Source organism: Paraburkholderia metrosideri, assembly GCF_904848625.1.
In the GTDB taxonomy this organism is placed as follows: domain Bacteria; phylum Pseudomonadota; class Gammaproteobacteria; order Burkholderiales; family Burkholderiaceae; genus Paraburkholderia; species Paraburkholderia metrosideri.
In genome coordinates this window covers 1-230,686 of the sequence record NZ_CAJHCP010000004.1, presented here as the reverse complement: position 1 = coordinate 230,686, position 230,686 = coordinate 1, and the positions used below count along the sequence as shown (strand labels likewise).

The 230,686-nt window shown below is 61.0% G+C and carries 190 protein-coding genes (1 of these 190 cut by a window edge); 89 read left to right on the top strand and 101 right to left on the bottom strand.

The annotated features are described in order from the left end of the window. From LMG28727_RS09670 to LMG28727_RS09650, 5 genes are all read right to left on the bottom strand, one after another. Nucleotides 1-517 carry the beginning of an arylsulfatase gene (locus LMG28727_RS09670; RefSeq protein ID WP_201642079.1) on the bottom strand. The gene continues 1,430 nt to the left of window position 1, outside the view, so 517 of the gene's 1,947 nt are visible here — the first part of the coding sequence; it begins with the start codon at nucleotides 515-517; its stop codon lies beyond the left edge, outside the window. Between the two features lie 123 nt (nucleotides 518-640). Then, nucleotides 641-1,144 carry a hypothetical protein gene (locus LMG28727_RS09665; RefSeq protein ID WP_201642384.1) on the bottom strand — a complete coding sequence of 168 codons (504 nt, stop codon included), beginning with the start codon at nucleotides 1,142-1,144 and terminating at the stop codon, nucleotides 641-643. A 111-nt stretch (nucleotides 1,145-1,255) separates the two neighbouring features. Beyond that, nucleotides 1,256-2,470, bottom strand: coding sequence for a GGDEF domain-containing protein (locus LMG28727_RS09660; protein ID WP_201642078.1), 1,215 nt, complete (start codon nucleotides 2,468-2,470; stop codon nucleotides 1,256-1,258). Between the two features lie 178 nt (nucleotides 2,471-2,648). Further along, nucleotides 2,649-3,296, bottom strand: coding sequence for a response regulator (locus LMG28727_RS09655; RefSeq protein WP_201642077.1), 648 nt, complete (start codon nucleotides 3,294-3,296; stop codon nucleotides 2,649-2,651). Next, the gene (locus tag LMG28727_RS09650) at nucleotides 3,293-4,705 is read right to left on the bottom strand and encodes a cache domain-containing protein (RefSeq protein WP_201642076.1); all 1,413 of its coding nucleotides are present in this window, start codon (nucleotides 4,703-4,705) and stop codon (nucleotides 3,293-3,295) included. The genes LMG28727_RS09655 and LMG28727_RS09650 overlap by 4 nt, the downstream gene beginning before the upstream one ends. Nucleotides 4,706-4,996: 291 nt before the next feature. On the opposite strand from LMG28727_RS09650, the gene LMG28727_RS09645 reads away from it, so the two are divergent. After that, a complete protein-coding gene (locus LMG28727_RS09645) occupies nucleotides 4,997-5,194 on the top strand; it encodes a DUF3311 domain-containing protein (RefSeq protein ID WP_201642075.1) in 198 nt (65 codons plus the stop codon). After that, nucleotides 5,191-6,672 carry a monocarboxylate uptake permease MctP gene (gene mctP, locus LMG28727_RS09640; protein ID WP_201642074.1) on the top strand — a complete coding sequence of 494 codons (1,482 nt, stop codon included), beginning with the start codon at nucleotides 5,191-5,193 and terminating at the stop codon, nucleotides 6,670-6,672. The genes LMG28727_RS09645 and mctP overlap by 4 nt, the downstream gene beginning before the upstream one ends. A gap of 94 nt (nucleotides 6,673-6,766) precedes the next feature. Here mctP and LMG28727_RS09635 read toward each other — a convergent pair whose 3' ends face one another. The 4 genes from LMG28727_RS09635 to LMG28727_RS09620 all read right to left on the bottom strand — a co-directional run bounded on the left by LMG28727_RS09635 (nucleotide 6,767) and on the right by LMG28727_RS09620 (nucleotide 12,234). Then, entirely contained in the window at nucleotides 6,767-7,450 is a 684-nt protein-coding gene (locus LMG28727_RS09635; protein ID WP_201642073.1) for a Fe2+-dependent dioxygenase, read from the bottom strand. Then, a complete protein-coding gene (locus tag LMG28727_RS09630) occupies nucleotides 7,447-8,223 on the bottom strand; it encodes a tetratricopeptide repeat protein (RefSeq protein WP_201642383.1) in 777 nt (258 codons plus the stop codon). The genes LMG28727_RS09635 and LMG28727_RS09630 overlap by 4 nt, the downstream gene beginning before the upstream one ends. Before the next feature lie 19 nt (nucleotides 8,224-8,242). Further along, nucleotides 8,243-10,492, bottom strand: a complete 2,250-nt coding sequence (locus LMG28727_RS09625) for a TonB-dependent receptor (protein WP_201642072.1) — start codon at nucleotides 10,490-10,492, stop codon at nucleotides 8,243-8,245. Between the two features lie 500 nt (nucleotides 10,493-10,992). Then, entirely contained in the window at nucleotides 10,993-12,234 is a 1,242-nt protein-coding gene (locus LMG28727_RS09620; RefSeq protein ID WP_201642071.1) for an NAD(P)/FAD-dependent oxidoreductase, read from the bottom strand. Nucleotides 12,235-12,491: 257 nt separating this feature from the next. Here LMG28727_RS09620 and LMG28727_RS09615 point away from each other — a divergent pair, with 257 nt between their 5' ends. Genes LMG28727_RS09615 through LMG28727_RS09600 form a run of 4 tightly spaced genes read left to right on the top strand, consistent with a single transcriptional unit; the run spans nucleotide 12,492 to nucleotide 17,463 of the window. After that, nucleotides 12,492-13,268 (top strand): DUF3348 domain-containing protein, encoded by a 777-nt coding sequence (locus LMG28727_RS09615; RefSeq protein ID WP_201642070.1) that lies wholly within the window; start codon nucleotides 12,492-12,494, stop codon nucleotides 13,266-13,268. A gap of 10 nt (nucleotides 13,269-13,278) precedes the next feature. Continuing rightward, nucleotides 13,279-16,158 (top strand): DUF802 domain-containing protein, encoded by a 2,880-nt coding sequence (locus LMG28727_RS09610; RefSeq protein ID WP_201642069.1) that lies wholly within the window; start codon nucleotides 13,279-13,281, stop codon nucleotides 16,156-16,158. Further along, on the top strand, nucleotides 16,155-16,802 hold the full coding sequence (locus LMG28727_RS09605; protein WP_201642068.1) for an OmpA family protein: 648 nt from the start codon (nucleotides 16,155-16,157) through the stop codon (nucleotides 16,800-16,802). The genes LMG28727_RS09610 and LMG28727_RS09605 overlap by 4 nt, the downstream gene beginning before the upstream one ends. A 43-nt stretch (nucleotides 16,803-16,845) precedes the next feature. Beyond that, nucleotides 16,846-17,463, top strand: a complete 618-nt coding sequence (locus tag LMG28727_RS09600; protein WP_201642382.1) for a DUF2894 domain-containing protein — start codon at nucleotides 16,846-16,848, stop codon at nucleotides 17,461-17,463. A 67-nt stretch (nucleotides 17,464-17,530) separates the two neighbouring features. Here the strand turns inward: LMG28727_RS09600 and LMG28727_RS09595 are convergent, their stop codons facing one another. Together LMG28727_RS09595 and LMG28727_RS09590 are read right to left on the bottom strand one after the other, a co-directional pair. Continuing rightward, nucleotides 17,531-17,842 carry a TFIIB-type zinc ribbon-containing protein gene (locus LMG28727_RS09595; protein ID WP_201642067.1) on the bottom strand — a complete coding sequence of 104 codons (312 nt, stop codon included), beginning with the start codon at nucleotides 17,840-17,842 and terminating at the stop codon, nucleotides 17,531-17,533. 53 nt (nucleotides 17,843-17,895) lie between these two features. After that, nucleotides 17,896-18,654, bottom strand: a complete 759-nt coding sequence (locus LMG28727_RS09590; RefSeq protein ID WP_201642066.1) for a TerC family protein — start codon at nucleotides 18,652-18,654, stop codon at nucleotides 17,896-17,898. A gap of 121 nt (nucleotides 18,655-18,775) precedes the next feature. Between LMG28727_RS09590 and LMG28727_RS09585 the strand changes: the two genes are divergently transcribed. After that, entirely contained in the window at nucleotides 18,776-19,654 is an 879-nt protein-coding gene (locus tag LMG28727_RS09585) for a LysR family transcriptional regulator (protein ID WP_201642065.1), read from the top strand. Nucleotides 19,655-19,799: 145 nt separating this feature from the next. On the opposite strand, the gene LMG28727_RS09580 is transcribed toward LMG28727_RS09585, so the two are convergent. Beyond that, nucleotides 19,800-20,960 carry a porin gene (locus tag LMG28727_RS09580; RefSeq protein ID WP_201642064.1) on the bottom strand — a complete coding sequence of 387 codons (1,161 nt, stop codon included), beginning with the start codon at nucleotides 20,958-20,960 and terminating at the stop codon, nucleotides 19,800-19,802. A 626-nt stretch (nucleotides 20,961-21,586) separates the two neighbouring features. Next, a complete protein-coding gene (locus LMG28727_RS09575; RefSeq protein WP_201642063.1) occupies nucleotides 21,587-22,990 on the bottom strand; it encodes an MFS transporter in 1,404 nt (467 codons plus the stop codon). A 156-nt stretch (nucleotides 22,991-23,146) separates the two neighbouring features. Between LMG28727_RS09575 and LMG28727_RS09570 the strand changes: the two genes are divergently transcribed. Together LMG28727_RS09570 and LMG28727_RS09565 are read left to right on the top strand one after the other, a co-directional pair. Further along, complete coding sequence (locus LMG28727_RS09570; protein WP_201642062.1) at nucleotides 23,147-23,881, top strand: ArsR/SmtB family transcription factor; 735 nt, start codon at nucleotides 23,147-23,149, stop codon at nucleotides 23,879-23,881. A gap of 201 nt (nucleotides 23,882-24,082) precedes the next feature. Then, nucleotides 24,083-24,757, top strand: coding sequence for an HAD family hydrolase (locus LMG28727_RS09565; RefSeq protein WP_201642061.1), 675 nt, complete (start codon nucleotides 24,083-24,085; stop codon nucleotides 24,755-24,757). Between the two features lie 49 nt (nucleotides 24,758-24,806). On the opposite strand, the gene LMG28727_RS09560 is transcribed toward LMG28727_RS09565, so the two are convergent. Beyond that, nucleotides 24,807-25,472, bottom strand: coding sequence for a hypothetical protein (locus LMG28727_RS09560; RefSeq protein ID WP_201642060.1), 666 nt, complete (start codon nucleotides 25,470-25,472; stop codon nucleotides 24,807-24,809). Between the two features lie 504 nt (nucleotides 25,473-25,976). Here LMG28727_RS09560 and LMG28727_RS09555 point away from each other — a divergent pair. From LMG28727_RS09555 to LMG28727_RS09540, 4 genes are all read left to right on the top strand, one after another. Beyond that, on the top strand, nucleotides 25,977-26,939 hold the full coding sequence (locus LMG28727_RS09555; protein WP_201642059.1) for a response regulator: 963 nt from the start codon (nucleotides 25,977-25,979) through the stop codon (nucleotides 26,937-26,939). 23 nt (nucleotides 26,940-26,962) lie between these two features. Beyond that, the gene (locus tag LMG28727_RS09550) at nucleotides 26,963-28,405 is read left to right on the top strand and encodes a sensor histidine kinase (protein WP_201642058.1); all 1,443 of its coding nucleotides are present in this window, start codon (nucleotides 26,963-26,965) and stop codon (nucleotides 28,403-28,405) included. Nucleotides 28,406-28,675: 270 nt separating this feature from the next. Next, nucleotides 28,676-29,002 (top strand): DUF4148 domain-containing protein, encoded by a 327-nt coding sequence (locus tag LMG28727_RS09545; RefSeq protein ID WP_201642057.1) that lies wholly within the window; start codon nucleotides 28,676-28,678, stop codon nucleotides 29,000-29,002. Between the two features lie 493 nt (nucleotides 29,003-29,495). Beyond that, the gene (locus LMG28727_RS09540; protein ID WP_201642056.1) at nucleotides 29,496-30,776 is read left to right on the top strand and encodes an MFS transporter; all 1,281 of its coding nucleotides are present in this window, start codon (nucleotides 29,496-29,498) and stop codon (nucleotides 30,774-30,776) included. Between the two features lie 83 nt (nucleotides 30,777-30,859). On the opposite strand, the gene msrA is transcribed toward LMG28727_RS09540, so the two are convergent. From msrA to msrB, 3 genes are all read right to left on the bottom strand, one after another. After that, nucleotides 30,860-31,597, bottom strand: a complete 738-nt coding sequence (msrA, locus tag LMG28727_RS09535) for a peptide-methionine (S)-S-oxide reductase MsrA (RefSeq protein ID WP_201642055.1) — start codon at nucleotides 31,595-31,597, stop codon at nucleotides 30,860-30,862. A gap of 80 nt (nucleotides 31,598-31,677) precedes the next feature. Continuing rightward, on the bottom strand, nucleotides 31,678-33,555 hold the full coding sequence (locus LMG28727_RS09530; protein ID WP_201642054.1) for a cytochrome c biogenesis protein DipZ: 1,878 nt from the start codon (nucleotides 33,553-33,555) through the stop codon (nucleotides 31,678-31,680). A 44-nt stretch (nucleotides 33,556-33,599) separates the two neighbouring features. Then, nucleotides 33,600-34,115: a peptide-methionine (R)-S-oxide reductase MsrB gene (gene msrB / locus LMG28727_RS09525; protein ID WP_201642053.1), complete on the bottom strand. Its 516-nt coding sequence runs from the start codon at nucleotides 34,113-34,115 to the stop codon at nucleotides 33,600-33,602. 215 nt (nucleotides 34,116-34,330) lie between these two features. On the opposite strand from msrB, the gene LMG28727_RS09520 reads away from it, so the two are divergent. Together LMG28727_RS09520 and LMG28727_RS09515 are read left to right on the top strand one after the other, a co-directional pair. After that, entirely contained in the window at nucleotides 34,331-35,074 is a 744-nt protein-coding gene (locus LMG28727_RS09520) for a response regulator transcription factor (RefSeq protein ID WP_201642052.1), read from the top strand. Beyond that, nucleotides 35,071-36,564, top strand: a complete 1,494-nt coding sequence (locus LMG28727_RS09515; protein WP_201642051.1) for a sensor histidine kinase — start codon at nucleotides 35,071-35,073, stop codon at nucleotides 36,562-36,564. Before LMG28727_RS09520 ends, LMG28727_RS09515 begins: the two co-directional genes overlap by 4 nt. A gap of 22 nt (nucleotides 36,565-36,586) precedes the next feature. On the opposite strand, the gene LMG28727_RS09510 is transcribed toward LMG28727_RS09515, so the two are convergent. Next, nucleotides 36,587-37,423: a DMT family transporter gene (locus tag LMG28727_RS09510; RefSeq protein ID WP_201642050.1), complete on the bottom strand. Its 837-nt coding sequence runs from the start codon at nucleotides 37,421-37,423 to the stop codon at nucleotides 36,587-36,589. A gap of 406 nt (nucleotides 37,424-37,829) precedes the next feature. Between LMG28727_RS09510 and LMG28727_RS09505 the strand changes: the two genes are divergently transcribed. The 4 genes from LMG28727_RS09505 (at nucleotide 37,830) to LMG28727_RS09490 (ending at nucleotide 45,702) form a co-directional block, all read left to right on the top strand. Then, complete coding sequence (locus LMG28727_RS09505) at nucleotides 37,830-38,864, top strand: M14 family zinc carboxypeptidase (protein ID WP_201642049.1); 1,035 nt, start codon at nucleotides 37,830-37,832, stop codon at nucleotides 38,862-38,864. Continuing rightward, a complete protein-coding gene (locus LMG28727_RS09500) occupies nucleotides 38,861-39,643 on the top strand; it encodes an alpha/beta fold hydrolase (protein WP_201642048.1) in 783 nt (260 codons plus the stop codon). The genes LMG28727_RS09505 and LMG28727_RS09500 overlap by 4 nt, the downstream gene beginning before the upstream one ends. Before the next feature lie 159 nt (nucleotides 39,644-39,802). After that, nucleotides 39,803-44,641, top strand: a complete 4,839-nt coding sequence (locus LMG28727_RS09495; RefSeq protein ID WP_201642381.1) for an NAD-glutamate dehydrogenase — start codon at nucleotides 39,803-39,805, stop codon at nucleotides 44,639-44,641. Between the two features lie 155 nt (nucleotides 44,642-44,796). After that, entirely contained in the window at nucleotides 44,797-45,702 is a 906-nt protein-coding gene (locus LMG28727_RS09490) for a cation diffusion facilitator family transporter (RefSeq protein WP_201642047.1), read from the top strand. A gap of 100 nt (nucleotides 45,703-45,802) precedes the next feature. Here LMG28727_RS09490 and LMG28727_RS09485 read toward each other — a convergent pair whose 3' ends face one another. Next, the gene (locus LMG28727_RS09485; RefSeq protein ID WP_201642046.1) at nucleotides 45,803-46,783 is read right to left on the bottom strand and encodes an aldo/keto reductase; all 981 of its coding nucleotides are present in this window, start codon (nucleotides 46,781-46,783) and stop codon (nucleotides 45,803-45,805) included. Between the two features lie 236 nt (nucleotides 46,784-47,019). Between LMG28727_RS09485 and LMG28727_RS09480 the strand changes: the two genes are divergently transcribed. After that, entirely contained in the window at nucleotides 47,020-48,090 is a 1,071-nt protein-coding gene (locus tag LMG28727_RS09480) for a purine-nucleoside phosphorylase (protein ID WP_201642380.1), read from the top strand. 250 nt (nucleotides 48,091-48,340) lie between these two features. On the opposite strand, the gene LMG28727_RS09475 is transcribed toward LMG28727_RS09480, so the two are convergent. Together LMG28727_RS09475 and LMG28727_RS09470 are read right to left on the bottom strand one after the other, a co-directional pair. Beyond that, complete coding sequence (locus LMG28727_RS09475) at nucleotides 48,341-48,646, bottom strand: DUF4148 domain-containing protein (RefSeq protein WP_201642045.1); 306 nt, start codon at nucleotides 48,644-48,646, stop codon at nucleotides 48,341-48,343. Nucleotides 48,647-48,879: 233 nt separating this feature from the next. Then, nucleotides 48,880-49,884, bottom strand: coding sequence for a LysR family transcriptional regulator (locus tag LMG28727_RS09470; RefSeq protein WP_201642044.1), 1,005 nt, complete (start codon nucleotides 49,882-49,884; stop codon nucleotides 48,880-48,882). Between the two features lie 174 nt (nucleotides 49,885-50,058). Between LMG28727_RS09470 and LMG28727_RS09465 the strand changes: the two genes are divergently transcribed. The 6 genes from LMG28727_RS09465 to LMG28727_RS09440 all read left to right on the top strand — a co-directional run bounded on the left by LMG28727_RS09465 (nucleotide 50,059) and on the right by LMG28727_RS09440 (nucleotide 59,984). Continuing rightward, complete coding sequence (locus tag LMG28727_RS09465) at nucleotides 50,059-50,913, top strand: alpha/beta hydrolase (protein WP_201642043.1); 855 nt, start codon at nucleotides 50,059-50,061, stop codon at nucleotides 50,911-50,913. 45 nt (nucleotides 50,914-50,958) lie between these two features. Next, on the top strand, nucleotides 50,959-52,254 hold the full coding sequence (locus LMG28727_RS09460) for an efflux RND transporter periplasmic adaptor subunit (RefSeq protein ID WP_201642042.1): 1,296 nt from the start codon (nucleotides 50,959-50,961) through the stop codon (nucleotides 52,252-52,254). A 56-nt stretch (nucleotides 52,255-52,310) separates the two neighbouring features. After that, nucleotides 52,311-55,496, top strand: coding sequence for an efflux RND transporter permease subunit (locus LMG28727_RS09455; RefSeq protein ID WP_201642041.1), 3,186 nt, complete (start codon nucleotides 52,311-52,313; stop codon nucleotides 55,494-55,496). A gap of 13 nt (nucleotides 55,497-55,509) precedes the next feature. Beyond that, on the top strand, nucleotides 55,510-57,162 hold the full coding sequence (locus LMG28727_RS09450; RefSeq protein ID WP_201642040.1) for an efflux transporter outer membrane subunit: 1,653 nt from the start codon (nucleotides 55,510-55,512) through the stop codon (nucleotides 57,160-57,162). 228 nt (nucleotides 57,163-57,390) lie between these two features. After that, a complete protein-coding gene (locus LMG28727_RS09445) occupies nucleotides 57,391-58,596 on the top strand; it encodes an acyl-CoA dehydrogenase family protein (protein WP_201642039.1) in 1,206 nt (401 codons plus the stop codon). Between the two features lie 59 nt (nucleotides 58,597-58,655). After that, complete coding sequence (locus LMG28727_RS09440; protein ID WP_201642038.1) at nucleotides 58,656-59,984, top strand: Nramp family divalent metal transporter; 1,329 nt, start codon at nucleotides 58,656-58,658, stop codon at nucleotides 59,982-59,984. A 120-nt stretch (nucleotides 59,985-60,104) separates the two neighbouring features. Here LMG28727_RS09440 and flhC read toward each other — a convergent pair whose 3' ends face one another. The 6 genes from flhC to LMG28727_RS09410 all read right to left on the bottom strand — a co-directional run bounded on the left by flhC (nucleotide 60,105) and on the right by LMG28727_RS09410 (nucleotide 64,623). Then, on the bottom strand, nucleotides 60,105-60,674 hold the full coding sequence (gene flhC, locus LMG28727_RS09435) for a flagellar transcriptional regulator FlhC (protein ID WP_201642037.1): 570 nt from the start codon (nucleotides 60,672-60,674) through the stop codon (nucleotides 60,105-60,107). A gap of 14 nt (nucleotides 60,675-60,688) precedes the next feature. Then, on the bottom strand, nucleotides 60,689-61,009 hold the full coding sequence (gene flhD / locus LMG28727_RS09430) for a flagellar transcriptional regulator FlhD (RefSeq protein WP_006052742.1): 321 nt from the start codon (nucleotides 61,007-61,009) through the stop codon (nucleotides 60,689-60,691). Nucleotides 61,010-61,543: 534 nt separating this feature from the next. Beyond that, a complete protein-coding gene (locus LMG28727_RS09425; RefSeq protein WP_201642036.1) occupies nucleotides 61,544-62,767 on the bottom strand; it encodes a YeeE/YedE family protein in 1,224 nt (407 codons plus the stop codon). A 175-nt stretch (nucleotides 62,768-62,942) separates the two neighbouring features. Further along, nucleotides 62,943-63,794, bottom strand: a complete 852-nt coding sequence (locus LMG28727_RS09420) for a helix-turn-helix domain-containing protein (protein ID WP_201642035.1) — start codon at nucleotides 63,792-63,794, stop codon at nucleotides 62,943-62,945. A gap of 128 nt (nucleotides 63,795-63,922) precedes the next feature. Next, nucleotides 63,923-64,225, bottom strand: coding sequence for an addiction module antidote protein (locus LMG28727_RS09415; RefSeq protein WP_201642034.1), 303 nt, complete (start codon nucleotides 64,223-64,225; stop codon nucleotides 63,923-63,925). After that, nucleotides 64,222-64,623: a type II toxin-antitoxin system RelE/ParE family toxin gene (locus LMG28727_RS09410; RefSeq protein WP_328810428.1), complete on the bottom strand. Its 402-nt coding sequence runs from the start codon at nucleotides 64,621-64,623 to the stop codon at nucleotides 64,222-64,224. The genes LMG28727_RS09415 and LMG28727_RS09410 overlap by 4 nt, the downstream gene beginning before the upstream one ends. Before the next feature lie 292 nt (nucleotides 64,624-64,915). On the opposite strand from LMG28727_RS09410, the gene LMG28727_RS09405 reads away from it, so the two are divergent. The 6 genes from LMG28727_RS09405 to LMG28727_RS09380 all read left to right on the top strand — a co-directional run bounded on the left by LMG28727_RS09405 (nucleotide 64,916) and on the right by LMG28727_RS09380 (nucleotide 67,949). After that, the gene (locus LMG28727_RS09405; protein ID WP_201642033.1) at nucleotides 64,916-65,284 is read left to right on the top strand and encodes a nuclear transport factor 2 family protein; all 369 of its coding nucleotides are present in this window, start codon (nucleotides 64,916-64,918) and stop codon (nucleotides 65,282-65,284) included. A gap of 34 nt (nucleotides 65,285-65,318) precedes the next feature. After that, nucleotides 65,319-65,630: a hypothetical protein gene (locus LMG28727_RS09400; RefSeq protein ID WP_201642032.1), complete on the top strand. Its 312-nt coding sequence runs from the start codon at nucleotides 65,319-65,321 to the stop codon at nucleotides 65,628-65,630. A gap of 288 nt (nucleotides 65,631-65,918) precedes the next feature. Beyond that, nucleotides 65,919-66,380 carry an RbsD/FucU family protein gene (locus LMG28727_RS09395; protein ID WP_201642031.1) on the top strand — a complete coding sequence of 154 codons (462 nt, stop codon included), beginning with the start codon at nucleotides 65,919-65,921 and terminating at the stop codon, nucleotides 66,378-66,380. Nucleotides 66,381-66,545: 165 nt separating this feature from the next. Then, a complete protein-coding gene (locus LMG28727_RS09390; RefSeq protein WP_201642030.1) occupies nucleotides 66,546-66,953 on the top strand; it encodes a VOC family protein in 408 nt (135 codons plus the stop codon). Between the two features lie 228 nt (nucleotides 66,954-67,181). Then, entirely contained in the window at nucleotides 67,182-67,613 is a 432-nt protein-coding gene (locus LMG28727_RS09385; protein ID WP_201642029.1) for a DoxX family protein, read from the top strand. Between the two features lie 63 nt (nucleotides 67,614-67,676). Continuing rightward, a complete protein-coding gene (locus tag LMG28727_RS09380; protein ID WP_201642028.1) occupies nucleotides 67,677-67,949 on the top strand; it encodes a hypothetical protein in 273 nt (90 codons plus the stop codon). A gap of 161 nt (nucleotides 67,950-68,110) precedes the next feature. On the opposite strand, the gene LMG28727_RS09375 is transcribed toward LMG28727_RS09380, so the two are convergent. After that, complete coding sequence (locus tag LMG28727_RS09375; RefSeq protein WP_236591688.1) at nucleotides 68,111-69,835, bottom strand: MFS transporter; 1,725 nt, start codon at nucleotides 69,833-69,835, stop codon at nucleotides 68,111-68,113. Between the two features lie 133 nt (nucleotides 69,836-69,968). Here LMG28727_RS09375 and LMG28727_RS09370 point away from each other — a divergent pair, with 133 nt between their 5' ends. Next, nucleotides 69,969-70,244: a hypothetical protein gene (locus tag LMG28727_RS09370; protein ID WP_201642026.1), complete on the top strand. Its 276-nt coding sequence runs from the start codon at nucleotides 69,969-69,971 to the stop codon at nucleotides 70,242-70,244. On the opposite strand, the gene LMG28727_RS09365 is transcribed toward LMG28727_RS09370, so the two are convergent. Then, complete coding sequence (locus LMG28727_RS09365) at nucleotides 70,219-71,520, bottom strand: MFS transporter (RefSeq protein WP_201642025.1); 1,302 nt, start codon at nucleotides 71,518-71,520, stop codon at nucleotides 70,219-70,221. The two genes, LMG28727_RS09370 and LMG28727_RS09365, sit on opposite strands and share 26 nt — an antisense overlap. A 357-nt stretch (nucleotides 71,521-71,877) precedes the next feature. Between LMG28727_RS09365 and LMG28727_RS09360 the strand changes: the two genes are divergently transcribed. The 3 genes from LMG28727_RS09360 to LMG28727_RS09350 all read left to right on the top strand — a co-directional run bounded on the left by LMG28727_RS09360 (nucleotide 71,878) and on the right by LMG28727_RS09350 (nucleotide 73,983). Beyond that, nucleotides 71,878-72,633: a response regulator transcription factor gene (locus LMG28727_RS09360; RefSeq protein WP_201642024.1), complete on the top strand. Its 756-nt coding sequence runs from the start codon at nucleotides 71,878-71,880 to the stop codon at nucleotides 72,631-72,633. 239 nt (nucleotides 72,634-72,872) lie between these two features. Then, a complete protein-coding gene (locus LMG28727_RS09355; protein ID WP_201642023.1) occupies nucleotides 72,873-73,643 on the top strand; it encodes an AraC family transcriptional regulator in 771 nt (256 codons plus the stop codon). A gap of 10 nt (nucleotides 73,644-73,653) precedes the next feature. Continuing rightward, complete coding sequence (locus LMG28727_RS09350; RefSeq protein ID WP_201642022.1) at nucleotides 73,654-73,983, top strand: hypothetical protein; 330 nt, start codon at nucleotides 73,654-73,656, stop codon at nucleotides 73,981-73,983. A 129-nt stretch (nucleotides 73,984-74,112) separates the two neighbouring features. On the opposite strand, the gene LMG28727_RS09345 is transcribed toward LMG28727_RS09350, so the two are convergent. From LMG28727_RS09345 to LMG28727_RS09335, 3 genes are all read right to left on the bottom strand, one after another. Then, nucleotides 74,113-74,382 carry a hypothetical protein gene (locus tag LMG28727_RS09345; protein ID WP_201642021.1) on the bottom strand — a complete coding sequence of 90 codons (270 nt, stop codon included), beginning with the start codon at nucleotides 74,380-74,382 and terminating at the stop codon, nucleotides 74,113-74,115. A 187-nt stretch (nucleotides 74,383-74,569) separates the two neighbouring features. Then, nucleotides 74,570-74,902, bottom strand: a complete 333-nt coding sequence (locus LMG28727_RS09340; RefSeq protein WP_201642020.1) for a hypothetical protein — start codon at nucleotides 74,900-74,902, stop codon at nucleotides 74,570-74,572. 160 nt (nucleotides 74,903-75,062) lie between these two features. Continuing rightward, on the bottom strand, nucleotides 75,063-76,946 hold the full coding sequence (locus LMG28727_RS09335) for a bifunctional sugar phosphate isomerase/epimerase/4-hydroxyphenylpyruvate dioxygenase family protein (protein WP_201642019.1): 1,884 nt from the start codon (nucleotides 76,944-76,946) through the stop codon (nucleotides 75,063-75,065). 356 nt (nucleotides 76,947-77,302) lie between these two features. Between LMG28727_RS09335 and aroQ the strand changes: the two genes are divergently transcribed. The 3 genes from aroQ to LMG28727_RS09320 all read left to right on the top strand — a co-directional run bounded on the left by aroQ (nucleotide 77,303) and on the right by LMG28727_RS09320 (nucleotide 80,154). After that, nucleotides 77,303-77,758, top strand: coding sequence for a type II 3-dehydroquinate dehydratase (gene aroQ / locus LMG28727_RS09330; RefSeq protein ID WP_201642018.1), 456 nt, complete (start codon nucleotides 77,303-77,305; stop codon nucleotides 77,756-77,758). An 80-nt stretch (nucleotides 77,759-77,838) separates the two neighbouring features. Continuing rightward, nucleotides 77,839-78,717 carry a shikimate dehydrogenase gene (locus tag LMG28727_RS09325; protein ID WP_201642017.1) on the top strand — a complete coding sequence of 293 codons (879 nt, stop codon included), beginning with the start codon at nucleotides 77,839-77,841 and terminating at the stop codon, nucleotides 78,715-78,717. Between the two features lie 48 nt (nucleotides 78,718-78,765). Further along, a complete protein-coding gene (locus tag LMG28727_RS09320) occupies nucleotides 78,766-80,154 on the top strand; it encodes an MFS transporter (RefSeq protein WP_201642016.1) in 1,389 nt (462 codons plus the stop codon). A gap of 92 nt (nucleotides 80,155-80,246) precedes the next feature. On the opposite strand, the gene LMG28727_RS09315 is transcribed toward LMG28727_RS09320, so the two are convergent. The 5 genes from LMG28727_RS09315 to LMG28727_RS09295 form a co-directional block, all read right to left on the bottom strand. After that, nucleotides 80,247-80,945 (bottom strand): TetR family transcriptional regulator, encoded by a 699-nt coding sequence (locus LMG28727_RS09315; protein ID WP_201642015.1) that lies wholly within the window; start codon nucleotides 80,943-80,945, stop codon nucleotides 80,247-80,249. Nucleotides 80,946-81,060: 115 nt separating this feature from the next. Next, the gene (locus LMG28727_RS09310; RefSeq protein WP_201642014.1) at nucleotides 81,061-82,350 is read right to left on the bottom strand and encodes an NAD(P)/FAD-dependent oxidoreductase; all 1,290 of its coding nucleotides are present in this window, start codon (nucleotides 82,348-82,350) and stop codon (nucleotides 81,061-81,063) included. Nucleotides 82,351-82,592: 242 nt separating this feature from the next. Then, the gene (locus LMG28727_RS09305; RefSeq protein ID WP_201642013.1) at nucleotides 82,593-83,375 is read right to left on the bottom strand and encodes an anti-sigma factor; all 783 of its coding nucleotides are present in this window, start codon (nucleotides 83,373-83,375) and stop codon (nucleotides 82,593-82,595) included. Then, nucleotides 83,375-83,944 carry an RNA polymerase sigma factor gene (locus LMG28727_RS09300; protein WP_201642012.1) on the bottom strand — a complete coding sequence of 190 codons (570 nt, stop codon included), beginning with the start codon at nucleotides 83,942-83,944 and terminating at the stop codon, nucleotides 83,375-83,377. Before LMG28727_RS09300 ends, LMG28727_RS09305 begins: the two co-directional genes overlap by 1 nt. Nucleotides 83,945-84,420: 476 nt before the next feature. Further along, a complete protein-coding gene (locus LMG28727_RS09295) occupies nucleotides 84,421-85,353 on the bottom strand; it encodes a dihydrodipicolinate synthase family protein (RefSeq protein WP_201642011.1) in 933 nt (310 codons plus the stop codon). Nucleotides 85,354-85,563: 210 nt separating this feature from the next. Between LMG28727_RS09295 and LMG28727_RS09290 the strand changes: the two genes are divergently transcribed. Both LMG28727_RS09290 and LMG28727_RS09285 read left to right on the top strand, forming a co-directional pair. After that, the gene (locus LMG28727_RS09290) at nucleotides 85,564-86,514 is read left to right on the top strand and encodes a LysR family transcriptional regulator (protein ID WP_201642010.1); all 951 of its coding nucleotides are present in this window, start codon (nucleotides 85,564-85,566) and stop codon (nucleotides 86,512-86,514) included. A gap of 227 nt (nucleotides 86,515-86,741) precedes the next feature. Beyond that, nucleotides 86,742-89,822: a transglycosylase domain-containing protein gene (locus LMG28727_RS09285; RefSeq protein WP_201642009.1), complete on the top strand. Its 3,081-nt coding sequence runs from the start codon at nucleotides 86,742-86,744 to the stop codon at nucleotides 89,820-89,822. A 40-nt stretch (nucleotides 89,823-89,862) separates the two neighbouring features. On the opposite strand, the gene LMG28727_RS09280 is transcribed toward LMG28727_RS09285, so the two are convergent. From LMG28727_RS09280 to LMG28727_RS09265, 4 genes are all read right to left on the bottom strand, one after another. Continuing rightward, the gene (locus LMG28727_RS09280; protein ID WP_201642008.1) at nucleotides 89,863-91,089 is read right to left on the bottom strand and encodes an ROK family transcriptional regulator; all 1,227 of its coding nucleotides are present in this window, start codon (nucleotides 91,087-91,089) and stop codon (nucleotides 89,863-89,865) included. A 30-nt stretch (nucleotides 91,090-91,119) separates the two neighbouring features. Further along, a complete protein-coding gene (locus LMG28727_RS09275; RefSeq protein WP_201642007.1) occupies nucleotides 91,120-91,917 on the bottom strand; it encodes an ATP-binding cassette domain-containing protein in 798 nt (265 codons plus the stop codon). Between the two features lie 19 nt (nucleotides 91,918-91,936). Beyond that, nucleotides 91,937-92,923, bottom strand: a complete 987-nt coding sequence (locus LMG28727_RS09270; protein ID WP_201642006.1) for an ABC transporter permease — start codon at nucleotides 92,921-92,923, stop codon at nucleotides 91,937-91,939. Nucleotides 92,924-93,026: 103 nt separating this feature from the next. Then, on the bottom strand, nucleotides 93,027-94,031 hold the full coding sequence (locus LMG28727_RS09265; RefSeq protein WP_201642005.1) for a sugar ABC transporter substrate-binding protein: 1,005 nt from the start codon (nucleotides 94,029-94,031) through the stop codon (nucleotides 93,027-93,029). Nucleotides 94,032-94,572: 541 nt separating this feature from the next. Between LMG28727_RS09265 and LMG28727_RS09260 the strand changes: the two genes are divergently transcribed. From LMG28727_RS09260 to LMG28727_RS09245, 4 genes are all read left to right on the top strand, one after another. After that, the gene (locus LMG28727_RS09260; protein WP_407945836.1) at nucleotides 94,573-95,481 is read left to right on the top strand and encodes a TauD/TfdA dioxygenase family protein; all 909 of its coding nucleotides are present in this window, start codon (nucleotides 94,573-94,575) and stop codon (nucleotides 95,479-95,481) included. 49 nt (nucleotides 95,482-95,530) lie between these two features. Further along, the gene (locus LMG28727_RS09255; protein WP_201642004.1) at nucleotides 95,531-96,583 is read left to right on the top strand and encodes an ABC transporter substrate-binding protein; all 1,053 of its coding nucleotides are present in this window, start codon (nucleotides 95,531-95,533) and stop codon (nucleotides 96,581-96,583) included. A gap of 82 nt (nucleotides 96,584-96,665) precedes the next feature. After that, entirely contained in the window at nucleotides 96,666-97,493 is an 828-nt protein-coding gene (locus tag LMG28727_RS09250; RefSeq protein WP_201642003.1) for an ABC transporter ATP-binding protein, read from the top strand. Further along, the gene (locus LMG28727_RS09245; RefSeq protein ID WP_201642002.1) at nucleotides 97,493-98,371 is read left to right on the top strand and encodes an ABC transporter permease; all 879 of its coding nucleotides are present in this window, start codon (nucleotides 97,493-97,495) and stop codon (nucleotides 98,369-98,371) included. The genes LMG28727_RS09250 and LMG28727_RS09245 overlap by 1 nt, the downstream gene beginning before the upstream one ends. Before the next feature lie 68 nt (nucleotides 98,372-98,439). On the opposite strand, the gene LMG28727_RS09240 is transcribed toward LMG28727_RS09245, so the two are convergent. Beyond that, nucleotides 98,440-99,204: a flagellar brake protein gene (locus tag LMG28727_RS09240; RefSeq protein WP_201642001.1), complete on the bottom strand. Its 765-nt coding sequence runs from the start codon at nucleotides 99,202-99,204 to the stop codon at nucleotides 98,440-98,442. Nucleotides 99,205-99,468: 264 nt separating this feature from the next. After that, complete coding sequence (locus LMG28727_RS09235) at nucleotides 99,469-100,512, bottom strand: LacI family DNA-binding transcriptional regulator (protein ID WP_201642000.1); 1,044 nt, start codon at nucleotides 100,510-100,512, stop codon at nucleotides 99,469-99,471. Nucleotides 100,513-100,702: 190 nt separating this feature from the next. On the opposite strand from LMG28727_RS09235, the gene LMG28727_RS09230 reads away from it, so the two are divergent. From LMG28727_RS09230 to LMG28727_RS09210, 5 genes are all read left to right on the top strand, one after another. Beyond that, on the top strand, nucleotides 100,703-101,863 hold the full coding sequence (locus LMG28727_RS09230; RefSeq protein ID WP_201641999.1) for an ABC transporter ATP-binding protein: 1,161 nt from the start codon (nucleotides 100,703-100,705) through the stop codon (nucleotides 101,861-101,863). Nucleotides 101,864-101,874: 11 nt separating this feature from the next. After that, on the top strand, nucleotides 101,875-103,860 hold the full coding sequence (locus LMG28727_RS09225) for a beta-galactosidase (protein WP_201641998.1): 1,986 nt from the start codon (nucleotides 101,875-101,877) through the stop codon (nucleotides 103,858-103,860). A gap of 101 nt (nucleotides 103,861-103,961) precedes the next feature. Beyond that, a complete protein-coding gene (locus LMG28727_RS09220; protein WP_201641997.1) occupies nucleotides 103,962-105,218 on the top strand; it encodes an ABC transporter substrate-binding protein in 1,257 nt (418 codons plus the stop codon). Nucleotides 105,219-105,650: 432 nt separating this feature from the next. Beyond that, on the top strand, nucleotides 105,651-106,625 hold the full coding sequence (locus tag LMG28727_RS09215) for a carbohydrate ABC transporter permease (RefSeq protein WP_201641996.1): 975 nt from the start codon (nucleotides 105,651-105,653) through the stop codon (nucleotides 106,623-106,625). A 9-nt stretch (nucleotides 106,626-106,634) separates the two neighbouring features. Next, the gene (locus tag LMG28727_RS09210) at nucleotides 106,635-107,486 is read left to right on the top strand and encodes a carbohydrate ABC transporter permease (protein ID WP_201641995.1); all 852 of its coding nucleotides are present in this window, start codon (nucleotides 106,635-106,637) and stop codon (nucleotides 107,484-107,486) included. A 73-nt stretch (nucleotides 107,487-107,559) separates the two neighbouring features. Here the strand turns inward: LMG28727_RS09210 and LMG28727_RS09205 are convergent, their stop codons facing one another. From LMG28727_RS09205 to LMG28727_RS09195, 3 genes are all read right to left on the bottom strand, one after another. Continuing rightward, nucleotides 107,560-108,705 carry a substrate-binding domain-containing protein gene (locus LMG28727_RS09205; protein WP_201641994.1) on the bottom strand — a complete coding sequence of 382 codons (1,146 nt, stop codon included), beginning with the start codon at nucleotides 108,703-108,705 and terminating at the stop codon, nucleotides 107,560-107,562. A gap of 61 nt (nucleotides 108,706-108,766) precedes the next feature. Beyond that, nucleotides 108,767-109,768 (bottom strand): ABC transporter permease, encoded by a 1,002-nt coding sequence (locus LMG28727_RS09200; protein WP_201641993.1) that lies wholly within the window; start codon nucleotides 109,766-109,768, stop codon nucleotides 108,767-108,769. Then, nucleotides 109,765-111,405 carry a sugar ABC transporter ATP-binding protein gene (locus LMG28727_RS09195; RefSeq protein ID WP_201641992.1) on the bottom strand — a complete coding sequence of 547 codons (1,641 nt, stop codon included), beginning with the start codon at nucleotides 111,403-111,405 and terminating at the stop codon, nucleotides 109,765-109,767. The genes LMG28727_RS09200 and LMG28727_RS09195 overlap by 4 nt, the downstream gene beginning before the upstream one ends. 251 nt (nucleotides 111,406-111,656) lie before the next feature. Here LMG28727_RS09195 and deoC point away from each other — a divergent pair, with 251 nt between their 5' ends. From deoC to LMG28727_RS09180, 3 genes are all read left to right on the top strand, one after another. Continuing rightward, the gene (gene deoC, locus LMG28727_RS09190) at nucleotides 111,657-112,679 is read left to right on the top strand and encodes a deoxyribose-phosphate aldolase (protein WP_201641991.1); all 1,023 of its coding nucleotides are present in this window, start codon (nucleotides 111,657-111,659) and stop codon (nucleotides 112,677-112,679) included. Nucleotides 112,680-112,695: 16 nt separating this feature from the next. Continuing rightward, nucleotides 112,696-115,089 carry an aldehyde dehydrogenase family protein gene (locus LMG28727_RS09185; RefSeq protein ID WP_201641990.1) on the top strand — a complete coding sequence of 798 codons (2,394 nt, stop codon included), beginning with the start codon at nucleotides 112,696-112,698 and terminating at the stop codon, nucleotides 115,087-115,089. A gap of 167 nt (nucleotides 115,090-115,256) precedes the next feature. After that, on the top strand, nucleotides 115,257-116,219 hold the full coding sequence (locus LMG28727_RS09180; protein WP_201641989.1) for a ribokinase: 963 nt from the start codon (nucleotides 115,257-115,259) through the stop codon (nucleotides 116,217-116,219). Between the two features lie 68 nt (nucleotides 116,220-116,287). On the opposite strand, the gene LMG28727_RS09175 is transcribed toward LMG28727_RS09180, so the two are convergent. From LMG28727_RS09175 to LMG28727_RS09150, 6 genes are all read right to left on the bottom strand, one after another. Continuing rightward, nucleotides 116,288-117,013, bottom strand: coding sequence for a DeoR/GlpR family DNA-binding transcription regulator (locus tag LMG28727_RS09175; protein ID WP_201641988.1), 726 nt, complete (start codon nucleotides 117,011-117,013; stop codon nucleotides 116,288-116,290). Nucleotides 117,014-117,149: 136 nt separating this feature from the next. Beyond that, entirely contained in the window at nucleotides 117,150-117,686 is a 537-nt protein-coding gene (locus LMG28727_RS34515) for an energy transducer TonB (RefSeq protein WP_268960465.1), read from the bottom strand. A gap of 163 nt (nucleotides 117,687-117,849) precedes the next feature. Beyond that, on the bottom strand, nucleotides 117,850-118,248 hold the full coding sequence (locus LMG28727_RS09165; protein ID WP_201641987.1) for an ExbD/TolR family protein: 399 nt from the start codon (nucleotides 118,246-118,248) through the stop codon (nucleotides 117,850-117,852). Then, on the bottom strand, nucleotides 118,245-118,859 hold the full coding sequence (locus LMG28727_RS09160) for a MotA/TolQ/ExbB proton channel family protein (protein ID WP_201642376.1): 615 nt from the start codon (nucleotides 118,857-118,859) through the stop codon (nucleotides 118,245-118,247). Before LMG28727_RS09160 ends, LMG28727_RS09165 begins: the two co-directional genes overlap by 4 nt. Before the next feature lie 22 nt (nucleotides 118,860-118,881). Beyond that, entirely contained in the window at nucleotides 118,882-121,227 is a 2,346-nt protein-coding gene (locus LMG28727_RS09155; protein ID WP_201641986.1) for a TonB-dependent receptor, read from the bottom strand. A 367-nt stretch (nucleotides 121,228-121,594) separates the two neighbouring features. Next, the gene (locus LMG28727_RS09150) at nucleotides 121,595-123,775 is read right to left on the bottom strand and encodes a hypothetical protein (protein WP_201641985.1); all 2,181 of its coding nucleotides are present in this window, start codon (nucleotides 123,773-123,775) and stop codon (nucleotides 121,595-121,597) included. A gap of 675 nt (nucleotides 123,776-124,450) precedes the next feature. Between LMG28727_RS09150 and LMG28727_RS09145 the strand changes: the two genes are divergently transcribed. Further along, the gene (locus LMG28727_RS09145) at nucleotides 124,451-126,367 is read left to right on the top strand and encodes an SMP-30/gluconolactonase/LRE family protein (RefSeq protein WP_201641984.1); all 1,917 of its coding nucleotides are present in this window, start codon (nucleotides 124,451-124,453) and stop codon (nucleotides 126,365-126,367) included. A 118-nt stretch (nucleotides 126,368-126,485) separates the two neighbouring features. Further along, nucleotides 126,486-126,818 carry a DUF2322 family protein gene (locus LMG28727_RS09140; RefSeq protein WP_201641983.1) on the top strand — a complete coding sequence of 111 codons (333 nt, stop codon included), beginning with the start codon at nucleotides 126,486-126,488 and terminating at the stop codon, nucleotides 126,816-126,818. Nucleotides 126,819-126,908: 90 nt separating this feature from the next. Here LMG28727_RS09140 and LMG28727_RS09135 read toward each other — a convergent pair whose 3' ends face one another. Continuing rightward, nucleotides 126,909-127,880, bottom strand: a complete 972-nt coding sequence (locus LMG28727_RS09135) for a LysR family transcriptional regulator (RefSeq protein ID WP_201641982.1) — start codon at nucleotides 127,878-127,880, stop codon at nucleotides 126,909-126,911. A 121-nt stretch (nucleotides 127,881-128,001) separates the two neighbouring features. On the opposite strand from LMG28727_RS09135, the gene LMG28727_RS09130 reads away from it, so the two are divergent. Both LMG28727_RS09130 and LMG28727_RS09125 read left to right on the top strand, forming a co-directional pair. Continuing rightward, nucleotides 128,002-128,859, top strand: coding sequence for an oxidoreductase (locus tag LMG28727_RS09130; protein ID WP_201641981.1), 858 nt, complete (start codon nucleotides 128,002-128,004; stop codon nucleotides 128,857-128,859). A 263-nt stretch (nucleotides 128,860-129,122) separates the two neighbouring features. Beyond that, entirely contained in the window at nucleotides 129,123-129,413 is a 291-nt protein-coding gene (locus LMG28727_RS09125; protein ID WP_201641980.1) for a hypothetical protein, read from the top strand. 320 nt (nucleotides 129,414-129,733) lie between these two features. On the opposite strand, the gene LMG28727_RS09120 is transcribed toward LMG28727_RS09125, so the two are convergent. Then, entirely contained in the window at nucleotides 129,734-130,642 is a 909-nt protein-coding gene (locus LMG28727_RS09120) for a LysR family transcriptional regulator (RefSeq protein ID WP_201641979.1), read from the bottom strand. Nucleotides 130,643-130,775: 133 nt separating this feature from the next. Between LMG28727_RS09120 and LMG28727_RS09115 the strand changes: the two genes are divergently transcribed. From LMG28727_RS09115 to LMG28727_RS09105, 3 genes are all read left to right on the top strand, one after another. Further along, the gene (locus LMG28727_RS09115; protein WP_201641978.1) at nucleotides 130,776-131,567 is read left to right on the top strand and encodes an alpha/beta fold hydrolase; all 792 of its coding nucleotides are present in this window, start codon (nucleotides 130,776-130,778) and stop codon (nucleotides 131,565-131,567) included. Between the two features lie 374 nt (nucleotides 131,568-131,941). Further along, a complete protein-coding gene (locus LMG28727_RS09110; protein WP_236591686.1) occupies nucleotides 131,942-132,877 on the top strand; it encodes a peptidoglycan DD-metalloendopeptidase family protein in 936 nt (311 codons plus the stop codon). An 830-nt stretch (nucleotides 132,878-133,707) separates the two neighbouring features. Continuing rightward, nucleotides 133,708-134,574, top strand: coding sequence for a sterol desaturase family protein (locus tag LMG28727_RS09105; RefSeq protein WP_201641976.1), 867 nt, complete (start codon nucleotides 133,708-133,710; stop codon nucleotides 134,572-134,574). A gap of 26 nt (nucleotides 134,575-134,600) precedes the next feature. On the opposite strand, the gene LMG28727_RS09100 is transcribed toward LMG28727_RS09105, so the two are convergent. The 5 genes from LMG28727_RS09100 to LMG28727_RS09080 form a co-directional block, all read right to left on the bottom strand. Further along, nucleotides 134,601-135,770: an MFS transporter gene (locus LMG28727_RS09100; protein ID WP_236591685.1), complete on the bottom strand. Its 1,170-nt coding sequence runs from the start codon at nucleotides 135,768-135,770 to the stop codon at nucleotides 134,601-134,603. Next, nucleotides 135,767-136,561 carry a DeoR/GlpR family DNA-binding transcription regulator gene (locus LMG28727_RS09095; protein ID WP_201641975.1) on the bottom strand — a complete coding sequence of 265 codons (795 nt, stop codon included), beginning with the start codon at nucleotides 136,559-136,561 and terminating at the stop codon, nucleotides 135,767-135,769. The genes LMG28727_RS09100 and LMG28727_RS09095 overlap by 4 nt, the downstream gene beginning before the upstream one ends. A 122-nt stretch (nucleotides 136,562-136,683) precedes the next feature. Beyond that, nucleotides 136,684-138,180 (bottom strand): PepSY-associated TM helix domain-containing protein, encoded by a 1,497-nt coding sequence (locus LMG28727_RS09090; protein WP_201641974.1) that lies wholly within the window; start codon nucleotides 138,178-138,180, stop codon nucleotides 136,684-136,686. Nucleotides 138,181-138,233: 53 nt separating this feature from the next. After that, nucleotides 138,234-140,651, bottom strand: a complete 2,418-nt coding sequence (locus LMG28727_RS09085; RefSeq protein WP_201641973.1) for a TonB-dependent receptor — start codon at nucleotides 140,649-140,651, stop codon at nucleotides 138,234-138,236. Between the two features lie 90 nt (nucleotides 140,652-140,741). Further along, on the bottom strand, nucleotides 140,742-141,152 hold the full coding sequence (locus LMG28727_RS09080) for a DUF2946 domain-containing protein (protein ID WP_201641972.1): 411 nt from the start codon (nucleotides 141,150-141,152) through the stop codon (nucleotides 140,742-140,744). Nucleotides 141,153-141,392: 240 nt separating this feature from the next. On the opposite strand from LMG28727_RS09080, the gene LMG28727_RS09075 reads away from it, so the two are divergent. After that, a complete protein-coding gene (locus LMG28727_RS09075) occupies nucleotides 141,393-143,534 on the top strand; it encodes a tetratricopeptide repeat protein (RefSeq protein ID WP_201641971.1) in 2,142 nt (713 codons plus the stop codon). A gap of 169 nt (nucleotides 143,535-143,703) precedes the next feature. Here the strand turns inward: LMG28727_RS09075 and LMG28727_RS09070 are convergent, their stop codons facing one another. Both LMG28727_RS09070 and LMG28727_RS09065 read right to left on the bottom strand, forming a co-directional pair. Beyond that, nucleotides 143,704-145,002 carry a LysR family transcriptional regulator gene (locus tag LMG28727_RS09070; protein ID WP_236591684.1) on the bottom strand — a complete coding sequence of 433 codons (1,299 nt, stop codon included), beginning with the start codon at nucleotides 145,000-145,002 and terminating at the stop codon, nucleotides 143,704-143,706. Nucleotides 145,003-145,007: 5 nt separating this feature from the next. Continuing rightward, nucleotides 145,008-145,709, bottom strand: coding sequence for a GntR family transcriptional regulator (locus tag LMG28727_RS09065; protein WP_201641969.1), 702 nt, complete (start codon nucleotides 145,707-145,709; stop codon nucleotides 145,008-145,010). Between the two features lie 448 nt (nucleotides 145,710-146,157). Between LMG28727_RS09065 and LMG28727_RS09060 the strand changes: the two genes are divergently transcribed. From LMG28727_RS09060 to LMG28727_RS09040, 5 genes are all read left to right on the top strand, one after another. After that, nucleotides 146,158-147,000 (top strand): gallate dioxygenase, encoded by an 843-nt coding sequence (locus LMG28727_RS09060; RefSeq protein ID WP_201641968.1) that lies wholly within the window; start codon nucleotides 146,158-146,160, stop codon nucleotides 146,998-147,000. After that, nucleotides 147,000-147,359 (top strand): protocatechuate 3,4-dioxygenase, encoded by a 360-nt coding sequence (locus tag LMG28727_RS09055; protein WP_201641967.1) that lies wholly within the window; start codon nucleotides 147,000-147,002, stop codon nucleotides 147,357-147,359. Before LMG28727_RS09060 ends, LMG28727_RS09055 begins: the two co-directional genes overlap by 1 nt. A gap of 110 nt (nucleotides 147,360-147,469) precedes the next feature. Then, on the top strand, nucleotides 147,470-148,012 hold the full coding sequence (locus LMG28727_RS09050; RefSeq protein ID WP_236591683.1) for a hypothetical protein: 543 nt from the start codon (nucleotides 147,470-147,472) through the stop codon (nucleotides 148,010-148,012). Nucleotides 148,013-148,152: 140 nt separating this feature from the next. After that, a complete protein-coding gene (locus tag LMG28727_RS09045; protein WP_201641966.1) occupies nucleotides 148,153-148,701 on the top strand; it encodes a carboxymuconolactone decarboxylase family protein in 549 nt (182 codons plus the stop codon). An 80-nt stretch (nucleotides 148,702-148,781) separates the two neighbouring features. Continuing rightward, nucleotides 148,782-149,645, top strand: coding sequence for a helix-turn-helix domain-containing protein (locus LMG28727_RS09040; RefSeq protein ID WP_201641965.1), 864 nt, complete (start codon nucleotides 148,782-148,784; stop codon nucleotides 149,643-149,645). Between the two features lie 102 nt (nucleotides 149,646-149,747). On the opposite strand, the gene LMG28727_RS09035 is transcribed toward LMG28727_RS09040, so the two are convergent. Beyond that, on the bottom strand, nucleotides 149,748-150,779 hold the full coding sequence (locus LMG28727_RS09035) for an SGNH/GDSL hydrolase family protein (protein ID WP_201641964.1): 1,032 nt from the start codon (nucleotides 150,777-150,779) through the stop codon (nucleotides 149,748-149,750). Between the two features lie 592 nt (nucleotides 150,780-151,371). Here LMG28727_RS09035 and LMG28727_RS09030 point away from each other — a divergent pair. Both LMG28727_RS09030 and LMG28727_RS09025 read left to right on the top strand, forming a co-directional pair. Further along, nucleotides 151,372-152,103 (top strand): AzlC family ABC transporter permease, encoded by a 732-nt coding sequence (locus LMG28727_RS09030; protein WP_201641963.1) that lies wholly within the window; start codon nucleotides 151,372-151,374, stop codon nucleotides 152,101-152,103. Further along, the gene (locus tag LMG28727_RS09025; RefSeq protein WP_201641962.1) at nucleotides 152,096-152,395 is read left to right on the top strand and encodes an AzlD family protein; all 300 of its coding nucleotides are present in this window, start codon (nucleotides 152,096-152,098) and stop codon (nucleotides 152,393-152,395) included. Before LMG28727_RS09030 ends, LMG28727_RS09025 begins: the two co-directional genes overlap by 8 nt. Before the next feature lie 29 nt (nucleotides 152,396-152,424). Here the strand turns inward: LMG28727_RS09025 and LMG28727_RS09020 are convergent, their stop codons facing one another. Then, the gene (locus LMG28727_RS09020; RefSeq protein WP_201641961.1) at nucleotides 152,425-153,357 is read right to left on the bottom strand and encodes a LysR family transcriptional regulator; all 933 of its coding nucleotides are present in this window, start codon (nucleotides 153,355-153,357) and stop codon (nucleotides 152,425-152,427) included. 102 nt (nucleotides 153,358-153,459) lie between these two features. Here LMG28727_RS09020 and LMG28727_RS09015 point away from each other — a divergent pair, with 102 nt between their 5' ends. Beyond that, nucleotides 153,460-154,878, top strand: coding sequence for an aldehyde dehydrogenase family protein (locus tag LMG28727_RS09015; protein WP_201641960.1), 1,419 nt, complete (start codon nucleotides 153,460-153,462; stop codon nucleotides 154,876-154,878). Here LMG28727_RS09015 and LMG28727_RS09010 read toward each other — a convergent pair. The 7 genes from LMG28727_RS09010 to LMG28727_RS08980 all read right to left on the bottom strand — a co-directional run bounded on the left by LMG28727_RS09010 (nucleotide 154,875) and on the right by LMG28727_RS08980 (nucleotide 162,270). Further along, a complete protein-coding gene (locus LMG28727_RS09010) occupies nucleotides 154,875-155,174 on the bottom strand; it encodes an RNA-binding protein (protein ID WP_201642373.1) in 300 nt (99 codons plus the stop codon). The genes LMG28727_RS09015 and LMG28727_RS09010 overlap by 4 nt on opposite strands. A gap of 25 nt (nucleotides 155,175-155,199) precedes the next feature. Continuing rightward, the gene (gene fabI / locus LMG28727_RS09005; protein ID WP_201641959.1) at nucleotides 155,200-155,982 is read right to left on the bottom strand and encodes an enoyl-ACP reductase FabI; all 783 of its coding nucleotides are present in this window, start codon (nucleotides 155,980-155,982) and stop codon (nucleotides 155,200-155,202) included. A gap of 2 nt (nucleotides 155,983-155,984) precedes the next feature. Beyond that, complete coding sequence (locus tag LMG28727_RS09000; protein ID WP_201641958.1) at nucleotides 155,985-157,163, bottom strand: acetate/propionate family kinase; 1,179 nt, start codon at nucleotides 157,161-157,163, stop codon at nucleotides 155,985-155,987. Nucleotides 157,164-157,176: 13 nt separating this feature from the next. Beyond that, nucleotides 157,177-158,118: a phosphate acetyltransferase gene (locus LMG28727_RS08995; protein ID WP_201641957.1), complete on the bottom strand. Its 942-nt coding sequence runs from the start codon at nucleotides 158,116-158,118 to the stop codon at nucleotides 157,177-157,179. Nucleotides 158,119-158,144: 26 nt separating this feature from the next. Next, nucleotides 158,145-160,436: a DUF3141 domain-containing protein gene (locus tag LMG28727_RS08990; protein WP_201641956.1), complete on the bottom strand. Its 2,292-nt coding sequence runs from the start codon at nucleotides 160,434-160,436 to the stop codon at nucleotides 158,145-158,147. 368 nt (nucleotides 160,437-160,804) lie between these two features. Beyond that, on the bottom strand, nucleotides 160,805-161,350 hold the full coding sequence (locus tag LMG28727_RS08985) for a thioesterase family protein (protein ID WP_201641955.1): 546 nt from the start codon (nucleotides 161,348-161,350) through the stop codon (nucleotides 160,805-160,807). A gap of 224 nt (nucleotides 161,351-161,574) precedes the next feature. Beyond that, nucleotides 161,575-162,270, bottom strand: coding sequence for a P-loop NTPase family protein (locus LMG28727_RS08980; protein WP_201641954.1), 696 nt, complete (start codon nucleotides 162,268-162,270; stop codon nucleotides 161,575-161,577). Between the two features lie 674 nt (nucleotides 162,271-162,944). Between LMG28727_RS08980 and LMG28727_RS08975 the strand changes: the two genes are divergently transcribed. Further along, nucleotides 162,945-163,604, top strand: coding sequence for a hypothetical protein (locus LMG28727_RS08975; protein ID WP_236591681.1), 660 nt, complete (start codon nucleotides 162,945-162,947; stop codon nucleotides 163,602-163,604). A gap of 266 nt (nucleotides 163,605-163,870) precedes the next feature. On the opposite strand, the gene LMG28727_RS08970 is transcribed toward LMG28727_RS08975, so the two are convergent. Then, nucleotides 163,871-164,548 (bottom strand): DJ-1/PfpI family protein, encoded by a 678-nt coding sequence (locus tag LMG28727_RS08970; RefSeq protein WP_201641952.1) that lies wholly within the window; start codon nucleotides 164,546-164,548, stop codon nucleotides 163,871-163,873. A 181-nt stretch (nucleotides 164,549-164,729) separates the two neighbouring features. Here LMG28727_RS08970 and LMG28727_RS08965 point away from each other — a divergent pair, with 181 nt between their 5' ends. Both LMG28727_RS08965 and LMG28727_RS08960 read left to right on the top strand, forming a co-directional pair. Then, nucleotides 164,730-165,725: a GlxA family transcriptional regulator gene (locus tag LMG28727_RS08965; RefSeq protein ID WP_201641951.1), complete on the top strand. Its 996-nt coding sequence runs from the start codon at nucleotides 164,730-164,732 to the stop codon at nucleotides 165,723-165,725. Next, nucleotides 165,715-166,647, top strand: coding sequence for a hypothetical protein (locus tag LMG28727_RS08960; protein ID WP_236591680.1), 933 nt, complete (start codon nucleotides 165,715-165,717; stop codon nucleotides 166,645-166,647). Before LMG28727_RS08965 ends, LMG28727_RS08960 begins: the two co-directional genes overlap by 11 nt. An 85-nt stretch (nucleotides 166,648-166,732) precedes the next feature. Here LMG28727_RS08960 and LMG28727_RS08955 read toward each other — a convergent pair whose 3' ends face one another. The 6 genes from LMG28727_RS08955 to LMG28727_RS08930 form a co-directional block, all read right to left on the bottom strand. Next, a complete protein-coding gene (locus LMG28727_RS08955) occupies nucleotides 166,733-167,524 on the bottom strand; it encodes an MHYT domain-containing protein (protein ID WP_201641950.1) in 792 nt (263 codons plus the stop codon). Nucleotides 167,525-167,988: 464 nt separating this feature from the next. Next, nucleotides 167,989-169,758: a methyl-accepting chemotaxis protein gene (locus LMG28727_RS08950; RefSeq protein WP_201641949.1), complete on the bottom strand. Its 1,770-nt coding sequence runs from the start codon at nucleotides 169,756-169,758 to the stop codon at nucleotides 167,989-167,991. A 405-nt stretch (nucleotides 169,759-170,163) separates the two neighbouring features. Then, nucleotides 170,164-171,777, bottom strand: coding sequence for an efflux transporter outer membrane subunit (locus tag LMG28727_RS08945; protein ID WP_268960463.1), 1,614 nt, complete (start codon nucleotides 171,775-171,777; stop codon nucleotides 170,164-170,166). Further along, nucleotides 171,774-175,097, bottom strand: coding sequence for an efflux RND transporter permease subunit (locus tag LMG28727_RS08940; RefSeq protein ID WP_201641948.1), 3,324 nt, complete (start codon nucleotides 175,095-175,097; stop codon nucleotides 171,774-171,776). The genes LMG28727_RS08945 and LMG28727_RS08940 overlap by 4 nt, the downstream gene beginning before the upstream one ends. After that, a complete protein-coding gene (locus LMG28727_RS08935; RefSeq protein ID WP_236591679.1) occupies nucleotides 175,094-178,246 on the bottom strand; it encodes an efflux RND transporter permease subunit in 3,153 nt (1,050 codons plus the stop codon). The genes LMG28727_RS08940 and LMG28727_RS08935 overlap by 4 nt, the downstream gene beginning before the upstream one ends. Before the next feature lie 15 nt (nucleotides 178,247-178,261). Then, complete coding sequence (locus tag LMG28727_RS08930) at nucleotides 178,262-179,524, bottom strand: efflux RND transporter periplasmic adaptor subunit (RefSeq protein ID WP_201641947.1); 1,263 nt, start codon at nucleotides 179,522-179,524, stop codon at nucleotides 178,262-178,264. An 859-nt stretch (nucleotides 179,525-180,383) separates the two neighbouring features. Here LMG28727_RS08930 and LMG28727_RS08925 point away from each other — a divergent pair. Further along, the gene (locus tag LMG28727_RS08925; RefSeq protein ID WP_201641946.1) at nucleotides 180,384-180,944 is read left to right on the top strand and encodes a DUF1697 domain-containing protein; all 561 of its coding nucleotides are present in this window, start codon (nucleotides 180,384-180,386) and stop codon (nucleotides 180,942-180,944) included. Here the strand turns inward: LMG28727_RS08925 and LMG28727_RS08920 are convergent. After that, nucleotides 180,886-182,343 (bottom strand): amino acid permease, encoded by a 1,458-nt coding sequence (locus LMG28727_RS08920; RefSeq protein WP_201641945.1) that lies wholly within the window; start codon nucleotides 182,341-182,343, stop codon nucleotides 180,886-180,888. The two genes, LMG28727_RS08925 and LMG28727_RS08920, sit on opposite strands and share 59 nt — an antisense overlap. 286 nt (nucleotides 182,344-182,629) lie before the next feature. After that, complete coding sequence (locus LMG28727_RS08915; protein ID WP_201641944.1) at nucleotides 182,630-183,295, bottom strand: GntR family transcriptional regulator; 666 nt, start codon at nucleotides 183,293-183,295, stop codon at nucleotides 182,630-182,632. Nucleotides 183,296-183,535: 240 nt separating this feature from the next. Between LMG28727_RS08915 and LMG28727_RS08910 the strand changes: the two genes are divergently transcribed. Together LMG28727_RS08910 and LMG28727_RS08905 are read left to right on the top strand one after the other, a co-directional pair. Next, nucleotides 183,536-185,803 (top strand): alpha/beta hydrolase domain-containing protein, encoded by a 2,268-nt coding sequence (locus tag LMG28727_RS08910; RefSeq protein ID WP_201641943.1) that lies wholly within the window; start codon nucleotides 183,536-183,538, stop codon nucleotides 185,801-185,803. A 42-nt stretch (nucleotides 185,804-185,845) separates the two neighbouring features. After that, on the top strand, nucleotides 185,846-186,649 hold the full coding sequence (locus LMG28727_RS08905) for a hypothetical protein (protein ID WP_201641942.1): 804 nt from the start codon (nucleotides 185,846-185,848) through the stop codon (nucleotides 186,647-186,649). Between the two features lie 68 nt (nucleotides 186,650-186,717). Here the strand turns inward: LMG28727_RS08905 and LMG28727_RS08900 are convergent, their stop codons facing one another. Beyond that, nucleotides 186,718-187,671: a quinone oxidoreductase family protein gene (locus tag LMG28727_RS08900; protein WP_201641941.1), complete on the bottom strand. Its 954-nt coding sequence runs from the start codon at nucleotides 187,669-187,671 to the stop codon at nucleotides 186,718-186,720. Nucleotides 187,672-187,749: 78 nt separating this feature from the next. Continuing rightward, complete coding sequence (locus tag LMG28727_RS08895) at nucleotides 187,750-188,001, bottom strand: DUF7709 family protein (protein WP_201641940.1); 252 nt, start codon at nucleotides 187,999-188,001, stop codon at nucleotides 187,750-187,752. A 98-nt stretch (nucleotides 188,002-188,099) separates the two neighbouring features. On the opposite strand from LMG28727_RS08895, the gene LMG28727_RS08890 reads away from it, so the two are divergent. From LMG28727_RS08890 to LMG28727_RS08880, 3 genes are all read left to right on the top strand, one after another. After that, nucleotides 188,100-188,897 (top strand): AraC family transcriptional regulator, encoded by a 798-nt coding sequence (locus LMG28727_RS08890; RefSeq protein WP_201641939.1) that lies wholly within the window; start codon nucleotides 188,100-188,102, stop codon nucleotides 188,895-188,897. Between the two features lie 204 nt (nucleotides 188,898-189,101). Continuing rightward, entirely contained in the window at nucleotides 189,102-190,259 is a 1,158-nt protein-coding gene (locus LMG28727_RS08885) for a sigma-54-dependent Fis family transcriptional regulator (protein ID WP_201641938.1), read from the top strand. Between the two features lie 82 nt (nucleotides 190,260-190,341). Next, entirely contained in the window at nucleotides 190,342-192,147 is a 1,806-nt protein-coding gene (locus LMG28727_RS08880; protein WP_201641937.1) for an NAD(P)/FAD-dependent oxidoreductase, read from the top strand. A 74-nt stretch (nucleotides 192,148-192,221) separates the two neighbouring features. Here the strand turns inward: LMG28727_RS08880 and LMG28727_RS08875 are convergent, their stop codons facing one another. Further along, a complete protein-coding gene (locus LMG28727_RS08875; RefSeq protein ID WP_201641936.1) occupies nucleotides 192,222-192,536 on the bottom strand; it encodes a helicase in 315 nt (104 codons plus the stop codon). A gap of 235 nt (nucleotides 192,537-192,771) precedes the next feature. Between LMG28727_RS08875 and LMG28727_RS08870 the strand changes: the two genes are divergently transcribed. From LMG28727_RS08870 to LMG28727_RS08850, 5 genes are all read left to right on the top strand, one after another. After that, a complete protein-coding gene (locus LMG28727_RS08870; RefSeq protein WP_201641935.1) occupies nucleotides 192,772-194,073 on the top strand; it encodes a TAXI family TRAP transporter solute-binding subunit in 1,302 nt (433 codons plus the stop codon). Between the two features lie 379 nt (nucleotides 194,074-194,452). Next, nucleotides 194,453-196,666 carry a beta-glucosidase gene (locus LMG28727_RS08865; RefSeq protein WP_201641934.1) on the top strand — a complete coding sequence of 738 codons (2,214 nt, stop codon included), beginning with the start codon at nucleotides 194,453-194,455 and terminating at the stop codon, nucleotides 196,664-196,666. Nucleotides 196,667-196,847: 181 nt separating this feature from the next. Beyond that, the gene (locus LMG28727_RS08860; RefSeq protein ID WP_201641933.1) at nucleotides 196,848-197,750 is read left to right on the top strand and encodes a LysR family transcriptional regulator; all 903 of its coding nucleotides are present in this window, start codon (nucleotides 196,848-196,850) and stop codon (nucleotides 197,748-197,750) included. 153 nt (nucleotides 197,751-197,903) lie between these two features. Further along, on the top strand, nucleotides 197,904-199,844 hold the full coding sequence (locus LMG28727_RS08855) for an aconitase family protein (protein WP_201641932.1): 1,941 nt from the start codon (nucleotides 197,904-197,906) through the stop codon (nucleotides 199,842-199,844). A 125-nt stretch (nucleotides 199,845-199,969) separates the two neighbouring features. After that, complete coding sequence (locus LMG28727_RS08850) at nucleotides 199,970-201,448, top strand: MFS transporter (protein ID WP_201641931.1); 1,479 nt, start codon at nucleotides 199,970-199,972, stop codon at nucleotides 201,446-201,448. 410 nt (nucleotides 201,449-201,858) lie between these two features. Here the strand turns inward: LMG28727_RS08850 and LMG28727_RS08845 are convergent, their stop codons facing one another. From LMG28727_RS08845 to LMG28727_RS08795, 11 genes are read right to left on the bottom strand one after another with little or no spacing between them, the layout of a single operon-like run. Beyond that, nucleotides 201,859-203,889 (bottom strand): PAS domain S-box protein, encoded by a 2,031-nt coding sequence (locus tag LMG28727_RS08845; protein ID WP_201641930.1) that lies wholly within the window; start codon nucleotides 203,887-203,889, stop codon nucleotides 201,859-201,861. Between the two features lie 5 nt (nucleotides 203,890-203,894). Continuing rightward, nucleotides 203,895-204,539, bottom strand: coding sequence for a chemotaxis protein CheX (locus LMG28727_RS08840; protein WP_201641929.1), 645 nt, complete (start codon nucleotides 204,537-204,539; stop codon nucleotides 203,895-203,897). 4 nt (nucleotides 204,540-204,543) lie between these two features. Further along, entirely contained in the window at nucleotides 204,544-204,921 is a 378-nt protein-coding gene (locus LMG28727_RS08835; protein WP_201641928.1) for a response regulator transcription factor, read from the bottom strand. Nucleotides 204,922-204,931: 10 nt separating this feature from the next. Continuing rightward, nucleotides 204,932-205,201 carry a hypothetical protein gene (locus LMG28727_RS08830; protein ID WP_201641927.1) on the bottom strand — a complete coding sequence of 90 codons (270 nt, stop codon included), beginning with the start codon at nucleotides 205,199-205,201 and terminating at the stop codon, nucleotides 204,932-204,934. A 57-nt stretch (nucleotides 205,202-205,258) separates the two neighbouring features. Beyond that, nucleotides 205,259-207,460, bottom strand: coding sequence for a chemotaxis protein CheA (locus tag LMG28727_RS08825; RefSeq protein ID WP_201641926.1), 2,202 nt, complete (start codon nucleotides 207,458-207,460; stop codon nucleotides 205,259-205,261). Continuing rightward, nucleotides 207,457-207,843, bottom strand: coding sequence for a response regulator (locus LMG28727_RS08820; protein ID WP_201641925.1), 387 nt, complete (start codon nucleotides 207,841-207,843; stop codon nucleotides 207,457-207,459). Before LMG28727_RS08820 ends, LMG28727_RS08825 begins: the two co-directional genes overlap by 4 nt. Then, complete coding sequence (locus LMG28727_RS08815; RefSeq protein WP_236591678.1) at nucleotides 207,840-208,688, bottom strand: CheR family methyltransferase; 849 nt, start codon at nucleotides 208,686-208,688, stop codon at nucleotides 207,840-207,842. The genes LMG28727_RS08820 and LMG28727_RS08815 overlap by 4 nt, the downstream gene beginning before the upstream one ends. Further along, nucleotides 208,685-209,320, bottom strand: a complete 636-nt coding sequence (locus tag LMG28727_RS08810; protein WP_201641924.1) for a HEAT repeat domain-containing protein — start codon at nucleotides 209,318-209,320, stop codon at nucleotides 208,685-208,687. The genes LMG28727_RS08815 and LMG28727_RS08810 overlap by 4 nt, the downstream gene beginning before the upstream one ends. Beyond that, nucleotides 209,292-210,392, bottom strand: a complete 1,101-nt coding sequence (gene cheB, locus LMG28727_RS08805; protein WP_201641923.1) for a chemotaxis-specific protein-glutamate methyltransferase CheB — start codon at nucleotides 210,390-210,392, stop codon at nucleotides 209,292-209,294. Before cheB ends, LMG28727_RS08810 begins: the two co-directional genes overlap by 29 nt. Continuing rightward, nucleotides 210,389-211,918: a chemotaxis protein CheW gene (locus LMG28727_RS08800; RefSeq protein ID WP_201641922.1), complete on the bottom strand. Its 1,530-nt coding sequence runs from the start codon at nucleotides 211,916-211,918 to the stop codon at nucleotides 210,389-210,391. Before LMG28727_RS08800 ends, cheB begins: the two co-directional genes overlap by 4 nt. Continuing rightward, nucleotides 211,911-213,833 (bottom strand): methyl-accepting chemotaxis protein, encoded by a 1,923-nt coding sequence (locus LMG28727_RS08795; RefSeq protein WP_201641921.1) that lies wholly within the window; start codon nucleotides 213,831-213,833, stop codon nucleotides 211,911-211,913. Before LMG28727_RS08795 ends, LMG28727_RS08800 begins: the two co-directional genes overlap by 8 nt. Nucleotides 213,834-214,146: 313 nt before the next feature. On the opposite strand from LMG28727_RS08795, the gene LMG28727_RS08790 reads away from it, so the two are divergent. Further along, entirely contained in the window at nucleotides 214,147-215,247 is a 1,101-nt protein-coding gene (locus tag LMG28727_RS08790; protein ID WP_236591711.1) for a PAS domain-containing hybrid sensor histidine kinase/response regulator, read from the top strand. 750 nt (nucleotides 215,248-215,997) lie between these two features. Here the strand turns inward: LMG28727_RS08790 and LMG28727_RS08785 are convergent. The 4 genes from LMG28727_RS08785 to LMG28727_RS08770 all read right to left on the bottom strand — a co-directional run bounded on the left by LMG28727_RS08785 (nucleotide 215,998) and on the right by LMG28727_RS08770 (nucleotide 219,736). Then, complete coding sequence (locus tag LMG28727_RS08785; RefSeq protein ID WP_201641919.1) at nucleotides 215,998-216,843, bottom strand: sugar phosphate isomerase/epimerase family protein; 846 nt, start codon at nucleotides 216,841-216,843, stop codon at nucleotides 215,998-216,000. 67 nt (nucleotides 216,844-216,910) lie between these two features. Then, a complete protein-coding gene (locus LMG28727_RS08780) occupies nucleotides 216,911-218,074 on the bottom strand; it encodes a dihydrodipicolinate synthase family protein (RefSeq protein WP_201641918.1) in 1,164 nt (387 codons plus the stop codon). Nucleotides 218,075-218,090: 16 nt separating this feature from the next. After that, a complete protein-coding gene (locus tag LMG28727_RS08775; protein ID WP_201641917.1) occupies nucleotides 218,091-218,861 on the bottom strand; it encodes a 3-ketoacyl-ACP reductase in 771 nt (256 codons plus the stop codon). A gap of 188 nt (nucleotides 218,862-219,049) precedes the next feature. Beyond that, nucleotides 219,050-219,736: a TetR/AcrR family transcriptional regulator gene (locus tag LMG28727_RS08770; protein WP_407945835.1), complete on the bottom strand. Its 687-nt coding sequence runs from the start codon at nucleotides 219,734-219,736 to the stop codon at nucleotides 219,050-219,052. A gap of 198 nt (nucleotides 219,737-219,934) precedes the next feature. Between LMG28727_RS08770 and LMG28727_RS08765 the strand changes: the two genes are divergently transcribed. From LMG28727_RS08765 to LMG28727_RS08755, 3 genes are all read left to right on the top strand, one after another. After that, a complete protein-coding gene (locus LMG28727_RS08765; protein WP_201641916.1) occupies nucleotides 219,935-221,443 on the top strand; it encodes a CoA-transferase in 1,509 nt (502 codons plus the stop codon). 53 nt (nucleotides 221,444-221,496) lie between these two features. Then, the gene (locus LMG28727_RS08760) at nucleotides 221,497-222,267 is read left to right on the top strand and encodes an enoyl-CoA hydratase/isomerase family protein (protein ID WP_201641915.1); all 771 of its coding nucleotides are present in this window, start codon (nucleotides 221,497-221,499) and stop codon (nucleotides 222,265-222,267) included. A 71-nt stretch (nucleotides 222,268-222,338) separates the two neighbouring features. Beyond that, the gene (locus LMG28727_RS08755) at nucleotides 222,339-223,637 is read left to right on the top strand and encodes an MFS transporter (protein ID WP_201641914.1); all 1,299 of its coding nucleotides are present in this window, start codon (nucleotides 222,339-222,341) and stop codon (nucleotides 223,635-223,637) included. A 258-nt stretch (nucleotides 223,638-223,895) separates the two neighbouring features. On the opposite strand, the gene LMG28727_RS34100 is transcribed toward LMG28727_RS08755, so the two are convergent. The 3 genes from LMG28727_RS34100 to LMG28727_RS08740 form a co-directional block, all read right to left on the bottom strand. Then, on the bottom strand, nucleotides 223,896-224,612 hold the full coding sequence (locus tag LMG28727_RS34100; RefSeq protein ID WP_236591677.1) for a TonB family protein: 717 nt from the start codon (nucleotides 224,610-224,612) through the stop codon (nucleotides 223,896-223,898). 360 nt (nucleotides 224,613-224,972) lie between these two features. Continuing rightward, nucleotides 224,973-225,758, bottom strand: coding sequence for a DUF5677 domain-containing protein (locus LMG28727_RS08745; RefSeq protein WP_201641913.1), 786 nt, complete (start codon nucleotides 225,756-225,758; stop codon nucleotides 224,973-224,975). Further along, entirely contained in the window at nucleotides 225,755-226,795 is a 1,041-nt protein-coding gene (locus tag LMG28727_RS08740) for a hypothetical protein (RefSeq protein WP_201641912.1), read from the bottom strand. The genes LMG28727_RS08745 and LMG28727_RS08740 overlap by 4 nt, the downstream gene beginning before the upstream one ends. Before the next feature lie 503 nt (nucleotides 226,796-227,298). Here LMG28727_RS08740 and LMG28727_RS08735 point away from each other — a divergent pair. Together LMG28727_RS08735 and LMG28727_RS08730 are read left to right on the top strand one after the other, a co-directional pair. Next, a complete protein-coding gene (locus LMG28727_RS08735) occupies nucleotides 227,299-228,567 on the top strand; it encodes an NHL repeat-containing protein (RefSeq protein WP_201641911.1) in 1,269 nt (422 codons plus the stop codon). A 155-nt stretch (nucleotides 228,568-228,722) separates the two neighbouring features. After that, nucleotides 228,723-229,466: a hypothetical protein gene (locus LMG28727_RS08730; protein ID WP_201641910.1), complete on the top strand. Its 744-nt coding sequence runs from the start codon at nucleotides 228,723-228,725 to the stop codon at nucleotides 229,464-229,466. Nucleotides 229,467-229,850: 384 nt separating this feature from the next. On the opposite strand, the gene LMG28727_RS08725 is transcribed toward LMG28727_RS08730, so the two are convergent. Continuing rightward, nucleotides 229,851-230,686 (bottom strand): MBL fold metallo-hydrolase (locus LMG28727_RS08725; protein WP_201641909.1); only part of this gene is annotated, 836 nt, incomplete at its 5' end.

Genomic DNA, 230,686 nt, shown 5'->3' with positions numbered 1-230,686 from the left:
GTGTTTGTCCGCTGCCTGTTGCGCTGCTGACGATCCCCGAGCCGAGGTGCCATTTGCCGGCCATGTACGTGTGATAACCGCCGTCCTTCAGCAATTGAGCAACCGACAACGCGCGGTCGTTCAGATATCCCTCATAGCCCGGCAATCCCTTGCGTTCATCGGTCGGTACGCCCATCGTGCCTTCGCCGACCAGATGGTGGTCGGTACCGGAAATCAGCATCGAACGCGTAATCGCGCAGACGGTGCCGGTGTGGTGATTGGTCAGAATGCGGCCTGATTGCACCAGCGCATCGAGATTCGGCGTGTTGATTTCACCGCCGAATGCGTGGATGTCGGAATAGCCGAGATCGTCGGCCATGATGTACAGGATGTTCGGCCGCTTCTGCGCGACGACCGGTGCTGGCGTTCCGGCGGAGATGCTGCCGTCGCCGCACGAAGCGAGCGCGACGAGGCCGGCGACGGCGGCGCCGATGATGCCGAGACGGAGTGTTGAGTGTTGCGATCGATATGTTGTCATTGTTGTACTGACCGAAGATGTCGGGTCGCCGATGTTAGCAACGGTGTCAGTACGGCCAAAGTTTGATTTCTGCGTTGCTATGCGGGATTGTCGATATAGATGCTGTGGCGCGCAGAAGGAGATCTAGTTGCCTGGATCAAGGGCGGGTTTGTCCGGGTCCGAGAGCAGTTTGTACGGAAGCCGCGCGGCGTGGGGGTCGCTCACCGTGTTGTCGATGACCCGCTCGACGTCGGCGGTTTTTGCAAGCTCGGTGAGGAACGTGTGTTTGTCGAAGCCGGGTGCAACGCAGCCTTCCACGTAAATAAAGCGGCGTTGCAATGTCAGCCATAGCGTCGATTGCTCACGCCAATGGGTCGCCAGATTGATGCTGGCGAGACGCCGCTGCACGGCGTCGGCGATTTCCGCGTCATACAGATACGCGTTCGATAAACGGCAGCGGCCTTCTATCCAGCAGCTATTGCCGCGTTCGATCCGGTAATGGCTGTCGTCGAGCCATTCTTTTTCTGTTTCGAGTGGGCCCAGCGGAGTGGGGCAATCGTTGACTGCTTTGGAGATCTGAAAGAATGGATCGTGACCGCGATTGGTACGCGGCTGTTGCGCATGGGCCTGAGTCGCGACGCTGAACATCAGCACGCAGGTCAGCCGCGTGATGATCTGGCGTTTTATCTTCGATCTGCTTTCGGTCATGGCTGAAGCCGAAAAGAGGGGGGCGAAGTTCTATTCTGGGCGCTACCGCATTTAAACGGTGGTTCTGCGGCGGCGTGCAGCGCTATCGTCAACCGCCGCTTTCGTGCCTGCCGCATTCTGCGCCGGTTCCAGCCGGTTGCCGCCGAGCGATTTCGCGCGATATAACGCCTGATCCGCCGTCGCAAGCAATTCGGCAAGCGTGAATGCTTCGCTTCCGGATTGCGCAAGACCGATGCTGACCGTGGCCTGGATAGCGACGCCATTAATCCGGTGGGCAATCGTCGCGGCGAAGCGTTTAACGACCGCGTCGCCCATTTCTTTTGCGCGACGGCCGTCGAGTCCCGGCAGCAGTGCGGCGAATTCTTCTCCGCCAATGCGCGCGAGAATCGCCTCGGGCCCCATCACACTGCGGGCGATCTTCCCGAATGACTTCAGAACCTCGTCTCCGGTCTCGTGGCCGTAACGGTCATTGATCGCCTTGAAGTGGTCGAGGTCGAACGCAAGAACGGACATGGGGCGCGACGTGCCGCCGTCGCGAATCACGCGCGTGCCTTGTTCGAAGAAGCGCCGGCGATTGCCGAGACCGGTCAGATAGTCGGTTTGCGATTCGTGCAGAAGCTGTTCATGAGCTTCTTCGCGAACGAGTTTAAGCAATGTCATTGGCAGGACGACCGAATACAGGACGCCCTCGTACATCGTGATCTTGCTGGCAATGGAGAATACTTCCGGCCCGAACGACGTGGCCAGCCACGGCAGAATGAAAGCTCTGAATGCGTAAAAGAGCGCGTGTCCGCCGGACACCCATGCGGCGATACGCCTCGACTGGAAACGCTTGAATGCGTTGTTTCGCAACAACTCGCGAGCCGTCATGCCGCAGGCTATCGCGATCGGAATCGCGCTGATGTAGCCCCACATGAGCGCTTCCCAGCGCACGCCGACAATGGCCCAGGTCAGCGCCAGAAGCACCAGCATCACGATCGAACCGGCACGATATTGACGGCCATTCAGCACGGCGGTCCCGTGCAGGATCAGCAGATAACCGGTAACAATGACGAGATTGCTTAACGCAGCCCCGGCCACGCCGGGCAGCGTATGACGAAACGCAGCAGCCGCGCAGCCGGTTGCCAGCGTGGCATATGCCGCTGACAGGATGTTTAATTCCTTGCCGCGCGTGGGGTAAGTCCGACGTTCCCATAGCGTCATGGCGGAACTGGCCAGAAGCGTTCCGATAGCGAGGAGATAAAGAGTAAGGAGGTCGACTTGCATCGCTGACGTAGGGACTATTCGCCGGTACATCGCGGCGGCCTGCGCATTTTACGACGAAAATAAGGCGGCACGCTGATAGTTGCGTTGCGGAATTAATCTGTCAGGCATGCGATTAGCGGATGGGTTAACGCATGCCGCATAAATAGCGCGCTAAAACGCTACGCATTATTTACCGCCCTCACCGTTTTGTCCGCCGATTCTCCACGGCGAATTTAATCAACTCCGCCTGCCCCTCGATATCGAGCTTGCGCTTCAGATTCAGCCGATGTGTCTCCACCGTCCGCACCGACAGATCATTGCGCTGCGCAATCTGCTTGCTCGACAGACCTTCTGCGAGTGCATCGAGAATATCGCGCTCGCGCGGCGTCAGACGTTCAACCGGCGATTGTGTCGCCGAGGCCTGAATCAGCCGTGCACCCAATCCCGCGCTAAAGAAAGTCTTACCGGCGAGCACCGCTTCGATCGCCTGAATAATTTCGGTCGCGGGCGAATCCTTCAGCACATAGCCGCTGGCTCCGGCACGAACTGCCTGCGTCACGTATTCGAGGTTGTCATGCATTGACAGCATAAGCACGCGAATCGCTGGAAAACGTTCATGAAAGAGACTGGCAAGCGCGATGCCGTTCATCCCCGCCATGCCGACATCCATCAGCACCAGGTGGGGTGTCTGATTTTCGGCAAGCGTCAGCGCTTCCTGCGCATTGCCCGCTTCGCCGACGATTGCAAAGTTGCCCACCGCTTCGAGGCGGGCGCGCAAACCGTCGCGCACGAGCGGATGATCGTCGACGAGAAGCAGGCGTGCGATTGCGGGTGACATGTCGTTCATGATCGGATTGGGTCTACAAAGGTGCCGGTGTCTGATGCTCCAAGCGGTACACGCGCAGTGACGAGCGTATGCCCGGCTTGCGAATTGAGCGACAGCCAGCCGCCGAGCGCTTCGAGCCGCTCGCGCATGTTGCGCAGACCAATCCCGGCGCGGCGGCCGGCAAAAGCGTCGGTCACGTCGAAGCCGCGTCCATTGTCCGCGATGGTGAGCGTGACGGCGTCGTGCGAGACGTCGAGCGCAAGTGCCGCGCTCGACGCCTGCGCGTGCCGCACGATGTTGGTCAGCGCTTCCTGGGCGATCCGGAACAGCACGGTATTGACCGCATCGGGCAACGTCCCGGCGTGGGTGTGCGAGATCTGCGTGAAGCCGATCTCGATACCCGACTCGTCGCTCAGTTCGCGCGTCAGCTGTTCGAGCGCGGCGGCGACGCCGAGATCGTCGAGCATCGACGGACGCAGTGCATGTGAAATGCGCCGCACTTCACGCAGGGTATCGCTCAACCGCGTGAGGCTGGTGGACAGCGCGGCTTCGGCAGCGGGCACGCGCGCCTCGCTGCGCTCGAACCGCGCCAGCGCGGATTCGAGCAGCAGCTTCACGGAAACCATCATCTGACTGATGCCGTCGTGCAACTCACGCGAGAGTCGTGCCCGTTCGTTTTCCTGCGACTCGACGACCTGTTGCGCGAGGCGTTTCAGTTTGGCATCGGCACTCCGGTATTCGGTGAAGTTGAGCACCAGCGCGCACAGCGCAATCACCGCGAGTCCGGCAACGGCAATCGTGTCGATCCATTTCATCGTGCGATCGATGTTGGCGGCCGCGCCTTCGTCGATATGCGCGAGCGTCGTGTCGACATCGTCGAGATAGATGCCGGTGCCGATCATCCAGCCCCAGCGGGGCAGCGGTACCACATAGCCGAGCTTCGACGCGATCTTGCCCGTCGACGGACGATGCCACTGATAGCGCACGTAGCCGCCGCCGCTCGACGCCGCTGCGATCAGCCGCTGGATGGTCGGCACGCCCTGGCTATCGCGCAGCGCCCACAGATCGCGGCCGACGAGGTCCGGCTCGCGCGGATGCATCAGCGCGCGGCCATGCATGTCGTAGACGAAGAAGTAGCCGTCCTTGCCGAAATCCATTTTCTCCAGCACGTCGAGTGCGCGGGTGCGCAGCATCGCGTCGTCGCGTGCGTTGTCCGCGCCGCTGTCGTAGAGCGGCGCGATGGCCGTGGTGGCGAGCTCGACGTAATGCTTGAGTTCGATTTCCTTGCTGGCGAGGTAGGCGGCCTGAGTCGTCGCGTGCTGCCGGTTGGCGAGCGCGGTGGCCTGCTGTCGCACGCCGGTTTCGATGCTGGCGATGGCCGCCAGAAAGGGCACGATCGCCAGCAGGACAATCTTTGCTTTGAGTTTCATCGTTGGAAAGACAGCGAGCCGGCTACGTAGTATTACGTAGCCGGCTTACGTAGTTGCGCGCTTGTAAGGTCGCTCTCGAAGGCGAATACTACAACGCTGCGGCGTACCCCGCCTTTGGGGCGGCTGCGCCTTCATGCATGCGCTGTTGCGCAGCAGGCCGGTCTGACATTCCAATGCTCAGGCAGGAGACACCTGGATCGGGCTTCCCGTCCGAGAGCAGGCAACCGGTTTGTCGCGTGCCGGGCCACGAGCCATGGTGCGCGGCGTCAATAATAGACTTAGGAGAAGTTCGTGGAGACCTCCCCATCCGCCGGCCGTTCGTGGCTCTGGCTCATTCTGCTCATCCCTTATGTCGCGCTGTTGTGGTTGCCGTTCTATAACCACACGTATCCGTCGTTCGCGGGCTTTCCGTTCTTTTACTGGTATCAGTTCTTGTGGGTGCCGTTGACCTCGCTGCTGATTTACGTCGTGTACCGAGGTGTCAAATGAATGAATTGAATCCTGTGAACCCGGTCGCGATGACCGTCTTTATCGCGTTCTTCGTGCTCGTCACCGTGATCGGTTTCTTTGCCGCGCGCTGGAAGCGGGGCGACATGACGCAATTGCATGAGTGGGGTCTTGGCGGCCGCCAGTTCGGTACTGTCATTTCGTGGTTCCTGGTGGGCGGCGATTTCTATACCGCCTACACGGTGATCGCGGTGCCTGCGCTGGTCTATTCGGTGGGTGCGTATGGCTTCTTCGCGCTGCCTTATACGATCATCGTCTACCCGTTCGTGTTCGCGGTGATGCCGAAGTTGTGGAAAATCGCGCATGCGAAAAACCACATCACCGCAGCGGATTACGTGCAGGGTGAGTACGGCGGCAAGTGGTTCCCGGCAGCGATTGCACTGACCGGCATTATCGCGACAATGCCGTACATCGCGCTGCAACTGGTCGGCATGCAGGTGGTGATCAAGGGGCTCGGCGTGACCGGTGAAATGCCGCTGATCGTCGCCTTCGTGATTCTCGCGCTGTACACGTACGCAAGCGGCTTGCGTGCCCCGGCGATGATCGCATTCGTCAAGGACATCATGATCTATATCGTCGTGATCGCGGCGGTGTGGCTGATTCCGGTGAAGCTCGGCGGTTACGCGCATGTGTTCGACATGGCCGATGCGCACTTCAAGGCGAAGGGCGGCGCAACCGGCATTCTGCTGAAGCCGACGCAGTTCACCGCGTTTGCCTCGCTCGCGTTGGGCTCGGCACTCGCGGCGTTCATGTATCCGCACACGATGACGGCGGTGTTGTCGTCGGCGTCGGCGAAGACGGTGCGCAAGAATGCGATTTTCCTGCCGGCGTACACGTTGCTGCTCGGTCTGATCGCGTTGCTCGGCTATATGGCGATCGCTGCGGGCGTGAACGTGAAGTCGGCTTCTGACGTGGTGCCCGCATTGTTCGGTACGCTGTTCCCGTCGTGGTTCGTCGGCTTTGCTGCAGCCGCGATTGCGATCAGCGCGCTGGTGCCCGCCGCGATCATGTCGATCGGCGCGGCCAATCTGTTCACGCGCAATTTGTGGCGTCCGCTGGTGTCGCCGAATATTTCGCCTGAAGGCGAGGCGTCTACCGCGAAGATCGTGTCGCTGGTCGTGAAGTTCGGCGCGCTGCTGTTCATCGTGTTCCTGCCGACGCAGTACGCGATCGACCTGCAATTGCTCGGCGGCGTGTGGATTCTGCAGATCTTCCCGGCTATCGTGTTCACGTTGTACACGCGTCGGCTGAATACGCCGGGCCTGTTTATCGGCTGGCTGGTAGGGATCGTGATCGGCACGGGCCTAGCGATCTCGCAAGGGCTCAAGCCGGTGTACGCGCTGCATCTCGGTGATGCGGTTTATCCGCTGTATATCGGCCTGATTGCATTGGTGGCCAATATTGTCGTCAGCTTTGCGGTGTCGGTCGTGTCGCCGCGCCGGGCGGTGGTGACGGCCTGATCGTCACGCCTCGCTTGAAAGTACGCCGCGGAGTCGTTGATCCGCGGCGTATTTTTTTGGTGCTGCCGTTCGCGCGTTGCGGACGCCGGGGTTGTCAGGCGTCGGCCCAGCGGCGCAGCAGGTTGTGATAGATGCCAGTCAGGCTGACCACGGTAGGATCGTTCGAGCCTTTCTCGGCAGCCAGGCGCTGCACGTCGTTATCGAGTTGAAACAGCGTGGTGCGCTCGCCGTCATCGCGCACCATGCTTTGAATCCAGAAGAACGACGCGAGCCGCACCCCACGCGTCACCGGGCTCACCTGATGCAGGCTCGAAGCCGGGTAGAGCACCATGTCGCCAGCCGGTAGTTTCGCGCGATGCACGCCATACGTGTCTTCAATGCAGAGTTCGCCGCCGTCGTAAGTGTCGGGTTCGGCGAGAAAGAGTGTGGCGGACAGATCGCTGCGAATGCGGAAATCGGTGCCGCGCAACAAGCGGATCGCGTTGTCTACATGGGGGCCGAAAGCGTCGCCGCCAGCGTAGCGGTTAAAGAGCGGCGGGAATACTTTCAGCGGCAATGCGGCGGAGAAGAAGCGCGGGTTCTGGGCTAACGCGTCCTGAATCGCGTCGCCCACCGCGCGTGCAGCGGGAGAACCTTCGGGCAATTGCTGGTTGCGTTTGGCTTGCGCCGATTGCATGCCGGAGGTCGCGTTGCCGTCGGTCCAGTGCGCTGCGTCGAGTACTTCCCGGCATTGTGCGACCTGTTGTCGGGTCAGCACGCCTGGCAGATGCAGCATCATGTGCGTGACTCCCGAATAGCATGCGTGTGCGCGTGGATGTCGATACTCATGTCATTGCCCAAAGCACGAAATACACTGACCGGCGACGCGGCCAGCCATCGTTGCATCTTCGCGATGAACGCCGTTGTGGCCGTCTGCGGCACACGACGCAACCAGTGCAGCGCAGTGTCGATATCGCCACGTTCGGCCATCAGCCGCGCGTAGTTGAACTGGCCGCGAAAGTCGCCGCCTTGCGCGGCACGATGGTAAAAATCGAGTGCGATATCGGTATCGGCGTCGACTTCCCAGCCGTCTTCGTAAAAGCTGCCGATAAAGTTCAGCGATTTCGCGTGGCCCAACTCAGCGGCACGCTGGAACCACTGCAACGCCTGCGCACGATCGCACTCGATTCCATGCCCCAGCGCCAGCGCCGACGCATAGTTGTACATCCCCCAGTCGAGTCCGGACCGCGCCGCGAGCCGGTACCAGTACACGGCAACGGGTGCACAGGCAGTCGTGCCCCAGCCATGTTCATAACAGCGGCCGAGCATGTTCATCGCCATCGGATGATCGCGCCGCGCCGCATGTTTGAACCAGGTCAGTGCTTCGTCGACATTGCGCTCGACGCCGTGGCCGTCAAGCAGATACTGCCCATACACGGCCTGCGCTTCGACAATGCCGTTGTGCGCGGCCGCCGCCACCCAGGCCGCGGCCTGGGTGGGCGGGCCGGAAAGAATCGCCGCGAGCTTTTCGGGCGACACGCTCGCCAGCGCTTTCAACGTGACCTGCGTCAGCGGTTCCATTACGCCGGGCTTAATAGTGCGCGTTGAGCGTCAGGAACGCGGAGCGTCCCGGTGCGATCGACGCATAGTGCGCGGCATAAGCCTGGTCGTAGTACGTGCGGTTGAACATGTTCTGCACGTTCAGTTGCAGGTCGACATGCTTGTTCACGCGGTACGTCGCTACTCCGTCGAAGCGCCAGTAAGCCGGCACGGCGCGCAGGTTCGCCGTATCGCCGTAGACCTGCGACATATAGAACGCGCCGCCGCCAATCGTGAATTTCGGCAGCACGTCGTAGGTGGTCCACAGGCTGATGCTGTTCTTCGGCGTGTTCGGGAACTGGTGGCCGTTGTCGGTCGTCGTCTTGCCGTTGTCGCGCAACTGGCTCTTCAGATATGTGTAGCCGCCGAACACTTGCCACTTGTTCGTCAATTGACCGGCCACGCCGAATTCGAAACCTTGCACGCGTTTGCTGCCGACCATCGCGTAGCTGTTGTCCGGCAGCGTGACGCGCGCATTGGTCGTGTCGATCTGGAACAGCGCGCCCGTCAGCGAGAGCTTGTTGTTCAGCACGTTCCACTTGGTGCCGACTTCGATACTGCGGTTCTTTTCCGGCGCGAGATCGGCCGCATTCGCACCGACACCGCCGCAGCCCGGCGTCAGCGACTGCGTTTCGCTGCCCTGGCCGAGCAGCGCGCCGGCCGGTGTCGACGAGGTCGAGATCGACGTATAGATGCTGCCGTTCGACGCCGGTTTGAACACGAGGCCGAGCTGGTAATTGAACAGCGTGTCGTCACGCGATACGCGGCCTGCGCCGTTGGCGACGGTGTTGCGGAAGTCGGTCGAGTAATCGTCGACGCGCAGACCGACGTTGGCTTGCCAGCGCTTCGTCAATTCGATCGTATCGAACGCGTACAGCGACTTGGTGACGGTGCGTTGCTCGCTAGGATCGTTGTTTTGCTTGACCGAACCGGCCCATGGGTCATTCGGATTCGGCGAGTACAGGCTCGTGCAGTTATAGCCCGACGCCACGCCGATGCCGGCCGTCTTGCAGATCGCGCCGCTCGCCGCCGCTACCGTGTACGAGTCGTTCACGCTGGTTTCGCGCGACACTTCAATACCGGTCGTAAAGCTGTGCTTCAGGAAGCCCGTGTTGAAGTCGCCATACAGTTCGGTCTGGTTCGCGAGGCTGTAGACGTCGCTGGCACGCGTGTTCGCGCGGCGCCATACCATGCCGTTGACCACGTTGCCCTGGCTATCGTCCGGCTGGGTCCAGATGTAGTCCTGGGTCGACTTCGTGTAGCGCGTCGTGTTGCGGATCGACAGATTGCTGTTGATGTCGTGCTCGATTCGCACCGTGCCGACGTCGGACGTGGTCTTGCGGAAATCGCGGTCGATCAGGCCGTAAAAATTGTGACGGTTGACGTCGGCCGGGTAGATCGTGCTGACGTTGGCCGGTTTGTTCGTCGTCGTGTAGAAGTAGGGGATACCGCTGTCGGGCAGGTCGTCCGTCTGCAGATGGTAGTAGCTCGCCGTGACCCGGGTCGGTGTGCCGAGACCGTACGTGAACGACGGCGCAATGCCCCAGCGTTCGTTGTTGACGGCGTCGCGGCCCGCCACGTCGTTGTTGTGGCTCATCACATTCAGGCGGAATGCCGCGTGATCGGCCATTTGCCAGTTGCCGTCGGCGGTGAAGCGGCGGTAGCGGTCGGTGCCGAGGCCCACGCTGCCGTCGGCAGCATTGCCCAGATGCGGGGTCTTCGTGATCAGGTTGATACTGCCGCCTGCGCCGCCGCGGCCGCCGAATGCGCCATCCGCGCCTTTGGTCACTTCGACGCTCTGGATGTTGAACACTTCGCGCGTCGTCGCGCCGACGTCGCGCATGCCGTCGACGAACGTGCTGCCCTGCGCATCGTAGCCGCGAATGAATGGCCGGTCGCCCAGCGGATTGCCGCCTTCGCCCGCGCCGAACGTAATGCCCGGCACGGTGCGCAGCGCTTCGGTCAAGGTTGCGGCGCCGGTGCTCTGGATCAGTTCCTGCGGAATCACCGTGACGGATCTCGGCGTATCCAGCAGCGGCGCGGTGAATTTGATCGACGACGAGTGGTCGGTCTTGAACGCGTCCGCCGAGTTGCCTTGCACGGCGATCGGCGCGAGCTGGCCTTCGGTGTCGGGCGGCGTAGTCGCTGCTGTACTTTGCGCGAAAGCAGGGCCGGCCGCGAGCATCCCGCAGAGGGTCGTGCTGATTTTGCCGAGCTTCGGATCGTCGGACCGCAACTTCATTTTTATCCCCGTCGAGTTCAGAAGGAGGTCGAGCGGATGCTGTTCGATCCTTACCCGGCCATTCCATGTTTATTACAAAGTGATTTCGAAGCGCATTCTATTCAAACGAGTTGTAATTGAGAAGCGTTCGCAATAAAAAAGCTGCGATCAGCAGGGAGAAGAGGAAGAGGGTTCTCGGCGTTTGATGGGTAAATACTGTGATTTGACGAGACAAAGCCGGAAATTAGTCACTAGAATAACGATTTTGTTGCAACTACATAACATCCGGAAACGCGCCGGAATGTCGACGTAGAGCAACAAATTGGGGGTGGGCTAGGTGAGGTGAGTGTAAGGTTAGACCGCCGACAGGATCGATTCGAGGCCGTAGGGCCGACCGATTCTTTCGGGGTGTAAAGATTTTTTGATGTCCCACGTGACGCTCGCGCCGGCGCCCATCACGTGGTCTTCGCACCGATATTCACTTTCCGCGCGTTGTGGAAAACGTTGTGAACGGGTGACGATTAAAACCGTTCCACCCGGAACGGATGCGGATTCACGATGGTCTCCTCGCCCGTCATCATCTCGGCGAGCAGGCGACCCGTGATCGGCCCGAGCGTCAGACCGTGGTGCGCATGGCCGAATGCAAACCACAAGCCCCGATGATTTCTCGCCGGCCCAATAACCGGCATCATGTCCGGCGTGCAGGGGCGGTTGCCCATCCACGGCTCGTCGTCAAGACGTTCGCCCAGCGGAAACAGCGTGCGCGCTACCGGCTCGACCGCGGCCAGTTGCGTCGGTGTTCTGGCCGCGTCCAGATGGGCGATTTCCGCGCCCGTGGTGAGCCGGATGCCACGCGCCATCGGCGCCAGCAGATAACCGTTTTCGACATCCAGCACCGGGTGGTTCAGGCGCGCCGCGTCGCGCGGTGCGTAGTGCATGTGGTATCCGCGTTTCACCGCGAGAGGGACGCGGTAGCCGAGTCGTGCACTCAGCCGATCCGACCACGGTCCCAGCGCGATGACCGCCGATGAAGCTGTAATCGTTCCCGCTTGCGTATCGACCTGCCATTGCTGCCATTCGTCACCCAGCGTGCTGGCGTCGCCGATCAGAAAGCGGCCCCCCAGCGTTTCGAAATACTTCGCGTAAGCGGTGACGAGCGCATTGGGATCGCTGACGGAATCGGATGCCGGATAGTGCAGGCCGCCTCGCAAGGTCTTGTCGAGATCGGGTTCCCGCTGTTGCAGGCGGGCGGGATCGAGCGTTTCGAAATCGACGCCATATTCGTTGTGCCACCGTTCGGCTAGCCGTGTTTCCGCTTCTTGTGCCGCATCGGTGCGAAACACCTTCATCCAGCCGATAGGGCGCAGCAACGCGCTAGCGCCCGCATCGGCGGCAAGCGCGCGGTGTTCGCTTACGCAATGTTCGATCAGCGTCGAATACGACCTCGCGATCGCTGCGTGTTTTGCCGGATGCGAATTGCGCCAGTATTGCCACAGGAACGGCGCGGTCTTGAGCATCGCGTCGGCATGGTAGCGAACGTCCGGCGACTGGTTGCGCGCATAGCGAAGCAGCGTGCCGAGTTCGCGCGGAAACGCATACGGATAGACGCCTTCGCGCTGGATCAACCCGGCATTGCCAAACGACGTTTCATTGCCGGGCAATTTGCGGTCGATCAGCGCAACCTGGCGCCCGCGTTTCTGCAGATGCACAGCCACACAGACACCGACGATGCCTGCACCGAGCACGACGGTATCGAATTTCATGCTGCCTGTTTGCGTCGCGTTGCCTGTCACATTGCCTCGCTTGAAAAGGGTTGTGTTCAGAGGTCGCCGGGTTCGAATCGTACCCGCTGCAAAAAACCGGCGAGCCGGTTTTGCCCGGGCCGGCACCGGGCGGTCGAAGAGCGTCGAATAGCCGTTCAATCCGGTCAAAACGCGTCGTCAAACCCCCTCCCGGATCAAACCACAGCGGCCGCCACCTCGCCAGCGTGTAAACTGCTGACTTTTTTGCCTCCGGTGCTATGTTGCAAGCTTCCCAGCGCACAGCGCTCAGTGGCCCGGCCCTCATTCGCTTATTGGCCCGTCTGGCGGATGTCGATGTTCCCGAATCCAGGCAGTCGCTGTCGGACCGGCTGAGCCAGTGGCTCGGCTGGACCGACGCGATCGCGTTGTCTTCGGCGTTGAGCGGCAATTCACCCACGGTGGCGGCCAATGCGCGGCCAGTCGGCCGTGTCGAAGAGGACGAGTGCGTTCGCGTGCGGTCGTTGCTGGCCAAGGCCATCACCAGCGACAGCGTGCTGGCCGCGCCGAAGCGGCGCGCGCCTGGCATGCTGCCGGCCGCCGCGCCGGCTCACAGCAGCGTTCCCGTCGAGACGCCCGCCGACTACGCGCTGTTCCGTCAGCGCTACGTGGCCCAGCAGCAGTCGATGGAAACGGCGGTCGGTAATCTGCGCGGCCGTCTGCGCGGGATGCTGGCCACCAGGACGCCTGCCATGGCCCGGCTCGCGGTCGTGGATGCGGTCATGGAGCGCGCGTTGAGCGAGCGCGAGCGGAATCTGCTGGCGTCGCTGCCGGTTTTGCTGGCAGCACATTTCGAGCGTTTGCGCGAGGCGAGTCAGAAGGCGGCCGCCGCCGCCGGGGATGGCGATCACACCGACCCCGCCAGCAAGGCCGCCGCCGTCGCGCCCGACGCGTGGCTGGACGTTTTCCGCAAGGATATGCAGAGCGTCCTGCTTGCCGAACTGGAAGTTCGTTTACAACCGGTCGAAGGGTTGCTCGCAGCTCTTCGCTCCCGCTAACTGGAACACTATGTCCAGATATCGTATTGATCTCGTTGTTTTTCTGGCCGGTCTGGCCGCTGCGTGCTGGATCGCCGTCAGCTATGTCGGCTCGAACCCGCTGGCCCTGTCCGTCACGTTGCTGATCGTCGTCTGCTACCTGGCGGGTGCGCTCGAACTGCGCCGCTATAGCCAGGCCACCGCTACGTTGACGCGGGCGGTCGATGGGCTCTCCGCGCCGCCCGCCAGCCTCGCGGCGTGGCTCGATCCACTGCATCCGAGTCTGCGCAATGCGGTGCGACTGCGGGTTGAAGGCGAGCGCGTGGCGCTGCCCGGCCCGGCGCTGACGCCGTACCTCGTCGGCTTGCTGGTGTTGCTGGGCATGCTGGGTACGCTCCTCGGGATGGTGGCGACGCTGCGCGGCACCGGCCTCGCACTCGAAAGCGCCACCGACCTGCAGGCGATTCGTGCATCGCTGGCGGCGCCGGTCAAGGGTCTGGGTTTTGCGTTCGGCACCTCGATTGCGGGCGTGGCGACCTCCGCGATGCTGGGGCTGCTGTCGGCGTTGTGCCGGCGCGCACGGCTCGAAGCGGCGCAGACGCTCGACGTGAAAATCGCCACGAGCTTGCGCGTTTATTCGCAGGCGCATCAGCGTGAAGAGGGTTTCAAGCTGTTGCAGCGGCAGGCCGAGGTGATGCCGACGCTGGTCGATCGTTTGCAAACGATGATGACCGCCATCGAGCAGCAGGGCCTCGCGCTGAACGAGCGGCAACTGGCGAGCCAGGAAGCGTTCCACGGCAGGACGGAGGTGGTGTATGCGCGCCTCGCGGGCGCTGTCGAGCGCTCGCTGAGAGACAGCGTCGCCGATAGCGCACGCGCTGCGAGCGCCGCGTTGCAGCCGGTTATGGAAGCGACGATGGCCGGTCTCTCGCGCGAGACCGCTGCGTTGCACGAGACGGTCTCGCAGGCGGTCCAGCGCCAGCTCGACGGGCTGTCGAGCGGCTTTGAAGCGACGGCGGTCAAGGTGGCCGGCGTCTGGAACGACGCGTTGGCTGGGCATCAGCGTTCGAGTGAAGAATTGGCCGGGAACTGGCGCGGGTCGATGGAACGTGTGACCGAGGCTTTCGAACAGCGCTCGGCTGCGTTGCTCGACGGTATGTCGGCGCGGCTCGATGCGACGGCGGGCAGCGTATCGCAGGCATGGAACGACGCGTTATCGCAGCAACAGCGTACGGGTGAGAAGCTGGCACTGGACAACCAGCAGGCGTTGGCTGCGGCTGCGGCGACCTTCGAACAGCATTCGGCGTCGCTGTTGCGCGGTGTCGGTCAATCGCAGGTGGACTTGCAGACCGAGCTGGCGTCGCGTGACGAACAGCGCCTGGCTGCGTGGACCGACAAACTCGCTGCGATGGCCGCGGCGTTGAGCAAGGAATGGGAGCAGGCGGGTTCGAATACCGCGAGCCGTCAGCAGGAAATCTGCGACACGCTGGCGCAAACCGCACGCGATATCTCCGCGCAGACCCACGCGCATTCGAGCGACACGATTGCCGAGATCAACCGCCTGGTCGAAGCGGCAGCGGAAGCGCCGAAGGCCGCGGCGAATCTGCACGCAGAACTGGTCTCGCGCGATGAGCAGCGCCTCGCGGCATGGACCGAGAAGCTCGGTTCGATGGCTTCGGCGTTGACCAAGGAATGGGAGCAATCGGGCGCGAATACCGCGACACGTCAGCAGGAAATCTGCGACGCGCTCGCGCAGACCGCGCGGGATATCTCCGCGCAGACCCACGCGCATTCAAGTGACACGATTGCAGAGATCAACCGCCTGGTCGAAGCGGCAGCGGAAACGCCGAAGGCCGCGGCGAATCTGCACGCAGAACTGATCTCGCGCGATGAGCAACGCCTCGCGGCATGGACCGACAAGCTCGGTTCGATGGCGGCGGCGTTGACTAAGGAATGGCAGCAATCGGGCGCGAATACCGCGACACGTCAGCAGGAAATCTGCGACGCGCTCGCGCAGACCGCGCGGGATATGTCGGCACAGACTCAGGCGCACGCAAGCGACACGATCGCCGAGATCAACCGCCTGGTCGAAGCGGCAGCGGAAGCGCCAAAAGCCGCCGCGAATCTGCACGCAGAACTGCTCTCGCGCGATGAACAGCGCCTCGCGGCATGGACCGACAAGCTCGGTGCGATGGCGGCAACGTTGAGCAACGAGTGGCAGCAGGCGGGCGCAAACACCGCGAGCCGCCAGCAGGAAATCTGCGAAACGCTGGCACAAACCGCACGTGATATCTCGGCGCAAACGCAGGCCCATGCCAGCGACACGATTGCCGAAATCGGTCAACTGGTGCAAGCCGCCTCGGAAGCGCCAAAGGCTGCGGCCGAAGTCGTCGCGGAACTGCGTCAGAAACTGTCCGACAGCATGGTCCGCGATACCGCGATGTTGCAGGAGCGCAGCCGCCTGCTCGAAACGCTGGAGACCATGCTCGATGCGGTGAATCACGCGTCCGGCGAGCAACGGACCGCCGTCGACGCGCTGGTCGCGACATCGGCGGATCTGCTGGAACGGGTGGGCACCCGCTTCACCGATCACGTCGAACTCGAAACCGGCAAGCTCGGCGCGGTCGCCGCCCAGGTGACCGGCAGCGCAGTCGAAGTGGCGAGCCTCGGCGAAGCGTTCGGTGCGGCCGTGCAGATGTTCGGCGAATCGAACGACAAGCTGGTCGCCCATTTGCAGCGTATTGAAACCGCACTGGACAAATCCCTGTCGCGCAGCGACGAACAACTCGCGTATTACGTCGCACAGGCACGGGAAGTCGTCGATCTGAGCGTGATGTCGCAGAAGCAGATTGTCGAAGACCTGCAGCACCTCGCCCGTCAGCGCTCGTCCGCCGGAGCTGACGCGGTATGAGCGAGGAAATCGACGGCGGCGTGGAGCCGGGCGCGCCGATCTGGCCGGTATTCGGCGATCTGATGTCGGTGCTGCTCGGTGCTTTCGTGCTGATTCTGGTCGGCGTGATCGGCGTGCAACTGGAGCTATCGAACAAGCTCGAACAGGAGGTCAAGCAGCGTCAGGCGGAAACGCAGCGCCGCAAGACGCTGGAGCAGGCGCTGGCCGGGCCGCTGGCGGCGGGCCGCGTGACGCTGGTCAATGGGCGCATTGGTATTAGCGGCAACGTGTTGTTCGCGCTGAATTCCGCTCAGTTGCAGCCTGAGGGGCGCGACTTGCTGAAAAGCCTGGCCGGACCGTTGTCCGCGTATCTGCAGGCCAGTGATCAGATCCTGATGGTCAGCGGTTTCACCGACGACCAGCGTTTGCGCGAAGGCAATCGCCGCTTTGCCGACAACTGGGAGTTATCGGCGCAGCGCGCGTTGACGGTGACGCGCCAGTTGATCGATGCGGGCGTGCCGGCGTCCTCGGTGTTCGCTGCGGCGTTCGGTTCGGGGCAGCCGGTGAGTTCGAATGCCGACGAACCGGGGCGGGCTAAAAATCGTCGCGTGGAAATCGCGCCGGTGCCGAGGCCGTCGACTGCTACGGTGAAGCCCGGTGAATAACGACAAGGTTGATTCCGGCGACGTGACAGGCCATGTCCGTGCAATGCTCGACGCGTGGCGCGAGTGCGGCGCGGATCGTCTGAATCCGGTGCGCTTTCATTTGATCGTGGCGCTGGAGCGGCGCGCGGCGGCTTATCAAGGCGACGCGCGACGGGTGATGGAAGAGCGCTTGTCCACGCTGATTCGCGCGTATTCGGCTGACGTGGAACATGCGGCGGTTGATGCGAAGGCTGTCGAAGAAGCAGCCGGTCTGGCGCAACATACTCGGCAAGCGGAATCGCTGGCGGGTTTGATCGAGCACCTTGCCAGCCATGCATCGGCCGATCGCCATCGCACTTCGGCCGCTTCAGCCGCTGCGTATCCGGAGCTTGCTGAACTCGATTACTTCAGAGGCGTCTGGTCCAAAGTGCGTGCCGAGAAACAGATACGCCAGTCGCTTGCTCCAATACCCGGCAATGCGGGGCCGCTCAATTCGGGCAGCCTCGTGCATCGTGCGCTTTCATTGATGAGCGAATTGTCGCCGGGCTATCTCAAGCAGTTTTTGTCGTACGTCGACACTCTGGCGTGGGTGGAGCAGATGAACGGTGGCGGCGCGCCTGCGAGCAAAGACACGCCTCGCTCCGGTACCGCCGGCAGAAGCGGCCGCGCTAAAGCGCGTTAGCGCTGTGTGCGCTGTTTGCGCCGTTTGCGCGGTGCTGAAGCCGGCGCTGACCTCGGCGCCGAAGCGATCAGTCGAAGTCGAACATGTCGAAAATCGAGCGTTTCTTTTTATGCCCGCGATAATCCGCTCGACGGTCGTCATACCCGCGATGGCGTTCGCCTTCGTACGAGTGTTCCCGCTCCCGATCCCGATCCCGGTGATCATCGCGGCCCGCGCGTGACGCAGAGGGCGCCTCCCCATTCGCTGCGTCCTGCGCGATCAGCTTGTCCAGTTCGCCACGATCGAGCCACACGCCCCGGCAGTCCGGGCAATAATCGATTTCGATCGAGCGGCGCTCGGTCATCAACAGATCGGTCGTTTTGCAAACGGGGCACTTCATTGTCCTGCTCCTTAAAAATATCGAATCTCCAACGCCCAGCCCTGGTGCGTCATTCATTTCCCGCCACTCACCGCTCGGTCCGATTTCGCTTTTGCTTTACGCACCAGCATATTCATCCCTTCGACGAAGGCTGAGAACGCCATCGCCGCGTAGATATACGCCTTGGGTACATGCGTGCCGAAACCATCCGCGATCAACGTCATGCCGATCACCAGTAGAAAACTGAGCGCGAGCATCACAATGGTCGGATTGCGGTCGATAAAGCGCGACAGCGGCAGCGCGGCGAAAAGCATCACCATCACGGCGACGATGACGGCGATAAACATGATCGGCATATGCTCGGTCATGCCGACCGCGGTGATGATGCTGTCGACCGAAAACACGATATCGAGCACGATGATCTGGCCAATCGCCGCCGCGACCGTCAACTGAACGGTTGAACTCGCGTTGTCGCTGACGTCATCCGAATGAGTGACGTGATGACGGATTTCGCTGGTCGCCTTCCACACGAGGAACAGACCGCCGACGAGCAGAATCAGATCGCGCCACGAAAACGCATGGGCAAAGAGCGTGAAAGCAGGGGCGGTCAGTTGCGCAATCCACGCGACCGTGCCGAGCAGTCCGAGCCGCATGACCAGCGCGAGCATGAGGCCGATGCGCTGCGTGCGTGCGCGTTGCGCCTCCGGCAGCTTGTTGCTGAGGATCGAAATGAAGATCAGGTTGTCGATGCCAAGCACGATTTCCATCACGATCAACGTGACGAGCGCTGCCCATGCAGTGGGATCGGTCATCAGAGCGAGCAGGGAGTCCATTGGATTGTTATAGAAGCCGATGCGGTGAATGTCACGGAATCGCTATCATCGTCGCGGCGATGGTTCGAATAAATCAGTGATAAGCTGAATGACATATCGCTTTTTTCGAAGTGTCCGCGGCATGCTCAACTATCGTCATCTTTATTATTTCTGGATCGTCGTGAAGGAGGGCGGCTTTGCGCGCGCGGCTGAACGGCTCGACATGGCGGTCCAGACTATCAGTGCGCAGGTGCGCGAGCTGGAAAAATCGATTGGGCGTCAACTGCTGAAGCCGGCGGGGCGCGGTGTGACGATGACCGAGGCCGGCGAAACAGCGTTCAACCGCGCGGAACAGATCTTTCAGCTCGGCGAAACCCTGCTCGACGAAATGCGCGAGGCGGGCGCTGAGGGGGCGGCGCGGCTCGCGGTGGGTCTGTCAGACGGTATTTCAAAACTCGCGGCGCATGCGCTGCTTGCGCCGGTGCTCGGTACGCCGTCGCTCAGGCTGTTATGTCACGACGGCGAGCATGCGCAACTCATGTCGGAACTGGCGCTGCATCGGCTGGATCTGGTGCTGGCGTGCCAGCCGGCTCCGCACAATGCTGACTTGCGCGTCGTGAGCCAGCGCATCGCGGGCTCGCCGGTGGACTGGTACGGGCCGACGGAATTCGTGCGCAAGGCAGCCCGAGCTGGCTTTCCACAGTGTCTCGCCACGTTGCCGGTGCTGTTGCCCACTCGCCATGGTGCGCTGCGGGCGCGGCTCGACAGGTGGTTCGAATCGGAAGGGATCCGGCCGCGAATCGTCGGCGAATTCGAGGACAGCGCGTTGATGGCGGTATTCGCCGCGCGTGGCCTGGGCGTGTTTCCGCTCGCGGAACTGGGCGCGGAAGATTTGTCGTTGCTGCGTGGTGTGCGTTGGCTGGGTCGCGCGGGGGGCGTGGTGGAGGAGATTCACGCAATCCGGTCGCGGCGCGGGCAGCATCATGTGCTCGCGTCCCAGGTGCTGGCCGCCGCACGTTGAGGATCGGGCGAGGCGCGCAAAGAAGGGAAGGTTGATCGATTGAAACAGGACGTATGCCCGACCGAAGTCCGGCATACGTCTTTACTGCTAATGCACCAGAACTGCGTACCGAAACGACGCAGTCAGGCGCGTAATGCCAGCCTGCTTAGAACGCGTGACGCATACCCACCGTCACAGCAACCTGCGAATTCGTTGCCGACGGCGACAGCGTGTTGAGCATGGCGTGCGACAGCACCGAATCCGCCGGCGCGCCGTGCACGTTCTGATAGACGCCTTCCAGGTAGAAGTCGGTGCGCTTGCTGACCGAGTAATCCGTCTGCAGCATTGCCGTGTTCCAGCCCGGCGACGAACCGTTGTACGCGCCATGCGTGAACGTGTACGCACCCGACACGCTCAGGGCCGGCGTCAGCGCGTACTTCGCGTTCACTTCGTAGTTGTCGAGACGCAGCGAGCCGCCCAGCGTGCCCGACGACGTGTCGTTCGAACCGAGGTAGGTGCCCGTGCCGAACGAGAACACGCCCGACGCGTTGTCGATCTGCGAGTGGCTCCACACGAGGCCGACCGTAGCCGGGCCGAACGTGTAGTTCCCGCCCAGCGACCAGATACGCTGACGTTCGGCGATGAAGTTCGCGCTCGTGTCGCTGGTGGTCACCGCGCCCGAGCCGCTGCCTGCGTTGTTCAGTTGCAGGTAGCCGGCAGCCAGGTTCACCGGACCCATTGCATACGACAGACCGAAGCCGTACGAGCGGTTGTCCGCGAACGCACCGGCCTGGTTGCTGAACGAATACATCGTTTCGAACGTGACGCCGTGGTAGACCGGGCTCGCGTACTTGACCGAATTGTTGATGACGACCGAATTCGCCGCCAGGTTGTCGTTTTCGAACGGGTGCGCTGCGATGCTGCCGCCCCACGTGTTGAATTCGGCCGTCAGCGGGCCGACGAGGTCGTTCATCACGTCGAACTGGCGACCCAGCGTCACAGTACCGTAAGCGTCGCTTTGCAGGCCGACCCATGCCTGGGAACCGAACGCGCTACCGGCAAAAGCCTGTGCGCCGTTGTTCAGCAGGAAGCCTTGTTCCAGCTTGAAGATGGCGTGCAAACCAGCACCCAGATCTTCCGAGCCCTTCAGGCCGAAAACCGTGTTCTGCGTCGAGCTACTGCCGAGCTGGTAGTTCGCGTGGCCTTGCTGGTTGTTGGTGTACACGAATCCCGCGTCGATGAGACCGTACAGGGTCACGCTGCTTTGCGCATGCGCCGACATCGTAAAGGCGCCGCACAGGGCTGCCGCGAGTAAAGACTTTTTCATACTTATTAGCTCCGTGATTAAACGGGTGATTGAAGGATTCAGCAGCTTGTCCCCCCACGTCACGCATACCCGCGCCATAGATTCGCAATCGTTGTTGCGAATATCGCAATAGCGAGGTTTATTCTTTATCGATTATTGCGTGCAATACCATTCCACTGACTTGGCAATGGTGCGCGCTGGTCGACTGCTTTGTTTTCAGATCGGCGATGCAGATACGCTCAGCCGGGTGCGAAAAGCGACACGGCGATCATAGGGCGGCGGAAATAAAAATGGTGTTAGAAAAATAAACGCGCGTGGCGTGAAAGGAACAATGAGGGGCCGGAGCTTACCGCGTTCAGCGCCCCGCTGGGAGGGCTTTGTGACGTTCTCGCGACACAATTTGGTTTAAAGACGTGGGTTGTGTATTGGAAGCGGGATGATCAATGGCAGAGCAAACCTGAAACGATTCGTCAAGGCGGTTTAATCATTCAGTTATTTTGAAATATTAAGGAAAGCATTGTGTAATGAAATAATGATTCCGATATCGCCTGAATCCGCCGATGCTTTGGAGAATCGAAGCAGATCACTGCCGGAATCAGCGCATTTCGAATGCCGATTTTTTTATGCAATTAGCCGGCGTTTCGAAATTACGGCTTGCGCGCCTTACGAATGATTCCGCACGCGATCAAACTGGACTGTGCCGACGCTCGCCACCAGATCGCGCCTGCCAGCGTCGACATCGTTGCCGCGATCAACAGGACCGCCTGCAGCGCCGCCGCCATCGACGGTTGGGTCGCGATCAGCGCGCCCGACAGCGCCACACCTAAAGCCGCGCCGGTCTGACGCGCCGCATTCAGCACGCCTGCCGCAATACCCGCGCGATGACCGTCGACGCAACCCATCAACGCGGTGGTCGTCGCCGGGGTGATGAGGCTCGCAGCCAGACCGATGGCGGGTAACGGCAACGCCAGCATCCAGTATTGCGCCGCCGGACCGACCCTCATCAGCGCGAGATAGCCGATCGCGGCCAGCAGGAATGCGCCCGCCACCAGCCTTCGCGGGCCGAGCCATTGGACTGCGCGCTTCGATAACAGACTGCCGGCCGGCATCACGAGGGTGAGAGGCAGAAAGGCGAGCCCCGCGCGCAACGGCGGATAGCCGCGTTGTTGCTGCAAGTAGAGGCTGAGCGTGAAAAGCAGACCGTAAAACGTGAACGCCGATAGCATCGACACGAACACGGAACCTGAAAACAGTGGCTGGCGAAATAGCGCAAGGGGCAGCATCGGATGCGCGCGGGTGGTTTCGATCGCGACGAATAGAACGCCTGCGCTCACGGTCGCCGCGACGCATCCCGCGATGATGGCGGAGTGCCATCCGTAGACAGGTGCCTCAATGATCGACACGTTCAGCAGCGCCAGCGTGGCAATGCCCGCGAACTGTCCGGCCAGGTCGAACCGGCGCGCAGCGGAGCGGGGTGCTTCACGCACACGGAGCGGTCCGATCTGAAACGCCATCACAACGCCTGCCACGCAAATAGGAACGTTGACCAGAAAGATGCCGCGCCATCCGCTCAAACCCGTCAGCACACCGCCGAGCAGCGGCCCCGCGGCCATCGCCACCGCGCCGAGGCCTGCCCACAAGCCGAATACCGCCGTTCGTTGGCGTGGCTCCGGCCACGCCTGGTTGATCAACGCCATCGACGCGGGCACCAGCAACGCGGCGCCGACGCCTTGCAACACGCGGGCCGCAATCAGCACGGCGAGGCTCGGCGCGGCGCCGCACAGCGCCGACGCCAACGTGAACGCCGCGAGGCCGCCAATATAGACATGGCGAGCGCCGAGCCGGTCGGCCAGTGTTCCGCCGCTCAGCAACACGCTCGCGAAGCTCAGCGTGTACGCGTTCACCACCCATTGCAATCCGGCGACGCCGCCTGCCAGACCCGTCGCAATCCGTTCCAGCGCCACATTGACGATCGACGTATCGAGAATGACGATCACATAGCTGATGCTGGTGGCGAGAAGTACCTGTCGTTGCTGCCGGTCGTTGTTCATCTGGCGAGATTCCCCTGCCTGCGATTGGTGCGATTAGTGCGATTGGCCCGTGTTGCCCGAGTATCGGAGACGCGCGCGTCGCAATGCTTCGACACGTATCGAAACGTGCGGCATTCAATGGCGCTATGCTCGATCCGATAACCTGGAGACCGCGTCATGCATGTGCAGCCGAACCTGTCCGCTACCGCCTTTCTGATCGCCGACGCTGCCCGCGCCGCCATGCTGATGGCGTTGACCGATGGCCGTGCGCTACCGGCCGGCGAATTGGCCCACGCCGCGGGGGTGACGGCACAGACGGCGAGCAGTCATCTCGCGAAGTTGCTCGATGGCGGGCTGCTCTCGGTCGAGCAGCAGGGGCGTCACCGCTACTACCGGCTCGCCGACCCGCAGGTTGCGCTTGCGCTCGAAAGCCTCGCGTCGATTGGCGCGAGGGGAACGGTCCGTCGCAAGGCGCCGACCCGCGATGCGCGAAAGCTGCGTCTCGCGCGCTGTTGCTACGACCATCTCGCGGGCCAGGCGGGTGTCGCGATTACGCTGGGTCTGATGGAACGCGGCTTTCTTCTGCCGGCATCCGACAAAACGTTCGACGTGACGCCAGCGGGGACGGCGTGGTTCGGCAGCATGGGGCTCGATATCGACGCATTGCGGCCGGGGCGTCACGGGATCGCGCGACAGTGCCTCGACTGGACCGAACGGCGTCATCATCTTGCCGGACCACTCGGCGTAGGATTGCTTGACCTGCTTTGTTCAAAAGGATGGCTGCGGCGCGCAAAGGCGTCGCGGGAAGTGCAGATCACGCCGGACGGCTGGGCAGGATTGCGGGAACAGTTGGGGCTGACACCGGAGTCGATCGAGCGTGCTGGACAGCGCGCCGACGAGCCGGAATCGTGATGGCGGTTTTTTCGCGCTTGAGCCTGGCGAGGCGACGTGGGATTTTGCGGCGACAGTTGTCATTGCCATCGTGCCGCGCGAGCCGCCAGACGCGAGCCGCGAGCCGCGAGCCGCCAGCCGCTAGCCCGTCCACCTCGATCACTCAAAGCCGGCGGCGCCAGCCATCGCCCTCACACCCAGCAATAACCAACGGAGCTCATCATGCGAATCCAGACAGCATTTCTCTTCGATCTCGACGGCACGCTCGTCGACAGCGTCTACCAGCACGTGCTGGCCTGGAAAGAGGCGCTGGACAGTGAAGGGATCCCGCTGTCGGTATGGCGGATACATCGCAAGATCGGCATGAGCGGCGGCCTGTTCACCGATCAGCTGATGCGCGAGACCCACGGCGAAATCAGCGCCGAGCGGGGCGAGCGGCTGCGTCACGCGCATGCCGACGCCTATCAGCGGATGCGCGCGCAGGTGTGCCCGCTGCCCGGCGCGCGCGCGTTGCTCGACGCGCTGACGCAAGCCGGCACACCGTGGGCAGTGGCCACCAGCGGTCGTATGGAAACGGCGGCGCTCAACCTGGCGGCGCTGGGAGTCGATCCGGCGCATGCCGTCGTCGTCACGCGCGACGACGTCAAGTATGCGAAGCCGGACCCGGATCTGTTCATGGCCGCGGCGCTGCGCCTTGGCGTGCCGATCGAACACACGGTGGTGGTCGGCGACAGCATCTGGGACATGCTGGCCGCGCGGCGCTGTCGTTCGCTGGGTGTCGGTCTGCTGTCCGGCGGCTATGGGACGGACGAACTCGAGCGCGCAGGTGCGCTGCGCGTCTACGACGATCCCGCGGATCTGCTAACGCATCTGGACGAGGTGGCGTCGCGGCCATAATCGTCGACGAGCACGTTTCAGCTGGAGGCGGCTGGATCCGCGCGATGCGTCAATGCTTGCCGTACTGCGAATTCGACTGCGATTCCGGCGTCACTCGGGAGGATTCTCTGACCAGCTGATCGGTCATCGCCGCCGCGACCGGATGCGAACCATGGGCCGTCGGCGGCGGTGCCGGTAGAGACGGATCAGGTTTCGCCGACTCCTTGACGAGCCGCGCCGTCATTGCCGCCGAGACTGACTTCGATGGCGGCTGCGCTTCGTGTCGATGCGAGTCGTCGTGCTTACGCCCGTGTTCCTGCTCGGCTAGCTGAACGGGTTTCGAATTCGTGCGCGCATTCCGGCGCGCTTCAGCCGATGCCTGCGCACGGGAAGTCGCGCGCGATTTATCCGCGGCATGGGGTACGTCGCGACTGGCCTGTGGCGCGGCAGTCGCGATCGACGGGGCCGCCACGGCAGGCGCCGGGCGCGCCATCGCGAGTGTGTCCGCCGCGTGCGCCTGCGTGGCCGTACCGGTCACGCTGCCGGAGGCCATCTGCGCTGCGCTGGCCACAGCGCTGGCCGGTGCATCTACTCTGGCCGGAATGGTGGTGTCACTGACCACCGTGCCGGCTGCGGCCGGCGCCCGTTCATCATCCTTTGGAAAAAGCAGATAACCGGCGACGCCCAGATCAACCACGAGCAAGCCGATTATCAACACCTTGCCGGTATTCGTCATATTTAACCAACAGATTATTCAGGGAGTGCAATTAATCGATGATAAACGACTGCTCCTGGACCTGGAGCGCCGCTGCCAGCCGGCGGAACAGGGAGCGCAACGGACAATCCGCCTTGTCGCCGCGATCATCGCTTCATTCCTTTCCTGCCAGAATCCAACAGATTTATCCAATTCGCATACGCTTATAACGGTCCGATGCAACTTTGTACTGTTCAGGCAAAGTCCCCTGTACTATACGGTTCAGCGGGGAACAGCCGGCAGTCGGCGTTCGGTATCGGGTGGAGGGCCCGGTACGGGGCGCACGGGTATGTCCCCTCATGAACAACCGGCGACGGCCGAAGCGGCAAAAGCAAAGCGCTGATCATGCGGTAGACGGCAGGGGTACCGGCCGCCGTCGAAAGTGGGGGCCATCGCGCCCCGGCATGCTGCACGATCGGGCGTCTGACTGGATTGCTGGCTTGCCTCGGGCGTCCCACGGCGGCGGCGCGACGACCACGTGAAAATATGAACAACTTTATTCGACCCCCTGTTTTCTATCCGGCAACGGTTGTATTCGTCGACGACAGCGACAGCTACCTCGACGCATTGCGCCGGTTCTTTCCGGACACCTTTACCAACCTTTTTTTCACGCGACCCCAAAGCGCGCTCGGCTTCATTCGTCAGCACGCTCGCGAAAATTCGCTGGAATTCGCGTCGTCGTCGGCATGTCTGAGCGAGCCGGGTGTCGAGCGTTTCGTCGAGACATCGGCTGAGCGGGACATCGTGGCGCGACCTTCGCGCTTCGAAGAAGTCGCCGCGGTCGTGGTGGATTACGACATGCCGGGCATGAGCGGCGTGGAATTCCTGTCGTCCATCTCCGGTTTGCGTTGCGCGAAAGTGCTGCTGACCGGCGTCGCGGACGAAGCCGTCGCGGTCAAGGCGTTCAACGCCGGCATCGTCGATCTGTATCTGCGCAAGACGGATCCGGATTCGGCCAACCGGCTCGTCCACTTCCTGAAAGACGCCAAGAGCCGGCATTGTTCCGAATCGGGCTGGCTCGCACTGGGCGAGAACGGCATGACCTATTGCGATCCGAGAACGCGCAAGGTGCTTGACGAGGTGGTGGCCGCCGAGAGCATCGTCGAGTACTACTGGCGTCCGGAGCAGAACGCCATTCTGATGTTCGATCGCGACGGCAATCCGAGCATCTTCGTCGCGTGGGCCGAGAACGACTGGATTTCGCAAGGCGAGATCGTGGCCGACGAAGGCGGTCCGAAAGAACTGCTGAGGCAACTGGCGACTCGCGAAGTCATGCCGCTATTCTGGCCGGATCTCGCGTATCGGTCCGGGATGGAATTCAGAATGCTGACACCGCGCGGCATCCCCGGCTGGGACGACGCGTTCTATGGCTGGACGCGGATCGACGCGGCCGACATCGGCCAGGACATCCTGACGTTTGCACAATGGCGGAATGAGCGCAATCGATAGCCCCGGTTGACGTGTCGAGCTATATGTACGCCATTCCCCCGGCCATCGTGTCTGCGATGTTCCTGGTGTTTGGCCTATACATTCTGATCACTCAAGGGGTCACGCGCCTTTCCGTTCCTTTCGTCCTGATGTGTGTCACGACCTTCGCGTGGCAAGGCGCGTGGACGCTGCTGTTCCAGACGGACAATCCGCAGATCGCCGGCTGGCTCGTCCGGCTGGGATATCTGTTCATTCTGTTTCTGCCGACCACTTTCTATCATTTCGTCATCGAGGTGACGGGGCGCCGCAGCGAACAGCCCATGTTGCTCGTGTCTTACGGCCTGTGCGTGGGCCTGGCGGCATTGCTTCCGGGCGACCAGGTGATCGCCGGGTATCAGCGGCAATTCTTCGGCTTTTATCCGCTCGCAGGACCGTTGCATCCGTTGCACGTCGCGCAAACCGTGGTGCTCGCCGGACGCTGCGCGCAGATTCTTCTTGCCGCGCGCAGGCAGTCGGTCGGAGAAGCGCGCAAGCGTCTCAATCTCTGCCTCGCGGTCTTGTGCCTGTACTCCTTCGCGGCCATCGACTACGCGGTCAACTACCGCTACTCGTTCTATCCACCAGGCGTGTTGTTCGTCGCGCTGAGCCTCGGGCTGCTGGCTATCACGATCGTCCGGTACCGCCTGATCCATCCGTACGCACTCGCGGCCACCATCGCGCATGAGATTTCGACACCGCTCGCGACCATCGGCATGCACGCGGATGAAATCGCCAGCATGTGGACGCACGTGTTCAAGGGCTACCGGCTGGCGGTCTCGCACGGTCTTTATGAAGACCGCGAACAGTGGGCGCAGTCCGAGCGCATCAGCCAACTCGCGTCGGCGATCCGGCGTGAGGTCGCGGGCACCACGGCGATGGTCGAAATGGCGCTCGCCTCGTTCACGCTCGACCGGCTGGACCGCAGCCGTTTCAGCGTGCATTCGCTACAGCATTGTGTGACCGCGGCGCTGGAGCGCTATCCGTTTCGTGGCGACGAACGCTCACTGGTCACGGTCATTTCGATCGCCCCGAGCGTGAGATTTTCGGGCTCGGACACCGTGGTGATCTTCGTGCTGTTCAACCTGCTGAAAAACGCCTTTCACGCGATCCGGATTGCCGGTGACGGCCAGATCGTCATCAGCGCGGTTCAGCAGGACGACTTCTGCGTGCTGCAATTCCGCGATACCGGGCCAGGCATTGCACCAGAGGTGTTGCCCCGCATCTTCGACGCATTCTATTCGACCAAGCAGCACGGCAACGGCGCGGGCATGGGGCTCGCGTTCTGCCGTCGGGCGACGGAGCTGTTGGGCGGGAGCATCGACTGCAGCTCGGTGCCCGGACTGCACACTACGTTCACCGTGCGGTTGCCGCTTCCGGGGACGCTGGCTGACCGGACCTCGGGTCCGGCGCAGGCGGATTCACTCGCCGGCATCAGGGCGAAACGTTAGCGCGCGGTTAGCGCGACCGATGGGCCCTCGGCATGGTAATCGCCGCGTCAATCGACGGTTTCAACCACCCGCCGACAGCGCATATCACTGCCCCATGCAACTCAAAAATGGCAAACCTGCCATCCGATGATGGATTGTGTCGTTTTCCGCAACAGTGAATTCGTTGACTAGGTATTTACCCTAGGTGTCTCTGATCCTACACTTCCTCCATCCGCTGAAGACACACAGGTGTTTCAGCGCAGTACAAAACAATCTCTGGAGGTAGGAATCATGAAGTCGCTGATCGAAGCTGTTGTTATCGCCGCCCTTATCACCGCGCCGTTGGCTGCGTTTTCGCAAACCAACCAGCCGGTTACCCGCGCTCAGGTGCGCGCCGAGCTGATCCAGCTGGAAAAGGCTGGCTACAATCCGGCCACCGCGAACGATGTCGACTACCCGGCCGATCTTCAGGCCGCTGAAGCGCGTGTTGCCACTCAGAACGCCGCCGCTCAAACCAGCGGTTACGGTTCGGGCGCGAACGGTTCGTCGCAGGCAGGCGCCCGCACCGATACGCAGTCGACTTCGTATTCGGCACCGGTCGTCAACTACGGTCATTAATCGTGACGTATTGATCGCAGAGCGGGCGGTGCGCCCGCTCTGGAAGCAGCAGGTAGTCAACATGAATGGCTTGCGTTCACCAACGGGTGATGCAGGCCATTTGTGTATTCAGACGACGGTTCAGTGGCTGGCGCGACGTGCGTGGGCCGATCCGCCGCCGTTGACATGACGCGCCCGGTCGCTCAGATCACGCGCGTTCGCCTTGACGGCCTCCGTGTCCAGCGGATTTCCTTCGTGCCCGGCGGAAACTTCGTGAAGTGGCTGATTTTGCGTCCATCGGTCAGCGTGACCTGGACGTATTGCATGGCGGCCCAGAATCCGCAGCGCTCTGCATGCCAGCGAGCAGGCGTGGGCCAGCCCGCCCTGACCAGAAAGCGCTCCGTTGTCGAGTCGAATCTGAAAATAAGATTGAGTCGATCTGTTTAATTCATTTTTAAAGATGGATCATCGTGCGTACTCTGTCGTCATGAAACAGGCGCGGAGTGCGGCAATCATGAGCGATCAATTGAATCTTCCAGCAAACGGGCTCGGCGCAGCCGCGCCCCCACCTGCGCATAGCAGTTACGCGCAACGTAACGACGCGTACTGGAAACGCAATCTCGCTGTCTGTGTATTCGGATCGTTCACGACGCTCGTGAGCCTGAGCATGTTGCTGCCTTTCCTGCCGCTTTACGTCGAGCAACTCGGCGTCAGATCGCCGGCTGCGGTAGTCCAATGGTCCGGCGTCGCATTCGGCGCGACCTTTTTCGGCACCGCGATCACCGCGCCGATCTGGGGGCGCCTCGCCAATCGATACGGCCGCAAGCCGATGCTCGTGCGGGCCGCCATCGGCATGGCGGTGGTGATGTCGTTGATCGGCGTAGCGCGCAACGTGACCGACCTCGTGACGCTGCGGCTGCTGGCGGGGCTGATCGGCGGCTATGCATCGGCGTCGATCGTGATGATCGGCACGCAGGCGCCGCGTGAACGCGCCGGATGGGCGCTCGGCGTGCTGTCCATCGGTGCGCTGTCGGGCAATCTGATCGGGCCGCTCGTCGGCGGCTTTCTTCCTGGCTGGGTCGGGATTCGCGGCACGTTTTTCGTCGGTGGCGCGATGATCGCCGTGGCTGCGGTGGCGACCATGCTGCTGGTGCGCGAAGACTTCGATCATGCCGCGGATACCAAACGGCGGCTCGCGGCAAGCGGATCGTCCAGTACAAAAGCGAACCGCGTGGTGATCCCCGCGTTGCTCGTGACGGCGATGATGGTGTTGCTCGCGAACATGTCCATCGAGCCGATCATCACCGTGTACATCGGGCAACTGGGCGTGCCGCACGCGCATCTCGCCCGCACCGCAGGGATCGTGATGGCGGCCTCCGCGTTTGGCAGCATGCTGACCGCGTCGCGATTGGGGGCGCTCGCGGATCGGATCGGCGGATGGAATGTGATTATCGGATGCCTGGCAGCGACGGCGCTGGTCATGCTGCCTCAGGCGTTCGTCACGCACTGGTGGCAACTGGCGGTACTGCGGGGACTGATGGGAATGACGATTGCCGGCCTGCTGCCTTCCATTGCTAAACTCGTGCGTCATTCCGTCGATGAAAGCCACTCGGGAACGACGCTGGGCTATCTGCAATCGGCCCAGTTCACGGGGCAGGTGGTCGGTCCGTTGATTGGCGGACAGATCGGCGCGCACATTGGCTTGCAGCCGGTTTTCTTCGTCACCGCGTTTTTGTTGCTGGTGTGTGCAGCGATGAATCTTTGGGTGCGGTCACGTCATTCGCACGGGGTTTGAACGCGTGGCCAGCGCCGTTTCTACAAGGCACATTCGATCCCGTGTGGTTCACACGGGATCGAATACTGTTGCAGCGCTAATCGTTACGCGCCGACCTTCAACAACACCGGGTCGTTACGGTACAAATCCGGAAACATGCGCTTGAGCTCGCTCACCTTGGGCAAATCGTTGATCGCGATATACGGATAGTCCGGATGAAGCACCAGGAAGTTCTGGTGATAGTTTTCAGCTGGATAAAAGCCCTTGAAGTTCTCGACCCGCGTGACGATCGGCGCCGGAAACACATGCGCCTTATCCAGTTGCGCGATATAGGTCGTCGCGACGTTGCGCTGCTGCGCATCGGCCGGAAAAATAGCCGACCGGTATTGGGTGCCGTGGTCGGGTCCCTGGTAATTCAACTCGGTGGGATCGTGGGCGACCGAAAAGAAAATCTGCAACAGGCGTCCGTACGTAATCTGCGTCGGGTCATACGTGATCTGCACGGACTCCGCGTGCCCGGTGTCGCCTTCGCTGACGGTTTCATATTGCGCGGTGCCTGCCGCTCCGCCTGAATAGCCGGACGCCACCTGCTTCACGCCGCGCACATGTTCGAAGACCCCTTGAACGCCCCAGAAGCATCCGCCCGCAAACACCGCGGTTTCACTATGCGTGGCGCCGACCTGTTCGTCCTGAACGGGCGCTGGGATTTTTGTTGCGGCTTCGGCGGAATAGGCGAATCGCTGCGCCGCGAACACACTCGCGGCAATCGCGACGCATCCTGCGATTCGGGTGATGACGGTGCGCTTCCTGAAGGCAGCGTTGCTGGAAGGTGTCGATTGCATGATGTCGGTTCCTCAGAGGTTCATTGATTCACTTCACGTTGCACGCTTCACGTTTGATGCGCTGTATTTCACGCGCCGAGTTAGCCGAACGTGAACGCATAGGCCTGCACGCCCGGGTCGAGAAATTCAATCGAGAACGTGTGATCCGCGACGGCGCCCGTCTGTCGCACGAGTTGATAAAGACGCTGTTCGGTGACAATGCCGCTACCGTCGGCGGCAACGTCGGTGCCATGTGCCGCGCCGGGTGCGTTGCCGTCCACACTGACGCGGAAACGAACCGGCTTGCCGTCACTGCCCGGACCCAGCACGAGGTGCAGGTCACGCGCATGGAAGCGGTAGACGATGCGCCCCGAAGCCGCCGCAAGATTCGCGTGCTCTGCACCGACCTTCCATGCACCGGCCAGCCCCCAATCGTTGACCGCGGGCTGCGACGGCGCGGCATACGTGTGCACCTTGTCCGGCGCTGCGCCGCCCGGCGACGCAAAATTCTCCGCGCGCTGGTAACCGATATAGGTTTCGGGCGACTGCATGTCCGCGTTATCGGCGGCGGCCTGCACACCTTGCGCGCTCGTATTGGCAATGCCGATGGCGACCTTCGATGCATCTGCGTGACCGGCTTCCGCAAGCAGTTGCTGGATCACTTTTTCCGACTCCGCATAATCGCCTTCGCCGAAATGGTGATAGCGAATCTGACCTTTCGCATCGACGAAGTAGTGGGCCGGCCAGTACTGGTTATTCAGCGCGCGCCAGATTGCGTAGTTGTTGTCGATCGCGACCGGATAGTCGACCCCCAGGTCATGGGTGGCCTTTTTCACGTTGTCGATATTACGTTCGAACGCGAACTCCGGTGCATGCACGCCGATCACGACGAGCCCCTGATCCTTGTACTTCTGCGCCCACGCTTTGACATACGGCAGCGAACGCAGGCAGTTGATGCACGAGTAAGTCCAGAAATCGACCAGCACGACCTTGCCGCGCAAATCCTGGGTGGTCAGCGGAGGCGAATTCAGCCACTGCACGGCGCCGTTCAACGAAGGCAATTCGCCTTCGACGGGCAACGGTGCGGGGTTGGCCGCAGCGTGATCGGCGGCGCGCATCATTGAACCGGAGGCCATCGCGGGGCCTGCGTTGCTGTCCGTTGCGAGCTGCGCCGGGGTGTTGGCAGCCATCATCGCGCCATTGCCGGACGTATCGATCGAACTGCTTGCAACGGCTGGTTGGCGTTGCGAAGAGGCGGGCGCAAACCGGTCGACCAGTCTTTGTTCGAGACCGCCCGTCGCCACCGTCGACACCCGTGCCAACACACCGGTATCAAGACCCAGCGAGATCGCCACGACGCCGAGCAGCATCGCTGCGCCGATCCCGCGCCGAATCCATTCGCCCGCGCCGAGCGAGCGCTTCATCGCCGTGAACACCTTGCCGCCGATCAACAACGCCACCGCGAGCGACGTCGCCGCACCGGCCGCATAGGCCGCGAGCAACAGCGTCGTGCCGACGCTGGCGCCGCGCAATGCGGCGCCGGTCAACACCAGCCCAAGGATCGGACCCGCGCACGGCGCCCACAGCAGGCCCGTTGCAATGCCAAGCAGAAACGACGAACCTGCGCGAACCTGCTGACCGTCCCCCTGCGCGAAATTCGACAGACGGTTGCCGGCACTGACGAACGGTCGCATCAGATGTTCGGCGAAGCGGGGCAGCAGCAGCGTCAAGCCGAACACGGCCAGCAAGACGATGGCGACCCAGCGGCCGTACTGGTTGGCCTGCGTGACCCAACCGCCGCCCACTGCAGCCAGCGTCGCGACCAGCGCGAAGGTGAGCGCCATGCCTGCGAGGAGCGGCAATCCGCTGCGCACGAAAGGCTGGTCGGCGCGGGCGAACACGAAGGGCAGGACGGGCAGAATGCAGGGACTGAGGATCGTAAGGGCACCGCCAAGGTAGGCGAGGACGATGAGTAGCATGTCGGTTCCAGACGTTTGTTTGAGTTCGTTTGAATCAGTCAGGCTTAAGCCGGCGTGAAGGTCATGGCCACGCCGTTCATGCAGTAGCGCAGGCCGGTCGGTTGCGGACCGTCGTCGAACACATGGCCGAGGTGGCCGCCGCAGCGCACGCAATGTACTTCCGTGCGCGACATCGAGAACGAGCTGTCCGAGTGGGTCGCCACCGCGTGATCGAGCGGCGCCCAGAAGCTCGGCCAGCCGGTATGGCTGTCGAACTTGGTGCGCGACGCGAATACATTGAGCTGACATCCCGCACAGGCGAACGTACCCACGCGATGCTCATTGTTCAGCGGACTGGTGTACGGACGCTCGGTGCCTTCCTGGCGCAGCACCGCATACTGGTCCGGGCTCAGGGCCTTGCGCCATTGGTCGTCCGTGCGGGTGAACGGAAAATGCTCGCCGGGTTTGGCGGCGTCGGCCGGTGTGGCGGCAAGCGCCCGCCAGCGGCCGGTGCTGGTCAGCGCGGCGAGCGCCGCAGCGCCGGAAAAAGCGGATAAAAGGAAGCGCCTTCTGCGTTGCATGATGTGCCCCTCGACGTTCAATGTTGCGGAAAGTGGCGTCATCGTAGGATGCGCCCGATCCCGAAGTCCTCACGAAAAGTTAAATTAAATGTGATAACTCGCGGCCTGAAAAATCTGCACAATGAGGCCACGGCGCGCGTGGGCTGAAACCCTTTCCGGTCAATGCGCTCGCCGCTTCGTTGAACCGCCTGAGAACGTACGCACCCAAGCCCTCCATGGACCATCCGAAGCGCATCCTGATCGTCGAAGACGACGTCGACATTGCCAACCTGCTGAGCCTGCATCTGCGCGACGAGCGCTACGAAGTCGTGCACAGCGCCGACGGCAACGAAGGGCTGCGCCTGCTGGAGCAGGGCGGCTGGGACGCGCTGATCCTCGATCTGATGCTGCCGGGCGTCGACGGCCTGGAAATCTGCCGGCGCGCGCGGGCGATGACGCGCTATACGCCGATCATCATCACCAGTGCGCGCTCGAGCGAAGTCCACCGGATTCTCGGGCTGGAACTCGGCGCGGACGATTACCTCGCCAAGCCGTTCTCCGTGCTCGAACTGGTGGCGCGGGTCAAGGCGTTGCTGCGGCGCGTCGAGGCGATGGCGAAAAATTCGCGGATCGACGCGGGCAGCCTGCACATTGCGGGCATCAGGATCGATCCATTGACGCGTGAAGCCGTGGTGGACGGCACGCCGATCGAATTGACACCGCGCGAATTCGACCTGCTGTATTACTTCGCGCAACACCCAGGCAAGGTGTTTTCGCGGATGGACCTCCTGAACGCCGTGTGGGGCTATCAGCACGAAGGCTACGAGCACACGGTCAACACACATATCAACCGGCTGCGCGCGAAGATCGAGGCCGACCCGGCCCAGCCCGAGCGCATCCTTACCGTGTGGGGACGCGGCTACAAGCTGGCCGTGCCCGGCGAAGCCGCCACCCCTGCTACCCATAAGGACGCGCCGTGAATCTGACGCTGACCCAGCGGCTCTCGCTCGTCTTTTCCGCGCTGCTGCTCGCGTGCTGTGGCGCGTCGGCGTGGCTGCAAATCCGCTCGAGCGACCTGCACGAAATGGAAGTCGTGCAGAACCTGTCGAAGAATCTCGCCGACCATATCGCGCACCGCACCACGCTGATGGACGCGAACGGTTTGCGGCCTGATGCGGTGCGTCAGTTGTTCGGCCAGTTGATGATGGTGAACCCGAGCGTCGAGGTGTATCTGCTCGACAATCAGGGGCGAATTCAGGGCGATGATGCGCCGGCGGGTCACGTCAAGCGTGAACAGATCGATCTCGCGCCGATCCAGCGCTTTATCGCGGGCGACGCGCTGCCGATTCTCGGCGACGACCCACGCAGCATCGACGGCAAGAAGGTGTTCAGCGCCGCGCCGCTACAGACCAATGGCCAGCCGCCGTCCGGCTATATCTACGTAGTGCTGCTCGGCGAAGAGCACGACGCGCTCGCCGCGCGCGTGGCGGCCAGTTCGGTGTTGCGCACCACGTTATGGTCGATGGCACTGGTTGCGCTGTTGGGCCTGCTGGCAGGTTTGACGGCGTTCGGGTTGATCACGCGGCCGCTGCGCCGCCTGACCGACGCGATGCGCCGCTTCGACGCGGAAGGCGAGCCCGACACGCAGCCCAGCGTGCCGCGCTCCGCGCCAGCCGGGCGGGGCGACGAGATCGCGGTACTCGAAGCCACCTTCGCGCAGATGGCGAAGCGGATTGGCGAACAATGGCGCGCGCTGACGCGGCAGGATCAACAGCGGCGCGAACTGATCGCCAATATTTCGCACGACCTGCGCACGCCATTGACGTCGCTGCATGGTTATCTGGAAACCTTGTCGCTGAAGGCCAATACCCTGGGCGAAACCGAGCGCTCGCGTTATCTGGCGATTGCGCTCGCGCAAAGCGTCAAGGTGGGGCGGCTCGCGCAGTCGTTATTCGAACTGGCGCGGCTCGAACACGGCAACGTGCAACCGGTGTTCGAGCAGTTCTCGCTGGTCGATCTCGTGCAGGATGTGTTTCAGAAGTTCGAGTTGCCGGCCGAGGCGCGGCATATCCAGTTGCGCGCGGGCATTCCGCCGCGATTGCCGACTGTTTGCGCCGACCTGGGCATGATCGAGCGAGTGCTGACCAACCTGCTCGACAACGCGATCCGCCACACGCCGCGCGATGGGGCGATCGACGTCGATCTGGCGAGCGAGGACGGCAAGGTGTCGGTCACCGTCAGCGATACGGGGCCGGGTATTCCGGTGGCGCAGCGCGAAGGTCTGTTCGAACGCCCGTTCAACGCAAGCGGTGCGCATCGTGGCGGCGGACTCGGGCTGCTGATCGTGCAGCGGATGCTGCAATTGCATCGCAGCCAGATACGTTTGCTCGATCGTGACGGAACGGGTACGGCGTTCCGCTTCGAACTGCCGACTACGGAGAAATCGGCGGCGGCGGATTTGAAGCTTTAACGCTTTAAAGCCGCCGCGTCACTTAAATGCGGATCAGCACGGCGCCCAGCGTCACCAGCGCGCATGCCACGATCCGCCGTGGCGTCAACTTTTCGCGCATGAACAGCCAGCCGATCAGCACCGCGAAGATCGAACTCATTTCGCGCAATGCCGACACCATCGCAATAGGCAGATAGCGATAGGCCTCGATAATCAGGCAATACGCGCTGAGCGCCAGCACGCCTGACGCCATCCCCTTGAGCACCACCGTGCGGCCGATAAAGAGCCCTTTGGCGCCGCCGCGCCAATGCCACGCGAGCAGAAACTGCGGGATATTCCAGATCAGATAGACCCACATGATGTAGCTCAGGCCATTGCCCGCCACGCGCGCGCCGATTCCGTCGACCACCGAATACGCCGAGATGAACAGCCCGGTCAGCAGCGCGAACGGCACGCTCTCGCCGGAGAAACGCATGCCCCTTCGAAACGCCAGCGAGATGATCCCGAGCGACACCAGCGCCACGCCTAGCGCCGCGAGCGGCTTGAGCGCTTCGTGCGCGAACACCAGGGCGCCGACGAATACCAGCATCGGCGAAAGACCGCGCGCAATCGGATAGATCTGGCCGAAGTCGCCGCTCTTATACGCGCGGATCAACGCCAGCAGATAGCCGAATTCCAGCACCACCGACGCGACGATGTACGGCCATGCAGCCGGCGCGGGCATCGGCAGCACGATCACGCCGATCGCGCCGACGGCGATATACGGAATCGCCATCATGCCGAGCAGCCAGACCCGGTCTTCAGAGAGGTGCAGGAACGCGTTCCAGGTGGCGTGAAGCAGCGCGGAAAACAGGACTAGCAGGACGACAAAGGTTTCCATCGACGACGGGGGGAAGTAAGGCGGCCAAAGGCGGCAAGGCGGTGATTATTCCAGTAGAACGTGGGAATTGAAGATTGGGCGACTAAAGTTAAGGGGCTTTGTTGGGAGAAATGCGGCAATTTGTGGCGTGGATGAACGGGCGAATGCGGGCTCCAGCAGCGTCCCGATCGACACGCTAGCGGCGCGACGAAACACCCCCGCCGCTGACGCTATGTGTGTCGTTTCCGCGTCGCCAGCAAGACGCACAGAAGGCACCTAAAAGGCAGGCAGACGACCGGCAAATGACACCCATATGACACGATTCGCACGGCCTCGAAGCCATCAGGCATGATCGCGCGCAGCCAGGCTATATTGCGTGATTCAGCGTGCGGTCCCTAATAATCGTGCCATTCCTTGCGACGTTGTCATGAAGCCTTTGAGCTTTCTCCCCGACAGTTTTGCAGAGTACGAAGATCTCAAATCGATCCTCGACCAGGGCAGCGCCAGCTTCGAAATCCACACCGCCTGCGAAACCTCGGTGCGGGGGCGGAATTTCGCCGTGTACACCGCGAGCATCGGTTCGACCGATCCGCTCGCGCCGGCCATCGGGTTTTTCGGCGGCATCCACGGACTCGAACGGATTGGCTCGCAACTCGTGCTCGACTACATGCGCGCGCTGCTCGCGCGGCTCGAATGGGACGAACTGCTGGTGCGCGAACTGCAATCCATCCGGCTGATCTTCGTTCCGATCGTCAACCCCGGCGGAATGTGGGCGTCGACACGCTCCAATCCGAACGGCGTCGACCTGATGCGCAACGCGCCGCAGAACGCCGACGAACGGGTGCCTCCGCTTGCGGGCGGTCAGCGCGTCGGCGCGTGGCTGCCGTGGTATCGAGGCCGTGAGGGCAGTCCGATGGAAGCGGAGGCCGCTGCGCTGCTGCAGGTGGTCGAAACGCAACTGGCCAGCCGTCCTTTGAGTATCGCGCTCGACTGTCATTCGGGTTACGGCTGGCGCGACAGCATCTGGTTTCCGTATGCGCGAACCCGCAAGCTGATGCCCCATCTGCCGGAAATGTACGTGCTGAAAAACATGTTCGAACGCGCGCATCCGCATCATGGCTACGCGTTCGAGCCGCAGAGCCATCAGTACCTGTTGCACGGCGATCTATGGGATTTCGCCTACGACCGCGCCCCTGCCTCCAGCATCTTTCTGCCGATGACCCTCGAACTCGGCTCGTGGCTGTGGATCAAGAAAAACCCGCGGCAGTTGTTCTCACGTCAGGGCATGTTCAATCCGGTCAAGGCGCATCGCACCGCACGCGTGTTGCGGCGTCATGCGAATCTGTTCGACTTTCTGGCGCGCGCCGCGTTTTCTTCGCAGCGCTGGTTGCCGCTGGGCAATCGCCGCGAGCAACTGCTGCAAAGCGCAATCGACCATTGGTATAGCCCGGTGGTCGCGTGAGCACGTGGATTCTGCTGCGCGGGCTGACGCGCGAAACGCGTCACTGGGGCCGCTTGCCCGAGGTGCTGCGCGAGGCGCTCGGCAGCGGCGAGTTGCTGTTGCTCGATCTGCCGGGCAACGGCGAGTTTGCGCATGGGCGCGCACCGTCCGCGGTCGCGGGCATGGTCGGGTTCGTCCGCGATGCTGCGGTGCAATCGGGCGCGTCCGGCCCGTTTTGCGTGCTGGCGATGTCGCTCGGCGCAATGGTCGCGACCGACTGGGCGCAACGGTATCCCGCTGAAATCGAGCGGCTCGTGTTGATCAATACCAGCATGCGGCCGTTCAGCCGCCCGCAGGAACGGCTGCGTCCTTCGGCGTGGCCGGGGTTGATGGAGGTGGCGGCCCACTGGCGTGACGCGCCGCGCGCCGAGCGCGAGATTCATCGGCTGACCTGTAACAACACCGACTCACTGGGCGCCGATCTCGACGCGTGGAGCGAGATTCGCCGCAGCGCACCAGTGAGCCGGGGCAATGCGCTGCGTCAGCTGTGGGCCGCCGCGCGGTTTGCCGCGGCGGCAGCGAAACCGCCGTGCCCGCTGCTGATTCTTTCGTCCCGCGCGGACAAGCTGGTCAATCCGGCGTGCTCGACGAAGCTCGCGGCGGCGTGGGGGGGCGAGCATCGCGAGCATGCGTGGGCCGGCCACGACCTGCCGCATGACGACCCCGCATGGACCAGCGAGCAGGTCCGCGCCTGGCTGGCCGACCCGCAGGCGCACGGCGTGCGCAGGGGCGTGAGCTAAGCGGGCTGATCACCATGCGGTCACAGCGCGGCAATCTTCAACGGGTATAACCTGGCAGCGTGCTCCGGTCGCATGGCAGGCAGCAGGCGCATAATCCCGTTCAGACGATGCATGCGAATCAAGCGGTACCTGCCATAGCCACCCGCCGTGGAGTTGATGATGCAAGCAAAGAACGAAGAAGCCGTCACGCACCTGCTGAACGATGTCGTCGAATTTGCGCGTGGGCGGTTGCCTGAGCCGACCTTCAACGTCGTTGAACCCTTTCTGCGGCACTACTACGATTTCGTCGATGCCGACGATCTGCAAAGCCGCTCCATCGCCGACCTCTACGGCGCGGCGCTCGCGCACTGGCAAACCGCGCAGCGCTTCGTGGCTGGCGCTCAACGGTTGCGTGTCTATAACCCGATCCTCGAACAGCATGGCTGGCATTCCGATCACACGGTGATCGAGATCGTCAACGACGACATGCCGTTTCTGGTCGATTCCGTTTCGATGGCGGTGAACGGGCAGGGGCTCGCGCTGCATTCGGTCGTGCACCCCGTGTTCCGCATCTGGCGCGGCGCGGATGGCAGCATCGAGCGCGTGAGCCAGGGCGCGGAAGAAGCCGCCGACACGCGTTCGCATCTGACGTCGTTTATCCATTTCGAAGTCGATCGTTGCGGCGACGCCGCGAAGCTCGACGCGCTGCGCGACGGTATCGCGAAGGTGCTGGGCGACGTGCGTGCAGCGGTCGAGGACTGGCCGAAGATCGTCGAACTCGCGCGCACCACCAGCAAGAACATGAAGGCCGGCGACGCTGGCGCAGACGGCGTGGAAGCCCGCGCATTTCTCGACTGGATGGTGGCCGATCACTTCACCTTTCTCGGCCAGCGCGACTACGATCTGGTGCAGCACGATGGCGGGTACGGTTTGCGCGCGGTGCCGGGTTCCGGGCTCGGCATTTTGCGCGACGCGTTGCGGCCTGTCGGCAGCACTGAACTCACCGCGCTGCCGCCTGCCGCTGCGGAAGTGATTGCGAGTGTGTCGCCGATTTTTCTGACCAAGGCGAATGCGCGTGCCACCGTGCACCGTCCGGGCTATCTCGACTATGTCGGCATCAAGCTGACCGGCGCGGACGGCAAGGTGAGCGGCGAGCGGCGCTTCATCGGGCTGTATACGTCGACTGCGTATTTCGTGTCGGCGGTGGAAATTCCGATCGTGCGGCGCAAATGCGCAAATATCGTGAGACGGGCCGGTTTCCTGCCAAAAGGTCATTTGGCGAAATCGCTGGTGACGGTGCTGGAAACCTATCCGCGCGATGAACTCTTTCAGGCCGACGAAGACCAGCTTTATGAAATCGCGCTTGGCGTATTGCGTTTGCAGGAGCATCAGCGCACCCGGTTATTCGTGCGGCGCGATCGTTTTGGACGCTTCGTGTCGTGTCTGGTGTTCGTACCGCGTGACAAGTACAACACCGATTTACGGCAACGGATTGCCAATCTTCTCACCGACGCATTCAACGGAGAAAGCGTCGAGTTCACGCCGTTATTGTCGGAATCGACCCTCGCGCGCATTCACTTCGTCGTTCATGCAAAGCCGGGCGGCATACCCCATGTCGACACCCGCGAACTCGAAGCAAGGCTCGTGCAGGTCGCGCGCCGCTGGCAGGACGATCTCGCCGATGCATTGCTCGATGCGTACGGAGAAGAGCAGGGTAATCGCCTGTTGCAGCACTACGGCGATTCGTTTCCGGCGGGATATCGCGACGATTATCCGGCCCGCACGGCGGTGCGCGATATCGAACTGATCGAACGCGTGCAGGGCAGTGAACGGCTTGCCATGAACCTGTATCGTCCGATCGAATCGGGGCCGCGCGCGTTCCGCTTCAAGGTGTATCGCACGGGTTCGCCGATCGCGTTGTCGCGCAGCTTGCCGATGCTCGAACATCTCGGCGTGCGCGTCGATGAAGAACGGCCCTATCTGATCGAAGCACTGGACGCGACGCCTGCCTGGATTCACGACTTCGGCCTCGAACTCGCGGACGATGCCGAGTTCGATATAGAGCGTGTCAAAGATCTCTTTGAAGAAGCCTTCGAGCAGGTATGGACCGGCACGATTGAAAGCGACGATTTCAATCGCCTTGTACTGCGTGCGCAATTGAATGCGCGCGAGGTGACGATATTGCGCGCGTATGCGAAGTATTTGCGTCAGGTGGGATCGACGTTCAGCGATGCGTATATCGAGCGTGCCGTAACCGGTAATCCGGCCATTGCACGGATGCTGGTCGAACTGTTCATCGCGCGCTTCGATCCGGTGTTCGGCGACACCCGCGAAGCGCGCGTCGACGGCTGGTTGCACACCATCGACAGCGCACTCGATCAGGTGCCGAACCTGGACGAGGACCGCATACTGCGGCAGTTTCTCGGCGTCATCAAGGCAACGAAACGCACGAACTACTATCGCTACGATGCGGACGGTCATCCGAAGCCATATCTGTCATTCAAGTTCGATCCCGCCAACGTGCCCGGTTTGCCCGAGCCTAAACCGATGTTCGAGATATGGGTGTACTCGCCGCGCGTGGAAGGCGTGCATCTGCGGGGCGGACGTGTGGCGCGTGGCGGACTGCGCTGGTCGGATCGGCGTGAAGACTTCCGCACGGAAGTACTCGGCCTGATGAAAGCGCAGATGGTGAAGAATGTGGTGATCGTGCCGGTCGGCTCGAAGGGCGGCTTCGTCGTGAAGAATCCGCCGCCGCAAAGCGAGCGCGATGCGTGGATACGCGAAGGCGTCGCGTGTTATCAGACCTTCCTGCGCGGCCTGCTCGATTTGACCGATAACCTCGCCGGCACGGCCGTCGTGCCGCCGCCCGACGTGGTGCGCCACGATCCCGACGACCCGTATCTCGTGGTCGCCGCCGACAAGGGCACGGCCACCTTCTCCGACTATGCGAACGCGATCTCGCAGGAATATGGCTTCTGGCTGGACGACGCGTTTGCATCGGGCGGTTCGGTCGGCTACGACCACAAGAAAATGGCGATTACCGCGCGCGGCGCCTGGGAGTCGGTCAAACGGCATTTCCGCGAGATGGGCGTCGATACGCAGACCATGGACTTCACGGTAGTCGGCGTAGGCGATATGTCGGGCGACGTGTTTGGTAATGGCATGCTGCTGTCGCCCCACATCAAACTGGTGGCGGCATTCGATCACCGGCATATTTTTCTCGACCCGAATCCCGATCCCGCGGTCAGTCTCGCCGAACGCGGGCGGCTGTTTATTCTCGACCGGTCCAGTTGGGCCGATTACGATCCGTCGTTGATCTCGGCGGGCGGCGGCGTATTTCCGCGCAGCGCCAAGACGATTCCGTTGTCGCCGGCGGTGCAGGCGGTACTCGGCAGCAACGCTGCCGCGCTGTCGCCGGCCGAGTTGATGCGGGCGATTTTTCAGGCACCGGTCGATCTGCTTTATAACGGCGGCATTGGCACCTATGTCAAGGCGAGCCGCGAAACGCATCTGCAGGTGGGCGATCGGGCGAATGACGCGATTCGCGTCAACGGTGCCGACCTGCGCTGCAAGGTGGTGGCAGAAGGCGGCAATCTTGGTCTGACTCAACTCGGGCGCATTGAATTCGCGCAGCGCGGCGGGCGCATCAATACCGATGCAATCGATAACTCCGCCGGCGTCGATTGCTCGGACCATGAAGTGAACATCAAGATCCTGCTAGGGCTGGTCGTCTCCGATGGCGAGATGACCTCCAAGCAGCGCAATGTGCTGCTCGCGGAAATGACCGACGAAGTAGGGCTGCTGGTCTTGCAGGACAACTATTACCAGACCCAGGCGCTGTCGATTGCGGGCCGTTATGGCGTTGAATTGCTCGATGCCGAAACGCGGCTGATGCGCTATCTCGAACGCGCAGGGCGTTTGAACCGCGTGATCGAATTTCTCCCGACCGATGAAGAAGTTGCCGAACGTCAGGCGGCCAGGCAAGGCTTGACGACGCCCGAGCGGGCGGTGCTGCTGGCGTATAGCAAGATGTGGCTGTACGACGCCCTGCTCGAATCGTCGATGCCGGAAGACCCGCTGGTCAGCGACATGCTGGTCGAGTATTTTCCGAAGCCGCTGCGGCAGCGCTTCAGCGAACCGATGCAGCGTCACCCGTTGCGCCGCGAAATTCTCGCGACGCATTTGACGAATGCGCTGGTCAATCGCGTCGGTTGCGAGTTCGTGCATCGGCTGATGGAGGAAACCGATGCACAGCCCGGCGACATCGTGCGCGCCTGCATCATGGCGCGCGACGTGTTCGATCTGGACGACGTCTGGCGCAGTATCGACGCGCTCGACAATCGCGTCGCCGACGATGTGCAGGCCCGCATGTTCGTCGAAGTCGCGCGGCTGGTCGAACGTTCGGCGCTGTGGTTCCTGCGGCAATTGCAGTCGGGTGCGGTCGGTGACGACGTGCCAGCTTTGCTCGCGCGTTGCCGCGACGCTGCGCAACGCCTCGCGCCGCAATGGCCCGCGCTTCTGCCGGCCGCCGATCTCGAAGCGCTATCGGAGCGGCAGCGCGTGTTCGTCGACGCAGGCGTGGACAGCGAACTGGCTGTGCGGATTGCGAGCGGCGAGATATCGGCGGCATTGCTCGATATTGCGGAAGTGGCGTCGACGTGTCGCCGCAGTCTGGAACTCGTGGCAGGCGTGTATTTCGAGCTTGGCACGCTGCTGAACTACAGCTGGATCAGCGAACGCGCGGCGGCATTGCCGGCGCCTACGCATTGGGACATGCTGGCGCGCGCGTCGGCGCTGGCCGAACTCGCGCGGCTGAAACGCGCGTTGACGACGAGCGCATTGGCCCATGCCGACGATGCATCGACACCCGATACGCTGGTGCAAGCGTGGCGCGATAAACGGGGCGCGCAACTCGAACGCTATGCGCGATTGCTGGCTGATTTGCGGGCCACCGGCGGGGCGAGTCTGTCGATGCTGCTGGTGATCGTGCGGGAGATGGCGGCGCTCGAGAGAGCGTGACGGGAGATCGCAGGCGGCGCCAAGGGAACAGTTGAGCGACAACAGGTGTGCGGTGCGAACAACGGCCCGGTTGGACGCATCGCATTCGGCGTGTCCATAATACGGACTCTTGTCCACCGAAAGCACTTTGCAAACTCACGGATAACCTCCCGACGATGAAAGAAGAATCGCCGAAAGCCATTTTTTATGCGCTCGCCGCCAACCTCGGTATCGCCATCTGCAAGTTCGCGGCGGCGGCCTTCACGGGCTCCGGTTCGATGTTCGCAGAAGCCATTCACTCGACCGCCGATTGCGGTAATCAACTGCTGCTGCTTTTCGGTTTGCGCGAGGCGCGCAAGCCGGCAAGCCCGCTGCATCCCATGGGTAGTGGGCGCGAGATCAACTTTTATTCGCTGCTGGTCGCGTTGCTGCTGTTCTTTGTCGGCGGCGCGTTTTCCGTGTATGAGGGCGTGCATCGGCTGTTTGCGCGCGAGCCGTTGCAGTATGCGTTTGTGGCGCTAGCCGTGCTCGGCGTTTCTGTGGTGCTCGAATCGCTTTCGCTGTGGGGCGCCATCAAGGAAATTCGCAAGACTCATCCAGATAAAAGTATGTGGCGCTGGTTTCGCGAAACGCGCGAGTCCGACCTGCTGGTGGTGGCGGGCGAAGATATCGCCGCGTTAGCAGGTCTTGCGATCGCGTTCGTCGCGGTGCTGCTCACGATGATCACCGGCAATCCCGTGTATGACGCGCTCGGCTCGGTTGGCGTGGGCATTCTGCTGATGCTGATCGCGTGGCTGGTGGCGCGTGAAGTGAAGTCGATGATTGTCGGCGAATCGGCAAGCCCGGAAGTGCGCGCCGAAATCGAAGCGCATTTGCGTGCACGGGTCGAGATTCGCGGCATTATCAATATGATTACGCTGCAATGGGGGCGACACGTGGTGGTGGCCGTTCAGGCCGAGATGATCGATTACGCGAGCGGCCGTGCGATGGTCGATGCGATCAATGTGATCGAAGCCGATTTGCAGGCTGCGTTTCCGCAGGTTCGGTGGGTCTTTTTCGAGCCGGACGTGCCGCGCGGTTGAGTGGGCGGTTTTTTTATTGAGGTTGAGATTGAGGTTGAGCGGATGCCGATAGTGGCCTTCGCTCAACCTCACTGACTCATTCGTGGTCGCGGCCGCTTGCTTATTTGAAGCCGGTCACTGCATGCGGCACGTACAGCTCTTCCAGCTTGCGAATTTCTTCATCGCTCAGCGTCAGCGAAAGCGCCGCGACCGCATCGTCCAGATGATGGAGCTTGGTCGCCCCGACGATCGGCGACGTAATCGGCTTCTTCTGCAATACCCACGCCAGTGCGACTTGCGCGCGCGGCACGCCACGTTCCTTCGCAATCTCGCTGACCCGTTCCACGATCTGCCGATCGGCGTCTTCCGTATGCGCGTACAGCGTGCGGCCGAATTCATCGGTTTCGGAGCGCGCGCTTTCGGTGTTCCAGTCGCGCGTCAAACGCCCGCGAGCGAGCGGACTCCACGGAATCACGCCGATCCCTTCGCTTTCGCACAGCGGCAGCATTTCGCGCTCTTCCTCGCGGTACAACAGGTTCACATAATTCTGCATGGTGACGAAGCGCGTCCAGCCATTGCGCTCGGCGACGTGCAGCGCCTTGGAGAACTGCCACGCGTACATCGACGATGCGCCAATATAACGGGCCTTGCCGGCGCGCACGACATCGTGCAGAGCTTCCATTGTTTCTTCAATCGGCGTGGTGTAGTCCCAGCGATGGATCTGGTACAGGTCGACGTAATCGGTGCCGAGACGCCGCAGGCTGTGATCGATTTCCGACATGATCGCTTTGCGTGACAGGCCTGCGCCGTTCGGCCCTCCATGCATGCGGCCGTGCACCTTGGTGGCCAGCACGATCTCGTCGCGCTTCGCAAAGTCTTTCAATGCGCGGCCGACAATCTCTTCGCTGGTGCCGTCCGAATAGACATTGGCGGTGTCGAAGAAGTTGATGCCGTGATCGAGCGCCTGCTTGATGAAGGGGCGCGAGGCTTCATCGTCGAGTGACCAGGGATGCGTGCCGCGCGACGGCAGACCGTAACTCATGCAGCCGAGACAAAGACGCGATACATCGAGGCCAGTGCGGCCGAGTTTCACATAGTCCATCGTGATGCTCCTGTTGTGAACTGCACAAAGGCGGTGCGTGCCGCGAACTTTCGATTATAGGGAAACGAGCCGAATCGCGTTGCGACGGGGGCATTGGCGTGACCGTGCGATTCGCATGAAAAATGGCAATCGGTGCACAACGTAGTGGCAAATAAATTCTTCGCACCTATACTTCTTTCGGTTTGAAAGCAGCCCGCTATCCCAAACTGCATCAAAAGCAAAAGAGGAAGATCATGATGCTGACTCGCTCACTCGGCGCGCTCTGCGCCACTGCACTCGCAGCTTGCGCGGCTTTTTCGTCTGGGCCGGCCAACGCGGACGACGACGCTGTCTCGCATGGCCACGGAGATTCGCACGGGCAACCCGTCAAGGTGATGATTATTTCGATGTTCGGCCCGGAGGGGCAAGTGTGGCTCGACCGCCTCGGGCCATGGCGCGATATTGCGGTGGACGGCCTCTCGCCGGATTATCCGACCGTACACTGCAACAAGCAGGAAATCTGCGTGATGACCACAGGCATGGGTCACGCGAACGCTGCTGCATCGATCATGGCGCTGACGTTCTCACCGGTTTTCGATTTGCGGCACACGTACTTTATGGTGGCAGGGATTGCGGGGATCGATCCGCAGCAGGGCACGGTGGGTTCGGCGGCGTGGGCAAAGTATCTGGTCGACTTTGGAATTCAGTGGGAGATAGACGGCCGCGAGATTCCGTCGAACTGGAATACCGGCTATCTGGGAATCAATACCACGAGTCCCGCAGACAAACCCCCACTCGACTATCGCACCGAAGTGTTCCAGTTGAACACGCGTCTCGCCGATACCGCCTTTGCGTTATCTCACAGCGTGACATTATCGGACGATGCACAAGCGCAGGCCGCGCGGGCCAAGTACTCGTATGCACCAGCTAACCGGCCGCCAACAGTGATTCAATGCGACACGCTGGCGGGCGATACATGGTGGTCGGGCACCTTGCTGGGACAGCGCGCGCGCGACTGGACGAAGATCCTGACGGACGGCAAGGGCGTTTATTGCACGACACAGCAGGAAGACAATGCCACTTACGAAGCGCTTAAGCGTGCGGCATCAGTGCATAAAGTCGATTTGAATCGTGTTGCCGTGCTGCGCGCGGGTTCCGATTTCGACCGGCCTTACGAAGGACAAACCAGCGCGGACAATCTGCTCAACTACGCTGCGCAAGGCGGCTTTACGATTGCCATCGAGAACCTGTTCCGCACCGGCAATCCGCTGGTGCAGGACATTGCCACGCATTGGGGCGAGTGGCGTGAAGGTGTGCCACAACACTAATCACCATGCGATAACAGCGCTCCATGAAACGAATGTGCCCGCAGAACAATCCTGCGGGCACAGACAAAACAAACGTCACCGCTTAGTGTTGCGGCGCGCGGTACGGCGTCCATACCGGGGTATCGGAATCCCAGTTATCCAGTTCGGATGGCGTCATGATGTGCTCCTTTTTGAAGAGTGCATGAACGGCGCCGCAATGATTATTTCTTTTGGAAACCGAATCATCGTGGTGTCGTCGCTTTACTGCTCGTTATTGACCGTTGGCAACGCGTGTCACATCACCCGCAGTCCCTTCCTGCAAAGCGATACGTGCTGCTTGCGTTTGACCGATCAGGCCTTTGTTCGGATACGTCGTGCGATTCAGCGAAGGTAGCGAGCCGTCGCGATAGGCTTCGACCAGTTCGGCTTTAACTTCGGTGCGTGTCTTTGCAGTCGTGGTGGGCGTAGGGGCCGTTTCGTAACTGCCCGCACGACCGATTCCGCCGCCGCCTTGCGCAAACACCGGTGCGCTGACGAGCAGCGAAAGAGCCAGACCAGCTAAGAGATTGCGTTTCATGATTCACTCCTGTCGATTCGTTTGCAGCACGTGGAATGCTGCGACAGGGTGAAATGTAGACTTTGACGCTAATTGGATAAATCGCCGTTTCGCGAAATGAATTGTCGCGATTCCAGAACAATCGCGGGAATAGCCTTTAAAACAGGGGAAACCGCGGCATTAGCGCCGCGGTTGGAATTCACTGTTCCAGATTCTGTGCTTCTATTTTCACACGCCTCACGACATTCACGCGTTTATGCAACCCACTCGGTAATTACCGGCGTATCCAGCATTGGAGCGGACTCGCGCTCTTCGAAAGTACGCTTCGTGCAGGTAGCGTCGAGACTGCCACGTCCGCTCAACAACGGGCAGCGGTCGAACAGCTCCGCGATCCAGTCTACGAAAACACGGACTTTCGGCGACAGATGGCGACTGTGCGGATAGACGGCCGAAATCGGCATAGGCAGCGGTTTCAGTTCGGGCAACACCTCGATCAGCTGGCCTGAACGAAGATGCGGCAGCACCATGAAGAGCGCTGGCTGGATCAGGCCGAAGCCTTCCACGCCGCACGTCACGTAGGCGTCCGCGTCGTTCACCGACACGATGCCCTTCATCTTCACCTCAACTTCCTTGCCATCAACCATGAAGGCCCAATCGATCGTGCGTCCGGTGCGGCTCGAGAAGTAATTGACCGCCTTGTGGTTCTCCAGGTCTTCGAGCGAAGTGGGTATGCCCGCACGTTCGATGTAGTCCGGCGCCGCACAGGTCACGCCTTCGAACAGGCCGATACGCCGCGCGACCAGCGAAGAATCCTGCAACGCGCCAACCCGCACGACGCAGTCCACGCCTTCCTGCAACAGATCGACGGGCCGGTCCGATAAGCCGAGCTGCAGGTCGATATCCGGATAGCGCGTGTGAAATTCACTCAGCGAAGGGATGACCAGCAGCCGGCCAATCGACCCCGGCATGTCGATCCGCAGCTTGCCGTGCGGTTTTTTATTGCCGCTCTGAAAACTGGCTTCGGTTTCTTCGACGTCCGCGAGGATTCGTACGCAGCGTTCGTAATAGGCGGCGCCGTCGGGCGTCAGCGACAAACGCCGCGTGGTTCGGTGCATCAGACGCGTGCCGAGGAACGCTTCGAGGTTCTGAATGATCGTGGTAACCGACGCGCGCGGCAGGTCGAGCGTCTCCGCGGCGCGGGTAAAGCTATTGGTGTCGACGACACGTGTGAACACTTGCATGGCCTGAAGCCGGTCCATTGCAAACCTCCAGAAAGGGGCGGGCGCAGCTGGCGGAAAGAGAATCCGCAGAGCAATCACGTTCGATTGTTCAGAGGCGCCGAATTGTGATGACGGATTATAGGCATTTATTTAAGGCTCTGCCGAACCCACAATTCGCAGCATTGAAGTTCTATGCGCATTGCGCGGCTCGACATGGATGCATTTAAACCGCCGTACTCCTTTGTGCCCACGGATAGTGGGCCGTCAGAGGCTGACAACACGGCTCTCGACGTCACTGACGTGCAGATAGACGGGCACGCGCAGGACATTACGTTGCGTTTGTACCGGCAGGCAAAGAAAACCGCACTGCCTGTACTGCTTTATTTTCACGGCGGCGGTTTTACCAAGGGCTCGATCGATCAGGCCGACTACGCCGCACGTTATTTCGCAGAGCACTTACCGGCGCTAGTCGTGTCGGTGGGCTATTCGCTCGCACCTCAGTTTCCGTTTCCCGCCGCGCCGGAAGACGCGCATCGCGCAGCACTCTGGGTGCAGACGCGGGCCCGCGCATTTGGCGGCAATAGCAGGAAGGTTGGCGTGGCTGGCCACGATGCGGGCGGCCAACTGGCGAACTGCCTGGCTTTTATCGCCCGCGATCGTGGCGACGTGAGGATTTCCGCGCAGGCGTTATTCGGCCCGATGCTCGATCCAAGCCTCACCCGGCTGGGCGACGAAAAGCGTTTGGGTTCGGACATCACCGCAAAAGAGTGCGCGGCGTGTTATCGCGCGTATCTGCCGCAAGCGTCGCAGCGAATGCACCCGTATGCCGCGCCGCTCGAGTCGGCGCGTCTTGCGGGGCTGCCCGCCACGCTAATCGCGACAGCGCAAAACGACGTGCTGCATGTGGAAGCAGAGAAATACGCCAGCAGTCTGATCGACGCGGGGGTGCTGACCCAGGTGGTCCGCTATCCGAGCGTGTCGCACGCTGCGCTGGCCGATCATCCACCCGCTTTGCAGGAAGCGGTGCGCTTTTTTCAGTGGCGCTTCGACGCGCGCGCCCATCGCTGAAACCCAAATAAACAGAAATTCAATCAACGATACGTGGAGCTTGTCATGACTATCCTTCCTCTTTCCCGTCGCCGTGTGGCGATTGCCGCGCTAGCCGTCGTCGTCGTCGCCGGGCTGGGTACGTTCGGCGCGATTCGCGTGGATGCGAGCTCGCCTGCCGCGCCGACCATCGTGCCGGAAGTCGATGTCGCAACCGTGGTGCAGAAAACCATTACGGACTGGCAGAGTTATTCGGGCCGTCTCGAAGCAGTCGAAAAGGTAGACGTCCGTTCTCAGGTGCCGGGCACGATCGTGTCCGTCAACTTCAGGGACGGTGCGCTGGTGAAGAAGGGCGACACGCTGTTCGTGATCGATCCGCGCCCGTATGCGGCCGAGGTGGATCGCGCCGAAGCACAACTCGCGGCCGCGCAGGCGCGTACCGGTTATACCCAAAGCGACTGGGAACGCGCGCAACGGTTGATCGCGGATAACGCGATTGCCAAGCGCGATTACGACGAGAAGCAGAACGCCGCGCGCGAGGCGAGCGCCAACCTGAAGGCCGCGCAAGCCGCGCTCGAAACCGCACGCATCAATCTCGGCTATACGAAGATTGTCGCGCCGGTCGCGGGCCGCGTGTCGCGCGCGGAAATCACGGTTGGCAACGTAGTGTCGGCGGGGGCAAGTTCGACGCCGTTGACCACGCTCGTGTCGGTTTCGCCAATCTACGCATCGTTCGACGCGGACGAACAAACGTATCTGCAATACCTGAGTCGCGCGAAAGACGGCAGCAAGGTGCCGGTCGAACTCGGTCTCGCGGACGAAAGCGGCTACTCGCGCACCGGCACGATCGAATCGGTCGATAACCGTCTCGATACGTCGTCGGGCACGATCCGGGTGCGCGCGCGTTTCGATAACGAAGACGGTGCACTGATTCCCGGTCTGTATGCACGGGTGAAAGTGGGCGGCAGCGCGCCGCATGCAGCATTGCTGATCGACGACGCGGCGGTGGGCACCGATCAGGACAAGAAGTTCGTGCTGGTGGTCGATCAGAGCAATCACGTCGTCTATCGCGAGGTGGCCGTGGGTGACATGCAAGGCAATCTTCGTGTGGTGAAGGGCGGGCTGAAAGCCACGGACCGGATCGTCGTCAACGGTATTCAGCGCGTGCGCCCGGGTGACCCGGTACGCGCGCACATGGTGCCGATGACGGCCGACCAGGATCCGGACAGCACGCCGCTCGCGCAGACCCAGCCGCAGACCCCAGCTCAGGCCAAGTCTCCCGCCCCAGCGCCGCAGCAAACGCCGCCCCAGACCGCGACGCAAACGCAGTCGCGCACCAAGGCAGCGGTCAAGAATTCGTGAGCCCCGTGCGCCGCGGTTTCATCGCGCGGCGCATGCTCCAACGTTAAGAGCTTCCCATGAACATATCCAAATTCTTCATCGATCGGCCGATCTTTGCCGGCGTATTGTCGGTATTGATCCTGCTCGGGGGCATCATTTCGCTCTTCAAGCTGCCTATCTCGGAGTACCCGGAAGTCGTGCCGCCTTCGGTGGTCGTGCATGCGCAGTATCCGGGTGCGAATCCGAAAGTGATTGCGGAAGCTGTCGCGTCGCCGCTCGAAGAGCAGATCAATGGCGTCGAGAACATGCTGTACATGCAGTCGCAAGCGAATAGCGACGGCAATCTCACGCTCACGGTGACTTTCAAGCTCGGCACGAACCCCGACCTCGCGACGCAGCTCGTGCAGAACCGCGTCAACCAGGCGCTGCCGCGTTTACCGGAAGACGTGCAGCGGCTCGGCGTGACGACCATCAAAAGCTCGCCTACGCTGACGATGGTGGTCCACCTGATCTCGCCGAATAACCGCTACGACATGACATATCTGCGCAATTACGCGTTGCTGAACGTCAAGGACCGGCTCGCGCGGATTCAGGGCGTCGGCGAAGTGCAGTTGTGGGGTTCGGGCGATTACGCCATGCGCGTGTGGCTCGATCCGCAGAAAGTCGCACAGCGCAATCTGACTGCAACGGAAGTGGTCAATGCGATCCGCGAGCAGAATATTCAGGTGGCGGCCGGTGTAATCGGCGGATCGCCTTCGGTGCCGGGCACGCAGTTGCAGTTGTCGGTAAATGCGCGCGGCCGTCTGAAAACCGAGGGCGAATTCGGCGACATCGTCGTCAAGACGGCACCCGATGGTGCGGTGACTTACCTGCGTGACATTGCACGGGTTGAACTGGCAGCGTCGGAATATGGTCTGCGTTCGTTGCTCGACAATAAGCCTGCGGTCGCGCTCGCGATTAACCAGGCGCCCGGTGCGAACTCGCTGGCGATTTCCGATCAGGTACGTCAGGCGATGAAGGAACTGTCGGAAGACATGCCTGCAGGCGTCGAATACCGCATCGTTTATGACCCGACGCAATTCGTGCGCTCCAGTATCGAAGCGGTCGTGCATACGCTGCTCGAAGCCATCGCGCTGGTCGTGATCGTCGTGATCGTGTTCCTGCAAACCTGGCGCGCGTCGATCATTCCATTGATTGCAGTGCCGGTGTCGATTGTCGGGACGTTCTCGCTGCTGCTTGCATTCGGCTTTTCGATTAACGCGTTGTCACTGTTCGGCATGGTGCTCGCCATCGGGATCGTGGTGGACGACGCGATCGTGGTGGTGGAGAACGTCGAGCGAAATATCGAAAACGGACTGAGTGCGCGCGACGCGACGTACAAGGCAATGCAGGAAGTGAGTGGACCGATCATCGCGATTGCGCTGACGCTGGTCGCCGTGTTCGTGCCGCTCGCGTTCATGACGGGTCTGACGGGCCAGTTCTACAAGCAGTTCGCGATGACCATCGCGATCTCGACGGTGATCTCGGCATTCAATTCGCTGACCTTGTCGCCCGCATTGTCCGCACTGCTGCTGCGCGGCCATGGCGCGAAGGAAGACATCGTGACGCGTGCGATGAATCGCGTGCTCGGCGGCTTCTTCAAGCGCTTTAACAAGGTGTTTCATCGCGGCTCCCAAGCTTATGGGCGCGGCGTAACCGGCGTATTGCGTCGCAAAGGCGCGATGCTCGCGGTCTACGCAATCCTGCTCGGCGCAACGGTGCTGATGTCGCGTCTCGTGCCGGGTGGCTTCGTGCCGGCGCAGGACAAGGAGTATCTGATTGCCTTCGCGCAGTTGCCGAATGGCGCAACGCTCGATCGTACCGAGAAGGTGATTCGCGACATGAGCGCGATCGCGTTGAAGCAACCTGGTGTGGAAAGCGCGGTGGAGTTTCCGGGCTTGTCGGTGAACGGCTTTACGAATAGTTCGAGCGCGGGCGTGGTATTCGTCAAGCTCAAGCCGTTCGCGGATCGTCATGGCAAGGCGCTGTCGGCGGGTGCGATTGCGGGCGCGTTGAATCAGCAATTCGGCGCGATCAAGGATTCATTCGTTGCAGTGTTTCCGCCGCCGCCGGTGCTCGGTCTCGGCACGCTCGGCGGTTTCAAGATGCAACTGGAGGATCACGGCGCGCTCGGTTACGCGGAGTTGAACAAGGCCGCCGAAGCATTCGTGAAGCGCGCGGCGCAAACCCCGGAACTCGGCCCGACCTTCTCCAGCTATCAGATCAACGTGCCGCAACTGAACGTCGATCTGGATCGTGTGAAGGCGAAGCAACTTGGCGTGCCGGTGACGGACGTGTTCGACACGATGCAGATTTACCTCGGCTCGCTATATGTGAACGACTTCAACCGCTTTGGCCGGGTGTACCAGGTGCGGGTGCAAGCGGATGCGCCGTTCCGTCAACGTGCGGACGACATCCTGCAACTGAAGACGCGCAACGCTGCGGGTGACATGGTGCCGTTGTCGTCGCTGGTCACGGTGACGCCAACCTATGGTCCGGAAATGGTGGTGCGATACAACGGCTACACCGCTGCGGATATCAACGGTGGACCCGCGCCGGGCTTTTCGTCGGGACAGGCACAGGCAGCAGCCGAACGGGTAGCGGCCGAAGTGTTGCCGCGTGGTGTGAAGCTCGAATGGACCGACCTGACGTATCAGCAGATTCTTGCTGGCAATGCAGGCATGTGGGTGTTCCCGATCAGCGTGCTGCTGGTGTTCCTCGTGCTCGCTGCGCTGTATGAAAGCCTGACGCTGCCGCTCGCGGTGATCCTGATCGTGCCGATGAGCGTGCTGTCTGCGCTGACCGGCGTGTGGCTGCTGGGTGGCGACAACAACATCTTTACGCAGATTGGTTTGATGGTGCTGGTGGGCTTGTCGGCGAAGAACGCGATCCTGATCGTCGAGTTCGCCCGTGAGCTGGAGCATGACGGGCACACGCCGCTGTCGGCGGCCATCGAGGCGAGTCGTCTGCGTTTGCGACCCATCCTGATGACGTCGATCGCGTTCATCATGGGTGTGGTGCCGTTGGTGTTGTCCAGTGGAGCGGGCTCGGAGATGCGTCACGCGATGGGGATCGCAGTGTTCTTCGGCATGCTCGGCGTCACGCTGTTCGGGCTGATGCTAACGCCTGTGTTCTATGTGGTGCTGCGCACGCTGGCCGGCGGGACGATTCATGTCGCGCAGAAGGATTCGCCGCACTATGGCGCGCCGGTGACGGACGCGTGAGGAGAAAACAATAATGCAACACTTTGAAACTCGCATTGAAGCCCTGAGCGGATGGGGCCGCGCGGCCACTAGCGCGTTGCTGGTTGCACTGCTGGCCGCGTGCTCGGTTGAGCCGACCTACAAGCGTCCGGACGTGGATACGCCGGTTGCGTTCAAGGAAGCACCGGCTGCATCGGCCACCTCGGTGGCGTCCGGACCTGCGGCGCAGGACAACGGCACGTGGAAGCAGGCGCAGCCCGCCGAAGATGCGCATCGTGGCGAATGGTGGGCGATTTTCGGCGACCCGCAACTCAACGCGCTGGAACAGCAGGCCGCCGCGGCAAACCAGGACCTGAAGGCGGCGGCAGCGCGCGTGCAGCAGGCGCGTGCAGTGACCCAGGCGGCGAAGTCGGACTGGTTCCCGAAGCTCGATGCGGGCTTCGGTCCGACGCGCGAGCGTGCTTCGGCGGCGTCGCAATTCCTGCCGGACAGCGCAGGGGGTACCACGGGCACGATCTGGCGTGCGCAAGTCGGCGCGTCGTATGAAACCGATCTGTTCGGACGGGTCAGCTCGAACGTGAATGCGTCGCGGGCAGACGAAGGGCAGAGCGAAGCGCTGTTCCGTTCAGTGCAACTGTCGTTGCAGGCCGACGTCGCGCAGAATTACTTCCAGTTGCGCGAGCTCGATACCGATCAGGACCTGTACCGCCGCACCGTTGCATTGCGCGAGGACACGCTGAAGCTCGTCGAACGTCGCTTCAAGGAAGGCGATATCAGCGAGCTGGATCTGGCGCGGGCCCGCAACGAACTCGCGAGTGCGCGTGCCGATGCGGTAGGCGTCGCGCGTCAACGCGCGGCCTCCGAACATAGTCTGGCGATTCTGCTCGGCAAGCCGCCAGCGGACTTCTCGTTTGCGGAAGCGCCGCTCTCGCCGGTAACGGTGAGTGTGCCGGCCGGTTTGCCTTCAGCGTTGCTCGAACGCCGGCCCGATATCTCGGCAGCGGAGCGCGCGATGCAGGCGGCGAATGCGCGGGTCGGTCTCGCGAAATCCGCATTCTTCCCGAAGCTCGATATCACCGGCGCGGCCGGCTTCGAATCGGCGACGCTCGGCGAACTGTTCATGTGGTCGAGCCGCGCGTTTATCCTCGGACCGTTTGCGGGCACGGCGTTGACGCTGCCTCTGTTCGACGGCGGCCGCCGCAAGGCCAACCTTGCACAAGCCCGTTCGAAGTATGACGAGGACGTCGCGCAGTATCGTCAGCAAGTATTGGTGGCGTTCCGCGAAGTCGAGGACAACCTGGCCGATCTGCGGCTGCTCGGCGACCAGATGCGCGAGCAGAACACAGCGGTGGACGCTTCGCAGCGCGCGGCCCATCTGTCGCGCACGCAGTATACGGAAGGCGCGGTCAGCTATCTGGATGTGATCGACGGCGAGCGGCAGGTGCTGCTGTCGCAATTGCAGGCGAGCCATTTGTCGGGCACGCAGGCGGTGGCGACGGTGAATCTGATTCGCGCGCTAGGCGGTGGTTGGGGTGATGTGCCGGCACCTGATGCGGCGGTTGGGGCGGTTGCGCCGGCTTCGGCCGTGCCGGTTGCTACGGCTCCGTCTGCGGCTGCTTCTGCTTTGGCTTCCGCCTCTGATTCGACCGCACAGGTCGCGTCGGCGCAGCAGGTGGCCAAGCGGTAAATGACCTCACCAGGCATTGACGGGTAACAGCGCCGGGCCGTGCAATTGCACCGCCCGGCGTTTTTTTGTCCAAATCGTTTTTCCCGCTTTCCTTCGGAATATCCGTTCGTAGACCGCTGGCGCGCCGCGCTCTATGATGAACCGCGCCTCACAGCAAAGAGGTGGCGACCTGTCCGGGCTTCCGCTGTCCACGCCGCCGTTCAACCCAATTCCTTATGTGGACATCGCATGAATGAACCCCGTCATGCCGACGCGCTATCGCCAACGCGTCAGGCATCCGGCGCGCCCGTGGTGCGCGATCTCGCCGGCTTACTCGATGCATTGCGCGCGAGCGCAGCGCAACGCGATCGCGAAGGCGGTCATGCCGCGCAGGAAAAACAGTGGATCGCCGACGCGGGGCTGCTCACGCTTGCCGTGCCGCGCGAATTCGGCGGCGCTGGCGCACGCTGGCCGGACATTTACGAGACGATCCGCAAGATCGCTCAGGTAGACAGCGCGCTCGCGCACCTGCTGGGCTTTACGTGCTTGCAGGTCGTCAGCATCAATGTGTGGGGTAACCCGGAACAACGCGCGCGCTATCTGAGCGACACAGTGGAAAAGCGCTGGTGGTGGGGCAATGCAGTGAATCCGCTCGACACGCGCCTGATTGCAACGGCAACCGATGACGGCGGTTATCTGCTCGACGGCCAAAAGGGCTTTTGTTCAGGCACGCGCGGCTCGCAGATGATGACGGTGTCCGCGCACGATCCCGCTACCGGCAAGCCGGTGTTCGGCGTGGTGCCGACGACACGCGAGGGCATCACCGTCCACGACGACTGGAACCCGATCGGCCAGCGGCAAACCGATAGTGGCAGCGTGTCGTTCGCGCGGGTCAGGGTCGAACCGCACGAGGTACTGCACAAGGCCGACACGCCGTACGCGAGTTTGCGCACGCTGATCTCGCAGCAGGTGCTGACCAACCTGTTCGTCGGCATCGCGCAGGGCGCACTCGAAGAAGCGCGCGCGTATGTCACGCAGCACGGTAGACCGTGGATCAGCTCCGGCGTCGACAAAGCCACCGACGATCCCTACCTGATCCAGCGGTTCGGCGAAATGCGTCTGCAGGCAGTGGGCGCCGAAGCCCTCGCTATACGCGCCGCTCAAATACTCGACGACGCGTGGCAGCAAGGCCCGTCGCTTTCCGCCGACGCACGCGCACACGTCGCGCTCGCTACCTCGGAGGCGAAAATCGTCGCGCATCGTGCCGCGCTCGATGTCAGCGAAAAGCTGTTCGACGCGTGTGGCGCGCGCGCGACGCACGCGCCGCTCGCACTCGATCGCTTCTGGCGCAACGCTCGCGTGCACACGCTGCACGACCCGCTCGACTATCGCGTGCGCGACGTCGGCCGCTATGCGCTGAACGGTACATTGCCGGAGGTTTCTTTGTACACTTGAGGCGGCTCGCGGCGGCCCCTTCGAGCGCCGCGTTTTATCCCCTTCGAGAGATCACCGGATTGCCGTTTAAATTACCGACTACCGCCACGGCGCCGTTTTGCCCTTCCGAGGTGCAAGGTTCGGTCGCCGTCCCGCAAGGCGCGCCGTTCTGGAAAAAGATCCTGCAATTCGCAGGGCCCGGGTTGCTGGTGTCGATCGGCTATATGGACCCCGGCAACTGGGCCACCGCGATCGAAGCCGGATCGCGTTACGGCTACAACCTGCTGTTCGTCGTGCTGCTGTCGAGTCTCGCAGCCATGGCGCTCCAATGTTTGAGCATGCGCCTGGGTATTGCCACCGGGCGCGACCTCGCGCAATTGTCCAGTTCGCGCTATTCGCCGCGGGTCGCGCGCTTTCAGTGGTTTCTGGCGGAACTGTCCATCGTGGCATGCGACCTGGCCGAAGTGCTCGGCGGTGCGCTCGCGTTCCATCTTCTGTTCAATTTCTCGTTGACCACCGGTGTGCTGCTGACCGCCTTCGATACGCTGATCGTGCTCGGCCTCAAGGGCAAGAATTTCCGCGATCTCGAAGCGATCATGCTTGGCCTGATCGCGACGATCGGCGTCGGATACATCGTCGAGTTGGTGATGGTGCAACCGCATTGGCCATCGGTCGCGCAAGGTTTGATTCCGTCGTGGCACGCGCTGAGTTCGCGTGAGCCGATGTACCTCGCGATCGGCATTCTGGGTGCCACGGTAATGCCGCATAACCTGTATCTGCATTCATCGATCGTGCAGACGCGGGCTGTGAAGCGCGATCCGGCCGGCATTCGCTCGGCGATCAGCCTGTCGCGAATCGACACGATCGCGTCACTGGTGCTCGCGCTGCTGATCAATATGGCGATCCTGATTCTCGCCGCCGCCGCCTTTCACGCAACCGGCCACACGCAGGTCACGCAGATCGAAGACGCGTACAAGCTCCTCGCGCCGATCGTCGGCACCGGCTTCGCGGCGGTGCTATTCGCGATCATGTTGCTGGCGTCGGGGCAAAGTTCGACCTTCACTGGCACGGTGGCGGGGCAGGTCATCATGGAGGGCTTTCTGAAGCTGAAAATTCCGTGCTGGCAGCGGCGCTTCATCACCCGGGCACTGGCGTTGATTCCCGCGCTGATCGGCGTGCAGATGATGGGCAACGGCGCGGTCGGCCGGTTGCTCGTCGCCAGTCAGGTGGTGTTGAGCCTGCAGTTGCCGTTCGCGCTCTATCCGCTGATCCGGATGACCAACGACCGCGCGTTGATGGGCGAGTTCGCGAACCGGCTGCCGACGCGGCTGCTCGCCTGGGTGCTGTTTGTCGCGATCAGCGCGGCGAATCTTTGGCTGGTGGTGCAGACGGTGGGTTTGGCGGGTTGATCCGAGGTCTGCCGTATCCGGTCTGAGCAAAAAAAAATCCGCGCAATGCGCGGATTTTCAGGCTTCGGTTCTGCTTCGACTTGGGCTGGACCTGCCCTCATCGAGTTAGGTCAATTCTATTCACGCCGCTTGCGCGATCTGCGCTGCTTCGAGCGCTTCCTGGCGAGCGGCGGCTGCCTTCTTGGTCTTGCCCGCACGCGATGGCGGCTGGCATGCGCCACACACCACGTTGTGCTGCAGATCGTGCTTGTGCGCGACGAACTTGCCCGTGCAACGGCAGCACTTGGTCAATTGCAGGATGTCGGCGTCGAAGAAACGCACCAACGTCCATGCACGCGTGAGGTCGAGCACCGGATCGCTCTCGCTGTGCTGGCAATGTTCCAGATACAGCCGATACCCTTTGGTCAGCGCATCAAGATGCGAGCAACGTGCTTCGTTCTTCAGGAACAGGTACGTGTTGTAGAACAACGATGCGTGGATGTTCGCCAGCCACGTCATATACCAGTCCGCCGAGAACGGCAGCATGCCTTTAGGCGGCGATACGCCCTTGACCTCGCGGTACAACCGAATCATGCGGTCGCGAGAAAGCGTCAGTTCGCTCTCGAGCACCTGCATGCGCGCGCCGAGTTCGATCAGCGCGATAGCACGGAATACATCCTGTGCGTCTTCCGTCAGACTACGTTTGAGCATCGCAGTCACCTCGATTAAGCAAACTGCTCAGCAGGCTGGCCTGCAAGCAGGATCGCCGCGTGAGTCGGTGCAACTGCGGTGTGCTTCGTCGTTTGCGTCAACGCCGACAACATTGAGTGGTCGTTGAAGCGGAAGAAGCACAAAAGCTGATCGGAAGAGGCCAGCTTGACGATTTGCGCGAGCGACAGCCCGGCAAGCAAGTCAGCCAGTTCCGACGACAAACCCAGGCGGAACATCCCGACCGGTTTGTCCTCACGCAACATACGTTGCGCAAGCATGATGTAAGACAAGTTAATCTCGCGGATTGAATCCAGCGTCTCGCTGCTACGGTCCATTTTCTGTGTTTCCGAAGCCCCGAATTACAAGTCGGCTTTTTTTTGCCGTTATCTCTTTTGTGCCTCGCCGGAAACGTTGCCCTCCGGCTACATGTCACCACCTGCTACAAGACGGCGACTTTTTGATACACAGCGTTACATTTCGTAACAGCTTGGGACGAATTGTATGAAGGGTAAAACAAGAAATCAATCCCTTCTCATAAAAATATCCCAAAAAGATACATCAATTTTCGGTAACTATTTCACGCCGCCGTAATAGATGATGCAAAGCGGGTTTTTTGCGCTGCACCGATTTCGGCTAATCCATGAAAACCCTTGTAATACGGGCGTTTAGCTTAATTGTCTGAGCAAAGAATTGCGGCGCGCGACACGTGAATAAATGTCGGTCGATTTAGAAAGGAGGGAGAGGGTGGCCTGAATACGCCGTAATAAATGCCGGTATTTGGTACCGTTTTGGGGGCGGATCAGAGATGTAACGAGGTGGTGCGGCCCCGGTTACAAACGGGACCGTCTTTGTAACTTCTTTGGTAAGGATTAGCAACCGGTCTGGCGGATGCGCTCCACTTCAAGGCCGAATGCCGGCCGCAGACGCGTGCCGAGTACGTTGCCGGCAAAAGCGGCGACCAGCCACAACCAGCCGTGCAGGCTGCCTGACACGATGCCGCTGAAGTAGGCGCCAATGTTACAACCATAAGCCAGGCGGGCTCCGTAGCCGAGCATCAGGCCGCCGACGACTGCCGCGATCAGTGAGCGGGCGGGCACTTTCCACACTGGCGCGTAGCGGCCTGCGAGCGCTGCCGCCGTCATTGCGCCCAGCACGATGCCGATATCCATCACCGAGGTGACGTCATGTGTAACAGGGGCGGCGAGGGAGCCCGCATTCGCGTGAGCGGCCCAGTACGGCCAGTTGGCTACGTCGATGCCCAGCGCGGCGAATATCTTGGCGCCCCACAGCGCGAACGCGGACGTCACGCCCCACGGACGGCCCGACAGCGCCAGCGTGGCGAAATTGAGTAGAACCAGCGCGACTGCGCCGGCCAGCAGCGGCCACGGCCCATGCAGCCATGGCGACGCGTGCGGCTGACGCAGCGGTTCATTGACTAGCCGCCCGTGCCGGCGGCGTTCGATCAGTACGGTCAGCGCCGCGATGGCGGCAAAGACGATCAGATTTAATACGATGGCCCAGCCGGCGCCGAGCGTAGTCACCATGGAAAGCGGCTTGAGCGACGGCAATGCGGTCCAGAACGGCATATGCGCGGTTGCGACGACCGAACCGATAATGAATGCGGCCAGCGTGACGATCATGCGGGTGCTGCCGCCACCGACGGTATAGAGCGTGCCGGACGCGCAACCGCCGCCCAGTTGCATGCCGATGCCGAACATGAAGGCGCCCACCAATACCGACGTGCCCGCCGGCGCAACCAGCCCGACGACCGGCTGGCCGAACAGCGTGCCGGCCGCGAGTGCCGGGAAGAACAGCAGCACGCCGAGGGAGAGCATCAGCATCTGCGCGCGCAGACCCGCGCCACGGCCATCGGCAATGAAAACCCGCCACGCCGACGTGAAGCCGAATGCCGCGTGATAAAGCGACATGCCCAGCAGCGCGCCGACGATATACAGCGCCGCCTGGCGGCCGCTCACGGTCTGTGCGAGATAAATAGCGCCGAGCGCAATGAGGACAAGCGCAGCGCCTAGCGGCTTCGGATTGATATCGAAGCGGCGCGGCACGCGCGGAAGCGAGGTGGAAAGGTCTGACATGATAGTTGACTGACAAGCGGGTGATCAAAGGCGGCTAGAGCGCGGCCGGGGGGCGGAGTTTGGGGTCGGCGAAAGGGAAACGCAATTGAAAAAAAGATAGCACATGGATTGCGGCGGCGCGGGCCTGCTGGATTACCGCGCTCAGGACGCGCGGAGCCGGGCGCACCGATTCGGGCTACGCGGTCTGCCGACCTGCCGCCGCGTCGCGCAATGCCGCTGCGGTTGGCTGATCGGCTGGAAAGAATGCTTCGATGGCGAGTTCCGACAGCGTGACGTCTACCGGCGTGCCGAATACGGTGGTGGTGCTGAAAAACGACAGCACGCCGATGGGTGTGCGCAACCGCAGTGGCACGGCGATCTGACTGACAGCAGTGTCCCCGTGCTCGGACGGTTCAGCGCCCGGGGGCGCCGGATAGGTAGCCAGTTCGTCTCGCAAAGCGCTCAATGTATCGTCGCCACTCACGTCGATCTGCCGTTGCAGCCGGGCCAGAATATGTTCCCGCCACGCATGCCAGTTGATGATCGACGCCGCGATGCCTTCCGGATGCAGGCTCAGCCGCAGCGCATTGACAGGCGGCTTTAGCAGATCGGGACTCGCGCCTGTCAGCAAAGGCGCAAGCGCGCTATTTGTCGCGACAATATTCCAATGCCGGTCGATGGCAAGCGCAGGGTAGGGCTCATGTCCCTTCAGCACCAGCTCGACGGCCTCGCGGGCGGCGGCCAATTGTGGGTCGGACAGGGGTCGCTCACGGAATAGCGGTGCGTACCCCGCCGCAACCAGCAGCGCATTGCGCGCGCGCAGCGGCACATCGAGCCGTTCGGCAAGATGCATGACCATTTCCCGGCTTGGCAGCGCACGCCCGGACTCGACAAAGCTCAGATGCCGCGTCGAAATGTCGGCTTCAGTGGCGAGCAGCAACTGGCTCATTCGCCGCCGCTGCCGCCACTCACGCAGCAGGTCGCCGACCGTGCGGCTGGGGCTGAACGTAGGGGAGGGAGCGGTTGGCGCGATAGAAAGTGTGTTCATGCCACGGATAATAGTCAAAGCACGTCAATAAGCCATGACGTGGGAGGTAATGGGATTCCCAACCGTTCCTCTACCAATTCGCCACGGCGCAGTTCATTCAAGAGGCTGAACGGGCGCCCCATGCTGAATCAGGCCGCCGCTACATGTTCCGGAACCGCATGCAGTTTGATGCCGAGCGCGCGCAGCAACTTGAATACCGTGTCCATGCGCGGTTTGGACCCGGGCGCAAGCGTTTTATAAAGACTTTCGCGCCCTAGTCCGGCATCTGCCGCGACCTTGGCAATGCCACGTGCTTTCGCGATATCGGCGATGGCGGCGAGAAGGACGTCGGCGTCGCCTTCTTCGAGTGCTGCGTTGAGATATTCAGCGATCATCTCCTCGCTATCGAGGTAATGCGATGCGTCGAACCGTGCGGTTTTGAGCTTGCTCATGACAGTTCCTTTCTGATTGCTGCCCATATTGTTTTGGCATGCTTGATATCGGCTGGCTGAGTGGACTTGTTGCCACCGCCCAGCAGCAGATACACCATGCGCCCTTCACGCGCGAAATAAACCCGATAACCCGGACCACAATCGATGCGCATCTCGGACACGCCGTCTTGCAGTGGCTTGACGTCACCGAAATGGCCTCGTTCCGCGCGCCGGATTCGCACGAGAATTTTCGCCCTCGCCCGTAGATCGGTGAGCTGGGCAAGCCAGGTGTCGAACACCTCGGTGCGGTTGACGATGAACGCAGGCGGTGCCGCGATCTGTTGATGAGTGTATCCCTGTGGATACTTGTTTGCAAGTGAAAAAACCATGTAGATAAAGCAGCTTGCCGCCGCACCCATTGATTGCGTCACATGCCGCGCAGCCGCGCTGCGCGGCGCCCATTTCCTGCACGAGGTTAGCGGCCGGCGTCGCATCTGACGATTCGGCCAGATGGCTAATCCAATGGATAAGCGTGCAGGGGAGCGAGCGGGAAAGCGGGGCGACCTTCGTGTCCGCAGCAGTGCATGCGAATACTTACCTCCCGGGTAATCGACGCAACACGCCCAATCCACCAATCTTCACTCCGAGCCCTCCGCAGACAACGGGTCTGCCGAGCGTAGTGCTCAGTCATGCCAATCAAGGAGTCAGAAGATGAACGCCCATACCGATCTGATCGACCGTTATTTCGACGCATGGAATGAAACGGATCACACGCGCCGTCGCGAGTTGATCGCCGCGACGTGGACGACCGATGCCGACTATCGCGATCCACTCCTCGCAGGCGCGGGCCACGACGGCATCGACGCGATGATCCGCGCGGTACACGAACGCTTCCCGCATCACCTGTTTCGCCGCACGACGCAGGTCGACAGCTTTGCGAACCGGTTGCGCTTTTCGTGGGAGCTGACCACGCCCGAGGGCGACGCGATCGTCAAAGGTTCCGATTTTGGTGTGTTGGATTCGCACGGGCGCCTGCAGGCGGTCACTGGTTTTCTCGATCAGGTGCCCGACGGAGCCTGAGTCTCACCATCCTTTTCACGTTATGGAGACGATCATGCATGAGCCCGTTGCCGTCACGCCGCGCCGAATGCTTGCCGCATTCGCCCAGTTGTCGTCGGATGCGGTCGATGCGTTGTCCAGCGCTGTCGCTGGCTTCGCGCTGCTGGCTGGCGCGCGGGCCTTCATGTTCACCGCGCTGCTGGGCTGGCGCGAGCCGGTGTTGGGCGGCGCGGGGCTCGTATTGCTGGCACTCGTCGGGTGGTTACGGTGGCGGTGCGGGGCCGCGGCGTCCCCGGCAATGCCGACCGTAAGGGAGAGCCGCCCGGCTGCGAATCACGTTGACGGCTCGTGTCGCGGTATGGTCTAGCGGCCCCGCGCGCCGGGTCGACGTGCGCGCAGGCGCGCAACGATGCTTGCTACAATCGGTTGAAGCAATGCGATTCGCGCGGTGCGTTGCACGCTTCGACGTTCGACCTCGCCGAAGCCAGACGCCGGTGCGTCGGCTGCGTCTGAACATAAGGCTGAACGCGAGCCGCTTGCGAACGCAATCGCATTGCGCTACCCGGACCGCGCGTCCACACGCGGGCGTTAAGCCGCCAGGCGGGACGCAGCGAAGACCGGACCAACCGGACCAACCGGACCACAAGGAGACACCGTGCTGAAGAATCTGGACCCGCTGCTGAACGCCGACATACTGCATGCACTACGCTCGATGGGCCATGGCGACGAACTCGTCATTTGCGATGCGAACTTCCCGGGCACGTCGGTTGCGTCCGGGACCGTGCTTGGCAAGCTGCTTCAACTCGACGGCGTGAGCTCGCCGCGGGCGATTCGCGCGGTGCTATCGGTGATGCCGCTGGATACCTTCATCGAGCAACCCGCGTCGCGGATGGAAGTCGTGGGCGATCCGCATGCCATTCCGGCCGTGCAGCGAGAAGCGCAGGCCGAGGTCAACGCGGCGGAAGGGCGCGAGGTGCCGTTTGCATCGATTGAACGGTTTGCGTTTTATGAGCGGGCGCGCAAAGCATTTTGCGTGATCGCGACCGGTGAAGAGCGCGGCTATGGTTGCTTCGTATTCACCAAAGGTGTGTTGCTGGCGCCGGACGCGCCGCGTTGAAATTCCCGGTGGGCGCCGCTCGAAGCAGTCAGGCTTCGGCTGAAACTTCGACGGCAGCGGCGTGAAATTCGCACGATGCGCGAACGGGTATCAGGGCTGCGCATCAGCCACTTTTTTTGTCGGCCAGTGGTTAGCGTCTCGCCTCTTTTCACGGTGACGAATCTCATGAGCTTTTCAATAGACACGCTCGATCATCTTGTTCTGAATGTCGCCGACGTCGAAGCGAGCGCCGCCTGGTACAGCCGCATGCTCGGCATGCAGCGCACGGAGTTCGCGTCGCGCACCGGCACGCGGGTGGCGATGACCTATGGGACGCAGAAGATCAATCTGCGCCCGGTCACGGCGGACACCGTGGCGTGGTTCACAGGGCGCGAGGCGGTGCCCGGCAGCGCCGATCTGTGCTTCATCACCACCGCCAGCCCCGCCGATGTCAAGGCGCACTGGGTAGCCGAGGGCGTCGAAATCGAAGCGGGTCCGGTCGAGAGGGATGGCGCGCGCGGCAAGATGACGTCGGTGTATTGCCGCGATCCGGATGGCAATCTGATCGAGGTCGCTACCTATCCCGGGGAATAGGCGCGACGAACGCGCCTGCCGTTTTAGTTTGCGTGTGCTCTTGCAAGCGTGCACTCTCCTGCAAAGCGGTCGGCAGCGAGCCTTTCCTTCTGTGTGCGGCAGTTTGCGCACCCGCGTCACCTCGTCGAGCTTGGAAAAGGCGGCCGTTCCACTTATTCTCAGGGGCAAAGCGGGGAACTGCGGCCCCTCAGCCGGGTCTGCTGCTTATTCATTTACAGGAGCCCCTCCATGACGCGTCCCGTCGATTCCGGCATCATTTTCATCGCACGTATTGCTCTTGCCGTGCTGTTTCTGTGGAGCGGTGTGATGAAACTGCTGGGTTATGCGGGCTTTGTCGGCTACCTGCACTCAAAGGGCGTGCCGTTCGTCCAGATCGCCGCGCCAATTGCGACCGCGGTGGAAGCCCTCGGCGGGTTGTTGCTGGTGGTTGGCTTCAAAGTTCGGCCGCTGGCGTTGATCATGGCTGTCTACACGGTAGCAACGGCGGTGCTGGGTCACGATTTCTGGAATGTCGTCGATCCCGCCCTGCAGCGCGACATGGTGATTCATTTCTGGAAGAACATCGGTATTGCAGGCGGTTTCCTGCTGCTGTTCGTGACGGGCGCGGGTCGTATGAGTGTCGACGGTGCGCGCACGCCGCGCAGCGGCCTGGGTCTTTGATGCTGTGCGCGTAGCAGTCGATGCCGGTCGCTTCGATTCCGGCTGTAACCAAGGGAGCAAATAATGATTCAAAGTTTCGAGCAAACCATTGGCGGCAACGTTACGCAATTGTGCGCGAGTCTCGGCGAAGGGCCGACGCCGCATCGTGTGATCATCAGTCTGGCCGATTCGGCGAAGACGCTGGTGATTCTGGATGCATCGGGCTTTCTTGGCGCGATCAAGGCCGAAATCGAGGAGCCCGAGAAATTGATCGCCGATGCCATTACGAAGGCGCAGAACGAAGGACTGATCGAGCGCGCGATCGATACCGGCACGATCCAGGAAGCGACGCTGTAGTGATGTCGTAGGCGAGCGCCCGGTCGGGTGAATCGCGATCGCGTTCCTGGAAGGACAGCCCCGCGTTGTGCACGCATCGCGGGGCTGTTTATTGCGCGATCAAATCCGCCAACCCGATGCGCCCGCATCGTCAGTGCGACTCGCCAATCCTGGCTGTGTCATCAGCCTTGCGAGCGACCGGCCGACCGCGAATCCGTAGGTGCAGTCGCATCCGGACCCGCTGCCGGCGCATGTGGTTGAGGATGCACCACGCAGCCCAACACGGCTCCCAGCAGCAGCAAACCCACCGAAACAGCCGTCGCGGCCTGCATGCCGGACACGATCTGCGCTGCCGCCGCACCGCTCGCCAGCGCACCGAATGCGGCCACCCCGACGGCGCCGCCGGCCTGCCGTGCTGTGTTCAACACCGCCGATGCGGTGCCCGCGCGCCGTGCATCGGTCGATGCCAGCACGGCGGTCGTCATCGCCGGAACTGCCAGGCCCATGCCGGAGGGGATCAACAGGAACGGCAGTAACAAGCCGATCAGCGGTGTCGTCGCATCGACCCGGTGCAGCAGGCCGTAGCCGAGTGCTGCGATGACCGCGCCCACGATCATCGGCACCCGCACGCCGAAGCGGCCGACGGCCCAGCCGCTTGCCACGTTCGAGACCAGGAAGCCGCCTGTCAACGGCAGGAACGCGAGGCCTGCCTGCAACGGGGAGTAACCGCGCGCACGCTGCAGATACAGGCTCAGCACGAAGACCATCCCGTAGTAGGTCAGATTCACGCAGATGCCGAACAGCACCGCCGCGCTGAAAGTGCGTTTGCTGAAGAGTGAAAGCGGCAGCATCGGCGACGCGACGCGGGATTCCACCGCAATGAACGCGCTTGCAGCTAGCAGTGCGAGCGCCAGGCCACCGGCGACGAGCGGATGGCCTGGCCCTAATGGCCGCCATTCGATCACTGCGGCGACGAAGGCCGTCAGGGCGACGATTGCCAGACACTGTCCGCCGAGGTCGATGCCGCGAGAGGCTGGTCTTGTGGTTGTGGCGGATGAAGGCGTTTTGGTGGACGCAGCGGCTTTGGTGGCACTGGAGGCTTTGGATGTGCCAATGGCGGCTGCGGGTACTGCAGCACCTGCAGTACCCGCAGTACCTGCTGCACCTGCAGCACGTGCCGCACGTGCAGCACCCGCAACACCCGCAACACCCGCAACACCCGCAACACCCGCAACACCCGCAACACCCGCAACACCCGAACCACGCTCAGCCCCGCAGGAAATCCCCGTCCCCGCTTCCCGACCTGCCTCCCGCGCAACCCCGTCATCCCGCGGCACCCAAAGCCACGTCGCCAGCAAACCCGCCGCGCAAATCGGCAGATTAACGAGGAAGATGCTGCGCCATCCAAATCCCGCAATCAGCAACCCGCCCGCAACTGGCCCCGCCGCGATCGAAATCGCGCCCGCGGCGGTCCATAACCCGACTGCGCGCGCTCTCAGTTTGGGGTCGTGCCCGTACGCCCGATTGAGCAATGCAAGCGAGTTCGGCAGCATCGCGGCAGCGCCAACGCCTTGCAGCGCACGCGACGCGATCAGCATCGGCGCATCGAGTGCGAGGCCGCAAGCCAGCGACGCCAACGCAAACACCGCGATGCCCGCCGCGTACATGCGCCGTGCCCCGAACCGGTCACCGAGCGCGCCGGCCGATAGCATCAGCACCGCAAACGCCAGCGTGTAGGCATCGACGATCCATTGCAGTCCCGCGACATTCGCATGCAGATCCGAGCCGATTCTCGGCAGCGCGATATTGACGATGGTCACGTCGAGTTGCGTGACGACGAAGCCGACGCTGACGGTCGTAAGAACACGGCCTAGAGCGGGCGAGGCAGGGGTATTTGATGAGTTCATGCGATACATCGTAGGCCCGATGGGTCGCGCCATGTTTCGGGCCGGCGTGAAGTGTGGATGTCGCAGAACCGACGCAGAACCGCAACCGCGCCGCATGTCGAACCGGCCTGCAGATGCTGCAGCCGGTTGAGCGATGCTGTCGTTCATCGCTCCCAACCAGTCCCGCAAGACGCTGCTCGAATCACCAGCGTGCCGCAGCCGCTTGACCGATGGCGTCGTGTATCGCCCCCAACCAGGCCGGCAAAACACCGCTCGAATCATCAGCGCGCCGCAGCCGCTGCGTGGAGATAAAACGCTCGCCGCAAACAACAACGGCGCTCCAGAGAGCGCCGTCGCGAAACAAGTACAAAACGCAGAAAGCCGCGTCAAGAAAGCCGCGTCAATCAGCGCGCGTGCGAAGAGTCCTTGATAAATAGCGTAGTCAACGCCCCAAGCACGCAGATCACGGCGACATAAGTCGGTGCGGCCATCGGGTTCGACTTCATCATCAGCGACACGGCGATCGGCGTCAGTCCGCCAAACACCGCGTAGGCGACGTTATACGAGAACGAAATACCCGAAAAGCGCACGGCCGGCGGAAATGCCTTGACCATCACGAACGGAATCGCGCCGATCACGCCAACGAACAGACCGGCCAGTGCATACAGCGGCACCAACGATGACGTATCGACGGCGAGTTGCTGGAACATCACGTAGTAAGTGATAGCCAGTGCAAGTCCGCCGATGAAAATCGTCTTCCCGGCACCGATACGCCCGGCGATCGAACCCGCCATCACGCAGCCGATCGTCAGGCACAGCGTGGCGACGCAGTTTGCCAGCAACGCGGTCGTCGGTGCGATATGGAATTGCTTTTGCAGCAACGTCGGCGTCATCAGGATCACGACGACGATCGCCGCCGACAGCATCCACGTGAGCAGCATCGACACGATCACCGCACGGCCATGGTCTCGCAGCACGGCCTTCAGCGGCACCTCGGCGGCAATCGCCTTGCGTTGCTTGAGTTCGGCGAATACCGGCGTTTCGTGCAGCCAGCGGCGCAGATACACCGAGAACATACCGAACACGCCGCCTACCAGGAACGGGATTCGCCACGCGTACGCGGAAATTTCCGCAGGCGCGAAATGGTGATTGACCGCCGACGCAATCAGCGAACCGAGCAGGATGCCGGCCGTGAGGCCTGCTGTCAGCGTGCCGCATGCATAGCCGATGTGCCGTTGCGGCACGTGTTCGGACACGAACACCCATGCGCCCGGCACTTCGCCGCCCACCGCCGCGCCTTGCATCACGCGGAACAACAGCAGCAGCACCGGCGCGAGTACGCCGATGCTGGCGTAGGTGGGCATCAGGCCCATCAGCAGCGTCGGGACCGACATCAGCAGCACGCTGAGCGTGAACATACGCTTGCGGCCGAACAGGTCGCCAAAGTGCGCCATGATGATGCCGCCCAGCGGCCGCGCCAGATAACCTGCCGCGAAAATGCCGAAGGTCTGCACCTGACGCAGCCAGTCCGGCATCTCGGTCGGGAAGAACAACTGACCGATGGCCGGCGCGAAGAACACGAAAATGATGAAGTCGTAAAACTCCAGAGCCCCGCCGAGTGCGGCAAGACCGAGCGTCTTGTAGTCGCTGCGCCCAAGAGGGCGTGGGGTGACAGCCTGCGCTCCACCCAGATTTGTCGCTTGCATTGCTATGTCATGTCTTGGAATGAGGAACCACACTTGGCGCGTGGAAATACGGCGGTCGTCGGGCGAGAAGTGTGGCAAGCGCTGGGTAGAGCACGGGACACCGGCACGTTGCCCGGATAGGGCAAACGCGATGACGACTGGGGCCAGGCGGCGATTTTACAGGACGAAAGCCATTTACCTGAGGAAGTGCTTAATTAGATTGAGGAAAGTTCCCTTAAAGATACATTTTTGAGCGATGGTCGGTGTTGTGCTCTGTCAGTTGGCGTGACCAACTTCGAATTCAGACTGGTCTTATGGGGATCGCGGGGTGCGCCTCAGAAAATGGCGTCCGATCCAACCATCAAGAACCAAAATCCCATGCGCATTGCTGTTTTGCAGTCTGACCCGGTCATGCGTCTGTCGATCGAACAGGCCATTTTGAGCGCCAACCATACGTGCGAGGCGTACGACGACGGCCTGGCGCTGTCGAAAGCGCTCGCGCGTTCCACTGTCGATATGCTGGTGCTGGACTGGCAGGGCACGCGGCTCTCCGGCGCCGAATTGCTGAGGTCGGTACGCGGAATAGGCGGCGACCGCGTGCCGGTGATGTTCGCGTCGGCCGACACGTCCGAGGCCAGCATGGTGCGCGCCTTCGTCCATGGCGCCGACGACTACGTCGGCTTGCCGCTGCGCCCCGGTGAATTTCGCGAGCGTATCGGCGCGTTGCTGCGGCGCGCCTATCCGGACCGTTTCGGCACCAGCAATCTGGCGGTCGGGCCTTACCGCTTCGACGTCCATCGGCAGCTTGTCATGCTGCGCGGCCAGCCGATCCAGCTATCGGGCACCCAGTACCGGCTGGCGTCGCTGTTCTTTTCGAACGTCGGTCGCGTGATGTCGCGCGATCACATCTTTGCGATGGTGTGGGGCCGGGAGTTCCGCGAATTCACGCGCACTATCGACAGTCACGTGTCGCGGCTGCGCCTGCTGCTCGAGATCGACGGGCAAAACGAATTCCGGCTGCAACCGGTTTATAAAAGCGGTTACCGGCTGCTGCATCTGCGCCAGGGCCAGTCGCCCGGCGAATTGGCGGGGGGCGCAGAAACCGGGCGCATGCGGCCGGTTCCGCTTTCGTGAAAGTGTCGTTCAGACTGGCCGACGCTCATCGACAGCCGCAGCTTCGTCCTGCGTCCCGGCAACCCGTGCGACCCCCGTGCCGCCGCCCGCCGACTAATGCCCGGCAATCCATATAACGCCCGGTTATTGTTGCCACTCGCACCGCTCTATAATCGTCCGCACGCGTTGGCCGTCTGGCCGCGCCGGCGCAACCCTCCGCAAACGCACTCATTCACGCACGGATCAACGGGACCCGCACGATGAACACGCTGGCTCACCCGCTCGCACCACCGGACGATGCAACGCTATCCGGCATGCTGTCGCACTTCCGGTTGCTGGAACCGGTGTTCGACGCGATGCCGGACGTCGTTTTTTTCGTCAAGGACGCCGACGCGCGCTACGCGCTGGTCAACCGCACGCTGGCCTCGCGCTGCGGCTTCAAGGAGAAGACGGCGCTGCTCGGCAAGACCGCCGAAGACGTTTTTCCGCGCCGCTTCGGGCGTATCTATACCGCGCAGGACAAGGCGATCATCGGTGTCGGCAATCAGATGCTCGATCAACTGGAGTTGCACCTGTATCCGGGCCGTCAGCCAGGCTGGTGTCTGACCTGCAAACAGCCGCTGCGTGACGCGGCGGGCAGGGTGGTCGGTCTCGCCGGCATTTCCCGCGATCTGAGGGCGGACGAGAGCAGCCATCCCGCGTACAGCCGGCTCGCTGCGGTGGTGCAATCCATTCAGGAAAACTACGTGCAGCCGCTTAACCTGAAGCAGCTTGCCGCGATGGCGGATATGTCGGTCGCGCAACTGGAGCGCTATTTTCACAAGGTGTTTCACCTGACGCCGCGCCAGGTATTGCTGAAAACGCGTCTGGACGCCGCGACGGCGCTGCTGGTTTCGCAGGACAAAGTCACCGATGTCGCCGCGCTCTGCGGCTACACCGATCACAGCGCATTCACGCGGCAATTCAAGGCGACGGTCGGCATCACGCCGACCGAATACCGGATGCTGCTGCACGGCACATCGCAGAACTGAGCCGCTGCACATGGGGCGTCGCGGGCATCACTATTACGTCTATGTCGTCGCACTGGACGACACGGTCTGGAACGAAGCGCGCTTTCGTCGCGCGAATCCGGATTACCGGTTCGACAAACCTTGCGTGTACGTGGGAATGACCGGGCTTGACCCGGATCAACGATTCGACCGGCATAAGGCGGGCGTTCAGGCCAACCGCTATGTACGCGATTACGGCTTGCGACTTGTGCCTGAGTTGTATGAGGTGTTCAATCCGATGCCGTATCGCGGCGCGCAGGACATGGAGGTAGAACTGGCGATTGGCTTACGGGAAGCGGGATACGGCGTATGGCAGGCCTGAAAAGAGCCACCGTTTGCGGCGGTTTCGATGAATTGGCTGCCGCAGCGTGGGTCGGGTAGCAAGGCCCCGCCCGTGGATGAAACCGCTATGCGCGAATCACCCGCGAATAGCAAAAACCGTCAACAACCCTTATTTGATGCCCAGTCCGCGCAGTACTGCATTGCCTTCGCTCGTGAGGCGAATATGCGAAGCGCCGGCATCGCCGGAAATGGTTTCGATCAGGCCAGCTTCGTGAAGCTGCGGAATCTCGGGTTTGGCAGAAGCATCGATTGGAGCGTGCAGCAACAGCAGCAGCGTCGCCAGTTCATGATGGCTCAGCAGACGGCGCAGTATGGTGGGCCGCTTGGCCGGCGCCGGGGTGTCAGTCGTGTTGTAATCGTTGTAATCGGGCTGTGTCATGGTGCGCACCTCGTGCGGGGTAAAGTCCGGTGCATGATGCGGACGAAGTCTTAAGCGATTCTTAAGACTCCATTGTCCTGTAACACCGTGACACGAACATTGCACTGGAACAACTTTCCGTCACGTGGGCCGCTGTTTTATCTCGCTGTACCTTACGGTCTCTTACGGCCCACTGCGCCGCAAAGTCTTACGGGGCGCAGGTTTTGCCCGCTGCTTCGATCCACAGATTGTTGACGTGACGCTTACCGGCATAAAAACGGTAGGTCGTGGCGCCATTGTCGCTACGTACCTTGACGATGTTCGAGTCGCCGAAATCCAGCATCTGACCCTGAGGGATGTCGGTGGATTTGAACGCGGCGTTATGTTTGGTCGCCACTTGCGTCATGCAGGCAACCACGTCGTTGACGGAGCGCTGCGTGGTGGTGTCGGTGACGGGCTCGCCGGCATCCGGATTCTTCTGGAAGTACGCGCAAGCGCTGAGGAGCAGGGGAACTGACAGGACTACGGCAAACTTCTTCATATCTCTCCTGGCGTTTCATTCAGCCGACGGGTTCGGATAACGCCCGCTTCGGGGCGGCCGCGCGGTAGGGGCCAATCAATCGGCCGCACATTATATCGGGACCGCGCGGCGGGCTGATCCGGAGTCGCATGTGCCGTGCCTGCGTCCCCGAAGCCAGCCCTTATTTGCGCCGTTGAGCTTGCGCCGCCAGCCTCACCGCCGCATTCGCCGCGCCATAGCCGTCATACCCGCCGCGCCGTTCGACGATCTCCATGAAGAAGCGCTGGTCCAGTTGCTCAGTGTAAGCGTGGAAAAACTCGCCGCCGCGTTCATCGCGGTCGTACAGGATATTGTTCGCCCGCAATGCGTCCAGCATGTCGTCGGGCAACGCATAGCGCGCGGCCAGATCGTCGTAATAATTGCGCGGGATGCGCAGCACCGGCAGGCCATCGGCGACGAATTCGGGAATCGCGCTGAAAATATCGCCGGTGCTAAAGGCGACGTGGTTCAAACCGGAGCCGTGATACGTGTGCAGCGCCTCGGCGACCGCCGTGTGGTGGTCGACGGAAGCGTTCAGCACGATCCGCACCGATCCGTCATGGCTGCGCAGTGCGCGACTGCGCACCAGCCCGTACGGGTCGGGCACCAGCACGCCAGGCTCCGCCTGGAAGCCCAGCGCGGTGCGCAGGAACAGCACCCAGGTGTCCAGCGTGTTCGCCGGCACCGACAGGCAAACGTGGTCGATCCGGCTCAGCGGACCGACTTCGGTCGGCCCGTTGACGTCGGTCAGCACGAAATCGGCTTCGAACAGCGTGGGCTGGTCCGGGGTTTCGTCGACGAAATAGTTCAGGCTGCTGTCCGGTGCCTGGACGGCCGGCAGCACGCGTTCGTTCGGGCCGATCTGCCCGGAGAACGGCGCGTAGCCGAAACCCGCGGCGCGCTCGAACGCCTGATTGGCGTCGTCTACCCGGAACGCGGATGCGCACAGCGACAAACCATGCTGCTGGAAGAACGCATTGGCGAACGAATCCGGCTCGGCGTTCAGCACGATCGACGCCGCGCCATGCTGATACAGCGTCACCTCTTTCGAACGATGGCGACCCGCCTGGCGAAAGCGTAGCTTGCCGAGCCAGTCGGCGAGTTGCGCACGCGTGGTGTGGTCGACCGCGAATTCGAGGAACTGGTAGCCGACGTGCGCGGGCGCTGCGGGCGACTTATACAGGTCGCCGACAGGCTGCTGCGCGGCCTCGAGCACCTTGCGGGTCTGCTCTTCGAGGAACAGCAACGAGCGATGCCCGTCGGCCGCGGTGATCGTGGTCGGCGCGGCGCGAAAGCCGTCGTTGAAAATTTCCAGCGAAAGCGGGCCTTGGTAGCCCGTTTTCACGACCTGCGCGGTGAAATTCGCCAGATCGAAATCGCCCTGACCGGGGAAGCAGCGGTAGTGGCGGCTCCATTCGAGCACGTCCATCACGAGCTTCGGCGCGTCGGCGATCTGCACGAAGGTGATACGGTCGCCCGGAATGTCGGCGATCGCGTCGACGGTGTCGTTCAATGACAGCGTGTGAAAGCTGTCGAGCACCAGCCCGAGATTCGGATGATTGACCGCGTCGACCAGCTTCCACGCATGGCGATACGTCTTGACGTGCTTGCCCCACGCCAGCGCCTCGTAGCCGGCGATCACGCCGGCCTCGCCCGCCGCGCGGGCCAGCGCGCCCAACTGGTCGATCATCAGCGAATCGTCGCCGATCGTGTCCGGCGACACGTTGCTGCACACCAGAATGCGGTCGGTGCCCAGTTCGTGCATCACGTCGAACTTGCGCTTTGCGCGATCAAGATTGCGTTCGAGACGCTCCGGACTGACGCCGTCGAAATCGCGGAACGGCTGGAACAGCATGATCTTCAGCCCGAGATCGTCGGCGATGCGCCGCACGTCGGCGGGCGAGCCGTCGAAGTACAACAGGTCGTTCTCGAAGATCTCGACGCCTTCGAAGCCCGCCGCCCGGATCGCGGTCAACTTCTCGACGAGGGTTCCGCTAATCGACACGGTGGCAATCGAACGTTGCATGAACGGCTCCTGCATTAACTATCAAACGGCGGTTGATGAATACGTACGACGGCTAACGCGGCGCACCCGGCGCACGCATGGCCGCGAGAGGCGCGATGCTGCAATGCGCAAACGGCGCTGATGGTTTGCACGCACACGCTACGCCCAATCCACCCGGAACGCACGTGCAGGACGCAGGCCAGAGTAGCCCACACTAACCGAAGTGCCGTCAGTGTATACAAACTAACTAGATGGTACAAATTCGTAGAAACCCCGAATGACGGCGACGGCCAATGCGCGCACACTTCGCCACACGTTGTAGAGCCGCCCCGGATGCCGAGGTGTGCCTGGCGCTTTATTTTGCAGGAGCCGCTGTCATGAGTTTTGCCTCCGTACTGGTCCTGAATGGACCGAACCTCAATCTGCTCGGCACGCGTGAGCCGGCCTTCTATGGCTCGGAAACGCTCGACGACGTCGCGAAGCTGTGCCGCGATGCGGGCGAGCGCCTCGATCTGTCTATCGACTTCTGTCAGTCGAACGCCGAGCATCAACTGATCGACTGGCTGCATGCGGCGCGCACCAAGGTCGACGGCATCGTGATCAATCCGGCGGCTTATACGCATACGTCGGTCGCCATTGCCGACGCGCTCACCGCGATCGAGAAGCCGGTTATCGAAGTGCATATTTCGAATGTGCATCGGCGTGAGGCGTTCCGGCATCACTCGTATGTGTCGGCGGTGGCGGACGCGATCATCGTCGGCTGTGGAACGCAGGGTTACGTTCTCGCGCTGGAGCGCATGGCCACTATTCTTAAGAATAGGGCGGCGAAGTGAACTCGCAAGCGAACGCACCAGCGAACGAACCAATGCGCGCCCCTGCCAACCCCTCAGCGAACTCAACATCGAGCCTCTCCATGAACGCACAAACCAGCTCCCAGGCAACTCCACATTCCTATCTGGTCGGTCTGATCGGCTCGGGCATCGGCGGATCGCTGACTCCCGCGATGCACGAAGAAGAGGGCAGCAAGCTCGGTCTGCACTATGTGTATCGCCGGATTGACCTTGAAGCATTGAAGCTCGACAGCGCCGCGCTGCCCGATCTGCTCACTGCCGCCGAACGGATGGGCTTCAATGGACTGAACATCACATATCCGTGCAAGCAGGCGGTCATTCCTTTGCTCGACGAACTCTCCGACGACGCCCGCGCACTCGGCGCGGTCAACACGGTGCTGTTCAAGGACGGCAAACGCATCGGCCACAACACCGACTGGTCCGGTTTCGCGCGGGCATTCCAGCGCGGCTTGCCGGATGTGTCGCTGGAACGTGTGGTGCAGCTCGGCGCGGGCGGTGCGGGTGCGGCGGTCGCGCATGCCGCGCTGAACATGGGCGCGAAATCGCTGACGCTGTTCGACGTGGACGCGTCGCGCGCGGCCTCGCTTGCCGACGAATTGCAGAAGCGCTTCCCGGCCGCCACGGTCAACGCCGGCACGTCGCTCGCGGAGTCGCTTGCCGCTGCCAACGGCCTGATTCACGCGACCCCGACCGGCATGGCGAAGTTGCCCGGCCTGCCGTTGCCGGTCGAGTTGCTGCACCGCGATCTGTGGGTGGCGGACATCGTCTATTTCCCGATCCGCACGGCGTTGCTGCAGGCCGCCGAAGCGCTCGGTTGCCGCACGCTGAGCGGCGGTGGCATGGCGGTCTACCAGGCGGTCGACGCCATGCGCATCTTCACCGGCCTCGAACCGGATGCCGAGCGCGTGTACACCCATTTCCAGTCGTTGCTGGGACGCTAACCGGCAGCGAAAGCCGGTATACCAATAGATTGAGGAGAAACCTACCCCATGCCGCAGCCGATTCAATCCACTCCCGCCGACGCCTCCTTGCAGAAGAGCGCCGCGGTGAGCACTGCCCGCCGTTCGAAAGCGCGCTATCAGGTTCTCGCGCTGCTTGCGGTTGGCACGATGATCAATTATCTCGACCGCACGGTGCTCGGCATCGCCGCGCCGCAGTTGACGAAGGAGCTCGGCATCAACGCCGCGCTGATGGGGCTGCTGTTCTCCGTGTTCTCGTGGAGCTATGTGGCTGCGCAGATTCCGGGCGGCCTGTTTCTCGACCGCTTCGGCAGCAAGCTGACCTACTTCCTGTCGATGACGTTCTGGTCCTTGTGCACGCTCGCGCAAGGACTGGTGCATGGGATCGGCGCGCTGTTCGCATTCCGGCTGGGGCTGGGGGTGTCGGAAGCGCCATGCTTTCCGACCAATAGCCGGGTGGTCGCCACCTGGTTCCCGCAGAGCGAGCGCGCGATGGCCACCGGCACGTACACGGTCGGCGAATACATCGGCCTGGCGTTTTTCAGCCCGTTCCTGTTCATGCTGATGGGCGCGTTCGGCTGGCGTTCGCTGTTCTACGTCGTCGGTGGGGTGGGGCTGGTGTTCGGCCTGATCTGGTGGAAGTTCTATCGTGAGCCGGCCGATCATCCGACGGTGAACCAGGCTGAGCTGGACTATATCGAAGCGGGTGGTGGTCTGACGCAGCGCAAGAAGGGCGCTGAAGCCGAGAGTACGTCAGCGTCGGCGTCGGCATCGGCGGTGAAGGCCAAAAGCGGCTTCGAATGGCGCACGATTGGACGCCTGCTCAAGCATCGTCAACTGAGCGGGATTTGCCTGGGTCAGTTCGCGGGCAATTCGACGCTGGTGTTCTTCCTCACGTGGTTCCCGACGTATCTGGCCACCGAGCGCCACATGGCCTGGCTGAAGATCGGCTTCTTCGCGATCATGCCGTTCATTGCGGCATCGATCGGCGTGATGTTCGGCGGCTTCTTCTCCGACTGGCTGCTGCGTCGCGGCAAGTCGCCGAACGTCGCTCGCAAGCTGCCGATCATCACCGGGCTGCTGCTCGCCTCGACCATCATTCTCGCCAACTATGTCGAGAGCAACGTGACAGTGATCGTAATCCTGTCGGTCGCGTTTTTTGCGCAAGGCATGGCCGCGCTGGGCTGGACGCTGGTGTCCGATATCGCGCCCGAAGGTCTGCTCGGCGTGACCGGCGGTATCTTCAACTTCGCGGCCAACGTGGCGGGCATCGTCACGCCGCTGGTGGTGGGTTTCATCGTCGCGGCGACCGGCTCGTTCGTCGGCGCACTGGTGTTCATCGGCGCGATCGCGATGGTCGGCGCGCTGTCGTATATCTTTATCGTCGGCGATATCAAGCGGATCGTGCTGGTGGACTGAACGGCCTGACCGCCTGATTCGAGAACGCATAAAAAACGGGACGTGGCTTACACCACGTCCCGTTTTTCATTTCAAGCCGATTCGCCGCTGCTTCAATCTTCCTTACGCACGAACCGCAGTACCGCGTCGACGATCATGGCACGATGCCGTGCGCGCAAGCGCGGATGCGACGGATCGCGTCCAAACGCCGTGCCGAACGTATGGCGATTACCTACACGGTGAAAGCACAACGAACTGATCATCAGATGCAGGTCGATCGGGTCGAGGTCGTCGCGGAACTGCCCGGCTTCGATACCGCGCCTGAGCAGATCTTCAATGGTGTGAATGACGGTGACGTTGCGGCCTTTGAACGTCTTCACCTGCTCGACGTACTTCGCGCCGTGAATGTTCTCGATCGTCACGAGGCGCACGAAGTCGCGCTGGCGGTCGTGATAGTCGAACGTGAATTCGACCAGCGCGCGCATGCCTTCAACGGGATCGAGTTCGCTGATGTGCAGGTCCTGTTCGAGCGCACGGATGTCTCCATACACCTTCTCCAGCACCGCCTGATACAACCCTTCCTTGCTACCGAAGTAGTAGTACAGCATGCGCTTGGTGGTGTTCGTGCGTTCCGCGATCGCGTCGACGCGCGCACCTGTCAGGCCCATCGCGGAGAACTCCTGCGTCGCGACGTCGAGAATGTTGCGCTTCGTCTGTTCGGGGTCGTACTTGCGCCGGGCGTCGGCGCGCGGCGCAGTGTCTGACGGGATGCCGTTGGTATCAGGCTCGGCGGCCTTGCTTCCCTTTTTCATTGTGTATTCGAGCGGCATTGACGGCGCATTTTAGCATGCTCAAACCGGCCTCCGGCGCAGCTTTCGGGCGTCGATGGCGAGCTTACGGGTATCCATGGGCGGGGAGTGCGATACCTCATACGACGGGACCCGCAGGCCGGCGACGCGCGGCGAACGCGTCGCGCGTTTGCATCGTGGTATACGTGATTTGCGCGGCGGCGAGGCCGAGCGCGCCGTAGGCGGGGGTCAGGCCGAACCTGGCGAACGCGTCGGGCACCGCACGCTCACCGGCAATCGCGGCCGCGAGCAGTTCGCCGGAGACGGTGGTCGGCGCCATACCGTGTCCGCCGAAGCCGACCGCGTACCAGACACCCTCCGTGCTCCGGCCGATTTGCGGCATCTTGTGCCGTGCGTAGCTCATCAGGCCGCCCCATGCGTAGTCGATTCGCACGTCGCTCAATTGTGGGTAGACCTTCAGCAGATCCTGCCTCAGCAGGCGGGCGATGACGTCGGGCGAACGCTCGCGTATCGAGATGCGGCCGCCCCACAGAATGCGTGTGTCGGGGAGCGGTCGGTAGTAGTCGAAGGCGAAGCGGGTGTCGTACACGGCGGCGCGGGTGTCGATGGCCTCGTTCAGGCGGGTGCCGAGCGGCTCGGTCGCCATCACGTAGGTGGCGATCGGCAGCACCGCACGTTCGACTCGCGGGTAGACGTTGCGGGCATAGCCGCCGCCCGCCATCACCACGTGCTGCGCGTCGAGCGTGCCTTGCGGCGTGTGAACCTGGAAGCCGGCGCCGTCGCGCTGCAGGCGCACGACCGGCGAATGTTCGTGAAGGATGACGCGTTGTCCGGCGGCTGCATGGGCCACGCCGAGCACGTACTTGAGCGGATGGAAGTGGAACGCGTTGCGCTCGAACAGGCCGCCATGATAGCGAGGCGTCTTCAGTTGCGATGTGAGTTGTGCGCGTGAAAGCGGCTGCCATTCGACATCGAACGAATCGCGCATCAGACGACGCTGCGTTTCCAGCCGCGCGGGTTCGTCGAACCAGTTGGCGAGGATCACGCCGGCGTCGGTTGCGTCGCAATCGATCCGGTAGCGCGCGATGCGCGTGCGCATCAGATCGACGGCGCCGGTGGTCAGTGCGTAGAGTTCGCGGGCGAGGGTAGGGCCGAGAGCTTTCAGCAGATCGGCGCAATCGAGGCTGTAGCCCCCGAACACAAAGCCGCCGTTGCGGCCCGACGCGCCGAAACCGACCTGTTGGGCTTCGAGCACGACGACATCGGCGACCCCGCGTTCGGCCAATCCCAGCGCCGTGGACAATCCCGCCAGCCCGCCGCCGATGATGCAGACGTTGGCACTGCGTCGGCCGGACAGTGGCGGGTAGGAAAACGGACGGGAGACAGTGGCTTCGTAAAAGCTTGGCATGGGGCTAGGGTAGCGGGAATGTCGTGATGACGTCCAGTCGCCGGACGGGGGTGGGGGGCGAAGCCCGGCGCGGAGCGCGGAAGACGAGGTCGAACAAGTGGCGGGTGAGCCGCCCGCGTCGCCACGAACGGCATCATGCAAATAAAAGCCGGTGCTCGTCCGAAACGAACACCGGCTTCTTCGTAGTGCCGCGGACCGGCGCCAGGCCGGCACCTACCCGACACCAACGCATCCGCTGAATCTCAAGACACCGGCAACAACTTGCCGCTAAACACCACCGGCCCGGTCGGCGCATTCGGATTCGGCGAGCCGCCCGGCGCTTCGATCGACACCGCCAGCGCCGCATAACTCTCCGGCTTCTGCTGACCAGCGGGCAGCTTGCCGCTCGCGCTGTCCGGCAACATGCCGAGCGCCACCGGATGCCCGCTCGCCGGAATCCCCCACAATTCCATCGCCCGGCCCGCAGGCAGGTCGACCTTGCCAAGCGGATGCAGCGTCATGGTCGAATGGGTTTCATCCCACGCGACCAGCATCACCGGATGCGAGTCCTGGTTGTTCAGCACGGCCACATGCGAAACGGCGGCTTCGGGTTGTTGCGCGACGGTTGGCGCGGCAGGCTGCGTCGTCGCGGACGGCAACAGCGAACGCACGGCAACGACCACGGCCACTGCCGCCAGCGCCGTGACGCCGATCGCCCAGCCGCGCCAGAACGCGAGGTTGTCGAACAGACTGCGTGACGGACGTGCGGGTGTCTCCACCACGGTACGCGGCCGCGCGGCCTCGCGCGCGCTGGTAAGGCCCAGCCGTCGCTCGATCGCTTCCCATACGGCGGCGGGCGGCATGCGCGGTTCCGCGAGCTCGGCCATCGGCGAGAGCCGCCGCTGCCATTCGTCGACGGCCCCACGAACGGCCGTGTTCTGATCGGCATAGGTTTGAAAGCGCCGCCGCGCGCCACCGCGCAACGTGCCGAGCACATACTCGGCAGCCAGCAGATCGACCAGTTGAGGATAACGAGTCAGATTCATCACTCGCCTCCCAGACAGGTTTTCAGCTTGGCGAGACCCCGTCTTATCCACGACTTGATGGTGCCGAGCGGCACCGTCAGCACTTCGGCGATCTCGCTATGACTCTGATCGCGCAGGTAGGCGAGCGCAACCGCCTGACGCTGGGCCGGCTCCAGTTGCTGCATGCAGCCTGCGAGCAAACGTGCCTGCAGGCTGACCCCGGTCAGCGCTTCGGGATCCGGGTCGCCGCTTGCCACGAGATCGTCCAACGCATCGCTCCATTCTGTTTCCTGCGTGTTGACTCGCCGCAGGTGATCGAGAGCACGGTTGCGGACGATCGCCGACATCCACGTCATCGGCGCGGACAGTGCGCGGCGATAATCGCCGGCAAAGCGCCAGATATTGACGAAGCTGTCCTGCAAGACTTCTTCCGCCCACTCATGCTTGCTCAATATACGGAGGGCGAGGCCAAACAGTTTCGGGGCGGCGAGATCATATAGCTCGCGCAATGCCGCTGCATCTTCTTTGGCAATGCGTTCGAGCAGCTCGGCGAGGGTTTCCGGCGTCAGTTCTCGAGGATTGGCGGTCATGGGAAGAGGTAGGTTGAGCTTGCGGACCTATGGTACTCAATTTCTCCGTTCACTTATATGTGGTTTTTTCCCTCGCTCCCGCATCTGTTTGGCGATAACGCGCGTATATCGCGGCAGGGCCCAGGCAACGTGTGCCGATGTTCAACGCGACAGCGCGTGATATGGCCTGGGCCAGGCAGAGCAGCTCGGGGTGGGTTTTGCAGGGAGACCAGTCCCGTTGGATGAGCCTGAACAAACGGCCGGCAACGGAGCCACGCGATGCGAGATGGATAAAGCATCGCGGGCGAGCATAGCTTGGTCGGGGAGTCCCGGCACGTTCTGTCTGTTTGAGGTTCGGGTGCTAGCGGATGTTTCAGCTAGCGCCCGCAGCGGAACGAGTCAGCGCCCCGAGTTTTGCCGTTTTTCCGGCATGCGCTTGCGTGTATGAACGACGCAGCGCAGTGAGCGCGCTTCGGGAACGCGCTTTGGCACGAAGCTCAATGTCCCCAGCGCAATACCAGCGGGTCGAGCCGTCGCGCGACCTTCAGCAGCCCTTCGCGCGTAGCGGGATGCATGGCCGGCAAAGGATGACGCACCGCGTCCGAGCGGATCACGCCACCTTCCTTCATCAACGCTTTGCACGACGCGAGGCCACCCTGGCGGTTCTCGTAGTTGATCAGCGGCAGCCACTGCTGATAGTGCGCGGCAGCGGCTTCGGTATCGCCTGATGCATACGCGTCGACGATCAGACGGATACCGTCGGCATAACCGCCACCCGTCATCGAACCGGTCGCGCCCGCGTCCAGATCGGCCATCAGCGTGATGGCTTCTTCGCCATCCCACGGACCCACGATCGAATCGCCGCCGAGTTCGATCAACTCGCGTAGCTTGTTCGCTGCCTGCGGCGTTTCGATCTTGAAGTACGACACGTTGTCGATCTCACGTGCCATCCGGGCGAGGAACGGCGCGGACAGCGCCGTGCCGCTGACCGGCGCGTCCTGGATCATGATGGGAATCTGGATCGCGTTGGACACGGCGCGATAAAACTCATCAATCCCCTTTTCGCCGATGCGGATCGTTGCGCCGTGATACGGCGGCATGATCATCACCATCGACGCACCCGCGGCTTGCGCCGCGCGGCTGCGCTCGGCGCACTGGTGCGAGCTGAAATGCGTGGTCGTGACGATCACCGGCACGCGGCCCGCGACGTGGTCGAGCGCGAGGTGCATCAGCGTATTGCGTTCGTCGTCGGACAGCGCGAATTGCTCGGAGAAGTTCGCCAGAATGCACAGGCCGTTCGAACCCGCATCGATCATGAAGTCGATGCAGCGTTTCTGGCCTTCGAGGTCGAGGCGGCCCGCTTCGTCGAAGATGGTCGGGACGACGGGGAACACGCCGCGCAATGCGGCCGGGTGAGAGGTTTGGGTCATGGTGTGTCTCGTTATCTTTGAATGATCGGACGGGGTTGTCGACTGTCCCGGTGGGCCGTGGCGAGTGCGTCAGCAGCTGCTCCGGCCTCCTGCAACGCAGTTGCCGCCGACTATACGGCGGCTCGTCGCGCGGGTATATTGAATTGTTTCCATCTTGTGATCGCTTTTGCGACTCACCTCGTCGAGCCCTCACCGAGCCGCCCGTCATCCATGAAAGACACCTTCAACGTTCTGCTATCCCGATTGCGGATGAAGCAGCTGCAATTGCTGATCGCGCTAGACGACCTCAAGTCGCTGCACAAAGCCGCCGGCGCGATGTCGATGACGCAATCGGCGGCCAGCAAGGCGTTGCAGGAGCTGGAATCGATGCTCGACGCGCCGCTGTTCGAACGCTCGAAGACCGGCATGATCCCCAATCAGCTCGGCCATTGCGTGATCCGCTACGCGCGCCTCGTCGCGACCGATCTCACCGCGTTATGCCAGGACGTCGCCGAAATCCGTTCGGGGCGCGGCGGCCGGCTCGCGGTCGGCGCGATCATGGGCGCGATTCCGGAATGGGTGGTGCCGGCGCTCAACCGCTTGCATGCCGGGCAACCCAATCTTTCCATCGAAGTGATGGAGGACACCAGCGCGCGCATGCTGCCGCAACTCGACGACGGCCGGCTCGACCTGGTGATTGGCCGCGCGGCGGTCGCAACCGATCCGGCGAAGTATCAGTATCGTCCGCTGGCTGACGAGCCATTGTCGGTCGTGGTGGGTTATGGCCATCCGCCGTGGCAGAAGAAGGAGGTGAAACTGCGCGATCTGGCGGGGCATCGCTGGGTGATGTATCCGTCGCATATGCCGTTGCATGCGCTGCTCGAACGGGAAATGGACCTGGCCGGCCTCGACATGCCGGACAACCCGGTTTCGACCGCATCCACGTTCGTGACGGTTGCGCTGCTGCAAAGCAGCGCCGATCTGGTGTCGCTGCTGCCCACCGCGATTGCCGCGATGTTCGTTCGGCAGAAGATGCTGCGCGTGGTGCCGGTCAAACTCAAGTCGCCGTCGCAGACTTTTGGCGTCGTGACGCGCAAGGGCGGGGTGCTGTCGCCGCCGGCGGAACGGTTCATCGAGTTGCTGCGGGAACAGGGGGCGCTCGTTGCGCACGAGCCGACCTGAGCCGACGCGTTGCAGACCTGCAAAATGGGCTGAAACAGCGGGTTTTTCGACGTTGGAAAGACGTTCAATATCGCATGGCACTTCGCACTTTGCTATAAATTGAAATGAGGTGTTGTAGCCGCGACACTGTCGGGTAAATCCGGGCCGATTGCGCGTTCGCGTTCCGCGCTAAACTGCATCGACGCGCGCCAGGTCGAGAACATGGCGCCCGCTCGGGGAGAGCAGCCATGAATCGACCACTGGTTCGGTTACCGCTTCGCGCAACAGCCACGGCGCCTGTTCGCAAGTGGCTCAAATGGGGGCTGGCGGCGGCGTTATTGCTCGCGCTGGCGTGGCTCGCACGGCTGGTTCAGGTCGAGATCGAAACCTCCCGCTTACAGGCGCGCTACCTTTCCGAACTGACCCGCGACGTGGGCTTTTCGGTCGAACCCGGCGCCAGTCACACCATCTATTTCCCTCCCGCAGACAAAGGTCCTTACGACAGCCGCCTGGGCTACGCGTTGCTGCCGTCGATCCAGCAGCGCTTATTGCAACGCGGGTTTGAAATCAGTTCGCAGGCACGCGATTCCGAGCGGATGCTTTCGCTTGCTGACAACGGTTTGTTCTTGCCGTACGCGGAAAAAGATCAGGCTGGTTTGCAACTGTTCGACGGCACCGACGCTCAGCTTTTCAGCGCGCAGTTTCCGGGTCGCGCGTATGGCAGCTTCGAATCCATTCCACCGCTAATCACGAACTCGCTGCTGTTTATCGAAGACCGCTATCTGCTCGATGCGTCGCAGCCGAACCGTAATCCCGCCATCGACTGGGGACGTTTCAGCCGCGCGCTGGTCGATCAGGGCGTACGCGTGTTCAACCGCCATCAGTCGACACCCGGCGGCAGCACGCTCTCGACACAGATCGAAAAATTCCGCCACTCGGCAGGCGGCCGCACGGCGACGCCGCCTGAAAAACTGCGGCAAATCGCGTCTGCTTCGTTACGCGCCTATATGAACGGGCCGCAGACCATGGCCGCGCGTCAGCAGATCGTCGTTCATTATCTGAATTCGGTGCCGCTGGCCGCGCAGCCGGGCATCGGCGAAATCAACGGCATTGGCGACGGTCTTGCCGCGTGGTACGGCCGCGATTTCAGCGACGTCAACCGTATTCTGAACGCGCCGTCGACCGGACAGAATCTCGCGGAGCAGGGCGTCGCTTTCCGTCAGGTGCTGTCGCTGATGATCGCGCAGCGCGCGCCGTCGTATTTCCTGCAACACGACTATGCCGAACTCGAAAAGCGCACCGACAGTTATCTGCGTTTGCTCGCGAGCGGTGGCGTTATTTCGATGCCTTTGCGTGATGCCGCGCTATCGGCACAGGTCGAATTGCATCGCACGCCCGCCGCGACCCAGAGTGCCGATTCGTTCGTGTCGCGCAAGGCGGTGACGTCGATGCGTTCGCATCTGCTGGCGGCACTCGGCCTGCGCAGTTTTTACGAACTCGACCGGCTCGATCTGCAGGCGAAGGGCACGCTGAATAACGCGGTACAGCAGGCGGTCAGCGAACGGCTCGCTGCCGCTGCGACGCGCGATGGGGCGAAAGCTGCGGGCCTTGTCGGTTTCGAAATGCTGCGCCCGTCGGATGACCCGTCGAAAATCGCCTACAGCTTTACATTGTTCGAAAGGCGCGGTGGTGCGAATCTGGTGCGCGTGCAAACCGATAGTGTGAACCAGCCGTTCGATATCAACTCCGGCGCACGCCTGAATCTCGGTTCGACTGCGAAACTGCGTACCGTTGTCACGTATTTGCAGATTGTCTCCGACCTGCATGCGCGTTATGCACCGCTGAGCACAGCGGAACTGAAAGCGGTCAAAGTCGACCCGAACGACCGGTTGACGCATTGGGCGCTCGACTATCTCGCGCACACTTCAGACCGCTCGTTGCAACCCATGCTCGATGCAGCCGTCGAGCGCAAGTACTCGGCCAACCCGGGCGAAACGTTTTATACCGGTGGCGGCGCGCAAACTTTCACCAATTTCGAATCCGACGACAACAGTCAAATCCTGACGGTTCATCGCGCATTCCAGCATTCGGTGAATCTGGTGTTCGTGCGTTTGATGCGCGATATCGTCCACTATGAAATGGTGCAGACCACCGGGCCGTCGTCGCAATGGCTCGACGATCCGGCAACCCGGAAAATGTATCTGACGCGTTTTGCCGATCAGGAAAGCCGCGTCTACATGAATCGTTTCTACACGAAATATCACGGCAAAACGCGCGAACAGGCGTTAGCTGTGTTGCTGCTCGGTGTGCGCAAGTCGCCGCCGAAAGTGGCGACGGTATTGCGCAGCGTCGCACCGGATGAATCGAATGCATGGTTCAACGCAAAGATGCGTGACGCGTTGAAGAACACCCCGGCGGCTTCGATTCTGGACGATGAGGACCTCGCGAATCTATACGCCAAGTATTCGGTGGATCGCTTCAATCTGAACGATCGTGGCTATATTTCGAGTGTGCATCCGCTGGAGTTGTGGGCGCTCAACTATCTGCGCGAACATCCAGACGCAACGCTCGACCAGATTCAGACGGCGAGCCGCGATGTGCGCCTGTCTACCTATTCGTGGCTGTTCAAGACGCGCTATCACGCGACCCAGGATCGCCGCATCAAACGGATGGTCGAACTGCGCGCGTATGAGGCGATCGGCAAATCGTGGCAGGCATTAGGCTATCCATTCGCGAACCTCACGCCTTCTTACGCAGCGGCGATTGGCGCATCGGGCGACCGGCCTGCAGCACTCGCGCAACTGATCGGCGTGATTGCCAACGACGGCAACAAGGTGCCGACCGAAAGTCTCTCCGAACTTCAGTTCGCGAAAGACACCCCATACGAAACGCACTTCAAGCGCGCGACGGTTGCGCCACAACAGCAGTTGTCGCCGGAAATTGCCGGCGTGGTGAGGGTGCTGTTGCGCGACGTCGTGGCAGGCGGCACGGCAAAACGTCTCGCGCAAGGCATGACGTTCCCGGATGGTCAGGTACTCGAAGTGGTCGGCAAAACCGGCACCGGCGATCAGCGCTTCAACGTGTTCGCCAAAGGCGGCCGGCTGATCGAGTCGCGCAAGGTGAACCGCAGCGCGACGTTTGTGTTTGCAATGGGCGACCGTTTCTACGGCACGTTGACGGCGTTCGTGCATGAACCGTACGCGTCGCATTACGAATTCACGAGCGCGCTGTCGGTGCAATTGCTGAAGTCGATGGCGCCGGTCTTGCAGCCGTTGCTGGATCATCCGCCCGTCAAAACCGCCTCGATGACGAAGGTGGCGGCGAAGTGAATACGTCTGTCTTGCACGCTTGAATGGGCAACAGGCACTTTCAATAATCGCTATCTACTGCGGGCTTCAAAAACAATTCATGCACCGGCGCGAAATGCGCATAGAGCGGCAGAATCGCACCGCCCATTGCACGCGCATCGGCGCCGATGGTGCCTTCCAGAAGCTGCGGACGCACCATCCCTTCCCATTCGAAACGATCGAGCACGCGTTCGGTGCGCCGAATAATTTCTCTGACTAACTGTCGATCGAGTTCTCCGTCGATCACGATCGCTTCGAGATCGAGCAATGCAGCCGCGTTAGTCAGCGCGTTGGCGATCGCAGGGCACGCGCTGTCGAGCCATTGTTCCGTCTGCCGCCAGAGGTCGGGCGATAACGCGCGATGATCGTGCGCGGCAGCGGCTGGCGCACCTGCGTCGCTCAACAGCTTTTCGAGGACGAACCCGGACGCCGCATGCAGCAGTTGACGCGCGGGCTTGCGCGCGGTGCCGTCGCGCAGCGGAATGGACCCTACCGCGCCCGCGTTATCGTGCGGTCCGCCATGCAGACGGCCATCGATGACCAGCCCGCCGCCGATAAACGTGCCGACGAACAGGTACAGAAAATTGTGAATGCCGCGCCCCTGGCCCATCACCAGTTCGGCGGCACAGGCGGCCGTGGTGTCTTTCGCAAACTCGACGGGCAGACCGGTCATTGCCGCGATGCGGGTGCGCAGATCGATTTCGTGCCACGCTTCGAGTGCTTCGGGCGGCGCGCCGAGAAAGTCTCGCCAGCCGCCGAGCCACAGTGGCGCCGCCACGCCAACGCCAACCACCTTGTTGGCCTTCGCGCCGAGCGCCTGGTTCACGCGCGCGAGCTTGCTTTCGAGCGCGGGGAACAACGTACGCGGATCGGGATATGCATAGTCGACAACGTCGCGGCACACCACGTGACCGGCGAAGTCCATCGCCAGTACATCGAGACTGCGGCGTCCCACCTTGATGCCGATGGTGTACGCGCCGTCCGCGCGCAACGCGATCGGCACCGACGGCTGGCCGATTCTGCCGCGTACGCGCGCCTGCTTTTCGAGCAGGCCATCGTCGATGAGGCGGTCGGCGATCATCGATACCGTCTGCATCGAAAGGCGCGTGAGGCGGCTGACGTCGGCTTTCGGCAGCGGTCCATGCAAACGGATGGCCTGCAACACGATGCGTTCGTTGAACTGCCGCATGCCGACCTGATTCGAGCCGACCGTGCGTTTGAGAGGCGAGCGGGTGCCGCTGGTATCCATGGTCGCGGTCCGCTCAGAAGGGCGCGTGCGTCATGCAATCGCCTTGACGTCCGCTTCTTTTGCGCCGGTCATGATCGCGACTGCTTCCGACATATGCACGTCTTTCGTATTGACGAGTGCCGCGCGTCGACCCAGCCGTTGAATATGAATGCGGTCGGCGACTTCGAACACGTGCGGCATGTTATGGCTGATGAGAATGACCGGAAGGCCGCGCTCGCGTACGCGGCGGATCAGTTCGAGCACCATGTTGCCTTCCTTCACGCCGAGCGCCGCTGTGGGTTCGTCGAGAATCACGACGTGCCGCGCGAATGCCGCGCTGCGCGCCACCGCAACGCCCTGACGCTGGCCGCCCGATAGCGTTTCCACGGCCTGGCGCATCGAACGGATGCCGATTTGCAGGTCTTTCATGTGTGCGGTCGCTTCGACGAGCATGCGGCGCTTGTCGATCATCTTGAAGATCGAGCCGCGCCAGCCTGGCTTGACCAGCTCGCGGGCAAGGAACAGGTTTTCGGCGATGCTCATGGCCGGCGCCACCGCGAGTTCCTGGTAGACGGTTTCGATACCTTGTGCGCGCGCGTCGAGCGGACTGCGGAATTTGACCGGCTTGCCGTCGAGCAGAATCTCACCTTCGTCCGGCACGGTGGCGCCAGACAGTGCCTTGATAAGAGATGATTTCCCCGCACCGTTGTCGCCGATCACCGCGAGAATTTCTCCGGGCAGGACTTCGAAGTCGCAACCGTCGAGCGCGGTTACATTGCCATAACGTTTGACGAGTCCACGCGCCTGCAGAACCGGCATCGCGGATGAAGCTGAACTTGGTGTCGACATGACAGGCTCCTGGGAGTGCTCAACCGCGACGATGGGAGAGTTTGTCGGCGGCTACCGCGAGAATCACCAGCATGCCGGTGATCAACACCTGGTAGACCGACGACACGCCGATCAGCGTCAAACCATTGCGAAACACGCCGACAATCAGTGCGCCGAGCAAGGTGCCGACAATCGACCCGCGTCCGCCGAACAAGCTCGTGCCGCCTAGTACGACCGCGGTAATGCTGTCGAGATTTTCGGTTTGCCCCGCCTGGGGATCGCCGACACCCGTGCGCGACACCGACAGCAACGCGGCAATGCCGTAAATCGCCCCCGCCAGCGAATACACCGTCAGCAGGATCTTCTGCGAAGACAGGCCCATCAGGCGCGCAGCTTCCGCATTATTGCCGAGTGCATAGAGATGCCGCCCCGGCACCGTATCGCGCAACACGAACCACGTGGCGAGATACATCAGCAGCGTGAGGACAGTACCGTATGTGACATCCGCTGGACCGAGCTTGAATGTATTGCCGAAGAACATGATCGCGTCGGGCAGATTCGACACGCTCTCCGCATTCGAGTAAATCTGCGTGAGCGCGAACGCGATATTCAATGTACCCAAGGTGACGATAAACGCAGGCAGTTTGATCCGCGTGATCAGGATGCCATTCAACGCGCCGAACAAGGTGCTCGCGGCAATCCCGCACAGGATCGCGAGAACCGGCGGCACGCCGAGCGTGACGGCGAATTTGGTCATGATGATCGAGCCGAACGCCATCACCATTCCGCATGACAGATCGATACCGCCGGTCAGCACGATCAATGTCTGACCGATTGCGATGACCGCGACGACCATTGTCTGTTGCAGGATCAGCGAGAGATTCTGGAACGACAGAAAGCGGCTGCTCTGCGAGATAAAGAAACCGCAGGCCAGCACCAGCGCGATCAGCGGTCCGACCTCGGCGAGCGACGGCAAACGGTCGGTGAAAGAGCGCGAGTGGCCGGCAGGCGCGGAAGGAGTCGACATGATGGATGTCCTCGATACAAGAGCGTGGCCGTTGGGCCGCGCGGCAAATCAGGCGGCGGCCCGCCGTAACGGGCCGCACTTACGACGCGATGCGCAATGCGCGTTACTTGTTGCCCCAGCAGTTGTCGAGGCCAAACTTGGTGTCCTTGCTGTCGATGCCGGACATCGGCTTGTCGGAAATCAGCGTCACGCCCGTGTCCTGATAGCCGGACACCTTCTTGCCGGTCTTCGCATACTCGACCCCGGCGGTCACGCCGAGCGCCGCCATCTTCAACGGATACTGCTGCGAGGTTGCCGCGATCGCGCCAGCCTTCACATTGCGCACGCCCTCACAGCCGCCATCGATCGACACGATCATCACGCTCTTGTCCTTGCCTGCCGCCTTGAGCGCGCGGTAGGCGCCCGCTGCGGCCGGTTCGTTGATCGTGTAGACCACGTTGATATCCGGCGACTTCTGCAGGCAGTTTTCCATTGCCGTCTGCCCCTTCGCCTGATCGCCACGCGTGTCCTGACTGCAGACGATAGACGGATCGCCTTCCTTCACGCCGAAGCCCTCCAGAAAGCCGTTATGACGCAGCACGCCGACCGATACGCCCGGCGCGAGATCGAGCGTCGCGATCCTGGCGGCCTTGCCGTTCAGCGCCGCCTTTGCGTATTTGCCGATCAGCACGCCGGCTTTGAAATTGTCGGTGGCGAATAGGGCGTCGGTGGCGTCCTGCGGATCGGTCGGCGTGTCGAGTGCGACCACCATCACGCCCGCAGCGCGCGCTTTCTTGATGCTCGGCACGATCGCCTTGGTATCGCTCGGCGTGATCAGAATCGCTTTCGCGCCGGCTGTCATCATGTTTTCGATCGCGGTGACCTGGCTCGCGTTGTCGCCGTCGAACTTGCCGGCGGCGGTCAGCAATTTCGCGCCGTCTTTCGAGGCGGCTGCTTCGGCACCCTGTTTCATCTTCACGAAGAACGGGTTGGTATCGGTCTTGGTGATGAGGCCGACGACAGGCTGGTCAGCCGCCTGGCTTGCACCTGCACACCACACCGCCGATGCCGCGACGCACATCGACACGATTTTCCTGGCGACAGGATGCCTGCGGGAATTCAGATTCATGGGACGCTCCTCCGGTTATTGGCAACGACGGGCAAGGCAGACGGTTGCGTGCGCGAACGCTGCGCGCTGGCAGCCTGGTTCGACGCCGTGACTTGGTTCGACTAAATCACGACGATGGATTTAGTACAGCAGGCCGCTTGACCAGAGTCAATGCAAACGTTTCGCCGCGACGCGGCGAAGTGCGGACCGTGTTTCCGTGCGAGCGCCGGTAGATCCGACCATCGGAGGGTTTGCTGCACTGCGAGAGGCGCGGCCTGTGGTTACGGGTAATTCCCGACCCGGTTGCTGAATCCGACCGGTCCCAGAGGATCCGCTCCTCGCAAGTTACTGAAGATTGACGGCTCGGCGGCGGTCTGCGCATTCGCCGGTGCGCTCAAATAAACATCACACGCCAGCCGAAACCCGTTAAAGCATCGGGTTTATCACTCCAGCAGATAACCGTATCGGATTTGCTTCGTTGTCGGCGCGCGCGTGGACCGGTAAATTCGTCTGACTGCGCCACTTACGGCGTCCTCTGAACAGATTAGACGAAGAGTTTCCTGTGACGACTGCCTTTGCACCTGCTACCACCCGCCACGTCGACGAGACGATTGAAGACCAGTCCATCGAGATTCGCGCGTTCGACGGCCCCGTCGGCGCGGAAGTACTCGGACTCGATCTCGGCAAGCCACTGAATCAGCGCGACTTCGCGCGCATTCACCGCGCGCATCTCGATCATCACGTGCTGGTGTTTCGCGATCAACGCATCACGCCCGATCAGCAGATTTCATTTAGCCGACGCTTCGGCCCGTTGCAGATTCACGTGCTGCATCAATTCCAGTTGCCCGGACATCCGGAAATTCTGGTGGTGTCGAACGTGGTTGAAAACGGCAAGCCGATTGGTCTCGGCGATGCCGGTCATTTCTGGCATTCCGATCTGTCGTACAAGGAAAAACCTAGCCTCGGCTCATTGCTGCATGCGCAGGAGTTGCCCGCCGAAGGCGGCGACACGCTGTTCGCGAACATGCATCTCGCGTGGGATACGTTGCCCTCGCACCTGCGCAGCGCGGTAGAAGGGCGTTCAGCGGAGCACACGTATCTCGCGAAATACGAGGAATTGCAAAAGCGCAGTCCGTGGCGGCCGAATCTGTCGGCCGAGCAGATTGCGCAGGTCAAGCCGGTGGTGCAGCCCATCGTGCGCACGCATCCGGAGACGGGACGTCAGGCGCTTTTCGTCAGCGAGCATTTCACCACGCGGGTGATCGGCATGCCGGAAGACGAAAGCCGTGCACTGCTGGAGGAAATCTTCGCGCATAGCGTGCGGCCCGAGCATCTTTACCGGCATGAATGGAAAGAGCATGACATGGTGTTCTGGGACAACCGTTCATTGATGCATCTCGCCGCCGGCACCCCCGACCACCTGCGCCGCAAGCTCTACCGCACGACGATTGAAGGTGATGTGCCGTTCTGACGGCAACTTCACCCGCCTTTAGCCACACCCCATGCTGACCGGAGTTCCAATGCCTGCCAAGTTTCACCCGACCGCTGTGCGGTCGTCTTTCGCCCGCCGATTCACTGCTACGTTGCTGACTTTATCGATGGGTGTGGCCGGCTTCGGTGCAGCCATGCCCGCACACGCCGAAGGGCAGATCCGCATTGCCGAACAGTTTGGGATTGTTTATCTGCTGCTGAACGTCGCGCGTGACCAGCAATTCGTCGAGAAAGAAGGGCGTAAGCAGGGACTCGACATCAAAGTGGACTGGGTGAAACTCTCAGGCGGCGCAGCGGTGAACGACGCGCTGCTCTCCGGTGCAGTGGATATTGCGGGTGCCGGTGTCGGCCCGTTGCTGACGATCTGGGACCGCACGCATGGTCACCAGAATGTGAAGGGCGTCGCGTCGCTCGGCAATCTGCCGTATTACCTGGTGAGCAACGATCCGAAAGTGAAGACGATTGCGGACTTCAACGACAAGGACCGCATTGCGGTGCCGGCCGTGAACGTTTCGGTGCAATCGCGCGTGCTGCAATATGCTGCCGCGAAACGTTGGGGCGACAAGGACTACAACCGCCTCGACAAGTACACGCAAGCGTTGCCGCATCCTGACGCTGCGGCCGCGATCATTGCAGGCGGCACGGAAATTACCGGGCATTTCGGTAATCCGCCGTTTCAGGAACAGGAACTGGCGGGCAATCCGAAAGCGCATATCGTGCTGAATTCGTACGATGTGCTCGGCGGCCCGAGTTCGGCCACCGTGCTGTACGCGACCGAAAAATTCCGCGACAGCAATCCGAAAACGTATCGCGCGTTCGTCGATGCAATGGCCGACGCTGCACGTTTCGTGACGGCGAATCCGGATGCGGCGGCCGATATCTACATCCGCACGAATCAGTCGAAGATAGACCGCACGTTGTTGCTGAAGGTCATCAAGAATCCCCAGGTGCAATTCAAGATCGCCCCGCAAAACACCTTCGGGCTGGCGCAATTCATGTATCGCGTTGGCGCGATCAGGAACGAGCCGAAATCGTGGAAAGACTATTTCTTCGACGATCCGGCGACCGCCGCAGGGAGTTGAACATGGTGCTTCCGCTTAGTCATCTTGCCGCGTTTTTCCCGGCACGCAGAGTCAATCTGGTTCACTTGCATGGAGCGATCTGATGGTGGCCAATCCTACTCTTATGTTTCCGGACCGCGCTGAAGAAATCCGCGCGGCCACCAGCGAAAAATTGCTCACGGTAGAGAACGTCAACCTCGAATACCGCACCCGCGAGCGGATCGTTCGCGCCACGCACGACGTGAGTTTCGACGTCTACGGCGGCGACCGTTTCGTGTTGCTCGGACCGTCCGGTTGCGGCAAGTCGACCTTGCTCAAAGCGGTGGCCGGCTTTATCCAGCCCACGTCCGGCACGATTTCGCTCGATGGACAGGCCGTGCGCGGCCCAGGTGCCGATCGCATCGTCGTGTTCCAGGAGTTCGATCAATTGCCGCCGTGGAAAACGGTATTGCAGAACGTCGCGTTTCCGCTGCGCGTTGCCAAGAAGCTCAAACGTGCCGAAGCGAACGAACGGGCGCTGCATTATCTGGAGAAGGTTGGGTTAGCTTCGTTCGCGAATGCGTATCCGCATACCTTGTCGGGAGGCATGAAGCAGCGGGTGGCGATTGCCCGCGCGCTGGCCATGCAACCGCGTGTGCTGCTGATGGATGAACCGTTCGCCGCACTCGACGCGCTCACGCGCCGCAAGATGCAGGAAGAACTGCTGCGTCTATGGGAAGAAGTGAATTTCACGCTGCTGTTCGTCACGCATTCAATCGAAGAGGCGCTGGTGGTCGGCAATCGCATTCTATTGCTGTCGCCGCATCCTGGCCGCGTGCGCGCCGAACTGAACAGCCACCAGTATTCGCAGGACAGCTTTGGACGCAGCGACTTTCAGCGCAGCGTCGCACGAATTCACCACCTGTTGTTCGAACAGACGGAGACCGCTTGATGAGCTCGCCCGCTACCTTGTTGCCACCGGTTCGCGACGAGTACGAACGTCCGCTCGAACCGCTCGGTGAACTCGTTCTCGAAGCACCCTTGCCGCTTGGCAAGCGGCTCTTCGCACAAAGCTGGTTGCGCAAGACGCTGATTGCGCTGGTACTGATCGCCGGCTGGGAAATCGCTGCACGCGCGGTCGATAACGATCTGCTTCTACCAACTTTCGGCGCAACCTTCACCGCTTTCGTGCAGGGCATCTGGTCCGGTGAATTGCTGCAGAAAACCGCCGTGTCGATGTCTGTGCTGTTGCGAGGTTACCTGCTCGGCGCAGCGCTGGCATTTGTACTGACGTCGCTTGCGGTATCGACCCGCATAGGCCGCGATTTTCTGTCGATGCTGACCGCGATGTTCAACCCGTTACCGTCGATCGCGCTGTTGCCGCTGGCGTTGTTGTGGTTCGGCCTCGGCACTGGCAGTCTGCTGTTCGTGCTCGTGCATTCGGTGTTGTGGCCGCTGGCGCTCAACACGTATTCGGGGTTTCAGTCAGTTCCTGCCACCTTGCGCATGACGGGCCGCAATTATGGCTTGACCGGCATGCGTCACGTGTTGCTGATTCTGGTGCCAGCGGCACTCCCGTCCATTCTCGCGGGCTTGCGGGTGGGCTGGGCGTTTGCGTGGCGCACGCTGATCGCGGCCGAACTCGTATTCGGCGCGAGTTCGGGAAGCGGCGGACTGGGTTGGTATATCTTCCAGAATCGCAATGAGTTGTACACGGATCGCGTGTTTGCGGGGCTGGCCGCGGTGATCGTGATCGGCTTGCTGATCGAACATCTGGTGTTCGATACGCTTGAACGCGTCACGGTGCGGCGCTGGGGTGTTCAGCAATAATCGACTGAAGCAGGAAGCAAAATGACTGAAGGGCGGACGCGCAATGCGGCCGCCCTCGCCGCCACCAATCACCCACGCGACGACAGCCTTTGCCGTTTCGTTTCAAGCTGCGTGACGACACGTTGAAGTGTCCTTTCAGCCGGCCCTAACGCCCCAATAAATTTGCAACCGATCACAAACCGCTGATCGCCCTTCGGTGTCGTCACGACACGTGGCGCGACGATTTCCAGATCGAGTTGCAGTGTGCCGAAGCTGCCCAGTTGCAGCGATACGTCGTGCAGCAAGGTGCCGGTTTCTAGCGAGCCAAAACGCGTATCGGCGGTTTTCAGAGCGATGCCGCCGAGCGACAGATCCTGCAATTCGAGCCGGAACGAGCCACCATCCTCATACGCGCCAGTGGCGATATACGGGTCGAGCAGCGGCGTCGGCACGCGGAAAAACTCGCGGCGCTGAACGTAGTACAGCAGCGTCGGGAAGGCTGCTTCAAAAGCCGGCAGTCCTTCGAACATGACGGCGGTCGCGTCGAGCGTCGTGAACTCCGTGCGAATGCCGCCGGGCAGACTGCGGAACGTCAACTCGCGCGCTGCGGGAAGTGCAGCGTTATCTTCCGCGACGCTGCCCGCATCGAACACAAAGCGCGCGTTGCGGGAATCGACGTCGAGCAGTTGCGTGACGATCTGCCGCCCGTTGAACTCCACCGTCACGAAGTCTTGCCCGGACATGAGATTGCGCAGGCAGACGGCGATTTGCAGCGGGTGGCGCTGCGCGTAGTTCGAGTCAACGTCGCGGGCCGTGTCGACGATATCGGCGTCCAGCAGGAGAGCGGCGGTCATTTTGAGATCCATGCGTGTGATGGCCTTGGGCTGGCCTGGTTAGCAAGCGCCGTCGGCGGGTGAATCGCGCCGGCGCTCGGCCTTTTGCATGGGTTAATGCAGAGACCGTGCCAACTGCATGGAACGCGGTGCGGAGGTGGCGTGCAGGCCGCGCAAACGCGTCAGAGCGGACGTTTGCGGGTAGTGGGTGCAACGGGAAGCGCGTGAGGCTTTGTGGGCTGTCGCGGACTCGCTACGTAACGTTGCGAGGCTGTTACGGACACATCACGGCGAACGCGGAACGCCGGTCGACGCTCGTACAACGAGTTCGGGCGGCGAAGAAATCCGCATCGGCACCGTGACCGCGTCCGGGGCGGCCGCTTTTCCAGCTTGTCCGTACGACGACTCGATCAGCTCGCGCAACAGCGACACCGCCAGTCCGGCGACTTCGACGGTCGGCACGGCCACCGTCGTCAACGCGGGCCGCGATTCGCGCGCGAGCTGAATGTCGGTGATACCGATCACGGAAAGCTCGCCCGGCACGCTCAGGCCGAGATCGGCTGCTGCATGCATCGCGCCGAGCGCCGGCAGGTCGTTGGTGGCGAAGATCGCGGTGATGGTCGGATCGGCGTCGAGTAACGCGCGCGTTGCGGTATAGCCGCCCTGGATCGTATCGAGCGCGTGTTTGACGCGGCCTTTTGGCGCGCCCGCCGCGTGCAGCGCATCGACGAAACCCTGGTAACGGGCCGCGTGAACGCCCGTCGCCTTGCTGCCGACAATCGCGCCGATGCGCCGATGTCCGAGCGCCAGCAGATGCTGGCCGGCCAGTTCGCCCGCGAGCCGGAAATCGACCGCGACGCACGGCAGACCCGGCGGCTCGTGAGGCCGTTCCCACATGCACAACACCACGGGCGTGCCGCGCGCTTCGGTGGTGTGAAGGTCGGCGAAATCGAGGTTCGCATTCGTCACGAGCACGCCCTCGGAGAGCGTGCCGGCAATCTGGTCGAGATAGGCGCGACCCGTCAGCGGATCTTCATTCGTATTGCAGATGATCACGAAGTGGCCGCTGGTGCGTGCCGCGCGTTCGACGGCCAGCGCGAATTCCGGATAGAACGGATTGGCGATGCTCGACACCATCAGCGCGAGGGTCGGTGCGCGGCCCTCCGCAAGCGCACGGGCGGCGAGGTGAGGGCGGTAGCCGAGCGCCGCGACGGCCTCCAGCACGCGTTGCCGTGTGGTCTCGCCAACCCGGCCGCGATTGCGCAACACGTTGGACACGGTAGCGGGCGTGACGCCTGCGTGACGCGCGACTTCGTTGAGTGTGGGCATGTTGTCTCAATAATTGGGATGTTAGCCCGACATTTGCGTCGTGGCTCAAGGCGCGGCACCATCTGTCGACCAGATAAAACGATATCGGAGACAAGGCAGGCCTGACGATCCCAGTGATCGATTTTTTTGGCCGGTCTGATTAAGCGCTTAATCTCCGACTTCGAGCTGATTAAATCACGGAGTCGATGCAATGGCGAGCATTTCGTTAAGAGGCGTGCAGAAGGCATATGGCGACGGCGCGCTGGTGATCCGCAACGTCGATCTCGAGATTGCGGAGAACGAGTTCTGCGTGTTTCTCGGTCCCTCCGGCTGCGGCAAATCCACGTTGCTGCGGATGATCGCGGGCCTTGAAGACGTCACGGACGGCGACCTGTCGATTGGCGGCAAGCTCGTCAACGACGTGCCCGCCGCGCAACGCGGTGTGGCGATGGTGTTCCAGAGTTATGCGCTGTTTCCGCATATGACCGTGTTCGAGAACATGGCATTCGGACTGAAGCTCGCAAAAACCCCCAAGGACGACATCGACCGCAAGGTGCGGGAAGCCGCGCGCATTCTGCAACTGGAGGCATTGCTCGATCGCAAGCCGAAAGCGTTGTCGGGCGGACAGCGGCAGCGCGTCGCGATTGGCCGCGCGATCGTGCGCCAGCCCGGCGTGTTCCTGTTCGATGAACCGTTGTCCAATCTCGACGCCACGTTGCGCGGGCAGACGCGTGTCGAAATCGCGCGGCTGCACAAGCAGTTCTCCAAAGCGAGTGTGGTGTACGTGACGCACGACCAGATCGAGGCGATGACGCTTGCCGACAAGATCGTGCTGCTGCACGCGGGCAAGGACACCGAACGCTACGGCAGCATTGCGCAGATTGGCGCGCCGCTGGAGTTGTACCACCGTCCGAAAAGCCGCTTCGTGGCCGGCTTCATTGGTTCGCCGCGCATGAACTTCCTGCCGGGCCGCATTGCATCGGTCGATTCGCAAGGCGTGCTCGTCACGCTCGACGACACCCATGAAAACGTCCGCGTGCCGGTGCGTGGCGAAGGGCTGCAAACGTCACAGCCGGTCACGCTCGGCGTGCGTCCCGAACATCTGGAATTTGCCGACACCGACACGAGTGCCGCCGCGCCCGCCGACGGTGTGCTGGTCCGCACCGTATCGCTGGTCGAACAACTCGGCGAGCACAGCTATGTTCACCTCGATCAACCCGGCGGCGCCGTGCTGATCGCCAAAGCGCCGGGCGACACACGCCTCGCGCCCGGCGACCGCGCGAGCTTGCGCGTGCCGCGACTTGCCTGCCATTTGTTTACCGAAGACGGCTTTGCCGCCGCTTCGCTCGAATCCGTCGAACACTACGTATAAAGGATATTCGGATGCGCGTTGGAGTCTGTTACTACCCGGAACACTGGCCTGAGTCGATGTGGGAAGACGACGCTCGCCGGATGAAAGCACTCGGCATCGAGCAGGTGCGGATCGCCGAATTTGCATGGAGCCGCATGGAGCCGTCGCCCGGCGAATACGATTGGGCGTGGCTCGATCGTGCGGTCGATGTGCTCGGCGCAGCGGGGCTGAAGGTCGTCATGTGCACGCCGACCGCGACGCCGCCGAAATGGCTGATCGACCGTCATCCGGACATTCTGCCGGTTGGCGCCGATGGGCGTCCGCGCGCGTTCGGCTCACGGCGTCATTATGATTTTTCGTCGCCGTCGTATTTCGAAGCGTCGCGCAAGATCTGCACGGCGGTGGCCGAGCGTTACGGCAAGCACCCTGCGGTGGCTTTCTGGCAGACCGATAACGAATTCGGCTGTCATCACACGGTGGTCAGCTATTCGACGGCTGCCGTGCAGCGTTTCCGCGAATGGCTGAAGGCGCGCTATCACACGGTCGACGCGTTGAATGAAGCGTGGGGCACGGTGTTCTGGAGCATGGAATACCGCAGCTTCGACGAGATCGATGCACCGGTCGCGACCGTGACCGAAGCGCATCCGTCGCATCGGCTCGATTACCGCCGTTTCGCATCCGACGAAGTCGCGCGTTATAACCGCATGCAGGTCGAGATCATTCGTGCGCATTCACCGGGTCGTCCGGTCGCGCATAACTTCATGCAGTTGTTCACCGAGTTCGATCACTACAAGGTGGCGGCCGACCTCGATATCGCGAGCTGGGACAGCTATCCGCTCGGTGCACTCGAAGAGCAATGGTTCGCGCCGGAGATCAAGGCGCGCTGGCTGCGCAGCGGCCATCCCGACTTCGCGTCGTTCAATCACGACGTGTATCGCGGCATGTCGAAGCTGCCGTTCTGGGTGATGGAGCAGCAGCCGGGCCCGGTGAACTGGGCGCTGTGGAATCCGGCGCCGCTGCCGGGCATGGTGCGGCTGTGGAGTTGGGAAGCGTTCGCGCACGGCGCGGGCTGCGTGTCGTATTTCCGCTGGCGTCAGGCTCCGTTTGCGCAGGAGCAGATGCATGCGGGTTTGAACACGCCGGATAACCGGCTGGATGTGGGCGGTAATGAAGCCGCACAGGTCGCCGATGAAATTCGCACCGTGCTCGCGGCGAATGTCGATGCTAATGCGACGATCCGTTCGAAAGTCGCTCTGGTCTACGACTACGAGGCCAAGTGGCTGTTCGAGATTCATCCGCAAGGGGCGGACTTTCATTACCCGCGCTTTGCGTTCGAGTACTACTCGGCGCTGCGCTCGCTCGGTCTCGATGTGGATGTCGTGCCGGTCGATGCGCCGCTCGACGGCTATAGCCTGATCGTCGTGCCGCCGCTGCCGGTCGTGCCCGATGATTTCGGCGCACGTCTGGCGAGTTCGGGTGCGCAAGTGGTGCTCGGTCCGCGCACGGGTTCGAAGACGGCGGACTTGCGGATTCCGGCCAATCTGCCGCCGGGTCCGTTGGCTTCGGTGCTGCCGCTGCGCGTATGGCGTGTCGAATCGATGCGGCCGAATGTGACTGAAGCGGTTCGTCTCGCGGGGCGTAGCGATTCCGATCAACAGGACGGCGTTGCACGCCATTGGCGCGATTTTATCGACAGTGATCACGCGGATTCGCTCGACGTGCGTGCCCGTTTTGCAGACGGCCACCCCGCGTATGTGCGAAGCGGCGCATTCCACTACCTCGCGAGCCTGTTCGACGACGCGCTCACCGTGCGTCTGTTCTCGCGGATCGCTCAGCACGCAGGCATTAAAACGCAGGCGCTCGGCGACGGCGTGCGGATCAGCCAACGCGGCGCGTTGACCTACGTGTTCAACTATGGCGACACCCCGCACACGCTCACCGACGTAGCCGACGACGCGCTCGTGATCGGCTCGCGTGTCATCGCACCGCAAGGCGTGAGTGCGTATCGACGATCATGACGGCCTGGCGGCCAGACGATATTCCACGCAGTAAAGAGAGTGACGCAACAGCACCACGCAAATCACGACGCACAATCAGCGCATAAAAGGAGACAGGCAGCATGAAACTGAAACCACGCAAAATTCTGATGGCACTCGCTCTGGTCGCCGCGACGGCAGGCACGTCGTTCGTCAGCACGGCGACGCAGGCCAGCACGCTCACGGTGAATATCGCGTTCAAGGGCGCGAGCCAGCGCGCGGTGTGGCAGTCGGTGATCGACCAGTTCAAGAAGACGCATCCTGGCGTCGACGTGAAGGTGTCGTTCATCGACGAAGAAGCGTACAAAGTGCAGTTGCCAGGCTGGCTGTCCACGGTCGCGCCTGATGTCGTCAACTGGCATGACGGCGAACGTATGGCGTATTACGCACAACGCGGCCTCTTTGATGACCTGAGCAGCGACTGGGCGAAGAACGGCTGGAACGACACGTATGCGTCGACCAAAGAGGCGTCGTCGTATAAGGGCAAGCAGTACGCGGCGCCGACCGTGTATTACTCGTGGGGGATGTTCTACCGCAAGGATCTGTTCGACAAGGTCGGCATCAAGAGCGAGCCGAAAACCTGGGACGAATTCCTCGACGCTGCGAAGAAGCTGAAGGCTGCCGGCATTACGCCGATCGCCGTGGCGGGTCGCGATGCGTGGACCCTTGCCGGCTGGTTCGATTATCTCGATCTGCGTCTGAACGGCAATGCATTCCATCAGCAGTTGATGGCAGGCGAGATTCCGTACACCGATCCGCGCGTGAAGAAGGTGTACACGACGTGGAAGCAATTGATCGACGCGGGCTACTTTATCGACAATTCGCTGTCGTACGATCTGGATTCGGTGCAGCCGTTCCTGTTCCAGGGCAAGGCCGCGATGATGCTGATGGGTACCTTCATTACCGGTGGTTTCCCGGCGAACGTGAAGCCTGAAATGGGCTACTTCCAGTTCCCGATTATCGATTCGAAGGTGCCGACTGCTGAAGATGGTCCGGTGGAGTCGCTGCATATTCCGTCGAAAGCGAAGAACAAAGCTGATGCGCATGCGTTCCTCGCGTTTGTCGAGACGCCGGAGATCGGCGCGCAACTGGCAACGGGGCTTGGGTCGTTGTCGGCGAACAGCAAATCGCCGGAACCGGCAGATCCGATTTCGAAGATCGGCTTCCAGATTCTTGCCAATACGAAGGGCGGTATCGCGCAGTTCTATGATCGCGATATGACGAAGGAAATGGCTGACGAAGGGATGAAGGGGATGCAGCAGTTCGTTTCCGATCCGTCGAAGCTCGATGATGTGCTGGCGCAGTTGGAGCAGACGCGCAAGCGGATTTATAAGAAGTGAGGGGGAGGGGGAGGTGCTTGCTTCCTCTGACAGCTTTGGGTGGGGTGAGTGTTGAAGCGCTGACTCTCGCCGACAGCTTTGCATGGGGTGGGGTAAGTGCGGAAGCGCTGACTTCGACCGACATGCGGTGCATGGGGCGAGAGTAAGCGCTAAAGCGCTAACTCCGACCGACAGCGTTGCATGGGGCGAGAGTAAGCGCTAAAGCGCTAACTCCGACCGACAGCTTTGCATGGGGTCGGAGTAAGCGCTAAAGCGCTAACTCCGACCGACAGCGGTGCATGGGGCCGGAGTAAGCGCTAAAGCGCTAACTCCGACCGACAGCGGTGCATGGGGCGAGAGTAAGCGCTAAAGCGCTAACTCTCGCCGACAGCTTTGCATGGGGTCGGAGTAAGCGCTAAAGCGCTAACTCCGACCGACACAGGAGAATCAATCGTGGCGCATTCCGTCAGCCGGCAAACCGTCGGCGGTCCAGTTGAACCGGGTGGCCCCGGCATGCCGGCGCCCGGCGGTGCAGTAGGCGGCCCGCCAGCTACCGCGCGCCGGCGAGGTCCCACGCCGACCGCGCGACGTCAACGACGGGCAGCCTTCCTGTTCCTCGCGCCCGCGTGCGTGATGGTCGCGATCTACGTGGTGTGGCCGATCCTGTCGACCATCCGTCTCAGCTTTTTCAACTGGGATGGCATGACCGAGCCGTCGTTCGTCGGCCTCGCCAATTACATCGAGTTGTTCCAGACGCCAACCTTCTACACCGCGTTGAAGAACAACCTCATCTGGCTGGTGCTATTCCTGCTCGCTCCGCCAATGGGGCTAGCCGTCGCGCTGTATCTGAACCAGGCCGTAGCGGGTATCCGCATCGTCAAGTCGCTGTTCTTCGCGCCATTCGTTCTGTCGGGCGTGGTGGTCGGGCTGATCTTCTCGTGGTTTTACGACCCGACCTTCGGCCTGCTCGCGGTGATTCTCGGTCACGGCGTACCGGTGCTGGGTGATCCACGCTACGCGACCTTAGGTATCGTGTTCGCTGCACTGTGGCCGCAAACCGCCTACTGCATGATTCTTTATCTGACTGGACTGACGTCGCTGAACGCCGAGCAGATCGAAGCCGCGCGAATGGAAGGCGCAAAGGGCTGGTCGATGCTGTGGCACGTGATCCTGCCGCAATTGCGGCCCACCACGTTCATGGCAATCGTGGTGACGATCATCGGCGCGTTGCGCAGCTTCGATCTGATCTCCGTGATGACCGGCGGCGGCCCGTTTGAAAGCTCGACCGTGCTCGCGTACTACATGTACGACCAGGCCATCAAATACTACAGAATTGGTTATTCGGCCGCGGTGGCTGTCGTGCTGTTCGGCATCATGCTGGTGTACATCGTTTATCACTTGCGGCGAATGCTGCGTGCCGAGCAATAAGGAGCCGATATGTTTCCGATCCCAATCGACAAATGGAAGCCGGTCACGCGCCGCGCGTACAAACTGACGTTGCCCATCGCGCTGCTGATCTGGCTGCTGCCGATGATCGCCGTACTAGTCACATCGGTGCGTTCGACCGAAGAACTCAGCGAAGGCAACTATTGGGGATGGCCGAAGCACTTCGCGATGTTCGACAACTATCGCGAAGCATTGACCACCTCGCCGATGCTGCATTACTTCTGGAATAGCGTACTGATAACGGTGCCCGCGGTGGTGGGCTCGATTGCGCTGGCGGCGATGGCCGGGTTCGCGTTGGCGATCTACCGGTTCCGCGGCAACTCAACGTTATTCGCCACGTTTGTCGCGGGGAATTTCGTGCCGGTTCAGGTGCTGATGATTCCAGTGCGGGACCTGTCTTTGCAGCTGGGTCTGTTCAATACCGTCGGCGCGTTGATCCTGTTTCACGTGTCGTTTCAGACCGGTTTTTGTGCGCTGTTTCTGCGTAACTTCATCAAGCAGTTGCCATTCGAATTAGTGGAAGCTGCACGCATTGAAGGCGCCAATGAATGGCAGGTGTTTTTCCGGATCGTCTTGCCGTTGATTCGTCCCGCGCTCGCAGCATTAGGCATTCTCGTCTTCACGTTCGTGTGGAATGACTATTTCTGGGCGCTGTGTCTGACGACAGGCGACGACGCCGCGCCTATCACCGTGGGTGTCGCCGCACTGAAAGGGCAGTGGACTACCGCGTGGAATCTCGTTTCCGCCGGGTCGATTCTGGCCGCGTTGCCATCCGTCGCGATGTTCTTTGCGATGCAGAAGCATTTTGTCGCCGGTTTGACGTTCGGGGCGACGAAAGGGTGAGTGCGGCTCGATAGCCAGTCAGCGTTCCGGGCGAAGCCAATGCATTCCGCCCGGAACGTGCAGATCACATCGCTTAACCGCAAGCCGGTGCAGCTTTCTTGCACGCATCCGCGAGTTGCGGCGGCGGGTCTTTCTTGAACACGATCTTATAAGACTCCAGCACGTTCGACTGCACCACCGGCAACGACTGCACGCCGATCCACGCGGGCGGTGTCTGTCCAATCAGCGCCTTCATCATCGCGGTTGCCTCGGCCACGCCCTGATCATACGGGCGTTGTGAACCGGTTGCCTTCAGCGGACCGCCCTTCGCAATTTCAATCGCGGACTGCAACCCCAGGTCGACCGTCGTGACGGGAATGTTCACACCTTGCGCGCGCATCGACGTGAGCGTGTCGAGCGCAGGTTGATCCCACACGGCGAATAGCCCTTTGACATCCGGATTCCCGGTCAGAAAGTCACCGGCAATTTGCCCGACTTTCGACGGATCGGTGAACGCAACCTGCTTGACCTTGATGTCGGGGCGATTCTTCGCGATCCAGTCGTTGACGGCCTTGGTGCGCTCCGTCGTGCTGAAGTAATCCACGCCGAAATTCACGAGACCGATCGTCGCGCCTTTCGGCACGCACGAGGAAAGCACCTTCGCGGCGATCTGGCCGTTGCCTTCGCTGTCTGCGGAAATCATCGCGGCATATTGCTCGGGATGCTTCAGGCCGGTCGGCACGTTGTCCATGAACACGAGCTTGATGCCCGCTTCGGACACTTTCTTGTAGGTCGCCGCAGTCGCGGTGCCATCAACGGGAATGGAGATGATGCCGTCGGGATGGCGTTGAATCGTGTTCTCGATATCGGCAATCTGCTTGTCGACCTGATATTCCGCCGACGCGGTGCCGATCACTTCGACGCCGTATTTCTTCAGCGTGTCGGTGATGCCTTGTACCTGCAATTGCGACCAGTCGAGGTTCATTGTCTGCATCGAGATACCGACCTTGAACTTGCCGGCCTTGATCTTGGCGATGTCGGCATCGGTCAGCTTCACTGCGTCCACGGACGCCGCTTTTTCACCGTTTGGCCCTTGCCCGACGATGTTTTTCGGTCCGATCGATCCCGTCGGCAGGCTCGTCACGCATTGCGCGTAGACGCTCGACGAGAGCAGTGTCGCGACGGCGGCCGCCGCGACGGCACTGGCTAATACCTTGCTTGAACCACGACGATGTTTCATGAGTCTCCTCCGTTGGTCTTCATGTTTGTGCTTCACGTCCGTGTCAGGTCAAACTCCGCTTTCACTTTCTGGTAAACGCCACCGCCGCCACAATAATCACGCCCTTGATCACCAGTTGCAGCGATGAACTGACGCCAAGCAGAACCAGCCCGTTATTCAGCGTGCCGATAATCAGACTGCCGAGCAGCGTGCCGAGTACAAAGCCGCGTCCACCGAACAGGCTGCAACCGCCGAGCGTCACCGAAGCGATCACATCGAGTTCCATGCCTTGCACGACGTCGGGTCGCGCCGCGTGCGAGCGCGCGGAGAGCACGAGCGCGGCGAGGCCGGCGAGTGCGCCGGTCAGGATGAACGCGAGCGTCGTCACGCGCCGCGTGTTGATACCCGAGTACAGCGCGGCGGTCGGATTGCCGCCTGCCGCGTAGATCTGCCGTCCGAATACGCTGTAGTGCAGCAGCAGAATGCCGGCGATCACCGCGAGCACGGTCCAGATGATCGGCACCGGCACGCCTGCAATATCGCCTTCGCCGAAAATCGCAATGAACGAGTCGTTGGTGATGATCACAGGCTTCGTGGTCGTGACCATCAGTGCAAGACCGCGCGCCGCGCTCAGCGTGCCGAGCGTCACGAGAAACGACGGAATGCTCAGCCGCGTGGTCACGACACCGTTAATGGCGCCGACAATCGCGCCCGTGCCAATGCCCGCTATCGCGCCGATGACCCAGTTGTCACCGACATACGACATTGCAAGCGCCGCCGACATGCCGGACAGCGCGAGCGTCGAACCGACCGACAGATCGATCTGCCGCGCGATGATCACGAACGTCATGCCGATCGCGATGATCGACACCAGCGCGGTCTGCCGGCCGATGTTCAGGAAGTTGTCGATGGAAAGAAACCACGGCGACGCGAAACTGAACACGACCAGCAGAATGGCGAAGGCGCCGTACAGCGCATAAGGGCGGTCGCCTTGCAGCAGCAGTTGCGCGATGCGCCGCATACGGCTCTTCTGTGCCGGCAACGTCTGCCGGTCGGTGGCCAGTGGCGTAACAGAATCGTTCATATTGCATGCGTCCTGAGGGGAGTCTCCTTGGAGGACTCGATGGAAGAACGGGACAATTGAATCTGATGATGAAGCGCTTCGGCGCTGGCGACTTCAGCGCGCTCGACGGTCTTCACGATGCGGCCGTCCGCGACGATCGAGATGCGGTCGCACAGGCGCAGAAGTTCGTCGAGATCCGACGACACGACGAGCACGCCGGTGCCCGCCTGCGCGGCGTCGTTGACCACGCCGTAGATTTCCTCGCGCGCGCCGACATCGACGCCGACCGTGGGTTCGTCCAGAAGAAGGAGTGCCGGGCGAGGGTGGTTCCACTTCGCGAACACCACTTTCTGCTGATTTCCACCGGACAAAAACTTGACCGCCGTCGATGAATTCGGCGCTTTCACGGACAACTCTTTCATCGAGCGTTTCGCCTGCTGCACAGCCGCCTGGCTGCGCAGCCATCCCCAGCGCGAGAACTGCGGCAGGCGCGGCAAAGTCAGATTGCGTTCGATCGAATGATCGAGCACGAGTCCTTCGAGATGACGGTCTTCGGGCACTAACGCAATACCGCGTTGGATCGCGCGAGCGGGCGTCAGATCCTGGCGGGCATGACCGTCGAATTCGATCGCGCCTGTGTCGACGGAGCGAAGGCCGAAAATGGTTTGCAGAATCTCGGTGCGTCCGCTGCCGATCAAGCCGGCGAGCCCATGTATCTCGCCGCGACGAACCACGAGGCTCACCTCGTGCAACCGGTCGTTGCTGACGTTCGACATGGCCAGAACAGCCGCGGCCTCGTCAGTCACGCCCGGAGTCTCTACCCCGCTCACCGCGCGATTGCTCGCCGCGACGCTAACGCCTACCGCTGTCTTCTCGCGCGCCTGTAACGCCGCATGACCGGGACCGACAATGGCCGCGACCAGTTGCTTCATATCCGTTTGCGCGGTGTCAAACATGCCGGCATTCGAGCCGTCGCGAAACACGGTCACACGCTGTGAAATTCTGAACACCTCGTTCAGCCGATGCGTGACATAAATTACGCCGACGCCGCGCGCGGTCACCGCATGAATCGCGTCGAACAGAATCTGTTCTTCGCCACCGGTCAGTGCGGAGGTGGGCTCATCGAGAATCAGCACGCGCACGTCGCCCATCAATGCTTTGCAAATCTCGGTCATTTGCCGATACGCGAACGGCAGCGCACTCACCGGCGTTTTCGGATCGAGCGGGATGCCGTGCGAGCGGAGAAATTCGCTAACGGTCGCCATCAACTGCCGGTTCCTGACGAAGCCGAGCCGCGTACGAGGCTCACGTCCCAGCATCAGATTCGCGCCCACCGACAGCGATTCGACCAGACTGAGGTCCTGATACACCACGGCGACGCCCGCATCGCGCGATTGCTTCGGTGTGTCGAACGCGACCGTGCGGCCTTCGATCTCGATCACACCCTCGTCATGACGGTGGACACCGCTGAGTATCTTGATCAGCGTGGACTTGCCCGCGCCGTTCTCGCCGAGCAGCGCGTGGACTTCGCCGGGCAACACTTCGAGGTTGACGCCGCGCAACGCTTGCACGCCACCAAAACGCTTGGTGACGCCCGCCACGCGGATCAATGGAACCTGAGGCGATGACGCGGCCGTGACCGCTACCGGCTCACTCATCTGGCATGTCTCCTTCGTCTAGGCGACGAACTTCTTTTCTTTGTAAGACGTGTGAAGCAGACGTCGTGTTGTGATCTTCGCATCATGAATATGGTGCGTCAATAACATTTATGGCGTTTTACAGCGGTTAAGTGCTCGCTTATGTAACGATTGAGTCGTGATGCTTGTGATGATTCTATCAATCGTTGTAGCATCAGTGCTAACAAAATGTCGGCGGCTGTTGTGCGTCGCATCAAATTTCTGGACGTTTTATGCCCGAAGCCCCTGCTTTGTCTTCCTCGCTTTCTTCGTCGGTCGTGGCGTTGCGCGGCGGTCCGCTCGCTCACGCGCAGCGCAATCCCGGCATGCCGTTCGACGCGTCGTGGCTAGACAGCTTGCGTGTCAATCAATCAGCGGTCGAGCGGCGCACTGCCACGCTGGTCACGCGCCGCAGCGTCAAGAAAGAGGCGCAGGCGGCGTGGCTGCTCAAGGCGGTGACCTGCATCGACCTGACCACGCTCAATGGCGACGATACCGAAGGCCGCGTGCGTCGCCTCTGCGCGAAAGCGCGGCGGCCGGTGCGCGCCGATCTGCTTGACGCGCTGGGTATCGCGCCGCAAGGCATCACGACGGGGGCCGTGTGCGTTTATCACCGGTTCGTCGCGGCTGCGGTCGATGCGCTGCAAGGCAGCGGCATTCCCGTCGCGGCGGTATCGACGGGCTTTCCTGCGGGGCTGATTCCGCATCCGCTGAAGTTGAAGGAGATCGAGGCGTCGGTGGCGGACGGTGCGCGGGAAATCGACATCGTCGTGACGCGCGAATATGTGCTGACCGGCAACTGGCAGGCGCTCTACGACGAAGTGCGCGATTTTCGCGAAGCTTGCGGCCCCGCCCATCTGAAGACGATTTTGGCGACCGGCGATATTCGCACGCTGTCGAATGTGGTGCGCGCGTCGATGGTCTGCATGATGGCGGGCGCGGATTTCATCAAGACATCGACGGGCAAGGAGGGCGTCAACGCGACGCTCGACGTGTCGCTCGTGATGGTGCGCATGATCCGCGAATACCAGCAGCGCACCGGCGTGCCGATCGGATTCAAACCGGCGGGCGGTGTGTCGAGCGCGAAGTCGGTGCTGTCGTATCAGATCCTGATGAAAGAAGAGTTGGGCCGCGCGTGGCTCGAACCGGACCTGTTCCGGATTGGCGCGTCGAGCCTGCTGGCCGATATCGAACGGCAACTCGAACATTACGTGAGCGGTCGTTACTCCGCTTTCAACCGTCACCCCGTAGCCTGAACAGAAGACCGATCCCATGAGCGTAGCCGAGTATTTTTCATCGATGGAGTACGGTCCCGCCCCCGAGGACGATCAACCCGCGCGCGCATGGCTCGCTCAGCATGAGGCGCGCTTCGGGCATTTCATCGGCGGTGCGTGGAGAGCTCCGGAAGCGGGCGAGCGCTTCGTCTCGCACGCGCCCGCGACCGGCGAACGGCTTGCCGATATCGCCCAGGGCGATGCCGCCGATATCGACGCCGCCGTGGCTGCCGCACGCGCGGCGCAGCCTGGCTGGTTTGCGTTGGGCGGCGCGGGGCGCGCGCGGCATCTGTACGCGTTGGCGCGAATGGTGCAACGGCACAGCAGGCTCTTTGCGGTGCTCGAAGCGCTCGACAACGGCAAGCCGATCCGCGAGACACGCGACATCGACGTGCCGCTGGTCGCGCGGCACTTCCTGCATCACGCAGGTTGGGCGCAGTTGCAGGACAGCGAGTTCGCCGACCATGCGCCGCTCGGCGTGGTCGGTCAGATCGTGCCGTGGAATTTCCCGCTGTTGATGCTCGCATGGAAGATCGCACCCGCGATTGCAATGGGCAATTGCGTCGTGTTGAAGCCTGCTGAATACACGCCGCTAACGGCGTTGCTGTTTGCCGAACTCGCGCATCGAGCGGGCTTGCCCGCAGGCGTGCTAAATGTCGTGACCGGTGACGGTCGGACGGGCGCAACGCTGGTCGAGCATCCCGAAGTCGACAAGATCGCCTTTACCGGTTCGACGGAAGTCGGACGGCTGATTCGCCAGGCCACGGCTGGTTCGGGTAAATCGCTGACGCTCGAACTCGGCGGCAAGTCGCCCTTCATCGTATTCGACGACGCGGATCTGGACGGCGCGGTGGAAGGTGTCGTAGATGCGATCTGGTTCAACCAGGGGCAAGTGTGTTGCGCGGGTTCGCGATTGCTCGTTCAGGAAGGCATTGAAGCGCGCTTTATCGCGAAGCTGAAGCGGCGCATGGAAACGCTGCGGGTGGGTACGTCGCTCGACAAGAGCATCGACATCGGCGCGATTGTCGACCCGGTACAACTCGAACGGATCCAGTCGTTGGTGGAAATAGGTCGAAGCGAAGGTTGCCCGGTCTGGCAATCACCCGCAACGACGCTGCCTGCGGGCGGCTGTTTTTATCCGCCGACACTCGTGACCGGGGTTGCGCCTTCTTCCACGCTCGCGCAGGAGGAAATCTTCGGCCCGGTGCTGGTGACGATGAGCTTTCGCACGCCCGATGAAGCCATCGCGCTCGCGAACAATTCGCGCTACGGGCTTGCTGCGAGCGTGTGGAGTGAAACGATCGGCCGTGCGCTCGATATTGCGCCGCGCCTTGCGTGCGGCGTCGTATGGGTCAACGCGACCAATCTGTTCGATGCGGCGGTGGGCTTCGGCGGTTATCGCGAATCGGGCTACGGCCGTGAAGGCGGACGTGAGGGCATCTACGAATATCTGAAGCCGCGTGCATGGCTCAATCTTTTGCAGCGTGAAGCGAAGCAGGCGGCCGTTGTCGATACGGCTTCTCTCGATGCGCCACTTGCGAACGTGACGTCGATCGACCGGACCGCGAAGTTGTTTATCGGCGGCAAGCAGGTGCGGCCCGATAGCGGCTATTCGTTGCCGGTTCGTACGCCGGATGGCACGCCCGTCGGTGAAGTGGGCGAGGGTAATCGCAAGGACATTCGCAACGCGGTCGAGGCGGCGCGCGCGGCGCAGAAATGGTCGCAGGCGAGTACGCACAATCGCGCGCAGGTGTTGTTTTATCTGGCGGAAAACCTGGCGGTGCGCGCGGATGAGTTCGTACGTCAGTTACAGATCAGAAGCGGGATGACGCAAGCGTTGGCCCAGACCGAAGTGGAGGCATCGATTTCGCGTCTGTTCACGTACGCCGCATGGGCCGACAAATTCGACGGTGCAGTGCATACGCCACCGTTGCGGGGCGTGGCGCTGGCCATGCATGAACCGCTCGGCGTGATCGGCATTGCGTGTCCCGACGAAGCACCGTTGCTCGGTTTCGTTTCGCTGGTTGCGCCGGCGCTGGCGATGGGTAATCGCGTGGTCGTGTTGCCGAGCGCGACATCGCCGCTGACGGTCACCGATTTTTATCAGGTGGCGGAAACCTCGGACCTGCCGGGTGGTGTGCTCAATATCGTGACCGGGGAGCGCAGCGCGTTGCTGCCGGCGCTCGCAAAACACGATGATGTCGACGCCGTGTGGTGCTTCGGCAATGCAGCGGACTCGACGCTGGTTGAGCGCGAGTCGACTGGCAATCTGAAGCGAACCTTCGTCGATTACGGCCGACAGTTCGACTGGTTGAACCCATCGAGCGAAGGCCGGCCGTTTTTGCGCCAGGCCGTCCAGGTGAAGAACATCTGGATACCTTACGGAGACTGACGGCAGTCTGCATCAGTATCTGAACGACCTGCACGCCAGCCAGACAATGGAGGAGACAACGTGCTGAAGAATCTGGATCTGCTGTTGGACGTGAAAGTACTGCGTGCGCTTCGATTGAAGCAGCGTCGCCTCTCGATGCAGGTGATGGGCAGGCAGGGGGCGCGCATATGAGTACCGCTTCGCAAAGAATAGGACGCGTCGTCATTCTCGGCATCTTCGTGACCGACCTGACGTTTCGTGCTGCACGTATGCCGTTAATCGGCGAGACGATCGCCGGCACGGCATTCGCGATGGGGCCGGGCGGCAAGGGCTCGAATCAGGCGGTAGCGGCGGCGCGGGTTGGCGCGGACGTGGTGTTCTGCACGCGTTTGGGCAACGACGCATTTGCAGCGATTGCACGCGCAACGTGGGCCGCTGAGGGCATCACGGCGCGCGCGTCGGTGATAGATGGCGTGTCTACTGGCGCCGCTCATATTTTCGTCGACGACACCAGTGGCATGAACGCGATCATTGTTGCATCGGGCGCGGCCGGAACCATGGACGCCAGCGACGCCGATGCAATCGAAGCCGATATCGCCGCCGCCAACGTGTTCGTCACGCAGCTCGAACAGCCATTGCCAGCTGCGCGCCGTGGGCTTGAACTGGCGCGCCGGCATGGCGTCATCACAGTGTTCAATCCGGCACCGGCATTCGCACTCGACGACGATATCTTCCCACTGTGCGATTACATCACCCCGAACGAGACCGAAGCGACCACGCTCACCGGCGTGCCGATCACCAACGCTGACGATGCACGCCGAGCCGCCGACGTGCTGCTTGCCAAAGGTGTCGGCACGGTGATCGTGACGTTGGGCGAGGGCGGTGCGTTGTTGCATTCGGCGACGCAATCCGTTCTCGTGCCTGCGTACCACTGCGGCCGCGTGGTGGAAACCGCGGGCGCGGGTGACGGCTTCACGGGTGGTTTCGCCGCTGCGCTCGCACATGGCGACGATGCGGTCGCGGCGTTGCGGTTTGGCTGCGCGCTCGCGGGTATTTCGGTGACGCGCGCAGGGACGGCGCCGTCGATGCCGTCGCTTGAAGAGGTGAACCGTGTGCTGGCCGAGCCGGCTGGCTTGCCGCAAGCATCCTGAGCGACAGGGGGATCGTCATTGTCATGACGTTTTGCAGCGGATGAACTGACAGTGTTACCGCAAGCGTGTTATCTGCGCTCGCGGTGATCCTGGCCTTTCTCGGTGATGATCGAATCGAAGTCGTCGATCTGCGAAAAGCGCACTGCCTTGACGACACCGAACTTGCTCTGATCTACCACCAGGTGACGTTCGACTGCGCTCGCCATGGCCGCCTGTTTGAGTGCGACTTCGTGAAAATTCCAGCAGGTGACGCCGCGTGCAGTGTCGACTCCGCCCGCGGAAATAAACGCCTTGTTGATTCCCATGCGACGTAGCATTTCAAGGCTTTCTTCGCCTGCGAAAGAATCGGAAGAAGGCACATAGACGCCGCCCAGCAGAATCATTCGCACATTGGGCTTACGCCGCAAAATCTCCGCGACATTCAACGAGTAGCAGACCACGGTGACATGCCGTTCGACCGGAATTAACCGCGCAAGCGTGGTAAGCGTCGTGCCGCAATCGATAAAAAGCGTTTCGTTGTCGCCGATAAGTCCCGCCGCAATCGCGGATGCTTCCGCTTTGGCCTGCGCGAAATGATCTTTCTCTTCTTCTAGCGAGTAGTCGGCGTTGTTGGGTACGTCGGTCGCGCTGACGATGTAGCCGCCGAGATAGGTAAAGCGTTCGGGGCTGGTTGCGATGTCGCGGCGGACAGTCATCTCCGAAACACCCAGCAGGCTGGCGGCGTCGCGCAGGCGCATGACGTTTTGCCTGGCCAGCGCATCGGCGAGGGCGCGGAGGCGGTCGGGTTTCAGCATGGGGGTCCTGTCGCGCAGTGGAGAGTAGCGTTATGTTTTATTCGACCTGGTGAAAGAATTATAACAAGAGGTAGTGTGCGCGGCGAGCATTGATGCGTGTGTTTATTGCCTTGTTCAGAGCGTTATTGTCGGCGCATCAATCCACATTGAAATGCACGCGAATGTCCTGCTGGCTGTCGATTGGATGGCCATTCTGCAATGCCGGGAAGAAGCGCCATTGATGAAGTGCTTCGAGAAGAATCTGATTGAGCCGTGGGTTGGATGTCGGCTTGATGAGTTCGACGTCGACCGAGCCGTCTGCATGGATCATAAAACGGGCAGTTGCCACGGTTTGATAAGCCTGCTCGCGTAGATCGTCCGGGAGTACGGGTAACGGTTGGGCGATTGAATGCGCGGCCGAGTTGACTGGCGATGCGACGGGTTGGGTTAGGGCCGGGGTTTCATCCGAAGTTGTGTGCGACGCGGGAGGTGGGCTGGTGTCCGTTTTAATGTCAGGAGTAGTGGGTGTGGGCGGAGACGGTTGGACGCTTTTTAGCGGTTGCGTATCCGGTTTGAAAGGCGCGGGCCGAGTGGTTTGCACTCGGGACACGCGAGCGGCTGTGTTGGGTGGCTTCGGTGTTGTGCTCGAAGAAGGCGCTGACTGCTGCGGAGGTGGTGGCTCGAGTTCTACCATACGCATCTCCAGTGGCTCGTTGGATACGGGCGCGGAAGGCGTGGTCGTAATCCACTGTCCCACTTCGAACAGCACTAGCAGCCAGATCAGCAAGCTAGCGCATATCGCGAATGCAATACGTGCTTTCGGCGACCCGTCGATCCTATTGGCACAACGCATTCGACTATTCACGATGCACCGCAACCAGAAATCGTTCCGCGCCAGCGCGGCGCGCTGCCAGCATCGCCTGAACGACCACCCCGTGCCCGGCTGTGTCGTCCGCGGCGATCACGACTACACCGTCAGGTTGCAATAACCGCTTTACTGTCGGTTCAACCTGATCGGCATTCACATGCAAATGATTCACGAAGATCTCATTGCGGCTATCCACTGAAACGGTCAACGGATCATGCGCGGCCATCTGCTGTGCGTGGCCGGCTGGCAACGTGACTTTGACCGCGTCGAGACGCTGCATTGCGAGCGACGCCAGCATCAATGTCGCGAGAAGGAAGAACATCACGTCGATCATCGGAATGATTTCGATGCGGCCACGTCGCGCCGCGCCGGATCGCTTGAACTTCACGGCCGCGTCTCCGCGTCATGGGCAGCAAGACGGGTTTCACAAAGCCGTTCATTCGCGAACGATTCGAGTTCATCCATCAGGCGTTCGAGTCGACGTGAAAAATAGTTGAACGCAAAGAGCGCAAACAACGCGACGACCAGACCTATCGCGGTCGCCACGAGCGACTGCGCAACGCCGCCCGTGACGCCGCCAGGATCGACCAGCCCCGAGCCGCCGAATAACCGGAACGAATGCATCATGCCGACAATGGTGCCGAGCAAACCGAGTAGCGGGGCGGCCGTCACGATAGTTTCGAGCACCCAGAAGCCTTTGCTCATATCGCGTTCGACTTGCGATGCTATCGACTGCGCCTGTGCTTCGCGCAGCCATAACGGCGTCGAAACGTCGGGTCGCCATGGCGCGGCTATTCGTCTGAACGCGTTCTGCGGGGCCGTGCTTTTCAACCTCCCGCCCGGAACGATATCCGGTGCGGACGGTAAGCTGCCAAAACGCACGAACACATACGAGCGATCGAAAACGATCGCGATGGCGACGACGGCGAGTATCGTCAGCGGATAGATGACCCAACCGCCTACGCGTACCGCCGCCAGAATACTGGTCCACTCTTGCATCATCGACTCGGGCCTCCACGGATTAGAAATGTTTGGTGACGCCCGCATAGACGGCGAAACGCGGACCGTATTGCGGTGCGCCGACGCCGATGCCCGAGCCGTCACGCAACTCATAGATACGATTGAGCGCATTGATAACCAGAAAGCGCGCATCGAATTTGCCGAGCAACGGCTGATTGAAGTGATGAATCACGCCGAGATTGATCTGCGTATAGAACGGCAGGTGATCGATGTTGGCAAAGCCGCTGCGCAAGCCGCTGCCCATGATGCTGTCGAATGTGAAAGTCGTTCTGCCGAAATCGTAAGCGCCGCCGAATGACGCGGTAATGCGCTGGTCGTGATCCAGATAGACCCAGTGGCTGTTGATGTAAGCGAGTTCTGCGGGATCGAAATTGAACTGCGCCGAATCGATCTGTTTGCCCTGCGCGCGGCTATAAGCGAGATTCATATACGCAGAGACGTTGTCCTGCTTGTAGTTCGCGGTGAATTCGAGGCCGTACACGTGTCCATATCGATAGTTGAATGGCGTGTAGATCAACGCAGAGCCGAACTGCCCTTCATCCAGAAGATTGGTGGACTTCTTGTAATAGGCATCGAGGCCAATCGTCACGTTCGAGCCGAGACGTTGCGTCACGCCGAGGTCGAAATAGTGGCTTCGCTCAGGTTGAACCGGATCGTTCTGACTCGACGGGCTCTGATTGGTCGTGCCGTCAAAGCGACTGATGGTCGAGCCGGACAGCAACTCGAATGCGGGTGGCGTGAAGTAGCGCGCGTAGCCCGCGTGAAGCGTGGTGGCGGGCGTCAGTGCGTAGACAAGCCCCACTCGCGGACTCAACTGGCTCGCACTGACGTACTCGTCCATCTTGTCGTAGCGCAGCCCATAGTTGAGCGTGAGTTTGCTGGTGATCTTCCATTCGTCCTGGACGTAAGCGCTATACAGGTACCCGGTTTTACTGCTCGAATCCTTAATCGTGAACGGCTGGTCGGACAACTGGTTGCCGTTGGCGTCCGCAGCGAATACGTCGACGCTGTCGTTGAAAACCGCGTGTTCCTGCTGGAAGAAAACGCCGGCACGGATCGTGTGTGAATCGTTCAGTCGCCACGTGCTGTCCGCCTGGACGCCATTGGCGGAATTGCTATGAAAGTCCTGCGACGCTACGCCGTTGAACAGCAGATCCCCCACCGGGTCCGGATTGAATTGCGTGCGGGTGTATCGCGTAAAAAGAGCGACCTGATAGTCCAAAGCGCCGCCATTGGTGCCTTGCAGGGCGACCACCGCAAAATTGTTCAGCTCGGATTGCGTTTCGTTTAACTGACTCGAATCGAAAGTGTTGTGGCCGTTGAGCGTGAAGGCCGGTTGCAGCCCCGGGGTATTGGGAATTTCAAACTGGTTGCTCGTCGTGCCGAACATCAGGCTCACGCGGGTGAGCGGGTTGATGATGTACGACATATAGCCGAATGCATCGCCTTGACGGGTGTGGTCGTGAATGGCGTTGGCACTCGAGGTCGGGTTTTCGATGCCGAGGTTATTCACGCCGAGCGAACCGCTGAAGTAATAACTGAAGGGGCCCTGACTGCCGAATACATCGGCGCTGGTCTTGAGTGTCTCGTGACTGCCGCCGAAGACGTCGATTGAGCCGCCGTTGCCACTGTCGCCCGTTTTCGTGCGGATATCCACCACGCCAGCGGTGCGATAGCCGTACTGTGCCGGCAATGCGCCGGTCAGCAGATTCATCTGGTCGATGATGCGGGTGTCGAGTGACTGGCCGAAGCCACTGATTGGCTCGGGAATGGTTACGCCGTCAATGCGGTATTGCAGATTCGCATGATCTCCGCGCACATGCAGTTGACCGTATGAGTCGCTCGCTACGCCGGGCGCCTGAAGCAGGACCTGATTCAGCGGCGTGTTCTGACCGGCGGGCAGTGTGTCGATATCGGCCTGGCTGAAGCGGTACACGCTGCTGCCTGTCTCCGGCAACAGGCCGTTGCGCGCGTGGTCCAGACGTTTGGCATTCACCTGAACATCGAGTGTGTCGCTTTTGGCGAGGCTGAAACTTGACGCGCTCGCTACGCCTGCGGTGGTCGTCGCGACGCTGTTACCACTCGCGAACCCCGGGGCAGTGACGACGATGGCGTAGGTGCCCGGCTTCACATGGGCGATGTCGTAGTGACCTGCGGCGTCCGTCTTCGTCTCGTCAATGGCAGCGCCGCTCGCGTTCTGAACGCGCACGGTGGCATTGTCGATGGGCTTGCCGGCGGCATCGGTAACGGCGCCCGCCAGCGATCCTTCGTCTTGTGCTGCATGGGCGTGCGCGGTGACGGCGAACAGCAGCAACGCTGCGTGGGAGACGCGGGTGCGGTTTTTCATTGTAGTTGATCGAGTGTTTAACGACTGGTCCAGGCGTTTTGGTCTGTGAACGTTTTTCGGATTCGGCGCGAACGGCGCCGCGATGGCGTGAATGATTTCGATCCGGCGATACGCTGTCTTTTTCGTCGAAGAATGTTATATCATTACATCGAGAATTGAAAATGACAAGCCGGTTGTCGGTGTACCAGGGGTGTCGGAATGAAGATGAAGAGGTGAGATTTGCGCGTTCGCTGCGAGCTGGGCTGCGTGCCGGGGTGCGTAGTGCCGGGCTATTGCTGCGCGGTTGGTGTGGCGTGTGAGTTGTGGTCGTGCGTTAGCAGAACATCAGAAACCGGCCTTCGAAAGAAGGCCGGCGATTACAGCATGGTTAATTCAGATCGGCGTACTTCAGCGTCCAGCTCAGTGTGCGATTGGTCGATCCCGTCAACGAGAAAGCCTGCGTCTTGCACGCGAAATTCGAATGCAATTGTCCAATCGGTGTGGTCGACAACGGATTGACTACGCCGCCCGACATCTCGAAGTTTGACAACGCGCAACTGTCAAAGCCCGTGGTGCTGTAGTTGGTTGCACTGCTGTTGGCATAGTTGACCGAGAAGCCATCGCCATTCGCCACGGTGTTCTGGAAGTCCGCGAAAGACGTGAAGTCGGTTTCTACCGTCATGTTTCCGGCCAACGTTCCGGAAGTCAGCGTATCGGTTCGTGTCATCGCACCTTTGCTAAACGTCAGAACGGTATGAACCTGCAGATCGAGGTCCGTCGCGTATGACGCGTTCTTCGTGGCCTGCCGGAATTTGGCGGTGTCGAAAGAGACTACGACATTGCCATTGGTTTCCTGCACATTCAGGTTTTTGTAGTACGTCACCGGAATGTAGGTTTTGCCGTTATAGGAGACCTGTGGGATCAGTAATGCATAGCCCAGATCCGTGGTGCCATAAACCAGCTTGTCGGAAGAGGGCGTCGGGTAATAAGGCGTATATGAGTTGTAGTCAGGTGCCTGGCTCAGGTTGAGATTGATCACGCGCTTTCCATCACGCACCGTGATCAGCGCCGCACTATACGGATGAGCGGTGTCGCCCGGCACGTTGTACCAGGTGAGCGTGTAGTGCGGCTTTGCATCCAGCCACGCTTGCAGGTCGGAATCGGCCATGGGCGCTTTGCCGCCAAAGCCGAGTTTGTCCCACCAGGCGTTCACATACATGTACTGATGCAAAAGACTGAAGTTCTCTCCCATTACACGGGGCTTGCCTCGATAGGTATCGGTTCCGCGGCCTTTAACCCACATGTTCACTGACGGCGTAGGCAATGTCGGGTCGTACCAGAATGTATCGAAACGATAAGCCGATTTATAGATGAACGAATAAGCGACCTGCATTTCCTGCGCCGACAGAATGCCGGCGTTGGCCGCCGCCGTCAGAACTTCCATGAAGGCGGTATCGCCGTAGGGGCCGATGGAGCGGCCATAGTTGAAGCCCTGGCCGTCGGCATTGAGTTGGGGAAGAATCAGGTCGACCGATTTGCGCAGATAGGACTTCAATTCGGGCGTTAAATTGGCCTCGTTACCCATCTCAAGGGTTCTCTCGGTTACCTCGCCGATCAGCAGCGTGCTGTAACGGTCGAAGCGAGCCTGATCGTAATACGTGGTGTGAGTATTCGAAGCTTCGTCGGAAAAGCCACCAGACGAGTCGTTTCTGATGTGATTGGTGAGCGTGTACAGAAGCGCGTCACGCGCGCCCATCGACGCCACGGCCGGGTCGGTGGCAGAAGAGAAGGTCGGATTGCTCCAACCCAGCTTCTGTCGTAGCCCCGCGATGCCGTACGACACCGCATAGTAGTTTTGCGCGGTATTGAGCGACGCGACGTCGATCGGCACACCAGCAGCGGGACAGGTGTTGGTTTTGCCGCTTGCATCCGCGCCAAACATGTCGCAGAACGTCAGGCGATTTTGCAACGTGGTCAGCATCGCGTCGCTAAATACTTCGTGGAGCATGCCGTGTGCGCTGAAATTGTTCAGCGCGACGAGATAGTAGTACTCGCCCCATGACGTGTTGGCATACATGTAATCCGAGCCGTTCATCTGCGTCATCATGGCGGTCGTTATTTTCTGATACGTCGCGAGGTAATCCGCGTATTTCGGATCACCCTTCGTCTTCATATCAATCAGGATGTACGACAGACCGAGCGCGAGTTTGCCGGGCAGGAATTTATCGCCGGTGTTCGTATCCAGCACGTGAACGGGACTGCCATCGCCAAGATCCATGACGACTTGCGTGAAATCAGGCGCGCTTTTGATGAGGTCGAACAGCGCTCGCATCTGACCCATCATCGTGATGGGAACGCCGGCGTCTGGCTGGACACTTGTGTCCGCCGCGCCATAGACAATGCCGCGAAGGGAAACCGCGCCACCGTGTGAGGGATCTGCCGCCGTAACAGGTGGTGAGCCGGCTGAGTTGTTCGCGCTGTCGTCCATGTTGCCGCCGCACGCGGTGAACAGAAGAGCCGTGGCAGCGCCGAGTGCAATCGCAAGGGCCGTTTTTCGTGGTGAAAGCATGTTGTCTCCAGCTTTTAATTTAATTGATGTTTGGCTGACGTTTTTTTATTTGATAAATGGGTATTGGTTGTTGCCCCATTCTTCAAAGATTGTCCGAATTATTTGATTAATAAATATGAAACGGATTTCAATTATTCCCGCCGTTCATTGCCAGTGAAACGCAATGAGCGGCTCCTCACTACCGGGACGACAACGTTTGCGCTGTCAGGTAATTTTTATCATCAGTCATCATATGACTAAGGTAAAAATGTCCTATTCGAACGCGCGCGTGTCTCTTTGCCAGACGCGTGCGTGCTTTTTCAGGCAAAGCTGCTACCCGAATACCACCAAGTACGCAGGTGTTGTCGCACCGTGTCCCTCGCCAACAACCCAGACGCTTTGCAAGCAAAACGCATGAAATATTTGGTAAGTCATAGGAGATCATATCTCAATAGAAATGGCAAGTCAGATGAAAGATATCGACGTATTAGCCAGGGCAAATCCTGGTGTGGCATCGCTCTTCGTGACCCGTCCGTCTGTGTCATAAATTTTTGACAAATCGCAAAAATATTCAAAATGAATTAAAAAAAATTGATTCGGACTGGTTCAAAAATATAATGTTTATTTAATCTCTAACATTTCGTATCCGACGAGGTAATCTGCTGGAGGAAAAGAGTCGTTCGGAGAGCATCACTCATGATCAGCAAGTCAATCCGCGCTGCATGCTTTTGCGCAGCTATCGCGATCTTCACGCCCGCCTGCTACGCGCAATACACCACCGACTGGTTAGCCAATACATTCGGAACACTTGCCGCTCACGTCGGCAATACCGCGCGTTCAATGTGGGTCGCGCCGGAAGGCGTCATCTATACGTCGTCGCTGTGGGACGAAAACGACGGCGGCGTCGCGATCTATCAGAACGGCAAGAGCATCGGTTCCATTGGCTCTCATGCCGACTTTCAGGGCAGTGCGATTACGGGTAACAGCACCTCGATTTTCGCGGCCTTGCAGTACAACACGTCGTTTGGCAGCGGTTCGGTCGGACGCTACAACCGCGCAACGCAGACACGCGATCTTGTCATCCCGGTGAGTGTGTGGACCGGCATACCCCATGCCGATGTCATTACCGGTCTGGCCACCGCAGGTTCGCTTCTATATACGAGTGACTTTTTTGGCAATCGAGTCCGGGTGTTCTCTACGGATGGCGTCTGGCAGCGCGATATCAACATCGCGAGTCCTGGCGCACTTGCACTGGATAGCGCGGGCAATCTGTGGGTCGCGAGGCAGAGCGCGGGCGAGATCGACGAATTCAGTGCGGCTGGCGCACCGTTGAATACCATTCAGATGGCCGCCACAGCGCGACCCTCCGCGCTGTATTTCGATGCATCGTCCGCGCAACTCATGGTCGGCGACGAAGGCCCCGACATGAATATCAAGCTCTACAACGTGGCGGCCGCACCAACGCTCACCGGCACGTTCGGCATTCAGGGCGGTTATCTCGACACCACCAGCGGCATCAAAGGGCAGGTGGGCGACAAACGCTTTACGCGCATTGTCGGTATTGGCAAAGATGCGTCGGGCAATCTTTACGTGCTCAATAATCCATGGGGTGGAAGCTGGGATCTCGGTCGCAATGGCGCGACCGATCTTCACGCATACAACAGTGCTGGCGCGCTGCAATACGCGCTACAGTCCCTCAATTTCGAGGGCGTCGCCGCGCCGGACCCGTCAACGGATGCGGCCTACTTCTACGGCGGTACGAACATTTACACCGGCACGGCAGGCGGTACTTTCGTCGCGAATACGGTCGACCCGTTCACCTATCCGTCCGATCCGCGTTTGAACATGAACGACACGCAACGCGACGAACACTTCGGCCAACTCGTCACGGTCGGCGGAAATCGTATTCTGGTGGCGTCGGGGCAGAACCCGGGGATCTTTTACTTCTATCATTTCAACGCGGCCAATGGCTACATTGCGATCCCCGATGCATCGATACCGGGAACCGCTTTCAATACGACGCTTCAGGTGACCGGCGGTTTTTGCATCGACAGCCGGGGCGACGTATGGGCTGGTCTGGACCGGACCAATCATATTTACCACTACCCGTTGACGGGCTTCGACGGTGAAGGCAAGCCGACGTGGGGTCCGGCCATTACGATCTCCACGCCGGAAAGCATTCGTCCGTTGACACGGATCATCTATCTTCCCGAGAGCGACACGATGATCCTTGCGCAAGGTATTGCCGGAAGCACGGACTGGACGGCCATGCAAACGCGGATCGAGGTGTATCACGGGTGGAGTGCGGGCAACATCAGCCAGCCCAGTCCGGTGATTAACCTCACCAGCGCCAATCCCAAATCAATCACGGCGGCCGGAAACTATCTGTTCGTCGGATACGTGCATACCGTTCCGAACATCGATGCTTTCAACCTCACAACGGGTCAACTCGACACCACTCTGATTAACGCGAGTCCGACGACAGTGGATGTGGGCAACGACGTCGATTCGATGTATGGGCTCAGGGCATATCTGAGAGCGTCAGGCGAGTATGTGATTACGAAAGACAACTACAACGGCGCGAGCATTATTGTTCATCGCTGGACGCCGTGATTGCGTTGTGGGACTCACAGGTTCAGAGTTCAGCGCGGCCGCATTTGAGCGTGGCTCAACACCCTATCGTTTAAGATACGGCCCGCATGTCATTTTCTGAACCGAAGGAGTGTGTCTAATGATCCAACCCAGCAACGTATTCAAGGAGAATCTGGCGCAGATGCCGTCTATCGACGGTATCGAGCGTATCGATCTGATCGACGGCAAGGGCGCGGTTGTCGCGAGTATCGAGAACAAGCCGGGCAAGCAGGGCTCGCTCACGGTGTACAACTATTTGCAGCAAACATTCGGCACGCTCGACAGCAAAGCTGCTGAGCACGGTCTCGCGGTGTTCGCCGAACATACCGCCGATGCGCGCAACCGTCCGGGTGCGCACCCTAACGTCGACATCCTGCTTGCCATCGCAGCAGGCGGCGACGCGTTGCGTATCGACGTTATCGCTGCGGCGTAAAGATATTGTCAAGCGCGCTGGCGATAGCGGCTTTAGCTAAAAGCGCGCAGTCAGTGCGTGGATTTGCGGGTGCTGGATAGCGGCAAAGCTTTAACCGCGCTCACTCGCAGCGCGTCCACGCCGCACCGCGCGAGTCGCGCGAAGCTCGACAGGGTCGAGAAAGAATGCGCGGTTATCCGCCAGCCGCGCGACCATGAAATCGATAAAAGTTTTCACACGCAGCGGCTGTTCGGTCCGATGCCCGTAGTAGATATACACCGTGCCGTATTCGGTAATGTGCTGCGTCAGCAACGCAACGAGCCGGCCGCTTCTTATGTGAGGCGTGGCGTTAAAGCTGCCCAACTGTCCGATTCCCAGACCCGATAGCACGGCCTGCGTCTCCATCTCCGTATCGTTCACGCAGATGACCGGCGGCACATCGCGATAAACAATTTCGTCGCCTATCTGAAACTGCCATTGTGCGAGCTTGCCCGTATTCGCGCGCCGATACCCGGTGCAGCGATGCTGATCCAGTTCGTCGATAGTTCGCGGCGCACCATTACGCGCGATGTATTCCGGCGACGCGCAGACGATCAACTGAATCGGTACGAGCGGACGCGCAATTGAGCCGCCCGATGGCGGCGGCCCGCCGCGAAATCCTACATCGGCGCGGTCGGTGACGAGATCGGTGAAATGATCATCGAATTGCACTTCGAGTTGCACGTTCGGATGAAGCTGCTGGAATTGCTCGAAGTACGTCCATAGCATCGGCATCCCGAGCGCGCGCGGTGCGCTGACGCGCAATAGTCCACCGGCTTCTTCTTTTGAACGACGTGCCTCGTCTAGCGCCGACGAGAAGATTGACAGAGCCGGCTTGACGCTGTCGAAAAGCCGCTGACCTTCTTCGGTCAGACTGAGCTTGCGCGTAGTGCGGTGAAAAAGCCGGACGCCCAGTTCCTTCTCCAGTTGCATGACGGCCTGACTCGCCGCTTGCGGCGAAATGCCCTGATCGACCGCCGCGCGTCGAAGACTGCCGAGCGTCGCCGCGCGCACAAACGTGGTGATCGCACGAATTTCGTTCATCGGCTGCGGCTCCAATTAACAAGTAGAAGTTGATTATCAGTCTAGCAATTGACGTCTAGTGCGTGTCAATCATCGCTCCTACCATGGCATCACTTTCACCTCACAACCCAGGAGCGAGATCATGGTCGATATCCAGCAAGAAGCTTTCAAACGCGTATGGTTCATTACAGGAGCATCGCGCGGCATCGGTGCACTTATCGCCGAAGCGGCGCTCGCGGACGGCAATGCGGTTGTGGCGGCAGCGCGCAATGTGAGTTCGATCGTGGCGCGTCTCGGCGAATCCGCGGGACTGTTGCCCGTTGCACTGGACGTGACCGATGAGGTGCAGGCAAAAGCGGCGGTGCAGGCGGCGATGGAAAAATTCGGCCGCATCGACGTGCTGATCAACAACGCCGGTTTCGGATTGCTGGGCGCCGTGGAGGAGTCCTCCGACCGCGATATTCGCCGCATGTACGACACGAACGTGTTCGGCCTGTTGAACGTCACGCGTGCTGTGTTGCCGGTCATGCGCGCGCGCCGCTCAGGCCACGTGATCAACATTTCGTCGATTGGCGGTTACCGCGGCGCGGCAGGCTTCGGGGTGTATTCGTCGACCAAATTCGCGGTGGAGGGCATTACCGAAGCACTGCGTGATGAACTGAAGCCGCTCGGCATTCACGCGACTGTCGTCGAGCCCGGTTACTTCCGCACGGACTTTCTCGATGCGTCGTCACTCGCCGTTGCAGCGGATGTGATTGCCGATTACGACGACACGTCGGGCGCGGTGCGTCGCAAGGCCGCGCAAATGAATCACAACCAGCCGGGCGATCCGGAAAAGCTGGCGGATGCGGTGGTCGTACTGGTCGACGCTCCGAATCCGCCGCTACGGCTTCCGCTCGGCACCGATACGCTGGCCGCTATCGCCGCAAAAAACGCTTACGTCGCGCAGGAAATGCAAACGTGGGGAGAACTGTCGGCGTCGACTGATTTCACCGCATAGCGAGTGACGCGAAGACGGCGCGCGACCATGTGGGTTGATGTTGGTGTTTTCCCCTGTTTTGCGACAATTCAGCCGGCGAATCTCGCGGTCTATACGCGATGCCGCCGGTCACTTTTACCATTTTCAATCGCGCCCCTTCTTTAGAGGTAAATAACGAGTTCTCGGTGAGGCAAGATTGGCTTAATATTCGGCTTCTGTTCGACCGATTGAAACCCGTGGCCCCAGCGCACACTGGAATCATCCAAGCGCGCAAGGAGCTCGCGATGTCTTCCCGTCAAGACGAAAACCCGCAATTCGAAGCAGGCCTGCCTGAGCTGTCCACGCCCGAGCTGACCAGCACGCCGACCGCCTCCGAAGCGGCAATGCTGCGCGAGTTGCAGTTCGCATCCGATACCGTGCTGCGCCTCGCGACCCGCACCCATTCAGCAGTCGCCCGAAGCGACGCCGCAGCCGCGGAAGAAGTGCGTGCGGCGCTCGAAAGGCAGCTAGCGCAGACCACTGGCCTGATCGACGAACTGTTGTTTGGCAGCAGCGATCCGCTTACAAAACATTGACCCGCCATTGGGCCGGGTGTACGAATGGCAGAACTGAACTTCTGAAATCGAAATGAACGCATTAACCCTCATTCTTGGCATCTGGGCAATTGTTGCCCTCTGCGTAGTTCTTTTTATTCGCGGCGCGACCGCACGCGTCAGGCGTGCTGAGAAGGAAGCTCCGCAAAGCAAGAGTCCGTCGCGGTTCTCGATCGCGGAATAAAGGCGGGTTCTTCTAATTAGAAGTAGTTGCGGAGTCTCCATTGCGGCGCTGTTGTTTGCTAAATGTAAGTACCAGCGAATCGATTGGAAAGATTACCTAACTAAAATCGGTTGATCTTCTAGAACCTGTCCCACTCAGGTTCATCGCCGAAAGCCGAGACGAGATAGTCGATAAAGACTCGCACCTTCAACGGTACATAACGGGCCGACGAATACACCGCGTGAATCGTCAGGTCGGGCGCTTTGAATTCAGGCAGAAGTTCTATAAGCCGTCCGGCCTTCAGGTGCTCGCCGAATACGAAGGTCGGTCCATATACGATGCCCATTCCCGCCAGTGCGGCCGAGGTCAGCATCTGCATGTTATTGGCCCGCATGCGAAGTGGTCCTTCGATTACGTAACGACGGCCATGCTTATCCTGTAGCGCCCATTCTCCCGCGGTCACTGCCTCGCTAAAGGCCAGCCTCGGCGCAGCGCGTAAGTCGCCTGGTTGAGCCGGCAGACCTTCGCGCGCGACGAAGGCAGGTGCTGCGCACAACACCATTCTGCAAGGCGCAAGCCGCTTCGCGATGAGTTGCGAGTCAGGCAAACGACCGATCCGGATCGCCACGTCGATCGAATCGCTTTGCAAATCGACGTAGCGATCGTCGAGCGACATGTCGATGTCCACCTGCGGATGTGCCGCCAGATAACGCGTCACGATCTCCTGCATATGCATTGCGCCAAAGGTCACCGGCGCGGCCACGCGTAGCGTGCCGCTCGCGAGACGTTGCGCGTCGCTGGCCTCGCGGTTCGCGTCGTCGAACTCTTCCAGAATGTGTTTGCACCGCAGGTAGTACGCGCGGCCCGCGTCGGTCAGGCTTAAATTGCGCGTGCTTCGCTGCATCAGGCGAACGTTCAGTTCCGCCTCAAGTTGACTCAGATATTTACCGGCCATGGAGGCCGAGAGCCCGGCACGTCGGCCTGCAGCGGCGAGGCTGCCTTCGTCGACGGCGGCGACGAACACGGAGATGCAGGCAAATCGATCCATCACGACTCCAGTCGATAACCAGACGATAAGGTGATGATAATAAATGACGGATTATCGCCATAAAAGATCGAATCTACCATTGCGTTTGTCGACCACTACGGGTCGCAAATCTCAATGTGAATGGAGTAGCAAGATGAAAATCGACTCGAACGGTGTTGACATCCATGTCAAAGAACTGGGTTTTGGTCATGCCGACAAGCCAGCGCTGGTCTTTCTGCATTACTGGGGCGGCTCTTCGCGTACATGGGACGAGGTGATCGCGGCGCTGCCGAACGTGTACCGGACCATCGCACCGGACCACCGGGGCTGGGGCGAGTCGGACAAGCCCGCCGCACACTACGCGCTCGCCGATCTCGCCGACGACGCACAGTGCGTGATCGACAGGCTCGCTTTGCGTCGCTTCGTCCTGATCGGCCATTCGATGGGCGGCAAGGTCGCGCAACTGCTTGCGGCGCGCCGTCCGCAAGGTCTGGCGGGTTTGGTGCTGGTCGCGCCGTCACCGCCAGTGCCGCTCAGGTTGCCCCCCGACGCGCTGGCCGCAATGGAAAGCGCTTATGTTTCGCAGGCATCGGTCGAAGCCACGATTGACGGCATGCTGAGCGCGAAACGGCTCAGTCGCGCGCATCGCCAGCAGGTGATCGAAGACAGCTTGCGCGGCGGACCCGAGGCAAAAGCCGCGTGGCCGCGTCACGCGAGTCAGGAGGATATTTCGCGTGAAGTCGCTTCGATCGACGTTCCCACCACGGTCATCGCGGGCGAGTTGGACCGCGTAGACAGCGTGGCGACACTGCGCGACGAGTTGCTGCCCCGAATTCCGCATGCGCAGATGCATGTATTGCCGGGGACCGGCCACCTGTCGCCGCTCGAATCGCCGGATCAGGTTGCGGCGCTCATTCACGCATTTATTAGCGACATCACCGGTTAATGGGGACAGCCGTCGACTGCAGGGCGGCGTGTGAATCGCAACCGGTGACCGGGCTGGAAGTGGGACGATTCGGCGAGTGTTGACGACGTTCAACGGTCGTCCATTGCGCGCTTTGCATCGGCTGAATAATGGGGGCAGCTTAAGCCTGATTTAAGAAACGGCCCCTAGGCTTGCCGTCAGCCTTACGCGGCGCCTCACGCAATGACCGGGGTGCTGACTCAATAAACCCACCTGCACGTGCGTGCCACCGGCGCACGCAACGGTCGACCGCTGATCTCTAGTCAATGCCTCTTTCTGTCGCTAGCGTCCTGCCCGGGCGTGCCAGCAAAATCATTTTTGTTTGTGCAATGAGCTCCGTGTGCGCGGCGTACCTCGTGAATCAGCATCGTGCTGCGCGTACCGACGAACCCGATGTGTCTCTGATGAGCAAGGATTCCGCCAGACCGTCTGCCGCTTTGCCCGCGAGCGCGCCTGCGGTGGGACCGGCTATCGCAGCAGCGGCACCGGGTGCGTCGGAGGCGGTAGCTGCACCGGCCTTCACCGTGAAGAATGCGCCGGTTGAACACAGTTTCGCGGCAGCGGCGCAAAGCATGGGTGTCGATGCTGCCACCACTGCGATACTGGCCCAGGCATTTCACGGCGAGCTCAACTTTGCACGTGATCTGCGCGCCGGCGATCGGGTCAGCGCCGTGTTCGACAAAGGCAACACCGGTGGTGCCCCAAGTGCACCGCTGGCCGTTCGCATTGCACGCGGCACCGTGACGCACGACGTATTCCTGTACAAAACGCTTCAGGGCAAGCCTTTTTATTATTCAAAAGATGGCGCGAGCACCACGCCGGCCTTCGAGCGATACCCGTTGAGTTTCACGCGGGTGTCGTCGAATTTTGCGTTGCGCCGTCTCGACCCAGTGACACATCGGTGGCAAAGCCATGACGGCGTCGATCTGGCTGCGCCGATCGGCACACCCATTCATGCAACCGCGCGGGGCGTCGTGCGTTTTATCGGGCAGAAGACCGGCTATGGCAAGGTGGTCATCATTCAGAATCCGGCACCGTATTCAACGACGTTCGCGCATTTGTCGCGTTTCGAAAAAGGGTTGCGCCGTGGCAGCAAGGTTAGCCGCGATCAGGTGATTGGTTACGTCGGCGAAACAGGTTGGGCAACCGGGCCGCATTTGCATTACGAGGTTCACGTCCATCACGCGCCGCAAGATCCGCTGAAGGTCCAGTTCCCGCAGGCAACGCGGCTCGGCGCCAACGAGTTGCAGCAGTTCACGGCGCGGGCGGAGGAATTGACAGCGTTGCTGTGAAGTGACGTCGAAGGTGGCGGGGTGCGGTGATCGGCATGAGTGTGACGCGTGGCCGCGTCGTACACGCCGCTTCAACAGACCCACTCGCCGTCTCAGCTTTGCGACATATTGGTCCGGGCGCCAGAGGCGCTATTCCATCAGACCAGATCCCGTTCAGGTCGGACGAAATCGTCGGCAAACCTTTGCCTGACAGTCCCCGTTCGGGTTATCCCACGTTGAAAAAAGTACCTGCGGCGTTTCGCTCGATCGCGGCCATGCTGGCCGGCAGCGTCTCAGTTCTGACGCATCGCGTACCGCGCAGTGCGCGAAGACACGTGTTCGCGCGCATCTGCCGTTGACCAGCAACGCTTTCGGGTCTCATGGCACAGCCATTGCAATAAGCTGATCACAAGACGAAATACGTTGCACCCGGAAACAGAAAATCAGCAGGCGTAGTTAAAGATCCAGGCAGCAACAGAAAGGAAGTCTTCGTGAATCGCGGTCGGGGAGGTTAGCGCGTTTTACGAGGTGCGGCGGGGCCAACAAAAATACAAATGTCTAAAACGCGACGCGGGTGGCAGGTCGGGATGTGCCGGCCGCCCGCGATCGTGACGGCGTGAGGCAATGACCTCGCCATTTTTTTTATGCGGCAATCGATGCCCGCCATCCACTATCTAAACGACGCTTGCGCGCTGAAGAACAGGCTGCGAAGATCGTACTAAAACCGCCCGGCCACCTGAACGCTCGTGATTCGTCTGCCATTGCGCGGGCACTCCGCTTATGAGCGACATACGCGTCGGGTCGCCGGCACGCCGGGGGCAGATAACGCGCCGTATTGACTGGGGAAGCCTATGTTTGCGTCGAGCCCATTTCCTGATCTGCTGCATCACGCCAGCCTCTGGCTGCGCGCCTATGCGCTGGTACTAGTCATGATGCTGATCGGCGCCGCGCTGGAGCGCCGCTGGCCCGCTGCGTTGCTGCAGTCGCGTTCGGCCCAGCGTTTCAACGCGATCTACGCAGGTCTGTACATGGCACTCACCGAAGCCGTCAAGCCGCTAACGGCAGCGGCTAGCGTGGCGATCGTGAATGCGTTCGGCGGCGGCATGGTGGTACTCGTTTCTCACGGATGGGGTGCGTTGGCGTCGTTCATCATCGTGCTTCTGACAATCGATGCGCTCGAATACGCGTTTCACCGTTTGCAGCATACGTGGCCCATTTTGTGGAAAATGCATTCGCTGCACCACAGTGCGGTCGACTTCAATGTCACCGTCACATTCCGGCATCATTGGCTCGAAGTACTGATCAAGGGGTGTCTGCTTTATCCGCTGGTCGGTGTACTGTTCAAGGTCGACCCATGGATCGTCGGTGCCACCTCGTTCGTGTTCATGACCGGCAATTATTTCGCGCATCTGAACCTGCGGGTGGATCTCGGCCGCTACATCACATGGGTCAACAATCCGCAATATCACCGTTTGCATCACTCGATTCGCGCCGAGCACTTCAATCACAACTTCACGCAACTATTCCCACTGTGGGATCACCTGTTCGGCACGCTATGGGTGCCGGCGAAACACGAGTGGCCCGCCACGGGTCTCGCCGACGGCGCGCAGCCGCGTTCGCTGCTGGCTGCGCTGAGCTGGCCGCTGCGTCTGCAGACGCAGCGCGAGGTGGTGCCGGCTCACAAGCGCGTCGTGATACTGGATAAAGAGACCAAGTGAGGTTGGCGTTGCACGATGGGTGTCGACTACGCGAGCCGGGCGCTGCGCACGGCTTTGCCGCCCATCAGTCCCACGATCAACGTCGCGATCACGAGCACGCATAACGCCGCGCGCAAACCCAGCAGGCCGGCACCCAGACCGATCAGCGGCGGCCCGATCAGGAACCCTGCATAACCCGCTGTGGCCGCCATCGACACACCGATTGCCGGCGTGGCGGTCGAGCGTCCCGCTGCGCTGAAAATCACCGGCACGATGTTCGCGAGCCCGATGCCGACCATCGCGAAGCCCACGCAGGCAGTCAGCACGGTCGGCACACCCAGCACCAGCGCGAGCCCCGCTACCGCGATCAAACCGCCCATCGCAACGACCTTGCTCGACCCGAAGCGCCGCACCGACACATCGCCGATGATCCGGCAAGCCGCCATCGAAAACGCAAACGCGGAATAGCCGATGGCGGCGATGCTGGCTTCCCGGTTCAACGTCGAACGCAGATAGACGGCGCTCCAGTCGGCCACCGCGCCTTCGACCAACATGCACAGGAATGCGAGCATCGCCAGTTTCATCACGGCGCCGCTAGGCCATGCAAAGCCACTGGATTTGGGTGCTTCACGTGGCTCACCGAGATCACGCAATGCGAGCACTGCGGCGCCCACGATCAGCACCGCGATAAACGCATCCGGCACGAGCAGTCCGCCAATCACGCTGACGCCTGCCTTTTGCAACATCGCGCCCGTCGCAGCACCGAGCAAACCGCCCGCGCTCCAAGCCGCATGAAACGACGACATGATCGGCGAGCGCCACTGCGTTTCGATCGTGCTGGCGTGTCCGTTCATCGACACGTCGAGCGCGCCATTGGCCGCGCCGAGCGCGAACAGCACGAGGCACAGCACGGCCATGTTGGGTGCGAAAGCGGGCAGCGGCAGCGTGATGACGAATGCCGCGCCGAGCAGCGCGGTCGCGCGGCCGCTGCCGAAGCGCGGTGCGAGTTGTCCGGCAAGCGGCATCGCGACGATTGCACCCAGCGCAAAAGCGAACAACGAAATACCGAGCGCAGTGTCGCTGAGCGACAGGCTTTCCTTGATACGCGGCACTTCGACGGCCCACGCGCCGATCCCGAAACCATTGGCGAGAAATACGCCGATCGTCGCGATGCGTTCCTTCAACGGCTTCATATGAGTCACAGCGAGTGTTGTCATGAGCGTGCCACCATCACGTTATCGCAGACCGCTTCGAGGCTCGCGAGGCGTGCAGCCGGCACGTCGGTTTCGACGAACAGATAATCGACCGCCGCTGCGGATGCGACGGCGAACGGCGCAGCAGTCATCAGCTTCTCGGAGGTCAATGCGATGGCGATCTGTCCGCTTGCTTTGATCATGGCACGCTTGAGTTCGGCGTCTTCAACGTCGAACGCGGCGACGCCTTCGTCCGGGTCGAACGCGCACGCGCCGAGGAAGCACAGGTCGGCGCGAATCTGCTGGATTTGCAGCAGCGCCGTTGCGCCGAACGAGCCCGCCGCGCCACGCGCGATGCGCCCGCCGACGAGAATCACGTCGAAGCCAGGCCGGTTCAGCAGGCGGGTGCATGCTTCAGGCGAATTCGTCACGACGCTCAGGTTCGCGTTGTCGGGCAGCGCGGCGGCAATCGCGACATTGGTCGAGCCGGCGTCGAGAAGAATGATCTGCTTCGGCCGGACGATCGACACCGCCGCTGCCGCGAGGCGGCCCTTGCGGTCGACCGCTTCGTTCATGCGGACGGCGGCCGGCTTGTCGGCGGGGGAAATCAGCAGCGCGCCGCCATAGACACGTTTGCAATGACCCTGGTCGGCCAGGTCGCGCAAATGACGGCGTACGGTGTGCTCCGAGGTTTGCAGTTCTGCCGCCAGCGCGGCGGCCAGCACGCGGCCGTTCGCGCGCAGGCGCTCGAGTATGAGTTGCTCGCGCTGCTCGGGCAGTAGCCCGTTTTCAGCTTCCTGTCGGGTTCGCTGCATATGTCTCTCTTTTAGATTGGCGTCAAAACGATCATAAACGAGCAAAATGTATCGTAAACGTGTTTGGTGCGCAATCCTTGGGATGTAACTTCCCGGCAACGGCGCTGTTCGAGGCTTCCCGGCTAGCCCATGCTCACGTTGCGCGTCGCGCGTCCGACAATCAGCCGGTCTGCGAGCCAGACGACGATCAGGGTCGCCCCCATCAACGGAAATACGACGCCAAGCGCAATGAGGCCGGTTTTCCAACCGCGCATCGGCGGCGCGGCCCGTTCGCGCGATGGCGCAGCGAGCGAGCGCTGCGGCCGGCGCTTCCACCACATCACGAAGCCGGTCACGGCCATCGCCGCGAGGCCGAGCGAAATCGCCGCGCACAGAATCTGATTCGCGACGCCGAAGTAGCGCCCCATATGCAATGACGTTCCATACGACACCGCTTTCGACACCGCGCCGTAGTCGTCATAGCGAATGTCTTTCAACAGCGCACCGCTGTATTGGTCGATGTACAGCGTGCGCTCGTCTTTGGGATCGGCGGGAAAATACGACACGGTGTAGACGCCGGTTGGAGACGTGGGCAGCACGATGCTGTAGCCGTCCGTTATGCCGAGCGACGCCGTCGTTGCGACAATGTGTGCGAGCGGGAGTGGTTGCGGGGTTCGCGTATCCGTTGCAGCGGAGTCGGGCACGGGTGTGTTGCCTACCGCCCACGGTGTCAGTGGCAACGGCAGGTCGTCCATCACCATGCCGGGCATTGAATCCATACGGGTGGTGGGTTCATGGTGATGCACGTGGCCGGCTTCGGATGTCTTATGCGTAGATGTATCGGCCAATTGCATGCCGGGCACTACGGAGCGCAACGGCGATCCACCCCATGATCCTTCCGGCGCACCAAGATTTGCCGCCGTCGCCAGCGCCTTGAACTGCTTGCCCCACGACCCCGACCAGGGCAATCCGGTCAGCACAAACGCGATTGCGCCGAGTGCGAGCCAGATGCCCATCACTGCGTGGAGGTTCTTCCACAACGCGCGCCCTTTCAACGCGAAGCGCGGGAAAAATGCCATACGTGTGGCCGTTTTATCACGAGGCCACCACAGCGCGATGCCCGTGCCGATCATCACCAGCGTCCAGCATGCGGCGAGTTCCATCAGTAGTTCGCCGGGTTTTCCGAGTAACAGCTTGCGATGAAGCATGCGGTCCACTTGCATGAAGCGCCGCTCGACACTCAGTGTGCCCAGCACGTCGCCGTTGTACGGATTCAGATAGATGCTTTGCTTGTCGCCGTCGGCGAGACGGAAAACGAATTCGGTGCTGCGATGTGGGTCGCGCGTGATGGTCGCGGTCAACGCCGTCGCGCCCGGTGGCATCGCGGCGCGCGCTCTGGCGAGCAGCACGTTCTCTCCGAGCCTGGGCGCCCCCTGCGAATCGACGATCATCCGGTGACGATACAGCAGCGGCTCGATCTGCGGCTGAAAACAGTACAACGTACCCGTTATCGCGAGTACGACCAGAAACGGCATCACGAAGATGCCGGCATAAAAGTGCCAACGCCAGAGTGTTCGATAGCCTGGAGTGGCGGCACCCGTCGTGGGCGCTACGCGTTGAGCGGCAGTGATGTGGGACATGAAATCCTCGTCGGACGGAATGGGGTTGTAGCGAGTTGCGTGGCGCCGCGCGCTTACATGCGCAGCTTTGCTTCCACGTAAAACGTGCGACCCGGATACGGGTGATAAACGAAGTAGCGCGCATCGAACAGGTTGTCGACGCCAATGCCGACTTCACTTAGCCTGGTCGGACGGAACGTGAATTTCGCGTCCGCTACAGCATATGAACTGGTGCCCCCGAATACATCGGGATTGGTGTCGGTATTGGTGAGCGTGTTGTACTGGCGCCCCGAGTAACGCGCCGCCAGCGTGAGCGCCGCGCGTTCGTTGAAGTGATAGGTGGCGGCCAGGTCGGCACGCCACAGTGGAATCCGGTAAAAGTACTTGCCGACCGACGCGGGGTTCTGCGCATTGGCAATGATCTTCGATTGCGTATAAGCCACGCTTGCCAGCAGGTCGAGCCCGCGCATCAGCACATCCTGTCCCGAGTAGCTGGTTTCGACGCCGCGCGAACGGACTTTGCCGATGTTCTGGAAGTTCGTCACGTTGGGAATCACAGTGGTATCGGTCTGGCTAAAAATCGTGTTCTTCACGTCGTCCTGAAACAGCGAGAAGCGGAATACGCCATGCCAGTGCGCCCATTCGGCGGTCAGTTCTTTCGAAAGATCGTCTTCTGGCTTCAGGTTCGGATTGTTATTGACGATCGACGAGCCGTTGATTTGCCCCTGGAACAATTCGCTGACAGTAGGAAAGCGATAAGCGCGGCCAATCGACGCGCGCAAAGTCAGATCGTCGGTTACGTCGAACGAGAGTGATGCTTTGGGCGAGAAGTGATGCTGGTTGGCGTCGCTATAGGCAATGGTCTGGCCGGGCAGCGCCTGCGCTCCGCCATAAGCCTGCCAGTCCTCGTAACGGACCCCATAGACCAGTTTCCAGCGCGGCAGAAAACGCCACGCGTCCTGCGCATAGAGCGCCTGCGTCTGCGTTTTGCCGACAAACGAGTTGGTAAATGACGTCGCCTCTCCGTCACGCCAGTTCAGTGTGTTGTAACTCTGGTTGTCGAGAAAGTAGTTGTCGTAGTGGTAACCGAAACTCAGCGCGTGATCGGTAAGCCCCGCTTGCGTCGTGACGGGCGTATAGGTGCTCCGTAGATCAAGTGTTTTCCAGCCGGTGCCATCGCCGACAATCACTGTGCCGGGACCATTGCCCGGTGCGCCGGAGTTTGCGGTGCGCGCGACACTATTGCCGATGTCGTAATACGACGCGACCGCTTCGCCGTTCCAGCCTGTGGCGTTGCGCGTTTTCAGCGACACGCCGTACAACCAGTTCTCGCTATGACCCAGACTCGGCGCAAAAGCCGCGGCGGGAATCGTGTATTGATAGCCGCCGATCGACACTGTGCCGCCATAGACCGGATTGCCCTGCGCGTCGCGCAAGAAGCTCGAGGTCGCGCTGTTATAAGTCTGGTGCCAGTAGCCGAGCGTGAAACCGGCCTGCAGTGTCGGCGTGAAGTCGTACTGCATTTTCAGCTTGAACTGATCCTGTACCGTGTGTTCGATTCCCTCGCCATTCACGCCGAGTACGGCGGTCGGCGTATTGGTCTGGTTGTTGTAGAAATACGCGCCGGTAACAGGCGTTGCGCCGGCTGTCGCGGGCGTGCCCGATTGGGCGAGCGTCGCGAATTGCAACGGCTGGCTCGTATTCTCCAGGTGATTCACGCCGAGCAGATAAGAGAACTTGCCGACCCGGTCGCCAATCGACGCACTCATTTCACTGCCGTTGAAATTCTGGTTCACGCCGTAAAGGCTGAAATGCTGGGTGAACGCTTTGACGTCGGCAGTAGCCTCGAATTTCTTCGGCATGCGGGTGCTGATGAGCACGGTGGCACCGAGCGAGTTGCCCGGATATAGCGCTGAAAATGGCCCGTAAATTACGTCGACCTGCTGGATTTCGTCTTGAAATACCATCGACCAGCGCGGTGGAAACGTAAAGCTATTGCCCAGCAGATTGCTGAGCAACAACCCGTCTGCGTAGACAAGACCGCGCGCGCTTTGCGAGTTGCTGGTTCCCCGTACTTCGATCAGCGAGTTCAGATCACCGACAAAGCGCTTGCGCACGGCGAGGTTCGGCATGTACTTCAGCACGTCTTCGGTATTCACGACGTTCCAGTTGCTGAACTGCTCGCGGGTCACTGTTTCGACAGAGGCGGGCAGGTTGGGATCGACGGCACGCGGTGTGGCGCTGATATTAGCGGCGTTGACACTGATCGCCGGGAGGGTGGCCTCGGTACTCGCACCGGTAGCGGTACTTTCCGCGTGCGCCGTCGAAGAAACGATAGCCGGCACGAATGCAGGAATCAGTGCGGGCCAGCAGGCCCGCCAGTCAGCACGGAAATGGGATGAAACAAGCGGTTGCGACAACCGTCTGGACACGAAGCCGCGTGCGCCCCGGCGGGCGCAAAGGGGCAGCCTTCGCAGCGCGAAGTTGAACATGAGCGTTTCCTTGATGCATTGAACAGGCGATCGCGCGCGCCCCGGCAGATGCGAGGGGTGCGACAGATGCGCGATCAGGACCGGCAGTGATCAGGAAGCGGCGGGTGGGTCTCTGGGGCGTCCGGAAGGGAACGCGCCAAGCGGTGTGAAGCGGGTGGAGAGTGTGGCGGGCGCGGTGCCAGCGAGAGTAAGCGCGGCGGGTGGCTCGACCGCGGCGACGGTTGGCATCGCAACATGATGTTCGAGCAGATGACAGTAGCCGCATGCGCCGAACGCGTCGTCGTGACTGAGATGGACTGGTTCGGGGCCGCTATGGCTGACCAGGCTCGCATAGATCGGGTCGTTCGCGCCCGTCGGGTGAAGTGCAGAACACAGCGCAGCGAAAGGCTCATGCGCCTGGTTGGCCACCCGAATCTGACTCACGAGCGGCGCGAACACGACGAGCCACATGGCGAACAGGCCAAGCCATGCGGTCATGCGGTTGCGGGAACGTGGCGTCATGATGGTCGAGATAAAAGGCGCGGGCGATTTTAACATTGCCTTACAGTTTTTTCTCGCATGATTCCCGGTTTAGCGTTGGATTAGACGGCAAAAAGCCGCTCATTTCCTCGCGTTGGAGCGGCACAGGATCCCGTAAGCTGTGTGATAGCCGTTCCTCTTTCCGTCCGGGTTGGAGGTTCGTTATGTCCGCAAGGGAAGGGCGCCGCGCAGGCGCTTCGCCCCGCTCCACACCGACGACTCATGACGCTTACGCAGACGCACGCATCCCCGATCGCCGATATCAACCAGCAGGCCGTCTCGTTGTGTTCAGCCGGACAGTTCGCCGACGCTTTGTCATGGGTGACGCCCGCGTGCAACGACGCGGCGCTGCCGGTCGACGTGCGGTCCCACGCGTTGAATATCGCCGGCGCCTGTTCGCTGGCGTTACTCAAGACGGCGGATGCGGAAAATTATTGGCGCCAATGTCTGCAACTCAAACCCGACTACGCGGAGGTCTATAGCAGTCTCGGCTCGCTGTTCAAGTCGCTCGGGCGTCTGTCCGCCGCGAAGGCGATGTATCGCGAACTGGTGTCGTTGCGCCCGGACCTCGCCGAGGCTCACTATCAGCACGGCATCGTGCTCTATGGGCTCGGATACAGAAAAGAAGCGGAAGCGTCATACGCTCAGGCCGTGTCGATTCGCGCGGACTATGCGGAGGCTCATTACAACCGTGGCATCGTGTTGCGCGATCTGGGTCGTCCGCACGAAGCGGAGGCTGCTTATCGCCAGGCGATGCAGGGTCTTCAGGGGCACGCCGAGGTGCATAACAATCTCGGTAGCGTACTGGTGGAGTTGGGCCGCTCTGAAGAGGCCGATGCAGCATACCGCGAGGCGCTGACCATCCGGCCTCAGTATCCCGAGGCACTCAATAATCTCGGCGGGGTGTTGAAAGCCGCTAACCGGCTCGTCGAGGCGGAACTCGCTTGCCGGCTGGCGCTGACCATTCGGCCCGCGTTCGCCGAAGCGCATCTGAACCTCGGCGCAGTACTGATCGACCAGGAACGTGTGACCGAAGCAGAGGCGGCTTATCGCGACGCAATCGTGCATCGTCCGCACTATGCCGAGGCCTATTACAACCTTGGTATTGCGCTATTCAAGCAGGAACGTCTCGCCGACGCTGAACAGGCTTACCGCGACGCGATCCATCTGAACCCGGGCATTGCGCATGCGCATAACAATCTGGGCTGCGTGCTGCGTCGTGCCGATCGTTACCCGGAAGCGGTCGAGGCGTTCCGCCACGCCATCGAGGCAAGTCCGGAACTGGCCGAAGCTTATGCCAACCTCGGTAACGCGTTGGCCCAGTTGAAGCGTTTGCCCGAGGCCGAACATGCGTATCGTCAGGCGCTCGTGATACGTGCCGATTATGGTGAAGCCCGTTTCGGGCTCGCCGTGTTGCTGCTCAGTATCGGGCAGTTCGACGAAGGTTGGCGGCAATACGAATACCGCTACGAACAGCCGGCGTTCATCCACTACAAGACACGCTCGATGCTCAGTTGTCCGCAGTGGCTGGGGGAATCGCTTGCCGGTAAATCGGTGCTGGTCTGGCAGGAAGACGGCCTCGGCGATATGTTGCAATTCGCCCGCTATCTGCCGTTGCTGAAAGCGCAAGGCGCCGCTCATATCGCGTTCGCCTGCGCGCCGGGTTTGCATCGGTTGATGGCGGGAGTGGCGGGCGTCGACGTGATGCTCGATCATGCCACGGCGATGGCTCGCGTATCCGATTACGACTGCTGGACCAGCCTCCTGAGTGCGCCGTTCTATCTGCGTACGACCCTCGACACGATTCCACGCCCGGTGCAGCTTAAAGTCGATCCCGTGCTCGTCGAGCAATGGCAACCGATACTTGATAAGTTGCCGGCCGACCGCAAGATCGGCCTCGTGTGGAAGGGCAATACGAAGCACCATAACGACGCGAATCGTTCGATGCCGTCGCTCGCCACGCTCGCACCGCTGTGGAGTGTGCCGGGGGTGAGCTTCGTGAGCCTGCAAAAGGGCCAGGGCGAAGACGAGGCGCGCAACCCGCCATCCGGTCAACCGCTTCTCGATGTCGGCACCCTCGTCACGGATTTCGCGGATACCGCTGCGATCATCGAACAACTCGATCTGGTGATTGCTGTGGATACGTCCACCGCGCATCTGGTCGCGTCGCTGGGCAAACCATGCTGGGTGATGCTGCCGGAGAAAGATGTCGACTGGCGCTGGATGCACGGGCGCGACGATTCGCCGTGGTATCCCGACTCGTTGCGCGTCTTTCGTCGCGCGCCTGGGGAAGGCTGGGATGTGTCGGTGGAGCGAGTGCGGCAGGCGTGTGTCGAGCGATTCGGTGTCGCCATCACGGCATAGGGTTCGACGGCGAGCATCAGCATTGGCGCGTCGGCTGCATTCTCTGTCGTGCGAATCGATTCTTAAAGAGGAAAGGGGAGTCCTGACTACGAAAACCCCGCATTTAGCGAGGTCGAATGGATCAAGCGCGCACGCGCATATCGAAGGCCGCGTGCGCGCAACGCGCTTTCTAGTTCGCGCCGATATTGACGGTCCGCGCCACGTCGACCACCGAGAGCCGTATTGCATCGATCAATGCGCGCGCGGCAGGCGAGGGCGTACCTGCCGCCCGAACCGTCAAACCAATATCGCGGCGGGTATTGTGCAATTGCACGTCGAGCACGACCAGTTGACCCGATTGCACTTCATGGTGCAACTGCTGCGCCGACAACGCGGCCGCCATATCCGTGCCGAGCAGCAGTCCGCGAATCACCGCAAGGTCGGCGGTTTCGACCGTGGGCAGCGGCGGTTTTACTTTCATGCGCTTGAACTGCGCTTCGAATAGCGCGCGAGCGGGTGCATTACTGCGCGGCAAGACCCACTGCGCGTCGCGCAAACCCATGATGGTCAGATCACGTTTGCGTGTGAGCGGATGGTCGCGCCGCACCAGCACGACCATGTCTTCCGACATCAACCGTTCGTTTTTCAGGCCGCTGGTGGCGTCGTTATCACGCAGTGCACCGAGAATAAAATCGATATCGCCGGCGCGCAGACCGGCGACGAGTGTCTCGTACGAGCTTTCGTCGGTGGCGACACGTACGCCCGGATTGTCCGAGGTCATCCGTGCGATGGCTTTGGGCAGGATCAGCGTGCGTCCAAGCGGCAATGCGCCGACGGTCACCGCGCCCTGAATCTTGCCGTGCAACGCGGCGATATCGTCGGGAACGTGGCGCAATTCGTTCAACGCGCGGCGCACGTGAAGCAGAAAGGTTTCGCCCTCGGCGGTGAGCAGAATTCCGCGTGGGCTGCGATGAAACAGACTCAACCCCGAGCCGCTTTCCAGCACGCGAATCGCAGTGCTGACAGCCGGTTGACTAATGCCGAAGGTTTTAGCCGCACTTGGCATATGCCGATGCCGCGCAAGCGCGGCAAAGAGCTGCAGCCGTCGCGTATTCAACAGATAAGCGGGCAATGCCCCTTCCGCGGCAGGCCGGCGACGCGCCTGGCGCGCGGCGCACCACTGCGCGAGTTCTTCGAGTTCCGCGAAAATCCGCTCGCAGCGCTGTAATACGGCGCGGCCGACGGGCGTGGGAAGCATGCCCGAAGGACCGCGATCGAACAGCGGTTCGCCGAGCGCGGATTCCAGTTCCTGCACGGATCGTGTGACGGCCGATTGCGCTCGAAACAGTGCCGCCGCCGCGCGCGTCGCGCTGCCCATATCGGCGACCAGGCGAAACGCCCGCAATTGAGCAAGGTTGAGCAGATCTTTGCTGCTCACGGACGACGATGTTTTAACCGGCGCCGGGTTGTTGTCGGGAGAAGTATTCATGCTCGTCATGCAGCGCCCGCAATGAGGTGCAATGCCGGCAACGAGAGATTCAGACTCTCTTTCGAAATGTGAGTGTGTTCTTTCATCAGTGAATCCACGCGCGCGCCTTCGCCTTTTTTCAGCGCATCGACGATTGCGTGATGCTGGCGATGTGCGTACATCAGCATCAGGAATTGCCGCTCTCGCGCGGATTCGTCGAATGCGATCGTGAACGGCGACACGAACGGGATTTTCTCGTTCAGGCTGAGTGCCGCCTGGACCGCCATGTTTTGCGAGGCCTCGACAATCAGCGCGTGAAAACGGCCATTGATCTCTGCATAACGCACGTCGTCGCCCGGCTTCAGGTGCCGTTGCTCGAAGATGGCGTCGCCTTCGCGCAGGCACGCGTCGAGCGATGCGGCCAATGCCGGGCTCAAACCGCTCTCTGCAACCGAGCGCGCGGCGAGTCCTTCGAGCACGCCGCGCACGTCGATGGCGTTCAGAATGTCGCGTACGCTAAAGCGCCGCACGACATAGCCGCGGGCGCCCGAGCGGTCGAGCAAACCTTCCGACGACAACACGCTCAACGCATAACGTAGCGGCGTACGTGACACGCCGAGCCATTGCGCGAGTTGCGCCTCGACCAGGCGCTGGCCTGGCGACAGTTCTCCCGCGAGGATTTTCTCGCGTAAGGTCTGGACAATCGCCTGCTGGGTGGTCTCGTTCATCGGTCTCTACTCGTTTCAGGCTGTGAAGTATAGCCACGCGCGCGGCGCCGCACCACGCGTTCAAACCGCGCTTGCGGAGCCACTTGCGACTTGTTTTCAGGGCCATCTGTTTTATTTATCGACAGTGACCCGGTAAAGACCTGGCTGGAATGGCCGCACAGCGGTTCGGGATACCAACCAAGCCCCCGTACTGTATGGCCTGCCGCGAGGGGCAGAGTGTCAGATAACCTTACCCCATACCGCTTTGCTCCGATACGTGATGGCTCGCCGTGGTTTACCCGGGCTTTCTCAAAAACGGCACAATTCCTATCTTTGTATCCCAAGATGGTCGGGACAGCGACCTCTCCCGCAGAGGCGACCTATCCGATCGGCGCGCGAACTCGGCGCAACGCTCAGCGAACATTCAGCGCGTACCCCGCGCACCATGAAGCAACGGAAGACGACGACTATGGCAAGAATCATTGGCGGCATCGGCACCTCGCATGTGCCGACTATCGGCATGGCGTACGACAAGGGCAAGCAGAACGATCCCGCATGGGCGCCGCTTTTCAAGGGCTACGAGCCGGTGGCGAAATGGCTCGCCGAACGCAAGCCCGACGTGATGGTGATGTTCTATAACGATCACGCCAACAGCTTCTTCTTCGATTGCTATCCGACCTTCGCGCTGGGCGTGTCGGCAAGCCACGAATTCGCGGACGAAGGCGCGGGCAAGCGGCCGTTGCCGGACATCGCCGGGCATCCCGATCTGGCGATTCACATTGCCGAACAGATGGTGGCCGATGAGTTCGATCTAACGATCTTCCAGGACCGTGCGCTAGACCACGGCTGCAATTCTCCGCTTTCCCTGATGTTGCCGCATGACGGCGGCTGGCCCATGTCGCTGGTGCCGCTCGAAGTGAACGTGCTGCAATATCCGCTGCCTACCGCGAATCGTTGCTACCGTCTGGGGCAGGCGCTGCGTCGCGCGATCGAATCGTTCGAGCAGGATCTGGATGTGGTGGTGGTCGGCACAGGCGGCCTGTCACATCAGGTGCACGGCGAACGCAGCGGCTTTAACAACACCGACTGGGACATGGAGTTCCTCGACCTGATCGTCAACGACCCGCAACGTCTCGCGGCGATGAAGCACGTCGACTACGTGCGCCTGGGTGGCGCGGAAAGCGTGGAGACGATCATGTGGCTCGCCATGCGCGGCGCGCTGGGTCCGAAGGTTCGCGAACTGCATCGCAATTACTATCTTGCGACCAGTACCGCGATGGCCGTGACCATCTATGAAGACGAGGTGGCTTAATGAATCCGCAATTGATTGGTATTGAAGAACTGACGGGCACGTATCCGTTCGACATTCGCCAGAGCATCAAGGCGATGCGTCTGAACCGCTTCTTCTGGCAGATGCGTGAAGCGCCGGCGCGCACGCTGTGGCTTGAAAATCGCAGCGCCGCTTACGACGCGGCGAAGCTCACTGCAGAAGAGCGCACGCTGGTCGACAACACGGACTGGCTCGGTCTGGTGCGTTACGGCGTGTGCTTTTTCGTGCTCGAAAAATTCGCGCGCGTGGTGAAGATCACCAATCTCGGCATGTACGCAAGCATGCGGGGCGAGACGCTCGACGCGTTTCTGAAAACACGCAGGGTGCCGGAAGCCGTGTAAGGGCCATCTGAACTTGCGGGAGCGTGTGAAAGCAGGTCGCCCATTACGTTACTCACACCGTCTTGTTTGCACGAAGCGTTCTCACCGGGCGCATTTCCAGGAGAGGGGATATGGGCAGCAATTTCGGCGTGACTGAAACGGGCCTCGACAAACGTTTCGGGACCGCAGGGTCTGAATCGCCAAAGCGCGCCACGACGATACGCGCCGGCATAGCCGGTGGTTTGGTCGGCGCTGTGTTCATCTGGATTTACGAGGCGCTTGTCTGGGTCGGCGCACAGCATATGATGCCGCTGGCGGGCATTCCGCGTAACGCCACGGGCCTTGTGTTCGGCAAAGCGGTACAGGAGTCGTTGGGTATCTGGGCGTATATCGTGGGCGCAGGTATTCACTTTGTGTTCGCGGCCGGCTGGGGCGTGCTGTTCGCGCTGATCTGGCCGTACTTTCGTCGGCGTGGCTACGAGGCGACGTTCATCGCACTGTTTTACGCGGTGCTGGCGTGGCTCGTCATGCATGTCGCGATCATGATTGCGTCCGACAGCCATCCGAACTATTACGACCCGGCTGTGGTGATTGGCGGGTTCATGTCCCATCTCTTCTTCACGGTGCCACTGGCGTTGACTGTCAAGCGCTTGCTGGAACCGCAGCGTCGGTAAGTTGAAAAAGGGCTCGGCCAGTCGGACCTGATTCGCCAGATCCTATTACCTCCGATGTAATTGGCGACACGCAGCCACGCGCCTAATCTTCGGTGGTCGCGCGGTTCATCCCGAACCGCGCTCACCACCGAGGACGCATCATGTCGACGTTTCCCATCTATTCCATCGATTCCGCCCCCTCCCAGTCCCAACCGGTATTGCGGCAACTCGAACAGACTTTCGGTTTCATCCCCAACATCGCGGGCGCGATGGCGGAATCGCCAGTGCTGATCGGCGCATTCATCGATCTGTTCCAGAAGGTCCACGCAGGTACATTCACTGAAGCGCAAATCCAGACCCTGCTGTTGACGAATGCCGTCACCAACGCGTGTTCGTGGGCGGTTGCATTTCACACCGCACTGGCGCTCAGCCAGGGCCTGACCTCGGCGGACGTCGACGCGATTCGCGACGGACGCGCACCCGCGGATCGGCAACACGCCGCGCTTTCCACGTTGACCAGAGCCGCGATCGAACGACGCGGGCATCTCGATGCGCAAGACGTGAGCGCATTTGTCGACGCCGGCTTCCGCCGCGACCAGGTACTCGAAGTGGTTGCGGTGGCAGCGGCATCGACGATCACGAACTATGTGGGCAACATCACGCAGCCACCGCTGGAAGCGCAGTTTCAGGCACACGTCTGGCATGCGTGAATTTGTTCGGCAGCAGGGCGCGGTATGCTGACTCGACACGACGAACCTGCAAGCCTTCGAACCTGACGGATACAAGAGCGATGACCCCTGCGAATGCGAATCGAGCCGCCAAGCCGCCGCCAAACGACCTCGGCCTGCTGTTGCGTCACTGGCGGGACCTACGCGGCGTCAGTCAACTGGATCTGTCGTTTAATGCAGGCGTGTCGCAACGTCATATCAGTTTTATCGAAAGCGGACGCAGCGTGCCGAGCCGCCAGATGTTGCTGGATATCGCGCAAACGCTAGACGTACCCTTGCGCGACCGCAATGCGCTGTTACTGGCTGCGGGGTACGCGCCGATTTACGCCGACACTGCGTGGAATGCGCTGGAAATGCAGAGTGTCACGAAGGCTCTGGAACGGATGCTTCGCCAACACGAGCCATTCCCGGCACTGGTCATGGACCGCTACTGGAATGTGTTGATGACGAACGACGCTGCGCCGCACTTTTTTAACTGCTTTATCGATCTCGCCGCGCGCAAGGGACCGCGCAACATGCTGCATCTGGTATTCGATCCCAACGGCTTGCGCCCGTTCATCGCCGACTGGCAGAGCGTGTCGGAGAGTCTGATTCAGCGGGTCTATCGGGAGTCGGTGGGCCGGGTGATCGACGAGCCGACCCGCGACCTGCTCGCGGCACTGCGGGTCTATCCGGAGGTGTCCACCGAACGATCTGGCATTGCTACGCCCGACGCCGACTCCGCCGCGATGCCCGTAATACCCATTGGCTTCGTCAAGGACGGCCACGTGTTGAACTATTTTTCGATGGTGGCCAGCGTGGGTACGCCACTAAACGTCGCGGCGCAGGAACTGCGTATCGAATGCATGTTTCCCGCCGACGACGAAACAGAAGCGCGTCATCTGGAAATGCTCGATGCGCTTCCCGGGAAGGGAAAGGGTGAATGAGCGGGGCGCGCTAAAGCGTACCGTTTGCCCACCTCATCCACCGCTCGACGCAATCCGGTCACGGGAAGTCGACTGCGCCGCCGTGAACGCTTGATCCATAACTCAATGCCCCAATCCGCTGAGCGCAATCTGCTGCTCCACATATTGCGCGAACAGTGCGTGCAGATGGGTCGTCGGATGCAGATCGTCGGCGAACATATAGGTCTGGTCCGCGTTGGCGGTCGTGTAGGTTGCGGGCGAACAGAGCAGCGAGGTGTTGTCGGGCGTTTTGTTGGGATCGCAGGCCTGGCCGGTGTTCGACACGGCGAAGCCATTGGCCTGAAAGTTCGCGATGATCCCGTTCAGCCACGTGTAAGCATCCACCTGAATGACCTTGCTTTGCACGCCGTCTGTTTGCAGCGCGGCGTTCAGCGTGGTGTTGAAGAGCTGCGATAGCTGGGTCAGGTTGGCGCCGCCATCGGACGAAGCAAGTCCGTCCGGCGACAAGCCGATATTTGGCAGATTGACCACCACCACATGCGTCGCGCCGGCCTGGACGATCTGCGCAACGAGCTGGGCGAGCGTGTTCGCTGCGGTCTCCACGACCGGTCCGGCAGTCGGCGGCAAGCCGGCCCGCAATACGTCGTTCGCGCCGGCCCAGACGAGCACCAGTTGATTCGAGTTGAAACCCCCATGCGCGCTCAGATAGCTGGAAATCTGCTGATTGACCGGCATCTCGATGTTGCCGATCACGTCGGTCAGAAACTGATACTGATCCGCAGGTGTCGCTACCGTCGAGCCCCCTTCTGCATACCCGAAACCGCCCTGTGCGCTGAGCTTGTGCGTGATGTCGATCGTGTACGCGGCACTTAACGTGTCGCCATAGTATTGCGCGACGTTCTGCGTCCATACCTGTCCGGGATTGGTCGTAAAGCGGCCGCCGCCCAGCGCGCTGGCGAGCGGCGCATAGGTGCCGACGTCTGACAGGCTGTCGCCGAACGAGACGACCTGCAGCTTCACGCCGCCCGCGGGTGCGGCGGTGCTGCTGCCTGAGTTGGCTGAAGAATCGTCCCCGTGTCCGCCGCCGCAGGCGGACAGAAGTGAGATGGCGACGGAAAAAATTGCAGCACGTACCGTGTCATTTAATGCACGCATGGTTATTCCTCGATGGCCGACCAGGGGAGCGGTGGCCCTGTTGCGGCCCGGTCTTGTGTGTCTCGCTCCCGTTAGGGGTTACGGTCAAGCAAAAAACGTGCGCCGTCGTGGACGGACGCTGTGATCGCGTGAATTGGGGGGCCGTTCGGGAGTGAGTGGCGAACGTAGGCGCGTGATGTGATCGTTCGGGATGAGCCCGATGGTGCATGAAGACACGCTAGACGCGCTCAAGCTGACCGCTGCGCGTGGCCGCGATTCGCACTGATTCGCGGCGGATAACGGACGACGTCCGAAAGCAATTAGAAAGAAAGCAGAAAGGCGCACGAATAAGCGCAAGAATGTACAAGTCCGTCGCGCGGGGTTGGGCTAGCCTATGCGGTTTTGCCGGCTCAGGCTCCACCGCACGGAGCGATTCGCGTACTCGCTGAGACGGCCCTGCCAATTTTCCCGCAAATTTTGATCAATGGTGCCGCGTTCGCATGGTTCGCGGCGCTGCCACCTTTGCTGGTTAGCAAGAGCCGTCAGGCCGGCTAATGCAAGTGGATCTGAATCTGTTTGTGCAGCAAATGCTTTACGTAAGAGGATGTGTGTCATGAGTAGTTTGTATACGCCGAGCATGGCGGCCCAGAAGCCGTCGCGCGGCGCAGAAGTCGCGCGGGGCATGCGGGCCGCGCTGCCGGTCATGCTGGGTTTCGTTCCGTTTGCGCTGGTGCTTGGCGCGCAAGCTGCGCAAAAGGGCCTCAGCGCGTTTGAAGTGCCGCTCATGACCGGCCTGAACTTCGCCGGCGGCTCGGAGTTTACGGCAGTCCATCTGTGGACCTCGCTACCGCACATTGCGCTGATCGTCGCCATGTCGCTTCTCGTGAATGCGCGCCACATTCTGATGAGCGCCGCATTCGCGCCACGCATGCGTCAGGTGCCGTTGCCAAGGGCTCTCGCCGCGCTGTTTCTGATGTGCGACGAAAGCTGGGCTCTCGCGCTGGCGGATGCCAATGCGCGCAACGTCGAGCAGATCAGCCTCGGGTATTACCTGGGCGTCGCCATCAATCTGTGGATGACGTGGGTCGCGTTCACTGCGCTCGGCGCGATACTTGGACCGATATTGGGCGACATCGAACGATATGGTTTCGATATGGCCTTTACCGCCGTCTTCCTCGTGCTTCTAAAGGGCATGTGGAAAGGCGCGAAGGCGTGCCGCCCGTGGTTCGTCAGTCTGGTCGCGGCGGCCCTCACGTATCTGCTGGTGCCCGGTGCCTGGTATGTTGCCGCGGGTACGTGCGCGGGCCTCATCGCCGCCGTCGCGCTGGAGAAACTCGATGCCTGATATCCAGACTCTGGCCACTATCCTGTTGATGGCCGCGTCCACTTATGCGACGCGAATTCTCGGCTATGTGGCGCTGCGCGACCGCACGCTGAGCCCGCGGATGCGTGCTGTGATGGAAAACGTCCCGGGTTGCGTACTGATTTCAGTGATCGCGCCTGCATTCGTGTCGCGCAACCCTGCGGACCTGCTTGCGCTTGGCGTGACGTTAGTCGCTGCCACGCGGCTTTCCCTGCTGCCTACGGTCATCATCGGCGTCGTGACAACCGGTGTATTGCGTCATTTGATGGGCTGACGGTCCGCAATCGCTACCAGCTTCGACTTTTATTGTGCACGGCGGGGGGCACGCCGACGCTGCGGCCGCCGTGCATCGGCATGTTCGCGGATCAGGTCGATCAGTGCGCGCAATCCGGCCGGCATGTGACGGCGGCCGGGATAATACAGACAGAGACCATCGAGCGGCGGCGTCCATGCGTCGAGCACGCGTATCAGCGTACCGTCCTGCAAGTCTGCCGCGACGTTCCATTCGCTCATGTAGGCGAGGCCAAGACCTTCGCGCGCCGCTTGCAGCATGAGCCCGGGCTCGTCGAGCATTAGCGGACCCTTGACGTCGATACGCACCGCTTCGCCGTGCCGCTCGAATTCCCACTGATAGATCGAACCACTCGGCATCCGCATCCGGATGCATGGATGCGCGTGAAGATCCCCAGGCGTGCGCGGCGGCTTGTGCCGCGCAAAATAAGCCGGGCTGCCGACTACCGCGAAACGCTGCGTATCGCCGAACGGTATTGCAATCATGTCCTGAGGCACCGTACCGGCGAGACGGATGCCTGCATCGAAGCCGTCGGCGACGATATCGATCAGCTTGCCCTCAGTCACGATGTCGAGCTTCATCTCCGGATACCGTTTGATGTAGTCGATAAAAAGCGCCATGACCTGCTTTGCCGCGCCCGCCGAGGTGTTGATGCGCAGCATGCCCGACACCGTGTCGCGAAAGCTGCCCGCTGTCTCGATCGCTCCCCGGATGGTGGAGAGCGCGGGCGCAATGCTGTCGACAAACTGCGCGCCGGCTTCCGACAATGACACGCTGCGCGTCGTGCGATTGAAGAGCCGCACGCCGATGCGCGATTCCAGCGCCGCGACCGCGTGACTGAGCGCGGACGTGGACATCCCGAGTTCGGTCGCTGCTGCACGAAAGTTGCGATGCCGCGCGACGGCCAGCACCGCTTCCAGTTCACCCAGACCTGACGTTTTCATTGTCCTGAATTGTTCAACGTTACATGCCAGATTGTACGGCTAGTCAACGCAATGTATGAGGCCTATTGTGGGTGGCATCCAGAACGTTTTCCAGGAGCATTCATGCAGATCATCGACAGAATTTATATCGACGGTGCATTCGTCAAACCGCACGGCGACGAATTTTTCGACCTGTTCAATCCGGCAACCGAGAAGGTGATTGGCCGCGTGCTTCTCGCCGACGCGCAGGACGCACGCGACGCAATCGCTGCCGCGAAGCGCGCGTTTCCGGCGTTTTCGCGTACCAGCAAGCACGAGCGTATCGAGATACTGAAGCGGATGCACGCGGCCGTCGTCGCGAAAGAGGACGAGTTATACGAAGCAATCACCGAAGAATATGGCGCGCCGGTATCGCGCGGCCGATGGATGGCCCGGCATGCGAGCAGCGTGTTGCTCGAAGCGGCGAAGGTGCTGGAAGGTTACGAATTCACGCGTCGCGCGGGCACGGCCGACGTGGTGATGCAAGCACTCGGCGTGGCCGGACTGATTACACCGTGGAATAGCGACGCGGGCTTTATCTGCGGCAAACTGGCTGCCGCATTAGCGGCGGGTTGCACCGCCGTGCTCAAGCCAAGCGAGATGAGCGCGATCCAGACCCGTGTGGTGACCGAGGCGTTGCACGAAGCTGGCTTGCCGCCGGGTGTATTCAATATCGTCACCGGGCGCGGCGACACGGTGGGGGCCGAGATCAGTTCGCATCGCGACGTCGCGAAGCTGTCGTTCACCGGTTCGACGGCGGTCGGCAAGACGATTCTGCGTACCGCGGCCAGCACCTTGAAGCGCGTGACCCTCGAACTGGGCGGTAAATCTCCCGTTATCGTGCTGGACGACGCGAGTTTTGACGAGGTGATTCCGCTCGTCGTCCAGGCCGGCTTCATGAACAGCGGCCAGGCCTGCATTGCGGGCACACGCATTCTGGTTCCCCAAAGCCGGCTCGCGGAATTCGAACTGCGCATTCGGGAAGAAGTGGCGCGTACGCGTTCTGGCGATCCGCGCGATCCGCAAACGAGCATCGGCCCGATGGTCAGTCAGAAGCAATGGGAGCGCGTGCAGCGTTATATCCGCATTGGCATCGACGGCGGTGCGCGTCTGATCGCAGGTGGTGAAGGGCGGCCCGAGGGTATCGACGCAGGCTGGTTCGTGCGTCCGACCGTTTTTAGCGACGTCACGAATGACATGACCATCGCCCGCGAAGAAATCTTCGGCCCTGTGCTGTCGATTATCACGTACCGCGATGTCGAAGAAGCGATTGCGATTGCCAACGACACCGACTATGGCTTGCAGGCCTACGTATTCTCTGCCGATGCACAGCATGCGCGCGAAGTGGCGTCGCAGATCGAAGCCGGCCGGGTTCTCGTCAACACGCTCGCGCATGAGCCGGCGGCGCCGTTTGGCGGTTTCAAGCAGTCAGGCATAGGTCGCGAGTATGGCGCGTATGGCCTGGAGGCGTTTCTCGAGCCGAAGGCGATGATCAGCGCCTAACCCGGCAACGCCGTTCGGGACACTCGCCTCGCTTCGGCTGCATTGCTCACGTCCCAGAACGACAGAATCTGCACGTCGAGGCGGCAGCGATGCCAGTACATGCCGTGCAGACGCTGGCGGATGTTATTCAACGCCATCCATGTAGCACTTTCAATGTCGACGAGAGCGGCGGGATGTTCGTCGCTTTCGCCAATCAACTGAATGTCGTGACAGGCAGCGTGCGAATAGCGGAATATCAGCTCACGCAATTGATCGGCCGTGGCGTCGTGGGGCAGTCCGCTAACCAGCAACTTCATGAAGAGGCTCGCAAAAGGGGTGGCATTAGCCATTCATGATGCTGACGCCACCGTCGACGAAGATCGTGTTGCCGGTCATCCGTCGCGCGTAGGGTGTCGCCAGAAACGCACAGGTGTAGCCGACATCCATGATGTCGACCAGTTCGCCGATCGGAGCGAGCGCGGCCGCTTCGGTCAGCAGCAGATCGAAATCTTTCAGTCCCGATGCCGCCCGCGTTTTCAGCGGGCCCGGCGAGATAGGGTGCACCCGAATGCGCTTCGGCCCGAGTTCGTGCGCGAGATAGCGGCATGAAGCTTCGAGCGCGGCCTTCACCGGACCCATCAGGTCGTAATTCGGCACGACGCGAGTCGCACCCAGGTAGCTCATTGCAAACAGCGAGCCGCCTTCGTCCATCAAGGGGGCCGCGAGGCGTGCCATGCGGATGAACGAGTGACACGAAATGTCCATGGCCTGCGCAAACCCTTGCGCCGAACTATTCAGCAGACCGCCTTGCAGATCTTCTTTTGGCGCGAAAGCGATCGAATGGATCGCGACGTCGAGCCTTCCCCACGTCGCACGAATCGTGTCGAACACGTCCTCCAGTTCGCCGGATTTCGATACATCCAGCGGCAGAAAGATCGACGCGCCCAATTCCTGCGCGAGCGGTTCTACGAAGCGCTTCGCCTTGTCGTTCAGATAAGTGATCGCGAGATCCGCGCCTAGTTCGCGGAACGCTTTTGCACATCCATAAGCAATCGAGTACTCGTTCGCGATGCCGACGATCAGAACCTTGCGTCCCGCGAACGGCTGTGCCGAGAGTGTGTCCATGCTTACTCCTCCAGACGGTGCAACGCGTGTCGCGCAATCATCAGTTCTTCATTGGTCGGAATGACCCAGACACCGACGGCGCTTTGCGGGTCGCTGATCAGCGGCCCATGCTTCGCGTTCGCTTGTGGGTCCAGCGAAACACCGAGCCACGCGGCGGCGCGGCAGACACGTTCCCGCACCGGCGCTGCATATTCGCCGATGCCTGCGGTGAAGACGATGGCATCGAGACCACCCAGTGCGGCGGCGAGCGAGCCGAGTTCGCGCGAGATGCGGTAGCAGAACAGATCCACGGCTTCGGCGGCGGCGGGCACATCGCTCGCGAGCAGCGTGCGCATGTCGCTCGATACGCCGGAGACGCCTAGCAGGCCGGAGCGCCTGTACAACATCGCTTCGATGGCGCGCGCATCCATGTGGGCCTCTTCCATCATCCATAGCACGACGCCTGGATCGAGGCTGCCCGAGCGCGTGCCCATCACGAGTCCTTCGACGGCGGTGAAGCCCATCGTGCTGGCGACACTCCTGCTGTGATTCAGTGCCGTCATGCTCGCGCCGTTGCCGAGATGCAGCACGACGGTTTTACCGTATGCGGCACGCTCGTCGTATTGCGGCAAAACGCTCGCAATGTACTCATACGACAGACCATGAAACCCATAGCGCCGCACGCCACGTTGCGTGATGTCAGGCGGTAACGCGAAACGGGTGGCCAGCGCAGGCTGCGTGTGATGGAACGCCGTATCGAAACAGGCGATCTGCGGCAGTTGCGGGTTGCGCGCGCGGATCGAGCGGATCGCCGCGAGGTTGTGCGGTTGATGAAGCGGTGCGAGCGGCACGAGCGATTCGAGCGCCGCGAGCACTTCGTCGTCAACCCGTACCGGTTCTGAATAGCGCTCGCCGCCGTGCACGACGCGATGGCCGACGGCGAGCAAAGTCGCGTCGCCTGCTTGTCCGCGTAACCATTCGAGCAGGAACGCTATCGCGTTGTCATGGCCGAGACGTTCACCTTCCGGCCAGTGCTTTTCGTCGATGATCTCGCCGTTTTGCCGCTTCACCTGAAAGCGCGGATTGCTATAGATTTCCTCGAGCTTGCCGCCGGCGATGGGTTCGAGCTTGCCGCCGCTCGTCGCGAACGCGTGGAACTTGATGCTGGACGAACCCGCATTGATCACCAGAATGACGTCCATGCGAGCGCCCCTTTCAGACGATGGCGGAAGACAGTTTCTCGCGCCGCGCGAGCGCGACGAGCGAAGCGACCGCACACGACGCGAGCCGCGTCATCACCGAATCTGCGCGGCTGGTGAGAATGATCGGCACCTTTGCACCCAGAACGATGCCGGCGGCATCCGCACCGGCCAGAAACGACAGGCTCTTGGCGAGCAGGTTGCCGGCTTCGAGATCCGGGACGACGAGCACGTTGGCACGCCCGGCTACCGGCGAGCGAATGCCCTTGATTCTCGCGGCTTCCTCGCTGATCGCGTTATCGAGCGCGAGCGGGCCATCGAGAATGCCGCCGGTGATCTGCTGGCGATCGGCCATCTTGCACAGTGCAGCGGCGTCCAGCGTCGACGGCACTTTTGAGTTGACGGTTTCCATCGCCGACAGAATCGCGACCCGCGCAGCAGGAAAGCGCAATGCGTACGCGAGGTCGATCGCGTTTTGCACGATGTCGCGCTTTTCGTCGAGCGTCGGCGAGATGTTCACGGCGGCATCGGTGATGATCAGCGGATCGTCATGCTCGGGCACATCCATCACGAAACAATGACTGACGCGCCGCTCGGTGCGCAGGCCCGTGGCGCGCGCGACCACGGCGGCCATCAGTTCGTCCGTGTGCAGCGAGCCTTTCATCAGCGCTTCCGCTTTGCCCTCATGCACCAGTTGCACCGCCATTTCCGCTGCCGCGTGACTGTGCGGCACGTCGACGATGGGCAGATCGCCCAGATCGAGATTAGCTTCGCGGGCGGCTGCTTCGATCTTCACGCGGGGTCCTACCAGGATCGGCGCAATCAGATGAAGGTTCGCAGCCTCGATCACCGAAGACAGCGAATCGTGATCGCACGGATGCGCGACCGCGGTCGGCAGCGGCGGCAGCGTCCTGGCAAAAGCGATTAGCCGCTCGTACTTTTCGCGTTTATGTTCCATGTCTTAGGTCCGGGATGGGCGAGTGATCACTCGACTTTCTGACGTACGGTCGCACGTCGCGCCGCTTTTGTCTTTGATGCAGATTCAAAAATAGTCAATACGCGCGCAAGATCGGCGCGCTCGTTTTCATCGAGCGGCAGCGTGGTGCTGATTGTGTCGATGTGACGCGCGGCCTGATGGACCTCGGCGGGCGGCACGCCTGCGAGCATGCCAGGCAGCGCGCCGATCGCCGCGTCAGCATCGAGGCGCAGCAACTCGGCCTGATCGCGAATGACCTGCTTGAACGAAAGAATGCCGCGATCGGACAGCGTGCCGAGCATCGCCCGGGCCAGATTGAAGCGGCGTTCGTCGGCTTCGCCATGCAGTCTGCGCACAAACAGCAGCGCGCGGATGCTTGCTTCGACCAGTCCCCCTTGGGTCATGCTCTCACGCAGCCGATGCTGTTCGGCGGCTACTGGCACGTGACGCGCATTGGCGTCATCGGGCTGCGCAGGGGCGGCGTCGTGTGGCGGAGCGAGTCCGGCAAGCGCCTGTAACCACGGCATCCCGTAGACCGTTTCGAAAAGCTGTTCGACCGCTGCATCGCGCGCGTCGCGATAAATATTCAGCGATGTCACGATCGCATTCGACATGGCATTCTGCATTTGCCAGAACGGGTTATCGACTGCAGCGGGTTTGCGCGTTTCTTTGACGCGTTCGGCCGCTTGAGCAACGCTCGACGCCAGCGGATGACGATCCGACCACGACTCATATGGCACCCGCAGCGGATGTAGCCGGCTCGCGAGGTCCACGCCCCACGGCGTTGCACCGAGACGTACCCACGGCTGGACGAAGCTGCGATACAAACCCAGATTCAGATTCGACACATAAGCCGCCGTGGCGAAGCGGCGATCGCTTTGTACATCCGGTTGCACGATCGCGCGCACGTCGTCGATGCTGCGCGGCGAAATCGACAGCACGTGATCGCCTTCGACCAGTTCCGCATGCGGCGTCGCATCGGTTTTCGCGCCCATATGCGCTTCATACAAACCGGACGGCAACAGATCGATCAGATCGATATTGCTGACGAATTCGCGATGCTCCTTGCGCCCTGTGCTGCTCGACACGAAGATGCCGAGATGGCCGATGTTGTCGTGCGTCGCATAGACGATGGTCTGCTTGTGGCCGACCAGTTCGGCGTCGTCGCGATACAGGTCGGTAATCCAGCCCAGTGCCTGCGGAGGCGGCGTGATGTTGTCGCCGTACGAGCAGAACACCACAATCGGCGAACGGATGTTGCGCAGGTCGAGGCGCACGCCATCCGACAGCACGATATTGCCGCTCGACAGCCGGTTGCCGACAAACAGGTTGTCGACGATATATTGCATTTCCACCGCGTTCAGGAACACGTGACCGCCCCAGTACTTTTCGAAGCCTAGATAGCGGGGCGCTTCGGTGTCGATTGCGGCGTACAGGTTGTAGTTTTTTTGCCAGAGCGTATTGGCCGGATTGAGATTTTCGAAGTTCTGCACGAGCCACGCGCCGTCGAAGCGGCCATCGCCGAGATCGCCGGTGAGTGCGGTGAGCCACGAGCCGCCGAGCATACCGCCGGAATAGCGCATCGGATTCTTGCCGCGCCACCCGGCCCAGTACGAAACCGGCGCACCGGCGACGATGATCGGTCCGAACAGGTCGGGGCGCATTGCAGCGGTCATCAATATTTGCCAGCCCGCCTGGCAATTGCCGATCACGGCAGGTTTGCCGGGGCTATCCGGATGCAGTTCGATGACTTTCTCCAGAAACGCGGCTTCGGCGCGCATCACGTCTTCGACTGTTTGTCCGGGGACCGGGTTAGGAAGAAATCCGACGAAATAGCACGGATGTCCCGCTCGTAACGCGGCGCCGATTTCGCTGTCGCGCTTGAAGCCGCCTATGCCGGGGCCGTGCCCGGCGCGCGGATCGAACACGACAAATGGCCGCAGGCGGCCCGGATCGTGTCGTTCGGCCGGATCGTGATCGGGTTGCAGATCGGCTGGCGCGATGATGCGCACGAGTCCGTAGTTGACCGGGCGCGGCAACGTGCGTCCGTCCACGACCAATTCGGCGCTGAAGTCGAGCACATTCGGTGTGCGTTCGTGCAGATGCGCGTCGTATTGATTGCCGCGCTCGCGCATTACGTCGGCGAACAGCACCGCGCGTTGCCACGCGTCGGTCGCATAGTCGGCGGCTGCGTGAGCGAGCGCTGTGACCGGCGGAAATGCGTACGGCGTAGCGCAGGCGGAAGCGTCGGGCGTAACGGATGAAACGGACGGATCGGATAGCTGATTGAACGGATGCATGCCGCCTTAACCTCCTCGAAGAGTCGGCGCTGCTGCGTGGCCGCTGCTGTCCGGCGTTAAGTGGCCGGATTCGCAGGCCTGCATGAGAACACGCGGATGGAGCCAGGAGGTCTTTGGCGTCCCGGAAGGGCAGATTTCACTATGATCGGCAAAAACCAGGGCAATGCCATGACATCGCATAAGCCCGTCAGATCACGCGTTACATCGCGCGAGCCGCAGTTTTAAACGCGCACTGTGGCGTGTTGCATTGCGTCATGCTAGGGAGTCTAGGCGCTGGAATTTGATCTGGCAAATCGAAATTCACGCGTATTGGATGGCGCTGCCAGGTGGCGGATATCGACAGATCCGGCCGACATCCGCGCGACTTCTCAAGCCCGCTGCGAAGCAGCCGATTGGAATTCCATCCCGCCTTCTGCGTCGCTCCAGCGCGCGACCCATTCGGGCAATGTGGGCGACGCCTGCGTGACGCCGGCCAGTTGCATCATCTCGGCCGTCGTCACGATGCCGCCGCTTCGTTTCAGAAACCTGGCCCGCACGACGGCCCGCGCGACTTCCACTTCGTCGCGCACGAATCCTTGCTCGATGAATATATGCTTTTCATCCCAGCCGATAACACGGCTGCGTACGTCATAACGATTACCCAGTTCGAGCGAGCGATGAAACCGTATCGTTTCCAGCGTGACGACCGGGTACCAGCGTTGTGCGTTCAATTGCCGCCACAAGCCGCTGCGCATCATCAGATCGACGCGGGCGAGATCGAGGATCGTCAGATAGCGGCCGTTGTTCATATGGAGCAATACGTCGAGGTCGTTTAACCAGACGCGAAAGGGTGTGATGCAGGTGTCGAGCACGTTCAACCGGCTCCGGCGACGGCTGGTGAAAATCAGAAGCAATAGACGAAACAGAAGACTCATGCAAAATCCCGGTAATGAAAATGCGCCGCAGCGGCATCGAGACGTGCATGGTAATCGGGCTGATGCGCTTCGGGAGGCGGGGAGCGGCGCAAATCCGTAGAGCGCTCATTCGAAAGACGCGAGGATCGCCGACGCGGATTATCCGCGCGCGTTCCTTTTATTGACGGTGTTGCCGGTTCGCCCGCTGGCAGCAGCGCCAATGAGCGAACCGGTTCTCGTGGCTGCTACACCCCGACCTTTGCCAGTTCTCCGTACACCCGATGCAACCAGATTTTCACGCGCTGTCGTTCGAGCAACCCCAGACCGGCGCCTGCGCCGTCCTGATGATTGACCGCCGCCCAGAAACTGGCGCTTTGCCGGTCGACCTTCTGCATCGTTGCGTCGGGCAGACGGCGTAACGTCACCACGCTCGCGCCGAGCGCCTCGGCGCGCTCGCGTTCGCCAGACGCGTCGAGAATATCGAACCGGTCGCCGCGGATTTCGTTCAGCACGATCACCAGCCTGAGTCGTCCGCCGAACTGGTCGAGCCACTGCCGCAGCAGATCCACGGAATCGCGGCCGGCATCCATCACATGCCACCAGGTCAGCGAGAGACCGTGCTCTTCGGCAAGGCCGATCGCGTCGGTGTCGTCCAGCCACTGACCGAGAGCCTGTTGCGTTTGTGCGGCAAGGTCGACCAGGATCCGCCGCTGCGGATCTTCCAGCGCGCGTTCGATAAGCGGATCGAGGCTGTCATGCTGGTCCAGTGCTGCCGGAACGGTGAAGTCCGAATAGAAGCGCAACAACGCGCCGTGGGATCTGTCGGTGTCGAAGCCAACGAACGGAATACTTTGGTCGATAAAGTACTGGGCCAGAATCCGGGCGACCAGTGATTTCCCTACGCCGCCTTTCTCGCCGCCAATGAAATGGATGACGCTCATCTGTACAGATCCTTTTGTTGTGAAGTCAGCAGGGTGGAAGCAGAAGTTATCAGAGAAAGGAGACAGTACTGCGACCAGCACCGCGGAAAGAAAAAAAACGGCAAATAGTTGGTGCTTTTCTGCTGGAGCGCGGAATAGGGTGAACCCGAAGAGAGCCTGCGAGTACTTGGCCGCCTATTCGCCTATTCGCTTATTCGCGGAACGGAGCGTCGGCAACTTGTCTTATACGCCGCAATTAATTTGTCAATTCGCTGAAACGAGTACTCGCGACACCGTTGATAACGCAATCAAAGTCGGCTCCGAAATCGGTTCTTTTTGCCAGTTCATCTTACGCCGCGATCCCGAGAACCTGACAGTGCGATAACTGCCTCATATATATAGAAAAAAATGTGCCACGGTCAAAGGAATGTGCTAGAAAATAGCTATTGCACGGCGCACGGATAATCGCCGCACGGGGCAAAACAAGCGAACTTTGTTTTTCAAATTCTTAATCGGCCGCGAGGTGGATCGTGAGAATAAAAACGCTTCTAGGGTTTGGGGTAACGACAGTTGCCTCTGCGCTAACGCTACAGTGCGGCCCCGCGTGGGCCGATGGTCCCGAGACGGCTTATGCCGACGACGATGCGCCAGCGGCTTCGCTCAGTCCGAACGAGTATCAGGTTAATGCAGACGGCATGAAAGAAGATCCGAATGCGAAGATGTCGGAGGTGGCCCGCGCTTATCGCAATGGCTATATCAATCGCGGCAAGGAAGATCAGGCTGGCTACGCAGCAATGATCGACTCGCATAACCACGGTCAGCGGCAGCCCGCAAAAACGGACGTCGCCCGCGTGGATGTGCCGCCGCTGCCGGCAGGGGTTCCGGAAGACGACAGTTCGAAGTACACCAGCATTCCGCCGCAACCTCGCCAGTACGCGCAGCGCCAGGTGCCACAGCCTCCGCCGCAACAACAGCCGCAACAACAGCCGCAACAACAGCCGCAACAACAGCCGCAATACCGGCAGGCTTACCAGCCGCAGCAATATGCCCAGGCGCCGATGCAGTATCAGCCCGCGCCCCAGTATGTTCAGCCGCAACCGCAGCCGGTCTACGCGGAAAGTCAGCCTATGTATGTGCGGCAGGACTACGCGCCGCCGCCGGTCCAGTATGTTCCGGTCTACGGTCAGCAACAGTACGCGCAGCCGCAGTACGAGGAAATGCCGGTGGTGGACGTAATGCAACCGGTCGCGCCGCCGGTGGCGTATCAGGTTTACCGGCCGCCGGTCTATCTGGCGACACCGCGTATGTACGCGTACCGTGCGCAGCCGGTGATGAGCTACGGTATGTGGCGTTAGCGCATTGCCGGATGATTGAAGAGCCCATGACGCGACGGTAGGTGATTCGTATCGCCGATGCGGGCAGCGGAGAGGTCGGTGGAGTGCGCGCACTGCGTACTCGACTCGCACTTCTCCGCTGCTGGCTTACTTGGCTGGCTTATCTGGCTGGCTTATCTGGCCGATTTACCTGGCTGATTTACCAGCCCTTTTCCAATTCGCGTTGCTAACCCTATTCGCGCAGAGAAGCTGCGCACGGTCGACTCCGCAGCGAGTTGCCAAATGTTTCAACGCCGCGCGGCAACTCGCGCAACAATCTCTTCGCGCTTCGCTATCGAACCCGCATAGCGTCGACGCACCGACTCCACGACAGATTGCGGCGCGGTGTCCGGACTGCCGGCATCGAACGGCGGAGCGGGCGCGTATTCGAGCAACAACTGAACTGCTTGCGCCTCCTGTTCGCCGACCAGTTCCTTCGCCAGCGTGAGCGCGAAGTCGATTCCAGCAGTAATGCCGCCACCTGTCAGCCGGTTTCTATCGCGGACCACCCGCTCATGCACCGCAATCGCGCCCAATGGTTCGAGCAGGTGATGAGACGCCCAATGGGTCGTCGCCCGATAACCCTGTAGCAAACCCGCGGCACCCAAAACCAGCGCGCCGGTACAAACGGAAGTGACAAAGCGTGCGTGAGCCGCCTGCTGTCGCAGGAAATCGAGCGTCTCGTCGTCTTCCATCAGATCGCCGACGCCACTGCCGCCGGGTACACATATCACGTCGAGTGCGGGGCAGTTGTCGAATGTCGTGTCGGGAAGGAAGGTGAGTCCGCTGCTGGCTTTCAACGGCGCCAGGTTTTTCCACACCAGATGGACCCTGGTATCGGGTAGTGACGTGAATACGTCGTACGGCCCGGTCAGATCGAGTTGCTGTACGCCGGGAAACAGGAGAAAGCCGATTTGGAGCGCCATCGTGAAACCTCGCTGCGTAAGTGTTGGTAAGGGATGTTAAGCAAGTGAGCGTCGTGTGCCGCAAACCCGGCAAACAGATGCAAAAACGGGTGATGGACAACCCGACTTTACACAAGTACCGTATGGCAGGAATGACACAGAGTCCACATTTTCCGCCACATACTCAATCTCACGCTAAACCATGCGCACGCAGCCCCGCTCAATCAATATCCTCGCTTTTCCCGACGTGCAGTTGCTGGACGTGACCGGCCCGCTGCAAGTGTTCGCTTCCGCGAATGAAATCGCGCGGCAGAGAAGTCTTCCCGCGCCGTATGTGCCGCGTGTGATTGCTGCGCAGTCGGAACCCGTCGTGTCGTCGGCGGGATTGGGACTCGCCACGCATCCGTTGCCGTCCGCTCACGAACATTCGGATACGCTCGTCATCGCGGGCGGACGAGGGGTTCACGCTGCCTCACGTGACCCCCACCTGGTACGGTGGGTGCACCGCCATGCCGCGACCTCGCGGCGGGTGGCGTCGGTCTGCACCGGCGCGTTTCTGCTCGCCGCCGCAGGCATGCTCGACGGACGTCGCGTGGTCACGCACTGGGCGCATTGCAATGAACTCGGGCAGCAGTACCCGGCGTTGCAGATCGAGCCCGATCCCATTTTCATTCAGGACGGTCCGGTCTGGACCTCGGCAGGCGTCACCGCCGGTATCGATCTGGCGCTTGCGCTCGTCGAAGAAGATGTGGGTCGTGTGCTGGCACTCGACGTGGCACGCGAGCTGGTGGTTTTTCTCAAGCGGCCAGGCGGTCAGGCGCAATTCAGCACGACCTTGTCAATGCAGAAAGACGGTGATCAATTCGGAGAACTGCACGCGTGGATCGTCGAACATCTGAACGGCGATCTGTCAGTCGCCGCGCTCGCCGCGCATATGGGCATGAGCGAGCGAAGTTTCATGCGCCACTATCGCGCGAAAACTGGCAGAACGCCTGCGCGTGCAATCGAACAGATCCGTACTGAAGCCGCATTGCGTTTGCTTGGCGATACGTCGCTGCCGATCAAACGCATCGCGGTACGGTGTGGATTCGGCAGCGAAGAAACCATGCGGCGCAGCCTGCTGCGGGCCGTTGCCGTCACGCCGCACGCATATCGCGAACGCTTCGCGTCATCCCAGCCAGGCACGATTGAAAAATAGAGCGCATTATGCAATTCAATTAGCTTTTACAGCTTCAGGTAGGCAAAAAGATCACTATTCGCGAATCGCGCGGCGCGTTCCAACCGGAGCATGCGTTTGTGTTCGCTGGCGTACATTGCACACGTCTGACAAAGCATATTTTGAGTCTGATTCTCGTTCCAACCCTTTCTCGGCAACCACCTATATGCACTCCTTGTCAGACGCACGAGGTCAAACCGTGGCGAAACGGATTCGAATCGACAAAGGTGTCGCTCTGCAGTCTTTCCACAGTGTGATTCCAGCCGAGATAATCGCCGAAATCAACGAGGTTATCGATCGCTCATTCGGCAACACGCCGCTACGGGCGCAATCAGGAGAGATCGCAGCCGAATTGATCCGCCGTGGTGACGCATTCCGGCAACTGGAGGAGGCCATCTGCTCGGACGCACGCGCAAAGGCCGCAAAATTCGGTCAGATCGATTTGCCGTTGAAGCCGTTTCATGTGCTTCGTTGCGCGAGCAAGGCAACCGGAGCCGAAAGCAACAATCGCCACTACGATTCCCATTTACTGACCTTGCTGATCCCGCTGCAACTTGCGCCCGACGGCGTGTCCAATGGCGACCTGGTGATGTACCGGCGTCCGCGTCTGTCGGTGTCGACGCCGGGCAATGTAGTCTGCAAGATGCGCCATGGCTTTCTGCGCAGCCTGCCGCTGACGTGGCGCAGATGGCTGACGTTGCACGATCTGCGTCGCGGCAATTGCGCACGCATACCCGTGCAGGTGGGCAGCGTTTATGCATTTAATGGCTTCGCGATCCAGCATGGCAATCTGGATGTCGAAGTAGGGCAGCGCCGCACGCTGCTGATCCATTATTACGATCCGGGCCACTCATTGGGATTGAGCGAAATGCTGCGCCGTGGCCGCATTCCCGCGAAGCGCTGACGCGCAAAAGATTCCCGGCGGGGCATGGTTGACGCCAGTCAGCCATGCCCCGCTTTCTTATCGCGTTACAAGCGACCAGAGCGCATTAACGGGTTGAACCACGGATGCGATCGACCTGATCGTTGAGCCGGGCCACAGAATTGGCCAGGAAGGTTGCTCGTGCGTCGAGATGGAATACCAGCAGCGTGGCGACCAGAATAAGGAGCGCCGATGGAATCACGGCTGCCGCGAGCCATTCCGGCCGGATACCGCCGGTTGCACCGCAAATCGAGCCGGCCGCGAAATTCGCTGCCGCCATGCCGGTGTAGTGCATGCCTGCAATGGCCACTCCCATGATGCAAGCCGTGCCGATCCGTTTGCGCATGACATGTTGATGGTCGGTGCCACGCAATGTATGCGCGCCCCAGAGTGCCGCCGTCGACGCCACAATCGCGATCACGATCGATGCCGCGAAGATCAGCGGGTCGTAATGAATCGCGGGATGCATCAGCATCGCGGCCATGCCGACGTAATGCATGCTGGCAATACCCAGCCCCATCAGAATGCCGCCGGCAAATAGCCGGACGAGGCCCAGCCGTTTGCGCGTGACGATAAACAGCGCAAACCAGGAAACGAGTACGGCGATGAGCAGCGAGTAGCAGGTCACGGCGAAATCGTAGCCGAGCGGGACGCTCAGCGAAAACGACAGCATGCCGATGAAGTGCATGGACCAGATGCCAATGCCCATTGCCAGTGCACCGGCCGCCAGCCATATCTGGCGTGCCCGCGCGTACGCGAGCAGGGAAATCCGGTCTGCCAGGTCAAGCGCCGTGTAGGACGCCAGTGTCGCGATGACGAGTGAAAACGCGACTAACCCCAGGTTGTAGTTACTTTGCATAGTCAGCGGCTTTTTAAAAGAGCTCGATTAATGTTTATTGACAGCATTGCGGGAATTCTCCTCACGAAGAACCTCGGCCCCGCCAATCGCACCGGCCCGTGCGATTGTGACCTCACGCTGTGTCTCTCTCACTGCAATTGGATCAGACTCCGCGACATCACGCAGCCAGGTCAACCCGATTGAGCAAGGTTGATTCTAGTGCAAGTTGATCGCAAGCTAATCGAAGAATTGAGGCTTGGTAATCGTTGTTCTGGCTAAATTAATGCGACCTGCATTGCCCATTAACTCATTGATTGAATGGGCATAAGTCTTTTAGAGCAATGCGGGGAGAAGAGGGGGAAATCGCGATTCCAATCCTGTCAGGTTCAGGCATTCGCCGGTGGCTGGCGAATGCCTGAAAGCTTTTGAAAGGAATCGTCAAAGCAGCTAGTCCGGCGCTGTTACTGCGCCAGAAGCCGCTTCATTCAGAACGTTTCCCAGTCGGTCGAACTGGAATTGGAGCCGGACGCGCCAGCGACGGCCGTCTCAGCGGTAAAGGAGGGCGCTTTCGGTTCGACCTTGCGGCGGTTTGGTGCTGCGGGCTTGCGGGCAGATGTCTTTACGCTTGACGCAGCAACCGGGGGCCGGCTCTGCGCATTCGTACCCACCGTCGCAGTCCGCGAACTGGCGAGTCCGCTGTCACCCACCTTGAACACCGACACCGCGTTCTTCAGGCTCATCGCCTGTTCTTCGAGCGAGTGCGCCGCGGCGGCGGCTTCTTCGACGAGCGCGGCATTCTGCTGTGTCACCTCGTCCATCTGAACCACGGCCTGGTTGACCTGCTCGATGCCGCGGCTCTGTTCCTCGGAGGCCGCCGCGATTTCGCCGACGATGTCCGACACCTGCTTGATCGCCTGCTGTACGCGGGCCATGATCGCGCCGACTTCGCTCGCCTGATCCGAGCCGTCGCGCACCATCGCGACCGACGATTCGATCAAGCCTTTGATTTCCTTCGCCGCGCTCGACGAACGCTGCGCGAGACTGCGCACTTCGCTTGCGACGACCGCGAAACCGCGACCCTGTTCGCCGGCCCGCGCCGCTTCGACGGCGGCATTGAGCGCCAGAATATTGGTCTGGAACGCGATGCCTTCGATCACGCCGGTGATCTCCGAAATCTTCACCGAACTGCCGCTGATTTTCTCGACCGTGTGGATCATCGATTCAACCGCGCCGTGGCCGGTATCGGCCAGATCGGTCGCGCCGGAGGCCAGCGCATTCGCCTGGCGTGCGTTGTCGGCGTTCTGCTTCACGGTTTCGGTCAACTGCGTCATGCTCGCTGCGGTTTCTTCGAGCGAGGCGGCCTGCTGTTCCGTGCGCGCGGACAGATCGGTATTGCCGCTCGCAATTTCCCGTGACGCGACGGTGACCGACTCGGTACCGCTGCGAATCGCAGAGACGGCGGTGCGCAGGTTGGTTTGCATCTGCTGCATCGCGAACAGAACGCTGCGGGTGTCGTTGTCGTTCACCGCAATGCGCGTATCGAGATTGCCCTGCGCGATCTCGAGCGCGGCGTGCGCGACGCTCGCCGGGTCGCCGCCAATCTGTCCATTGACCGAGCGGATCACCGCGACGCCGAGCGCGGACGCGATCCCGACGCCGATCAGCGTGCAGCCGATCAGCCACCACGTGACTTCGTTGACGAGTGCGACACCCGCCGCCGAACGGTTTTGCGCAGAGCCGTCCCGAACCTCCGAGAAGTCAGTGAGGATGCCGCGGATTTTCTGATGCAGCGCGTCGGTGGTCTGGTGCATCTCGTTCAATGCGCCGGCCTGGTCATTCTGGATCGTCAGCGCTTCGACTTTCGACACCGACGCCAGATATTGCGGCCACGCTGCATCGAAATCGGCGATCAGCTGCTTCTGTTTGCTGTTCACCGCGTGATCGCGCTCGTAAGCCAGTGTCGCCAGAATGACTTCTTCGCCTTTGTGATTGAAGGTGAGGGTGTCCTCGCGTTCCTTCGGATCGGTTTTCGTCACGTAGTCGTACAGCCGCCGGTAATGCGCGGCGGCTTGCCACGACGCGGTGCCGATCTGCCGGATGGGCACGACTTCGGTTTCGTACATGGCCGTTTGCATCGCGGCCAGATCACGTAACCTCAAGGAACCCACCGCACCGACTACCACCGTCGACAGCGCGCAGATGGCAAACACCAGCAGAAGCTTGTTTGCCAGCTTCAATTCATTGAACCATTTCATTTTTTGTTTGTACCAAGGTCAGGCAGGATCAACGGCGACATAGCGGTTTCACGTCGAGGCGCTTCTTGCGAAGCGCAAGTTCCTCGGTCAGGAAAGTGAATGCCAGCTGATCCGTTAATAGCAGGGGGGACTCTCATCGCCGTCTGCGGTATTACGGCACGGGGCGCAGGTCCTGAAGCGTCGGGCAGGTTTATTTTTTTGCACCGATGCATGAGGCATTGACGCAACGGAGACCGCGCCGCAGATCAGCGCAAGGAATTCGCGCCGGGAAGGAGGGGAACTGCGAGGGTGGAACTGTGAGGGAGTGAAGCGAGGTAGCGAAGCGGCGCAGGAGCGCAGCGCAGGCCCAGGCGCGTGTCCTGCAACAGACGACGCGCCTGGCCTGTCTTTTTCAACGCAGCGAACTCATTGCGTCTGCGCGTCGGTTTTCTGAACCGACGCATCGCCCGTTTGCACCGTTGAAGCCGCCGGCGTTGCACCCGGATGACGCGGATCATGCAGGTTATCCGTCGACCAGCCGCCGCCCAGATCGCCGAACAGCGAAGCCGAATCCAGCAGACGTGTTTCCTGCACGTTCAGCGCGGTCTGCTGGGTGTTCAACTGGGTGGCCTGCGCGGTCGCCACGGTCGTGTAGTCGACCGTGCCGGCCTGGTATTCGTCGAGCGCAATCTGGGCGCCCCGATTCGCGTCGATCACCGCCGAATCCAGCACGACTGTCTGCTGGGCCAGAATCCGTAAGCCGGACAAGTCGTCTTCGACGTTACGGAACGCCGTCAGCACCGTGCCGCGATAGTTGGCGACCGCCGCGTCGTAGGCTGCCTTTGCCGCGTCGACGTCCGCGCTGCGCAAGCCGCCGTCGAACAGCGTTTCGGTGGCGCTGCCGCCCAGCGACCACACGTAGTTGCCCACGTTCAGCAGACCGGACAACGGCGACTGCGTGAAGCCCGCCAGCGACGACAACGAGATGTCCGGGTAATACGCGGCCACGGCCACGCCGATCGCCGCGTTCTGCGCAGCCATCTGACGCTCCGCATTCGAGATGTCAGGCCGGCGTTCGAGCAACGTGGACGGCACGCCAACCGGCACATCGGGCAGCGTCGGCATCGCGGTGCTGTGGGTGACCGACAACTCTTCCGGGTTCTTGCCCACCAGCACGGCAATCGCATGCGCATACTGCGCCCGCGCGACGCCGAGCGAGATCAGGCTGGACTGCGCCGTGGCGAGCTGGGTGCGGGCCGTGATGACGTCGCTGGGTGCGACGGTGCCGGCCGCGTCCTGGTTCGACACGACTTCCAGTGAGTGCTGATACGCCTCGACGGTCTTTTGCAGCAGATCGATATTGGCGTCGCTGGTGCGCAGTTCGATGATCGCGGTGGCGAGCGCAACCTGTTCGGAGAGCGTTGCATTGGCGAGCGTCGCCTCGCTCGCCTGCGCGGTCGCGGCGCTTTCTTCGATCGTACGGCGCACCGAGCCCCACAGGTCCGGCGCCCAGCTGACATTGCCTTCGAGCGAGCCGGCATTGACCACCCTGGCGGCGTTGCCGCTCGCGGCACGCTCCCGGGTGGCCGAACCGGTGGCGCCGATGGTCGGGAACAGGCTCGCGTGCGCCGCCCGCACTTCGGCCAGCGCTTCCTGATAGTTCGCGTAGTCCTGGCGTACCGTCTGGTTCGACACCGACACCAGCGGTTCGAGCTGATCGATCAGCGGATCGTTGAAGGCGGTCCACCAGTCGCCCTTGGGCCCGGACGCGGAAGGCACGGCCTGGGTCCAGCCAGGCAGTTCCGAGAATGTGGCAGGCACGTTGACCTGCGGCCGGTGGTAGTCGGGGCCGACCATGCAGCCGCTGACGAGCAGCGCAACACAGGCAGCGGCCAGCGGCCGAAGCGGGCCAACGTGCAACGCACCTGAGCGCTGAGCGGGGCCAGCGCGCTTGACCGGACCACCCAGGCCGCCAGTGGCGCCAATGGCGCCAGGTCCGCGCACGCCGTTAAGCCGTTTGAGGAAAATCTTCATCGTCATGCCTTCGTATCCGGTTGTCCGGGTTGGTCCTCGTTCCGGTTCCAGGGCAGGTTCGCGGACCACTTGACCAGCTTGCCACGCAAGCGGTCGAGATAGAGGTAGATCACCGGCGTCGTGTACAGCGTAAAGACCTGGCTCAGAATCAGCCCGCCCATCACGGTGATACCGAGCGGTTGACGCAGCGACGCACCCTGGCCAATGCCGATTGCAAGCGGCACTGCGCCGAGCACGGCGGCGAACGTGGTCATCATGATCGGCCGCAGACGCACCACGGCGGCGGCGTGAATCGCGTCGCGCGCCGGCATGTTCTCGCTGCGCTGCAACTGGATCGCCACGTCGACCATCATGATGCCGTTCTTCTTGACGATCCCGATCAGCAGAATGATGCCGATCAGCGCAATCACCGAGAACGGCGTGCCGAAGATCAGCAACGCCAGCGTCGCGCCGATCCCCGCCGACGGCAGCGTCGACAGAATGGTCAGCGGATGGATCGAGCTTTCGTACAGCACGCCGAGCACGATATACACGACGCCGAGTGCGGCCAGAATCAGCAGCGGGATCGTGCCCATCGACTGCGAAAAAGCCGCCGCCGCGCCCGCAAACGCGCCGTGGATGCTCGCCGGCATGCCGATTTCGCGGGCCGTGTTGTTGATTGCATCGGCGGCGGTGCTGAGCGAGCCGCCGGCCGGCAGATTGAACGAGATCGTCGCGGCGACCAGCCCGCTCTGATGGTTCACCTGGGTGGCCGTATGGCTGTTCGCGTACGACGTCAGCGCCGCGAGCGGCACCATGGTTTCCGCCGCCGTGCTGTCCGCGCTGCCGGTCGAACTGTTGCCCTTGCTGTTGGAGATGCTGTTGGTGGTCGCGTTGGCCTGCGCGTCCGAGTTCAGCGAATTGGTCGCCGACGAGGTGCTCGCGCTGGCCTGAGTGGCCACCGTCACGCCCGACACCGTAGCGCCCGGCATCTGCGTGCCGGCCGTGCCGGTGGCGTTGCCCGCCGCCGTGCTCAGGTAAATCTGGTTGAGCATCTGCGGATACTTCCAGTAGTCGGGCGCGACTTCCATCACCACGAAGTACTGGTTCAGCGGGTTGTAGATCGTCGAGACCGTACGCTGGCCGAAAGCGTCATACAGCACGCTGTCCACCTGATTCGGTGCGAAGCCGTAACGTGCCGCCGTCGCCCGATTGATCGTGACGTAGGTCTGCAAGCCGTTCTGCTGCAGGTCCGAGTTCACGTCGAGCACAGTCGCATGCTCTTTGGCGAGCGCGGCAACCAGCAGCGGTGTCCACTTGAAGAGCGCGGCGGAATCGTCGCTGGTCAGCGTGTACTGGTACTCGGCGGCCGATTGCCGGCCGCCGACCCGCAGATCCTGCTGCGCCTGCACGAACAGGCGCGCGCCCGACACCTGGTTGAGCTTGGGCCGCAGCCGGTTCACGACCTCGGTGGCGGTGACGTGCCGCTGCCCGAGCGGCTTCAACTCGATGAACACGTTCGCGGTATTCAGCGCGCGTCCACCGGTAAAGCCCGCCACCGATTCCACCGCCGGGTCTTTCTGCACGATCTCCTGCAACTGCGCGAGCTTCTTCTGCATTGCCGGGAACGAGATGCTCTGGTCGGCGATGATCTGCCCGATCAGAATGCCGGTGTCCTGCTCGGGGAAGAAGGTGGCGGGCACCAGCTTGAACAGGAACACGTTGCCCACCAGCAGCGCGCCGAGCAGCAGGATCACGAGGAGCGCATGGTCCAGCACCGCTGCGAGCGAGCGCGAGTACATGTCCTTGAAACGGTCGAACTGCTTTTCGACCCACAACGCCCAGCGCGCTTTCGAATGCCCCGCGTTCTGGCGGCTCAGCACGTACGCGCACATGGCCGGCGTGACCGTCAGCGAAATCAGCAGCGAGATCAGGATCGCGATGGACAGCGTGACCGCGAACTCATGGAACAGCAGGCCGACAATGCCCGGCATCAGCATGATCGGCAGGAACACGGCGATCAGCGAGAGGCTCATCGAGATCACCGTGAAGCCGACTTCACCGCTGCCTTTGAGCGCGGCTTCTTTCGGACTGAGGCCGAGCTCCATGTGGCGCACGATGTTTTCCAGCACCACCACCGCATCGTCGACGACGAAGCCGGTGCCGATGGTCAGCGCCATCAGCGAGAGGTTGTCGATGCTATAGCCGAGCAGATACATCGGCCCGAACGTGCCGACAATCGACAAAGGCAGTGCCACCGCCGGCACCAGCGTCGCGCGCGGCGATTGCAGGAAGATGAACACCACGCCGATCACCAGCAGCACCGCGATGAACAGCGTGCGCTCGGTATCGCCGACGGACGAGCGCACCGACTCCGAGCGGTCGATCGCCACGCCGACATGCACGCTGCTCGGCAGCGTGGCTTCGATCGCCGGCAGCACGTTGCGGATCTGCGCGACCGTGCTCACGACATTGCTGCCGGGCATCGGATACACGACCACCAGAATCGCGGACTTGCCGTTGAAGAGCCCGGCATTGCGGATGTTTTCGTTCGAGTCCTTGACATCGGCGACATCGCGCAACTGCACCGGCGCGCCGTTGCGATACGCGACGACCAGGTCGCGATAGGGCGCCGCGTGCGTGATCTGGTCGTTGGACTTGACCACGTAGCGCTGGTCGCCCACGTCGAGATGGCCCTTCGCGCTGTTCGCGTTGGCCGCGCTGATCGCCGCGCGCACGTCTTCGAGACCGATGCCGTAGCTGTTCAGCTTGCCCGGCTGCAACTCGACCCGCACGGAGGGCAGCGCACCGCCGCCGAGCGTGATCTGGCCGACCCCCTTGACCTGCGAGAGCTGCTGCTGGATCACCGAATCGGCGGAATCGTAAAGCTGCGCTTTGGTCAGCGTGTCGGACGTCAGCGACAGCACCATGATCGGCGCGTCCGCCGGGTTGTACTGCCGGTAGGTCGGGTTGCTGCGCAACGTGGTGGGCAGGTCGGCGCGGGCCGCCTGAATGGCGGCTTCGACGTCGCGCGCCGCGCCGTTGATGTCGCGGTTCAGGCCGAACTCGATGATCACCATCGACGAGCCGACGTAGCTGATCGACGTCAGTTCCTCGACGTCGGCAATCGTGCCGAGCCGCCGTTCGAGCGGCTCGGCCACCGTCGCTGCCATGATCTCCGGGCTCGCGCCCGCCATGTTCGCCTGCACCACGATCACCGGAAACGCGATGTTCGGCAGCGGCGCGACCGGCAAGCGGAAGTACGCGAGCGCGCCGGAGATCAGGATCGCGATGGCGAGGAGCGCCGTCGCGACCGGGCGCCGGATGAAGAGGGCCGAGATGTTCAACGCGGGTCCTCCGCGCCGTTGCCTGGCAGATCCGGTGCGTTGCCCGCGCCGTCGTTCGGCTCATTGCGCTTGCGCCAGCGGTTCACGCGCGTGGCCATCCGGTCGAAGAACAGATAGATCACCGGCGTGGTGAACAGCGTCAGCACCTGGCTCACCGTCAGACCGCCGATGATCGCGAGACCCAGCGGCCGGCGCAATTCCGAGCCCGTGCCGGTGCCGAGCAGCATTGGCAGCGCGCCGAGCATGGCGGCCAGCGTGGTCATCAGGATCGGGCGGAAACGCAGCAGCGACGCTTCGAAGATCGCATCGCGCGGCGCCTTGCCGTGATTGCGTTCGGCGTCGAGCGCGAAGTCCACCATCATGATGGCGTTCTTCTTCACGATACCGATCAGCAGCACGATGCCGATGATGCCGATCACATCCAGATCGCTGCCGGCGATCATCAGCGACAGCAATGCGCCGATACCCGCTGAAGGCAGCGTCGACAGAATCGTCACCGGATGGATGAAGCTCTCATACAGCACGCCGAGCACGATATACACGGCCACCAGCGCCGCGATCAGCAAATAGACCTCGCTCGACAGCGAGTCCTGGAACGCCTGAGCCGCGCCTTGCAGTGACGACGTGATGGACGGCGGCAGATTGACCGCCTGTTCGGCCGCGTGAACATCCTTGACCGCCGTGCTCAGCGACGCGCCCTTCGCGAGGTTGAACGAAATCGTCACCGACGGGAATTGCGCGAGGTGGCTGATCACCAGCGGCGACTTCGTGATCTCGATCTTCGCGATGCCCGACAGCGGCACCTGGCCACTACCGCTGGTCTGGCTCGGCAGATACAGATCGCCGATCGACTGCACGGTCGGTAGCGACTCCGGCTTGGCAACGAGAATCACGCGATACTGGTTCGACTGCTCGAAGATGGTCGACGCGATCCGCTGGCCGAGCGCATCGTACAGCGCGTTGTCGATGGTCGCGGGGGTGATGCCGAAGCGCGCGGCCAGTTGCCGGTTGACCTGGACGTTCACCGCGAGGCCGTCGCTATTCATGTCGCTCTGCACGTCGGACAGCGATGGAATCTGCTTCAGACGGTTCACCAGTTCCGGCACGTACTTCTGGAATGCCTGCTGGCTCGGTCCGCGCAACACGAAGCTGTACTGGTTCGGCGACACCGTGGTGTCGAGCGTCAGGTCCTGCTCGGGCTGCATGAACAGCTTCACGCCAGGCACGTTCGCGACTTCCTGCTGCAAGCGGCGCGCGACTTCCTGTGCGGTGTCGGAGCGCTTGTCGCGGTCGCGCAGATTGATCAGGAAGCGGCCGTTGTGCAGCGTCGAGTTGGTGCCGTCGATCCCCACGTAAGAGGTGAGCGAGACGACGTCGGGATCTTTCAGGATCGCATCGGCGAGCGCGGTCTGACGGCTCACCATCGCGGCGTACGACACGGAATTGTCGGCCACGCTGATCCCCTGGATCACGCCGACGTCCTGCACGGGGAACAGGCCTTTCGGAATCACCACATACAGGAAACCGGTCAGCGCGACGGTAATCACCGCCACGATCAACGTCAACACCTGGTGGTCGAGCACCCAGCGCAAACCGCGTTCGTACGCGTTGAGCGTCTTGTCGAACAGGCCCTCGCTGATCCGCTCGAAGCGGCTCGGATGGCGTTCGGCCTGCGCCCGCAACATGCGCGCGCAGAGCATCGGCACGACCGTTAGCGAGACGATCGCCGAGATCACGATCGTGACCGCCAGCGTCACCGCAAATTCGCTGAACAGACGCCCGATCACGCCGCCCATGAACAGCAGCGGAATCAGCACGGCGATCAGCGAAATGGTCAGCGACAGAATCGTGAAGCCGATCTGCCCCGCGCCCTCGAGCGCGGCCTCGAGCGGCGTTCTGCCTTCCTCCAGGTAGCGGACGATGTTCTCGATCATCACGATCGAGTCGTCGACCACGAAGCCGGTGGCGATGATCAACGCCATCAGCGAGAGATTGTCGATCGAGTAATTCAACTGGTACATCACGGCCAGCGTGCCGATCAGCGAGACCGGCACCGACACGCTCGGAATCAGCGTGGCAGGCACGTTGCGCAGGAACACGAAGATCACCGCGACCACCAGCACGATGGCCAGGATCAGTTCGAACGCCGCGTCGCGTACCGACGAGCGGATCACGCCCGTGCTGTCCGACACGACCGTGACTTTCATGCCGGCGGGCAGCGTGGATTCGAGCTGCGGCAACTGTTTCATGATCTGGTTGACGGTCGCGATCACGTTCGCGCCCGGCTGACGCTGCACGTTCAGCACGATCGCGGGCGAGCCGTTATACCAGGCACCGCGCTCCACGTCCTGCGCGGCCTGGGTGACTCGCGCGACGTCGCGCATGAACACCGGCGCGCCGTTCTGATACGCGATCACGGTGTTCAGATAGTCTTTCGGATCGGTGATCTGGTCATTGCCGTTGATCGTGTAGTCGAGGTCCGGGCCGTCGAAATTACCCTTCGGCTGACTGACGTTCACGTAGCTGAGCAGCGTGCGCAGATCGTCGATATTCAGGCCGTAGGCGGCGAGCTTGCGCGGGTCCGCTTCCACGCGGATCGCGGGCACGTTGCCGCCGCTCGTCGTCACCACGCCCACGCCCGACACTTCGGAAATCTTGGTGCCGAGGCGGTTGTTGGCGACGTCTTCGAGCTGCGTCAGCGACATCGACTTCGAGGTGACCGCGAGCGTCAGGATCGGCTGGTCGGCCGGATTGACCTTCGCATAGGTCGGCGGCGCGGGCAGGCCGGTCGGCAGGTAGCTGTTCGACGCGTTGATGGCCTGCTGGACGTTCTGTTCGGCGATGTCCAGGTTCAGCGACAGGTCGAACTGCAACGTGATGACCGAGGCGCCGTCCGAGCTATACGAGGTCATCTGCTGCAAGCCGGGAATCTCGCCCAGTTGCACTTCGAGCGGCGCGGTGACGGTGGTCGCCATCACGTCCGGACTCGCGCCCGGATAGAAGGTCTGCACCTGGATCGTCGGATAGTCGACGTTGGGCAGCGACGAAACCGGCAGCACGCGCATCGCGATGAGGCCCACCAGCACGAGGGCGATCATCAGCAGCAGCGTGGCTACCGGCCGGAGAATGAACAGTCGGGAAATATTCATCGGCGAGCGGGCCTGCTACGACGAAGCCGCATCGGCGGACGAGGCTGCGGAAGCTGCCGCCGCGCCGGAAGCGGCTTCGGAGGCAGGCTCGGAGGCCGCTGCAGCGCCAGACGCGCCGCGCGCGCCTGCGGCCCGTTTTGCGCCAGCCGGCTGGATCTTCGCGCCGTCGTTGAGACGGTCGGTGCCGTCCGTGACGACCTGATTGCCCTGCGACAGACCAGACAGGATCACCGTATTCTTGCCGTCGCTCGGACCGAGTTTGACCTTGTGCACCGAGACCGTGCTGTTCGCGTTCACGAGATACACGAAGTCGCCGGGTGCGCCGCTTTGCACGGCGGCCGTCGGCACCAGCACCGCGTTCTGCAGGGTATCGACCAGCAGCTTCACGTTGACGAACTCGTTGGGGAAGAGCGCTTCGTCGTCGTTGGCGAAGGTGGCCCGCAACGTGACCGTGCCGGTTGCGGTGGCCATCTGGTTGCTGAGCGCGTACAGCGTGCCGGTGGCGATCTGCTGCGAGTTGTCGCTGCTATAGGCCGTGACCGGCAACGTGGCGCCGGCGTTCAGGCGTTGCACGATGGAAGCCAGCGCATCTTGCGGCACCGTGAACTGCACGGTAGTCGGCTTGACCGTGGTGATGACCACGATGCCGGTGCTCGATGACGCCGTGACGTAGTTGCCCGGATCGACCAGACGCAGACCGACCTTGCCCGCGACCGGTGCGGTGATCCGGCAATAAGTCAGGTCGAGATCGAATTGGGCGATGTTGGCGAGATCGGATTTGATCGCGGCTTCGTCCTGTTGCACGAGGAACTGCTGATCCGCGAAGGTTTGCTGCGCGATCGACTTGCGTTCATTCAACTGCGTGTAGCGCACCAGGTCAGCCTGCGCCTGGGCCAGCGTCGCGCGATCTTTGGCAAGGGTCGCCTCAGCCTGCTGCTTGCTGATCTGATACTGACGCGGATCGATCTGCGCGAGGAACTGGCCTTTCTTTACTTCCTGGCCTTCGTGATAACCGACCTCGGTCAGATAGCCGCTCAGTTGCGGCAATACCGTGACGGTTGCCGTTGGGGTGACCGTGCCGAGTTCGCTCAACGTGACCGGCATCGAACCGAGCGTTGCGCTCGACACCGTGACGACGATGGGCGCGACGTCGCGTGTGGGCTTCTTGCGGGTCAGCAGGTGGACCGCGACTACCGCGATCAACACCAGCACGATTACCACGAACACGATGAGCCCGCGTCGGGAGCGCTTTGGCTGCTTGGACACGGTGTCACTCATAAGACTCTCCGAAAACTGATGCTGTCGTTAATGTGTAGTGGGGGCGAGGTCCGCAGACGGGACTGCCGGAAAATGCCATGGTTCTTATTCGTTGTCACTATCGAGCCAGCCCCTGGGTGCGTGTTATGAAAACGTAAGCCGGGCGGGCGCGACGGCGGCGCCACGCCGTGGCCGACGTTAGCAGCATGACGTTCGGTGGATTGCGGTGCGTAACGGCAGCCGCACTTCGTAACGAGCCGTAAACTTTCAGCAAAGCCACCCCGGCATATGACGCGCAGAAAGACCTGCGAATTGCTGCACGGCTGCCGCGCGGGCCGCTTTGAAACGCCGTGTGTTGTTCATCATTGCCTGAGTAGCCGTGTGTGGTTGAAGAATGAGACGGGTTATGGCATCAATGTACCTGGCTCGGGCGAGCCTTGAGTTACATGGTTGCAACATTGTCGTTGTCAGAAAGACTCCGTTACATCTCGACGGGTTGGTCGTTCATGTCGTTCATGTCGATCGGCAGGGAGAAGTTCTTTTATTCATTCTCAATAGTGGCGTGTCGCGTTATTGCAGATCGGTCCAAACCTGACGAATAGCTTTCTGAAATGATGGAGATCTTTTTTCGACAGTCACCATAGCAGACAAGCGCGCGTGTCCGGGAATGATGAATGACTCTAATGAGCCGTCGCGTGTGAAAGAACCCCGTGCCCCTTTAGCAATTCCCGTTCCGTGGATGGAGCGCAGGTGAGTTCTGCAGGACCGCCGGCATGAATCACACGAGCGGCTCTGTTCGCCGCCACGCGAGGCAACCGCGCAGCACGATCAGGATGCACCGCGCAAACCCGTCACTATCCACTGGGGTTGGCCTTATCCGATGACTCGATACGTTGCTTTTTTACGCGCTGTGAATGTGGGCGGCACAGGCAAACTTCCGATGGCCGAACTGCGGGCCATGTGTGAATCGATTGGCTGCACCGATGTGCGAACCTACATCGCGAGCGGGAACGTGGTGCTGGATAGCAGGCTGGGTGAAGCGTCGTTGAAGAGGCGCCTCGAAGAGCGGCTGATGGCCTATGCGGGCAAACCCGTTGGCGTTGCGATACGGAGCGGCGCAGAGCTGGCCGCGGTGCTTGCCGGCAATCCGTTCAAATCCGCTGCGCCGAATCGAACGGTTGCGATCTTTCTCGACGAGCCGCCCCCCGCCGATACGGCAAGTCACGTGAGCGGTCTACAAGACGAGGAGCTTGCGCTCGGCGCTCGTGAGATTTACGTGCACTACAGCAACGGGATCGCCAGGTCGAAGCTGAAAATCCCGGCCGCGAAAAACGGCACTGCGCGCAATATGAATACGGTGGCGACCCTCGTCGAGTGGGCCACTAGTGGCGTTCGGGAAAACGAAGCTTCGAATGATTCCGGCCGTACGAAAGATAGATGACCATGCCGATCACCAGCCACACGACGAGTCGCAACCAGGTGACGAGCGGCAGTCCCACCATCAGCAGCAAACAGAACAGGATGCCGAGAACCGGCACGATCGGCACCCCCGGCACGCGGAACGGACGCATCGCATTGGAATCGCTGCGCCGCAGATAGATCACCGCGCCGCATACGAGGATGAACGCGAACAGCGTACCGATGCTGACCATTTCTCCCAGTACGCCGATCGGTGTCAGCGCCGCCACGATCGCGACAATCGTGCCGATCAGGATCTGGCTCAGGTAAGGCGTCTGAAGACGCGGATGAACCCGTGCAAAAAGCGGCGGCAATAAACCATCTTGAGACATCGTGAAGAAGATGCGGCTTTGACCGTATAGCAGCACGAGAATCACGGTGGTTAATCCGGTTAGCGCGCCGATCTTGATCAGAATGGAGAACCAGTTAAGGCCAATGGCGTCCACCCCTTTGGCAATCGGATCAGGCACATTCAACTGCGCATAAGGCACGAGTCCGGTCAGCACGCCTGCCACCAGAATGTATAGCACCGTGCAAATGACCAGCGATCCCAGGATGCCGATCGGCATGTCACGTTGCGGCTTCTTTGCCTCCTGCGCGGCCGTGGATACTGCATCGAAACCAATGAACGCGAAGAACACGACGGCCGAGCCACGCAGAATCCCGCTCATGCCGAAGTGACCAAATTCGCCCGTATTCGCCGGAATAAACGGGTGCCAGTTTTCCGGTTTGATAAAAAATACGCCAAGCGCGATGAAGGCCACCACCACGACCAGTTTGACGGCCACCATGACGTTGTTGAGGCGCGCGGATTCCTTGGTGCCGAGCACGAGCAGCGTGGTCAGGATCGCGATGATCAATATTGCGGGCAGATTGATGATGCCGGTAGTCGTGGTGCCGTCGGCGAGCTTGATGACGGTACCGGGCGCGGCGGCCATCACGGGCGGGATCTCGAGGCCGATATTACGCAACAGACTCACAACATAGCCCGACCAGCCGACTGCCACCGTAGCCGCGCCCATCGCATATTCGAGAATCAGATCCCAGCCGATGATCCACGCGAAGATCTCACCCAGGGTGGCATACGTGTAGGTGTAGCTGCTGCCGCATACCGGCAGCATCGCCGCGAGTTCCGAGTAGCACAAGCCGACGAATGCGCATGCTATGCCGCCGAGTACGAACGACAGCATGATGCCTGGGCCCGCGAATTGTGCGGCCGCGGTGCCGGTCAGCACAAAGATGCCCGCGCCGATAATGGCGCCGATTCCCATCGCGGTAATACTGGTGGCGCCCAGCGTTTTCGACAGTGAGTGCCCCTCAGCATCGGCGCTCCCCACAATATCGGCGACGGATTTCCGTGCCATGTAGCTTGTATCAGCCATGATGAGTCGTCCCGTTTCAAATGGTGTTCTGGGCACGAACCGACTCGGCTGCTTCGGTTCGCGGAGTACGACAAAAGCATCTGTTACCGAAGACAGGCAGCGGGTGAGGTGAAGAGAAGAGAACTCTGGAATTCAGTGTAGGCCGAAAAAAAAGCAAAGTGAAAGCATGCGACCGAATTGCGCGCATCTTTTGCCCTCGCATGCGTGGTCAATGCGATGAGGAGGGGAGCGGCCGGTTGGCTGAAGGCCGTGACCTTACGTGAGCTTGCGCGACCTTGCGTAACCGTTACTCCGCGCCGACTTGTGCGAGTGCCGCAATCAGGTCGCCGAACCGTTCCCCCTGAACCAGGATATGGCCTCTCAGCGCAGCGGCTGCTGCGTCGCCGTCGCCTGCGGCGAGTGCATCCACGACTGCCTGGTGCTCGTCGAACGATGCGGCAACCCGTCCTTTGACGCGCAATTGCAGACGCCGGTAAGGGCGCAACAGCTTATGCAGCGCTCTCGCCTGGTCATGCAGGAAGCTGTTGTGACTGCCCTGATAAATCAGGCAATGAAAGCGCTCGTTCAGATGGAAGTACTCGTCGGGGTTACCGGCGTCGCGTGCGTTCTGACATTCGACATGCGCGACGCGCAACGCTTCCAGTTCCTGCGCGTCCATGCGCCGCGCCGCCAGGCGGCTGGACATTGCTTCCAGTTCGGCCATGACTTCGAACATCTCGATCAACCTGGGCAGGCTGATTTTGGCGACCACTGCCCCGTGCCTTGGCCGCATCTCCACCATGCCCGCTGCCGCGAGTTGCAGCAGCGCTTCCCGCACGGGGGTGCGCGATACATCGAAACGCGCGATCAGCTCGGCTTCATCGAGCCGCGCGCCGGGCGGAAGATCGCCGGTCGCAATGGCTTCTTCAATGGATTCCCTCAGTTGATCTGCAAGCGTGAGCCTGTTTGTCATGTTTGGACTCCCTACGGAATCGGGTTGACCACAACGAGCGCGACGTCACTGTACGCGTAAACGATAGTTGAGAACGGTGTCTGGCGAATTATAAATACGTACGCAGGCTATAAATATAAAAATAGACTATTTACGAAATACTGACAGGGCTTCCCCGCATATCTGCTGCGATCGCCTTGTGATTTCGTCCATTCCATACGCGCATATTCCTGTTCCTTGACCGTGTCGGAGGACCTGATCATGAAGGTGCAATCGGTAGCGGTATCGGTGGGAGTCGGTGTAGCGATCGCGCTGATCGGCGGCTGCGGAAATGACAGCATTACGCCGCCCGCCCCTGTGTCTCACGGCGCAGGTTTCATCAAGAGCTTTCAGATCCTTTCGAGCGCGCCGGCCTTCGGCGGCGCGACACCGGCAGGCGCAGCGGGTCCTTATCAGGTGATCACCGCGGTCGTGCACGGAGAGCTCGATCCAAACAATCCGCTCAATGCGGGCATCGTGAACATCAAGAACGCGCCGGTAGGCAGCGACGGTTTCGTCGCTTATTCGACCGACGTCGTGATCCTGCGGCCGCAAAGCGCGTCCGCTGCCAAGCGCGTGCTGTTCTATGACGTCGTGAATCGCGGCAGCAAGATCGGCGCGGCGTCATTTGTCGGCGGCGGCGCGCTCGATACCGGCGCGGCGCCATCGTCGAGCTTTCCATCACTGCTGCGCAACGGCTATACGGTTCTATGGAGCGGCTGGCAAGGCGATGTTCCGCTCACGGGCAATAGCACGCTCGCGGGCGCTGGGCTGCTCGGCGCGAGCTTCCCCGTTGCGACCAACAAGGACGGCACGCCGATGACCGGGTTGAGCCGCGAAGAATTTATCCCCGACTATGCGGGCGGCCCTGCTACCACGATTCCGTTGACGTACGCACCAGCCAATCTCAACGACAAGACGTCGGTCACGTTCACCGCGCGGCAATCGTGGCTGACCTCGTATGGCAGCATTCCCGGCGGCTTCGAAAACTATACGGCGCCTTCGGTGCCGGTATCGACGTGGAGCTACACGAGCACGCCGAACAACGTTTATGAAGGCAATTACTCGGTGACGTTCACGCCGCCCGCCACGGTGCCCGGACCCAACGGCACCCAGGTGCCGCCCGACGCCGGGACGATTTACAGCTTCGTGTATCAGGCGGCCGCGCCGACTGTCGACGGTATCGGATTCGCGGCATTGCGCGATCTGGTGTCATTCCTTCGTTACGATGCGACCGATGCATCAGGCGCCGCCAATCCGCTGAACGATCTGAAGCAGGCGGGTTGTGTCGCGACGACGTGCTCGACGACGACGAACTTCGACATTGCCATTGGCGAGGGCATATCGCAGTCGGGCCGTTTCATGAAGGACTTCCTGTATCAAGGCTTCAATGTGGATACGAACGGCAAGATCGTGTTCGACGGCATGTTCCCGATCATTTCGGCCGCGCGCCGTACGTGGACCAATGCAGCCTTTGCACAGCCTGGCCGCTGGTCGAAGCAGCACGAAGATCACTTCATGCCGGGCTTCCAGTTCCCATTCACGTACGCGACCATGACCGATCCGGTTAGCGGCGTGAGTGACGGTCTGCTCAAGCAGTGCACGGTGACCAACACCTGTCCGAAGATCATGCAGCTCGACGGCGCGTTCGAATGGTGGGGCGGCGCAGCATCGCTCGTCGTGACGGACGGACGCGGCAACGACATCCAGTTGCCGTCGAATGTACGTTACTACCTGGTGCCGGGCACGCAGCATGGCGGCGGTAGTGGCGTGACGACCGGTAACTTCATCGTGCCCACGGCGGGCAGCCAGTGTCAGTTGCCGGGCTCGCCGGTTGAAGAAACGCCCGTGGAGCGCGCGCTGATTCCGGCGCTGGTCAAGTGGGTCGGCACCGGTGCGCAACCGCCGGCATCGCAATACCCGACGGTTGCCTCGGGCAATCTGGTGGCGCCGACTCAGGCCACAGTAGGCTTCCCGTCGCTGGCTAACGTGACAGTGCCGAGCGGTCCGGCGGCCACGCCCACGCCTTTGCAACTGACCTTTAACGGCGAATACAACCAGCTGTTCGTGACCGACTATAGCAATGCGGTTCCTGTCGTGAACACGGCGCAGGCCTACACCATTCTCGTGCCCAAGGTGGATACCAACGGTAATGAGACGACCGGCGTGCTGGTGCCGGATGTCAGCGTGCCGCTCGCTACTTACACCGGCTGGAATTATCGCGGCGCGGGGCACGCAATCGGCGACGGCTGCATTTCGAACGGCGCGGCGATTCCGCTCGCGGTGAATGCCGCTGCGCAGGCTGGCGGCAGCGATACACGGGCGACGCTGCAAACGCTGTATGGTGGCAGCCGGTCGAAGTATCAGACGGCAGTGGCGACTGCGGCTAATACGCTGGTGACGCAGGGTTATCTGTTGCAGGACGATGCCACTAACGTGTTCATTGCGAACGCAGCGAGCATTTCCGCGACGTTGTTGCCGCAACCTTGATACCGTGATCTGCGGTACAGCGTGATTGATAAGGCTACCGCCATGACGCAGACTGTCAGAGGGAACTCCGTGATGTACGCCGTCGCGCTGCTGCTCGCAGCGTGCGGCGGCGGTGGAGGAGACGGCGGTTCGGGTACGGCTGGCACGCCCCCCGCGCCGCCGAGTGCGTCGGTTTATCAGAACAGCCTCACGCTCGGCTCGGTCAACGCAGCCTCGCTGTCGGTCATCCCCGCCACGACGACGACCAACGCGATGCTGGTCAGTCCAGTCGTCGCGCCGCTGCTGGTGGCGGGAAATAATTCGCTTGTGTCGATGCATCTGTCCACGACCACGTCGGGTAGTGGCGTTGCATGCGTGTCGGCACCCACCAATAGCATTGGCACGGTGACCGGCGTGAACGCCGGTGTCAACATCAAGAGCGTGGCTGCGTTGCTGGATAACACGTGGAGCGTATCGGCCACGCCATCCGCGGATTGGACGACGCTTGGTGCAAGCGCTGCCGTATTCGACGGCTGGGAGAATTGCGGCGCGAAGGCGGAAGGTGCGCCGTCGCCTTCTTCGACCTTGATAGTCAATGCAGACGGCAGCTTTTCCGATAACGTATTCGACGGCAATCCGTCGACAACGGTCACGACAATCGGCCAGAGCTTCAACGCGGCACAGGCTGCGTCGTTATTGTCGACCGACGGCTATCTCGACATGAGCCAGCCCGCCACGCCGCAGATTATCCGGTTGAAGCTCTATCACAACGCCGCGCATCAGACCGTGCTGGTCGAACAGGGTATTCCAGTGAGCGGCGCCACGAACCAGACACCTGGATTTATCGCCATCTATTTCCCGCGTTGAACGAAGGGCGCTTGCGTTGAATGGGTTCCTGCCTCATGTGCTGTGTGTGGTGCCCCGTATCGCTACGGTCATGGAATAAAAACGGTCCGGGAAAGACGGTCTGTGTTTTCCCAGTGGGCACTCAACTCGGCAAGCGGGAAGGTCTGCGTCGCGACTTGCAGTCCGGCGGGCACGGCCGCATCGAATACTTTTTTCATCGCATCGAATAGCCGCATTAACGGGATGCTCCCAATGCCGCTGCCCAGCAATGTAATGGCTTTCGAGCGGAGCACGGCGGCGGGCAGTTTGATATCAGGCCCGCTGATCGCGCCGATCTGCACAAAGCGGACAGGGTAGTCATCCGCCACTGCGCGTGCCGCAGCGAATAGCAGCGACTCGGCACTCGTTCCCCACAGATAATCCAGTACTACATCCACGCCACGGTGAAATTGCGATTCGAAGGCTTCTATCAGGCTATCCTTGCTTTGCTCCAACGAAATCGTGATGTCGGCGCCCGCAAGCTTCAACGATTCGAGCGCGGCGGCGTTGCGGCCAGTCACGATAATGTGCGCTGCGCCAAGGTGTTTTGCGATCTGCACCGCGAGCCTCCCCGAGGTGCCGGTCGCGCCGTTGATCAACACGGTTTCGCCCGCTGCGAAGCGGGCGCGCTCAACGAGCGCTGCCCACGACGACATGCCCGGAATCGCGATGGCGGCTGCGGTGACGTCGTCCAATGCATCGGGTAACGCAATGCACTGCGCTTGCGGCACCAGACTGCGTTCGGCCATCGCCCCGAACGGGGCGCGCGGTTTGAAGAAGTACACGCGTTGGCCGTTTTCCAGCCGCCCCGTGCCGTCGACACCGGCAACGAATGGATAGCTCTGTGCCGACGAATAGTGCGAGCCGGCGGCTCTCGCCCGGGTGACGTGACTGAGCGAGGACGCCGTGACATTGATCAGACAATGGCCCTCGGCAGCCGTGGGCTCGTCGAATTCTCCATAAACAGGGCGTTCGCCCATGCCCTTAACAACAGCGGCTTTCATGATTGCTCCTTGAATTTGAGGCCGTAAAGCGGGGTCGATCGATTGCAGTCGATGGCATTCAATTGCGATCCCTGTCGATCAGTGCGCGAGGACCCATGCGCGCAGCGAGACATCGCGAATCTCGAACACGTCGAATAGACCAAGAGCGCGCAGAACAGGTAAAGCATCGGCCATGTCGGTTTCGGCCTCGGTCCGTGCACTCGCGCTGGCTCCCGGATCGCTCCAGACGCGCGCATTCGCCAGAAACGCAGCCACCGTGCCTTTGCGGATCGTCACGCCGCGCAACTCCACTTGATCGACGTTATCGGGAAGAAACTGTTCGGCTCGCATCGCACTGCACTCCATTCGGTTGAACATTGAAGTCAAGTGTAGACGTGCAAGCGCGGCCATACTCCGGTATAAATGCCATTCAATACCGTTTTCCGGCCATGTCCGACCCTCTGATTCGACCCGACCTCGTGACCTCTTCGGCAGGTCCGTTCCTCGCTGCGGCTGAACTGACGCAAAGCGAGGCTCGCGCGACGTCGTCGCATAGCCATCCGCGCGGGCAACTGATGGGTGCGCTGAGCGGACTCGTGTCGGTCGGACTCGACCGGCAGACCTGGGTTGTTCCGGCAATTCACGCCATCTGGATTCCGCCGCATTTCGTCCATTCGGTGCGCTCGTATGGACCTTTCTCCGGCTGGAGCGTATTCATTGCCGAGCATCGATGCGCGCCATTGCCGCGAGAACCGCGCGCAATCAGAACCACGCCTCTGTTGCGCGAAGCAGTCCGGCGCGTGGCGACCTGGCCGGGCGTCGAACTCGATCCCTCGCAGACACGGATTGCGGAAGTCATCATCGACGAACTCGCGGCGTCGCGAGCGGAATCGTTAGATCTGCCGCGTCCCGACGATCCGAGACTCGTGCGCCTCACCGATGCATTGGCCAGCGATCTGTCCGATAACCGCCGGCTCGAAGACTGGGCCGCGTGGGCCGGACTCGCGCCGCGTACGCTGAGCCGGCGCTTCGTTGCCGAGACGGGTTTGACCTTTGCACAATGGCGGCAGCAGGCGCGTTTGCTGCGCGCGCTGGAACGAGTGGCGGACGCCGTGCCCGTCACGACAATCGCGCTGGAACTCGGCTACGACAACGTCAGCGCGTTTATCGACATGTTCCGCCGCGCAATGGGCACGACGCCGGGCCGCTATCTGGCGCAGGAGTCGCGCGGAGAATCGGCTAGCTGAGTCGTTCGACGGCGATGCGCGAACGTCATGATTCGCTGAGAATAAATTCTCACCCCCAATGATGGTGCAGTGCAGGGTGATCTCCCACGGTCATCATGCTAAAAACGCACTGTGGGTGTTGGCTGTGGAGACATGCATGCGCCGTATGTAGCGCACAATGCGTCCAGCACCTGGAAGCGTACTGAATTCGCCCGGAGACTCGTGATGCCGTATGTTCCGTCCACCCGACATATCGACCGCGTATGCAACGTCATCGAAGGGCGGACTGTGCGTCCTGGTGCGGACGGCAAACGGCTGGCGTCGTCGTACCGGCGCTCGCTCGAGCAATACCATCTCGACCCTGGCGCAACCGTCGGTCCGCGCATTCTCACGGTGCCCGAACTGCGCGACGTGCAGCATCGCGAAGAAACCTTTCTGCGGGCGTCCGGACAGTGTCTGTCGCGCCTGCATGAAATGGTGCGCGAAGCCGACTACTGCGTGATGCTGACCGACGCGCAAGGCGTGACTATCGACTACCGGGTGGATCGCGAACGTCGCCACGAATTCAAGCGTGCAGGTCTTTATCTGGGCTCCTGCTGGTCGGAAAGTGAAGAGGGAACCTGTGGCGTCGCAACCGTATTGCTCGATGCCGAGCCCATTACCGTTCACCGCACCGATCACTTTCGCGCGGCCTTCACCACGCTGACCTGCAGTGCGTCGCCGATCTTCGGCTTGCATGGCGAATTGCTGGGCGTACTCGATGCGTCGGCAGTACGTTCACCCGACGAGCGCGAGAGCCAGCGGCTCGTCAACCATATCGTGCGGCAAAGCGCGTTGTTGATCGAAGATGCGTTCTTTCTGAGTGCCGCGACCGATTGCTGGGTGTTGCTCGCGCATCGCAATCGGCACTACGTCGAAGCGCAACCGGAGATTCTCATTGCAGTCGACGCCTGCGGCAACGCCGTCGCAGCAAACCGTCGGGCGCGTGAATGTGTGCCGGCGTTGAATCAACTGCCTTGTCATATGGCGGCCCTTTTCGATCTACCGGCGGAGCGCCTGTTCGATTGCAAGGCGAGCCGTGGAATTGTGTCGCTCAGGTTGAACGACAGCGGTTCACCGCTTTACGCACGCATCCGGCCACCCGTTTCCCGGATGCCGGCGCGATCGGCGAAACCCGCCTCGACGCCCCGAGAAACCGTGACAGCGCCGCCAGCCGCGCCCGCGATGTCCGACGGGGATGTACTCGAACGCAATCGCATCGTCGCCGCATTGGGCGACGCGAAGTGGCGCACGGACATGGCCGCGAAAGCGCTCGGTATGTCACGCGCGACGTTGTACCGGCGCATTGGCAGGTTAGGCATTCTGCCGCCGCATAAGTGTTAGACGCGTTTCATCGCTTTCTCTAGCGGGCCGAGAACCCGCGTTTCCTATCGACTATTTATCCGTTCTGTATGGAGGAGCAACCATGCCTGATAACAACGCTAACCGTTCAATCTCCAGTGTTCTGGAGTCCCTTGAAGGCGCATTACGACGTGGCGACACGGCGGCAGCTGTCGAGTTATTTCAGCCTGAATGCTATTGGCGCGATCTGGTCGCATTCACATGGAACATCAAGACCATGGAAGGCCGCGAACAGATCGCCGCAATGTTGAACTCCCAAGTCGGTGCGATCAAACCGTCGAAGCTGAAGCTGGCGGAAGACAGCGAGCCTGCAGCCGATACGAATGGCGTGACCCAGGGCTGGATCACATTCGAAACCGAGTCGGCGCGAGGTAGCGGCTTCATTCGTCTCAAGGACGGTCTGATCTGGACCCTGCTGACAACCATGGCCGAACTCAAAGGTCACGAGGAGCCGAAAGGGCCGAAGCGTCCGATGGGTGCCGAGCACGGCGCGCGTCCTGACCGTACTAGCTGGAAAGAGAATCGCGAGGCCGAACTCGATACGCTCGGAAATTCGACGCAGCCCTATTGCCTGATTGTCGGCGGGGGGCAAGGGGGCATCGGCCTGGGCGCGCGGCTAAGGCAGCTTGGCGTGCCCACGATCATCATCGATAAAAATGAAAGGCCCGGCGACGCCTGGCGCAAGCGCTACAAGACGCTGTGTCTGCATGACCCGGTCTGGTACGACCATATGCCGTATCTGCCGTTTCCTGACAACTGGCCTGTGTTTACGCCGAAGGACAAAATCGGCGACTGGCTCGAGATGTACACGAAGGTGATGGAACTGAACTACTGGGGAGCGACGACCTGCAAGTCCGCACGTTATGACGAAGCAAAGGGCGAATGGATTGTGCAGGTCGAGCGGGAAGGGCGCGAGATTACGTTGCGGCCCAAACAACTCGTGCTCGCCACCGGCATGTCGGGCAAACCGAATGTGCCGAACTTCAAGGGCATGGATGTGTTCAAGGGCGAGCAGCATCATTCGTCAAAGCATCCTGGACCGGACTCGTATCGCGGCAAGAAAGTGGTTGTGATCGGCGCGAACAATTCAGCGCATGACATTTGTGCCGCGCTATGGGAAGCCGGTGTCGACGTGACGATGGTTCAGCGCTCGTCGACGCATATCGTCAAATCGGACTCGCTAATGGAGTTGGCGCTGGGCGATCTTTATTCGGAGCGAGCGGTCGCGTCCGGCATGACGACGGCGAAAGCCGATCTGACTTTTGCGTCGATTCCGTACGCCATTCTTCACCAGTTCCAGATTCCGGTATTCAACGCCATCAGGGAGCGCGATGCGGAATACTATGGCCGGCTCGAAAAGAGCGGCTTCATGCTGGATTTCGGCGATGACGATTCAGGCCTGTTCATGAAGTACCTGCGGCGCGGCTCGGGTTATTACATCGATGTCGGCGCATCCGAACTTGTCGCGAGCGGCAAGATCAAGCTGAAAAGCGGCGTCGACGTGGTGGAGTTGAAAGAGCATTCGGTATTGCTGAGCGACGGCACCGAACTCGAAGCGGATGTCGTCGTGTTTGCAACGGGGTACGGCTCGATGAACGGCTGGGCCGCGGACCTGATTTCACGCGAGGTAGCCGACAAGGTCGGCAAGGTCTGGGGACTCGGGTCGAATACGACGAAAGACCCAGGGCCCTGGGAAGGCGAGCAGCGCAATATGTGGAAGCCTACGCAGCAGACGGCGCTGTGGTTCCACGGCGGGAATCTGCATCAGTCGCGCCACTACTCGCAATACCTGTCGCTGCAATTGAAGGCGCGGATGGAGGGAATCCCGACGCCTGTATTCGGCCTGCAGGAGGTTCATCACGTCGCATAGCCTGACGAGGCCAGCTTGCCGTGCTGGAACGCCGGATTGCTAGCGGCGTTCCAGCACGCGTGGTGCTACCGGTGTTACGCGTCTTTCAACCACGGCATTTCCACGGGCGACACCACCAGATGCCGGAGTTCCCGTTTCAGTTCGAAGATGAACCCGACCAGAATCATCGAGTCGGCATAGGGGATCGGGAACACATGCGGATTTTCCGCGGAACGCAGCGGGCGTGTAGGGGTGTCCGCCGTCGTGGCAGCGTGTTCGCGCACGCTTTCCAGCTCGTCTGCCATGGCCTGCCCGCTTACTTTCAGGACGCGGCTACGCAGGTCGCTGAACGGTTCGATGCGCGCCCCGTCTTCGTTGTATTCGGGCACTTCATAAATGAACCAGGACATGTGCGTCTCCAGAGAAAAGGGCCGCCATTCTAGCAGCGAGTGTGGGGGATTATCACCCGGTGCGACGCCTGCCCAACGGGTTTTGCAATAAAGATAATCTGGTATCGTGAGGCTGAAGTAGCAGGAACTGACCGGTGACCCGCCCCCCAGGCTACTCCGCCTGGACGCGACCTGACAGAGACGGCTAACGATGCCCAGACATAATCCAGCGCTCCATCGTAGTCAGAAAGCCCCCATGACGCGAGGGCGCCGCTGGCTTCTGATCATCGGTTCGATCGTGGTGCTGGTTCTGTTCGGATGGACGCTGGTGGTCATTCTCAAGCCCGCGTTCCAGCGCCGGATCGTCATCACAACCGGCGCGGACAATGGCATCTATCGAAGCTTCGCGGACCGCTACGCGCCCCTTCTGAAGCGCGATGGCATTCAGCTCGATATTCGCAGTTCTTCCGGTTCGGTCGAAAATTATCAGCGGCTAATCAATCCGGACAGCGAATACGAAGTCGGCTTCATTCAGTCGGGCACCGTCAGCCCCAAAGAATCGGATAACCTGCAAACCATCGCTGCGGTGTCTTATGAACCGATCTGGGTGTTCTATCGCGGCAACACCGTAATCGACCGGTTGGCGCAACTGCGCGGCAAGCGGGTGTCGGTCGGTGTTCCTGGTAGCGGCCTGCTGAATGTTTCGATGGTCCTGCTCGGCTATAGCGGCATCAACGCGGGCAACACCACGCTGCTGCAAATGGATGCGCCCAAAGCCTATCGGGCGCTCGAAAGCGGTCAACTGGATGCTGCTTTCTTCATTGGCAGACCCGACGCGCCGATACAGAAAGCGCTGTTGGCCAGCAATCTGAAGCTGATGAGTTTTGTGCAGGCCGAAGCGCTGGTTCAACAGTTTCCTTCGCTTTCCAGAATTATTTTTCCGCGTGGGTCGGCCAGTATCGCCGATGATCTCCCGCGCACCGACGTCACGCTGCTGGCTGCTACCGCTCTGCTCGTGTCGAAGGACACATTGCATCCCGCATTGACCTATTTGCTGCTGGACGCCGCCAGAACGGTCCACGGCGGTGAAGATTACTTTACGCCGCTGGGTACGTTTCCGAATCTGAATAGCGGCGAATTTCCTGTCTCCGATGAGAGTACCCGCTACTTCAAATCGGGCCGGCCGTTCCTGCAGCGTTACCTGCCGTTCTGGCTGGCGAGTCTGATCGAAAGAAGGTTTCTGATCCTGGTTCCTTTCATGGCGCTGCTGATCGGCTTGCTACAGGCATTGCCGCGCCTGATCGAAGCCCGGATCAAGCGGCGGCTGGTGGTCTGGTACCGGGAAATAAAAGCGCTGGAAGACGAGGTATGGCGCAATGCGCGACCTACGCCGGCTCAGATTGCGAAATGGCGCGATGAAATCGAGGACATCGATGCTAACGCCAGCCGGATCCGGATTCCGCATCGCTACTTTCAGGATGTCTATGCGTTGAAGCAGGCCATTGGCATTGTGCGTGACCGAATCTCTCATGTGGCGGGGAAGGTCGCAGAAGAGTGATCTGACAGAGCGTCACATTTTCGCGACGACTGCACTGCGTCATTTATGTTTTCGCTGAATAAAAATTCCTAATTAAAATGCAAGCGGCATTCAATTAATCGAAATAAATTCAGTTAATTACTAATAGCCTTCAGTTGACCCGTCAATCCGCATAAAAACAAAGGGAATTAGTAAAACTACCGATGCTGTAGTCAGACTACATTCTTACATTAGCTTCCACGAAGAATCATTACGGCCCATCCGGCTGGTCCGGTTCCTCCTGAAAGGCAAACGTTTGCGCAGCTATCCTGCGTTGCGTGCCTTCGCGTCCGCCGCCAACCCAACCGACGCGCGCCACTTTCGCATTTCCCTAAAAAAGCACAATTCCGGAGAGACACTGATGCAGAAGAAAATATGGGCAGCGCTCGCATTTACCGCGTTTACCTGTGCTGCCGCGAATGCGGGTATCACGAATTTCCTACCCGATTTTTCGCCGACTTCGGCGGTCATCAATGCATTCGATTCGGCAGTCGCGCATCGGCGCGCCGACGCGCTCGTCGCCCGAATGACCATTGACGAAAAGCTGCAATTCATCCACTCCGAATACGCGATGGCCAATGTGCCGGGCGGCGGTGGCGGTTACATTCAAGGCGTGCCGCGCCTGGGTATTCCCGATCTGAACATGGTCGATTCGTCGACCGGCTCCGGCAGCACGTCGCAGCCGAGCACGACATTCCCGTCGACGATCGGCCTGGCGGCAAGCTGGGACCGTGGCTTGTCGTCGGATTACGGCAAAGAGGTGGCAATAGAACTGCGCGCGCAGGGCTTCGGTATGGGGCTGGGCGGTGGCGTCAATCTCGCGCGCGAGCCGCGTGGCGGCCGGCTATTCGAGTTCCTCGGCGAAGATCCGTTGCTTGCTGGCGAGATGCTCGCCGAGCGTAGCGACGGCACGCAGAGCCAGAAGGTCATCGCGACGATCAAGCACTACGTAGGCAACGAGCAGGAACATAACCGCAGTGGTGGCAATAGCCAGATCGACGAACGCACGTTGCGCGAGATCTATCTGTTGCCTTTTGAAATTGCCGCCAAGCGTGCCCAGCCCGGCAGCGTGATGTGCAGTTACAACGAGGTCAACAGCATTTACGCGTGCGAAAACTCGCATATCCTCAACGACGTGCTGAAGAACGACTGGCACTTCGAAGGGCAGGTCCAGTCGGACTGGGGCGCGACGCACAGTACCGCAAATGCGATCAACGCGGGTCTTGATGAAGAAGAAGACGTCGGCTCGACGGTCTATCTGACGCCCGATCTGGTCAAGCAGGCCATTGCGAATGGCTCGGTATCGACCGCGCGTCTGGACGACATGGTGCGGCGCAAGCTGTATGTGATGATCCGCACCGGCGTGATGGACCATCCCGCCCAGCCTGGTGGCACGATCGACTTCGCTGCCGCGAACGCGTTTGCGCAGTCGGTCGAAGAGCAGTCGATGGTGCTGCTGAAGAACGACAACAACCAGTTGCCGCTGTCGGCAGGCTCGCTGTCGCGCGTTGCGGTGATCGGCGGCCACGCCGATGCTGCGGTGCTGACAGGCGGCGGCTCGGGCAACACGCGCGACCCGGTCACGGGGAACTTCGCGGGTTGCGGCGGCTTGACGTTCGGTACGTCGACGGGATGTGGCTGGTGGACCAACCCGTGGTTGAAGGTGAGCACACCGCTCGTGTCGGCGATCCACGCACTCGCACCGTCGGCCCAGGTGAGCTTTGCAGGCAATAGCGATCAGAGCTCGCCGTTCGCCGCCTACACGCAGGCGCAGATCAACCAGGCGGTGGCGCTCGCGCGTCAATCGGACGTGGCGATCGTCGTCGTCGCGCAACCGGCGGGTGAGGACTTCGGCGATCTGCAAAGCCTGAGCCTCGCGAATCCGTCGAATCAGGACGCGCTCGTCGAAGCAGTGGCGGCAGTCAATCCGCGCACGATCGTCGTCGTGGAAAGCGGCAACCCGGTGCTGATGCCGTGGAAGGACAACGTGTCGGCGATCGTCGAAGCGTGGTATCCGGGCGAGGGCGGCGGCAATGCGATTGCGAACGTGCTGTTCGGCAAGGTCAATCCGTCGGGCAAGCTGCCGGTGACATTCCCGGTTCGAGATCAGGATACGCCGACGTGGGGCACGAACGGCACCTTCGAGTCGAACCCGGTCTACGCGGAAAAGCTGGACATGGGCTATCGCTGGTATGACGCGAACAACATCACGCCGATGTTCGAGTTCGGATACGGGTTGTCGTACACCCATTTCTCGTACTCGGGCATTTCGGTGGCGCACCTGCCGGGCGGCTCGCTCGACGTGTCGTTCAAGGTGCGTAACGATGGCCGCGTACCGGGCGCAGAAGTGCCGCAGGTGTATCTCGGCGTGCCGTACAACGGCGAGCCGCCGCGGCGTCTGGTCGGCTGGAACAAGGTGGCGATGAACCCGGGCGAATCGCGCCAGGTGCATGTGACGGTCACGCCGCGCATGCAAAGCGTGTGGGACACGTCGCGCAACAACTGGCGCTATGTATCGGGCAGCACGGTGTACGTCGGCGCTTCGTCGCGTGATATCCGGTTGCAGGCACACTAGGCGTCGTAGTCTGTACTGCCTCCGGGCGCGTGATGTTGCGCGTCCGGATGGCGCGCTGGACGCCGGTCATCAATCTGTTGGTGATCGGCTTTAACCCGTATTTCCCCCCATCGTTTTGGCGAATGACGCAATCCGCGTCACAATCCGATTCACCCTCGGAGATCGATCGCCTGACGACATCATGGAAAACCTCCTCAAGAAACTCGATCTGACTTCGCTGCGTCTGTTCGTGGCCGTCTGCCAGGAGCGGAACATCGCTCGCGCGGCCGAGCGCGAGTTCATTGCGTCGTCTGCAGTGAGCCGGCGCATTGCGGAGATCGAGGCGGTAATCGGCTTGCCGGTGATTCAGCGGCAGTCGCGCGGCATTACCGTGACGCCGGTCGGCGAGACCGTACTGCGTTACGCATTGGCGATCATCGGCCACATCGAACAGATGAGCGCGGAGTTGTCGCGCTTTTCGTCGGGCGCGAAAGGACGCGTGCGAGTAGTCGCGAATCTTTCTTCGATCGTACAGTTCCTGCCGGAAGATGTTGCCGCGTTCGGGCGGGCGTTTCCGGAGGTGACGATCGAACTCGAAGAAGAGAATAGCGCCGACGTATTGCGTATTGTCGACGAACACGGGGCAGACTTCGGCATTTGCAACCCGGTGGCCGGCAGCGAAGCGTTCGAACAGTTGCCCTACCGGCAGGATCGTCTGGCGGTACTGGTGCCTGGCGGCCATCGTCTTGCGCAGGCGCAGCGCGTGGCGTTCGACGATCTGCTCGACGACCGCTTTGTCGGCTTGCGCAGCGAGAGTGCACTCACGCGTCTTCTGGCGGAGCAGGCGACCACGGCCGGGCGCAAACTCGACGTGAAGATACGCGTCAGCAGTCTCGACGCGTTGTGCCGGATGGTGCATGCGGGGCTCGGCATCGCAGTCGTGCCGGAGCAGGTCGGACTGCTCTACGTGAATGCACTCGACGTGCGTGTGCTGCCTCTGAGCGATGCCTGGGCCGTACGCCGCCTCATCATGATCTTCAAGGCGCGTGAGCAGTTGAGCGCAAGCGCGGCGGCGCTGGTCGGGTTTCTCGGCACCGCCAAATAGCGCGTCGGGCGCTCGTCTGTCAGCGCCTGACTTCTAACGACCAACGTCTGAGCTTTAACCTCTAACATCTCCAGACGAGAGGGCTGCGTTGCCGCACCAGCACTTCGGCAACGGGTTTGCGCGCCGTATAGTGAGCGCAAGGAGAACCTCGTCATGACCGATACGATTCGTCTGGACGGCCGCGTGCTGTACCTGTCGGAAGACCCTGCTGTGATCGACGCGCAACTCGCCGGTGAAAATGTCACGCGCGCGACGGCGGGTCCGTTGCGCGATAACGTGTCCACCGACGAGATCACCCCCGTCACCGTGATGCTCACCTACGACGAGCGCCTCGGCCAGTTTCCGTATGTCGGCTTCAAGGCCGGTGAGCGCATGCCGATTGGCCGCAATGCGATCCGCGACGGCGGCTTCCAGGTGACCGTGGCGGGCAAGCGCTATGGCAAGGGGTCGTCGCGCGAATCGAGTCCGCTGGCGGAGTTGTCGGCGGGAATCCGGCTGATCGTCGCGGAGAGTTTCGAGCGTATCTATCAGCAGAATTGCGACAACATCGGCATTCTGACCACCACCGATTTCACCGTGCTCGATCGTCTGATCGCGGGCGAAGCGATCTCCATTGAAGCGTTTCTCAAAGGCCGTGACGCGCTGACGCAGCAGATTGTTCGCAGCGGCGGCCTGCTTGCCTACAGCCGTTTCGCCGACTGGCCCGCGCCGCGCGTACGAGAGTTCTCGGCCAGCAGCGGCCCGAAGACGCTGGTCGAAAAAATCATCGACCGTCATCTGCATCCCGGCATCGCAGACGCGCAGCGTGGCGACGGCGTATTCATTGCCGCCGACTGGCGCTTCAGCCACGACTATTTCACCGGCATGTGTGCGCATCTGATGCATCGCGCGTTCGGTAAGCCCGCGCCGCTGCGTGCGCCGGATCACATCATCGCGTTTCAGGACCATCTGGTGCTCGCGTCGCAGAGCATTCCGCATGTGCGCGACGGTCTGTTGTCAGGCGTCGCGAATCTGATGGAAGGCCATACGTCGTTTTCACGCGACTATCCGGTGCGCTCGCATGGCGCGCTCGACAACGCGCCCGGCTCCGAAGGTATCTGTCACGCGTTGATGGCCGAGCAGTATGCATTGCCGGGGCAGGTGGCATGTGGCACCGACTCGCACACGCCGCATTCGGGGGCACTGGGCTGTCTCGCGTTCGGCGCGGGTGCGACGGAAATCGCCAATAGCTGGGTGACGGGCTATGTGCGCTGCAAGGTGCCGGAGACGTTGCGTATCGAAATCGACGGCGCATTGCGTGACGGCGTGACCGCCAAGGACGTCGTGCTGCACCTGCTGCGGATGGACGCGATCCGTTCGGGCAGCGCAATCGGACTCGTCTTCGAATATGGCGGCGCGGCGGTGCGGGCAATGTCGATCGACGAGCGGGCGACCTTGACGAACATGGTCGCGGAATTGGGCGGCTTCACCGGCATCGTCGAGCCGGACGAGCGCACGGTGGCGTTTCTGAAAGAGCGGCGCGGAGTCGATTTTGCCGTTGAGAGCTGGATGAAGAGCGACGTGGGCGCCGTGTACCGCGACACGATCCGGATCGACGCGAGCGCGATCGAACCGATGCTCGCGCGCCCCGGCGATCCCGGCAACGGCGTTGCCGCGCCACAACTCGAGCAGGACGTCGCGATCGATATCGCGTACGGCGGCTCCTGCACGGCTGGCAAGCGCGAAGACTTCGACTTCTATCATGAAGTGCTGCGCTGGGGTGTCGAGCAGGGTATCCGGGTGCCCGACGGTACGCGTCTGTTCCTGCAATTCGGCACCATGGCGGTGCGCGCGTATTGCGAAGAACAGGGCTATTTACCGGTCTTCGAGCGCGCCGGCGTGACGCTCGTGATGCCGGGCTGCGGATCGTGCGCGAATTGCGGACCCGGTCAATCGGCGCACGCGAATGAGGTGACGATCAGTGCGATCAACCGCAATTTCCCGGGCCGTTCGGGGCCGGGCAACGTGTGGCTCGCGAGTCCCTATACGGTGGCGGCCAGCGCATTGGCCGGAAAAATCACGACCTTCGAACAATTGAAGCGCGCTCGCGGCTAGAATGCTGGCCGGACCCCGAGGTCCGGCGTCGTGGTGCGTGCAATGCGCGAAAAGGTCGACAGGCCGGCACCAGACCGGCCCCGGCGAGCTTCATACTTCGCCCGCATTACGAGGAGACAAACAATATGGCATCCCCCGATCACACCGGGTCGGTCACGCGCAACGGCGCGCACGCGGCGCCAGCCGGGTCCGCAGCCGCCAGTGCGGAACCGGGCGGAGCCGGCGCCGCATCGCTCGACGCCGGCAGCATTTCAGCTCGGCTCGACCGGCTGCCCGCCACCCGTTCTATCTGGAAGCTGGTAGTGCTGCTGAGCCTCGGCTTCTTCTTCGAACTCTACGATCTGTTGTATTCCGGCTATATCGCGCCGGGCCTCGTCAAGAGTGGACTGCTGACCGCGACGACGCACGGGCTGTTCGGCTCGACCGGCGTCGCGAGTTTTATCGCGGCATTGTTCAGCGGGCTTTTTATCGGCACGATTGCCTGCGGTTTTCTCGCGGATCGATTCGGACGCCGCGCCGTCTTCACGTATTCGTTGCTGTGGTACACGGTGGCGAACGTCATCATGGCGTTTCAGGAAACCGCTACCGGGTTGAATGTCTGGCGCTTTATCGCAGGGATCGGTATCGGCGTCGAACTGGTGACGATCGGCACCTACATTTCCGAACTGGTGCCCAAGCAGATTCGCGGCCGCGCATTCGCGTGTGAGCAGGCGGTGGGTTTTACCGCTGTGCCTGTGGTGGCGTTTCTGTCGTTTCTGCTGGTGCCGCGTACGCTGTTCGGCCTCGACGGCTGGCGTTGGGTCGTGTTGATCGGCGCACACGGTGCGCTGTTTGTCTGGTGGATCCGCCGCGCACTGCCGGAAAGCCCGCGTTGGCTCGCGCAGCAAGGGCGCGTTGCCGAAGCCGATCGCGTGATGACGCAACTCGAAGCGAAGGTGCGCCGCGAATACGGCCGCGAGTTGCCGCCGCCCGCGCCTGCGGTGCCGGTTGCACCGCGTGGTAGTTTCCGCGATATGTGGGTACCGCCGTATCGCAGCCGCACGCTGATGATGACGATCTTCAATATCTTCCAGACGGTGGGTTTTTACGGCTTCGCGAACTGGGTGCCGACATTGCTGATCAAGCAGGGCATCACGATTACCACGAGCCTGATGTACTCGAGCGTGATCGCGCTGGCTGCGCCGTTAGGTCCGGTGATCGGGCTGTTTATCGGCGACCGCTTCGAGCGCAAGACCGTGATCGTGGTGATGGCCGGCGTGAATATCGTCTGCGGGCTGTGGTTCAGCCAGGCGTCGGGCGCGGTACTGCTGGTGAGTCTCGGCGTGTGCCTGACGCTCGCGGGCAACATCATTTCGTATAGCTTTCACGCGTATCAGGCAGAGCTTTTTCCGACCAGCATTCGCGCGCGGGCGGTGGGCTTTGTTTATTCGTGGAGCCGTTTTTCCGCGATTTTCACGGCGTTTCTGATTGCTGAAGTGTTAAAGCAGTTCGGAACGGCGGGAGTGTTCGTGTTTATCGCAGGGGCGATGCTGATCGTGATGCTGGCGATCGGCTTGATGGGGCCGCGAACGAAAGGTCTCGAACTGGAAAAAATTTCTCAGTAAGTAAAGAAGGGCGGCGCCCATCTCCCACTATTAAACCTATTTTCCCGGGGGGCATTTGAGCATGCACGGTCCAATTTAAACTTCCACCGGCAATCTATGTCAACCGAGATCGATTTCTCAGGGAAATACAGTTTTGCCGTTCGAGTACATCATGAAGAGCCAGGCAACCTCGGAGAGGCAACGCTCCGATTTGGTGTAGATCATTGGCCGCATCTCCGTTGCGTCGATTGGCCGACGCACGCCCGTTTGGGCAATGGTACGAAATTCGAACGACACTCGGTGTACAGATCGAGCGCATACCAACTTATCGAAGGAGACATACAGGCGAAGGCCGCTCTTCGGATCGGACAAATCCTCGTGCGTTTTGCCATTTATTAGCCTATTCAGCAACTATCGCAGAGCTTCACAGGCTACGCGCCTACCGACAGCATCTCCCTGATCTTCGCTGCCAACTTGTCCACGGTGAAGGGTTTGGCGATGAGTTCCATGTCCTTCTCCAAAAACTGCCCGTCCGCCGCGACTTCCGCGTAACCGGTCATAAAGAGCACCTTCAAAGACGGCCGTAATTCACGCGCTGCATCGACCACTTGCCGGCCGTTGATTTCGGGCAAGCCGATATCAGTCACAAACAAATCGATTTTTTGCGTTGATTGCAATATCCGCAAGGCCGCGCGGCCGTCCGCCGCCTCAAGCACACGGTACCCAAGATCACCCAATACCTCCACCACCAGAAGGCGCACGACCTCTTCGTCTTCGGCCACCAGCACCACTTCATTGTTGCCAGTGCCATCCTCGGCAACGGCGGGAGGCTCGCTGAAAACGACAGCCGCGTTGCCATCGAATCGGGGGAGGCTGAGCTCGATGGTCGTCCCGTTGTCCACTTCGCTTTTGATCCGCACAGACCCTTCGGCTTGACGGGCAAAGCCATAGATCATGGAAAGCCCGAGCCCGGTTCCCTTGCCTAGCGGTTTGGTGGTAAAGAAAGGATCGAAGGCGCGAGCCTGAACATCTGGAGGCATTCCGACGCCGGTATCATGAATGCGAAGGACGATGTAGTCACCCGCCTGCAGGTCCCGGATCAGCGCCTGCGCTGCGTCGAACGATGCATTAACGACGGAAATCGTCAAGGTACCGCCGTCCGGCATCGCATCACGCGCATTGATCGCGAGATTGAGGATGGCATTTTCGAGCTGATTGGCGTCGCAGCGAATCAGCCAGAGGTCGTCGGCGCACGAAATGACCATCTTTACGCGCTCGCCCAGAGATCGGCGCACAAGTTCTTCGATGCTTCCGATCAGTGCGTTGACATCGATAGGTCGGGGGGCGATCGGCTGGCGACGCGAAAATGTGAGAAGACGGTGCGTCAGTGTAGAAGCGCGCTCGGCAGATGAAACTGCCCCCTGCAAAAACCGTTCGATTTCGCTGATCCGCCCTTCAGCCATGCGCTTTTGCACCATATTGAGGGCGCCGACGATGCCCTGCAAAAGATTGTTGAAATCATGCGCAATTCCACCGGTGAGCTGGCCGATGGCCTCCATCTTCTGACTTTGACGGAGTGCGTCTTCGGCTTCCAGTAGTTGATTCGTGCGTTCAATGACCCGCTGTTCCAGCGTCGCATTGAGTTCCGCCAGCGCCTTCGCCGAGGCGCGAGCGCGCTCTTCGCTGGCTCGCAATTCCATTTCCGCGGTTCGGCGCTCACCAGCGTCGCGCAGGATAGCGGTGACATGAACGTGGTTGTCGTTCTTCCAACGCGAAGCCGATAGTTCGAAGTATCCGTGAGAACCGTCTTTGCGCAGAACAGTCAATTCCACCGGCTGTGGAAGTTCTGCCTCTTCGAGAATGCGGTGCCACGCCGCTTGCCAGATTTCCTTCGCTTCAAAGAGGCAGGCCGCGGGCTGGCCAACCAGCTCACCGTGGTCATATCCGAATTGAGCTTGGGTTGCGTTATTGGCAAGGCGAATGATGCCATCCGCGTCAAGGGTCAGGATGGCATCGGGAGCATTTTCAACCACCGCGTCATAGCGCGCTTTCTGGCGATCGCGCAGATAGCGCTCGCGCCGCACGGCCATGGTCACATCGACGATATGAATCAGGCATTTCCCGTCTAAGCCATCGGGGATTGAAGAGACAGTTATGTCGTGCAGCATTTCGCGACCGGCTCTCGTCCGCAGCGGCAGGAGTTGAGCGTGGAGCGCATGCGTCAATAGACCAGAAAGTCCGCGCTTGATGGCAGCGGTGATGGCGGCATCAAGACGCCCAAGGCTGGAATCCGGGAAAACCTCGGCAAGGCGCGCACCATAGACCTCTTCTTGACCTCGACCGCTCGCCGACGTCATCCAGGCGTTCCAGCGGACAATGCGTCGGTCGACGTCAAGGACAATCATCCCGGCATCGACGGCGTCGAGAATGGGATTTTGGAAAAACTTATCCTTATCGGCCATGAGGTCTAAATCTGAACGTCGCCCGCCACGCGACGGATATAGGCAGTGAGTAGATCTTTCAAGACTGCCAGAGAAGGCATATCGAGCAGCATTGCGATATGCCCGTCTATATCACGCTCACGGACCGCGAAGTGAATATAGATCAGCATCACCGTGTCGCCGGACTCCGGCGGGGGGGATAGATTGAATAAATCCGCGCTCTGCCCGTGAAGAACCTCTGGCAGTGAGATTTTCAGGCTGCGCTCAAGTTCGTTGGCAATCGTTCCAAGGCAGCCATTCAAGATGACATTACCGGTTTCGGAAAGTGCTTCCTGTTCCAGCTCGATGATGTCTTCTAAAGACAACTCGCCGCCGACAACAGCTCGGACGAGTTCGAGGCTTTTTGCTTCAGGGAAGATCAAAAGCGCACGACCGATGATATCGCCCTCAAACACCTGATGCACAGCGACCAGATCTTTGGCTTCAGCGCCACCAAGTACATGAATCGCTTCATCCCGTCCAACCAGAGCGACCCTCGGGACCGACAAGACTACTTCCTGGCGAACCATTGTTGCCAAATCACCGGCAGCTTCGCTAATGCCCAGATTGACCAACTCAGTGAGCGCATCGAGTTCCAATTCACTCAGATGGACGGGCGTGGACGCGTTCAAACCGTCAGTCCTTTCCGAGCGCATCTACGGCTTTGGTCAAAAACACCGCAAGCGCAGCTTCCGTGAGGGGCTTGGCGAGAAAGCTGGCCTGCATCGCTTCGGCGCGTGCGATTACGTCTTGCTGCCGGTTGGCCGAAATGAGGGCGATCACCATGCGGGGATGGGAGTCACGAAGCTCAGCGGCGAGATCGAGACCATCAAGGCCCGGCATGTTGAAGTCGAGGAGCGCGATATCGGGGTTGCTGTTTTGAGTGAGGGCAAGGGCCTCCTCGGCGTTACCTGCCTCAAGGCGGGTCCAGTCTGGCTGAAGGGCTTTCAGCGACTTGACGACTGACATGCGCGCCAATTTGCTGTCATCGACGATCAGAATGGTAACGCTCATTGCTGCGGCATTATCGGGGCAGTGCTGCGGCATTGTCGTGGCTTTCGGTGGACGGAATCAGCAACAATTTTACAGTCAAGTCCGCCCTTCTGTCATAACTTTCCCGCGCGAGGCAAATGCCCGGCAAGCTGGCGCAAGAAATCAGTTCGCGGCGGCCCAACCATTTGCGGGCGGGCGACCAGAAGAACCTGAAAAACGGCGGCATGCAGCGTTTCGCAAGTCCGCCAATCAACTGCGGGAACAGGATCCGCCAGAAGATGGCGCTGAAGAGGTTCAGCATCTTCGCTGGGGCACTCGCCAGACAGGACGACTATGCCATTTACAGCGGCTTGGACAGTCATCGACAGAGCTCCGTAAGGTCCAGGATCAAAAGAACGCTTCCATCGCCAAGGAGGGTTGAGCCGGCCAGGCCGGGGGTCCCAATCAGAAGGCCTTCCAGGGGTTTCAACATGGCGTCGAAGCGCTCGCCTATCACGTCGACCCGGAGGGCGCTGGGAACGCCGTCGACGTTGGCGACGACCAGAACGGCGTTTCGGCCTCGGTCACCCTCGCCGTGCAAATTGAGGGCCTCTCGCAGATCGATTACCGGAACGGTGTGGTTGCGCAGCACGATCGCTTGCGCTGCGCCCACCCGTGCAATGGCGTCAGGACCCACGCGTAAAGTTTCAACCACGGCATCGAGGGGAATGCCAAATTTCTGCCCCGCGGCGCTCACCACCATGATCCGGGTAAGCATGACACTGAAGGGGAGCGTAAAGCGGACTGCAGTGCCCGCTCCGGGCGTGCTCTCGATACCGACCGTGCCGCCCATGCGAACAACCTTGGTGCGAACCACGTCCATGCCCACGCCCCGGCCAGAGAGATCGGTTACCGACTGGGCCGTCGAAAACCCCGGTTCAAAGATCAAGGCCGTGACCTGCGCTTCACTCATGGCGGCAAGCGCCTCCGCAGTTACCACACCGCGTTCAAGCGCCACCTGGCGAACTCGCTCCACATTGATCCCTTGTCCGTCATCGGTGATCTCGACGACGACGTTTTCGCCCTCCCGATAGCCACGAAGCCCGAGCTTCGCAACCGCTGGCTTGCCGAGCGCCAGGCGGCGTACTTTGTCCTCAATGCCGTGATCGATAGCATTGCGCACCACATGCAAAAGCGGCTCGAAGAGCATCTCGACGATGGCTTTGTCGGCTTCCGTTTCAGCACCTTCCGTCACCAGATCGACGGATTTATCGAGGCCTGCCGCAATCTCGCGCAGCAGGCGAGGAAATCGCTGGAACACATGCCGCAGAGGCAGAACCCTCAGGGCGAGTACGCCCTGCTGCAATTCACCAATCAGGCGGTCAAGGACGGCGAAGCGTTGCTTTAATAGCGGCTCCAATCCCTCTTCGCCGTTCTGGGCCAAAGCCACGACGTGGCCGATTGCGTTCTTGGCGACCGTGAGCTCGGCCGTTAGATCGACCAGACTGTCCACCCGCCCGGCGTCAATTCGCAAGGTCCGCGCTGCGGTCTCATGCTCAGTCCCGAAAGGTACTGGCGGGCCGGGTTTGGCGGCCTCCTCAAAAAGGATTGCCTTGATCGCGCTAGCGAGGGGAGCGGTCTGGGCTTCTGCCAAGCTTTGCGCCGTTGCTTTTTCGATCGGGACCGCCAGGCTATTGTCGCCCTGGGCAAGAAACACATTCGCCACGACCGCGCCGGCGGATGCGACTTTACCGGCAAGGTCATCGTCAACCGTGCTCTCAAGAAGCGCAAGTTGTGCCTCGAATAAGGAGCGGGCGTCGGGTGACAAGGAGGAAGCGGGCCTCCGGACGGCCTCTCCCAACGCTTCAATGTGGCAGCGATCCAAAACGTCGGCCAGGGCTTTGCGAATCTCGGTCTCCGAAGCGCTCGAAAGGGCCACCAGGACGAGATTGCATTGAAACGGATCAAGATCGCACAACTGCGGCCACGGATGTACCGGGGAGACATCGACGATCAATAGCCCCGGGAGTCCTGCAATGCGCGCAAGTGGGTCCTCTTGGGAGAAGAAACAATCCGCGCCAGGCGTATATCGGACCGCGCATTGCGCCTCTCGCGCAGCGTCCGGATGTTCCGCCAATATGGTGGCGAGCCAGCCGACAGGTTGTTTCACTTCTGGCCGCTGATCGATGCCAGCATCCGCCCGCTCTCCGCGTGAGAAACGCGCCACGACGGCCGCCGCTTCCTTGCTAGCATCTTTGGGAAGGTCACCGGACCTGGCGATCTCGTCGACCCATTGGATAACCTGATCAAGGCAGGCAAGGCAATCGCCGATCAATGTCGGCGAGATCGCTATCGTCCCCTTGCGGGCGTACGAGAGGCCGTCTTCCGCCCCGTGAACGGCTTCGGCCATCGCGTCAAAGTCGACGATACCCGCGCCGCCTTTCAGGCTGTGAAATGCGCGAAAGGCACTGTCCAGTCTTTCGATGTTCGATGGCGATTTTTCGAGCGCCAAAAGATCGGCGGTCGCCTGCTCGACCTGTTCGCGGCATTCGATCACAAACTGCTCGAGGAATTCGTTCATGCGGCCACCCCGCACATCATGGCGGCGAAAGCGAGCAGCCTGTCTGGGTCAATGGGCTTCACCAGGTAGAAATTGGCACCTGCCTCCCGGGCAGCGGCAAAGTCTTGCGGCGCCGCCTCCGTGCTGGTGATGAGGACCGGAATTCCCGCCACAGGACGTTCCTGTCGTCGAAGCGTTTTGACGAAGGTAATGCCATCCATCTGTGGCATGTTGACATCGACGATGAGCAAGTCCGGGGCTTCAGAAAGAACTTTTTCAAGCGCCTCCAGTCCGTTGAGCGCTTCATCCACGATGAATCCCGCTTTCTCAAGCGTATCGCGGTAGAAGAGGCGCACAAGCGCTGCATCATCGACCACCATTACGCGTATCTTCTTATCGCTCATGCGGGTCCTCCCGTGGCTTTTTGATAGACGATCGCGTCGGTGAAACGCCGCACTGAAAACAAGGGGCTAATGCGACTCATCGACTCCGTATGCCCCAGGCAGATAAATCCCCCAGGCATCAAATTCTCGTAAAGGTTTTCCGCGGCGACGCGGCGCGAGGCATCGTCAAAATAGATCAGGACGTTGCGGCAAAAGATGATGTCGAAGCGTCCATGCTGACGCGTCTCAGCGGGGTCGACAATGTTGACCGGAGTGAAGAGGACCGATTCGCGCAATTCTTCGATGATCTTCCAGACCTCGCCTCCTTGCGGTTCGAAATACCGCCGGACGAGGTCGTCCGGCAGGCGCATCAAGGCGCGCTTGCCGAAGAGCCCGGCGTGGGCCTTCTCCATCACCGTTGTGTCGATATCAGAGCCGACGATTTCGATGTCGTATTGATCGACCAATCGCCAGTTTTCGAGCAGCCAGATGGCAATCGAAAAGGGCTCTTCGCCGGTCGAGCAAGGCACCGACCAGATGCGAATGGTTTCTCCTCTGGCCTTATGCTTCAGACGATCGGCTAGAAGATCGTTGGTCATGCAGCGGAGCTGGTGGTCTTCCCGGTAAAAGTAGGTTTCGTTGACAGTGACTGCATTGATGAGACGCTCAATCTCGTGGTCTACATCGGTACGCAGGCGTGCGAAATAACTCGCAAAAGTTCCGGAGCCCGCGATCGACATGCGTTCCACGACACGGCGTTCGATGTAGTAACGCTTGGCCTCAGTGAAGACCATCCCTGTACGCCGGTAGATGAATTCGCAAAGCCTGCGGAATTCCTCCTCGGTGATCGCGGTGAACTCGCTCACGCCAGTCCGGCAGTTTGCGACCGGATGCGGTCGCCGGTGACCTTGATCGAGAACTCGAGAAAACGCTCGCCTTGAAAGCGTGCGGCACACCGTTCGAGAGCGGGGAGAGCCTCGGCGGTGCCAAGCTCGGCCAGGACCTCGATGGCCGAGGCGCAGACATTGGCCTCGCTCTCGCGCTCGATCAGGCCGCAGAGAAGCGTTGTCGCTTCTTCTCCAGGAAGCGTTCGCGTAATCTCACAGGCCAGCAAGCGGACATCGGCGTCGGGGTCGGCCAGCAGTTGTGGCAGATAAGGCCATGCTGCCTGCTTCATCGCCCGCAATGCATCGATGGCCCCGGTCCTCAAGGCTGCGATCTCTGCGCGCATCAAGGGCAGGACCGCCTCAACCGCATCCGGGCTGGCCATACGGGTGAGGCTGGTGAGGATCGCCTCGCGCACACGAGCGTCGCGCTCAAGAAGTAGCGCGGCCCCCAAGGCCTTCGCACCTCCGGTCACACCGCCGGCGATGCGGGCTGCAACCCAACGTTCCTCGGTGTTCCCCTCGAAGAGGGCGCGCAAAACGTCGTCCTTACCGGAGAGTAACGGGATTGGAGAAGTAGATGATTTACGAATTAGCGGCATGGACAGGAACAAGGGACATCAAGCGATCGGCGATCCCTGGCAGGGGTTCGACCCATTCGGCACCGCCGCGGTTCACCAGTTCACCAGGCATACCCCAGATCACGGCGGTTTCTTCGGCCTCGGCGATCGTCGCACCGCCCGATGCGCGCAGCTCGACCATGGCTGCAGCGCCATCATCGCCCATACCGGTCATTAGAACGCCCACAAGCTGGCGGGGGGCGACATGCTCCGCGGCGGACCGCACGAGCCGATTGGTGCTTGGATGCCAAGGGTAGCCCGCCTCGGCGGGCACAGCCATGGCGAACAACGCCCCGGCACGGCGGGTCACAATGACGTCGGCATCGCCACGCCCGATATATGCCGTTCCAGGTTTCAGCGCGGTTGGGCTGCGGACTTCCTGAACACTAATACTGCAAATGCCATCCAGGCGACGCGCCAAAGCGCCGGTGAAACTTGCCGGCATATGCTGGGCGATTACGATAGGCCAAGGAAAGCCTGCGGGAAGCGTGGTCAGCAGAGCCTCAAGCGCGGGCGGCCCGCCAGTCGAGGTTCCCACAACCACTAGCCCCTCACCGGCCTCAGGCGCGAGCGGCGGTGCCCGATCTTTGGGCCTTGGGACACGGGTCCCTATAGCGTTGGAGATGTTGGCGCGGTGTCGAATGCGCTCTCGCAGGCGCGCGCTAGCCCTGACCTTAACCGTTGCGGCCGCGCGCACCTTTTCCAGGAGAATGGGGGCAAACTCTGCCATGCGCATGGAGACCGCGCCGCCTGGTTTGGTCACGAAGTCGACGGCCCCCAGGCGTAGCGCGTCAAGTGTCGCTTCGGCTCCCTCCGACGTCAGGGTCGATACCATGACGACCGGCGTGGGTTTTTCCAGCATGATCCGGTCAAGGCACTCCAGTCCGTTCATCCCAGGCATCTGGACATCAAGCGTGATGACATTCGGCTTAAAGGCCTTCAGTTGCTCCAGCGCTTCCAGGCCATTAGGCGCAAACTGGATTTCGAATTCGCGGTCATTCCCGAAGACGCCGCCAAAGAGCTTTCGCACCAGAGCGGAGTCATCGACGATCAGGACTTTAATCACTCAACAACCCGCCCTTGATCTGCCTGGAATTTATCCAGTATGCCGCGCTCGGCGCGGGTCAGCAACTCAGGCGGGGAAAGCACAAGAACAATGCGGCCCGACGCATCGAGGTTGATGACGCCACTAACTAGTCGAGCGATGTCATCTGTCAAGTCCGGCGCCCCTCTAATTGCCGCTTCGCTGGTCCGCAGAACGTCGGAGACGCCATCCACAATGAGGCCAGCACGGCGCCGTTCGGTGCGGACCACGACAAGGCGTCGCCCCTTTGCTTGCGTCGACAGGGGCATGTCGAAGCGGCGGCCAAGATCTATCACCGGCAGCACCGCACCGCGAAGATTGACCACGCCTTCCAGAAATTTCGGCGTTTTTGGAATGCGGGTGATCTGCGCAGGGAGGGCCGCAATCTCTTCGACCGCATCGATAGGAAGGGCAAATTCGTCGCCGCCTAGCTGAAAGATCAAGAAATTCTCGTTGTCTTCCGCGGCAGGCGCTTGTGCAGTCAATTGCGATTCGCCTCGCTGGTGATGTGCGCGCAAGCGTTGCATTACATCCTCCCGAAACAACTGCTCCGGCGCCAGGATCGATATCAACCGCTTGCCGGCATCGCCGCGATAGATCGCCCTTATCCTCGATTCTCCGCCCGCGCGGGAGGCCAGAACGCCCGGAATCGGATCGACAAGATGGGTTTCCGCCGCCACGATCGCACGCGCCGCATCGGCGACCAGCCCCACCTGCGCGCCGTTAACATTCAAGACCACGACCTTTTCGCGGCTGGCGGCTTTCGCGGCAGTCGGAAAGCCAAGCAGACCGCGCAAGGATAGAAGCGGCAGCAAGGTACCGCGCAAAGCCGTGACCCCGAGGACCAACGTTTCAGTTTTGGGGATTGCGGTGCGGGCTTTGGGAGCGGGAATGATTTCTTGAACATCGGTGAGATCAAGGGCAAATTCCTGACCGGCGACCTCAAAGGTGAGCAACATTTCATGTGCAGTTTTCACTTCCTCGACCACTGCGACTGTTCCGGCCATCACGGTACGCGCGGTTCGGTGCGCGGCGCTTGCACGTTTCGCGAACGCGGTATCCAGGAGGCCTTTGATGTCGAGGATTTTCGCGGCTTCGCCTTCAGCGCCGGTCAGAAATGTCCCCTTCAGCTTCTCGCCGGTTTCCATCCCCAGTTCGGATTGATGCGATTCAATCCGCTCGGGCGAAATCTCAATCAGGCTATCCACTGCATCGACGACAAGGGCTACATTGCTCCCGATGTCCAGAACGACGGCGCGCGTGCTGGCACGCGCTTGCGTCTCCTCAATGCCTAGCAACCCGCGCAGACTGACGACCGGCAGGACGGCTCCGCCCAAATTAGTGATACCAAGAAGCGCTGGGGGGCTTTGTGGAACCCGAGACATCGGCGGGACGCGGATGATCACCGCGACTTCATGCGCCGGCAGCGCATAGCGCCGCCCGTCAATCCTGAAGGTCAAGAATTGAAGGGACGATGCCGCTCCCGCGTCTTCGAGAATTTCAGGCATTTTGCAACTTCAGTTCATCGGCGAGCGAGGCAATCTCTTCAATGGCGGCGGCGAGATCCTCAGCCCCTTGCGATTGTTGGGCAGCAGCGCTCGCCGCTTCACGGGAGGCGGCACCTGCTTCCTCTGCAGCGCTGGCGACCTGGCGCGCCCCGGCGGCGGCTTCCACGGTGGCTAACAATATGGTGTCGGCACCTTCGACAATGAGCGCGCTCCCGGCGCCCAACGCCTCGATCTCGTGAGAGATTCTTTCGAGCGACGATGAAACGGCCTCGTTGTTTTGTACTTCGAGCTCAGCGGAGACAATGATCTGATCAAGCTCGCGCTCCAGCAGCGCGACCTGATCGAGGAGGTCCCGCACGGTATCCTTGGCGCGGTCAATATTTTCCGAGGCTTCGCGTGCGAGATTACGGATATCAGTCGAGACTACGGCGAAACCGCGTCCGGCATCTCCGCCGCGTGCTGCTTCGACCAGGCCGCTGACCGCCAGCATGCCGGTCTGGAGGGTGGTCATCGAAATGGCATTAACGGTCTTTTCGATCTTCCGTCCTACCGTGCCAAGGCGGCCAACGGTCTTGACGCTGTTTTGGGTCTCCTGCAGGGCGACCTTGACACCTTCGATCAGGCCTTTGATGGCCTCGCTGCTCTGCGCCAGCCCCGCTTCGAGCGCCTTCACCCGCTCGCGTGCTCCCCGCCCGTTCTCCTGCGACAGCTGGGCGCTCTTTTCGATCTGCGCTAGAGCGGCGGAAGTTTGCTGCGTGGCCGAGGCCTGCAATTGGCAGGCACGATTGATTTCCTCGATCGCGGCCATGACTTCTGTGGCGGCACCGGCCAGTTCCTGGATCGTTGCCGAAAGTTCTTCGGCCGAGGAACTGATCTGCTCAGCGGTTGAGGCGCCACCTGTCCCGTTTCGGAGCTCTTCGGAAAGGGTCGCCAAGGTGCGAGCTGCTATTTGTGATTGTTCCAGTGACTTGTGCTGTTCCTGGACCACTGCCTGCGCTTCCACTGCGCCGGAGGACTGCTCTTCGGCGGCGCTAGCGATTTCCTCAGTACCCTTCTCGGCTTCAAGCGCGGCGCTTTCAGCTTCTATCGCGGCGGCAAAAATGGCACGGCTGTCCTCGCCAATGCGAATCATGTCGCTTCTTCGGCTCGCCAGACTCTCGATCACCTTGCTCGCAGCCTCGGTCTGGGCGGTGGCGTTTTCCGAAGCTGACTTTAGTGCGGCGACGACGGCACCCACATCGGCCTGAATAACCTCTGAGAGCTGCTGGACCGCCTGCGCGCTTTTATCCGAAGTTTCGGCCAAGGTGCGCACCTCCTCTGCCACCACGGCAAAACCGCGCCCCTGTTCGCCGGCGCGCGCCGCTTCTATGGCGGCATTCAGCGCATGGATATTGGTCTGATCGGCGATATCGCTTACGGTTTGCGTTATCGTCGCAATCTCCTTGGCGCGATGTTCAAGTTCGCTGATCATGCCGACGGCCGCAAGCTGGCGCTCGGCGTTGCGTTCGATCGAGCGAATAGACGAGGCGATCTGCGCGTTAGTCTCAACAAGCGAGGTCAAGACTGTTTCAGCACGGCGCCCAGAAGCATCGGCTTCCGCTTTCGCGGTTGCGAGTGACGCGACGATGCGTTTCATTCCGGCCGATTGCTGTTGGGACGCGCTTGCGGCTTCTTCGGCCCCGGCGGCGATTTGTTCCATTGAACGGCCGAGTTCTTTGGTCGCTGCGGACGCCTGAGTGAGCCCGGCGGCCAATTCCTCAGTTGCGGCGGCAACCCGTTCGGATATGGTCTGTTGGCGGGCAGGGGCAGGGGCAGCGCGCGTCTTCTTGGCCGGGGCGGGCGTGGCTGGAGCCGGGGTCGGGGCCGTTGATTTCAAGGCAGAAGCCGCGATTTTAGATTTCTTTACGAGTGTCATATCTCCCTCAGTATTTGAGGCTTTGCGCTCTGCGCCCGTCAAGGCTGGGTTATGTCTCGAAGCAGGGCGTCAGCCCATGGACCCCGACGAGCAGGGGGCATTGTATATCCCGACTTCGAGATTGGGTGATACCGGGAGCCCAATGCAGCCTCCAGCGACCACAGGCTGTCTTTTTTGCAGGTGCCGGACCACCGGGAGTGTTTGGACCTTGTGGCGGTTTGATATGCTCTCGCCAGAGCGCTTGATGTAGGCGCGGATCGATAATCGGCCTCTTGCGCGCGCGAGAAACTTCAGATAGGGACAGATTATCTTGGTGAACCTGCCCGAGAGCGTTACTTGCCATTCTCAGGAAATGCTGATCGAGGCGGACCTGGCCTATGGGATATTGGACGTCAACTCCGGATGCGCGCATGTCCTTGGTTGGTCGCTAAGCGAATTCCGCGAAAAAAAATTTGTGGGACTGGTTCATCCTGACGATCGTGCACTGACGGTGGCCGCGCTGGCGGCCATCGACAAAGGCGGCAAAGCGCTTGCCTTTACCAACAGGTGCATGCACAAGAGCGATGAGCCCGCTTGGGTGTCATGGCGAGCCGTCACCGTCGACACGTCAGTCTTCTTTATCGGTCGCGACGTAAGCGCTGAAAGGCGTGCTAACGCGGCATTAGAGAAATCTGAAGAGGCGTTATTTCAACTTGACCGCACAGCGACCATGGGGCAGTTGGCCAATGGAATCTCCCACGACTTCAACAATCAACTGCAAAGTGTCGTCGCTTCTCTGGAACTGATCCGCCGCTTGGTTTCGACCAATCGCGGGCCTGAGACGGAACGCTTCATCACCAACGCCATCAGTGCCGCGCAGCGTGCAGCGACCCTCAACCATCAAGTGCGCCAATTGCTGCGCCCTCAATTGTCTCAACCGCAGGTGTTGGCGGTCAACCAGATGCTCGTCGGGGTGCAGGAAATGCTGCGCGGTGCGCTTCCCCCGAAAATATCGGTGGATCTGGTGCTCGCCCCCGACCTTTGGGAAACCTATTGCGATCGAGTGCAAGCGGAGACTGCCGTTTTGAATCTGCTTTTGAACGCCTATGAGGCTATGGCGGGAGGTGGCACGATAACAATCCAGAGCAACAATGTCGAAGTGAGCGCAGCGACGTCCGGACCGGCGACCACGCTGCCGCGGGGACCCTACGTCATCATTGCGGTAAAAGACTCGGGCGCAGGAATGCCAGCAGAAATTAGGGATCGCGCGTTCGAGACTTTTTTTACAACTAAACCGAACGGACTGGGAATGGGCCTGGGCCTATCCGTAGTGCAGCGCTTTGCCCAACAGAACGGGGGGCAGGCGTTTATTCAGAGCGAGCCGGGCCAGGGCGCCGCGGTGACCATTTATCTGCCTCGTTTCGTGCAGCGCTGATCCTCTCGTCGGCCACGCCAGCAGGCAAATGGGAAAAACGGCGCGTCAGCTTCAGTTTGGTTTCGCCGTCAAATCCGCACCGCACTCACGCGTAATATCCATGCAAGGAAGAAACGTCAGCGTACTTCGATCTTGGCGGCATCAAACAGGAGAACAAGGTGATCGTCGCAAGGGATTAATGCGCGGACTGTGATCGTTAAACGCTGCTGAACGTCCCAAGTACACGACCATCAACGACACATATGTTGCTCTCGGAACGTCCGTTTCGGAGAAACGGGAGCGGCGGAAACGGGTCGCGATATGCCGGTCGTCTTAAGGCCCAGTTCGGCCACTATGTGACGTTCGCCAAAGATAACGGCGGACGTTCATCTGACCGGTTCGTACTTGGCGAGAGACATTCAAGCCGTTCCGGGGTTGGTCCGAAGCTCCATTTCAGAAGCATGCGGTGTCGGGCATCGTGACCGCTTTGAGGTTTCCACAGTAAGCTTCGAGTGATTAACTGTAAGTCGCCGATGTACTGGAGCAACTGCGGACTTCGAGTAGGAATGCACCTATGCAGCCATGCTGCGACGCCAGTTCCCGCCACGTTGACAAACCGCCACTGAGAAAACGATCATCGAACACGGCGTCTCCCCAGCGCGAAAAGTTTGGAAAAGACGATGCCGGCTGGGTCGCGATAGGAGACACGCTATCGCTCGACAAAAATTACGCATCGCTCATCAGGACAATGCCGGGTATCTGACTGAACTCTCAGCAGACGGTTCGCAATCGCGCGGCGCACGTTTGCAAGATTTGATCGGGTGGCAGCTTCCACCAGTTGTCGCGTGAAAAAATCTCGACTTCGACCATACCGGCATATCCCGCCTTCTCGATTGCCCGCCGAAAACCCTGTAGGTCGATCACGCCATCTCCCATCATGCCTCGATCAAGCAACATGTCTGTCGTCGGCACCAGCCAGTCGGAGACGTGGTACGCGAAAATGCGTTTGTCGTCGCCGAGTGACGCTACCCCGGTTTCGAGCGCCGGGTCCCACCAGCAATGGTAGACGTCGACGGCGACACCAAGGAAGCCGTCGTTATGCGGATCAAGCTCGCGTGCGATGGCGTTTGCCTGCTCGATCGTGTTGACGACCGACCTTTCGCTCGCATACATCGGATGCAGTGGCTCAATCGCTAACCGGACGCCAAGCCTGCGAGCGGCTTCGAGCAACGCGCCGATGCCGTCCTGTATCTGCAAGCGCGCGGCTGACAGGTCGCGGCTAGCTTCAGGCAGGCCGCCCACGACCATTACAAAACACTCAGCGCCTAGTTCCGCCGCGTCGTTCAGCGCCCGTACGTTCGACTGGATGTTGGCGAGACGCTGCTCTCGTGTCGATGCGGGGAAATAGGTCGAACGACAATATCCACTGACCTTGAGTTCGTGTGCGCGAATCTGTCTGGCAATCTTGCTGACGTCTGCAGATTCGACTTCATGACGCCAGGGGGCTAGCCCACCGAACCCCGCCCGGGCAATCCGGTCGATCGTCACGTCGAGCGGTTCGCGATGTCCGAGTGTGGCGGTGTTGATGGAGCAACGGGTGAGATGCAGAGATTCCATGTTGCAATCCGACTGTCGTTGAGGGTTGCCGATCATGATGAAGCCGCCACGCAGACGGCTTCTCCGACTATTCCGCGCATCCTAGTGTGGCCATGACGGCCCGCATACGACTCATGGCCAACTCAGGCTCTTTGAGCAGATTCGCCTGATCGGCCAGTCGGAAGACCTCGGCCAGATAGGCGGGCGGCCTCATGCCGTGATGTCCTCCCAACATGAAGAAGTGCGGCTGGAACCCGTTCAGGTAGGCGAGGAACACGACACCGGTCTTGTAATACTGCGTCGGCGTCCGGAAGATATGGCGTGACAGCGGCACCGTTGGCGCAAGTAGTTCATCGTAGCGAGCCGGATCGTTCGCGGCGAGCGCGGACAGCGCCTGCGACGCTGCAGGCGCGATCGCATCGAAGATTCCAAGCAGGGCATGCGAGTATCCGAACGCGTCGCCAGCGATCAGACCCGGATAGTTGAAGTCGTCGCCGGTGTACATCTTCACAGACTCGGGAAGCCGACGGCGGAAAGCGATTTCCTTTGTATCGTCTAGCAGCGAAATCTTGATGCCGTCGACCTTCGCTTCATTCCCGGCGATGACTTCGAGGCAGACCCTGGCCGCATTTTCGAAATCGGCATAACCCCAATATCCGGCCAGTTCGGGATCGAATGCATCGCCGAGCCAGTGGAGGATGACCGGCCTGTCGCACGCGGATAGCACTTCCCGATAGACGCGAATATAGTCGCTCGCATCCCTGGCCACTTGTCCAAGGGCGCGGCTCGCCATCAGGATGATCTGACCGCCCGCACGCTGCACCGTCTCGATTTGCGTCAGGTAGGCTCTGATCACGTCGTCGCACGAACGCGCTTCGCTGACCGGCAAATGATCCGTGCCGCAGCCAGAAGCGATCAGCGCACCAGGAATGTCGCGCGTTTCATTTAGCGTACGGACGATCAGCTCTTTCGCCGAATCCCACGACAGGCCCATGCCGCGTTGCGCAGTATCCATCGCTTCCGCGATCCCCAAGCCTTGCTCGAGGAGGTAACGGCGATATTCGATGGTCCGGTCCCAGTCGATTGCGCACGGCTGGCCGAGTTCACCGCTGCGCAGCGGGTCGGCGACCACGTGTGCCGCCGAGTAGGCGATGCGATTGAACGGGGCCGCGGGCTTGACGGGCTGCAGCGGCGTGCCGGTAAGACGGTAGTCGACGAGTGCGCCGTCGAGGGTGGGGAGTTTGATTTGCATGGCTCGAATCTCGAAATCAGTATTTAGAAACAAGCAGACCGCCATCGACGCGGATCGCTTGTCCCACGCTGAACGGCAGGCCACCCGTTGCGAGCGTGCGAACGGTGAGCGCGACTTCATCGGGCGTTCCCCACCGCCTGATGGCGGTCAGCCCGTTATTGATGAGCGTGTCGTAGCGTGCCTTCGATGGCGCAGTCATTTCCGTTTCGATCAGACCCGGCTGCACCTCGAATACGCTGACCCCCAGTTCAGCCAGCCGCAAACTGAACAGGGTGGTGGCCATCGACAGCCCGGCCTTCGACACGCAGTATTCGCTACGTTCGGGCGCCGCCGCGACGGCATTGGATGAGGTGATCGTGATGATCGAACGATTGACGTGCGACTGCGGAGCGCGGGCAATACGCCGGCCGAATGCCTGCATCAGGAAGAACGTGCCCCGCGTGTTGACGTTCAGGCAGCGGTCGTAACTTTCGGGCGTGACGTCCAGAAGATCACCGCGCAACATGACGGACACGCCAGCGTTATTGACCAGGCAGGTGACGGGGCCGAGCGCCTGCTCTACCGAATCAAACAGCGCGCCCTGACGTGCAATGTCCGCAAGGTTCGATGTCAGCGCAATGCACTTCACACCAATCCGTTCGATGTCGCCGCGTGTCGCGATCAGTTCCTCTGATGTCTCGACGTCAGTAATGGCGACATCAAACCCGGCATTGGCAAGCTCGAGCGCAATCGCCCGACCGATACCCCGACGAGCGCCTGTGACCAGCGCGACCTGGCGTTGCTGCATGTGTCATCTCCTGCGTGGCTTTGTCTGAAATGTCACCCTGGAATCAGAGGAGATCCATAAGTAACGATATGGTTCGTTATTTAATACTCGCAGGAGCAAAATGTCAAAAAAGGGTTTTCCCTGGCGAACAGGAAAACCCTCTGAAAGTGAAGCGAGTGGAGGAACTGCGAAGCGGCCCGTCGCCGCAACTAGCGAGGACGGAGGAGGCTGAAAATCGTGTCGAGGTTGAAGTCGAGGCGTTTCTGAAGAGCTTCCTTCGAGACGAAGTCGAAGCCGAAGATAACTTCGCCGGTGAAGCGGTTCGTCAGGTAGTAATACCCCAGCGCTGCGATGGTCAGATGCAACTGGCTTGTATCGACGCCCGCCTTGAAGTCTCCGGAAGCCACGCCCCGGTCGACAATCTGCTGCAGCATGTCGACGAAGCCCCGATGCAGCTCGCTGAACCGTCTCGACTTTTTAACGTGCCGGGCTCGGTGCAGATTTTCGCTGTTCACGAGCGACATGAACTCGGGGTTCTTGAGGTAGTAGTTCCACGTAAAAGTCACATACGCCCGGATCGCTTCGACCGGTGGAAGATGGTCGAGGCCGAGCGCTCTTTCTTCGGTTCGGATGTCTGTCCACATTTCCTCAAGGACCGTCTGGAATAGTTCCTCTTTCCCCTTGAAGTACTCGTAGATCATCCGCTTATTGACGCCGGCCTTCTCGGCGATCGTCTCGATGCGAGCGCCGCCCAGGCCAACCTTTGCGAATTCCGCTTTGGCGGCCGCCAGGATTCTGGCTTGCGTCTGGATCGGATCGCGCAATCGCTTGGCACGCGCGGGCTTGTCGGCAGCGCGCGACTCTTCGCCGGGTTCGACTGTTGTCTGCATATTCATGGGCAACATCTAAAGTTAAACGGTAACTGACAAGGGCTTCGCGTTGCAATGATGGCGGCCAGCTTTCTGCGCCCTCGTCATCGTAAACCCGATTTCAGGTCGCTCCTCTTGAACATGGCATTTCCCTGTGCCACCATGCATCATAAGTAACGATACGGTTCGTTACAAATTGAATTTCAGGTTAATTCGGGAGGCGTTGTGAACAAGTGGACCAATGCGGCAGCAGTTGCGGCTTCGATCTTTGACGATGCGACGATCGCAATCACCGGCTCAGGCGGCGGGCTGCTTGAGCCAGACGCCATCCTCGCCGCGATCGAAGCGCGGTTTCTCGAAACGGGTCATCCGCGCGATCTGACGGTCATTCACGCGCTGGGAGTCGGCGACGGTCAGGGTAGCGGCCTCGGGCGATTCGCTCACGCAGGAATGGTCAGGCGCGTAATCGGTGGCCACTGGGTCTGGTCCCCTGCGATGCAGAGGCTGGCCGAGAGCGGCCAGATCGAGGGCTACAGCTTTCCAGGCGGTGTGATCGCAACCTTGTTTAGGGAAATCGGCGCCGGTCGGCCGGGCGTAATTACGCGCGTCGGTCTGCGAACCTTTGTTGACCCACGGCTGGGTGGCGGCAAATTGAACGACGCCACCACCGAGAACCTGGTGGAGTTGATCGAGATCGGCGGCAAGGAGTTTCTGCGCTACAAGCCCCTAAAGATCGACTTCTCGATCGTCATGGCGTCATCTGCGGACGACAACGGCAATCTCTCGACCCGACATGAACCCGCAGACCTCGACATTTACGCCGTAGCTCTGGCCGCACACAACAGCGGCGGCAAGGTCATCGCGCAGGTCAAATCGCGGCCGCGTTCCCGCGTGCCTGCTCGTCTTGTCGGCGTACCCGGCGTCATGGTCGATCTCACTGTCGAGACGCCGGATCAACGTCAGTGTCAGATCAGCGAATACGACGCAACGCTGAGCGGCGAAACGCTCGGCGAAACGCCTGACATCGAGATGCCCGACGGCATGCGCCTCATCGTCGCCGAACGCGCGGCGAAGGAGCTTGGTTCCAACCAATCCGTGAATTTTGGTTTCGGCTTTCCAGGCGCAATCCCAGCCGTTCTGGCGTCCCAAGGACGCGGCAACGAGTACTGGGGTTCCGTCGAGCAGGGCATCCATCGCGGTGCGATGCTCGATGGCGCGATGTTCGGCACCGCGCGCAACGCCGACTCGATCATGTCTAGCGTCGATCAATTCGACTGGTATAGCGGCGGCGGTATCGATGTGACCTTCCTCGGCATGGGCGAATTCGACGAGGAAGGCAATGTCAACGTGTCGAAACTCGGCTCCATGGTCGTCGGTCCGGGCGGATTCATGGACATCGCGCAAGGCGCGAAAAAGTTGGTGTTCTGTGGCGCGTTCGAGGCTAAAGGCTTGCGTGTGGAACGCAAGAGCGACGCGCTCAAAATCCTCTCTCCAGGATCGGTGCCCAAGGCCGTGAAAAAGGTGCGACACGTGACGTTCAGTGGCGTGCAGGCGCGTCTGGACGGCAAGGAGGTCCTGTACATCACCGAGCGTGCGGTGTTCCGTCTGGACACACTCGGCGTATGCCTCGTCGAAGTGGCCACCGGCGTGGACATGTACCGCGACGTGCTCTCGCGTATGGAGTTCACGCCCCTTATCGACGAGCGTTTGCTTGAAAGTGCACCGGCTCACTAAGGGGCGTCTACCGCTACTCAACGTTCGACCATTTTCAGGAAGAAGAGGTTTTTATGTCTGACACTGACATTCTCTACGAAGCAAGAGGCAGCATTGCGACGATTACGCTGAACCGTGTTTCGCGTCATAACGCGTTGACGCTGCAGATGCTGGATGACATCGAGCGTGCCGTCGCCGATGTCGAGCGCAACGATGAAATCCGCGTGCTGAAGTTCGAAACCGCCAGTCCGCGTTTCTTTTGCAGCGGTGCAGATATCAACGAGTGGAGCGACCTCGATCCGCAGAAGATGGGCACCCGCTTCATCCGCGAAGGCAACCGGGTATTTCGCCGGATCGCCGAACTCGACAAACCGACGATCGCCGTTCTGTCCGCCAGTGCGCTGGGCGGCGGATTCGAACTCGCGCTGACGTGCGACTTCCGCTACGCGAGCACGCAGACAAAGGTCGGTTTCCCCGAGGCGTCAGTGGGAGCGATCCCCGGATGGATGGGCTGCTCGCGGCTCTCGGAACTCGTCGGCGCAACGCGCACACGCGAGTTGATCCTTCTCGGCGAACCGATCAGCGCCGGAACGGCACTCGCCTGGGGCGTGATCAATGAAGCCGTCGAACCCGATCAACTGCGCAGCCGTGTGGACACCGTCTGCGAGACGCTCATCAAGCGATCGAAGACATCGCTGTCGGTTGGCAAGCGCCTGGTGCGCATGATGGAGACGGGCCAGCACGAATACGCTCACGAACTCGCCGCGTCGGTATGTAAGGCGTCGCCCGATGCAATCGAAGGCGTCGCTGCATTCCGCGAAAAACGCCACGCATCTTTCTGTTGAATTTCAAACTCATCACATAGTCATGTAAGCCGCGTCAGCGGATCAGGCACATCAGGAGACAGGAGTCGCTCATGGACCGTACTGCCATTCGGTGGCGCATCTGCGCGCTGCTTTTCTTCGCAACCACGATTAATTACCTGGACCGTCAGGTGCTGGGTCTACTCAAACCCGAACTCGCAGTTACGTTCAACTGGAGCGAGACGCAATACAGTTACATCGTCATGGTGTTCACGGCCTGCTATGCAATCGGTATGGTTCTGTCCGGCAAGATGGTCGACAGGTTCGGCGTCAAGATCGGATACGGCGTGTGCGTGCTGGTATGGAGTATCGCGGCCTGCGGTCATGCGCTCGTGCGCAGCACATTGGGCTTTGGTGTCATGCGTGCGCTGCTTGGAGTCTCCGAGTCCGGTAGTTTCCCGTGCGCGGTGAAAAGTGTGTCGGAGTGGTTCCCGCGCAGGGAGCAGGCTCTCGCGGTCGGTATTCTGACTTCGGGCACCAGTATCGGTGCCGTGGCGGCACCCGCAACAGTCCCTTGGCTGGCGGCGACTTATGGCTGGGAAGCCGCGTTCGTGGTCACGGGTCTGACCGGCTTTATCTGGCTGGGTTTCTGGTACTTCATGTATCAGGTCCCTGCAAAGCATGCAAAGGCCAATCAGGCAGAACTCGCCTACATCAGCGAGGATTCGACTCCCGCTCCTGCGACGCACAAGGTCAACTGGTTCACGTTGCTAAAGCTGCGTCCGACGTGGGCCTTCTTCGCGGGCAAGCTTCTGACCGACCCGATCTGGTGGTTCATGCTTTTCTGGCTCCCGTCGTATTTCAACTCGCGCTTCCACCTCGATCTGAAAAACCTCGGCCTCCCACTTGTGATCGTGTATATCGCAACTTCGATCGGCAGCATCGGCGGTGGTTTCATCTCGTCCAGACTGATCCAGCGGGGCTGGTCGGTGACGAAGGCGCGACAAACCACCATGCTGGTCTTCGCCTTCCTGGTGATGCCGATCGCGTTCTCGCCGTTCATCGAAAACATGTGGGCGATGGTTGGTCTTCTGAGTCTGGCAGCGGCTTCACATCAGGCATGGTCGGCAAATCTCTTTACAACCGCGTCCGACATGTTCCCGAAAGCAGCGGTCGGTTCGGTTGTTGGTATCGGTGGCCTGGCGGGTGCGTTGGGCGCAACATTGTTCCCGCTGGTCGTCGGCGAGGTGCTTGATCACTTCAAAATGCTCGGTCGTATCAACGTAGGCTACAACGTGCTGTTTGTTGTCTGCGGTAGCGCCTATCTTCTCGCATGGGTCGTGATGCTCGTGATCCGCTCGTCGAGCAAGCCTGTCGATATCGCGCAACTTGCGCCGACCGTTCACGGTTGAGATTGTTTTCTATGAGAAATGCCTCCCGAACGCTTGCAAGGTTTGGGGAGGCAATACACAAGTCACTGGTCCCCAACTAGGCGCATCGGACTGTAACCGGCCAGGAAGGGACATTCGGCGCGCCGTTCCGGAAGGCAGAAATCTGACTGATAACTGCCATTGGGCCAAAGATGGTCGCAACGTTAGCGAGCCTACCGGACGATTCCGAAGCGGAACCTCAGCCTCATTTATGGCCGCCCGTCACCGTGCAGTTAAAGCTTAAGCAGATCCGGGCTGAACCGTTATCCTGAAGTTTTTCGGCGTTTTTCCGTCCAAGTCGGACGGCATAGGTTCCGAATGTTGGACTGCACTAAGCGCAACTGCATCCCATTCTGGATTGCCACTTGATCGGACGATCGTCGCTGACAATAATTTGCCATCCGAAGAACAGCGAACTGAAATTGTCGTTCTCAGATGACCGGTCTCTCCGTCCCATAAGATCTTAGCTCGAACAAGACGTTCAACCTTTGCCGCAAACGTCTCGGATGACACATCGGGACGAAATTCAGCGGAGGTGACGGCGAACAGGAAGTTCGTCTCGACTGGGATAGCATTCCCGTCCACATCTAAAAATGGCTTGCAAACGGCCTGCCTTGCCTCGTGTACCGCGAGACGGTCAAAGGCCAAATCACCAGATGACTGTTCCAGCACAGCGTCTTCTACTTTGCCGTGTGCATTGATCGATACTCGGACAGCGGAGCGCAAGCTCTGCGGCGGCAGTTTCTGCAGGGCACTGGGCGGTAGGGCATATTGGCACGGGATGGCTTTGACCGGCACGTAACGCACGGATTGTTGTGCATGGGCGCTTCCAATGCTTATCGCTATTATCGTCGTCAACCCGATTTGAAGCTTACTAGTCATTTTGATTTGGTGGATATCTGCAATGCGGATGTGGATGAGTTTGCAATGCCTGTCGATGAGGATTGCCGTAGACACTCACTCAGCCATAGCCTACGCAAGCCTGACTTTACCGCAACATATCAGGAATGTGATGCTCCGATGAACGATCACAGCGGCCGTAGGGCGGCCTACGAACGTCCGATAGTCGTTATCGAGCGGCCACCTATGGCTTAAGTCTAGTTGACAGCTCCGGGTCGACTTCTGCCAGACGAAGCCGGTCTAGGGCAGATGCGCTTGTCGACCCAGCGTCGGGCCGGGTTCGGCCATCTGCGGGCATCCGTCGATAGCAGCTCACCGCCGCTTGAACGGCCGTTGTGCTCCCGATCACAGACCCTATTCGAAAGTTGGGCTAGCGGTTAATCGCTACCAAACCGGTATTGCCTGCGTTGAGCGCGGTCACGACCACGGGCGATGCTTCTCGTAGAGTGATTCGTATTCGGCCCATGCCCGCGAGAGAGTCTCCGAGGTGTCTGGTGTGCTGACCAAAGCTTTCTCGCAGGCGAAACATGCCAATAGTATGCCGGCGCATATGGTCAGGACGGCAGCCGGGGTCTTTTCGACCAACGGACGGTAGTGAACATAATGCTTGCCGTCCGCGTCCTTTGCCAGATAGTCGTCGACTGCAGAAACGGTGGCGTGAAGCGCATGATGGGACAGATGCCGATACAGGCCGTCGTACGTTGCCAACGCTTTTCCACGGCGCGCGAATTCGTAAAAACCGATCTCCTTGGACCCCGAGACGCGTTGAACGAACGCATCCAACGTCTCTCGATAAAGCTCGACGTTCGGATAATCCTTCGAGTTGAGCAGCGCGTTCGCATGCTTGAGTCGCATCGCATTGTCATGACTCAGCAGTTCGTCCGGCATAACCGCGTTTTCCGCGATCGCCAGCATCACGAAGCACGTCTCAAACAGGCTCCGCGACAGAGTAAGCGATTCGATCGCCATCCCGCATTCAGTAAGCATTAGCCCAGCCTGAAAATGAGAAGCGGCACGAGCAAAGAACTGGGAGACAACGATCTGTCGCGACGCGCTAGCGAGCGGCAAGAGCGCCGTGACGTTGACCACGATGCACTTACATCGATCGCCAAACTGGAAGAGCTCTGCATGTTCCGCACGTAGCCGGCTGCGGAGGTTCGCAGCGCCGGTATCCGAAAAGCCATATCGTTCGAAAGTGCTCATCTGCTAAAGAGCCCTCCTTTGCGGGAAGATAGCTCTTGTTGCATCAGTTCGAGCTGACTGGCGAGTGCGGTGACTTTTTCCTTCAGTCGGATCAGTGTGTCGAGTGTCGCGCGGGATCGGTCGACTGCGTTACGAGATCGGCCATCCACCAACGCGTCACCGGATGGAAGATAGACGTTGTCAGCGCTCGTCAGCGACTTCACCGCCTCGTCCGGAAACCGCTCCGGATGAGCGCGCATCATAGCGACGAGCTCGTTAATCTCCCGGAGCTCATCGGTACGCCAAGGCAGTGTGGCCACGACCTCAGAGGGCATCGCGGCCAGTTCGTCGATGCCGATCGTCACCAGTCCCATGCGGGTGGGCAGCACGAAGGCAAGTTGCCGCTGGAGTGCAGGACCGCCCAGTTTGACCACGTCCCATCCCGCACGAATCGCCTTGCCCGCGGCGTAGGCGTCGCCACCGTCGGGGAAGTCATCAGGGTTCCGCTCAAGCGCTCTAAGAACCTCAGGCAGCGCGAGAAATTCGGTTGCACATTCGGTCAGTTCAGCGTCTGGCACCCCTTCATCAATCGCCCGGCCAAGCCACTCGAAGAAGGAACGGACGTCCGGCGTCGACAACGAACGCAAGAACGCCAAGCGCCGAAATTGCGGTTCCCCGGCTAAAGTCCTATATGACAGCGTTTCGCCACGGTCCGCACATATCCGAACCAACTCGGAAGAGTCACCCTTTGCTTTCTCGTACAGTTGCCGCTCCGCGTCAGTCGATGCGTGTAAAAATTTAAATGCGTCGGATGCGTTTTCAGTGGCAGGTTTCATAATGTACGTGGAGCGCGCGGCCCAGTACCGAACGATTGGTGCATGGTCGTCGATGGCCAGCATCGCCAGCCAGTCCGGTATCGTACCGAACAGCTGGTTAGCGATCGTCTGAATGATTTGCAGCCGGCTTTCAGTCGTTAGGCTTGCCCATGCCTCCCGGACGAGATGTTCCCGCATCGGCGTAGCACGCAGTAGTTCCTCAAGGACGTTTTCACTTAGCACGTTGGTCTCCTTGGTCCCATGGATTGCTATGAGCTTACCAGTTGCACGCGCGGACAATCGCACTGGCGAGTGCTACCAGCGGAGATTGCGACTCACATTGCACACGATCCAGCTGTAAAGCGCCGTGGGTCGTTCAGTTCTCGGTTTCGTCAGTCATTCCATCGTGTAAGAATGCACATCGCAACGGAATCCGAATATGCGACGACTTGCTATCACTGCGGTATGACCGGCACGACGTGCAGACGGCGGTCGCTATCCCAAGGCACGAGACCGGAGCGCCCCAAGGTACGGCTGGTAGGCCGGAAGCCTACCCGATGACGTGGCTTGAACACCGGACGCGGCGCTAGTTGATCGCAAGTGCGGCTGCAAAAACATCATAAAAAAAGCCGTTGAAATTTCTGGAAAGCGTGACGTAATATTTCGTGCCGCCACGAAGAGTGGCCGTGCCCGGCGGTATTTCGGGCGTCGGGCGGCATAACAACTTACAGATCCAAACCAGAACTATGAAAAAGATTGCGCTATCGGGGGCGCTGGCACTAGCGCTTACAGCATGTGGGGGGGGCAGCAACGACACGAACAGCCCGCAGGGACCGCAAACTCAAAGCAGCGGCCAGTCCGGAACGGGAAGTTCGTCTGGACAACAATCGACGACCGGCGACAATGGCACCGGCACATCGACCAGTCAGCAAGCCGCGGTAACGATTGGCGGCGTTCTTGATGCGACGGGGGTAGACGGCTACTTCTCCATAGCCCTGTCACTGAACGGTGCTCAGGCCTTAGGCGTGGGCGGCAGCAGCGGCAGCGCCGTATCGGGGCCGTTCTCGCTTGGTACCACACTTCACGATGGCGACACCTACGACGTCGAGATCAGCACGCAGCCAATCGGCTTCACCAAATGCGCCATATCGAATGGATCGGGTACCGCTACGGCCAACGTGACGGATATCTCGATCGTTTGCGGGGATGCCACGCCGCAGGTAAGCACGCTGAATGCGCAATTCAACACGCCGACCTCGGTTGCGGTTGACTCGCAGGGCAACGTATTTGTGGCTGATCCGGGTGCCAACAGGGTCCAGAAGGTCGCCAGTGACGGCACGGTAACGACTGTGTACACCGGCCCGGATCCAGACAGCGTCGTCGTCGACTCGAGCGACAGCCTGTTCGTGCATGATGCAACCACGGGGATGATTTACAGTTTTGATTCGCAAGGCACCCAGACGACATTCGTGGGTCCGCAGACGGTGCTGCAGAATACCGGCACGTTGGCTCCGTGGCCTTACGGCGGAGTCTATTTCGCCAACTACAACGACGGGACGATCGTCAAATATGATCCCCAAGGCGTGGCTACGACCATTGTCACCGCCGGCAAGCTCGACCACCCCGTCGGTCTCGCGTACCTTTACGGCAAGACGCTGGTTGCTGAAGCGGGAGCGAAGAACGATATTGCGGCGGTGTTCGCTGACGGCACGGTGGGCCTTTTCAGTAGCAACCTGAGCCCGAGCCTCGTCGCCCCATCCGGCCTGACCGTCGGCCCAGAGCAAAAGCTTTTCGTGGTGGACGGCGGCGCCAATGACCTTAACTGGTACAGCACCGGCCGGCCAAACGCTGGCGGACTGCTCGCCGGCGGGGTGAGCGGTTTTGCCGATGGCAATGGCGCGGCTGCGAGATTTCTGGGACCGCGTTGTGTTGTCGCAGATCGCCAGGGTAACCTGTACGTCGCAGACAGCGGTAACCACGTCGTTCGGAAAATTACGCCAGTTGCACCGGAGTAACCGCAGAACCTGAGCAATGACTGGCTGAGAGGCCGGTCATTGCCGCTATCGGTGACGGCGCTCTTCCCCATCCGGTCTGCGGTACTTTGTTGGCGATCGCTGCCTTGCACGGAGATCGACCGCGATCTCCTCCTACACACGCAGTAGAGGCAAATATGTCTTCGAAATCAGACCGGGACAACCGTGCCAACCAGTTGAACCCGAACAACGATGCGTACTACAGTTCGCGGGGCCTGGCGGGTTTCCGAGTGTACGATGATGACGATTACGCTGGTTCGGGGCCCACGCTAACTTACGGGATTCCGAGTCGGCCGGACGCGAGCCCACCACGCGCTGAAACTTTTGCGTTTGGTGCGGTCTCGCTGGACGGTCGCGCAGCTTATCGAACCGCCACGTTTGCCGCGCCAGGGTCTCGCTTTAACAGCAACGCGACCAGTTTTCAGATGGAGGAGTATCTCGAGGAGTTCGAGAGCCTTGCACATGCAGGACTGAAAGACTTGCTGGGCGCTCCGGAATTGGCGATCTTTGCCGTATTTGATCCGACCCGAAGCTGTCTGCCTTGGCACGTGCCGTCGCATCTCCACGATGTGGAAGCGACTCGGTCAATGATCACTGAGGACCATCTGCGGCTTGCGGAACGTTTGCGGCCGATGCCTTCCCGGCTGGAAGTTCATTTTCGCGGGCTGCTGTCTCCAGAGGCCGAGGCGCGGGCCGATCAAGCATGGCAAAAGGAAGCAGAGGCGAAGCTGGACCCCATGCCATTCGTTCAGGCACTTCGCGATGCGGTAGTGCCGGACGCGCCTTCCTGGGGGACCTTCGAGCTTCCTAACCGGGGGCGAATGTCCGTAGACGAGTTCACGAGCGCGCAAGCACAGTTGTCCCGTGCGTTGCGACCGTGACGCGGCTCACACCAACGGCCGCCTAGCCGATGAACTGACGGAGCGCAGACTAGCCATAAGCGGGTATGCCTCGAAGTGATGACAGTTTTTCGAATTAAGAATGACTGTTTCGGGTCGCGGTCAGCGCTCGAGACGCGACGGCGAGCAGTCGCGCGATGTAAGACGCACCAGGCGGTAGCCGGCCAGGAGCCGCCGTTCGCATGCGTTGTCGGTCGGAAGTTCATACGTCGGCTTCACCTCATAACCGGCCATCCGATTGACAAGACAAATGTTCCTTCATCGACCGAAGCCGCCAACGGCGTCCTCGCGGCATTGACGTCATCGTAGTTGCTCAAGTGCAGAGTGCCGGCGTGGCATCAGACATGTTTGCTTCTGTGCGCGACCTCATGCTTCGGTTTCGTAAAGCAGTCCGTAGCTCCCGCTCGTTCGCTTGATTCGCGCGAAGCCGAGTTCACCCAAATGCATACCTGCGATCAAAAGTCTCTCCGAACTGACCATGTCCAGGAGCCCTGATCGTGTGGTGGCTGCGAGAGTAGGGTCCTGATCGAATGCAATCGATACGTCTGGCCGTTCAATCTGGATGTGCGGGAAATGAACAATGTCTCCCCAAACGAGCAGGCCCTGATCAGGGGATTCGAAAAGATATCCGGAGTGTCCATCAGTATGTCCCGGTAGCGGCATCGCTCTGATACCGGGAAGCACTTCGCCCTCATCGAAAGTGCGCAGCCTGTCGCTATAGCCGTCGAACACCTGACGCGCGATCAGGAAGTTACCGCGGGCACGCTCGCTGGCACGACTTAGATTTCCGTCGTCCTGCCAGAATGCGACCTCTCGCTGATGAACAACGAGCTCCGCATTCGGAAAGGCAACTTGTCCATTTGTGTCCGCCAGCCCTCCGACATGATCGGGATGCGCGTGCGTAAGCAGGATTGTGTCGATCGCGGATGGTTCGACACCAGCAAGCGACAAGTTAGTCTTCAGGCGGCCGCCCCATTGCTTGACGCCTCCCGCCCCCCCGTCGATGAGAATTGTGCGGCCCGCTCCGCGCACCACATAGCAGTTGATATGCACGGCGGCAGGCTCCGTCTGTCCTGCATCACTTTGCATTTTTGAGGCCTCGGACGAGTCGATATTCGACAGGAATTCCAGGCTGGCGGTGAGGTAGCCGTCGCTGATCGCGGTGATCGTGAAATCCCCGACTCGCTGACTCGGAAACGTAA

What these genes read in the sequence shown, in the direction of transcription:
- LMG28727_RS09580 (WP_201642064.1), bottom strand. Translation starts at nt 20,960, where the DNA reads ATGAAAAAGTCTTTACTCGCGGCAGCCCTGTGCGGCGCCTTTACGATG.
- LMG28727_RS09520 (WP_201642052.1), top strand. Translation starts at nt 34,331, where the DNA reads ATGGACCATCCGAAGCGCATCCTGATCGTCGAAGACGACGTCGACATT.
- LMG28727_RS09635 (WP_201642073.1), bottom strand. Translation starts at nt 7,450, where the DNA reads ATGATGCTGCATCTGCCAGGCGTGCTGACCCGACAACAGGTCGCACAA.
- LMG28727_RS09070 (WP_236591684.1), bottom strand. Translation starts at nt 145,002, where the DNA reads ATGAATACTTCTCCCGACAACAACCCGGCGCCGGTTAAAACATCGTCG.
- LMG28727_RS09085 (WP_201641973.1), bottom strand. Translation starts at nt 140,651, where the DNA reads ATGTTCAACTTCGCGCTGCGAAGGCTGCCCCTTTGCGCCCGCCGGGGC.
- LMG28727_RS08985 (WP_201641955.1), bottom strand. Translation starts at nt 161,350, where the DNA reads ATGAGTCTTCTGTTTCGTCTATTGCTTCTGATTTTCACCAGCCGTCGC.
- LMG28727_RS09620 (WP_201642071.1), bottom strand. Translation starts at nt 12,234, where the DNA reads ATGAAATTCGATACCGTCGTGCTCGGTGCAGGCATCGTCGGTGTCTGT.
- LMG28727_RS09655 (WP_201642077.1), bottom strand. Translation starts at nt 3,296, where the DNA reads ATGAACGACATGTCACCCGCAATCGCACGCCTGCTTCTCGTCGACGAT.
- LMG28727_RS09010 (WP_201642373.1), bottom strand. Translation starts at nt 155,174, where the DNA reads ATGAAGTTGCTGGTTAGCGGACTGCCCCACGACGCCACGGCCGATCAA.
- LMG28727_RS08780 (WP_201641918.1), bottom strand. Translation starts at nt 218,074, where the DNA reads ATGCAAATCAAACTCCCCACCCTCGACGGCGCACTCGTCGACTACCGT.
- LMG28727_RS09235 (WP_201642000.1), bottom strand. Translation starts at nt 100,512, where the DNA reads ATGCCCACACTCAACGAAGTCGCGCGTCACGCAGGCGTCACGCCCGCT.
- LMG28727_RS08965 (WP_201641951.1), top strand. Translation starts at nt 164,730, where the DNA reads ATGCGCACGCAGCCCCGCTCAATCAATATCCTCGCTTTTCCCGACGTG.
- LMG28727_RS08830 (WP_201641927.1), bottom strand. Translation starts at nt 205,201, where the DNA reads ATGCTGAACCTCTTCAGCGCCATCTTCTGGCGGATCCTGTTCCCGCAG.
- LMG28727_RS09090 (WP_201641974.1), bottom strand. Translation starts at nt 138,180, where the DNA reads ATGTCCCACATCACTGCCGCTCAACGCGTAGCGCCCACGACGGGTGCC.
- LMG28727_RS09225 (WP_201641998.1), top strand. Translation starts at nt 101,875, where the DNA reads ATGCGCGTTGGAGTCTGTTACTACCCGGAACACTGGCCTGAGTCGATG.
- LMG28727_RS09570 (WP_201642062.1), top strand. Translation starts at nt 23,147, where the DNA reads ATGCATGTGCAGCCGAACCTGTCCGCTACCGCCTTTCTGATCGCCGAC.
- LMG28727_RS09365 (WP_201642025.1), bottom strand. Translation starts at nt 71,520, where the DNA reads ATGCAAGCGACAAATCTGGGTGGAGCGCAGGCTGTCACCCCACGCCCT.
- LMG28727_RS09050 (WP_236591683.1), top strand. Translation starts at nt 147,470, where the DNA reads ATGGGCAGCAATTTCGGCGTGACTGAAACGGGCCTCGACAAACGTTTC.
- LMG28727_RS08970 (WP_201641952.1), bottom strand. Translation starts at nt 164,548, where the DNA reads ATGGCGCTCCAAATCGGCTTTCTCCTGTTTCCCGGCGTACAGCAACTC.
- LMG28727_RS09055 (WP_201641967.1), top strand. Translation starts at nt 147,000, where the DNA reads ATGAATCCGCAATTGATTGGTATTGAAGAACTGACGGGCACGTATCCG.
- LMG28727_RS08845 (WP_201641930.1), bottom strand. Translation starts at nt 203,889, where the DNA reads ATGGCCGATAAGGATAAGTTTTTCCAAAATCCCATTCTCGACGCCGTC.
- LMG28727_RS08920 (WP_201641945.1), bottom strand. Translation starts at nt 182,343, where the DNA reads ATGGCTGATACAAGCTACATGGCACGGAAATCCGTCGCCGATATTGTG.
- LMG28727_RS09510 (WP_201642050.1), bottom strand. Translation starts at nt 37,423, where the DNA reads ATGGAAACCTTTGTCGTCCTGCTAGTCCTGTTTTCCGCGCTGCTTCAC.
- LMG28727_RS09615 (WP_201642070.1), top strand. Translation starts at nt 12,492, where the DNA reads ATGTTGCAAGCTTCCCAGCGCACAGCGCTCAGTGGCCCGGCCCTCATT.
- LMG28727_RS09295 (WP_201642011.1), bottom strand. Translation starts at nt 85,353, where the DNA reads ATGACCCAAACCTCTCACCCGGCCGCATTGCGCGGCGTGTTCCCCGTC.
- LMG28727_RS09455 (WP_201642041.1), top strand. Translation starts at nt 52,311, where the DNA reads ATGAACATATCCAAATTCTTCATCGATCGGCCGATCTTTGCCGGCGTA.
- LMG28727_RS34515 (WP_268960465.1), bottom strand. Translation starts at nt 117,686, where the DNA reads ATGGTAGAACTCGAGCCACCACCTCCGCAGCAGTCAGCGCCTTCTTCG.
- LMG28727_RS09265 (WP_201642005.1), bottom strand. Translation starts at nt 94,031, where the DNA reads ATGAATCTGAATTCCCGCAGGCATCCTGTCGCCAGGAAAATCGTGTCG.
- LMG28727_RS09340 (WP_201642020.1), bottom strand. Translation starts at nt 74,902, where the DNA reads ATGAAGAAGTTTGCCGTAGTCCTGTCAGTTCCCCTGCTCCTCAGCGCT.
- LMG28727_RS09140 (WP_201641983.1), top strand. Translation starts at nt 126,486, where the DNA reads ATGATCCAACCCAGCAACGTATTCAAGGAGAATCTGGCGCAGATGCCG.
- LMG28727_RS09250 (WP_201642003.1), top strand. Translation starts at nt 96,666, where the DNA reads ATGGTGGCCAATCCTACTCTTATGTTTCCGGACCGCGCTGAAGAAATC.
- LMG28727_RS08950 (WP_201641949.1), bottom strand. Translation starts at nt 169,758, where the DNA reads ATGAAATGGTTCAATGAATTGAAGCTGGCAAACAAGCTTCTGCTGGTG.
- LMG28727_RS09530 (WP_201642054.1), bottom strand. Translation starts at nt 33,555, where the DNA reads ATGCTACTCATCGTCCTCGCCTACCTTGGCGGTGCCCTTACGATCCTC.
- LMG28727_RS09385 (WP_201642029.1), top strand. Translation starts at nt 67,182, where the DNA reads ATGACGCGTCCCGTCGATTCCGGCATCATTTTCATCGCACGTATTGCT.
- LMG28727_RS09270 (WP_201642006.1), bottom strand. Translation starts at nt 92,923, where the DNA reads ATGTCGACTCCTTCCGCGCCTGCCGGCCACTCGCGCTCTTTCACCGAC.
- LMG28727_RS09335 (WP_201642019.1), bottom strand. Translation starts at nt 76,946, where the DNA reads ATGCAACGTTCGATTGCCACCGTGTCGATTAGCGGAACCCTCGTCGAG.
- LMG28727_RS08800 (WP_201641922.1), bottom strand. Translation starts at nt 211,918, where the DNA reads ATGCCTGAAATTCTCGAAGACGCGGGAGCGGCATCGTCCCTTCAATTC.
- LMG28727_RS09030 (WP_201641963.1), top strand. Translation starts at nt 151,372, where the DNA reads ATGAGTAGTTTGTATACGCCGAGCATGGCGGCCCAGAAGCCGTCGCGC.
- LMG28727_RS09315 (WP_201642015.1), bottom strand. Translation starts at nt 80,945, where the DNA reads ATGAAAAAGGGAAGCAAGGCCGCCGAGCCTGATACCAACGGCATCCCG.
- mctP (WP_201642074.1), top strand. Translation starts at nt 5,191, where the DNA reads ATGAATGAATTGAATCCTGTGAACCCGGTCGCGATGACCGTCTTTATC.
- LMG28727_RS09175 (WP_201641988.1), bottom strand. Translation starts at nt 117,013, where the DNA reads ATGCTGAAACCCGACCGCCTCCGCGCCCTCGCCGATGCGCTGGCCAGG.
- LMG28727_RS08795 (WP_201641921.1), bottom strand. Translation starts at nt 213,833, where the DNA reads ATGACACTCGTAAAGAAATCTAAAATCGCGGCTTCTGCCTTGAAATCA.
- LMG28727_RS09155 (WP_201641986.1), bottom strand. Translation starts at nt 121,227, where the DNA reads ATGAAAAACCGCACCCGCGTCTCCCACGCAGCGTTGCTGCTGTTCGCC.
- LMG28727_RS09550 (WP_201642058.1), top strand. Translation starts at nt 26,963, where the DNA reads ATGTACGCCATTCCCCCGGCCATCGTGTCTGCGATGTTCCTGGTGTTT.
- fabI (WP_201641959.1), bottom strand. Translation starts at nt 155,982, where the DNA reads ATGGACACACTCTCGGCACAGCCGTTCGCGGGACGCAAGGTTCTGATC.
- LMG28727_RS09230 (WP_201641999.1), top strand. Translation starts at nt 100,703, where the DNA reads ATGGCGAGCATTTCGTTAAGAGGCGTGCAGAAGGCATATGGCGACGGC.
- LMG28727_RS09605 (WP_201642068.1), top strand. Translation starts at nt 16,155, where the DNA reads ATGAGCGAGGAAATCGACGGCGGCGTGGAGCCGGGCGCGCCGATCTGG.
- LMG28727_RS08860 (WP_201641933.1), top strand. Translation starts at nt 196,848, where the DNA reads ATGGAAAACCTCCTCAAGAAACTCGATCTGACTTCGCTGCGTCTGTTC.
- flhC (WP_201642037.1), bottom strand. Translation starts at nt 60,674, where the DNA reads ATGCTCAAACGTAGTCTGACGGAAGACGCACAGGATGTATTCCGTGCT.
- flhD (WP_006052742.1), bottom strand. Translation starts at nt 61,009, where the DNA reads ATGGACCGTAGCAGCGAGACGCTGGATTCAATCCGCGAGATTAACTTG.
- LMG28727_RS09275 (WP_201642007.1), bottom strand. Translation starts at nt 91,917, where the DNA reads ATGTCGACACCAAGTTCAGCTTCATCCGCGATGCCGGTTCTGCAGGCG.
- LMG28727_RS08820 (WP_201641925.1), bottom strand. Translation starts at nt 207,843, where the DNA reads ATGAGCGATAAGAAGATACGCGTAATGGTGGTCGATGATGCAGCGCTT.
- LMG28727_RS08955 (WP_201641950.1), bottom strand. Translation starts at nt 167,524, where the DNA reads ATGCAAAGTAACTACAACCTGGGGTTAGTCGCGTTTTCACTCGTCATC.
- LMG28727_RS08865 (WP_201641934.1), top strand. Translation starts at nt 194,453, where the DNA reads ATGCAGAAGAAAATATGGGCAGCGCTCGCATTTACCGCGTTTACCTGT.
- LMG28727_RS08735 (WP_201641911.1), top strand. Translation starts at nt 227,299, where the DNA reads ATGAAAAAGATTGCGCTATCGGGGGCGCTGGCACTAGCGCTTACAGCA.
- LMG28727_RS09120 (WP_201641979.1), bottom strand. Translation starts at nt 130,642, where the DNA reads ATGGATCGATTTGCCTGCATCTCCGTGTTCGTCGCCGCCGTCGACGAA.
- LMG28727_RS09035 (WP_201641964.1), bottom strand. Translation starts at nt 150,779, where the DNA reads ATGCGTGCATTAAATGACACGGTACGTGCTGCAATTTTTTCCGTCGCC.
- LMG28727_RS09290 (WP_201642010.1), top strand. Translation starts at nt 85,564, where the DNA reads ATGAAAGACACCTTCAACGTTCTGCTATCCCGATTGCGGATGAAGCAG.
- LMG28727_RS09115 (WP_201641978.1), top strand. Translation starts at nt 130,776, where the DNA reads ATGAAAATCGACTCGAACGGTGTTGACATCCATGTCAAAGAACTGGGT.
- LMG28727_RS09145 (WP_201641984.1), top strand. Translation starts at nt 124,451, where the DNA reads ATGATCAGCAAGTCAATCCGCGCTGCATGCTTTTGCGCAGCTATCGCG.
- LMG28727_RS09445 (WP_201642039.1), top strand. Translation starts at nt 57,391, where the DNA reads ATGAATGAACCCCGTCATGCCGACGCGCTATCGCCAACGCGTCAGGCA.
- LMG28727_RS09080 (WP_201641972.1), bottom strand. Translation starts at nt 141,152, where the DNA reads ATGACGCCACGTTCCCGCAACCGCATGACCGCATGGCTTGGCCTGTTC.
- LMG28727_RS09625 (WP_201642072.1), bottom strand. Translation starts at nt 10,492, where the DNA reads ATGAAGTTGCGGTCCGACGATCCGAAGCTCGGCAAAATCAGCACGACC.
- LMG28727_RS09465 (WP_201642043.1), top strand. Translation starts at nt 50,059, where the DNA reads ATGGATGCATTTAAACCGCCGTACTCCTTTGTGCCCACGGATAGTGGG.
- LMG28727_RS08995 (WP_201641957.1), bottom strand. Translation starts at nt 158,118, where the DNA reads ATGGAACATAAACGCGAAAAGTACGAGCGGCTAATCGCTTTTGCCAGG.
- LMG28727_RS09505 (WP_201642049.1), top strand. Translation starts at nt 37,830, where the DNA reads ATGAAGCCTTTGAGCTTTCTCCCCGACAGTTTTGCAGAGTACGAAGAT.
- LMG28727_RS09480 (WP_201642380.1), top strand. Translation starts at nt 47,020, where the DNA reads ATGCTGACTCGCTCACTCGGCGCGCTCTGCGCCACTGCACTCGCAGCT.
- LMG28727_RS09180 (WP_201641989.1), top strand. Translation starts at nt 115,257, where the DNA reads ATGAGTACCGCTTCGCAAAGAATAGGACGCGTCGTCATTCTCGGCATC.
- LMG28727_RS08980 (WP_201641954.1), bottom strand. Translation starts at nt 162,270, where the DNA reads ATGAGCGTCATCCATTTCATTGGCGGCGAGAAAGGCGGCGTAGGGAAA.
- LMG28727_RS09355 (WP_201642023.1), top strand. Translation starts at nt 72,873, where the DNA reads ATGAACACGCTGGCTCACCCGCTCGCACCACCGGACGATGCAACGCTA.
- LMG28727_RS09325 (WP_201642017.1), top strand. Translation starts at nt 77,839, where the DNA reads ATGAACGCACAAACCAGCTCCCAGGCAACTCCACATTCCTATCTGGTC.
- LMG28727_RS09220 (WP_201641997.1), top strand. Translation starts at nt 103,962, where the DNA reads ATGAAACTGAAACCACGCAAAATTCTGATGGCACTCGCTCTGGTCGCC.
- LMG28727_RS09060 (WP_201641968.1), top strand. Translation starts at nt 146,158, where the DNA reads ATGGCAAGAATCATTGGCGGCATCGGCACCTCGCATGTGCCGACTATC.
- LMG28727_RS09105 (WP_201641976.1), top strand. Translation starts at nt 133,708, where the DNA reads ATGTTTGCGTCGAGCCCATTTCCTGATCTGCTGCATCACGCCAGCCTC.
- LMG28727_RS09545 (WP_201642057.1), top strand. Translation starts at nt 28,676, where the DNA reads ATGAAGTCGCTGATCGAAGCTGTTGTTATCGCCGCCCTTATCACCGCG.
- LMG28727_RS08850 (WP_201641931.1), top strand. Translation starts at nt 199,970, where the DNA reads ATGGCATCCCCCGATCACACCGGGTCGGTCACGCGCAACGGCGCGCAC.
- LMG28727_RS08730 (WP_201641910.1), top strand. Translation starts at nt 228,723, where the DNA reads ATGTCTTCGAAATCAGACCGGGACAACCGTGCCAACCAGTTGAACCCG.
- deoC (WP_201641991.1), top strand. Translation starts at nt 111,657, where the DNA reads ATGCCCGAAGCCCCTGCTTTGTCTTCCTCGCTTTCTTCGTCGGTCGTG.
- LMG28727_RS09200 (WP_201641993.1), bottom strand. Translation starts at nt 109,768, where the DNA reads ATGAACGATTCTGTTACGCCACTGGCCACCGACCGGCAGACGTTGCCG.
- LMG28727_RS09305 (WP_201642013.1), bottom strand. Translation starts at nt 83,375, where the DNA reads ATGAATCTGACTCGTTATCCTCAACTGGTCGATCTGCTGGCTGCCGAG.
- LMG28727_RS09420 (WP_201642035.1), bottom strand. Translation starts at nt 63,794, where the DNA reads ATGAACACACTTTCTATCGCGCCAACCGCTCCCTCCCCTACGTTCAGC.
- LMG28727_RS09460 (WP_201642042.1), top strand. Translation starts at nt 50,959, where the DNA reads ATGACTATCCTTCCTCTTTCCCGTCGCCGTGTGGCGATTGCCGCGCTA.
- LMG28727_RS09095 (WP_201641975.1), bottom strand. Translation starts at nt 136,561, where the DNA reads ATGCAGCGAACCCGACAGGAAGCTGAAAACGGGCTACTGCCCGAGCAG.
- LMG28727_RS09100 (WP_236591685.1), bottom strand. Translation starts at nt 135,770, where the DNA reads ATGACAACACTCGCTGTGACTCATATGAAGCCGTTGAAGGAACGCATC.
- LMG28727_RS09565 (WP_201642061.1), top strand. Translation starts at nt 24,083, where the DNA reads ATGCGAATCCAGACAGCATTTCTCTTCGATCTCGACGGCACGCTCGTC.
- LMG28727_RS09370 (WP_201642026.1), top strand. Translation starts at nt 69,969, where the DNA reads ATGCTGTCGTTCATCGCTCCCAACCAGTCCCGCAAGACGCTGCTCGAA.
- LMG28727_RS09540 (WP_201642056.1), top strand. Translation starts at nt 29,496, where the DNA reads ATGAGCGATCAATTGAATCTTCCAGCAAACGGGCTCGGCGCAGCCGCG.
- LMG28727_RS09245 (WP_201642002.1), top strand. Translation starts at nt 97,493, where the DNA reads ATGAGCTCGCCCGCTACCTTGTTGCCACCGGTTCGCGACGAGTACGAA.
- LMG28727_RS09600 (WP_201642382.1), top strand. Translation starts at nt 16,846, where the DNA reads ATGCTCGACGCGTGGCGCGAGTGCGGCGCGGATCGTCTGAATCCGGTG.
- LMG28727_RS09610 (WP_201642069.1), top strand. Translation starts at nt 13,279, where the DNA reads ATGTCCAGATATCGTATTGATCTCGTTGTTTTTCTGGCCGGTCTGGCC.
- LMG28727_RS09240 (WP_201642001.1), bottom strand. Translation starts at nt 99,204, where the DNA reads ATGACCGCCGCTCTCCTGCTGGACGCCGATATCGTCGACACGGCCCGC.
- LMG28727_RS09590 (WP_201642066.1), bottom strand. Translation starts at nt 18,654, where the DNA reads ATGGACTCCCTGCTCGCTCTGATGACCGATCCCACTGCATGGGCAGCG.
- LMG28727_RS08785 (WP_201641919.1), bottom strand. Translation starts at nt 216,843, where the DNA reads ATGGAATCTCTGCATCTCACCCGTTGCTCCATCAACACCGCCACACTC.
- LMG28727_RS08935 (WP_236591679.1), bottom strand. Translation starts at nt 178,246, where the DNA reads ATGAATATTTCCCGACTGTTCATTCTCCGGCCGGTAGCCACGCTGCTG.
- LMG28727_RS09390 (WP_201642030.1), top strand. Translation starts at nt 66,546, where the DNA reads ATGAGCTTTTCAATAGACACGCTCGATCATCTTGTTCTGAATGTCGCC.
- msrB (WP_201642053.1), bottom strand. Translation starts at nt 34,115, where the DNA reads ATGCAACGCAGAAGGCGCTTCCTTTTATCCGCTTTTTCCGGCGCTGCG.
- LMG28727_RS09400 (WP_201642032.1), top strand. Translation starts at nt 65,319, where the DNA reads ATGCATGAGCCCGTTGCCGTCACGCCGCGCCGAATGCTTGCCGCATTC.
- LMG28727_RS08930 (WP_201641947.1), bottom strand. Translation starts at nt 179,524, where the DNA reads ATGAGTGACACCGTGTCCAAGCAGCCAAAGCGCTCCCGACGCGGGCTC.
- LMG28727_RS09650 (WP_201642076.1), bottom strand. Translation starts at nt 4,705, where the DNA reads ATGAAACTCAAAGCAAAGATTGTCCTGCTGGCGATCGTGCCCTTTCTG.
- LMG28727_RS09300 (WP_201642012.1), bottom strand. Translation starts at nt 83,944, where the DNA reads ATGACCGCCAATCCTCGAGAACTGACGCCGGAAACCCTCGCCGAGCTG.
- LMG28727_RS09425 (WP_201642036.1), bottom strand. Translation starts at nt 62,767, where the DNA reads ATGTCAGACCTTTCCACCTCGCTTCCGCGCGTGCCGCGCCGCTTCGAT.
- LMG28727_RS08760 (WP_201641915.1), top strand. Translation starts at nt 221,497, where the DNA reads ATGTCTGACACTGACATTCTCTACGAAGCAAGAGGCAGCATTGCGACG.
- LMG28727_RS09560 (WP_201642060.1), bottom strand. Translation starts at nt 25,472, where the DNA reads ATGACGAATACCGGCAAGGTGTTGATAATCGGCTTGCTCGTGGTTGAT.
- LMG28727_RS09135 (WP_201641982.1), bottom strand. Translation starts at nt 127,880, where the DNA reads ATGAACGAAATTCGTGCGATCACCACGTTTGTGCGCGCGGCGACGCTC.
- LMG28727_RS08890 (WP_201641939.1), top strand. Translation starts at nt 188,100, where the DNA reads ATGTCCGACCCTCTGATTCGACCCGACCTCGTGACCTCTTCGGCAGGT.
- LMG28727_RS09040 (WP_201641965.1), top strand. Translation starts at nt 148,782, where the DNA reads ATGACCCCTGCGAATGCGAATCGAGCCGCCAAGCCGCCGCCAAACGAC.
- LMG28727_RS09210 (WP_201641995.1), top strand. Translation starts at nt 106,635, where the DNA reads ATGTTTCCGATCCCAATCGACAAATGGAAGCCGGTCACGCGCCGCGCG.
- LMG28727_RS09495 (WP_201642381.1), top strand. Translation starts at nt 39,803, where the DNA reads ATGCAAGCAAAGAACGAAGAAGCCGTCACGCACCTGCTGAACGATGTC.
- LMG28727_RS09205 (WP_201641994.1), bottom strand. Translation starts at nt 108,705, where the DNA reads ATGAAACATCGTCGTGGTTCAAGCAAGGTATTAGCCAGTGCCGTCGCG.
- LMG28727_RS09665 (WP_201642384.1), bottom strand. Translation starts at nt 1,144, where the DNA reads ATGTTCAGCGTCGCGACTCAGGCCCATGCGCAACAGCCGCGTACCAAT.
- LMG28727_RS09380 (WP_201642028.1), top strand. Translation starts at nt 67,677, where the DNA reads ATGATTCAAAGTTTCGAGCAAACCATTGGCGGCAACGTTACGCAATTG.
- LMG28727_RS08885 (WP_201641938.1), top strand. Translation starts at nt 189,102, where the DNA reads ATGCCGTATGTTCCGTCCACCCGACATATCGACCGCGTATGCAACGTC.
- LMG28727_RS09660 (WP_201642078.1), bottom strand. Translation starts at nt 2,470, where the DNA reads ATGCAAGTCGACCTCCTTACTCTTTATCTCCTCGCTATCGGAACGCTT.
- LMG28727_RS09025 (WP_201641962.1), top strand. Translation starts at nt 152,096, where the DNA reads ATGCCTGATATCCAGACTCTGGCCACTATCCTGTTGATGGCCGCGTCC.
- LMG28727_RS08895 (WP_201641940.1), bottom strand. Translation starts at nt 188,001, where the DNA reads ATGCGAGCCGAACAGTTTCTTCCCGATAACGTCGATCAAGTGGAGTTG.
- LMG28727_RS09470 (WP_201642044.1), bottom strand. Translation starts at nt 49,884, where the DNA reads ATGGACCGGCTTCAGGCCATGCAAGTGTTCACACGTGTCGTCGACACC.
- LMG28727_RS09475 (WP_201642045.1), bottom strand. Translation starts at nt 48,646, where the DNA reads ATGAAACGCAATCTCTTAGCTGGTCTGGCTCTTTCGCTGCTCGTCAGC.
- LMG28727_RS08745 (WP_201641913.1), bottom strand. Translation starts at nt 225,758, where the DNA reads ATGAGCACTTTCGAACGATATGGCTTTTCGGATACCGGCGCTGCGAAC.
- LMG28727_RS08975 (WP_236591681.1), top strand. Translation starts at nt 162,945, where the DNA reads ATGAAAGAAGATCCGAATGCGAAGATGTCGGAGGTGGCCCGCGCTTAT.
- LMG28727_RS08905 (WP_201641942.1), top strand. Translation starts at nt 185,846, where the DNA reads ATGACGCAGACTGTCAGAGGGAACTCCGTGATGTACGCCGTCGCGCTG.
- LMG28727_RS09345 (WP_201642021.1), bottom strand. Translation starts at nt 74,382, where the DNA reads ATGACACAGCCCGATTACAACGATTACAACACGACTGACACCCCGGCG.
- LMG28727_RS09490 (WP_201642047.1), top strand. Translation starts at nt 44,797, where the DNA reads ATGAAAGAAGAATCGCCGAAAGCCATTTTTTATGCGCTCGCCGCCAAC.
- LMG28727_RS09485 (WP_201642046.1), bottom strand. Translation starts at nt 46,783, where the DNA reads ATGGACTATGTGAAACTCGGCCGCACTGGCCTCGATGTATCGCGTCTT.
- LMG28727_RS09350 (WP_201642022.1), top strand. Translation starts at nt 73,654, where the DNA reads ATGGGGCGTCGCGGGCATCACTATTACGTCTATGTCGTCGCACTGGAC.
- LMG28727_RS08755 (WP_201641914.1), top strand. Translation starts at nt 222,339, where the DNA reads ATGGACCGTACTGCCATTCGGTGGCGCATCTGCGCGCTGCTTTTCTTC.
- LMG28727_RS08835 (WP_201641928.1), bottom strand. Translation starts at nt 204,921, where the DNA reads ATGAGCGTTACCATTCTGATCGTCGATGACAGCAAATTGGCGCGCATG.
- LMG28727_RS08770 (WP_407945835.1), bottom strand. Translation starts at nt 219,736, where the DNA reads ATGAATATGCAGACAACAGTCGAACCCGGCGAAGAGTCGCGCGCTGCC.
- LMG28727_RS08875 (WP_201641936.1), bottom strand. Translation starts at nt 192,536, where the DNA reads ATGTCCTGGTTCATTTATGAAGTGCCCGAATACAACGAAGACGGGGCG.
- LMG28727_RS08870 (WP_201641935.1), top strand. Translation starts at nt 192,772, where the DNA reads ATGACGCGAGGGCGCCGCTGGCTTCTGATCATCGGTTCGATCGTGGTG.
- LMG28727_RS08925 (WP_201641946.1), top strand. Translation starts at nt 180,384, where the DNA reads ATGACTCGATACGTTGCTTTTTTACGCGCTGTGAATGTGGGCGGCACA.
- LMG28727_RS08915 (WP_201641944.1), bottom strand. Translation starts at nt 183,295, where the DNA reads ATGACAAACAGGCTCACGCTTGCAGATCAACTGAGGGAATCCATTGAA.
- LMG28727_RS09000 (WP_201641958.1), bottom strand. Translation starts at nt 157,163, where the DNA reads ATGGACGTCATTCTGGTGATCAATGCGGGTTCGTCCAGCATCAAGTTC.
- LMG28727_RS09575 (WP_201642063.1), bottom strand. Translation starts at nt 22,990, where the DNA reads ATGAACAACGACCGGCAGCAACGACAGGTACTTCTCGCCACCAGCATC.
- LMG28727_RS09160 (WP_201642376.1), bottom strand. Translation starts at nt 118,859, where the DNA reads ATGCAAGAGTGGACCAGTATTCTGGCGGCGGTACGCGTAGGCGGTTGG.
- LMG28727_RS09310 (WP_201642014.1), bottom strand. Translation starts at nt 82,350, where the DNA reads ATGCCAAGCTTTTACGAAGCCACTGTCTCCCGTCCGTTTTCCTACCCG.
- LMG28727_RS09585 (WP_201642065.1), top strand. Translation starts at nt 18,776, where the DNA reads ATGCTCAACTATCGTCATCTTTATTATTTCTGGATCGTCGTGAAGGAG.
- LMG28727_RS08910 (WP_201641943.1), top strand. Translation starts at nt 183,536, where the DNA reads ATGAAGGTGCAATCGGTAGCGGTATCGGTGGGAGTCGGTGTAGCGATC.
- LMG28727_RS09595 (WP_201642067.1), bottom strand. Translation starts at nt 17,842, where the DNA reads ATGAAGTGCCCCGTTTGCAAAACGACCGATCTGTTGATGACCGAGCGC.
- LMG28727_RS09285 (WP_201642009.1), top strand. Translation starts at nt 86,742, where the DNA reads ATGAATCGACCACTGGTTCGGTTACCGCTTCGCGCAACAGCCACGGCG.
- LMG28727_RS08775 (WP_201641917.1), bottom strand. Translation starts at nt 218,861, where the DNA reads ATGCAGCAACGCCAGGTCGCGCTGGTCACAGGCGCTCGTCGGGGTATC.
- LMG28727_RS09405 (WP_201642033.1), top strand. Translation starts at nt 64,916, where the DNA reads ATGAACGCCCATACCGATCTGATCGACCGTTATTTCGACGCATGGAAT.
- LMG28727_RS08945 (WP_268960463.1), bottom strand. Translation starts at nt 171,777, where the DNA reads ATGACGATGAAGATTTTCCTCAAACGGCTTAACGGCGTGCGCGGACCT.
- LMG28727_RS08825 (WP_201641926.1), bottom strand. Translation starts at nt 207,460, where the DNA reads ATGAACGAATTCCTCGAGCAGTTTGTGATCGAATGCCGCGAACAGGTC.
- LMG28727_RS09375 (WP_236591688.1), bottom strand. Translation starts at nt 69,835, where the DNA reads ATGAACTCATCAAATACCCCTGCCTCGCCCGCTCTAGGCCGTGTTCTT.
- LMG28727_RS09255 (WP_201642004.1), top strand. Translation starts at nt 95,531, where the DNA reads ATGCCTGCCAAGTTTCACCCGACCGCTGTGCGGTCGTCTTTCGCCCGC.
- LMG28727_RS09280 (WP_201642008.1), bottom strand. Translation starts at nt 91,089, where the DNA reads ATGGATACCAGCGGCACCCGCTCGCCTCTCAAACGCACGGTCGGCTCG.
- LMG28727_RS09065 (WP_201641969.1), bottom strand. Translation starts at nt 145,709, where the DNA reads ATGAACGAGACCACCCAGCAGGCGATTGTCCAGACCTTACGCGAGAAA.
- LMG28727_RS09185 (WP_201641990.1), top strand. Translation starts at nt 112,696, where the DNA reads ATGAGCGTAGCCGAGTATTTTTCATCGATGGAGTACGGTCCCGCCCCC.
- msrA (WP_201642055.1), bottom strand. Translation starts at nt 31,597, where the DNA reads ATGCAATCGACACCTTCCAGCAACGCTGCCTTCAGGAAGCGCACCGTC.
- LMG28727_RS09150 (WP_201641985.1), bottom strand. Translation starts at nt 123,775, where the DNA reads ATGCTTTCACCACGAAAAACGGCCCTTGCGATTGCACTCGGCGCTGCC.
- LMG28727_RS08900 (WP_201641941.1), bottom strand. Translation starts at nt 187,671, where the DNA reads ATGAAAGCCGCTGTTGTTAAGGGCATGGGCGAACGCCCTGTTTATGGA.
- LMG28727_RS09450 (WP_201642040.1), top strand. Translation starts at nt 55,510, where the DNA reads ATGCAACACTTTGAAACTCGCATTGAAGCCCTGAGCGGATGGGGCCGC.
- LMG28727_RS09555 (WP_201642059.1), top strand. Translation starts at nt 25,977, where the DNA reads ATGAACAACTTTATTCGACCCCCTGTTTTCTATCCGGCAACGGTTGTA.
- aroQ (WP_201642018.1), top strand. Translation starts at nt 77,303, where the DNA reads ATGAGTTTTGCCTCCGTACTGGTCCTGAATGGACCGAACCTCAATCTG.
- LMG28727_RS09125 (WP_201641980.1), top strand. Translation starts at nt 129,123, where the DNA reads ATGTCTTCCCGTCAAGACGAAAACCCGCAATTCGAAGCAGGCCTGCCT.
- LMG28727_RS09020 (WP_201641961.1), bottom strand. Translation starts at nt 153,357, where the DNA reads ATGAAAACGTCAGGTCTGGGTGAACTGGAAGCGGTGCTGGCCGTCGCG.
- LMG28727_RS09320 (WP_201642016.1), top strand. Translation starts at nt 78,766, where the DNA reads ATGCCGCAGCCGATTCAATCCACTCCCGCCGACGCCTCCTTGCAGAAG.
- LMG28727_RS08990 (WP_201641956.1), bottom strand. Translation starts at nt 160,436, where the DNA reads ATGCATCCGTTCAATCAGCTATCCGATCCGTCCGTTTCATCCGTTACG.
- LMG28727_RS09045 (WP_201641966.1), top strand. Translation starts at nt 148,153, where the DNA reads ATGTCGACGTTTCCCATCTATTCCATCGATTCCGCCCCCTCCCAGTCC.
- LMG28727_RS09410 (WP_328810428.1), bottom strand. Translation starts at nt 64,623, where the DNA reads ATGGGTGCGGCGGCAAGCTGCTTTATCTACATGGTTTTTTCACTTGCA.
- LMG28727_RS09075 (WP_201641971.1), top strand. Translation starts at nt 141,393, where the DNA reads ATGACGCTTACGCAGACGCACGCATCCCCGATCGCCGATATCAACCAG.
- LMG28727_RS08880 (WP_201641937.1), top strand. Translation starts at nt 190,342, where the DNA reads ATGCCTGATAACAACGCTAACCGTTCAATCTCCAGTGTTCTGGAGTCC.
- LMG28727_RS09015 (WP_201641960.1), top strand. Translation starts at nt 153,460, where the DNA reads ATGCAGATCATCGACAGAATTTATATCGACGGTGCATTCGTCAAACCG.
- LMG28727_RS09360 (WP_201642024.1), top strand. Translation starts at nt 71,878, where the DNA reads ATGCGCATTGCTGTTTTGCAGTCTGACCCGGTCATGCGTCTGTCGATC.
- LMG28727_RS08855 (WP_201641932.1), top strand. Translation starts at nt 197,904, where the DNA reads ATGACCGATACGATTCGTCTGGACGGCCGCGTGCTGTACCTGTCGGAA.
- LMG28727_RS09415 (WP_201642034.1), bottom strand. Translation starts at nt 64,225, where the DNA reads ATGAGCAAGCTCAAAACCGCACGGTTCGACGCATCGCATTACCTCGAT.
- LMG28727_RS09195 (WP_201641992.1), bottom strand. Translation starts at nt 111,405, where the DNA reads ATGAGTGAGCCGGTAGCGGTCACGGCCGCGTCATCGCCTCAGGTTCCA.
- LMG28727_RS09130 (WP_201641981.1), top strand. Translation starts at nt 128,002, where the DNA reads ATGGTCGATATCCAGCAAGAAGCTTTCAAACGCGTATGGTTCATTACA.